Annotated in this window: 201 protein-coding genes, 20 tRNA genes and 10 pseudogenes (1 of these 231 cut by a window edge); 96 read left to right on the plus strand and 135 right to left on the minus strand. The window is 43.4% G+C overall.

Annotated features, from left to right (window positions below; all coding sequences use genetic code 11):
- Positions 1-258: 258 nt before the first annotated feature.
- Together P4S58_RS10090 and yejK are read right to left on the minus strand one after the other, a co-directional pair.
- Positions 259-1,515: an Hpt domain-containing protein gene (locus P4S58_RS10090; protein ID WP_337163870.1), complete on the minus strand. Its 1,257-nt coding sequence runs from the start codon at positions 1,513-1,515 to the stop codon at positions 259-261.
- Positions 1,516-1,666: 151 nt separating this feature from the next.
- Positions 1,667-2,668 carry a nucleoid-associated protein YejK gene (gene yejK, locus P4S58_RS10095; protein ID WP_042483643.1) on the minus strand — a complete coding sequence of 334 codons (1,002 nt, stop codon included), beginning with the start codon at positions 2,666-2,668 and terminating at the stop codon, positions 1,667-1,669.
- An 84-nt stretch (positions 2,669-2,752) separates the two neighbouring features.
- Here yejK and P4S58_RS10100 point away from each other — a divergent pair, with 84 nt between their 5' ends.
- From P4S58_RS10100 to P4S58_RS10115, 4 genes are all read left to right on the plus strand, one after another.
- Positions 2,753-2,968: a YejL family protein gene (locus P4S58_RS10100; protein ID WP_042483648.1), complete on the plus strand. Its 216-nt coding sequence runs from the start codon at positions 2,753-2,755 to the stop codon at positions 2,966-2,968.
- Between the two features lie 34 nt (positions 2,969-3,002).
- On the plus strand, positions 3,003-4,805 hold the full coding sequence (locus P4S58_RS10105) for a DUF3413 domain-containing protein (protein WP_337163872.1): 1,803 nt from the start codon (positions 3,003-3,005) through the stop codon (positions 4,803-4,805).
- Positions 4,806-4,867: 62 nt separating this feature from the next.
- Positions 4,868-4,944 (plus strand) — tRNA-Pro (locus P4S58_RS10110).
- Between the two features lie 260 nt (positions 4,945-5,204).
- A tRNA-Ser gene (locus tag P4S58_RS10115) sits at positions 5,205-5,295 on the plus strand.
- 175 nt (positions 5,296-5,470) lie between these two features.
- Here P4S58_RS10115 and P4S58_RS10120 read toward each other — a convergent pair.
- Complete coding sequence (locus tag P4S58_RS10120) at positions 5,471-7,111, minus strand: response regulator (RefSeq protein ID WP_102987456.1); 1,641 nt, start codon at positions 7,109-7,111, stop codon at positions 5,471-5,473.
- Positions 7,112-7,565: 454 nt separating this feature from the next.
- On the opposite strand from P4S58_RS10120, the gene P4S58_RS10125 reads away from it, so the two are divergent.
- On the plus strand, positions 7,566-8,759 hold the full coding sequence (locus P4S58_RS10125; RefSeq protein WP_337163873.1) for an amino acid aminotransferase: 1,194 nt from the start codon (positions 7,566-7,568) through the stop codon (positions 8,757-8,759).
- Positions 8,760-8,821: 62 nt separating this feature from the next.
- Here the strand turns inward: P4S58_RS10125 and P4S58_RS10130 are convergent, their stop codons facing one another.
- The 3 genes from P4S58_RS10130 to P4S58_RS10140 form a co-directional block, all read right to left on the minus strand.
- Complete coding sequence (locus tag P4S58_RS10130) at positions 8,822-9,742, minus strand: histone deacetylase family protein (protein WP_337163874.1); 921 nt, start codon at positions 9,740-9,742, stop codon at positions 8,822-8,824.
- Positions 9,743-9,812: 70 nt separating this feature from the next.
- Positions 9,813-11,762, minus strand: a complete 1,950-nt coding sequence (locus tag P4S58_RS10135) for a DNA topoisomerase III (protein WP_337163875.1) — start codon at positions 11,760-11,762, stop codon at positions 9,813-9,815.
- 88 nt (positions 11,763-11,850) lie between these two features.
- A complete protein-coding gene (locus P4S58_RS10140) occupies positions 11,851-12,186 on the minus strand; it encodes a Grx4 family monothiol glutaredoxin (RefSeq protein WP_042483781.1) in 336 nt (111 codons plus the stop codon).
- A gap of 624 nt (positions 12,187-12,810) precedes the next feature.
- Here P4S58_RS10140 and sodB point away from each other — a divergent pair.
- From sodB to P4S58_RS10155, 3 genes are all read left to right on the plus strand, one after another.
- Positions 12,811-13,395: a superoxide dismutase [Fe] gene (sodB, locus tag P4S58_RS10145; RefSeq protein WP_042483784.1), complete on the plus strand. Its 585-nt coding sequence runs from the start codon at positions 12,811-12,813 to the stop codon at positions 13,393-13,395.
- A 140-nt stretch (positions 13,396-13,535) separates the two neighbouring features.
- Positions 13,536-14,039, plus strand: coding sequence for a VC2046/SO_2500 family protein (locus tag P4S58_RS10150; protein WP_042483787.1), 504 nt, complete (start codon positions 13,536-13,538; stop codon positions 14,037-14,039).
- Positions 14,040-14,238: 199 nt separating this feature from the next.
- Positions 14,239-14,907 (plus strand): SDR family oxidoreductase, encoded by a 669-nt coding sequence (locus P4S58_RS10155; protein WP_337163876.1) that lies wholly within the window; start codon positions 14,239-14,241, stop codon positions 14,905-14,907.
- Positions 14,908-14,928: 21 nt separating this feature from the next.
- On the opposite strand, the gene P4S58_RS10160 is transcribed toward P4S58_RS10155, so the two are convergent.
- The 23 genes and pseudogenes from P4S58_RS10160 to sixA all read right to left on the minus strand — a co-directional run bounded on the left by P4S58_RS10160 (position 14,929) and on the right by sixA (position 36,422).
- On the minus strand, positions 14,929-15,687 hold the full coding sequence (locus P4S58_RS10160) for an MlaA family lipoprotein (protein ID WP_042483795.1): 759 nt from the start codon (positions 15,685-15,687) through the stop codon (positions 14,929-14,931).
- Between the two features lie 76 nt (positions 15,688-15,763).
- Complete coding sequence (gene ccmI, locus P4S58_RS10165) at positions 15,764-16,981, minus strand: c-type cytochrome biogenesis protein CcmI (RefSeq protein WP_337163877.1); 1,218 nt, start codon at positions 16,979-16,981, stop codon at positions 15,764-15,766.
- Entirely contained in the window at positions 16,981-17,457 is a 477-nt protein-coding gene (locus P4S58_RS10170) for a cytochrome c-type biogenesis protein (RefSeq protein ID WP_042483802.1), read from the minus strand. The genes ccmI and P4S58_RS10170 overlap by 1 nt, the downstream gene beginning before the upstream one ends.
- Positions 17,454-18,008: a DsbE family thiol:disulfide interchange protein gene (locus P4S58_RS10175; protein WP_042483806.1), complete on the minus strand. Its 555-nt coding sequence runs from the start codon at positions 18,006-18,008 to the stop codon at positions 17,454-17,456. The genes P4S58_RS10170 and P4S58_RS10175 overlap by 4 nt, the downstream gene beginning before the upstream one ends.
- Entirely contained in the window at positions 18,009-19,964 is a 1,956-nt protein-coding gene (locus tag P4S58_RS10180) for a heme lyase CcmF/NrfE family subunit (protein WP_337163878.1), read from the minus strand.
- Positions 19,961-20,443: a cytochrome c maturation protein CcmE gene (gene ccmE, locus P4S58_RS10185; RefSeq protein ID WP_042483810.1), complete on the minus strand. Its 483-nt coding sequence runs from the start codon at positions 20,441-20,443 to the stop codon at positions 19,961-19,963. The genes P4S58_RS10180 and ccmE overlap by 4 nt, the downstream gene beginning before the upstream one ends.
- Positions 20,440-20,646, minus strand: coding sequence for a heme exporter protein CcmD (gene ccmD, locus P4S58_RS10190; protein ID WP_042483811.1), 207 nt, complete (start codon positions 20,644-20,646; stop codon positions 20,440-20,442). The genes ccmE and ccmD overlap by 4 nt, the downstream gene beginning before the upstream one ends.
- Positions 20,647-20,648: 2 nt before the next feature.
- Complete coding sequence (locus P4S58_RS10195; protein WP_102963125.1) at positions 20,649-21,395, minus strand: heme ABC transporter permease; 747 nt, start codon at positions 21,393-21,395, stop codon at positions 20,649-20,651.
- 89 nt (positions 21,396-21,484) lie between these two features.
- Positions 21,485-22,153, minus strand: coding sequence for a heme exporter protein CcmB (ccmB, locus tag P4S58_RS10200; protein WP_042483816.1), 669 nt, complete (start codon positions 22,151-22,153; stop codon positions 21,485-21,487).
- On the minus strand, positions 22,153-22,773 hold the full coding sequence (gene ccmA, locus P4S58_RS10205; RefSeq protein ID WP_102952746.1) for a cytochrome c biogenesis heme-transporting ATPase CcmA: 621 nt from the start codon (positions 22,771-22,773) through the stop codon (positions 22,153-22,155). Before ccmA ends, ccmB begins: the two co-directional genes overlap by 1 nt.
- A 210-nt stretch (positions 22,774-22,983) precedes the next feature.
- A complete protein-coding gene (locus tag P4S58_RS10210; protein WP_102952745.1) occupies positions 22,984-23,490 on the minus strand; it encodes a DUF2802 domain-containing protein in 507 nt (168 codons plus the stop codon).
- Positions 23,490-23,984 carry a chemotaxis protein CheW gene (locus tag P4S58_RS10215; protein WP_042483825.1) on the minus strand — a complete coding sequence of 165 codons (495 nt, stop codon included), beginning with the start codon at positions 23,982-23,984 and terminating at the stop codon, positions 23,490-23,492. The genes P4S58_RS10210 and P4S58_RS10215 overlap by 1 nt, the downstream gene beginning before the upstream one ends.
- 50 nt (positions 23,985-24,034) lie before the next feature.
- Positions 24,035-25,030, minus strand: coding sequence for a chemotaxis protein CheW (locus P4S58_RS10220; protein ID WP_042483829.1), 996 nt, complete (start codon positions 25,028-25,030; stop codon positions 24,035-24,037).
- Positions 25,020-25,799: a ParA family protein gene (locus P4S58_RS10225; protein ID WP_042483832.1), complete on the minus strand. Its 780-nt coding sequence runs from the start codon at positions 25,797-25,799 to the stop codon at positions 25,020-25,022. Before P4S58_RS10225 ends, P4S58_RS10220 begins: the two co-directional genes overlap by 11 nt.
- 9 nt (positions 25,800-25,808) lie before the next feature.
- Positions 25,809-26,945 (minus strand): protein-glutamate methylesterase/protein-glutamine glutaminase, encoded by a 1,137-nt coding sequence (locus tag P4S58_RS10230; protein WP_042483834.1) that lies wholly within the window; start codon positions 26,943-26,945, stop codon positions 25,809-25,811.
- 26 nt (positions 26,946-26,971) lie between these two features.
- Positions 26,972-29,209 carry a chemotaxis protein CheA gene (locus P4S58_RS10235; RefSeq protein ID WP_337163883.1) on the minus strand — a complete coding sequence of 746 codons (2,238 nt, stop codon included), beginning with the start codon at positions 29,207-29,209 and terminating at the stop codon, positions 26,972-26,974.
- A gap of 9 nt (positions 29,210-29,218) precedes the next feature.
- A complete protein-coding gene (locus P4S58_RS10240; RefSeq protein WP_042483840.1) occupies positions 29,219-29,944 on the minus strand; it encodes a protein phosphatase CheZ in 726 nt (241 codons plus the stop codon).
- Between the two features lie 56 nt (positions 29,945-30,000).
- Positions 30,001-30,369 carry a chemotaxis response regulator CheY gene (gene cheY, locus P4S58_RS10245; RefSeq protein WP_042483844.1) on the minus strand — a complete coding sequence of 123 codons (369 nt, stop codon included), beginning with the start codon at positions 30,367-30,369 and terminating at the stop codon, positions 30,001-30,003.
- Between the two features lie 45 nt (positions 30,370-30,414).
- Entirely contained in the window at positions 30,415-31,149 is a 735-nt protein-coding gene (locus P4S58_RS10250) for an RNA polymerase sigma factor FliA (RefSeq protein WP_042483847.1), read from the minus strand.
- Positions 31,142-32,029: a MinD/ParA family protein gene (locus P4S58_RS10255; protein WP_042483851.1), complete on the minus strand. Its 888-nt coding sequence runs from the start codon at positions 32,027-32,029 to the stop codon at positions 31,142-31,144. The genes P4S58_RS10250 and P4S58_RS10255 overlap by 8 nt, the downstream gene beginning before the upstream one ends.
- Positions 32,030-32,042: 13 nt before the next feature.
- Positions 32,043-33,314: pseudogene (gene flhF / locus P4S58_RS10260) on the minus strand (flagellar biosynthesis protein FlhF); the annotation flags it as partial.
- 270 nt (positions 33,315-33,584) lie between these two features.
- Positions 33,585-35,681: a flagellar biosynthesis protein FlhA gene (flhA, locus tag P4S58_RS10265; RefSeq protein ID WP_337163886.1), complete on the minus strand. Its 2,097-nt coding sequence runs from the start codon at positions 35,679-35,681 to the stop codon at positions 33,585-33,587.
- Between the two features lie 273 nt (positions 35,682-35,954).
- The gene (gene sixA, locus P4S58_RS10270; RefSeq protein ID WP_337163888.1) at positions 35,955-36,422 is read right to left on the minus strand and encodes a phosphohistidine phosphatase SixA; all 468 of its coding nucleotides are present in this window, start codon (positions 36,420-36,422) and stop codon (positions 35,955-35,957) included.
- A 376-nt stretch (positions 36,423-36,798) separates the two neighbouring features.
- On the opposite strand from sixA, the gene P4S58_RS10275 reads away from it, so the two are divergent.
- Positions 36,799-39,576, plus strand: a complete 2,778-nt coding sequence (locus P4S58_RS10275; protein WP_337163890.1) for an insulinase family protein — start codon at positions 36,799-36,801, stop codon at positions 39,574-39,576.
- A gap of 66 nt (positions 39,577-39,642) precedes the next feature.
- On the opposite strand, the gene P4S58_RS10280 is transcribed toward P4S58_RS10275, so the two are convergent.
- Positions 39,643-40,236, minus strand: a complete 594-nt coding sequence (locus P4S58_RS10280; protein WP_337163891.1) for a VOC family protein — start codon at positions 40,234-40,236, stop codon at positions 39,643-39,645.
- A gap of 224 nt (positions 40,237-40,460) precedes the next feature.
- On the opposite strand from P4S58_RS10280, the gene argS reads away from it, so the two are divergent.
- A complete protein-coding gene (gene argS / locus P4S58_RS10285) occupies positions 40,461-42,194 on the plus strand; it encodes an arginine--tRNA ligase (protein ID WP_337163893.1) in 1,734 nt (577 codons plus the stop codon).
- A 202-nt stretch (positions 42,195-42,396) separates the two neighbouring features.
- The gene (locus P4S58_RS10290) at positions 42,397-42,825 is read left to right on the plus strand and encodes an HIT domain-containing protein (RefSeq protein WP_102966677.1); all 429 of its coding nucleotides are present in this window, start codon (positions 42,397-42,399) and stop codon (positions 42,823-42,825) included.
- A 100-nt stretch (positions 42,826-42,925) separates the two neighbouring features.
- Here the strand turns inward: P4S58_RS10290 and P4S58_RS10295 are convergent, their stop codons facing one another.
- The 5 genes from P4S58_RS10295 to znuA all read right to left on the minus strand — a co-directional run bounded on the left by P4S58_RS10295 (position 42,926) and on the right by znuA (position 50,820).
- Positions 42,926-43,156 carry a FeoC-like transcriptional regulator gene (locus P4S58_RS10295; protein ID WP_102952739.1) on the minus strand — a complete coding sequence of 77 codons (231 nt, stop codon included), beginning with the start codon at positions 43,154-43,156 and terminating at the stop codon, positions 42,926-42,928.
- Positions 43,153-45,426 (minus strand): Fe(2+) transporter permease subunit FeoB, encoded by a 2,274-nt coding sequence (feoB, locus tag P4S58_RS10300; protein ID WP_337163896.1) that lies wholly within the window; start codon positions 45,424-45,426, stop codon positions 43,153-43,155. The genes P4S58_RS10295 and feoB overlap by 4 nt, the downstream gene beginning before the upstream one ends.
- Positions 45,426-45,653: a FeoA family protein gene (locus P4S58_RS10305; protein WP_042483883.1), complete on the minus strand. Its 228-nt coding sequence runs from the start codon at positions 45,651-45,653 to the stop codon at positions 45,426-45,428. The genes feoB and P4S58_RS10305 overlap by 1 nt, the downstream gene beginning before the upstream one ends.
- Positions 45,654-46,373: 720 nt before the next feature.
- Entirely contained in the window at positions 46,374-49,724 is a 3,351-nt protein-coding gene (locus P4S58_RS10310) for a helix-turn-helix domain-containing protein (protein WP_337163898.1), read from the minus strand.
- A gap of 211 nt (positions 49,725-49,935) precedes the next feature.
- The gene (gene znuA, locus P4S58_RS10315) at positions 49,936-50,820 is read right to left on the minus strand and encodes a zinc ABC transporter substrate-binding protein ZnuA (protein WP_102963115.1); all 885 of its coding nucleotides are present in this window, start codon (positions 50,818-50,820) and stop codon (positions 49,936-49,938) included.
- 79 nt (positions 50,821-50,899) lie between these two features.
- Between znuA and znuC the strand changes: the two genes are divergently transcribed.
- Together znuC and znuB are read left to right on the plus strand one after the other, a co-directional pair.
- Positions 50,900-51,688, plus strand: coding sequence for a zinc ABC transporter ATP-binding protein ZnuC (gene znuC / locus P4S58_RS10320; RefSeq protein WP_042483893.1), 789 nt, complete (start codon positions 50,900-50,902; stop codon positions 51,686-51,688).
- Positions 51,681-52,463, plus strand: a complete 783-nt coding sequence (gene znuB / locus P4S58_RS10325) for a zinc ABC transporter permease subunit ZnuB (protein WP_042484160.1) — start codon at positions 51,681-51,683, stop codon at positions 52,461-52,463. Before znuC ends, znuB begins: the two co-directional genes overlap by 8 nt.
- Before the next feature lie 76 nt (positions 52,464-52,539).
- On the opposite strand, the gene sucD is transcribed toward znuB, so the two are convergent.
- The 8 genes and pseudogenes from sucD to sdhC form a co-directional block, all read right to left on the minus strand.
- The gene (sucD, locus tag P4S58_RS10330) at positions 52,540-53,412 is read right to left on the minus strand and encodes a succinate--CoA ligase subunit alpha (protein WP_102952736.1); all 873 of its coding nucleotides are present in this window, start codon (positions 53,410-53,412) and stop codon (positions 52,540-52,542) included.
- On the minus strand, positions 53,412-54,578 hold the full coding sequence (sucC, locus tag P4S58_RS10335) for an ADP-forming succinate--CoA ligase subunit beta (protein ID WP_042483897.1): 1,167 nt from the start codon (positions 54,576-54,578) through the stop codon (positions 53,412-53,414). Before sucC ends, sucD begins: the two co-directional genes overlap by 1 nt.
- A gap of 191 nt (positions 54,579-54,769) precedes the next feature.
- On the minus strand, positions 54,770-55,978 hold the full coding sequence (odhB, locus tag P4S58_RS10340; protein ID WP_337163902.1) for a 2-oxoglutarate dehydrogenase complex dihydrolipoyllysine-residue succinyltransferase: 1,209 nt from the start codon (positions 55,976-55,978) through the stop codon (positions 54,770-54,772).
- Positions 55,979-56,006: 28 nt separating this feature from the next.
- Positions 56,007-58,816, minus strand: a pseudogene (gene sucA / locus P4S58_RS10345) (2-oxoglutarate dehydrogenase E1 component).
- An 89-nt stretch (positions 58,817-58,905) separates the two neighbouring features.
- Positions 58,906-59,616 (minus strand): succinate dehydrogenase iron-sulfur subunit, encoded by a 711-nt coding sequence (locus tag P4S58_RS10350; protein WP_042483907.1) that lies wholly within the window; start codon positions 59,614-59,616, stop codon positions 58,906-58,908.
- 14 nt (positions 59,617-59,630) lie between these two features.
- Positions 59,631-61,397 carry a succinate dehydrogenase flavoprotein subunit gene (gene sdhA, locus P4S58_RS10355; protein ID WP_042483910.1) on the minus strand — a complete coding sequence of 589 codons (1,767 nt, stop codon included), beginning with the start codon at positions 61,395-61,397 and terminating at the stop codon, positions 59,631-59,633.
- Positions 61,398-61,742 (minus strand): succinate dehydrogenase, hydrophobic membrane anchor protein, encoded by a 345-nt coding sequence (sdhD, locus tag P4S58_RS10360; RefSeq protein WP_042483912.1) that lies wholly within the window; start codon positions 61,740-61,742, stop codon positions 61,398-61,400.
- Entirely contained in the window at positions 61,736-62,128 is a 393-nt protein-coding gene (sdhC, locus tag P4S58_RS10365) for a succinate dehydrogenase cytochrome b556 subunit (RefSeq protein WP_042483914.1), read from the minus strand. Before sdhC ends, sdhD begins: the two co-directional genes overlap by 7 nt.
- Before the next feature lie 394 nt (positions 62,129-62,522).
- Here sdhC and P4S58_RS10370 point away from each other — a divergent pair, with 394 nt between their 5' ends.
- The gene (locus P4S58_RS10370) at positions 62,523-63,812 is read left to right on the plus strand and encodes a citrate synthase (RefSeq protein WP_042483918.1); all 1,290 of its coding nucleotides are present in this window, start codon (positions 62,523-62,525) and stop codon (positions 63,810-63,812) included.
- A gap of 67 nt (positions 63,813-63,879) precedes the next feature.
- Here P4S58_RS10370 and P4S58_RS10375 read toward each other — a convergent pair whose 3' ends face one another.
- Complete coding sequence (locus P4S58_RS10375; RefSeq protein WP_180980137.1) at positions 63,880-64,638, minus strand: Nif3-like dinuclear metal center hexameric protein; 759 nt, start codon at positions 64,636-64,638, stop codon at positions 63,880-63,882.
- A gap of 80 nt (positions 64,639-64,718) precedes the next feature.
- On the opposite strand from P4S58_RS10375, the gene P4S58_RS10380 reads away from it, so the two are divergent.
- Positions 64,719-65,480, plus strand: a complete 762-nt coding sequence (locus P4S58_RS10380; RefSeq protein ID WP_337163903.1) for a DUF1853 family protein — start codon at positions 64,719-64,721, stop codon at positions 65,478-65,480.
- Between the two features lie 77 nt (positions 65,481-65,557).
- Here P4S58_RS10380 and pgm read toward each other — a convergent pair whose 3' ends face one another.
- Together pgm and seqA are read right to left on the minus strand one after the other, a co-directional pair.
- A complete protein-coding gene (gene pgm / locus P4S58_RS10385; protein ID WP_337163904.1) occupies positions 65,558-67,204 on the minus strand; it encodes a phosphoglucomutase (alpha-D-glucose-1,6-bisphosphate-dependent) in 1,647 nt (548 codons plus the stop codon).
- Positions 67,205-67,362: 158 nt separating this feature from the next.
- Complete coding sequence (seqA, locus tag P4S58_RS10390; RefSeq protein WP_042483927.1) at positions 67,363-67,923, minus strand: replication initiation negative regulator SeqA; 561 nt, start codon at positions 67,921-67,923, stop codon at positions 67,363-67,365.
- 92 nt (positions 67,924-68,015) lie between these two features.
- On the opposite strand from seqA, the gene P4S58_RS10395 reads away from it, so the two are divergent.
- From P4S58_RS10395 to fldA, 3 genes are all read left to right on the plus strand, one after another.
- Positions 68,016-68,780: an alpha/beta fold hydrolase gene (locus P4S58_RS10395; RefSeq protein WP_337163906.1), complete on the plus strand. Its 765-nt coding sequence runs from the start codon at positions 68,016-68,018 to the stop codon at positions 68,778-68,780.
- Between the two features lie 116 nt (positions 68,781-68,896).
- Positions 68,897-69,118, plus strand: coding sequence for a DUF2788 domain-containing protein (locus P4S58_RS10400; protein WP_337163907.1), 222 nt, complete (start codon positions 68,897-68,899; stop codon positions 69,116-69,118).
- A 56-nt stretch (positions 69,119-69,174) separates the two neighbouring features.
- Positions 69,175-69,702 (plus strand): flavodoxin FldA, encoded by a 528-nt coding sequence (gene fldA / locus P4S58_RS10405; protein ID WP_042483937.1) that lies wholly within the window; start codon positions 69,175-69,177, stop codon positions 69,700-69,702.
- A 104-nt stretch (positions 69,703-69,806) separates the two neighbouring features.
- Here fldA and P4S58_RS10410 read toward each other — a convergent pair.
- A pseudogene (locus P4S58_RS10410) lies at positions 69,807-70,318 on the minus strand (DUF4442 domain-containing protein).
- Between the two features lie 257 nt (positions 70,319-70,575).
- Between P4S58_RS10410 and fcrX the strand changes: the two are divergent.
- The 7 genes from fcrX (at position 70,576) to P4S58_RS10445 (ending at position 77,827) form a co-directional block, all read left to right on the plus strand.
- Positions 70,576-71,025, plus strand: a complete 450-nt coding sequence (gene fcrX, locus P4S58_RS10415) for a ferric iron uptake transcriptional regulator FcrX (protein ID WP_042483943.1) — start codon at positions 70,576-70,578, stop codon at positions 71,023-71,025.
- Between the two features lie 339 nt (positions 71,026-71,364).
- Complete coding sequence (locus P4S58_RS10420; protein WP_337163909.1) at positions 71,365-72,465, plus strand: ABC transporter ATP-binding protein; 1,101 nt, start codon at positions 71,365-71,367, stop codon at positions 72,463-72,465.
- Positions 72,462-73,337 carry a carbohydrate ABC transporter permease gene (locus P4S58_RS10425; protein ID WP_219725480.1) on the plus strand — a complete coding sequence of 292 codons (876 nt, stop codon included), beginning with the start codon at positions 72,462-72,464 and terminating at the stop codon, positions 73,335-73,337. Before P4S58_RS10420 ends, P4S58_RS10425 begins: the two co-directional genes overlap by 4 nt.
- A gap of 5 nt (positions 73,338-73,342) precedes the next feature.
- A complete protein-coding gene (locus P4S58_RS10430) occupies positions 73,343-74,245 on the plus strand; it encodes a carbohydrate ABC transporter permease (protein ID WP_337163912.1) in 903 nt (300 codons plus the stop codon).
- Between the two features lie 138 nt (positions 74,246-74,383).
- Positions 74,384-75,697, plus strand: a complete 1,314-nt coding sequence (locus tag P4S58_RS10435; RefSeq protein ID WP_337163914.1) for an ABC transporter substrate-binding protein — start codon at positions 74,384-74,386, stop codon at positions 75,695-75,697.
- Positions 75,698-75,823: 126 nt separating this feature from the next.
- Positions 75,824-76,798: a LacI family DNA-binding transcriptional regulator gene (locus tag P4S58_RS10440; RefSeq protein WP_337163916.1), complete on the plus strand. Its 975-nt coding sequence runs from the start codon at positions 75,824-75,826 to the stop codon at positions 76,796-76,798.
- 66 nt (positions 76,799-76,864) lie between these two features.
- Positions 76,865-77,827: a glycoside hydrolase family 43 protein gene (locus P4S58_RS10445; RefSeq protein WP_337163917.1), complete on the plus strand. Its 963-nt coding sequence runs from the start codon at positions 76,865-76,867 to the stop codon at positions 77,825-77,827.
- Between the two features lie 174 nt (positions 77,828-78,001).
- Here P4S58_RS10445 and P4S58_RS10450 read toward each other — a convergent pair whose 3' ends face one another.
- From P4S58_RS10450 to fabB, 3 genes are all read right to left on the minus strand, one after another.
- Positions 78,002-79,015, minus strand: a complete 1,014-nt coding sequence (locus P4S58_RS10450; RefSeq protein WP_102963109.1) for an aspartate-semialdehyde dehydrogenase — start codon at positions 79,013-79,015, stop codon at positions 78,002-78,004.
- Positions 78,999-80,144: a 4-phosphoerythronate dehydrogenase gene (locus P4S58_RS10455; RefSeq protein WP_337163918.1), complete on the minus strand. Its 1,146-nt coding sequence runs from the start codon at positions 80,142-80,144 to the stop codon at positions 78,999-79,001. The genes P4S58_RS10450 and P4S58_RS10455 overlap by 17 nt, the downstream gene beginning before the upstream one ends.
- 296 nt (positions 80,145-80,440) lie before the next feature.
- The gene (gene fabB, locus P4S58_RS10460; RefSeq protein WP_042483964.1) at positions 80,441-81,652 is read right to left on the minus strand and encodes a beta-ketoacyl-ACP synthase I; all 1,212 of its coding nucleotides are present in this window, start codon (positions 81,650-81,652) and stop codon (positions 80,441-80,443) included.
- A 126-nt stretch (positions 81,653-81,778) separates the two neighbouring features.
- On the opposite strand from fabB, the gene mnmC reads away from it, so the two are divergent.
- Entirely contained in the window at positions 81,779-83,797 is a 2,019-nt protein-coding gene (mnmC, locus tag P4S58_RS10465) for a bifunctional tRNA (5-methylaminomethyl-2-thiouridine)(34)-methyltransferase MnmD/FAD-dependent 5-carboxymethylaminomethyl-2-thiouridine(34) oxidoreductase MnmC (RefSeq protein ID WP_337163919.1), read from the plus strand.
- Positions 83,798-83,862: 65 nt separating this feature from the next.
- Here the strand turns inward: mnmC and P4S58_RS10470 are convergent, their stop codons facing one another.
- From P4S58_RS10470 to P4S58_RS10480, 3 genes are all read right to left on the minus strand, one after another.
- Entirely contained in the window at positions 83,863-84,390 is a 528-nt protein-coding gene (locus P4S58_RS10470; protein ID WP_102963106.1) for an NADPH-dependent FMN reductase, read from the minus strand.
- A gap of 210 nt (positions 84,391-84,600) precedes the next feature.
- On the minus strand, positions 84,601-84,864 hold the full coding sequence (locus P4S58_RS10475) for a YfcL family protein (protein ID WP_042483970.1): 264 nt from the start codon (positions 84,862-84,864) through the stop codon (positions 84,601-84,603).
- 47 nt (positions 84,865-84,911) lie between these two features.
- On the minus strand, positions 84,912-85,442 hold the full coding sequence (locus P4S58_RS10480; protein ID WP_337163920.1) for an elongation factor P hydroxylase: 531 nt from the start codon (positions 85,440-85,442) through the stop codon (positions 84,912-84,914).
- A 236-nt stretch (positions 85,443-85,678) separates the two neighbouring features.
- Between P4S58_RS10480 and P4S58_RS10485 the strand changes: the two genes are divergently transcribed.
- Positions 85,679-86,302: a trimeric intracellular cation channel family protein gene (locus P4S58_RS10485; protein ID WP_102940840.1), complete on the plus strand. Its 624-nt coding sequence runs from the start codon at positions 85,679-85,681 to the stop codon at positions 86,300-86,302.
- Positions 86,303-86,396: 94 nt separating this feature from the next.
- On the opposite strand, the gene aroC is transcribed toward P4S58_RS10485, so the two are convergent.
- Positions 86,397-87,482 (minus strand): chorismate synthase, encoded by a 1,086-nt coding sequence (gene aroC, locus P4S58_RS10490; protein WP_102952720.1) that lies wholly within the window; start codon positions 87,480-87,482, stop codon positions 86,397-86,399.
- A gap of 192 nt (positions 87,483-87,674) precedes the next feature.
- Complete coding sequence (gene prmB, locus P4S58_RS10495) at positions 87,675-88,607, minus strand: 50S ribosomal protein L3 N(5)-glutamine methyltransferase (protein WP_042483980.1); 933 nt, start codon at positions 88,605-88,607, stop codon at positions 87,675-87,677.
- Positions 88,608-88,670: 63 nt separating this feature from the next.
- On the opposite strand from prmB, the gene smrB reads away from it, so the two are divergent.
- Positions 88,671-89,225, plus strand: coding sequence for an endonuclease SmrB (gene smrB / locus P4S58_RS10500; protein WP_042483983.1), 555 nt, complete (start codon positions 88,671-88,673; stop codon positions 89,223-89,225).
- A gap of 120 nt (positions 89,226-89,345) precedes the next feature.
- On the opposite strand, the gene flhB is transcribed toward smrB, so the two are convergent.
- The 27 genes and pseudogenes from flhB to P4S58_RS10635 all read right to left on the minus strand — a co-directional run bounded on the left by flhB (position 89,346) and on the right by P4S58_RS10635 (position 115,850).
- Positions 89,346-90,476, minus strand: coding sequence for a flagellar biosynthesis protein FlhB (gene flhB / locus P4S58_RS10505; RefSeq protein WP_102952719.1), 1,131 nt, complete (start codon positions 90,474-90,476; stop codon positions 89,346-89,348).
- Between the two features lie 15 nt (positions 90,477-90,491).
- A complete protein-coding gene (fliR, locus tag P4S58_RS10510; protein WP_042483988.1) occupies positions 90,492-91,274 on the minus strand; it encodes a flagellar biosynthetic protein FliR in 783 nt (260 codons plus the stop codon).
- A gap of 8 nt (positions 91,275-91,282) precedes the next feature.
- Positions 91,283-91,552: a flagellar biosynthesis protein FliQ gene (gene fliQ, locus P4S58_RS10515; RefSeq protein WP_042483989.1), complete on the minus strand. Its 270-nt coding sequence runs from the start codon at positions 91,550-91,552 to the stop codon at positions 91,283-91,285.
- A gap of 12 nt (positions 91,553-91,564) precedes the next feature.
- Positions 91,565-92,464 carry a flagellar type III secretion system pore protein FliP gene (gene fliP / locus P4S58_RS10520; RefSeq protein WP_042483992.1) on the minus strand — a complete coding sequence of 300 codons (900 nt, stop codon included), beginning with the start codon at positions 92,462-92,464 and terminating at the stop codon, positions 91,565-91,567.
- Positions 92,442-92,831, minus strand: coding sequence for a flagellar biosynthetic protein FliO (gene fliO, locus P4S58_RS10525; protein ID WP_102952718.1), 390 nt, complete (start codon positions 92,829-92,831; stop codon positions 92,442-92,444). The genes fliP and fliO overlap by 23 nt, the downstream gene beginning before the upstream one ends.
- Positions 92,832-92,835: 4 nt before the next feature.
- Positions 92,836-93,246 (minus strand): flagellar motor switch protein FliN, encoded by a 411-nt coding sequence (gene fliN, locus P4S58_RS10530; RefSeq protein WP_042483998.1) that lies wholly within the window; start codon positions 93,244-93,246, stop codon positions 92,836-92,838.
- Between the two features lie 17 nt (positions 93,247-93,263).
- Positions 93,264-94,325, minus strand: a complete 1,062-nt coding sequence (gene fliM / locus P4S58_RS10535) for a flagellar motor switch protein FliM (RefSeq protein WP_042484000.1) — start codon at positions 94,323-94,325, stop codon at positions 93,264-93,266.
- Positions 94,326-94,332: 7 nt separating this feature from the next.
- Positions 94,333-94,827 carry a flagellar basal body-associated protein FliL gene (fliL, locus tag P4S58_RS10540; protein ID WP_102967648.1) on the minus strand — a complete coding sequence of 165 codons (495 nt, stop codon included), beginning with the start codon at positions 94,825-94,827 and terminating at the stop codon, positions 94,333-94,335.
- Positions 94,828-94,870: 43 nt separating this feature from the next.
- A complete protein-coding gene (locus P4S58_RS10545; RefSeq protein ID WP_337163927.1) occupies positions 94,871-96,697 on the minus strand; it encodes a flagellar hook-length control protein FliK in 1,827 nt (608 codons plus the stop codon).
- Between the two features lie 156 nt (positions 96,698-96,853).
- The gene (gene fliJ, locus P4S58_RS10550) at positions 96,854-97,300 is read right to left on the minus strand and encodes a flagellar export protein FliJ (RefSeq protein ID WP_102963100.1); all 447 of its coding nucleotides are present in this window, start codon (positions 97,298-97,300) and stop codon (positions 96,854-96,856) included.
- A 7-nt stretch (positions 97,301-97,307) separates the two neighbouring features.
- On the minus strand, positions 97,308-98,630 hold the full coding sequence (gene fliI, locus P4S58_RS10555; RefSeq protein ID WP_042484008.1) for a flagellar protein export ATPase FliI: 1,323 nt from the start codon (positions 98,628-98,630) through the stop codon (positions 97,308-97,310).
- Entirely contained in the window at positions 98,630-99,433 is an 804-nt protein-coding gene (gene fliH / locus P4S58_RS10560; RefSeq protein ID WP_042484010.1) for a flagellar assembly protein FliH, read from the minus strand. The genes fliI and fliH overlap by 1 nt, the downstream gene beginning before the upstream one ends.
- Before the next feature lie 147 nt (positions 99,434-99,580).
- Positions 99,581-100,633 (minus strand): flagellar motor switch protein FliG, encoded by a 1,053-nt coding sequence (gene fliG, locus P4S58_RS10565; protein WP_042484012.1) that lies wholly within the window; start codon positions 100,631-100,633, stop codon positions 99,581-99,583.
- Positions 100,626-102,373: pseudogene (gene fliF / locus P4S58_RS10570) on the minus strand (flagellar basal-body MS-ring/collar protein FliF). The gene fliG and the pseudogene fliF overlap by 8 nt, the downstream one beginning before the upstream one ends.
- A 14-nt stretch (positions 102,374-102,387) precedes the next feature.
- Entirely contained in the window at positions 102,388-102,699 is a 312-nt protein-coding gene (gene fliE, locus P4S58_RS10575) for a flagellar hook-basal body complex protein FliE (protein ID WP_042484016.1), read from the minus strand.
- An 87-nt stretch (positions 102,700-102,786) separates the two neighbouring features.
- The gene (locus tag P4S58_RS10580; protein ID WP_042484018.1) at positions 102,787-104,196 is read right to left on the minus strand and encodes a sigma-54-dependent transcriptional regulator; all 1,410 of its coding nucleotides are present in this window, start codon (positions 104,194-104,196) and stop codon (positions 102,787-102,789) included.
- Between the two features lie 2 nt (positions 104,197-104,198).
- The gene (locus tag P4S58_RS10585) at positions 104,199-105,251 is read right to left on the minus strand and encodes a sensor histidine kinase (protein WP_042484020.1); all 1,053 of its coding nucleotides are present in this window, start codon (positions 105,249-105,251) and stop codon (positions 104,199-104,201) included.
- 124 nt (positions 105,252-105,375) lie between these two features.
- Positions 105,376-106,839 carry a sigma-54 dependent transcriptional regulator gene (locus P4S58_RS10590; protein ID WP_042484023.1) on the minus strand — a complete coding sequence of 488 codons (1,464 nt, stop codon included), beginning with the start codon at positions 106,837-106,839 and terminating at the stop codon, positions 105,376-105,378.
- 231 nt (positions 106,840-107,070) lie between these two features.
- Positions 107,071-107,481, minus strand: a complete 411-nt coding sequence (fliS, locus tag P4S58_RS10595) for a flagellar export chaperone FliS (RefSeq protein WP_042484026.1) — start codon at positions 107,479-107,481, stop codon at positions 107,071-107,073.
- Positions 107,482-107,492: 11 nt separating this feature from the next.
- Positions 107,493-107,798, minus strand: coding sequence for a flagellar protein FliT (locus tag P4S58_RS10600; RefSeq protein ID WP_042484029.1), 306 nt, complete (start codon positions 107,796-107,798; stop codon positions 107,493-107,495).
- Positions 107,799-107,802: 4 nt separating this feature from the next.
- Entirely contained in the window at positions 107,803-109,791 is a 1,989-nt protein-coding gene (gene fliD / locus P4S58_RS10605; RefSeq protein ID WP_337163937.1) for a flagellar filament capping protein FliD, read from the minus strand.
- A gap of 21 nt (positions 109,792-109,812) precedes the next feature.
- On the minus strand, positions 109,813-110,274 hold the full coding sequence (gene flaG, locus P4S58_RS10610; protein WP_042484034.1) for a flagellar protein FlaG: 462 nt from the start codon (positions 110,272-110,274) through the stop codon (positions 109,813-109,815).
- A 73-nt stretch (positions 110,275-110,347) separates the two neighbouring features.
- Positions 110,348-111,478, minus strand: coding sequence for a flagellin (locus tag P4S58_RS10615; RefSeq protein ID WP_042484037.1), 1,131 nt, complete (start codon positions 111,476-111,478; stop codon positions 110,348-110,350).
- A 225-nt stretch (positions 111,479-111,703) separates the two neighbouring features.
- Positions 111,704-112,843, minus strand: a complete 1,140-nt coding sequence (locus P4S58_RS10620) for a flagellin (RefSeq protein ID WP_042484040.1) — start codon at positions 112,841-112,843, stop codon at positions 111,704-111,706.
- A gap of 262 nt (positions 112,844-113,105) precedes the next feature.
- Positions 113,106-114,239: a flagellin gene (locus P4S58_RS10625; RefSeq protein ID WP_337163938.1), complete on the minus strand. Its 1,134-nt coding sequence runs from the start codon at positions 114,237-114,239 to the stop codon at positions 113,106-113,108.
- Positions 114,240-114,382: 143 nt separating this feature from the next.
- A complete protein-coding gene (locus P4S58_RS10630; RefSeq protein ID WP_337163939.1) occupies positions 114,383-115,288 on the minus strand; it encodes a Dyp-type peroxidase in 906 nt (301 codons plus the stop codon).
- A 97-nt stretch (positions 115,289-115,385) separates the two neighbouring features.
- Positions 115,386-115,850 (minus strand): DUF2919 domain-containing protein, encoded by a 465-nt coding sequence (locus tag P4S58_RS10635; protein WP_102952707.1) that lies wholly within the window; start codon positions 115,848-115,850, stop codon positions 115,386-115,388.
- A gap of 289 nt (positions 115,851-116,139) precedes the next feature.
- Between P4S58_RS10635 and P4S58_RS10640 the strand changes: the two genes are divergently transcribed.
- Positions 116,140-116,487 (plus strand): DUF2956 domain-containing protein, encoded by a 348-nt coding sequence (locus tag P4S58_RS10640; protein ID WP_337163940.1) that lies wholly within the window; start codon positions 116,140-116,142, stop codon positions 116,485-116,487.
- A gap of 24 nt (positions 116,488-116,511) precedes the next feature.
- On the opposite strand, the gene P4S58_RS10645 is transcribed toward P4S58_RS10640, so the two are convergent.
- On the minus strand, positions 116,512-116,793 hold the full coding sequence (locus P4S58_RS10645) for a winged helix-turn-helix domain-containing protein (protein ID WP_042484051.1): 282 nt from the start codon (positions 116,791-116,793) through the stop codon (positions 116,512-116,514).
- A gap of 247 nt (positions 116,794-117,040) precedes the next feature.
- On the opposite strand from P4S58_RS10645, the gene P4S58_RS10650 reads away from it, so the two are divergent.
- Genes P4S58_RS10650 through P4S58_RS10665 form a run of 4 tightly spaced genes read left to right on the plus strand, consistent with a single transcriptional unit; the run spans position 117,041 to position 119,463 of the window.
- Positions 117,041-117,388, plus strand: coding sequence for an ArsC family reductase (locus P4S58_RS10650; RefSeq protein ID WP_102952706.1), 348 nt, complete (start codon positions 117,041-117,043; stop codon positions 117,386-117,388).
- Positions 117,389-117,432: 44 nt separating this feature from the next.
- On the plus strand, positions 117,433-118,566 hold the full coding sequence (gene dapE / locus P4S58_RS10655; RefSeq protein WP_102952705.1) for a succinyl-diaminopimelate desuccinylase: 1,134 nt from the start codon (positions 117,433-117,435) through the stop codon (positions 118,564-118,566).
- A gap of 22 nt (positions 118,567-118,588) precedes the next feature.
- Entirely contained in the window at positions 118,589-119,266 is a 678-nt protein-coding gene (locus P4S58_RS10660) for a M15 family metallopeptidase (RefSeq protein WP_102966649.1), read from the plus strand.
- A gap of 11 nt (positions 119,267-119,277) precedes the next feature.
- Positions 119,278-119,463, plus strand: coding sequence for a DUF2897 family protein (locus P4S58_RS10665; RefSeq protein ID WP_337163943.1), 186 nt, complete (start codon positions 119,278-119,280; stop codon positions 119,461-119,463).
- Positions 119,464-119,507: 44 nt separating this feature from the next.
- On the opposite strand, the gene bamC is transcribed toward P4S58_RS10665, so the two are convergent.
- Together bamC and dapA are read right to left on the minus strand one after the other, a co-directional pair.
- Positions 119,508-120,524, minus strand: a complete 1,017-nt coding sequence (bamC, locus tag P4S58_RS10670) for an outer membrane protein assembly factor BamC (RefSeq protein WP_042484067.1) — start codon at positions 120,522-120,524, stop codon at positions 119,508-119,510.
- Positions 120,525-120,582: 58 nt separating this feature from the next.
- A complete protein-coding gene (gene dapA / locus P4S58_RS10675; protein ID WP_042484069.1) occupies positions 120,583-121,461 on the minus strand; it encodes a 4-hydroxy-tetrahydrodipicolinate synthase in 879 nt (292 codons plus the stop codon).
- A 439-nt stretch (positions 121,462-121,900) separates the two neighbouring features.
- Here dapA and P4S58_RS10680 point away from each other — a divergent pair, with 439 nt between their 5' ends.
- From P4S58_RS10680 to P4S58_RS10720, 9 genes and pseudogenes are all read left to right on the plus strand, one after another.
- The gene (locus P4S58_RS10680; protein ID WP_042484072.1) at positions 121,901-122,443 is read left to right on the plus strand and encodes a glycine cleavage system protein R; all 543 of its coding nucleotides are present in this window, start codon (positions 121,901-121,903) and stop codon (positions 122,441-122,443) included.
- A gap of 9 nt (positions 122,444-122,452) precedes the next feature.
- Positions 122,453-122,785 (plus strand): annotated as a pseudogene (gene bcp, locus P4S58_RS10685) (thioredoxin-dependent thiol peroxidase); the annotation flags it as partial.
- 91 nt (positions 122,786-122,876) lie between these two features.
- Positions 122,877-124,280, plus strand: a complete 1,404-nt coding sequence (locus P4S58_RS10690) for a tyrosine-type recombinase/integrase (protein ID WP_337163945.1) — start codon at positions 122,877-122,879, stop codon at positions 124,278-124,280.
- Positions 124,280-126,625, plus strand: coding sequence for a hypothetical protein (locus tag P4S58_RS10695; protein ID WP_337163946.1), 2,346 nt, complete (start codon positions 124,280-124,282; stop codon positions 126,623-126,625). Before P4S58_RS10690 ends, P4S58_RS10695 begins: the two co-directional genes overlap by 1 nt.
- A gap of 14 nt (positions 126,626-126,639) precedes the next feature.
- Complete coding sequence (locus P4S58_RS10700; RefSeq protein ID WP_337163947.1) at positions 126,640-128,835, plus strand: tyrosine-type recombinase/integrase; 2,196 nt, start codon at positions 126,640-126,642, stop codon at positions 128,833-128,835.
- The gene (locus tag P4S58_RS10705; protein WP_337163949.1) at positions 128,835-129,338 is read left to right on the plus strand and encodes a bacterioferritin comigratory protein; all 504 of its coding nucleotides are present in this window, start codon (positions 128,835-128,837) and stop codon (positions 129,336-129,338) included. The genes P4S58_RS10700 and P4S58_RS10705 overlap by 1 nt, the downstream gene beginning before the upstream one ends.
- A 167-nt stretch (positions 129,339-129,505) precedes the next feature.
- The gene (bcp, locus tag P4S58_RS10710; RefSeq protein ID WP_337163950.1) at positions 129,506-129,970 is read left to right on the plus strand and encodes a thioredoxin-dependent thiol peroxidase; all 465 of its coding nucleotides are present in this window, start codon (positions 129,506-129,508) and stop codon (positions 129,968-129,970) included.
- Positions 129,971-130,009: 39 nt separating this feature from the next.
- Complete coding sequence (locus P4S58_RS10715; protein ID WP_337163951.1) at positions 130,010-130,663, plus strand: recombinase family protein; 654 nt, start codon at positions 130,010-130,012, stop codon at positions 130,661-130,663.
- Positions 130,664-130,796: 133 nt separating this feature from the next.
- Positions 130,797-131,048, plus strand: a complete 252-nt coding sequence (locus P4S58_RS10720) for a hypothetical protein (protein ID WP_337163953.1) — start codon at positions 130,797-130,799, stop codon at positions 131,046-131,048.
- A gap of 129 nt (positions 131,049-131,177) precedes the next feature.
- Here P4S58_RS10720 and ltrA read toward each other — a convergent pair whose 3' ends face one another.
- The 5 genes from ltrA to avs1a form a co-directional block, all read right to left on the minus strand.
- The gene (gene ltrA, locus P4S58_RS10725; RefSeq protein WP_337163954.1) at positions 131,178-132,650 is read right to left on the minus strand and encodes a group II intron reverse transcriptase/maturase; all 1,473 of its coding nucleotides are present in this window, start codon (positions 132,648-132,650) and stop codon (positions 131,178-131,180) included.
- Positions 132,651-133,426: 776 nt separating this feature from the next.
- A complete protein-coding gene (avs1c, locus tag P4S58_RS10730) occupies positions 133,427-133,684 on the minus strand; it encodes an AVAST type 1 anti-phage system protein Avs1c (protein ID WP_337163956.1) in 258 nt (85 codons plus the stop codon).
- 10 nt (positions 133,685-133,694) lie between these two features.
- Complete coding sequence (locus tag P4S58_RS10735) at positions 133,695-137,780, minus strand: hypothetical protein (protein ID WP_337163957.1); 4,086 nt, start codon at positions 137,778-137,780, stop codon at positions 133,695-133,697.
- Positions 137,768-139,444 carry a S1 family peptidase gene (locus P4S58_RS10740; protein ID WP_337163959.1) on the minus strand — a complete coding sequence of 559 codons (1,677 nt, stop codon included), beginning with the start codon at positions 139,442-139,444 and terminating at the stop codon, positions 137,768-137,770. The genes P4S58_RS10735 and P4S58_RS10740 overlap by 13 nt, the downstream gene beginning before the upstream one ends.
- The gene (gene avs1a / locus P4S58_RS10745; protein WP_337163960.1) at positions 139,438-140,628 is read right to left on the minus strand and encodes an AVAST type 1 anti-phage system MBL fold metallo-hydrolase Avs1a; all 1,191 of its coding nucleotides are present in this window, start codon (positions 140,626-140,628) and stop codon (positions 139,438-139,440) included. Before avs1a ends, P4S58_RS10740 begins: the two co-directional genes overlap by 7 nt.
- Positions 140,629-141,025: 397 nt before the next feature.
- Between avs1a and P4S58_RS10750 the strand changes: the two genes are divergently transcribed.
- The 5 genes from P4S58_RS10750 to P4S58_RS10770 all read left to right on the plus strand — a co-directional run bounded on the left by P4S58_RS10750 (position 141,026) and on the right by P4S58_RS10770 (position 150,158).
- Entirely contained in the window at positions 141,026-141,193 is a 168-nt protein-coding gene (locus tag P4S58_RS10750) for a hypothetical protein (protein WP_337163961.1), read from the plus strand.
- Between the two features lie 1,141 nt (positions 141,194-142,334).
- Positions 142,335-143,321, plus strand: a complete 987-nt coding sequence (locus P4S58_RS10755) for a DUF4917 family protein (protein WP_337163962.1) — start codon at positions 142,335-142,337, stop codon at positions 143,319-143,321.
- Positions 143,322-143,643: 322 nt separating this feature from the next.
- Positions 143,644-147,909 carry a hypothetical protein gene (locus tag P4S58_RS10760; RefSeq protein WP_337163963.1) on the plus strand — a complete coding sequence of 1,422 codons (4,266 nt, stop codon included), beginning with the start codon at positions 143,644-143,646 and terminating at the stop codon, positions 147,907-147,909.
- A 298-nt stretch (positions 147,910-148,207) separates the two neighbouring features.
- Positions 148,208-148,876: a hypothetical protein gene (locus tag P4S58_RS10765; protein WP_112404500.1), complete on the plus strand. Its 669-nt coding sequence runs from the start codon at positions 148,208-148,210 to the stop codon at positions 148,874-148,876.
- 361 nt (positions 148,877-149,237) lie between these two features.
- Positions 149,238-150,158, plus strand: a complete 921-nt coding sequence (locus P4S58_RS10770; RefSeq protein ID WP_337163964.1) for a bacteriophage abortive infection AbiH family protein — start codon at positions 149,238-149,240, stop codon at positions 150,156-150,158.
- A 175-nt stretch (positions 150,159-150,333) separates the two neighbouring features.
- Here P4S58_RS10770 and P4S58_RS10775 read toward each other — a convergent pair whose 3' ends face one another.
- From P4S58_RS10775 to P4S58_RS10785, 3 genes are all read right to left on the minus strand, one after another.
- Positions 150,334-150,729 (minus strand): hypothetical protein, encoded by a 396-nt coding sequence (locus tag P4S58_RS10775; RefSeq protein WP_337163965.1) that lies wholly within the window; start codon positions 150,727-150,729, stop codon positions 150,334-150,336.
- Positions 150,726-151,070 (minus strand): hypothetical protein, encoded by a 345-nt coding sequence (locus P4S58_RS10780; protein ID WP_337163966.1) that lies wholly within the window; start codon positions 151,068-151,070, stop codon positions 150,726-150,728. The genes P4S58_RS10775 and P4S58_RS10780 overlap by 4 nt, the downstream gene beginning before the upstream one ends.
- A gap of 1,509 nt (positions 151,071-152,579) precedes the next feature.
- Positions 152,580-152,783 carry a hypothetical protein gene (locus tag P4S58_RS10785; protein ID WP_337163967.1) on the minus strand — a complete coding sequence of 68 codons (204 nt, stop codon included), beginning with the start codon at positions 152,781-152,783 and terminating at the stop codon, positions 152,580-152,582.
- 204 nt (positions 152,784-152,987) lie between these two features.
- Here P4S58_RS10785 and P4S58_RS10790 point away from each other — a divergent pair, with 204 nt between their 5' ends.
- Complete coding sequence (locus P4S58_RS10790; protein ID WP_337163968.1) at positions 152,988-153,236, plus strand: hypothetical protein; 249 nt, start codon at positions 152,988-152,990, stop codon at positions 153,234-153,236.
- A gap of 167 nt (positions 153,237-153,403) precedes the next feature.
- On the opposite strand, the gene P4S58_RS10795 is transcribed toward P4S58_RS10790, so the two are convergent.
- The gene (locus tag P4S58_RS10795) at positions 153,404-154,336 is read right to left on the minus strand and encodes a hypothetical protein (protein WP_337163969.1); all 933 of its coding nucleotides are present in this window, start codon (positions 154,334-154,336) and stop codon (positions 153,404-153,406) included.
- A 56-nt stretch (positions 154,337-154,392) separates the two neighbouring features.
- Positions 154,393-154,898: pseudogene (locus tag P4S58_RS10800) on the minus strand (Fe3+-citrate ABC transporter substrate-binding protein).
- A gap of 613 nt (positions 154,899-155,511) precedes the next feature.
- On the opposite strand from P4S58_RS10800, the gene istA reads away from it, so the two are divergent.
- The 5 genes from istA (at position 155,512) to P4S58_RS10825 (ending at position 160,421) form a co-directional block, all read left to right on the plus strand.
- Positions 155,512-157,044: an IS21 family transposase gene (gene istA / locus P4S58_RS10805; RefSeq protein ID WP_337162938.1), complete on the plus strand. Its 1,533-nt coding sequence runs from the start codon at positions 155,512-155,514 to the stop codon at positions 157,042-157,044.
- Between the two features lie 10 nt (positions 157,045-157,054).
- Positions 157,055-157,795, plus strand: a complete 741-nt coding sequence (gene istB, locus P4S58_RS10810; RefSeq protein WP_337162940.1) for an IS21-like element ISVch3 family helper ATPase IstB — start codon at positions 157,055-157,057, stop codon at positions 157,793-157,795.
- Between the two features lie 667 nt (positions 157,796-158,462).
- Positions 158,463-159,269 carry a ParA family protein gene (locus P4S58_RS10815; protein WP_337163970.1) on the plus strand — a complete coding sequence of 269 codons (807 nt, stop codon included), beginning with the start codon at positions 158,463-158,465 and terminating at the stop codon, positions 159,267-159,269.
- A 1-nt stretch (position 159,270) separates the two neighbouring features.
- Positions 159,271-159,663: a hypothetical protein gene (locus tag P4S58_RS10820; protein WP_337163971.1), complete on the plus strand. Its 393-nt coding sequence runs from the start codon at positions 159,271-159,273 to the stop codon at positions 159,661-159,663.
- A 2-nt stretch (positions 159,664-159,665) separates the two neighbouring features.
- Positions 159,666-160,421: a hypothetical protein gene (locus P4S58_RS10825; protein ID WP_337163972.1), complete on the plus strand. Its 756-nt coding sequence runs from the start codon at positions 159,666-159,668 to the stop codon at positions 160,419-160,421.
- Positions 160,422-160,596: 175 nt separating this feature from the next.
- Here P4S58_RS10825 and P4S58_RS10830 read toward each other — a convergent pair.
- Positions 160,597-160,904: pseudogene (locus tag P4S58_RS10830) on the minus strand (regulator).
- Between the two features lie 510 nt (positions 160,905-161,414).
- On the opposite strand from P4S58_RS10830, the pseudogene P4S58_RS10835 reads away from it, so the two are divergent.
- Positions 161,415-161,564 (plus strand): annotated as a pseudogene (locus P4S58_RS10835) (thioredoxin-dependent thiol peroxidase); the annotation flags it as partial.
- 79 nt (positions 161,565-161,643) lie between these two features.
- On the opposite strand, the gene P4S58_RS10840 reads toward P4S58_RS10835, so the two are convergent.
- From P4S58_RS10840 to P4S58_RS10850, 3 genes are all read right to left on the minus strand, one after another.
- The gene (locus P4S58_RS10840; RefSeq protein ID WP_337163973.1) at positions 161,644-163,515 is read right to left on the minus strand and encodes a methyl-accepting chemotaxis protein; all 1,872 of its coding nucleotides are present in this window, start codon (positions 163,513-163,515) and stop codon (positions 161,644-161,646) included.
- A gap of 192 nt (positions 163,516-163,707) precedes the next feature.
- Positions 163,708-164,781, minus strand: a complete 1,074-nt coding sequence (locus tag P4S58_RS10845) for an AI-2E family transporter (RefSeq protein WP_102952699.1) — start codon at positions 164,779-164,781, stop codon at positions 163,708-163,710.
- On the minus strand, positions 164,765-165,010 hold the full coding sequence (locus P4S58_RS10850; RefSeq protein WP_042484082.1) for a sulfurtransferase TusA family protein: 246 nt from the start codon (positions 165,008-165,010) through the stop codon (positions 164,765-164,767). Before P4S58_RS10850 ends, P4S58_RS10845 begins: the two co-directional genes overlap by 17 nt.
- A 236-nt stretch (positions 165,011-165,246) precedes the next feature.
- On the opposite strand from P4S58_RS10850, the gene P4S58_RS10855 reads away from it, so the two are divergent.
- Genes P4S58_RS10855 through P4S58_RS10870 form a run of 4 tightly spaced genes read left to right on the plus strand, consistent with a single transcriptional unit; the run spans position 165,247 to position 168,128 of the window.
- Complete coding sequence (locus P4S58_RS10855; RefSeq protein ID WP_102987491.1) at positions 165,247-166,704, plus strand: beta-barrel assembly-enhancing protease; 1,458 nt, start codon at positions 165,247-165,249, stop codon at positions 166,702-166,704.
- Positions 166,705-166,729: 25 nt separating this feature from the next.
- Entirely contained in the window at positions 166,730-167,080 is a 351-nt protein-coding gene (gene arsC, locus P4S58_RS10860; protein WP_102987470.1) for an arsenate reductase (glutaredoxin), read from the plus strand.
- A complete protein-coding gene (gene wrbA / locus P4S58_RS10865) occupies positions 167,080-167,655 on the plus strand; it encodes an NAD(P)H:quinone oxidoreductase (RefSeq protein WP_337164554.1) in 576 nt (191 codons plus the stop codon). Before arsC ends, wrbA begins: the two co-directional genes overlap by 1 nt.
- Before the next feature lie 44 nt (positions 167,656-167,699).
- Positions 167,700-168,128: a DUF2069 domain-containing protein gene (locus tag P4S58_RS10870; RefSeq protein WP_042484092.1), complete on the plus strand. Its 429-nt coding sequence runs from the start codon at positions 167,700-167,702 to the stop codon at positions 168,126-168,128.
- A 104-nt stretch (positions 168,129-168,232) separates the two neighbouring features.
- On the opposite strand, the gene P4S58_RS10875 is transcribed toward P4S58_RS10870, so the two are convergent.
- On the minus strand, positions 168,233-169,426 hold the full coding sequence (locus P4S58_RS10875; protein WP_052404585.1) for a DUF2066 domain-containing protein: 1,194 nt from the start codon (positions 169,424-169,426) through the stop codon (positions 168,233-168,235).
- 219 nt (positions 169,427-169,645) lie between these two features.
- Between P4S58_RS10875 and P4S58_RS10880 the strand changes: the two genes are divergently transcribed.
- Positions 169,646-170,902 (plus strand): uracil-xanthine permease family protein, encoded by a 1,257-nt coding sequence (locus tag P4S58_RS10880; protein ID WP_042484095.1) that lies wholly within the window; start codon positions 169,646-169,648, stop codon positions 170,900-170,902.
- A 64-nt stretch (positions 170,903-170,966) separates the two neighbouring features.
- Here P4S58_RS10880 and ybaK read toward each other — a convergent pair.
- The 8 genes and pseudogenes from ybaK to hemA form a co-directional block, all read right to left on the minus strand.
- Positions 170,967-171,444: pseudogene (gene ybaK, locus P4S58_RS10885) on the minus strand (Cys-tRNA(Pro) deacylase).
- 133 nt (positions 171,445-171,577) lie between these two features.
- On the minus strand, positions 171,578-173,239 hold the full coding sequence (gene ushA / locus P4S58_RS10890; protein WP_042484102.1) for a bifunctional UDP-sugar hydrolase/5'-nucleotidase UshA: 1,662 nt from the start codon (positions 173,237-173,239) through the stop codon (positions 171,578-171,580).
- Between the two features lie 362 nt (positions 173,240-173,601).
- Positions 173,602-174,453, minus strand: a complete 852-nt coding sequence (gene kdsA / locus P4S58_RS10895) for a 3-deoxy-8-phosphooctulonate synthase (protein ID WP_042484105.1) — start codon at positions 174,451-174,453, stop codon at positions 173,602-173,604.
- A gap of 18 nt (positions 174,454-174,471) precedes the next feature.
- The gene (locus P4S58_RS10900; protein ID WP_102966643.1) at positions 174,472-175,281 is read right to left on the minus strand and encodes a SirB1 family protein; all 810 of its coding nucleotides are present in this window, start codon (positions 175,279-175,281) and stop codon (positions 174,472-174,474) included.
- 49 nt (positions 175,282-175,330) lie between these two features.
- Positions 175,331-175,714, minus strand: a complete 384-nt coding sequence (locus P4S58_RS10905; protein ID WP_102952692.1) for a SirB2 family protein — start codon at positions 175,712-175,714, stop codon at positions 175,331-175,333.
- A gap of 46 nt (positions 175,715-175,760) precedes the next feature.
- Complete coding sequence (gene prmC / locus P4S58_RS10910) at positions 175,761-176,624, minus strand: peptide chain release factor N(5)-glutamine methyltransferase (protein ID WP_269349214.1); 864 nt, start codon at positions 176,622-176,624, stop codon at positions 175,761-175,763.
- A 3-nt stretch (positions 176,625-176,627) separates the two neighbouring features.
- Positions 176,628-177,716, minus strand: coding sequence for a peptide chain release factor 1 (prfA, locus tag P4S58_RS10915; protein WP_102952690.1), 1,089 nt, complete (start codon positions 177,714-177,716; stop codon positions 176,628-176,630).
- Positions 177,717-177,745: 29 nt separating this feature from the next.
- The gene (gene hemA / locus P4S58_RS10920; RefSeq protein ID WP_042484118.1) at positions 177,746-179,005 is read right to left on the minus strand and encodes a glutamyl-tRNA reductase; all 1,260 of its coding nucleotides are present in this window, start codon (positions 179,003-179,005) and stop codon (positions 177,746-177,748) included.
- Between the two features lie 160 nt (positions 179,006-179,165).
- Between hemA and lolB the strand changes: the two genes are divergently transcribed.
- The 21 genes from lolB to P4S58_RS11025 all read left to right on the plus strand — a co-directional run bounded on the left by lolB (position 179,166) and on the right by P4S58_RS11025 (position 186,205).
- Positions 179,166-179,780, plus strand: coding sequence for a lipoprotein insertase outer membrane protein LolB (lolB, locus tag P4S58_RS10925; RefSeq protein WP_337163975.1), 615 nt, complete (start codon positions 179,166-179,168; stop codon positions 179,778-179,780).
- A complete protein-coding gene (ispE, locus tag P4S58_RS10930; RefSeq protein ID WP_337163976.1) occupies positions 179,777-180,685 on the plus strand; it encodes a 4-(cytidine 5'-diphospho)-2-C-methyl-D-erythritol kinase in 909 nt (302 codons plus the stop codon). Before lolB ends, ispE begins: the two co-directional genes overlap by 4 nt.
- Entirely contained in the window at positions 180,678-181,622 is a 945-nt protein-coding gene (locus P4S58_RS10935; RefSeq protein WP_042484128.1) for a ribose-phosphate pyrophosphokinase, read from the plus strand. Before ispE ends, P4S58_RS10935 begins: the two co-directional genes overlap by 8 nt.
- Before the next feature lie 321 nt (positions 181,623-181,943).
- Positions 181,944-182,534, plus strand: a complete 591-nt coding sequence (pth, locus tag P4S58_RS10940; protein ID WP_042484131.1) for an aminoacyl-tRNA hydrolase — start codon at positions 181,944-181,946, stop codon at positions 182,532-182,534.
- A gap of 10 nt (positions 182,535-182,544) precedes the next feature.
- On the plus strand, positions 182,545-183,636 hold the full coding sequence (gene ychF, locus P4S58_RS10945) for a redox-regulated ATPase YchF (protein ID WP_042484134.1): 1,092 nt from the start codon (positions 182,545-182,547) through the stop codon (positions 183,634-183,636).
- A gap of 289 nt (positions 183,637-183,925) precedes the next feature.
- Positions 183,926-184,002 (plus strand) — tRNA-Met (locus tag P4S58_RS10950).
- Between the two features lie 51 nt (positions 184,003-184,053).
- A tRNA-Leu gene (locus tag P4S58_RS10955) sits at positions 184,054-184,138 on the plus strand.
- A gap of 27 nt (positions 184,139-184,165) precedes the next feature.
- A tRNA-Gln gene (locus P4S58_RS10960) sits at positions 184,166-184,240 on the plus strand.
- Positions 184,241-184,421: 181 nt separating this feature from the next.
- Positions 184,422-184,498: transfer RNA gene (locus tag P4S58_RS10965), tRNA-Met, on the plus strand.
- Between the two features lie 61 nt (positions 184,499-184,559).
- Positions 184,560-184,644 (plus strand) — tRNA-Leu (locus P4S58_RS10970).
- A 26-nt stretch (positions 184,645-184,670) separates the two neighbouring features.
- Positions 184,671-184,755, plus strand: a tRNA-Leu gene (locus P4S58_RS10975).
- Between the two features lie 26 nt (positions 184,756-184,781).
- A tRNA-Gln gene (locus P4S58_RS10980) sits at positions 184,782-184,856 on the plus strand.
- Between the two features lie 161 nt (positions 184,857-185,017).
- Positions 185,018-185,102 (plus strand) — tRNA-Leu (locus P4S58_RS10985).
- Positions 185,103-185,114: 12 nt separating this feature from the next.
- Positions 185,115-185,191, plus strand: a tRNA-Met gene (locus tag P4S58_RS10990).
- Between the two features lie 50 nt (positions 185,192-185,241).
- Positions 185,242-185,326: transfer RNA gene (locus P4S58_RS10995), tRNA-Leu, on the plus strand.
- A 27-nt stretch (positions 185,327-185,353) separates the two neighbouring features.
- Positions 185,354-185,428 (plus strand) — tRNA-Gln (locus P4S58_RS11000).
- A gap of 84 nt (positions 185,429-185,512) precedes the next feature.
- Positions 185,513-185,597, plus strand: a tRNA-Leu gene (locus P4S58_RS11005).
- Between the two features lie 26 nt (positions 185,598-185,623).
- Positions 185,624-185,698, plus strand: a tRNA-Gln gene (locus P4S58_RS11010).
- Positions 185,699-185,881: 183 nt separating this feature from the next.
- Positions 185,882-185,966: transfer RNA gene (locus tag P4S58_RS11015), tRNA-Leu, on the plus strand.
- Between the two features lie 26 nt (positions 185,967-185,992).
- A tRNA-Gln gene (locus P4S58_RS11020) sits at positions 185,993-186,067 on the plus strand.
- A 53-nt stretch (positions 186,068-186,120) separates the two neighbouring features.
- Positions 186,121-186,205, plus strand: a tRNA-Leu gene (locus tag P4S58_RS11025).
- Between the two features lie 264 nt (positions 186,206-186,469).
- On the opposite strand, the gene P4S58_RS11030 is transcribed toward P4S58_RS11025, so the two are convergent.
- The 15 genes from P4S58_RS11030 to P4S58_RS11100 all read right to left on the minus strand — a co-directional run bounded on the left by P4S58_RS11030 (position 186,470) and on the right by P4S58_RS11100 (position 202,553).
- On the minus strand, positions 186,470-187,603 hold the full coding sequence (locus tag P4S58_RS11030) for a flagellin (RefSeq protein WP_102954305.1): 1,134 nt from the start codon (positions 187,601-187,603) through the stop codon (positions 186,470-186,472).
- 485 nt (positions 187,604-188,088) lie between these two features.
- The gene (locus P4S58_RS11035) at positions 188,089-189,228 is read right to left on the minus strand and encodes a flagellin (protein ID WP_042479976.1); all 1,140 of its coding nucleotides are present in this window, start codon (positions 189,226-189,228) and stop codon (positions 188,089-188,091) included.
- 391 nt (positions 189,229-189,619) lie between these two features.
- Complete coding sequence (flgL, locus tag P4S58_RS11040; protein WP_042479977.1) at positions 189,620-190,813, minus strand: flagellar hook-associated protein FlgL; 1,194 nt, start codon at positions 190,811-190,813, stop codon at positions 189,620-189,622.
- A 12-nt stretch (positions 190,814-190,825) separates the two neighbouring features.
- Positions 190,826-192,700: a flagellar hook-associated protein FlgK gene (flgK, locus tag P4S58_RS11045; RefSeq protein ID WP_042479980.1), complete on the minus strand. Its 1,875-nt coding sequence runs from the start codon at positions 192,698-192,700 to the stop codon at positions 190,826-190,828.
- Between the two features lie 177 nt (positions 192,701-192,877).
- Positions 192,878-193,828, minus strand: a complete 951-nt coding sequence (gene flgJ / locus P4S58_RS11050) for a flagellar assembly peptidoglycan hydrolase FlgJ (RefSeq protein WP_337163980.1) — start codon at positions 193,826-193,828, stop codon at positions 192,878-192,880.
- Between the two features lie 10 nt (positions 193,829-193,838).
- Complete coding sequence (locus tag P4S58_RS11055; protein ID WP_102954309.1) at positions 193,839-194,924, minus strand: flagellar basal body P-ring protein FlgI; 1,086 nt, start codon at positions 194,922-194,924, stop codon at positions 193,839-193,841.
- 116 nt (positions 194,925-195,040) lie between these two features.
- Positions 195,041-195,820 (minus strand): flagellar basal body L-ring protein FlgH, encoded by a 780-nt coding sequence (flgH, locus tag P4S58_RS11060; protein ID WP_102954377.1) that lies wholly within the window; start codon positions 195,818-195,820, stop codon positions 195,041-195,043.
- 50 nt (positions 195,821-195,870) lie between these two features.
- Entirely contained in the window at positions 195,871-196,659 is a 789-nt protein-coding gene (gene flgG, locus P4S58_RS11065) for a flagellar basal-body rod protein FlgG (protein WP_042479988.1), read from the minus strand.
- Positions 196,660-196,679: 20 nt separating this feature from the next.
- Complete coding sequence (gene flgF, locus P4S58_RS11070) at positions 196,680-197,429, minus strand: flagellar basal-body rod protein FlgF (RefSeq protein ID WP_042479991.1); 750 nt, start codon at positions 197,427-197,429, stop codon at positions 196,680-196,682.
- 203 nt (positions 197,430-197,632) lie between these two features.
- A complete protein-coding gene (flgE, locus tag P4S58_RS11075) occupies positions 197,633-198,937 on the minus strand; it encodes a flagellar hook protein FlgE (RefSeq protein WP_042479994.1) in 1,305 nt (434 codons plus the stop codon).
- Positions 198,938-198,964: 27 nt separating this feature from the next.
- Positions 198,965-199,672, minus strand: coding sequence for a flagellar hook assembly protein FlgD (gene flgD / locus P4S58_RS11080; protein WP_042479997.1), 708 nt, complete (start codon positions 199,670-199,672; stop codon positions 198,965-198,967).
- A gap of 17 nt (positions 199,673-199,689) precedes the next feature.
- Positions 199,690-200,106, minus strand: coding sequence for a flagellar basal body rod protein FlgC (gene flgC, locus P4S58_RS11085; protein ID WP_042479998.1), 417 nt, complete (start codon positions 200,104-200,106; stop codon positions 199,690-199,692).
- A gap of 5 nt (positions 200,107-200,111) precedes the next feature.
- Complete coding sequence (gene flgB / locus P4S58_RS11090; RefSeq protein ID WP_042480001.1) at positions 200,112-200,507, minus strand: flagellar basal body rod protein FlgB; 396 nt, start codon at positions 200,505-200,507, stop codon at positions 200,112-200,114.
- Between the two features lie 281 nt (positions 200,508-200,788).
- On the minus strand, positions 200,789-201,616 hold the full coding sequence (locus P4S58_RS11095; protein WP_337163982.1) for a protein-glutamate O-methyltransferase: 828 nt from the start codon (positions 201,614-201,616) through the stop codon (positions 200,789-200,791).
- A 10-nt stretch (positions 201,617-201,626) separates the two neighbouring features.
- A complete protein-coding gene (locus P4S58_RS11100) occupies positions 201,627-202,553 on the minus strand; it encodes a chemotaxis protein CheV (protein ID WP_102954310.1) in 927 nt (308 codons plus the stop codon).
- A 57-nt stretch (positions 202,554-202,610) separates the two neighbouring features.
- Here P4S58_RS11100 and flgA point away from each other — a divergent pair, with 57 nt between their 5' ends.
- The 3 genes from flgA to P4S58_RS11115 all read left to right on the plus strand — a co-directional run bounded on the left by flgA (position 202,611) and on the right by P4S58_RS11115 (position 204,266).
- Positions 202,611-203,378, plus strand: coding sequence for a flagellar basal body P-ring formation chaperone FlgA (gene flgA / locus P4S58_RS11105; protein WP_269348586.1), 768 nt, complete (start codon positions 202,611-202,613; stop codon positions 203,376-203,378).
- 112 nt (positions 203,379-203,490) lie between these two features.
- Positions 203,491-203,811, plus strand: coding sequence for a flagellar biosynthesis anti-sigma factor FlgM (flgM, locus tag P4S58_RS11110; RefSeq protein WP_042480007.1), 321 nt, complete (start codon positions 203,491-203,493; stop codon positions 203,809-203,811).
- A gap of 29 nt (positions 203,812-203,840) precedes the next feature.
- Positions 203,841-204,266 (plus strand): flagella synthesis protein FlgN, encoded by a 426-nt coding sequence (locus P4S58_RS11115; RefSeq protein WP_042480009.1) that lies wholly within the window; start codon positions 203,841-203,843, stop codon positions 204,264-204,266.
- A 158-nt stretch (positions 204,267-204,424) separates the two neighbouring features.
- On the opposite strand, the gene flgP is transcribed toward P4S58_RS11115, so the two are convergent.
- Both flgP and P4S58_RS11125 read right to left on the minus strand, forming a co-directional pair.
- On the minus strand, positions 204,425-204,859 hold the full coding sequence (gene flgP, locus P4S58_RS11120) for a flagellar assembly lipoprotein FlgP (protein WP_042480011.1): 435 nt from the start codon (positions 204,857-204,859) through the stop codon (positions 204,425-204,427).
- A gap of 9 nt (positions 204,860-204,868) precedes the next feature.
- Positions 204,869-205,504 (minus strand): FlgO family outer membrane protein, encoded by a 636-nt coding sequence (locus tag P4S58_RS11125; RefSeq protein WP_042480013.1) that lies wholly within the window; start codon positions 205,502-205,504, stop codon positions 204,869-204,871.
- 162 nt (positions 205,505-205,666) lie between these two features.
- On the opposite strand from P4S58_RS11125, the gene P4S58_RS11130 reads away from it, so the two are divergent.
- Both P4S58_RS11130 and P4S58_RS11135 read left to right on the plus strand, forming a co-directional pair.
- Positions 205,667-206,800 (plus strand): flagellar assembly protein FlgT, encoded by a 1,134-nt coding sequence (locus P4S58_RS11130; protein WP_337163986.1) that lies wholly within the window; start codon positions 205,667-205,669, stop codon positions 206,798-206,800.
- Positions 206,801-206,853: 53 nt separating this feature from the next.
- Positions 206,854-206,930 (plus strand) — tRNA-Arg (locus P4S58_RS11135).
- A gap of 251 nt (positions 206,931-207,181) precedes the next feature.
- On the opposite strand, the gene P4S58_RS11140 is transcribed toward P4S58_RS11135, so the two are convergent.
- Positions 207,182-208,660: an EAL domain-containing protein gene (locus P4S58_RS11140; protein ID WP_337163988.1), complete on the minus strand. Its 1,479-nt coding sequence runs from the start codon at positions 208,658-208,660 to the stop codon at positions 207,182-207,184.
- Between the two features lie 420 nt (positions 208,661-209,080).
- Between P4S58_RS11140 and P4S58_RS11145 the strand changes: the two genes are divergently transcribed.
- Positions 209,081-209,611, plus strand: coding sequence for a GNAT family N-acetyltransferase (locus tag P4S58_RS11145; RefSeq protein WP_337163990.1), 531 nt, complete (start codon positions 209,081-209,083; stop codon positions 209,609-209,611).
- A gap of 88 nt (positions 209,612-209,699) precedes the next feature.
- On the opposite strand, the gene P4S58_RS11150 is transcribed toward P4S58_RS11145, so the two are convergent.
- On the minus strand, positions 209,700-211,235 hold the full coding sequence (locus P4S58_RS11150; protein WP_337163991.1) for a methyl-accepting chemotaxis protein: 1,536 nt from the start codon (positions 211,233-211,235) through the stop codon (positions 209,700-209,702).
- 524 nt (positions 211,236-211,759) lie between these two features.
- On the opposite strand from P4S58_RS11150, the gene P4S58_RS11155 reads away from it, so the two are divergent.
- A complete protein-coding gene (locus P4S58_RS11155) occupies positions 211,760-212,266 on the plus strand; it encodes a Fe3+-citrate ABC transporter substrate-binding protein (protein WP_337163992.1) in 507 nt (168 codons plus the stop codon).
- A 110-nt stretch (positions 212,267-212,376) separates the two neighbouring features.
- Here the strand turns inward: P4S58_RS11155 and gltX are convergent, their stop codons facing one another.
- A complete protein-coding gene (gene gltX / locus P4S58_RS11160; protein WP_237291907.1) occupies positions 212,377-213,804 on the minus strand; it encodes a glutamate--tRNA ligase in 1,428 nt (475 codons plus the stop codon).
- 235 nt (positions 213,805-214,039) lie between these two features.
- On the opposite strand from gltX, the gene P4S58_RS11165 reads away from it, so the two are divergent.
- Complete coding sequence (locus P4S58_RS11165; RefSeq protein WP_337163993.1) at positions 214,040-216,808, plus strand: heavy metal translocating P-type ATPase; 2,769 nt, start codon at positions 214,040-214,042, stop codon at positions 216,806-216,808.
- 136 nt (positions 216,809-216,944) lie between these two features.
- On the plus strand, positions 216,945-217,817 hold the full coding sequence (locus P4S58_RS11170) for a TraB/GumN family protein (RefSeq protein ID WP_102954321.1): 873 nt from the start codon (positions 216,945-216,947) through the stop codon (positions 217,815-217,817).
- A 301-nt stretch (positions 217,818-218,118) separates the two neighbouring features.
- On the opposite strand, the gene P4S58_RS11175 is transcribed toward P4S58_RS11170, so the two are convergent.
- Positions 218,119-218,195, minus strand: a tRNA-Pro gene (locus tag P4S58_RS11175).
- Positions 218,196-218,428: 233 nt separating this feature from the next.
- On the opposite strand from P4S58_RS11175, the gene P4S58_RS11180 reads away from it, so the two are divergent.
- The 3 genes from P4S58_RS11180 (at position 218,429) to rluF (ending at position 220,613) form a co-directional block, all read left to right on the plus strand.
- The gene (locus P4S58_RS11180) at positions 218,429-218,569 is read left to right on the plus strand and encodes a DUF3149 domain-containing protein (RefSeq protein ID WP_042480052.1); all 141 of its coding nucleotides are present in this window, start codon (positions 218,429-218,431) and stop codon (positions 218,567-218,569) included.
- Between the two features lie 280 nt (positions 218,570-218,849).
- Complete coding sequence (gene smrA, locus P4S58_RS11185; RefSeq protein ID WP_337163994.1) at positions 218,850-219,446, plus strand: DNA endonuclease SmrA; 597 nt, start codon at positions 218,850-218,852, stop codon at positions 219,444-219,446.
- 117 nt (positions 219,447-219,563) lie between these two features.
- Positions 219,564-220,613 carry a 23S rRNA pseudouridine(2604) synthase RluF gene (rluF, locus tag P4S58_RS11190; RefSeq protein WP_337163995.1) on the plus strand — a complete coding sequence of 350 codons (1,050 nt, stop codon included), beginning with the start codon at positions 219,564-219,566 and terminating at the stop codon, positions 220,611-220,613.
- A 74-nt stretch (positions 220,614-220,687) separates the two neighbouring features.
- On the opposite strand, the gene upp is transcribed toward rluF, so the two are convergent.
- Positions 220,688-221,314 (minus strand): uracil phosphoribosyltransferase, encoded by a 627-nt coding sequence (gene upp / locus P4S58_RS11195; RefSeq protein WP_042480745.1) that lies wholly within the window; start codon positions 221,312-221,314, stop codon positions 220,688-220,690.
- A gap of 166 nt (positions 221,315-221,480) precedes the next feature.
- Here upp and purM point away from each other — a divergent pair, with 166 nt between their 5' ends.
- Together purM and purN are read left to right on the plus strand one after the other, a co-directional pair.
- Positions 221,481-222,521: a phosphoribosylformylglycinamidine cyclo-ligase gene (gene purM, locus P4S58_RS11200; protein ID WP_042480059.1), complete on the plus strand. Its 1,041-nt coding sequence runs from the start codon at positions 221,481-221,483 to the stop codon at positions 222,519-222,521.
- 3 nt (positions 222,522-222,524) lie between these two features.
- Entirely contained in the window at positions 222,525-223,163 is a 639-nt protein-coding gene (purN, locus tag P4S58_RS11205) for a phosphoribosylglycinamide formyltransferase (protein ID WP_102940339.1), read from the plus strand.
- Between the two features lie 89 nt (positions 223,164-223,252).
- Here the strand turns inward: purN and P4S58_RS11210 are convergent, their stop codons facing one another.
- Together P4S58_RS11210 and lpcA are read right to left on the minus strand one after the other, a co-directional pair.
- Entirely contained in the window at positions 223,253-224,098 is an 846-nt protein-coding gene (locus tag P4S58_RS11210) for a class II glutamine amidotransferase (protein WP_171137375.1), read from the minus strand.
- 103 nt (positions 224,099-224,201) lie between these two features.
- The gene (gene lpcA, locus P4S58_RS11215; RefSeq protein ID WP_042480066.1) at positions 224,202-224,777 is read right to left on the minus strand and encodes a D-sedoheptulose 7-phosphate isomerase; all 576 of its coding nucleotides are present in this window, start codon (positions 224,775-224,777) and stop codon (positions 224,202-224,204) included.
- 334 nt (positions 224,778-225,111) lie between these two features.
- Between lpcA and fadE the strand changes: the two genes are divergently transcribed.
- The gene (fadE, locus tag P4S58_RS11220; protein ID WP_337163999.1) at positions 225,112-227,556 is read left to right on the plus strand and encodes an acyl-CoA dehydrogenase FadE; all 2,445 of its coding nucleotides are present in this window, start codon (positions 225,112-225,114) and stop codon (positions 227,554-227,556) included.
- A gap of 81 nt (positions 227,557-227,637) precedes the next feature.
- On the opposite strand, the gene P4S58_RS11225 is transcribed toward fadE, so the two are convergent.
- Positions 227,638-228,888, minus strand: coding sequence for a TIGR03503 family protein (locus P4S58_RS11225; protein WP_337164000.1), 1,251 nt, complete (start codon positions 228,886-228,888; stop codon positions 227,638-227,640).
- Between the two features lie 40 nt (positions 228,889-228,928).
- On the minus strand, positions 228,929-229,672 hold the full coding sequence (dnaQ, locus tag P4S58_RS11230; protein ID WP_337164001.1) for a DNA polymerase III subunit epsilon: 744 nt from the start codon (positions 229,670-229,672) through the stop codon (positions 228,929-228,931).
- Positions 229,673-229,728: 56 nt separating this feature from the next.
- On the opposite strand from dnaQ, the gene rnhA reads away from it, so the two are divergent.
- Positions 229,729-230,193 carry a ribonuclease HI gene (gene rnhA / locus P4S58_RS11235; protein WP_042480075.1) on the plus strand — a complete coding sequence of 155 codons (465 nt, stop codon included), beginning with the start codon at positions 229,729-229,731 and terminating at the stop codon, positions 230,191-230,193.
- 3 nt (positions 230,194-230,196) lie between these two features.
- On the opposite strand, the pseudogene P4S58_RS11240 reads toward rnhA, so the two are convergent.
- Positions 230,197-230,686 (minus strand): annotated as a pseudogene (locus P4S58_RS11240) (class I SAM-dependent methyltransferase) (it continues 243 nt past the right edge of the window).

Genomic DNA, 230,686 nt, shown 5'->3' on the forward strand with positions numbered 1-230,686 from the left:
TTCAGAAAAAGAAAAAAATAAAAATAACATTTAAAAACAAAGTATTAAGAATGAAGATAAATCATTACCTCAAACAACACTGTTCATATTGGAATAGCATTCTACAAAATAATCAGGAATTAACTAAAGTTGAGTTAAATATTTCATCTAAAAACAGAAATCTCTAACACTACTCGACAAAAAAAACACAAAAATGACTCACAACAAGTCAACTCGAACGTTGCCAACCAAAAAACAGCATTTAATAAGAATTAACAGCTAAAAAGATGCTTGCTCCAACCAAAACTGAGCACTTTTAACCGTTTCATCTAAAGATTTTGTCAAATTCTGAATTTCTTCATCCGTAGGAATTTCTTCTCGTTTCAATTTTGCTTCAATATCTATTGCTATAATTCTTAACTCATTCGCTCCAATAGTGCCCGCGACGCCTTTTAGACTGTGTGCTGTTCTCATTGCTGCGCCTAAATCAGACGAGATTTGCATCTGGAGTTTTTCACAATCTTCATAATGATCTTCAATAAATACACGCAGCAGCATTTTCACAGATTCTTTATCATCATTAAGCGAACTTAACATTTGAGGAATATCTATCTTGGACTCAACAGATGTACCAGCTACAGGCAAATGCTGAACATCGGTCAAAACCTCTTTTTTTCCTTTATTCTGATCTGTACTTTGTTCATTAGCTGACGAAGCCTCGCCATTGCAGAGCGACTCAACCGCGTGTTTGCATCGCCTTTGGGAAAAAATCACAACAATAAGCAGGCTGGCAATGAGTAAACCACTTAGAACCAACAACAAAACATTAATAAAGCCGAATAACTTAAAATATTCATTTTCAAGGGTGTGTAACTCTTGATAGATCTCGTGTTGTAGTAGCCTATTCACTAGGTTTCCGCTTTCCGCATACTGACTTAATAGTTTGGAAACCTTTGCTAGAGTCAGTTGCAAATGCTGTCGGTCATCTGGCGACATCGCTTGTGACGCAACCATGATTTGATCTAAAGATCGATAAATTTCAGGACTTTGCTCACCTTCGGTAAATAACGCTTCAAAAAGATAAGCACCTAACTCTACGTAATAGCGCCTGATATCGGGTTGATTCTCATATTCTGAGCGCAACAATTTAAGCTGCTCAACCATATCGAGCACATCCAAGTCCGAACTTAAGAACATCTGGCTTTTTTCAATAAACTTATCAATAACATAAACTAAGTGCGTCACATCAGGCTGAAATACGGAGTCTTCATAATCCGCTTCTAACTGCACTCGTAAGGAATAGATTAACTGGACATTGAGAGACATGTCATTGGTGTGAATAACACGATAGGGAGATCTAAAATGCAGAGAGTTGTGAAATGACATGATGTGATTGCCTAATTCGACAACATCGTCGCTCATTTTGGCCGTTTGCCTGTATTGGACAAATATGACCGACACACAGAGCAGCCAAATAACGCCAATGATAGCTATCGCTTTATAGACAAATTTGCCTTGATGATGCTCTAAAACCATTCCTTGTCCCAGCATTCAATATTGATTAAATACAATAATATACCTTCCGCATTCAACTTGCGTAGGTTGGTTCTCAAAACTCGAGTCTTAATGTGAATAAAAAAAGAGAGCTCATATGGCTCTCTTTCAAAATGACACTGATTGAAAATAACTAACTTTTACGCGTTAGCTGATCTCGCAGATTTGGTGGAGTACCCTTGATTGTAAGAGTATCGGTTTCCGGATCGTAGAAAACGCGCTCACCCATCAATAAACTGTCAAAACTAATGTTCAAGCCGCCACCAGCACCGACATACTTGGTCAGTTTTCTCATCGTAGAACGATCGCCAGGGAAGCTTTCTTCTAGTTCGTAACCATGCTCGCGTGTAAAGTCCATAAAACTCGTGCCATCCTGAGCTGGAGGTAATTCACCAGACAACTCTTTCACCTGAACTTCTTCACCCGCTTTTATTTGATCATTGCAGTAATCGTAAACTTGTTTCTTATAGTTAATCGCTTCGTCTTTTTCTAGCTTTGAATCGCTACAAAAATCTTCAACTGCTTGCATCAGAACTTTGTTTTGTACTTTCGCATCGAGGCCAACTTCCGCTTGAAGGAAATCTAAAAAGAAATCTGAAACTTTACGTCCAACACGACCTTTAATGTAAGTAAGGTAGCGATTCGATTCTTTGTCCGTTTCAAAACTCGACAAATCCACACGGGCAACAATATCCATTTTATTGATATCAAGATAATCAGTTGCACTTATGTCTAACCCTTCTGTCACCTTCAAACTTTGATTCAAAGGGAGAATACCAATCAAAAGATAATCGGTAGCTAATGACTGATATTCAGCCATCACCAAAATACCCTCATCGGCAAATGGATATTTCGACAGTTCGTCTTTGAGACGTTGCGCACTGATTTGAGAAAAATCGTAAAACGAACGCTGACTTTGACGCATTTCTTGCAACCAGCTTTGAAAATCACTGTCAGACTTGAAAGAACCAAAACCTTTACCCGCTTTCGCATTAAAAACGCGATGCAACTCGGATACTAGGTTTTCTGTTGATGTATCATTATCAAGAGATTGAGCACGGAAGTTAACCGTAAGCTCGTCGTTATTATTTTTGCTTAGTTGATGCAAAATGACATTGGAAAGGTGCAGACTCATAGTGAAATAATCATCGTTCTGGTTTCAGTTGTAAGGCATAGTAGGTTATCATAAGCCGTTTTTACTATCATCATTAGAGTGTTTATGCCTATTACATCGAAATACAGCGACGAAAAAGTTGAAACTATCCTGACCGAAATCGCTGCCGTTCTTGATAAACATAATGCGTCTCCTGAACTTTCCCTGATGATTGCGGGAAATGTCGCGACCAACGTTTTGAATCAAAATGTTGCTGCATCGCAACGTAAAGCTATCGCGGAAAAGTTTTCTCAAGCATTGATGTCTTCGTTAGCAGACTGAATTTAAATATAAAAACGGATAAATAGAAAAGTACATGGTAGATAGCGGAAACACATACGGCGAACGCGTATCACGTCTAGTAGGTTGGGGGCACTGGTTTGCCTTCTTTAATATCATTGCAGCAATGCTGATTGGTACCAGATACATCGCACAATCGCCGTGGCCGGAAACTTTCTTAGGACAGCTCTATCTTGCGCTTTCTTGGGTGGGTCACTTTGGCTTCCTAGTATTTGCTATCTATCTGTTGACGCTTTTCCCGTTAACGTTTTTGATCCCTTCTAGGTCACTGTTCCGTTTTGTATCCGTCTGTTTCGCAACATTCGGGCTCACTGTACTACTGATTGATACTCAGGCTTACCAAACCATCAACTTGCACTTAACGCCCGTTGTTTGGGAATTGTTATTCAGTGATGAGAGCAGCTCTGTAAGAACAGACCTTCAGCATTTATTCGTTGTGCTTCCGCTTGTTTTCCTACTGCAACTTGGTTTATCAGAGTGGGTATGGCGTAAACAGCGTAAACTCAGCCACAAACGTGTTGGCCGCCCTCTTGCAGCGGTATTCTTCGTCAGCTTTATCGCAAGCCATCTGATTTATGTATGGTCTGACGCTTATTTCTACAGCCCTGTTACTAGCCAAAAATCGAATTTCCCACTGTCATACCCAATGACGGCGAAATCGTTTATGGAGAAACATGGTTTATTGGATCGAGATGAATATCTCAAGCGACTGGAAGAAACTCAAAATACCGTTGATTTGGTTAACTACCCGATTGAAGAAATCAAATTTGGTCGCCGAACCAACAACCTAAATATTCTGTTGGTCAGCGTAAATAACCTGCGCGCTGACGTATTAACACCAGAGCTGATGCCTAATACCTATCAGTTTGCTTCTGAAAATCTCAACTTCACCAATCATTACAGTTCAAGTAACGATACGTTTGGTTTATTTGGTCTTTTCTACGGTTTGCCTAGCAGCTATGCAAGCAGCATTGAAGCTCAAGGTACTGCGCCAATCATGCTGGATGTTCTTGAATCGCAAAAATATCAGTTTGGTCTCTTTAGCGGCGATAACTTTGAAGATCCGCTCTATCAAGAAACGATTTTCCGTAACTTGCCAATGTCTAAAGCGCCGTTTGATCCAGAAACAAGCAACGATGAACAAACTATTGCTCGCTGGTCTACTTGGGTTGAACAGAAGAAACAGCCTTGGTTTAGCTACTTAGAACTTTCTACCGTTGATAACTTCGACCAATACGACAGCGCGGCATCAAACGGTTCAACCAGTGACAGATTACGTGCAGGCTACAACCATTCCGTCACTTTAGCGGATAACGAACTTCATTTACTCTTCACTAAACTCACCGAGCTGGAGCTGTTAGACAACACGGTTGTGGTTATTACCTCTAACCATGGCGCGGAGTTTAATGAAACGAAAACAAACAGCTGGGGCTCTAATAGCAACTACAGCCGTTTCCAACTTCAAGTACCTATGATTGTCCATTGGCCGGGAAGAGTTGCTGGTGTTTATAACCACCGCTCAAGCCACTTAGATTTTTCTGTCACAATCATGCAGGATCTATTGGGAGTTTCTTCCAACCCAAGTGATTTCAGCAGCGGTCGAAACATGTTTAACGAAGCGAAGAGAAAGTGGATTCTTGCTGGTGATTCACGTGAACTCGCCCTTATTACTGATGAACAAACAACAGTGATAGATAAATTTGGCAACTTCAAACTTTACGATGATAACTATCAACGCTTAAAAGAAGAGAACCCGACTCTACCTGTATTAATGCAGGGGTTCACCGAACTGCAACGTTTTTACGCGAAAGATAATTAAATCAGTTGGTTAAAATACTTTCGTATTGACGACCAGAAAAAAACTGATTAGATTACGCGAATCGGACTGTAGCGCAGCTTGGTAGCGCACCGTCATGGGGTGTCGGGGGTCGGAGGTTCAAATCCTCTCAGTCCGACCATACACCTAAAGCCCGTAGCTGAATAAGCTACGGGCTTTTTCGTTGACGCTAATAAACTTTATCGCGTAAAAGTTAAAGCCAACTCCCTCTTGATGATTTCCTCTTCATTTTCCCAATAAATGTTCTACTTATTCATAACATTCAATCTGTTAAAAATGCCGAGAATAAAAAAATATCGCTAAAACGTTCATTATTAGAGCAAACAGTTAATTAAGGGCTTTACAAGATTCCAAGAGGTCGTTAATATGCGCTTCAACAACGGAGAGATGGCTGAGTGGTTGAAAGCACCGGTCTTGAAAACCGGCGTACGTTAATAGCGTACCTAGGGTTCAAATCCCTATCTCTCCGCCACATTCTAGAAAAAAGCCTCTGATTTCAGAGGCTTTTTTCTTTTCTAATCAATTAAATTCTTCTTTTGCCTGAGTCTCTCAACTTCACGACTTAATAGAATGTATCGTTGCCTTCCAAAAAAATGACCGTCATAGAGAGCTTCTTGGCTCAAAAAAAGAAGAGCCAACATGTGGCTCTAATTAGTGAGAACTAAAGAGATATTTTTCTTGGCGGCTTCGTATTGAATTAGATAATTCGCTTCAACTAGCTCTTCTTCAGTAGACAATTTAACGATAACTTCATGACACTCTTTTATCTTGTCAAAAATCTTATAGTTGCCGTCATACTCGAAAGGACATTGCGCGATGAACTTAACGATAGCCATACATAGCTTTCTAGAGTTAGGTGACAGTTCGTGCAAACGGAAATAAAGGTCAATATACTGCGTCATTGCCTCTGAATTCCCTGGCGAGATCACCGCATCAGAAACTTGCTTACGTAGCACTTCTATCTCTTCAATCACTCCCTGCAATCTCGATTCAAAGCTTAACAGCATATGTGTTTGGCTTCGTAAAATACTTGGATGCTGGTTTTCATCCATCGCAATGCGGCACTGAGGCAATATCTGCTTAACCTCATTAAAGTACGAACACTGCTCGAGCAAATACCCAAGATGGTAAATGTCGTAGAAATGCATACTTTTGATGTGTTGGATTACGGGCTTAAGTTCACTGATCGCTAATTTTAGATCCCCTCGGATCAACGCTATGTGTGAAATAATCAAACGATGAACATGTTCAAGACTAGGCCGTTTTCTCACTTCATCAATCAATGGATTAAGTGAGTGTAACTGGCGTTCAAAAAGACTCTGATTCTTTATGCCTTTCGCTTTATACAAATAGCTACGCACTAAGTTGAGCTGGGTAAAAACACTACCTCTGAAGGTATTTTTATTCTTCTCGTAGTAACGCGTCATGTAAGTCACCGCATCACCATAGTTCTCGTTAGCCAATGATAGGTTTGCGATCACTAACTCACGCTCAGCGCCAGAATCTAACAACATAGCAGACTGTTTAAGGTGCACGATGGCCTGCGGAAGATCGTTGTTCAGCACGGCAATACTCGACATTTCATCGTGGTAATAAGGATTTTCATCCTTACTTTTCACCGTTTCTAGAATCTCTTTCGCTCGGTTTACATCGTCCGTTTCAATGAAAGTATTGGCCAATGCCGTCTTGATCCAGTCGAAGTTGTCTTCGTTGAGCATTTGTTCATATTCGGTTCGTGCACTGTGATACTCCTTACAACGAACCAAAGCATTAGCCTTGAATTTTCGGATTAATTTGGTGTACTCAGGACGAGTTTCCAAGCATTCTTTGCAAGCTTCGATTACACCGTAGTAATCATGCTTAATCAGTTGCTCATAAATAGGCAGCAATGCCAATTTGCGTTTAATCGAATTGGTTAAACGGTCTATAAAGAACTGATTTTTGAACGGCTTTAATAAATAGTCATCCGGCTCAGCATCAATAATTGAACGCACAACACGTAAGTCATTCTCTCCGGTAAGGAACATGAATGCCGTATGGGAAGGAAGTAGTTTTAAGTGATTAAGCTCTTCTAACAGCTGGAATCCATTAATAAAACTCTGAAAATTGTAATCACAGATAATCAGATCAAATTGGTTCTGCCTGCACTTCGCGATCACATCCAACGGTTTATAGGCACAGTGAATCTGCTCGCAACCAAACTTTTTGAGTAACGATGTAATAGTGCTTGTCACCAATCTTGAATCATCAGCAACCAATATGGTGTAATTTTTGAAGCTTAAAGACATTTGAACCCCTCCGACGCTTCATAGTATCAGACGGAGTCTATGCGTAAGATAAGGTCTTGCAAAACAGGAAAATACCTACAACCATAGAATTATTTCCTCTTTCATAACTTCCCAAAGACTGACTAAAAAACAGCCAGTCCATTTCTAAAGCGTATCTCATCGCCACAAAGTGCAGAAATTCGATATTTTTTGGTCGATAGGTGGAAACAAACACTACTTCCAATTAACACGCCGAACTACCTGCATGCGTTGATCATATTTTCCCTATATTTCACCTGTTTCGCGTCGGTTTTTATTGGCTGTCAATGTAACAATTATGTTAGTGTCGCTATCCGTATTCCGACACTTAAGCCCTCTCTATCCATTGAATATGGATTGGTGCTTAAGTCGAAAAATTGGTTTCAACCATCGCTCAGATCGTTATCAAGTAACAAATATATTAAGGAGAATTTCTGTGCTTAACCATGTAACCGCTTATGCTGGAGATCCTATTCTGTCCCTTATGGAACAGTTTATGGCTGATGACAGATCTGAAAAAGTGAACCTAAGTATTGGTCTTTACTATGATGAAAACGGCAAAATCCCGACACTAGATTCTGTCGCTCAATCTCAAGCTCAGCTAGCTCAAGCTGAAAACCAACCTTGTATTTACCTTCCAATGGATGGCCTAGTGCAATACCGTTCAGTGGTACAACAATTAGTGTTTGGTGAAGACCACCCTGCCCTTGAAGCTAATCGTATTGCGACAATTCAATCTTTAGGCGGCTCAGGGGCATTAATGATTGGGGCTGATTTCCTACATCATTATTTCCCACACTCAAAAGTTTGGGTTAGCAATCCAACTTGGGAAAACCACCACGCAATTTTTGCTGGTGCTGGCTTCGAAGTGAATACTTACCCTTACTTCAACCCTGAGACCAAAATGCTTGATTTCGATGGCATGCTTTCTACTATCGACTCTCTGCCGGAACAAAGCATTGTCCTGCTACACCCTTGTTGCCATAACCCAACAGGTGTGGATTTAACAAATACGCAGTGGGACCAAGTGATTGAGGTTGTTAAGAAAAACAAACTGATTCCTTTCTTCGATATGGCTTATCAAGGCTACGGCGAAGGTATCGGTGAAGATGCTTACGTTATCCGTAAAATTGCATTGGAAACAGACGTCGTCAGTTTTGTCAGTAACTCCTTCTCTAAAACCTTCTCACTCTACGGTGAGCGTGTAGGTGGTCTATCGGTCGTTTGTGCTAATGAAGAAGAGGCGTCTCGTGTTCTGGGGCAGTTAAAAGCCACTGTACGTCGCAACTACTCAAGCCCTGCAAAACATGGGGCGGTAGTGGTATCGAATGTATTGAATACCGAAGCACTTAAAAACATGTGGTTTGGTGAAGTGGAAGGTATGCGCACTCGTATTGAGACCATGCGTAAAACGCTACACGACCAACTAGCAGTGTTACGTCCAGAAACAGACTTCAGCTTCCTGATTAAACAGAAAGGCATGTTCAGCTACACTGGTTTTAGCCAACATCAGGTAGAAACACTACGCAACGAACACGCGATATATCTAATCAACAGCGGTCGTATGTGTCTTGCTGGACTGAACGAGCATAACGTTGAACGAGTTGCTAAGGCGTTTGCTGCTTTATAAAAGCTGAGTGTTAATGATATTGGAAAGCCACTGTCATGCAGTGGCTTTTTTCTTGCTGGAAGCTATCGAGCGATTGTCAATGCAGCTTCAAACAACTGCATATGAATCGGCACTAAGGTTTGATGATCATTTCGGTAGCCACCACCAACCACGCAGGCTATCGGTATCTGTTTGTTTTGAGTCAGTTGCATCATAAAGCAGTCTCGATGGTAAATGGCTTGGGTTGATATGTTGAAATAGCCAAGTTCGTCATCACGATGAATATCAACTCCTGCATCATAGATAATCAGATCAGGCTGATAGAGGTTCACCGCCATTTCGACCACCGACTTAAAATGACTGAGAAATTCTTCATCCTCAGTTTCTCTGGGAAGTGCGACATCTAAGTTCGATTCAGGCTTACGAGCAGGAAAATTTTTATCGCAATGGAATGAGAGCGTAATGATGTCATCCCGTTCTGCACAGAGAGTTGCGGTTCCGTCACCATGATGCACATCGCTATCGACGATCAGCACTTTATCAACATCGAAGTGGTCAATTGCGTGCTGAGCCGCCAGTACCAAATCATTAAACAGACAGAAACCACTGCCAAAGTCTTTGTGTGCATGGTGATAACCGCCGCTTAAGTGCAAAGCTCGGCCGCATTTCAAAGCCAGTTCAGCCGTCAAACAGGTTCCACCTGCAGAGGTCAATGTCCTTTCAATAAGCGCTTCGCTCCATGGAAATCCAATACGGCGCATTTTGGCGGCTGGAAGAGAACCAGAACAAAGATCGTCAACATACTGCGCATCATGGATCTGCTTTACTTCGCTTAACGTAAGAGGTTTCGGTTCCATGAACTGAAATTTTGTTTGCCACTCTTGATTGTGACGTTGCTTCTCAACAACGGCGTCATATAACAAGCGGTATTTATTGATGGGATAACGATGCCCTTCAGGTAAAGGTAGTTGAGAATAAATAGAGTGATAAACCAGTGGGATCATGTCTGCTACTTGATTACTCCAGATACGCGCATGTTAACAAGCCAGTTTTAAGAATGAAATGAGGCACGCACTAGGATGCAGTATTCGGTTTTGTTCTGCCTTTCGCGTAACTACGCTTTTTACGCTTAAAGGCAGGTCGTTCTACTGCCGGCAGCGACCTTAATGATTCGGGTACAGGCCCAGTTTTTACTTGTGCCATCAGCTGATCAATCCGTTGTTGCAGTGCCTGCATAAACGGTTGATAGGCTTGTCCTCGTTCAGCCATCGCTTGTAGTTGGTGCTCCCAGTGAGCTGTCATATCAGGATAAGTAGACTCACTAGGCAATGCATGAATTAAGCCCCTTCCTGCGAGTGTACTACGAATGATTTTGCCATCTCGTTTTAATAACTGACGCTTAAAAAGCGTATCTAATATCCCAGCCCGTGTAGCTTCCGTCCCTAAACCATCGGTTTCTCGCAGTATCTTTTTCAGTTCTTTATCTTCAACAAAGCGGGCAATGCCTGTCATTGCTTGTAACAAGGTGGCTTCAGTAAAGTATTTTGGTGGCTCTGTTTTTCTATCCTTAATTTCACCTTCTCTGCAAATCAGTTCAGTACCGACGGTCAACGGTGGCACGGTATCAACTCCATCGTCTTGTTCTTCTGACTTACCCGTTAGTGCTTTCCAACCGGCAGACACCAGCTGACGACCAGACGCAATGAAAGTGCCACCTGCGATATCAAACACCAATTTTGCCTCAGCATAGACCGCATGTGGATAGAACTGCATCAGATACTGACGAGCAATCAGTTGGTACACTTTCATTTCATAGCTGGAAAGCGCATTAACTGAGGCTTGCTTGGGTGTCGGGATGATTGCATGGTGTGCATCCACCTTGGCGTCATTCCACGCTTTGGATTTTAGAGATAAATTTGCGCCAGATACTGCCGAAACCAGCTCCTTGGCATTGTTGGCGATAGCATCGACCACAGAAGAAGCCTGAAGCAAATGCTCTTTTGGCAGATAGCGACAATCTGAACGCGGGTAAGTAATCAGCTTATGTTTCTCATACAAACTCTGACAGGTATCAAGAACCTGCTGCGCGCTCATGTTATAGCGTTTGGCAGCATCAATCTGTAAAGCAGAGAGCGAGTAAGGTAATGGTGCAGACTGCTTAGTTTGATTCTGCTCAGACTCCACCACTTTGGCAGGCTGACCGGCGATACGCTGAGCAACATTTTCCACCAACTTACGATTAAGCACTCTGCCCTCTTCATCTTGCCAAGGCTTACACGCTTCACTCGGCTTCCAGCGAGCTCGGATATCAAATGCTCCGTTACCGTCTTGATAGGGAATTAAGGCATGTAGGGTAAAATAATCGCGTGGAATGAAGTTCTCTATCTCTTCGTCGCGGCGAACGACCAGCCCCAAAATCGGTGTTTGCACACGCCCAACCGACAACACACCCTGATAGCCAGCTTTTTGTCCTAACAAGGTGTAGGCGCGTGACATGTTCATGCCATAAAGCCAATCAGCGCGCGAACGCGCTAATGCAGAAACAGACAGCGGAATAAAATCGCGATTACTACGCATATTGGAAAGAGCGCGTTTTACCGCTGGCAAGTTAAGGTCACTGATTAGAAGGCGCTGAATTGACGCTTTTTTATTACTCGCAACTTTGCAGTAATCAATGACTTCATCCACCAGCAATTGCCCTTCTCTATCCGGGTCTCCCGCGTGAATGATTTGATTGTGTTCTTTAATCAGTTTACGTACGACTGTCAGTTGCTTGCTGGCGGTTTTTCTCGGCCTTAATTGCCACTGATCAGGTACAATCGGCAGGTCAGCCAGGTTCCATTTCTTATAACGTTCGTCATAAGCATCTGGCTCTACTTGCTCAAGCAAGTGCCCGATACACCATGTCACAACATCACCATTTGCACATCGAATAAAACCCTGATCTTTTTTATGAGGCTTAGGCAATGCATCTGCAATTGCTCGACCTAGACTTGGTTTCTCTGCGATGAATAATCGGCTCATGGTTTCGTTATAGGTAGCGGAAAAAATTAAGGCCACATTATCGAATGTGGCCTTAATAAATCAAGAAAAACTGTAAATTTAAACAGTATTACTCTTCGTTGCTTGCAGAACGAGCTGCTGCTTCTTTAATTAGAGATTGAAGCTCACCTTTTTGGAACATTTCCAAAATGATGTCACAACCGCCGATCAATTCACCTTCAATCCAAAGTTGTGGGAATGTTGGCCATTGAGCATAAACAGGTAGTTCAGCACGAATGTCTGGGTTTTGTAGGATATCTACATACGCAAATTTTTCACCACAAGCCATTAGTGCTTGTGCAGCTTGAGAAGAGAAACCACAGCTTGGCAGCTTAGGTGAACCTTTCATGTAAAGAAGGATCGCGTTTTCTTCAATTTGCTGTTTGATCTTGTCGATGGTTTCCATTGCTTCCTCTTAATGGGGTCGTCTTTGATGTCCCACATTCTAAATCATTAAATGAGAATAAAAAGCACATTATCAGTATGGACTTTAAACTTCATCCTCTCCATATCATTCGAAATTATTAAAAGCTTAGCCTACTATTTTGGTGGACTAAGCTTAACCAACTCTCACGGATACCCATTTGCGTTTAAAACGCCTTAGTACTTGTTGTTCTGATATAAAACACTTTTATTATGAATTGGGGTTTTAATAAAGTAAAAAGTTGCTAAAATACATATACCCAAGTAACCTCAAGATGCTTGTTCAGCGAGAATTTATTCGCTTTTAAACAAGGCACTGATTTGAAAACATAGTCATTCTACGTTGAAAATCAGTAACGTAGGATAAAAGCGAATAAAACTCGCCCTTTGGGAGCTCATCAACGAGCCCATATCGGCGGCAAATAACTTTGAAAGGGGATGACCATTTCTACAGTTATTTTTCTTGATCTGAACTCGTTGATGAAGCTCTGAGTCCAGTATCTTGAGATTACTTGGGTATACAGTCAGTCGTACCGACGAAAACAAAAAACGAAATTGGAAGCAATCGAGAGAGTTCTCTCTCTTCACCTATATGGAGAATCGAGCAATGGCATTTGAACTACCAGCTCTTCCTTACGCAAAAGACGCACTAGAACCACATATCTCTGCAGAAACTCTTGAGTACCACTACGGTAAGCACCACAACACTTACGTTGTTAAGCTTAACGGCCTAGTACCAGGAACTGAATTCGAAGGCAAAACTCTAGAAGAGATCATCAAAACTTCTACTGGCGGTGTTTTCAACAACGCAGCACAAGTTTGGAACCACACTTTCTACTGGCACTGTCTAGCGCCAAACGCAGGTGGCGAACCAACAGGTGCAGTTGCTGAAGCAATCAATGCAGCATTCGGTTCTTTCGAAGAATTCAAAGCAAAATTCACTGATTCAGCAATCAACAACTTCGGTTCTTCTTGGACTTGGTTAGTGAAAAAAGCTGACGGTTCTCTAGCTATCGTTAACACTTCTAACGCTGCTACTCCAATCACAGAAGAAGGTGTAACTCCACTTCTAACTGTTGACCTATGGGAACACGCGTACTACATCGATTACCGTAACCTACGTCCAGACTACATGAACGGTTTCTGGGCTCTAGTTAACTGGGAATTCGTAGCTGCTAACCTAGCTAAATAATTTCTAGTCGCTGCTCAAGCGATTAAAAAACAAACGATGCTAAGCCTGCAGATTTGCAGGCTTTTTTTATTTTTTAGTGAAGTTAATATCTAAAGATTTTGCGTCCGTTGCCGTTATAAGTGCATCAAGCGGAGAGCAAAATGCAAGTACATACTTTAGATAAAGCGGGAATCATCAATGAACTGAACATAGGTTCAGGGATTTGTCACGCCGTCCATCAAGGACGACGAGCCGACTTTTCTTTACTTGTTGCTCTGTTTTCCAATGATGTTCGTGACAACACACCTGTTGAGCATATAGAACAACCTCAGACGACTGACGAGCTCTTGCGCGAACGTTTCGAGCTGGCTACACCGCAACCGCTAAGGAACGATCAAAGCTCCTATGCAATATCCGCGAAGCAAGCAGAACACTTCCATCATGGAGGGCTCGCGAGTGCCAAACTCTGTCATTACCTCACCCCTGAAGTACTGACTTATCTGCCTGAGGATACGCAAGATCTGCCGGAAGATGTTTATCTCAATCTTTCCGGACATGAAAGGCGTCATCTAGCAGTAAAATCACCGCCAAAGACATTGCCATTTGATTTGTACAATAAGCTGACAACCGCTTATCGCCATGATCAGCTGAGAGCACAGACCTAGATCGCTGTATGCGCTGATTTAGTGCGAACATTCTCAGCTCATTGCTTTAGAGTGTGAAACAGTGCTCAAAATGATCACTGATAATAGAAACTAAACCTTTTCTTTGAGTTCATTCACACAAAGTGTCACATCCTTCACCCATTCTTACTGTTCAAAAGTTAATCGAAATAATTAAAAAACCAAACAGAAGGTGCGTACTATGGAAATTAAAAGCGCCATTGTTTTAATAACTTCAGCAAGCTCACAGCTAGGTAGTACCCTCGCAACGCATTTCACTTGTTTAGGTGCGACCGTGATTTTATGTGATACCGATAAACAAGGGTTATATGAAACCTTTGGTCGCTGTAAAGAACTCTCTAGTCACGTTGATTGCTATCACCTTAGAGATTATTCGCAAGAGAGTCTCAATAGAATGCTCGACAGTATTGAATCAAGTTATCACACTGTACCCGATGTACTGATCAACAACTGGCCTTCATCACCTATGCCTTCTTTAGTCGATGAAAAACCGACAGAACTCTTTATTCAAAGACTGGCGTTAATGGCTTCCTCACTTTTCTCATTTGGTCAGGCTTGCACTGAACGAATGCGCCAACATCACATCAAAGGAGTTATTGTGAATGTCATTTCATTGAATGACAGTCGCGACTTTTCCGGCATAGAGAATGCGAGTTGTATGGTGTCAGGATTTACACAAAGCTGGGCGAAAGAACTCGTTCCTTTCAATATTCGAGTGGGCGGTGTTGTGCCCATGCCTTCAGCCAGTAAACATAAAAGTCATTGGGCAGAAATTCAGGATGAGCTCATTCGCAACACAGAATACATTGTCGCGAATGAGTATTTCAGCGGACGAGTAATGTCAGCTTAACTAGCAGGGATATACAGACGGTTAAAAACCTTCTTCCATATAGGAATCAAGGTAATCTTCTTCACTGTTATCGACTTCCGTTGATGTTTCCACTTCGGCAGTGAAATCTCTGCGTTGTAGATAGGCAGCTCGAGTGAAAGAGTAAGAATCAGGAGAATCCTCTAATAGTGCTTCCTGGTTTACTAAAGCAGCGCGGGTTTCCATACCTTCTAGAGCCCATTTACCTACCGATGCCCAGATATTTAAGTAGGAAAGTGGTGCATAGAAGCTATCAACGACATCGCCAGCTTCGCGAACCACAACAGGCCCGTAGCCCGGAACCATAACATAAGGCCCTTTACCCACACCATGATGACCAATCGCATCACTAAAGGCCTTTTCACCATGCTTTGTAATACCGGCTTCAGAAGCAATATCAATCAAACCAAGCAGGCCAAAAGTTGAGTTAATCCAGAAGCGGTTGAAATGATCGATCGCTTTCTTACCATTTCCCATCAATAAGTTATTGATCATGCTCGACGGTTCATCGAGATTGGAAAGAAAGTTAGCGATACCGTGACGAACTGGGTCTGGCGTGTATTCCACATAAGTAAGAGAAATGGGACGCACGAAATAAGGGTCTAGGTAATCATAGTTAAATGCCCACATTGAGCGGTTGAATCCTTCAAAAGGATCATTAACTTGCGGATCTGACGCGCTTTGCTCTTCAGGAACAGAACTACACCCGGTGATGACAACCATCAAGCTCAGTAAGACAATCCTTGTTAATCGGCTGATCATTATTATTATTTCCTTAACCAATCGACAGAAGGCCAATGAAAACATTGGCCTTTGGCTTTTTTATAAAGGTACAGTATTAAAACTGCTTATTGATTTCAACCTTTACCTCGCTTCCCAGCTCAACGACTTGGCTTTCGCCAAACCAATCTCCGTCTCGCGTAGCAACATTACCGTCAGAATCGATTCGAACGCGAACGATTAGTTGCTGTAAATCAGACAACTTACGCCCCTGCATCATGCTGTTCGAGTCGTCCATTATAACCGTGAATGGGAAGTTACCGAGCGGATATCTCGCTGCGGCAATCGGCATTGGCGCACCATCTGCTGAATGCACAGAGACAATCACAACACCTTGATTCGGAAGTACGACTTCACTGCCTAATGAAATTGAAACTGACACCGCATGCTCATCCAGCACCGCAGGTTCCATTTTAGCTTTCGCACTGGCGATGCTGCGAGACAACATCTCGTAGCGACCGTCATTCGGACCAATCATTTGTTGCATAGACTGCCAGTGTTCAATCGCAGTTGGATAATCCTGGCGCTCAAACGCATCAAATGCCAGCAACGAATAGACACGTAAATCGACGTAGTCAGCTTTCAACATTTTATTCAGCAGTGTGCGGGCACTTTGCTGATCAACCTGATCATTCGAGAGCATCAAAGCTTGCGCATAACCTAACTTAATATCGCCATCTTGTGGTTCGATTGCATAGGCTTTTTTCATCGCACCAATCGCGGTTTCCATATCACGATTCGCCAATCCGATGCGCCCCAGCAGTAACCAACCTGTCGAATCTTGCGGTTCGTAATGAAGTCGAGTTCTTAAAGCTAAGGTTAAGTCTTCCATCTCTTTATCGGTCAGCTCAACCCCTTGAGGGTTCATTAGCTTTTTCGATAGCTCTGGAAGGCTCTGGCTAATATCTTGCCAATGCTGCACTTTCTGGTAATTACCAAAAACGGCGTACAAACCGTAGCTCAACGCCACCACAAGAATAAGCGAAGGAACAAGTACCATAGACGTTGATAGCGACCGTTCTTCGGTCTTGTTCTGGTCATTTGGAATATCGTCCAACAGCGATTGTTTAAGATCCGCTACCAGCTCTTGTTGGTCTTCAACTAAGCCTTCATCCGTTTCAACAGCTAATTCGGCAAGTCGATCCTTATAGAAAGCTTTGTTGAGATCGTCACGCAATGCAGCATCGTTATTTGCTTTTGGTTTAAGCATTGGAATAGCGACAAAGACACACGCAATCGCGACAAGAATTAGCGTTAACACCCAAAATAAAGTCATTACTGCTTATCTCCGTCTTTATCTTCTTCCAATAAGGCTTTTAAACGTTGCTCTTTGTTTTCGTCCCACTCTCCGGCTTCAGCACTGGCTTTGCGGCGCTTGGTACGCAAAACGATAACAACAAAACCAACCACTAATACAGACAGCGGAGCCACCCACAAAATAGCGGTTGATAGCGTTAACGGTGGATTGTAAGTCACGAAGTTGCCATAACGGGCAATCATGTAATCGACGATCTCACTTCTGGATTTACCCTGCTTGGTCATCTCATAGACTTTTTGACGCAAGTCCTGAGCTAACGCAGCGTTAGAATCAGCAATAGAGTTGTTCTGGCACTTAGGGCACCGCAGAGTGTTACTCAATTCATGAAACTGTGCTTCCTGCTCTGGTGTATCGAAATCGTAAACATCAATCGCAGCAATGACCGAAAAAGACAACAGAGCTGCAGCGATTAAAGCGAATAACTTAACTCTCATTTCTTCGCCTCCAGCAGCAGTTGTTCATAAATCGGAGCCAGTGTTTGTTTCCAGTTAGTCGGATTGACATCACCAACATGGCGATAACGGATAACACCATTAGCATCAATCAGAAACGTCTCTGGTGCACCGTAAACACCAAGGTCCAACCCCAGCATACCGTTTCCATCGAAAAGGCTGATAAGGTATGGGTTACCTAATTCATTCAACCATTGAACGGCTTTATCACGTTGGTCTTTGTAGTTCAAACCAATGATTTTCACATCTTGCTTTGAAAGCTCATTTAAGTACTGATGCTCGGCATAACAAGTTGGGCACCAAGTCGCCCAGACGTTGAGCAACAGTGGCTCGCCACGAAATATCGCCTGATCATAAAGCTTGCCGGGTTCCGCTAAGTCTTCTAAGCGAAATTCAGGTACTTCTTTACCCACAAGAACCGATTCCAACTTGGTTGGGTCGTCACCACCAGCATTTCTGACCAGCTGCGTGGTAAAAACCGCGACTAAGCCAAGAAAAACAACCAGAGGGATAAATAATATCTTCTTGTTCATTTAAGCCTCCTTCACTGCTGTTTTTCTGAAACGGTAACGTTTATCACTGATTGCGAGAATGCCGCCGATAGCCATCAATAAACCGCCAGCCCAAATCCAACGTACAAACGGCTTGTAATACAGGCGTACTGCCCATGCATCGCTGTTATCAAGACGCTCGCCCATTGCGATATAAAGGTCGCGAGTGATTCCACGGTCAATCGCAGCTTCAGTCATCATAGACTTAGCCGTATTGTAGAAACGTTTTTCAGCATTCAATGTATTAACGTACTGACCATTCTTTGTGACTTCAAACTGAGCGACGTAGCCATCATAGTTCGGGCCATCGCGGTCTAGTAAGCCTTTGAAATAGAAATCGTATTCGTTCAGTTGGAAGTGCTCACCCGGTGCCAAACGCACATCACGCTCGATGCTGTAATTTTGCACCATAGCAATACCAATAATCGAAATTGCTAAACCAATGTGACCAAGTACCATTGACCAATGGCTACGATGTACCTGTTTCACACCAACCATAAAGCTATGACGGTGAGTGGCTCGTTGGTGAATCTCATAGCCATGCAATAATATAATCCACCACGCCATTACCCAGCCCATGAAAGCCAAACCTGTAAATGACTCTGCCGTTGCGAGTACACAAACAGCCGCCAGAGCCAAAGACCCAACAGCGGAAATAGCCATAGGTTTAGCTAAAACAGAGAGGTTATCTCGCTTCCAGCGAACCAGTGGACCAATACCAAGTAATAAAGCGAATGGCACCATCAACCAGCTAAACAAACTGTTAAAGAATGGCGCACCAATCGAAACAGAGCCAAGACCTAACTGCTTGTGAACCAGTGGTAACAGCGTACCAATCAAAACCACAACCAAAGCGGTAATCAGTAGTACGTTATTTGCTAAAAGCGCGTTTTCACGCGATACCAACTCATAATTTCCTCGCGCTCTTACCGATGCACCTTTTACTGCGAACAGCAGTAAAGATCCGCCGATAACAAATACTAGGAAAGCTAATATGAACATACCGCGAGCAGGATCAGAGGCGAATGCATGCACAGAAACCAGAATGCCCGAACGCACTAGGAATGTACCCAGTAGGCTTAGTGAGAATGCAGAAATCGCCAGCAGAACCGTCCAAGCCTTAAACGTGCCACGTTTTTCCGTAACAGCAAGCGAGTGAATTAATGCGGTACCCGCCAGCCAAGGCATAAATGACGCGTTTTCTACTGGATCCCAGAACCACCAGCCGCCCCAACCAAGTTCGTAATATGCCCACCATGAGCCAAGAACGATACCTAGCGTCAAAAATAACCACGCCGCTGTTGTCCAAGGTCGAGACCAACGAGCCCAAGCGGTATCTAGGCGTCCTGTCATCAGTGATGCAATCGCAAAAGAGAAGGCAACAGAAAAACCCACATACCCCATGTATAACATCGGTGGGTGAATGATTAGACCCGGGTCTTGCAGCAATGGGTTCAAATCGCGACCGTCGATAGGAAAATAAGGCAATGTGCGTAAGAACGGGTTAGAGGTAACAATGATAAACAGTAGGAAACCTACGGAGATCATCCCCATAACAGCAAGTACGCGCGCCACAGATTCTTGCGGCATACCACGACTAAAACTTGCAACCGCAACAGTCCAAGCAGCTTGAATTAACACCCATAACAGAAGCGAACCTTCGTGCGCTCCCCAAACCGCCGTTAAACGGTAATACCATGGGAGCAAGCTATTCGAGTTACTTGCTACGTATTTAACCGTGAAATCATTGGTATAGAATGCCCAAAGCAAAATGCCGAATGACAACAGCAAAAATGAGAACATCCCCCATGCCAGAGGACGGGCTGAGTTCATTAATAATGCGTTATTTCTTGAAGCACCAACCAAAGGCAATAGGCTTAGCAAGACGGCTAAGCCCAACGAAATAATCAGGGCAAAGTGACCTATTTCTGCAATCATTGATCACTTCCTTGTTTTTGTTCCGGTGTGTAAGTCAGCGGAGCATGGTTCTTTTCCATCGCTTCTGCAATTTCAGGAGGCATGTATTCTTCATCATGCTTTGCCAGTACTTCAAAGGCTTCAACTGTGGTCGCATCCACTAATACACCTTGAGCAACAATGCCCTGCCCTTCACGGAAGAGATCGGGAAGAATGCCTTCGTAAACCACAGTGACCGATGGGCCAACATCATGTAATAAAAAGCTGACTTTGAGAGAGTTAGGATCGCGTTTCACCGACCCCACAGTGACCATACCGCCAATACGTAAGCGCTGACCAACCTCTGGCTTTTTGCCATCTTTACCGTTAACTAATTCTGTCGGCGTATAGAACAGGTCCATATTTTGGCTTAATGCATAGAGAATCAAACCTGTTGTTGTGCCTAAACCAATGAGAATAGCGAGGACAATACCGAGCCTCTTTTTACGTCTTGGGTTCACAGTGTGTTCTCCATATGTTTAGCCGCTTCGATACGCTCTTGACGCTTAATTTTATTTCTGACTTCTTTCATGAGCGCTTTACTACGATTAATACTCAAAAACCATAAAACGGCCATCGATAAATAGGTAATGCCGAAGCCACCCCAAACGTAGCTGGCGTAGCCGCCCATCGCGAAAAAATCTGACCAAGTTTCAAAATGCATGGTTACTCTCCTTTCTCTGCTTGAGCTAGCTGGATAACCCAGGGGCGGTGACTCTCTTTACTGATAATTTCGTTTTTTAATCGTGCAACTGTCAACGCAGCAAAGAAAAAAGCAAAGCCAAAAATATTCAGTAACAACGGCCACAACATATTGGCAGAGATAGAAGGCTTCTCAAACTTAGTGATCGTTGCACCTTGATGTAACGTGTTCCACCATTCCACAGAGAAGTGAATGATTGGCAGGTTAATCACACCCACAATTGCCAAAATACCTGCCGCTTTCGCAGCGGTTTTTTGATCATCAAATGCGTGGTACAGAGCAATAACGCCAAGATAAAGGAAAAGCAGAATTAATTCTGAAGTTAGGCGAGCATCCCAAACCCACCAAGCTCCCCACATGGGTTTTCCCCAAACAGCACCAGTGATAAGTGCGATAAAAGTGTAAACCGCACCGATAGGAGCCATGGCTAATGCGGCCATATTGGATAATCTTACCTGCCAGACGATGCCGATAAACGCAGCAATTGCCATAGACATGTAAGCACCCATAGACCAAATGGCTGAAGGCACATGAATATAGATAAGCCTGAAACTATCACCTTGCTGGTAGTCCGACGGAGCAAATGCAAGCCCCCAAACCGTACCAACCGTCAAACAGCCAAAAGCTAAAACAGTGAACCACGGGAAAAACTTCCCGCATAACTGGTACGCAGATTCTGGCTTAGCGTAGGGATGGAGCCATTTCCACATTGTTTGTCCTCACTTTGCTTCTAATACTTAACTTATTCATGTTAAGTTTTTTGTGTAAATTTGGGCTAAATAAAAAAGTCGTTCTTAAGTTAGTTAACGCTTACTCGTAACGCAGCACTAATCGCAAACGGTGTTAACGTCATCGCTCCAACCAGCATTGCCGCTAAGATTGCCAACTGACCGTTGTAGGCCATTCCCAAAGAAGCAGCATCTATCGCTGATGTGGCGAAAATTAAAATTGGTATATACAAAGGCAAGACTACAAGGCTGAGCAGCACGCCGCCTTTTTGCAGGCCAACCGTTAATGCTACGCCGATGGCGCCAATAAAACTGAGTGTTGGTGTACCAAGCAACAGGGTCGCGACCACACCAAGCCAAGTGTCAAAATTCAGCGACAACAGAATAGCTAATAATGGGCTTATTAATATCAGAGGCACGCCAGTAAGTAACCAATGAGCGATCACTTTTGACAAAGCAACCACAGAAAGAGGTACTGGCATAATCATCATCTGCTCAAGGGCCCCGTCTTGAAAATCATCACGGAACAAACGCTCTAAAGAGAGCAAAGCAGACAGGAGTGCGGCAACCCAAACAATGCCCGGAGCAATCCGAGAAAGCAGCCCCGGCTCTGGACCAATGCTGAGCGGGAACAATGTAATAACGATGATAAAAAACCACAGAGGGTTAAAAATATCGGCTTGGCGTCGAAATGCGATTAGGAGTTCACGCTGAATGATCATCGCCATAGTTGAAAACATTAGGCGTCTCCTAGTTTGATTTTGCGTAACTTGTCATGGTCAGCAAACATATCTTGGTGTGTGGTTAAAATAACAATGCCACCATTTTCCGCATGTTTTAAAAACAGAGCTTCCAATACTTTCACACCTTGTTTGTCGATAGCGGTCAAGGGTTCATCCAGAATCCACAGCTTCTGTTCGCTCAGCCACAATCTTGCTAAAGCTACGCGTCGCTGTTGTCCAGCGGACAACTTAGCCACTGGTACGTCTTCACGCCCTACAAGTCCAACCTGCACTAACGCTTGATAGATATCTTCTTTGCTATTTTTTGCTGAGTGAACAGATTGGTAAAAATGCAAATTCTCATAAGCGGTTAACTCACGCTTAATACCGGTTTGATGTCCCAAAAACAGTAAATCCGTATGATAGCTGTCTCTGTCTTCTTCGATATTAACTTTGTTCCAGTAAATCTCACCTTCGTCGCGGTCAGCAAGGCCTGTGATAATACGCAACAAAGTCGTTTTACCTGTGCCATTTCGGCCTTCAATCTGGACGAGTTCGCCCGCGTCGATATTGAATGATAAATGCTCGAATAGCACCTTTTCATCGCGAATTGCAGTGAGATTGTTAACGTCCAGCATGAGCTTCTATATAACAAATTAGGGGCTGCTATATTAACACACCACCGTTTAGACAAAATAGAAGAAGGGTATTACGAATCACGAAACTAAGTAAGAATCTGTTAATTTTTAGCGATTTGTTTTTTCTTTTACCACTTTATAGTTACAAATGAAGATCTCGAAAAACAAAAAAGGAAGCGATTGGCTTCCTTTTAGGCTTAATGGATGTTTCTAACGAGATTGTTTTCGTACAGGTGGTCTACTCTGCACCGCACGAGCTTTACCTTCGGGATGACTCGCTAATGGCGGAATCGCCTCTTTACCTTGCAGCTTTTTCTGCAAAGACATCATCAGCTCAGCTTCAGCTTTCGGCAATTCGCACTCTTCGATCAGTTCGTCGAGATCTGCGCCGAGTTTGACCATTTTGCTCGCCCGACTGTACAGACGTGCGTCTGTATCAGCGTTTTCCAGCTCTTTCAATCTATCGTTTAGGTGCTTGATAATGTCTTGCTGATCGTTGACTGTTTTTCCAAGGCCAACAACAACTGAGCGAACTTCTAGCAATTGTTTGCTTACTTTCTGCTGTTCTTTATCAGCATTTCGAAGTTGCTGCCTGAAATAATCCCCCTGACGAATCAAGGCTCGGCGTAGGCTAACCCACACCAAACCAATCAGTATGATTATCAGTACAGCACCACCCGCTAAAAACGGAGATGCATAAGACATCAACTCATTCATTATAGATGAGCCATTTCATCCCATTCTTCGTCTGAAAGCAGTTTATTTAGGTCAACCAAGATCAGAAGTTTACCGTCACGGTTGCTTACGCCTTGGATGAACTTAGAGCTTTCATCTGTACCAACACTTGGAGTGGTATCAATTTCAGAAGAACGTAGGTACACAACCTCAGCAACGCTATCCACTAGGATACCAATTACTTGACGCTCAGATTCGATCACTATGATACGAGTATTATCACTGGTTTCACCAGGCATCAAACCAAAGCGAGAACGAGTGTCGATAACCGTTACTACGTTACCACGTAAGTTTATGATACCTAGAACATAGTCCGGCGCACCCGGTACAGGGGCGATTTCAGTGTAACGAAGTACCTCACGCACTTGCATTACGTTGATACCATAGGTTTCTTCTTCTAGTTGGAACGTCACCCACTGAAGTACTTCATCCTTCGAGTGTTCTTTTCTAACTTCGACTTCGTTAGCTTGAGACATACCTTTTCCTCTCTAAGTCGTTACCGACAAAAATATTATTTTATCCAGAGCTATTTATCTAATGCTTTTACATCAAGCCCTGCATTAAGCATAGCTATCAATGCTTCAACATGGATCAAAGCACACATTTTTTCTTTAACCATACCAGCAAGCCACGGACGTTTACCGACCTGCTCTCGCCAGCGAATTTTTTCACTGCTTAGCGTTTCTGTCCCCAACAGTTGAGAACACGCCAGACCCCACATGCTCTCACCCAACATAACGATATATTGGTACGCTTCTTTGTAGCTGTCATCACGTAGCTTTTCCGCCATGACCCACTTTGCCGTATCAACAACATCAAGTTGAGAATCGCGGTTGGTTTGTAAACCTAAGTACCAAGCGGGGCGACCGATCAGATGATTAAGCTCAGCCTTACGATGGATACCACCCAGTTCATCTAACGGAACCGCAAATGTCACACCATTTACATCAAAGTATAGAACCTGAAAGTTCTGCTCACGGATTGGAGTTTCCCAATGGCCGATATCCGCAGAACCTGATTGAGTTTGTAGTTCAACAGCGACCTGCTCTTCAACCACAATTTCAGGTTCAATGTCTGCAATTTCGCTTTCTGTTACTTCGACCTCAGGTGTTTCAACTTTAGCTTCAAGTTCAACTTCTGTGATGTCGGTTGCTACATCCCACTCTTGAATCTCTTCAACAATAGGTTCTTGAATATCCGGCTCTTGTACAACAGGCTGTGTCGCAACCTGAATATCGAGCGTGTTCTGCTCCATCACCTGTTCAAGTTCGAGTTCAGCCACTGGATTACTTGCTTCCATCTGGCTTAACAGACGCTGGACATCTTCCAGATTCGGCATCTCTAGTTCTTGTAAACCATCCAGAGAATCATCCAAATAACTTTTTTCTGGGACAGATTGAACCATAGGAGCCAGTTCGGGCTCCTTTTCAACAGGCTGCTCTTCTATCAACTCTTCTTCTAGAAGAGCCGTAAAATAATCATCTAATGCTTGTTCACTTGATAGTGAATGGCTACTGCTCATTAATAGCAAGCCTCTCCAAATACAATAGCAACTGTTTATAAGCAAATACGCCGCGACTACCGTCGGCGAAATGGGATGCAGGTAAGCGCTTCAAACTCGCATCTCTAAATTTTGTATCAATAGGTACTGCTGAAGACCACACCTGATCTGGGTAGTCTTTCTTAAGCTGGGTCAAGGTTTGCAAAGAAGCACGAGTGCGCTTGTCGTACATGGTTGGTACGATCGTCACTTTGAACTCGCGGCTACGTGACTTCTGCATAATTGCCAGAGTACGAACCATGCGCTCTAGCCCTTTCATTGCCAAAAATTCAGTTTGTACTGGAATAAGAATTCGATCACTTGCTGCCAATGCATTGACCATCATCACGCCCAAAATTGGCGGACAGTCAATCAGCACATAATCGTAACGTTGACGCAAAGCCATTAAGGCGCGCTTAAGGATTAACCCCATTCCGCTGCGGTTACCCATTACACGGTCTAAAGTCGCCAGAGACATATGTGCAGGAATAAGGTCGATACCTTCAACGTCTGTTTTCAATATCAGAGGTTTAACGCTTTGTTCGTTATACTCTTTTAATTGAAACAGATCGAACAAGCTGGTTGGAACGCTATCTGAATCGTAACCCAGATAAGTCGTTAACGATGCGTGTGGGTCAGTATCCACCAGCAAGACGCGTTTTCCTTGTTTACTTAACAAACCGGCTAACGTAATCGTTGTTGTGGTTTTACCTACGCCACCTTTTTGGTTTGCAACGCTCCAAACAATCATTAAATATCCTTATGCAAGACCTACTTCAACCAGCATTCTTTCAGCAATGCGGTCTAGTGGCAGATCTTCAGATGAAATACCTGATTTCGCGACAGCTTGTGGCATACCATACACCACGCAACTTGCTTCATCTTGAGCCCAAATGGTTGAACCCGCAGATTTCAGCATTCGAGAACCTTCGCGTCCGTCAGCACCCATACCAGTCAGAATCATCGACAACACTTTGTCGTTGTAAACTTTTGCTGCTGAACCAAAAGTGACATCCACGCAAGGCTTATAGTTCATGCGTTCACCACCATCCAGTATACGGATTTTTGCAGCGCCCGGACGGCCTTCCAGCATCATTTGCTTACCACCAGGAGCCAGATACGCAACACCCGGACGTAATGGATCACCATCTTCAGCTTCCTTCACTTCAATTTTGCAAAGTGAATTCAAACGGCTAGCAAATGCTGCGGTAAACGTAGCAGGCATATGCTGAATCAGAACAATAGGATGAGGATAATTGGCTGGCAGTTTAGTCAGAATTTTTTGCAACGCAACGGGGCCGCCAGTAGAGGTTCCAATAGCGGTTAACTGATAGTTTTTACCAGAAGCTTTGAAACGAGCCATCGGAGACGAAGGTCTTGCCGCAGGAGCAGCCGACGCTGTCGTGTTCGCTTGTGCTCGCCCAAATGGGCTGGTTGTTGATGACGCTGAAGATGTTGCAGAGCGCGTTGTACCACCAATTGGTCGGCGCATGAAGCTCTTTTTGGCTGCAATTTGAATCACGCGCTGTTGTAGCAAACTTACCGCTTCATCACGATTTCGCGCAATATCTTCAAACTTCTTTGGTAAGAAATCTAAAGCACCTGCATCTAACGCATCTAATGTTGCTTTAGCGCCTTCTTGTGTTAACGAAGAAAACATCAAAATCGGTGTCGGATTTGATGCCATGATTTGACGGACGGCAGTAATACCGTCCATCACTGGCATCTCAATATCCATGGTAATCACATCTGGCTTTAGACGTTCGGCTTTTTCAACCGCTTCTTTACCGTTAGTTGCGACATCGATGACTTCAAGGCGTGGTTCAGCGTTTATGATCTCGCTTACTCTGCGTCGGAAAAAACTTGAGTCATCTACAACTAATACTTTAATCGCCATAGTTTTCCTTAAATTTATACTCTTACTTAAACTCGAGAAGCAGCTGCATAACGTTTAAGCAGATCTGGAACATCAAGAATCAAAGCAATGTGCCCGTCACTGGTAATTGTCGCGCCAGCCATACCCGGAGTACCTTGCAGTAGTTTATCCAGTGGTTTGATAACCACTTCTTCTTGACCAATTAAAGTATCAACAACGAAACCAACACGTTGACTACCTAGCTGAACAATAACCACGTGTCCATGACCCTGACGGGCTTGTACTTTACCCGCCTGAGGAGCTAACCAGTTTTGAAGGTAGAAAAGTGGAATAGACTTATCACGTACAATGATAGTTAACTGTCCATCAACAACGTTGGTTCTACCTAAATCTAAGTGGAAGATTTCGTTCACGCTTGCCAATGGCAATGCAAATGGATGGCCAGCAACACCAACCATAAGAGTTGGTAGGATTGCGAGTGTAAGCGGTACTTTAATCGTGATCTTAGTGCCTTTACCCAGTTCCGAATCGATATCGATTGAACCGTTTAGGGTATTAATAGCCGTTTTTACAACGTCCATCCCTACACCACGACCTGAAATATCAGAGATCTTTTCTTTACTAGAGAAGCCCGGCATGAAGATAAGGTTAAAACACTCTTTATCAGTCAGGCGAGAGGCTGCATCTTCATCCATCATTCCACGCTTAACCGCAATAGAACGTAGTTTATGAGGGTCCATACCGGCACCATCATCAACGATAGCCAATTCAATATGGTCGCCTTCTTGTGAAGCTGAAAGAATCACTTTACCCGTACGAGATTTACCAGTCTTCGCACGCTCATCCGGCATTTCAATACCGTGGTCAACCGAGTTACGAACCAAGTGAATCAATGGATCCGCTAGCGCTTCAACCAAGTTTTTGTCGAGGTCGGTCTCTTCACCACGCATTTCAAGCACAATGTCTTTATTTAAGCTACGCGCCAAATCTCGAACCACTCGAGGGAAACGGCCAAAAACTTTCTTGATCGGCTGCATGCGCGTTTTCATCACTGCGCCTTGCAAGTCAGCAGTAACAACATCAAGGTTTGCAACCGCTTTAGACATCTCTTCGTCGTTGCTATTTAAGCCAAGGCTTAATAGACGGTTACGTACCAACACTAACTCACCAACCATGTTCATAATGACATCTAGAGTTGAAGTATCTACACGTACCGTCGCTTCCGCTTGGTTCTGTGTTTTCTTAGCTGTGGCAACTTCTCGTTTTTCTTCAGGCTGTTTCACCGCAGGTACTGCTGGTTTTTCTGCCGCTGCCACTTTAGGCGCTACCGCTTTTGGAGCTGGAGCAGCAGCTTTTGCCGCTGCCGGTTGAGTATTCGCTGCGGCTGGGCGCGTTGCCATATCCAACTCTTCAATTGAAGGGCCCTTACCTGAACCGTGTAGTTCATCGAGAAGTTTTTCGAACTCCTCATCGGTCATTAAGTCGCCGTCAGCGCCTGTTGCGCTTGAAGCAGCTGATTGCGCGGGCTTACTTGGAGCAACAGGTTCAGCAGGCTTTTGTGGCACGCCGCTGGCAGTTGGACTCTTACCCTTGCCATGAAGTTCATCAAGTAACTTTTCGAACTCATCATCGGTGATATCACCGCTTAAGTCCGAGTTAGTCGCCGCGCTTGGCTGCACTGGGGCTGCTTCAGATTTAGCCGCAACGCCCGGGCTCTTGCCCTTGCCATGCAACTCATCCAATAGTTTTTCAAATTCGTCTTGAGTAATTTCGTCGATAGAATCAGCCGACAATTTGCTTTCTTCTGGCTGACTTTGAACCGGAGCTTCGATCACTGGTTCTTCAACAACAACGTCTTCAACAACAGGTTCTTCTGCTGCAGGAGCATCTTCAGATTCAGGCTTGCACAAGTTATGCAGCTCATCAAGAAGTGCGGGATCTGCAGGTGTCAACGGTTCACCATCCTGAACCGCACGGAACTGTTCATTCACTGTATCGAGTGAACGAAGCATTGTATCCATAAGGCTTGGGGTAACACTGCGTTGGCCATTACGTAAAATGTCGAACACGTTTTCCGCGCCGTGGCAGGTTTCAACCAGCTCTGTTAGAGACAAAAAGCCTGCACCACCTTTTACTGTGTGGAAGCCGCGGAAGATTGCGTTTAACAAATCTTTGTTCTCAGGGTCATTTTCTAACTCGACTAATTGCTCAGAAAGCAATTCGAGGATTTCACCTGCTTCAACCAAAAAGTCTTGAAGAATGTCTTCGTCTAAATCGTAGCTCATACGTTACCCCTAAAAACCAAGACTCGACAATAAATCGTCTACTTCGTCTTGAGATGCGACTGCATCTTCTCTCTCATGAGGATTTAAAATTGGTCCTTCAGCTTGAGTAGATGCTTTTTTCTCGCTAACTATTTGTTTCTGTTGTTCTGATTGTTCTTTACCAAACGCCGTCAAAATATCGACCAAACGTTGTTCTACTTCGTTAACCAAAGTAATCACACGGCGGATGATTTGACCGGTCAAATCTTGGAAGTCTTGCGCCATCAGTATTTCAGTAAGCTGACCACGCAACTCACTGCTGTCACCTTCAACTTGCGATAATAGGTCATCAACACGATGACATAATGCTTTGAATTCACTGAGTTCTATCTGACCACGCATAAGTTCGTTCCACTGAGGACGAACGAGCAGTAATGTTTCATGTAAACTGTCAGCAATAGGCATACAACGATCAACAGCATCCATGGTCTTGTTTGCCGCGACTTCCGTTTTTTCTATTACGTAAGTTAACCGAGTCCGTGCATCAGGAATTTCATCCTTAGCAATTTCTGTAATTCGATCATCAATTTGAAACTGCTTAAGTGAATCATGCAGATCTCGGGTCAGTTCCCCGATCTCTTTAAACATCGGGTTACGTTCAGATTCAAAGACTCGCTTTAGAAATAGATTCGCTTCGTCTTGCAATCCATTCTCTAGCAATTCAACGAGTTCTCTGGCTTGTTCTAATGAAATCATTCTGATATAGCCTTACACGCGTAATGAATAGAGCACCTTCGTCCTAGCAAAAGTGTTTATAGACGTTCGAATATTTTTTCTAATTTTTCTTTAAGGGTAGCGGCTGTAAACGGCTTCACAATATAACCATTAACGCCAGCTTGAGCGGCTTCGATAATCTGCTCACGTTTAGCTTCCGCTGTAATCATCAAAACAGGAAGATGCTTCAGTTGATCGTCTGAACGAATATGCTTCAACAGATCGATACCTTGCATACCAGGCATATTCCAGTCTGTGACTACAAAGTCAAACTCACCCTTCTTGAGCATTGGCAATGCCGTCAAACCATCGTCTGCTTCTTGTGTGTTATTGAAGCCCAAATCACGAAGTAGATTCTTTACAATACGGCGCATTGTTGAAAAGTCATCAACAATAAGGATCTTCATGTTTTTATTCAAAATTGCCTCCACTGAGTTCGAAATCAGTGATATTTAGTCATTTTGTGTCCAAGAACTTAACTTTGTTCTTAGACGTTGCATAGATTGGCTTAGTATTTGGCTTACACGGGACTCACTCACACCAATGACTTCACCAATTTCTTTCAAGTTTAACTCTTCATCATAATAGAGCGAAAGTACTAAGGCTTCACGCTCCGGAAGTGATTTTATTGACTCAACCAATGCTTTACGGAACGATTCATCAGCAACACCTTGGAATGGCGAGTTGTCCTCATCATCATCCAGTGGGGAAATAGCATCGTCCGAAACACCCAAGTCTTCAATACCGACAATTCGCGAGCAATTAATATCGCTTAATACCGTATGATACTGGTCAAGCGGCATATTTAAGTGCTTTGCGACTTCGGCATCGCTGGGATCTCGATTTAGTATTCCTTCTAATTCAGAGATCGCCTGGCTAATTTCTCGGTTATGTCTGTGAACCGAGCGCGGTACCCAGTCACCGCGTCGAATATCATCGAGCATAGCTCCACGAATTCGAATTCCTGCGTAGGTTTCAAAGCTAGCGCCTTTACTCCCGTCGTAATTCTTTTGAGCTTCAAGCAGACCAATCATCCCGGCTTGGATTAAGTCGTCAATCAAAACGTTGGGCGGTAGGCGTCCAATCAAGTGATGTGCAATACGCTTAACCAATACAGAATATTGCTCGATAAACAGCTGCTGGCTGTTCAAAGCTCCATATTGATTGTAGGTAAGCGCTTTATTCACCAAATGGTTCCTCTACTGTTTCTGATCGATTAAGTAGCCGCTCAACAAAAAATTCTAAATGACCACTTGGTGTTTTCGGTATTGGCCACGTGGTTGCTTTATTCGCCAATGAGCTAATCGCTAAAGATGCGGGTGAACGCGGAAAAGCATCAACCACGTTGCGCTGTCTTTTCACTGCCTGACGAACATTATCGTCCAGAGGAATACATGCTACGAGTTCAAGGCTGACATTCAAGAAGCGTTCTGTGACTAATGTCAATTTAGCAAATAATTCCCGACCTTCACGATAACTTCTCACCATGTTTGCAACAATCTTAAATCGTCGAACTTGATGTTCTCTGCTTAAAAGTTTGATCAACGCATATGCATCTGTGATTGAAGTCGGCTCATCACACACAACAACCACAACATCTTGTGCTGCACGAGCAAAGCTGACAACCATATCAGAAATACCGGCTGCTGTATCGACTAAAAGCACGTCCATCTCATCTTCCAGCGTACCAAACGCTCGAATTAAGCCTACATGTTGTGCATGTGACAGTTCTGTCATGGACTGCGTACCAGAAGTCGCCGGTATGATCTGAATTCCGTGCGGTCCTTCAGTTATAGCATCTTTTAGCTCACACTCGCCAGCTAGCACGTGTCCTAGGTTACGCTTTGGACGAATACCGAGCATAACATCGATATTGGCTAGGCCGAGGTCTGCATCCAGAACCATGACTTTTTTACCTTCGCGGGCCATACAAATAGCCATGCCTAAGGTTACGTTTGATTTGCCCACACCACCTTTACCACCTGTCACTGTAATGACTTTGGTTAGCGATGGCTGAGATAAGCGACGTAAGCCGCTTGCTTGGTCATATATCATTTTATTCGTCATATCTGTACGCCGCCTAGAATCTCTCTGAATCACTATTCCAATAGTGAGGTTCATTTTCTGTCGACTTCTCTAGTAATTCGTTTGCCTTTGCCACCATGTATTTAGGCTGAGCAAGCACAATGTCTTCAGGTACACGTTGTCCATTCGCGATGTAAGCGACAGGTAGTGAGTTTTGAACTACCACACTGACAAACTCACCTAAGCTCAAACATTCATCGAGCTTAGTCATGATGCAACCTGAAAGAGGAATTCTTCTAAAGTGTTCGATGGTTTCCTGCAGTACCTTTCTCTGCGCTGTTGCAGGCAGAACAAGGTAGCTGTGAATCACTTCCCCACTCTCTTGCATCAAGGTATCTAGCTGTTCGGATAAGCGAACATCACGTTGTCCCATACCAGCGGTATCGACCAAAACGAGTCGGCGATTTCTCAACTGATATATTACTTCGGCTAACTCTTTGGAATCTTTAGCGACTCTTACAGGACAACCCATAATTCTTCCGTAAATCGACAGCTGTTCATGTGCGCCGATTCGGTAGGTATCTGTCGTTACCAGTGCAACATTATCGGAGCCAAACTCCATTGCTGCACGAGCTGCAAGCTTAGCCACAGTGGTCGTTTTACCCACCCCGGTCGGACCTAAAAGCGCGACGACACCGCCACGTTTTAAGATGTCTTGCTTCACTACGGGTATTTGGTCTGACACTAAGCCCAACAAGGCTTTCCAAGCTTTTGGTGGAGGAGTATCTTCCGGAATATAGCAAGCTAATTGGTCAGCTAAATCAAGTGATACACCCATACGTTCAAGGCGTTTAATCAGCATTGCTCGAAGTGGTTCACGACGTTCAACTTCTTGCCACATTAGGCCGGATACTTGATGTTCTAAAAGACGACGGATTGAAGTCATCTCTTCACGCATATTTTCTAAATCTTGTGCAGAAACTTTTGCTTCTTCAGGATGATTGCGCTCAAAGCGAGATGGATCTAAACGCAGTTTACGCTGCTCGCGATTCGTCTCTTCGTCCTCAGCCCAACGACTTACTTTAGATTGCGGTGCACTTGATTGAGTTGGATGGCTGTTTTCTCTTTGACGCTGTAGTAAAGCAGAAAGAGAATCTTCATTCTCTGCACGGCGAGCGTCTTGTTCGGGCATCGCGCCATTACTGTACTGCTTGAGCATATTAGCGAAGCGTTGCGTCATTGAGCGACCTTCGGCTGCGCTCGCCTGTAAGCTGACGCGATCTTCTTCCAGCTCACGTCGAGCAGGCTGTCTGGTCAAAGATTGAGAAACCTGACTGTTGCTGAATCTTGGTTGGGAGCTGTAAGGTTGTTGAGTTCTCGGCTGTGATACAGCTGGAGACGCAGACGGCTCACCATCCACGGCCGCCACGATTTCGACACCACCAGCGACTTTTTTATTCGACATGATCACCGCGTCCACACCCAACTCTTCTTTGACTTGGAGTAGCGCAGTTTTCATATCTTTGGCAAAAAATCGTTTTATTTTCAAAGCTGATATCCGTCTTTAACGTGAGGCGAACTAATTATCTAACAACAGTTAATTACCTACCGCCTGCACAATTCGAATTTGTTTCTCATCAGGTATCTCTTGGTACGAAAGGACACGTAAGTTAGGAATAGTATTTTTCACAAACTTAGCCAGTGTCGAACGGAGAACACCTGAAGTGAGCAATACCGCTGGCTCACCTTTCAATTCTTGTTCTTGTGTTGCTTGGCTTAATGCCATTTGCAACCTTTCAGCAAGTCCAGGCTCAATACCCGCAGACTCACCACCTGAAGCTTGCATTGTTTGATGCAATATTTGTTCCAATTCAGGTATCAATGTAATTACAGGTAGTTCAGGCTCTATTCCATTGATTTCCTGAACGATTAGGCGTTTCAATGATATACGCACAGCCGCTGTGAGGATGTCAGGTTCTTGACTCTTGCTGGCATATTCTGAAAGTGTCTGAACTATCGTTCGAATGTCTCGAATAGGGATAGCTTCATTCAACAAGTTCTGTAGAACTTTCACCACCACACCCAAAGATAGCTGATCAGGCACAAATCCTTCCACCAGCTTCGGTGTCGAACGTCCAAGCATTTCCAGTAAGTTCTGAACTTCTTCGTGACCAAGTAGCTGGGAAGCGTTGTTAGTTAGCAATTGGCTTAAATGTGTCGCGAGCACGGTCGAGGAGTCTACAACGGTATATCCCAAAGCCTGAGCATGTTCACGTTGGTCTTCACGAATCCAAACAGCTTCAAGGCCGAACGCAGGGTCAAAGGTGCGTTCACCTTCAATCATTCCGTAGACTTGTCCCGGGTTGATAGCGAGTTCTTGATCGGGGCGAATTTCCGCTTCACCAGCAGCAACGCCCATTAAGGTAATACGGTAGCTGTTTGGTGTGAGCTCTAAGTTGTCACGGATATGTACGGCAGGAATAAGGAAACCAAAGTCTTGCGATAGCTTCTTACGTACTCCTTTCACACGTTCAAGCAGTTCTCCGCCTTGATCTCTGTCGACCAAAGGAATTAAACGGTAACCCACTTCTAAACCAATGATATCCACGGGTTGTACGTCGTCCCAAGAGAGTTCTTTCTGTGAAGGCGCATCACCATCCAATGTGGCAGGAAGCTTAGTTGTTTCTTCTTTTGCTGCTTTCTGTTTGCGTTGAATCCAATACGCACAACCACCCGCGATCGATGCAAGCAGTAGAAAAGCGAAATGCGGCATTCCCGGTACGATACCCATAACACCCAGTATCGCCGCGGTGATCATCAATGCTTTAGGGTTATCAAACAGCTGGAAGATTACCTGCTCACCCATATCTTCATCGGTATTTTGACGCGTTACCATGATCGCAGCGCCAATCGACAGTAATAGTGATGGGATCTGAGCCACCAAGCCATCACCGATGGTTAGCAGGGTATAGATCTCAATCGCTTCGCCAAAGCCCAAACCATATTGAGCCATACCGATAGATAAACCACCGATAATGTTAATAAACAGGATTAGAATACCAGCGATGGCATCCCCTTTTACGAACTTAGAAGCACCGTCCATCGAACCATAGAAGTCGGCTTCTTTGGTCACTTCAAAACGTCGAGTTCTTGCTTGTTCTTGGTCGATTAGACCCGCATTGAGGTCAGCATCGATCGCCATTTGCTTACCGGGTAAAGCATCCAAGGTAAAGCGAGCACTAACTTCAGAAATACGACCCGCACCTTTGGTGACAACCATAAAGTTGATGATCATCAGGATAAGGAACACCACTAGACCGACAGCATAGTTACCACCGATAACCACGCTACCAAAAGCTTCGATAACGTTACCTGCGGCGTTGCCTCCTTCATGACCTTTAAGCAAAACCACACGGGTTGAAGCAACGTTCAAGGCTAAGCGAAGCAAAGTTGCAATAAGTAGAACTGTCGGGAATGCAGCGAAATCCAGAGGTCTACGGGTATAAACCGTCACCAATAATACGACCATCGCCAGCGCTATATTGAAGGTAAAGAACAAGTCCAACAAAAAGGCTGGGATCGGTAAAACAACCATGCCAAGAGTCGCAAGCACCATAATAGGCGCGCCAATCGCTGGCATGCTGCGCTGTGGAATGGAAGGTAACTTATCCGCAAATGGCAGAGTAAACTTCATAGGCCTATAAACTATTCGTTAATACTAAAATTGAAGAATTCGGTTTGGAGTATTTAGTGTGCTGATTTCACAAAGCCAAGCTCGTAAAAAGCCTCTAAATGACAACATTTTAGCCGGAGGATGCAATTTTCAGTCCATGCTAATGCGCCAAATTAATGGCTGCTTGCTATTCATAGCTCATAGCGGTTTACTAAGAGAGAGCGATTGCAGATGACCAAAAACGTTTAGAGATAAAAAAGGCCGCCTTACGGCAGCCTCTTCATACTTGTTCGATTAGGGGTGGATATTCCACACCAACTCACCTTTGCGGGCGGCGACATCATATTCTATGCAAACCAGTCCAGACGTCGGGAACATAGGTGCAACCATCCCCGGAACAAACTCAGAAACCAGATACCCCACTAATGGCAAGTGTGACACCAGTAACACAGATTCCAGATGCTCTACTTCAATACAAGCAGCAACGAACTCAAATACATCTTCTGACTGACCATATGGCGTGATCTCTTCACACACTTCAACCATATCTGCCGAAAAGTGTTGCGATATCTCTTGCCAAGTTTGTTGAGCGCGCAAGTAAGGACTCACAAAAACTTTGTCTATATGGGTAATGTTCTTCTGAATCACGCCGGCTCTGGCTACAGCGACAGACTCATTCCGACCTCTATCCGTCAAGGCTCGCTCTGCATCACTGGCAGCATAATGCTGGGCTTCTCCGTGACGCATAATAAAAATTTTCATCTTTTTTACCTTAGGTTTAATGCAGTCTGTTGCTGCTTGGCGGCGATTATAATCGCCTTTCACCCTATTTCGCGACCACTTTTGCCGCAATTTGTGAGTCCTTTATATTACGCAACTCTCATGCCATCTATATCCGTTGAGTCTAGGCTCACTCACCGTATTTATCTCTTAATGAACCCAAATTAAGGTTAATTTCAAAACTATCAGTCTGTTAAAAACTCAGTGAAAAGACTAAAATGACAATGTGTTAATAAAAGTTCCAAGTTTATAAGCGCTCTCGTTTATAAATATCCAGCTCATAAAAACCCGATCTCGTATTTGCGGTAAGTAGTATCAGCGCCATACTTAAGATCCCGTGCTACTCCGGAGATTCTCTGTGCACATAAGTCCTAATGATTCAAACCGCTATCGACACTTCACTCTGCCAAACGCGCTGAGGGTGCTGTTGATCCAAGATGAAAGTGCGCAAAAATCTGCTGCTGCACTTGCGGTCAACGTAGGACATTTTGATGACCCTGTTGATCGCCAAGGTATGGCTCACTATCTAGAGCACATGTTGTTTTTGGGAACAAAGGCGTACCCGAAAGTTGGCGATTTTCAAAGTTTTATCAGCCAACACGGTGGCAGTAATAACGCTTGGACAGGAACAGAGCACACCTGTTATTTCTTCGACGTAACAACCAGCGCATTCGAAAAAGCGCTTGACCGATTTAGTCAATTTTTTGCCGCTCCTTTATTCAATGAAGAAGCGCTAGACAAAGAGCGCCACGCTGTCGATTCAGAGTACAAGTTAAAGCTCAATGACGACTCTCGCCGCTTATATCAGGTACAAAAAGAGACGGTTAACCCACTCCATCCGTTTGCAAAATTCTCCGTCGGCAATATCGAGACATTAGGTGACAGAGAAGGAAAATCCATCCGCGAAGAAATTATTGCGTTTCATGCCGAGCAGTATTCGTCTGACATCATGACGCTGACGCTTATGGGGCCACAAACTCTCGATGAGATGGAGCAATGGGTCAAAGAGAAATTTTCAACCATTGAAAACAAACACCGTCGCGGAAAATCAATCAGTGAACCGTTTGTCACACCAGAACAAACGGGCATTACTATTCGCGTTGAGCCGTTAAAAGAAATTCGTAAGTTGGTAATGAACTTCCCCATGCCTAACGTGGATGCTCATTATCCTTACAAACCTTTGTCCTACTTTGCACACTTAATCGGCTATGAAGGCGAAGGCAGCTTACTGTTAGCATTGAAAGACAAAGGCTGGATTACGTCACTTTCAGCGGGTGGCGGTGCCAGTGGCAGCAATTATCGCGAATTCTCTATCAGTTGCACTCTGACAGCAAAAGGCTTGAAAAATACAGACGAAATCATTCAGGCACTGTTTCAATATATCCGGATGATTGAAGAACAAGGCTTGGAGGAGTGGCGTTACCTTGAGAAACGCGCGGTATTGGAATCGGCTTTCCGCTTCCAAGAAACAAATCGTCCTATGGATATTGTCAGCCACTTAGTCGTCAATATGCAGCATTACGCCGCTGAAGATACCATTTATGGCGACTACCTGATGAGAGGTTACGATGAGGCGCTACTAAGAAGTTTTCTGCCTTATTTGTCGCCAGAAAACCTTCGAGTAACTGTCATTGCACAGGGGCAGCATTACGATAAAGAAGCCAACTGGTACTTTACGCCCTACTCTGTCGAGCCTTTTAGCGAGGAACAACAGAACATCTACCGTACGAATGACAAGACGTGGCCGTTGACTTTGCCGCCTCAAAACCCGTTTATCTGTTACGACCTTGACCCTAAGCCAGTTGTCGATGCACAGCCACAACCACAGATATTGCAAGACTTACCTGGCTTCCGTTTATGGCACATGCAAGATGCGGAATTTCGCGTACCAAAAGGCGTGATTTACATCGCCATCGACAGTCCGCACTCCGTCGCGAATGTGCAAAACATAGTGAAAACACGTCTTTGTGTTGAAATGTTTTTAGATTCTTTGGCGAAAGAGACCTACCAAGCAGAAATTGCCGGTATGGGTTACAACATGTATGCCCATCAAGGTGGTGTAACGCTATCCATCTCTGGTTTCAGTCAGAAGCAACCTCAGTTGATGGAAATGATTTTATCTAAATTCGCCGAGCGTAGTTTCAGCCCTAAACGCTTCGACACCATCAAACAACAAATGCTACGCAACTGGCGTAATGCGGCTCACGACAAACCCATTTCTCAGTTGTTTAGTAATATGACGGGGCTATTGCAGCCCAACAATCCGCCGTATCCAGCTTTGCTTGAAGCGCTAGAAACAATAGAGGTTGACGACCTTGCTGAGTTCGTCGATTTGATTCTTGCCAACTTGCATGTAGAGATGTTTGTTTATGGTGACTGGCAAACACAAGACGCGCACGATATGGCAGAAGTGCTCAAAGATGCATTAAGAGTACAAAACCAAACTTACGAAGAGTCTCTCCGCCCCCTTGTTATGTTGGGTAACAGCGGAACTTTCCAGCGTGAACTGAACTGTAACCAAGATGATTCAGCGGTTGTGGTTTACTATCAGTGTGAAGATACAGAACCACGCAGCATCGCGCTCTATTCGCTGGCGAATCACTTGATGTCAGCCACCTTCTTTCATGAAATTCGTACCAAACAGCAGTTGGGATACATGGTTGGGACGGGCAACATGCCAATGAACCGTCATCCGGGTCTGGTACTTTATGTTCAGTCACCGAATGCAGCGCCAAGCGATCTCATTTTTTCAATTGATGAGTTTCTGAATGCTTTTTATCTGGTTCTGCTTGAACTGAATGACTACGAATGGCATAGCAGTAAACGCGGCTTGTGGAATCAAATTGCTACGCCAGATCCAACACTCAGAACACGCGCACAACGCTTATGGGTCGCGATCGGCAATAAAGATTGGGACTTCAATCAACGGGATATCGTACTTGAAGAGCTCAAACACCTGAGCAAATCCGATATGATTCGTTTCGTGGTTAATACACTTAAACCAAGAACGGCCAACCGACTCATTATGCATACGCTTGGCAATGCTCATCAGGACTGTGAACCGCTTCATTTAGGACTGGAAATTGGATCAACGGAAGAATTCCAGCTCAGACCAAAAGCGTACGATATCGGCTAGATTCCAATGAAATAAGGAGTTGTGTAATACAACTCCTTACTTTGACTTAGTGTGATTTAGGGGCAGTTACTGTTCTGATTCAACAATATTTTTTAGCGAATGAGGGTGTAACTTAATACACACGCCCTGCCACTTGAAGGCCACTGTCGGATTATTCAATCGCTCACCTTCACCCTTGGGACTGGATAGCTTCACTTTGACACCTTTGTCTGCAAGTTTGCCCCAGTTCAACGCAAGATCAGGAAATACCTGTTTCAAATGCGCCAGATAGTCATCGGCTGTTTGCGCTTCTGATGGCACGACAAATTCCACATGTTCCCAACTTTGATCAGGGTAAATCTTACCTTCTGCGGGATAAGGCAGCTCTAAACACTCAATATGCCAACTTTTAATCACCAAAGGTTGGTTAAATGCGATAACAATAATTGGACGACCATTGATTTGGGTTTGAGAAATCACTTCCCCTTCTTGAGCCCAAGCTTGGTGCGCCAACTTTGCCAATTCCAACTCATTGATCCGCATAGCAATATGATCAAGTTGATAGGCAGATAAATCTATCTGCAATACAGTCGTTAGTTGCTGAATTTTTTCGATAAAATTTTCTAAGTTTTGTTTCATCTGATTAGGATGAATACCTGCATCTAGCAATGGCTGAAGCATTTTGCGCGTCCAAAATAATGATTTTTCACCGATACTATCAAAAGCACGCGGAAAAGTAGTAAATTTCGCAGTTTCTTCCCTATAAGCGCGCCAATAAAATTGTTATTATGTGCGCCAATTTATGAACTAGATCAAGATATGCATTCACTATTGTCTGGTGATTTACAACCGTGTAGTGATTTTTATGCATACGCAACCAATTCCCAGAATTGAAGGACACCCAAGTGAATATTCAAGCACTGATTAATGACAAAGTATCTCAGGCTCTTGAAGCCGCTGGCGCACCAGCAGGAAGCCCTGCTGCTGTTCGCCAATCTGCAAAAGCACAGTTTGGCGATTACCAAGCCAACGGCGTGATGGGCGTTGCTAAACAGTTAGGTACAAATCCGCGAGAATTCGCACAAAAAGTCTTGGATGTTCTCGATCTCGACGGTATCGCAAGCAAAACTGAAATTGCTGGACCGGGCTTTATCAATATCTTCCTAAGCGAAGAGTTCCTTGCTGCTCAAGCTGAAGCTTCGCTGGCTGACGAACGTCTAGGTGTGGCAGTTGAAGCACAGCAAACTATCGTTGCTGACTACTCAGCACCTAACGTTGCAAAAGAGATGCACGTAGGTCACCTACGTTCTACCATCATCGGCGATGCGGTTGTTCGTACACTTGAATTCTTGGGTCACAAAGTCATTCGCGCTAACCACATTGGTGACTGGGGTACTCAGTTCGGTATGCTAATCGCAAACCTTGAGCGTATCCAACAAGAGTCTGGTGAAGTATCTATGGAGCTTTCTGACCTAGAAGGCTTCTACCGTGAATCGAAAAAGCTATACGATGAAGATGAAGAGTTCGCAGCAAAAGCACGTGGCTACGTTGTAAAACTGCAAGGTGGCGACCAGTTCTGTCTAGACATGTGGAAGAAACTGGTTGACGTGACTATGGTTCAAAACCAGCGTAACTACGATCGCCTAAACGTATCACTTACTCGTGACGATGTGATGGGAGAAAGCATGTACAACGACATGCTTCCAGCTATCGTTGCAGATCTTAAAGAAAAAGGCTTGGCACAAGAAGATGACGGCGCACAAGTTGTATTCCTAGATGAATACAAAAACAAAGATGGTGAACCAATGGGCGTTATCATCCAAAAACGCGACGGTGGTTTCCTTTACACCACGACCGATATCGCGTGTGCGAAATACCGCTACGAAACACTAGGTGCTGACCGTGTGTTGTACTTCATCGACTCGCGTCAACATCAACATCTGATGCAAGCTTGGACAATTGTTCGCAAAGCCGGTTACATCCCTGACGAAGTGTCTTTAGAACACCACGCTTTCGGCATGATGCTGGGTAAAGATGGTCGCCCATTCAAGACTCGCGCAGGCGGTACTGTTCGTCTTGCTGATCTTCTAGATGAAGCAGAAGAGCGTGCAGCGGCTCTGATCGAATCTAAGAACCCTGAGCTATCAAGCGAAGAGAAAGCTGATATTGCAACTACTGTAGCAATGGCGGCCGTTAAGTATGCAGACCTGTCTAAACACCGTACAACTGACTATGTGTTTGACTGGGACAACATGCTAGCGTTTGAAGGTAATACTGCACCGTACATGCAATACGCATACACTCGCGTTGCTTCTATCTTTGCTAAAGCCGGTTTGTCGATGGATGAACTGAGCGGTGACATCAAAGTTACTGAAGAGAAAGAAAAAGCATTGATTGCGAAACTGCTTCAATTTGAAGAAGCAGTACAAGCAGTCGCTCGCGAAGGTCAACCACACATCATGTGTAGCTACCTGTTCGAACTTGCTGGTCAATTCTCTAGCTTCTACGAGGCATGCCCAATCCTAGTTGCTGAAGATGAGCAAGTAAAACAAAGCCGCTTGAAACTGGCTGCGTTAACTGCGAAGACCATCAAACAAGGTTTGTCATTGCTTGGTATTAATACGCTAGAACGCATGTAATACCACAGATAAATACAAGTAAACTGGAAAAAGGTTGGCGACATGCCAACCTTTTTTGTTTGCGTTCCCCTGAGTGCACTGGCGACTAATGCACCAAGACCGTTAAAATCTATTTGTTGCTGCTGATTCTCTGCGCAATCTTCTGTTCTTCTCATTGCTGGCATTGGTATAATCGAGGCAGTTTTTATCATGGATGTCCTATATGAGTTTTCATCTTCACCCACAACTTGCTAAAGATACCGATGTGATTGGCCATTTCCCGCTCTGTGTTGCTCTACTCCATAAAGACGACGCTGTGCCATGGGTTATCTTGGTACCTAAGAAAGCGAATTTAAAAGAGCTGCACCATTTACCAATGAACGAGCAGCAACAATTTCTCGTCGAATCTCAAGCGGTCAACCAAGCTTTGGAAGCGTTATTCCAACCAGCAAAGCTTAACCTTGGCGCTTTAGGTAACATGGTTCCTCAACTGCATATCCACCATATTGCGCGCTTCGAAGACGATATCGCTTGGCCTGGGCCAATCTGGGGAAATACCAAAGGTACGGTTCGTAGTGAGGAACTGCAGGAAGAAATGTTGGTGAAGCTACGCAGCTTGCTGTCGATGAGCAAAATTTTTGTCACTGCTTAAGATCGCTTTTGCCGACTAATTTGGATACTCAAAAAGAAAGCCGCTTAATGCGGCTTTTTCTTTATTTCAATGACATCTTATTTCAATGACATCATTTTCACTACATAGTGACCGTGACTGACAGGCTATCTTGCTTGTTGATGATATAACGTACTCGCGTTACATACTGAGCGGCGTTGGTATCAATCAGGCGAGAAATAACACCTTTCTTAATCCAAATGGCGAGCATGGCATCAACACCGTCTTCACTGACTGAAAATCGTTTCGCCAGTTCTTTACGTGTGATACTTCCCTGCTCTTCAATAGCTTGTTTCAGTTCGGTCAGAATCATGCTACTTGAACCTCAAGAACATGCTGTTTGCGCCCTACTTTCTTAAGCATTTGGAACACGGTGTAGTAGACAGCCACAATAGCCACTATCCAACTGGTACTTGAGAACGGATGATTCGTGAAGTTTACCGCTTGATAGAATATCGCCGAACAACCATACGCTAACCCCATTGTCCATGCGGCAATAAAGTAAGAATACTTTTTACCAAATTCACGAACGTATGCGCCCATAGCGGCAACACAAGGTGTGTAGAGCAAAATCATGATCAGGTAAGCAAACGCTGCACTGCCACTTTCGAAATGTGAGTTTAAGTTACCGAAAATTGAAGAATCCACTTCTTGCTCTTGTGCAACCGCTTCATTATCAGAAAGGTCACCGATCTCAATACCCAGTGGGTCAGAGAAACTCAATCCCATTAAGTTTTCAGGAATAGACATCACCGCTTCTTCTAAACTCGCCAATAAATCGAATTCGGTACCTTCTTCATCACTAACGGTGGTGTAAAGGTTATTCAACGTACCAACAACCGCTTCTTTGGCGAATATACCCGTAATGATACCAACAGTTGCTGGCCAGTTATCTTTGTTCACACCGATAGGTGCGAAAACCGGAGTCACAACCTGTGCAGCTTTGGATAACACTGAGGCTTCGCTGTCTTGGTTACCGAATGAACCATCGGTACCTACAGAGTTCAAAAAGCTTAAAATCGCCACCACCAGAACAATGGTCTTACCCGCACCCAGTACAAAACGGTTTAGTTTTTGCCACGTTTTAATCAATACATTTTGCAGTGTTGGAAGCTCATAATCTGGCATTTCCATCAATAAGCTATCACTTGAACCTGGATACAATGTTTTCTTGAGTACCCATCCAGTAAACACAGCTGCAACTATACCGAGTAGATAAAGCGAAAATACAATGTTTTGACCACTTTGTGGGAAGAATGCTGCAGCAAACAAAGCATATACAGGTAAGCGTGCCCCACATGACATAAACGGAGCCATCGAAGCCGCTAACTTACGTTCACGTTCTTGATCTAAAGTACGGGTTGCCATGATAGAAGGCACGTTACAACCGAAACCAAGCACCAAAGGAACGAATGCTTTGCCCGGAAGACCGATTTTTTGCATCACTTTATCTAGAACAAATGCTGCTCGTGACATATAGCCTGAGCTTTCCAGCACAGCTAAGAACAGATACAAACAGGCGATAACTGGAATAAAGGTCGCTACAGTTTGGATACCGCCTCCAATACCATCCACCAGCACAGTAACCAGCCAAACAGGCAGATGATCATCAAGCAGATAGTGGCCACCATCAACCAGTAATGCGCCAACACCAATATCAAAGAAGTCGATAAACGCACTACCAATGTTGATGGAGAACATAAACATCAGATACATCACGACGAAGAAGAAAGGTACACCAACCCATTTGTTTAAAATGATCTTATCGGCTTTCTCAGTAAAACTGTGGCTCAGCTTACCTTCGCTACAACGAATTTGTTTACACTGTTCATGAAGGAAAGTGTATTTGGTATCTGCCACATGTAAGTCGATATCCAGTCTGCATTCTTGCTGCTGTTTATAGACTTCTGCGCGGTCAACTTCAGGCAAGCCATTAATGACCATTAAATCATTCTCAAGAGCGCGAATGGCAAGAGCACGAGCTGACACATCTTGTTCTTTGAACAATGGTATTAAGTGCTGAATTGACGCTTCAAAGTTTTCGCCATAGTTCAGTTCAATATCTTTAAGAGCGATACCTTGGATAAGCTGCTTATGGAGTTTCTCTTTGAAACGACGAACTTGCTCTCTGTTGTTGGCTGAAAGGGTAAAGACAGGGCAACCCAACATTTGGGCAAGCAATTTGGTATCAATGCGTTGACGCTCACGCTTGAGTACATCCATCTTATTGAGGACAACAACCATCGGCCTACCAAGTTCACGCAACTGCAATGTCATATATAGACTGCGTTCTAAACTCGTCACATCCACAACGTTAATAATAAGATCCGCCGGATGAGTTAATACCGCTCTTGAAGCAATCGACTCGTCAATACTGTTGCTATCGTTACCACTGTCTAAAGCATAGATTCCCGGTAAGTCCGTCAGTCTGAACTCATCACTGGAATGGGAGTAACGACCCGTTTTTTTCTCAACGGTAACACCTGCCCAGTTCCCCACCTGCTGTTTTGCTCCGGTCAGGCCGTTAAACAATGTTGTTTTGCCGCTGTTCGGGTTACCAACTGTAAGCACTTGATATTGCATTATGCTTTCTCCACTTCAATAGACGACGCAATACTCTCTCGCATTGCCAACGATATGCCTCTTACTTCAACCTGTAGCGGATCACCCATAGGTGCTCTACGAATCAGCGTTACTTCAGTGTTTGGTAATAACCCCATCACCATAAGCTTTTTCCTAACCTCATTAGACAAACCGTTCATTGCTAGAACAGTGCCTCGGTCGCCATCATTTAAGTCAGATAGTTTCATAATGCATTTCGCCAATCGTAGTGTTAATGAGAAACATTTTTATTTGATATGTGGATAATACGCCCCTATAACCCAACAAATATTGCGTGAAATCAAACATTGCTAAAATGGCAACTCATGCTTAATGACTTCTTCATCTCGTCAAAAACGTTAATTTCAAAAGCTACTTTTAAATATTAAAACGTGCTGATTTTTCTTCCTTCTCAATGAAAAACAAAATAAACCAATTAATAACAATAACTTAAAATCAATAAATTTTGTTGTCGTTTTTCTTATAGAAAATTGTCGTTAATTTTATAAGGGTATAAGTACGGTTTGATTATAGTCACTCCCGTCTTCACACATTCTCGAAGACATTTATTCCAGAAGTGATGCTATGTCACTCCGGCAGCAAGCGAAGGTGTCTTTGGCACCCGTGGTATAGTCCCCCGGCTATACCACGGTTTTTTTTATCTGCAGATCCTCAATCCAGTCCCAACACGTCTTTTTGTCCAAAACCACTTATAAGCAAAACAAATACCCCCAGATCAAATCTACTTCGACTGGAAATAGCGTTGATTGCAAATACGGCTCTCAGCTTTATTGTCTCAAGTTCGGTTCAATTCTCTTGGATCTCTTTTGAGAAGCTTATCTTGGACGCAAAAAGTTACGTCCAAGATAATCCTTAAACTTGGGTTAGAAAATGAAGGTATTACAAAGGAAGAAGAAAGATGAACACCTTTAATCTTGGTGTTCATCAATAAACTGAGTTGGTGACAAACCGAAATGATGTTTAAAACGCTGACTGAAATAAGAGGGGTCATTGAAGCCACACTCATACGCTGCCTGAGATACCTTCTCTCCACTTAGCAAGCGTTGACAAGCTTTCTCCAATCGCACTTCGTTGAGATATTCTTTAAATGTTTTACCCGTAGCTGTTTTAAATCGTCTTTGGAAACTTCGTTCAGACATAAATAATACTTTCACTACATTAGCAGTGCTAAATTCCGCATCAGAAAAATTATCGACAACAAGCTGTTCAACCTTACTAAGCCATAAACACTCAGTATCATCTAGGATATTGTCACCTGAACACTTTGAGTATGAATCCAAGTCTGTTTCCAGTTGTTCAATATCTGCCGCTGGCCAAGATAGCTGCACAACGTTCTGTTCTTTAGACACATAGACATTCATTTCACCGCCCGATTGTTCAACAAGATCGCTTAACTGATTGAGAGCAAAACCCGACGTGGTTGTCATGGTCTGTTCGACATTTTTAGCGCTTCCACCTTGGTCACTCATGGTTACCAAAACATGCCCATTCACTTCATAGCAGCGAACAACGAGCGATTGATTCTTGAATAAACGTTTCATTGCCTCTGCAAATAAAGCATTAAAAATCACATCCAGATTGAACTGCTGTAATTTTACGTAACTTCTTCTACTTTGAATTTCCGTGTCCAGAATCATTCCAGCAATAGAAAATTCATCACTCCAGCTGCTCACTACCGATTCCAGAACCAGAGAGAGGTTATGCGTTAATGTCGTCGACTCATTATCGGAACGCACGTTTTTAACCTGTTCCAACTCGATTCTGGCTTCTTCCACCAGAGTTTCTAGTTCTTCCTGATTCGCTTCACGAGCTCCGAGTTTTAGCTTTTCTAATCTTGGCTCTATAGCCAATAAAATGTTTTCCAACAGTGCGTGGCGAACCTGAATCTGCTTGCGAAGTTGCAAGTTATTGCTGAGTACGATTTTACTTTGGTGCCTAAGCTGACTGGTTTTCAAATCCACTTGCTCTTTGAGCAATCGGTTTGCTTTCATCATCATGCGTGAGCGCCACCAAACAACGAATATCAACAAAGAAATGAGGCTCAGTACATAAACGATGAAAGCCGTCATAGAGAGATACCATGGCTCTATAACGTGAAACGATAAATAGCTTTCTAATTTGTTACGTTGCTCTGTTGTAGAGCTTCGTAAATGGAGTTGATAATGGCCCGGCCGTAAATAATCAAGAGTGAGTTGGGACCCATCAATAGGTAACCACGGACTGCTTTCCGTTAACTTATACTCAAGACTCAAGTTCACTGTTTGGGGTAAAGCGCCAAAAGTGAGGCTTAATGATCGGCCATAATCCACACTAATCTCCGAGGGACTTCCTACCGACAACAGCTTATCGTCAACCTTGATTTGACTAATAATGACCGGAGAATGAGGCAGACTTGAGACGGACAATTCTTCAGCCGAAACTTTCACCATACCTAGTGCAGACCCAATAACTAACTGTGGGTAAACCGAACTATTGCTCGAAGTACAAACACTAGGAAGAAACTCATTGTTGATTAACCCGTAAGGTTCTCCAAAATGTTTTTTTACTGCGCCTTGATGGCTATAAAGGGTTAACCCTCTAGAAGAGGATAGCCATATTCCTTGGGACGTTTCCATCAAACATTTAGGGCTAATGCTGTCTTCAGCCAAAATAATAGAGAACAATTTACCATTATCACTTTGCTGTTTGTACACGCCATAATCACTCGCATACCAGACATTTCCGTCTCGATCTTCAATCACTGAATGGTTTTGACCATACTCGCTGCTCGCACTATCGAAAGTGATTCTCTGATCTCTGATGGAATAGGTGCCGTGCTCAGTACCAATAAGGATGCCATTGTGCCGTGTCGCTTTTAACTGCGTGATAGTGGCAGGAAGATAAGCATCCACTAACCAATCGTCGCCATATTCCACGAACACTTTGGTGACTGTGTTGTAAGACCACAGTTTATTACCAGACACACCCCATAATTCTTCATGGCTATCCACTTCAATTCGATCCACTTTGGAATGGGTTAGCAAAAGTGGAAGCGAGGTTTTCACTACTTTTGAATGCACGACATCGAATTTGACTAAACCATCATCGGTGGCTAGCCATAGAACGTTCCCCATTAAGACAGAATCATTGACTTGCCCTTCATAAAGCAGCTCTCGTCGTGGTGATTGATTAAAATTAATGCGAGCTACACCCGTTGACATCGAGAGCAAAAACTCGTCGCTGCCTTGCAGATAAGCGATGTTTTTAATATCGGCGTTCAAGCCGCTTTTCGTCAGTTTCTTGGACAAAACACGATTAAATTTCTGACCAAACATTGAGTAGTAAAACACACCTTTCTCAGAGGCAATCCATATCCCCCCTTGTGCGTCGTTCACTAGAGAAAAAATTTTATGCCCTTTAAGCGAGTAAGCACTGTGTACGTTACTCTTTAGCTTTGTCGTACTCTGATTCAACAATGAGTGGACGAACAAACCGTTCTCTGTGCCAATCCAATATTCATTTTCTGTTTCAGCAATAGAGAGTACGTGCGATTTAGCTATTTTTTGAGGATCTTTAGATTTGTTTTTCAAATCAACCAGCAGTACACCATCCAATGTTCCAACAAGCATCTCTCTGCGCTTTTCGGAGAAGAATAAAGTTTCAACGTAGTCATCGCCCGAACGAGGTACATGAATAAAACTGTGATTTTCTGATAGGAAAACACCGGAGTTTGTTGCTAGCACCCACTTTGAAATGCCGAATGTCGCATCATTAACCACAACCCTTTTTGACTTATCAAAGTGAGTCAGTGTTTTTAGAGTGTAAGACTCGAGTAAAAGCGATTGCGTATTGTAAGTGTAGAAATAGTCTTTGCTTACCATCCAAATAGACTTTCCAGAGACACCTATCTTATCAATGACCGTTCCTGCAGGAAGGTCAACGACACGGGTTCGTACATCATTGGTCGATATTTTGTTCAGACTGCCATCTATCACAGTCCAGAAAGCATTGTTCAAGTAAACAAGTTGCTGGTAATCATTGGACAGAATGGAACCTTGCCTCGGCAAAATAGCTTGCCCGTCAAAAAAACGTATTTTGCCATGGACATCGTGCAGCCAAATACCCCCCGCATCACCAACGAATAAGCTTTTGGCCGCGTAGACTTTGCCCTGTGTTTGAGTTGGCAGAGGATAAAACACAGAGGGAGACTTTTCGATGGCGTTTGCTGAAAACACACCAAAGTAAAAGACAGCAAAGACAAGACACAGGATGCGATACAAAATAAGCCCTTTCTACGACCAAGAGGTTTGCGAATGTTAATTCGCGACAAAAAAGAACTCGCATTGTATAGAAAAACAGCGATAGTTGAAGGGGGAAATGAGATAAAATTTGCTTTCTCAGCGTGTATCACAAATGAAAGACGATAAAAAATCGCCTTTCATAGTGTGAATATCTGTAAATATCACTAAGTAATAAATGAATTACCCAAAGTTATTTCGCGAGACAGTCGTAATAACTGTCGCTCATAGAATGGAGAAACTCGAAGTAACTGCCTTTAGCTACAGGGATATCGACACCTAAAGGATCGAGAACTCCCGTTTGAGCATCACTGCCTCTCACCACACTTTCAATTACTGCAGGTTGAAACTGAGGCTCAGAGAAAACACATTTAGCTTCATTAGCAGCCAGTGCTTTACGTATGTTAATCAGAGTTTTAGCACCCGGCTTTCTGTCTGGACTGACGGTAAAATGGCCAATATTGTTCAAACCATAATGCTGCTCAAAGTAATCATAAGCATCGTGGAAAACGTAATACGGCTTATGCTTTACTTGGTCTAGCTTCGCGGCAATTTCTTTATCTGTTTGATGTAACGAATTAATAAAGTCGCTCAAATTTTTGTTGTATATGTCTTTATGCGCTACATCTGAAGCAACAAGAGCTTGTGTAATCGCCTTTGCCACCTGTTCTACCTGTTCTACGCCCAACCAAAAGTGCGGGTCATGAGTTCCATGGTTATGACCATCATGTTCATGATCATGCCCCACTTCACCATAAGAACGTAGCTTCAAATCAGGTATTTCACTTAGCGTTAAGACGTTGTCTTGCTGACTGAGAACTTTCTCCAAAAAAGGTTCCAGATCTTTACCGAACCAAATAACCAAAGAACTGTGGCGAATGGTTTTGACATCCGAAGGGCGAAGGGCGTAATCGTGTGGTGACGCATTGGCTGAGAGCAAAACTTCTGGCTCGGTCACTCCTAGTGTCAACTCATGCGTAATCATCTGAATAGGTTTAATACTTGTCAGAATGGTATTTGCCCAACTAGAAAACGGTAAGACAATTAGACTCAATAAAAGAGTGATTCTAGAAAACATGGATGTCGTATATCCTGTGGCGTTAATATTGGATAAATGTTACATTATAACATCAGTCAATTGCAAATGAGTTCCATTAATGTCAGCGCTTATTGAGTTGCAAGATATCTGCGTAGATTTCAACCAACTCCGAGTATTAGATCGCGTCAACCTTGCTCTTTCAAAAGGAAAGATAACAACCCTTATTGGACCAAATGGAGCAGGAAAATCGACTTTAGTTAGAGTACTGCTCGGTCTTCACACACCGACTTCAGGTAATGTCGTCAAAGCTAAAAATGTAAAGATTGGCTACGTTCCTCAGAAGCTAAAGCTTAACGATACGTTACCACTCACCGTAGAGCGTTTTCTTAAACTCGCTGGTAAGTATAGTCGTCAGGAACTCACCGAAGCGATGCGATTGGTTGGTGCTGAACATTTGGCAAAAAATGACATGCACAAACTCTCGGGTGGCGAAAACCAACGAGTACTGCTTGCACGTGCTTTGCTACAAAGACCTGACATCCTTGTATTGGATGAGCCTGCTCAAGGTGTGGATGTGCAAGGCCAAATTGACTTATACGATTTAATCAATACCATTCGTCAGCGTTTCGGCTGTGGTGTATTTATGGTTTCCCATGATCTTCATCTGGTAATGGCAAAAACCGATGAGGTGATTTGTTTGCATCACCATGTGTGTTGTTCCGGTACACCGGAGCACATCACCAAACACCCAAGTTATATTGCTTTATTCGGTGACCGTAGCCGAGAAACATTGGCGTTTTATCATCATAACCATGAGCACCATCATCATGATCTTTCTGGTCAGCCAGTAAAAGGCGATGCTGGTACATGTTCTCATCACTCCCATGGTCATCATCAACATGATTGAATTTCTACTTCCATCGATTCTTGCTGGTATTGGTATTGCAATTATTGCAGGACCATTAGGCTCTTTTGTCGTTTGGCGCAAAATGGCCTACTTTGGCGACACGTTAGCTCACGCCTCTCTTATGGGGCTTGCGTTGGGCTTTCTTTTGGACATCAACCTTTATTTTGCACTGCTTATTTGTTGTTTAGGATTGGCCTTCATTTTAGTAACTCTGCAAAAGCAGCAGTTGGTTGCTACCGATACATTACTTGGCATACTGGCTCACAGCTCTCTATCGCTCGGTTTGATTGCTGTTAGTTTTCTGGACAATGTTCGTATTGATTTGATGAGTTATCTGTTCGGTGATCTGCTTGCAGTAAACCCTTCTGACCTAATCTTTATCTGGAGCGGTGTGATCATTGTAGGCGCGATTCTTTATCTGTTTTGGCGTCCATTGCTTTCAAGCAGTGTGAATGAGGAACTTGCTTCGGTAGAAGGCATCAACATTGACCTGATGCGTTTGGTACTCATGCTATTAGTAGGTTTAGTTATCGCTGTGGGCATGAAGTTTGTGGGTGCTCTGATCATGACTTCACTACTTATTATTCCTGCAGCAACCGCAAGACGACTGGCTCAAACACCAGAGCAGATGGCACTGTTTGCCTCTCTAATCGGCATCATCAGTGTTCTGTGCGGACTAACTTTATCTTGGCACTTTGACACACCAGCGGGGCCTTCTGTCGTTATCAGCGCAAGCACATTGTTTATGCTTAGCCATATCGTAAAAAGAAGTTAATTATTTCTTTAATACCCGTAGAGCTTCCAATAAAAAACCCAAGCCTGAGCTTGGGTTTTCTTTATCTTGAATGAGATTACCAACCGGTAACTTCACGCAGAGCTTTACCGATGTCCGCTAGGCTCTTCACCGTTTTCACGCCAGCAGATTCAAGTGCAGCAAATTTCTCTTCCGCTGTACCTTTACCACCAGAAATGATTGCGCCCGCGTGGCCCATACGTTTACCCGGAGGAGCAGTTACACCCGCGATGTAAGAAACAACAGGCTTAGTTACGTTTTCTTTGATGAACGCTGCTGCGTCTTCTTCCGCTGTACCACCGATTTCACCAATCATTACGATTGCTTCAGTCTCTGGATCTTCTTGGAACAGTTTTAGAATATCGATAAAGTTTGAACCCGGAATTGGGTCACCACCGATACCAACACACGTAGACTGACCGAAACCTTCGTCAGTAGTCTGTTTAACCGCTTCATAAGTCAGAGTACCAGAACGAGATACGATACCTACTTTACCTTTCTTATGAATATGACCAGGCATGATACCGATCTTACATTCGTCTGGAGTAATAACACCCGGACAGTTAGGACCGATCATACGTACGCCAGTTTCTTCCAGCTTCACTTTCACATCGATCATATCGATAGTTGGGATGCCTTCCGTGATTGTTACAATTAGCTTAATACCAGCATCAATAGCTTCTAGAATTGCATCTTTACAGAATGCTGCTGGTACGTAGATAACCGTCGCTGTAGCGCCTGTTGCTTCTACTGCTTCACGTACAGTGTTGAACACAGGTAGACCTAGGTGAGTTTGACCACCTTTACCCGGAGAAACACCACCAACCATTTGCGTGCCGTAAGCGATCGCTTGCTCAGAGTGGAAAGTACCTTGGCCGCCAGTAAAACCTTGGCAGATCACTTTAGTATCTTTGTTAATAAGTACAGACATTATTTGCCCTCCGCAGCAGCAACAACTTTTTGAGCTGCGTCAGTTAGAGACTCAGCTGCAATGATATCAAGACCAGAACTTGCAAGAACTTCACGACCAAGCTCCGCGTTCGTACCTTCTAGACGAACAACAACTGGAACGCTTACGCCAACTTCTTTCACTGCTCCGATAATACCTTCTGCGATCATGTCACAGCGTACGATACCACCAAAGATGTTTACTAGAACGGCTTTTACATTGTCATCAGATAGGATGATCTTGAATGCTTCAGCTACACGCTCTTTCGTTGCACCACCACCTACATCTAGGAAGTTTGCAGGTTTGCCACCGTGTAGGTTAACAATGTCCATTGTACCCATTGCCAGACCAGCACCGTTAACCATACAGCCAACGTTACCGTCTAGAGCTACGTAGTTCAGTTCCCACTGAGCTGCATGTGCTTCACGCTCGTCTTCTTGTGAAGGATCGTGCATTTCACGCAGTTTAGGCTGACGGTACATAGCGTTTGAGTCGATGTTGATTTTACCGTCTAGGCACAATAGGTTGCCTTCGCCAGTAATCACAAGCGGGTTGATCTCTAGTAGAGCGAGGTCGTACTGAGAGAACATTTGGCCAAGACCCATAAAGATCTTAACGAATTGTTTAATTTGGTCACCAGCAAGGCCTAGTTTGAACGCAAGTTCACGACCTTGGTAAGCTTGTGGGCCTACGAGTGGATCAATCGCTGCTTTGTGAATTAACTCTGGAGTCTCTTCAGCAACTTTTTCAATTTCTACACCACCTTCTGTTGACGCCATGAACACAATTTTACGTGTAGCACGGTCAACAACTGCACCTAGGTACAATTCATTTGCGATGTTTGACGCTTCTTCAACCAGAATCTTAGCAACAGGCTGACCGTTTGCGTCTGTTTGGTAAGTTACTAGGTTTTTACCTAGCCACTTTTGAGCAAACTCTTTAACGCCTTCTTTAGTGTCGTGAAGTTCTACACCACCCGCTTTACCGCGGCCACCTGCGTGAACCTGACACTTAACGACTTTTTTCGCTGTACTGATACGGCCAGCAGCTTCGAAAGCTTCTTGTGGCGTATCACATGCATAACCTTCGGGTACAGGCAATCCAAATTCTGCAAACAGCTGTTTGGCTTGGTATTCATGCAAATTCATTTTGATATTCCGTTTGTTCTTCCTTTGAAGGAATTATTATTTCCATAACGCTACAGTCTTGGCTGCGTTTGCGTTCGTAGGGCTTTACAAATAAGTTGTTGAAACTTAGATGAAGGCCAGATGTTGGGCAGTCTAGCCTTGGGCGCTATGGGCGTCTAGTCACCCTAGGGTAACTAGACGTTTTAGCGATATTAAATGTCTAATAGCAGACGTGCAGGGTCTTCTAGTAGTTCCTTAACGGTTACTAGGAAGCCTACTGACTCACGGCCATCGATTAAACGGTGGTCGTAAGATAGAGCTAGGTACATCATAGGTAAGATTTCAATCTTACCGTCCACTACCATCGCGCGGTCTTGAATCTTATGCATACCCAAGATTGCCGCTTGTGGTGGGTTGATGATTGGCGTAGACATTAGCGAGCCAAATACACCACCGTTAGTGATAGTGAAGTTACCACCCACTAATTCATCTACCGTCAACTTACCGTCACGACCTTTAAGTGCGAGTTCTTTGATGCCTTTTTCCACTTGAGCAAAACCAAGGGTATCCGCATCTTTAAGCACTGGCGTCACCAAACCACGAGGTGTTGATACCGCAATACTGATATCAAAGAAGTTGTGGTAAACGACATCGTCGCCATCCAATGAAGCATTCACTTCTGGGTAACGTTTTAGAGCTTCTGTTACGGCTTTCACGTAGAAAGACATAAAACCAAGACGAATACCGTGGCGCTTCTCAAACTGGTCTTGATACTGCGCACGAAGATCCATAATAGGCTTCATGTTCACTTCGTTGAACGTCGTCAACATTGCAGTGCTGTTCTTCGCTTCAAGCAGACGCTCTGCAATACGCTTACGAAGGCGAGTCATCGGCACGCGTTTTTCGCTACGAGCTGCAACAGGTGCTGGCGCTGCTGCTTCAGCAACAGGAGTAGGTGCTGCTTTGTTCGATGCTAGGTGTGCTTCGATGTCTTCACGAGTAATACGACCGCCTACACCAGAACCTTTCACGTCACTCGCTTCTAGGTTGTGTTCTGCAAGCAGACGACGAACTGCTGGGCTTAGCGCATCGTTCGTTTCTTCAGTCAACGTCGCTTTGTGACGTTTGTCTGGAGAAGCTTCGCTTGAATCCGCAGAGTCTTTAGTTGGCTCGCCTGCAACAACTCCAGGAGTTAGGCGTGCAAGTAGTTGTTTAGAAAGAACGGTTGCACCTTCTTCTTCAAGAATCGCTTCTAGTACACCTTCTTCCGGAGCTGGTACTTCTAAAACAACTTTATCAGTTTCGATTTCAACAATGACTTCGTCACGAGCAACCATGTCGCCCGGTTTCTTGTGCCAAGTCGCGACAGTTGCGTCCGCTACTGATTCAGGTAAGTCTGGAACCAGAATTTCAATTGTCATATCTGTGTCTTCCTTTTACTTCTAGTTCTTAAGCTATGTTCAGAGCGTCATCAACTAACGCTTTCTGCTGCTTCAAGTGTACCGACATATAGCCTACTGCTGGTGATGCAGAAGCAGGACGGCCTGCATATTTCAAATCGGCGCCTGCTGGGATCGCCGCACGGAAATTGTGTTGACTACAGTACCAAGCGCCTTGGTTTTGAGGCTCTTCCTGACACCATACATAATCAACAGCGTTAGTGTATTGTTCGATAGCCGCTTGTACTTCTTCCATCGGGAATGGGTAAAGCTGTTCAATACGAACGATAGCAACATCATCTTGTTCATTGCTACGACGTTGCTCTAACAAGTCGTAGTAAACTTTACCTGAACAGAATACAACGCGTTTAACGTTAGCAGGGTTCAAATCGTCAATTTCACCGATAGCTGGCAAGAATGTACCTTGCGCTAGCTCTTCCATGCTTGACACACATAGAGGATGACGAAGCAGAGATTTTGGTGACATAACAATGAGCGGACGACGCATCTTACGTACAACCTGACGACGCAGCATGTGGTAAACCTGTGCTGGTGTAGAAGGTACGATAACTTGCATGTTTTGCTCTGCACATAGCTGCAGGTAACGTTCTAGACGTGCAGACGAGTGCTCTGGTCCTTGACCTTCGTAGCCGTGAGGCAGCAGCATAGTCAAACCACATAGACGAGCCCACTTCTGTTCGCCAGAAGAGATGAATTGGTCGATAACAACCTGCGCACCGTTGGCAAAGTCACCAAACTGAGCTTCCCAAATGGTTAAACCACTAGGTTCAGCTGTCGCATAACCATATTCAAATGCCAATACCGCTTCTTCAGATAACACCGAGTCCAAAACTTCAAATGGACCTTGGTTGTCATGAATATTCGCTAAAGGAATGTACGTGCTCGCGTCTGTTTGGTTGTGTAGAACCGAATGACGGTGGAAGAACGTGCCACGTCCAGAGTCCTGACCAGAGATACGAATTCGCTTACCATTATCAACCAAAGTTGCGTAAGCTAAAGTTTCCGCCATACCCCAATCAAGTTTTTTCTCACCAGTAATCATAGCCTTACGGTCGTTGTAGATTTTTTCTACACGACTTTGAAGCTTATGACTCTCTGGATGCGAACAAGTGCGTGTTGCAAGCTCTTTCAGGCGATCAAGATCAATTTGGCTATCCCAATCAATATTCCAATCGTGACCTAAGTACGGAGACCAGTCTACAGAGTGCATTGCCATTGGGCGCCATTCTTTAACGACGACTTCACCACGATCCAATGCATCACGATATTCATTCACCAATTGAGTGGCTGTCTCAATATCGCATTCTTTACGATCGATCAGCACATCAGCGTATAGCTTACGTGGTGTTGGGTGTTTTTTGATTTTCTGGTACATCAGAGGCTGAGTTGCATTTGGCTCATCAGCTTCGTTGTGTCCATGACGACGATAACAAACAAGGTCAATCACGACGTCACGTTTGAACTCATTACGGTAATCCAGTGCAATGCGTGTTACGAACGCAACCGCTTCTGGATCGTCTGAGTTAACGTGGAAGATTGGCGCCTGAACCATTTTCGCGATGTCAGTACAGTACATGGTTGAACGAGTGTCGCGAGGGTTTGAAGTCGTGAAACCAACTTGGTTGTTAACCACGATACGAACCGTACCACCAACACAGTAACCGCGAGCCAATGACATGTTAAATGTTTCAGCTACAACACCTTGCCCCGCAACAGCTGAGTCACCGTGGATAGTAATAGGAAGTACTTTGCTACCATCTTCATCGCCTAGACGATCTTGACGTGCGCGCACAGAGCCCATAACTACTGGGTTTACAATCTCAAGGTGAGAAGGGTTAAACGCCAGTGCTAAGTGAACATCGCCACCTGGAGTTGCGAAATCCGCTGAGAAACCTTGGTGATATTTAACGTCACCTGTACCCCATGTTTCGTCGTGCTTGCCAGCAAACTCATCAAACAAGTCTTGAGGTTTTTTACCCAAAACGTTAACAAGCATATTCAAGCGACCACGGTGCGCCATACCAACAACAACTTCACGCATACCGTTTTTACCGGCATGACGGATCAGCTCTTTAGTCATTGGGATTAATGCATCGCCACCTTCCAGTGAGAATCGTTTCGCGCCTGGGAATTTTGCGCCTAAATAGCGCTCAAGGCCTTCCGCTGCAGTTAATTCATCAAGGAAAGTGTTTTTCTCTTCGAGAGTGAAAGATGGCTGACCTACTACTGATTCTAAACGTTGTTGGATCCAACGCTTTTGCTCAGTGTCTGTCATGTGCATGTATTCAGCACCGATAGAACCACAATAAGTCTGTTCTAGAGATTTGTAGATGTCCTTTAACTTCATGGTTTCTGTGCCAACGGCAAAAGAACCAACGTTAAAGGTTTCTTCCATATCATCTTCGGTAAGATTGTGGAAAGCAGGATCCAATTCCGCCACTGGTGGGCGTTTCCACAAATTTAGGGGTCAAGTTTAGCAGCTTCATGTCCGCGGAAGCGGTAAGCATTGATAAGCTGTAATACTTTTACTTGTTTTGCATCGACTTCGGGGTCACTAACTTGGACATTGTAATGCTTTGTCTCTTGAGCGAGTCGTCGGAAGTAATCACGGACACGTGAATGCGGCTGTTCAACCACATTTTCAGGCTGCGTAGGCAAACCATCAAAAACACGTTTCCACTCCTCACTTACCAGATCGGGATCACTTAGATACAGTTCGTAGATATCTTCTACATAAGTTGCATTGGCGCCAGCCAAGTGTGAAGACTCGAGCCATGCCTTCATCACGCCGTTGTGCATTATTTTCCCTTAACTAGTAGGTTTCACGTTTGCTTCGGTCTATGCCGAGCTACAAAGGCAGGCCCTAGAGCCTGCAATCTTGTGACTATTTAAACAGAACGATTAATCAGCATTGATTTAATATGGCCGATTGCTTTCGTCGGATTTAACCCTTTAGGACAGACACTTACACAATTCATGATGCCATGGCAACGAAAAACGCTAAATGCATCATCAAGATTAGATAAGCGTTCATCTGTCGCAGTGTCACGACTATCAATTAACCATCGATAAGCAGCTAAAAGACCTGCAGGACCAATAAACTTATCAGGATTCCACCAGAACGAAGGACATGAAGTTGTACAACATGCACACATGATACATTCGTACAGACCATCTAAATGCGCGCGCTCTTCAGGAGACTGTAAGTTTTCACGTGAAGGAGGTAAATCACCTTCAGAGATCAGGAACGGTTTCACTTTTGCGTAGTTGTCATAGAACTGGGTCATATCAACGATCAAGTCACGAACAACTGGCAAACCAGGTAGTGGACGAATCACAATTTTACTGCCTTTAAGTGCAGATAAAGGCGTGATACATGCCAGACCGTTTTTACCATTCATGTTTAAACCATCGGAACCACAAACACCTTCACGACATGAACGACGGAATGCGATTGTAGGATCTTGTTCTTTCAGCAAAATCAGTGCATCAAGAACCATCATATCCGAGCCTTCTTCAACCTCAAGCACATACTCTTTCATATACGGCTTGTTGTCTACATCCGGGTTGTAACGATACAAAGAGAAGTTCAATTTCATTGGTTAATCCTCCCTTAGTATGTACGGATTTTTGGAGGGAACGCTTCACGATGTACAGGCGTCATGTTTACATCACGCTTGCTCATCTGTTCCGTCTCAGGGTTGTAGATAGAGTGACATAGCCAGTTAGCATCATCACGGTCTGGGAAATCGAAGCGAGCATGTGCGCCACGGCTTTCTGTACGGTAGTTCGCCGCAACAGCCGTTGAGAATGCAGTTTCCATCAAGTTATCCAGCTCTAGACACTCAATACGCTGAGTGTTGAACTCAGAAGACTTATCTGAAAGATGAGCTTCTTGCAGACGCTCACGAATCACTTTCAGCTCTTCTAAACCTTGTGCCATTGCATCACCTTCACGGAATACCGAGAAGCTGTTTTGCATACAACGTTGTAGGTCTTTACGGATTTGGAATGGGTCTTCGCCGCCTTTGCTGTTTTCCCAACGCATGGTACGCGCTAGAGAGGCTTCGATATCCGATTCAGTTGCAGGACGTGCTTCTGCTTGCGCAGCAAGAGTTTCACCTAGGTGAAGACCGGTTGCGCGACCGAATACCACTAGGTCAAGCAGTGAGTTACCACCTAGACGGTTTGCACCGTGAACAGATACAGATGCAATCTCACCACAAGCAAACAAGCCTTGAACTTCCATATCTTTACCAGAAGCATCTTGCTTAATCGCTTGACCAGAAACTTGAGTTGGTACACCACCCATCATGTAGTGACAGGTTGGAATAACTGGAATTGGTTCTTTTACTGGGTCAACGTGAGCAAAGGTACGAGAAAGTTCACAGATACCAGGTAGACGAGACTCAAGAACGTCTCTACCTAAGTGATCCAGTTTCAGCTTGATGTGTGGACCCCAAGGACCATCACAACCACGACCTTCACGAATTTCAATCATCATTGAACGAGCAACAACGTCACGACCAGCAAGGTCTTTTGCGTTTGGAGCATAACGTTCCATGAAACGTTCGCCGTCTTTATTTAGAAGGTAACCACCTTCACCACGACAACCTTCAGTTACCAATACACCCGCACCCGCAATACCTGTTGGGTGGAATTGCCACATTTCCATGTCTTGCATTGGTACACCAGCACGCAGTGCCATACCGACACCGTCACCTGTGTTGATATGAGCATTAGTCGTAGAAGCGTAGATACGACCCGCACCACCTGTTGCCAGAATCGTTGCTTTAGATTTGAAGTAACAAATCTCACCAGTTTCCATACATAGAGCAGTACAACCTAAGATGGCACCATCTTGGTTCTTCACTAAATCCAGTGCGTACCACTCAGAGAAAATGGTTGTCTTATGTTTGATGTTTTGTTGATAAAGAGTGTGCAGTAGCGCGTGACCAGTACGGTCAGCCGCAGCCGCAGTACGAGCAGCCTGCTCGCCACCAAACTCTTTAGATTGACCACCAAACGGACGTTGATAGATTGAACCATCTTCAAAACGAGAGAATGGAAGACCCATACGCTCAAGTTCGATAACAGATTCAGGACCGTTCTTACACATATATTCGATAGCATTTTGGTCACCGATGTAATCAGAACCTTTTACCGTATCGTACATGTGCCACTGCCAGTTATCTTTGTGAGAGTTACCAAGAGCAACGGTAATACCACCTTGAGCAGATACTGTGTGTGAACGAGTTGGGAATACTTTAGATAGCAAAGCACAAGATAAGCCTTGCTCAGAAATTTGCAGTGCAGCACGCATGCCAGCACCACCAGCGCCGATTACTACGGCATCAAACTCACGAACAGGAATAGTCACTTACGCACCCCACAAAACAAACAGGCCAGAGAAGAAGTACCCAAACAGAATTGCAATGACGACTAATTGAAGACCGCCACGAAGTTTAGAACACTTTACGTAGTCAGTTAGTACTTGCCATAAGCCAATCCAGCCGTGGATAAGTACTGAAACTAACGCCAACATTGTGAAGACTTTAGTAAACGTTCCTCCGAAGAAGGACGTCCATGAGGCATATGAGATATCTGTGAAAGCGCAGAAACTCACGAGATAGATCGTATAAAGAGTCATGATGATCGCGGTAGAGCGAATTAGTAAGAAATCATGAACTCCATTGCGACCGAATGAAGAAACGTTTTTTACCATACCAAGATCCCCGCCAATACAGATAGAACGGCTGTTGCACCGAAAGCAACTTTCGCACTCATTGCTCCAGATTCAAGCTCCTCGAAATGACCAAGATCCATCAATAAATGACGAATACCACCAGCAATGTGGTAGGCCAAAGCGGTTAAAATTCCCCAAAGAATAAACTTGGCGAAAAAACCACCTACAAGATGACTCGCGTCCATGAAGCCTTGTGGCGAAGATAATGATAAGGATAGTAACCAAAGTAGTATGCCGACTGCGACAAACGTAATAACCCCTGACACACGGTGAAGGATTGATGCGATTGCGCTAATCGGAAAGCTAATGGTCTGTAAATCTAAATTAACAGGTCTTGACTTTCTTTCTTTCACGGGCTTGCTCACTCAGCTCCATTGAGCATTTATAGTTATGAATGTTTTTTGGTGGCAAAGCCATAAAACTTAACATTTACTTAACAAATAATCGCTATATCTAGCACTTAAATTGTAAATAAATTGTTAACAACCAGAATAAAAACCTCTCATTCTAATTGTTTCTAGCCTTGAATTTATAAGGTTTCCACCAAAATTAACTGCGCCAATATACGGCTGGCAACATTCTAATACAATTGATGTAACAATTTTTGCTACATAGAACAGATTTTTAACTTTATATGTATAAAAAATCAAAGAAAGTGCACACATCAGATGAAGAAAATTGACTTTGATGTGGATCAGACGTAAAAAAAGGCACACAAAACATCCTGGACGGATTAAATAATAAACAAAGGAGATTGTTATGGCAGATAAGAAAGCGACCCTTCATATTGAAGGTAAAGCGCCAATTGAACTGCCGATTATGGACGGGAGTATCGGCCCACAAGTAATCGATGTTCGCAAACTTGGAGCGAATGGCTACTTCACATTTGACCCGGGTTTTCTTGCCACTGCATCCTGTGAATCTCAAATCACTTACATCGACGGCGACAAAGGTGTTCTGCTACACCGCGGTTACCCTATCGATCAGTTAGCCAATAATGCCGACTATTTAGAAGTGTGTTACATCCTTCTTTACGGTGAAGCCCCTACTCGTGAAAAATACGAAGAGTTCAAGAAAATTGTAACTCGCCACACTATGGTGCATGAGCAAATCGCAAGCTTCTTCCACGGCTTCCGTCGTGATGCTCACCCAATGGCTGTTATGTGTGGTGTAGTTGGTGCACTTGCAGCCTTCTACCATGACTCTTTAGACATCAATAATGACCAACACCGCGAAATCGCGGCATACCGTCTACTGTCTAAAATGCCAACATTGGCAGCGATGTGTTACAAGTACTCTGTAGGTCAACCATTCATTTACCCACGTAATGATCTTGGCTATGCAGAAAACTTCCTACACATGATGTTCGCAACACCATGTGAAGAGTATGACGTTAACCCAGTGGTTGCTCGCGCGATGGATAAAATCTTTACCCTTCACGCAGACCATGAACAAAACGCATCAACTTCAACAGTGCGTCTAGCTGGTTCTTCTGGTGCTAACCCGTTTGCATGTATTGCTGCAGGTATCGCATCTCTTTGGGGACCTGCTCACGGCGGTGCTAACGAAGCATGTCTACGTATGCTCGAAGAGATCGGTTCTGTAGATAAGATTCCTGAATACGTTGAGCGTGCTAAGGATAAAGATGACCCGTTCCGCTTAATGGGCTTCGGTCACCGTGTTTACAAAAACTACGACCCTCGCGCTACGGTTATGCGTGAAGCATGTCACGACGTGCTTAAAGAGCTTAACATTAAAGATCCACTATTGGATGTAGCGATGGAGCTTGAGCGTATTGCCCTATCAGATGAATACTTCATCGAGAAGAAACTTTACCCGAACGTAGATTTCTACTCAGGTATCATTCTGAAAGCGATTGGTATTCCAGTATCAATGTTCACAGTAATCTTTGCGATGTCTCGTACTATCGGTTGGATTGCACACTGGAACGAAATGCACAGCGACCCTCAAAATCGTATCGGTCGTCCGCGTCAGCTTTATACTGGTCTTACAATGCGTGACTTCGAGCCTCTACACGAGCGCGAATAACTCCGTATTAATACGTACTAATAAAAAGAGCGAGATAATATCTCGCTCTTTTTATTTCTGTTATCAACTAAACTGGATTATCAATATCAATAAAAGTCACATCAAATCCATGTTGTTCAGCTAACCATTCACCTAACGCTTTGATGCCGTATCGCTCAGTTGCATGATGACCTGCGGCAAAGTAGTGAATGTTGAGTTCTCTCGCCGAATAAGTGGTACGTTCTGAAATCTCGCCAGATATGAAAGCATCCATCCCTTGTGAAGCCGCTAACTCAATAAAATCCTGACCACCACCAGTACACCAACCCACTTGCAGTATTTTCTTATCTGCCAATTCAGGTTCGATATGTAATGGCTCGCGATTTAACACAGTAGCTATACGTTGCGCTAATTCTGCTCCCGTCATTTCTTTCTGAAGCCGACCAAACATCGCCACAGATTGTGGATGGCCTTCCAGTCCACCTTCAACTTCAATCTCTAATAGCTGAGCAAGCTGAGCGTTGTTGCCCAGTTCAGGGTGAATATCTAAGGGTAAATGATAAGCGAATAAGTTGATGTCGTTCTTTATCAATTGGCGTATGCGTTCGCCTTTCATACCACGAATCGCCTCGTTTTCACCTTTCCAAAAATAGCCATGGTGAACCAAAATCGCATCCGCATTCATCTTTATTGCCTCTTCAATGAGAGCTTTGGATGCCGTCACACCTGTGACAATTTTTTTGATTTCTTTTCGACCTTCAACTTGAAGACCATTGGGGCAATAATCTTTAATTAATTGCGGAGAGAGAGTCGCGTTCAATAACGCTTCAAACTGTAAATTATTCATCTCAAATTCCATTGCTTAATGGGTATGACGAGGTTATAACAATTTCAGAATAAATTGTCGAAATATGCTCGGGTAACTATATGGACTTAAAACCGTTAATTGATTGGGTAACAACCACCCCGTCGATATTTAAAGCTTCACCACCTATTGCAAGCAAGGCACCGTTTTCCAAGCCTGTACAAAGAAAATGGACAGCATATCAAGGCAACCAGCGACTTGGATTTTTATATCAACACCTGTGCTCTGAGCTTTTCAAATCTACCTCAACTTACAGCGCCATTGCTGAAGAAATTCAGCTTGTTCATGAAGGGAAAACATTAGGTTCTGTTGATTTCATTCTAAAAAACCGCAAAACCGAACAATTTGAGCACTGGGAAGTCGCAGTAAAATTCTATTTGCTTCATCAAGGTCTTTGGTATGGCCCGAATGCCGAAGACAGACTAGACCTTAAACTGTCTCATATGCTCAACCATCAGTTACCCCTTTCCAGCAGCGAACAGTTTTCGTTGAAACATCCTTTATGGTCGAACGCTTCACAGCACCTTCTTATGCAAGGCAGATTGTATATCAACCCATTTACTCCTGAACCAGTACCCAATGAATGCTTAGGCTTCTCTATCAACGTCGATCAAATACAAGGCCGTTGGTGTTATCAATCACAAGCTCATTTAATTAAAGAACCACTCTATCTGTTGGATAAAGCTCAGTGGCTAACAGGAAGAAATGAAGCCTCTCAACGCTACTCAGATCCACAGGAAGGATTTGTTCACTGCCAATCTGAATCGGACGTATTCTGGTTTATATTGCCAGAAACGTGGCCAGTGCAAGAACAAGCCATCTAATTATTAGTATCTCAAATGTAAAAAGAGAGGCGACCTAGTCGCCTCTCTTCATTTAAAATTCACGTAACAAACAAAAACTATAAACCAGCGGCTTTAAACACCTGATTTACGATTTCTTGAGCTTCTTTCTCGATCTGAGCTAAGTGCTCAGCGCCTTTGAAACTTTCACAGTAAATTTTATAGATATCTTCAGTACCAGAAGGACGAGCAGCGAACCAACCGAAATCAGTCGTCACTTTCAAGCCACCAATCGCAGCACCATTACCCGGCGCATGAGTAAGACGAGCCGTAATTGGGTCACCAGCCAATGTTTGAGCAGCAACCATTTCAGCTGAAAGTTTACTTAACACGTCTTTCTGTGGACCATTAGCTACCGCTTGAATACGGTTGTAGCGAGATTCACCGTGCTTAGCTGCTAATTCATCATAATATTGCTGAGGATTTTTACCCGTCACGGCGGTAATTTCAGCCGCTAATAAGCATAAGATGATGCCGTCTTTATCCGTTGACCAAGGCGTGCCATCTTTACGTAGGAAAGAAGCACCTGCGCTCTCTTCTCCACCAAAGCCAAATTTACCGCTGTATAAGCCATCAACAAACCATTTGAAGCCAACTGGCACTTCGCACAGTTCACGACCAAGATCCGCAACAACCTTATCGATAATCGCGCTGGATACCAGTGTTTTACCTACAGCAACCTCTTTGCCCCAACCGTCACGATGGCGGTATAGGTAATCGATACATACTGCTAAGAAATGGTTTGGATTCATTAAACCTTTTGGTGTAACGATACCGTGGCGGTCGTAATCTGGGTCATTACCAAATGCCAGATCATACTCATCTTTAAGCGCAAGCAGACCTGCCATTGCATAAGGTGATGAACAGTCCATACGAACCACACCGTCTTTATCTAAAGACATAAACTGGAACGTTGGGTCAATTGCTTCGCTCACCAGCGTTAAATCTAGGTTGTATGCTTTACCAATTTGGCGCCAGTAATCAATACCGCTTCCGCCTAATGGATCAACACCAATTTTCAGGTTCGCTTTTTGAATCGCGTCCATATCGATAACGTTAACCACGTCATCAATATAAGGCTTCACCAAATCCACTTGTTTGAACAGTGGAGATTGTTTTGCTTCGCTAATCGCAACACGTTTTACGTCTTGCATATTGTTAGCGATGATCTCGTTAGCACGATCTTCAATCGCTTTGGTTAACTGACCTTCCGCAGGACCACCGTGAGTCGGGTTATATTTGATACCGCCATCCTGAGGTGGGTTGTGAGACGGTGTGATCACAATACCGTCTGCTTTCGCGTCATGCTTTAAGTTGTAAGTCAGGATCGCATGAGAAATACCCGGTGTTGGTGTGTAGCCGTTGTTCTCTTGCACAATCACTTCGACACCATTTGCAATCAGCACTTCAACGACAGAGCTGAATGCAGGTTCAGAAAGAGCATGGGTATCTTTACCAACAAATAGAGGACCTTTTGTACCTTGTGCTGCACGCACTTCAACCACAGCCTGAGCAATCGCCAAAATATGATTTTCGTTGAAGGTTGATTTATCCGCTGTGCCGCGGTGACCTGAAGTACCGAATTCTACTTTATGTGCAGAGTTACTTGGATCAGGTTGGAGTAGGAAGTAGTTTGCGACTAACGCAGGAATGTTATGTAAATCTTCTTGTTGCGCTTTCTGCCCAGCACGCGGGTGCATAGCCATAATGACATCCTTTCTAAAATTCAGACAAAATAAAACCTCATAATACGAACTTTGTATTGTGCATTATGAGGTTTGAATCAGACTTTTTTGTTTTTCAGTTCGAGATTTAGATCGCGCTTTCTCTTTAGTGAACGTTCTCTTTGTAGTTAACGTTCGTATTAGATAGCGTTGGTTACTTTCTCGATAATGTCCGCAGGGAAATTCATCAGCGTCATCACTTGCTCAACCATCTGCTGTTTGCGGCTGGTGTTGTTGTTAGTGATAACCCAGAATGGCGTATTAGGAATCGCTTTTGGCTTTGTTGTTTGACCATTAGCCAATAAGGTCTGTTCGTTATCAGCAAAATACACACGTTTACGGCCTTTAACTGACATAGCGTCAGAGAAACTTGCCGAATCAATACGGTAAAGTGTCGACAGCACCAACATAAAACGGTCGACAGCTTTCTTTAATCCCGCAAACTCATCAGAAATCAGTAAAGTGCGCATTTCTTTTACGCTATCCACTTTCGTTTCTTGAGCAGCATCTTTACTCACAACGATACCTTTCGGTTCAGCAGCTATAGCAGACACAGCAGGAGCTTCTGGCTTAGCAGAAGATGTGTTCTTGTTATCTACATCCAACAGACGGCGCAAAATATCAGACGCGCTCTCACCGATATGAAGGGTTTGACCCGCGATGTAGCGGTATAGATCCTCATCAACCTCTATTGTTTTCATTCGCTTTTCACAATCTCAATGTTTAAACTCTGAGGGATTATAGCGAGATCTTTGCCGAGACTCTACGTTAAAGCAATCACTAATAAGATAAAATGTCAGCACTTCTAAATTATAAACTCGAAGGTGAGGGTCACACCGTTGTTTTGATCCACGGCTTATTTGGCAACTTAGACAATTTAGGTTTACTCGCCCGTGATTTAAAAACCGATCACCAAGTACTGAGTATTGACCTGCGCAACCATGGTCAATCCTTTCATAGTGACGAACATGACTATGCGGTGATGGCTAATGATGTAAAGCAGCTTCTTGAGTCACTTAACATTGAAAAAGCGATTGTGATTGGTCACTCGATGGGTGGCAAAGTTGCGATGAAGCTGGCTGATATTGATGCTTCGAGACTAGAGAAACTCGTGGTACTTGATATGTCTCCGGTCAAATACACCAAGCGTAAACATGATGCAGTCATCGCAGGGTTAGATTCCGTACTAGAAAACAAACCCTCTTCACGCGGTGAAGTCATGGAGCTATTAGCCCAGCACATCGAAGAAGACGGAGTTCGCCAGTTCTTGGGCAAATCGCTTACCAAGCAAGATGACCATATGACTTGGCGTTTCAATGTACCAAGCATCAAACAGAACTACTGGAATATCATCGGCTGGGAACCCATTGCCCCTTGTGATGTCCCAACACTGTTTATTAAAGGTGGTAACTCAGACTATCTAACCGCTGAGCATCAACCTCAAATACAAGCGCAGTTTAAGCAGGCAAAAGCACACGTCATCGCTAATACAGGCCACTGGTTACATGCAGAAAAGCCAGCAGAAGTATTACGCGCCATTCGCAAGTTTATTGACTAAAGAGCAATTTATAGCCAATAAGCCAACTAAGTGTGAATTCGGTAATGTTGCATCCATTAACTTTGCTTAATAACAGTGGTATAGTGCGCGCAAGCAAATTGGCATAAAGGATACCCATGCTGTACGACTACATGAATATGCTCGAATCTATCGGGCTAGACTTGCTTTTTGCATCTATCTTTTTCTTAATCGGTATGGCGATTAAAGATGTATTGAAACAAGGTAATGTGCCAATTTTTGGCCGTCGTATTGTTTGGTTAGTTCTATTTTTAGGTTGTGCAGGCTTTATCGCAAAAGGTCTTATCCAACTCAGTTGGGAAGGCACAGGTTTGGGTTAATTCCCCCAACTCGTCGATTTCCCCGCAACCCATAACAATTTAAAGGTAAAGGCTCTATGGCAAGTGTAGGTATCTTCTTTGGTAGCGATACAGGTAACACCGAAGCGATTGCAAAGATGATTCAAAAACAACTCGGTAAAAATCTGGTTCATGTTCAAGATATTGCGAAAAGCAGCAAAGAGGACATCGATAACTTCGATCTTTTACTTCTAGGTATTCCTACTTGGTATTACGGTGAAGCTCAATGTGACTGGGATGACTTTTTCCCAGAACTAGAAGCCATTGACTTCTCTACTAAGCTGGTTGCAATTTTCGGCTGTGGTGACCAAGAAGATTACGCAGAATACTTCTGTGATGCGATGGGTACAGTACGTGACATCGTTGAAGCAAAAGGTGCAACTATCGTAGGTAACTGGTCAACAGAAGGCTACGAGTTTGAAGCGTCTAAAGCACTTGTTGATGAAAACCACTTTGTAGGTTTATGTATCGATGAAGACCGCCAACCTGAATTGACAGAAGAGCGTGTCACTAAGTGGGTACAACAAGTTTATGAAGAAATGTGTCTTGCTGAACTAGAAGACTGATCGTTTCTCTTGAAAATAAGCCCTTGCATTGCAGGGGGCTTATTTTTATCCATCAAAAACGACAAGTACGCGAATCAACTTGTCCCAAGTTGATACTCTCAGAGTTAATTCACCGACTCGGTACACGCTTCATCATCGCCTTCGCGATATTTAGGTTTCTTCCGTACGTACAATTTACGGTGCACTTCAGAGACGACTTCACCACGTGCATTCTTGACGTGAATAATGAATTCAGGAAAACACTTATCCCCTGTCGCAGTCATATTTAAAATCGAATTTAATTGCTCATCAGTAATCCTGAACTCAGCAAACAGATCTGAATGTCCGGGCTTTATGAAGTTGATACTCGCCTCTTTATCCCAAACGTAATACTGCTCTCCGAGAATGCCCATTAACATCAGAGAATAAACGGGATCGGTTAAAGAAAAAATGCTGCCCCCATATTGGCTTCGATTGGCATTTTTGTTCCACCAGCGTAATTTCAAACGCATTTTTGCTTCGCGAAAATCCGTACTAATAGACTCAATTTTTATGCCCGCCCCCAGAACGGAGGCCAACTATTCAATGCATACTTCACAATATTAGGTTTATATAGCTTCGAGAGTATTTTATTCATGCTATCCGTGCCTTAGACTCTAGATTGCTTTGCGCCTGCACCCGCAAATGGACTCGCATATGGCGCCAATAAAAAGCAGAATTAATGTTAAATAATTGTAACTGGTCTAATCACTTTTATCAGTGACATAGCACGACTTTAAGAGAAAACACTAGTAACCCTCTGAACTTCGTGGTTTATTGTTCAGTGCGAGTAACCTATAATGTTGAGCAACATTGAATTCTGTTATTTACTGCAGATCATCAACGGGAAGATATATGTCAGACAATAACCAAGCGCTAAAAGATGCTGGTCTTAAAGTAACCCTACCAAGGCTAAAGATTTTAGAAGTTTTACAACAGCCTGAGTGCCAACATATTAGTGCTGAAGAGCTCTACAAAAAGCTAATTGATCTTGGCGAAGAGATCGGTCTTGCTACGGTTTACCGAGTTCTAAACCAATTTGATGATGCAGGTATCGTTACTCGCCATCATTTTGAAGGCGGCAAGTCAGTATTTGAATTATCAACTCAACACCATCACGACCATCTTGTATGTCTAGATTGTGGTGAAGTAATTGAATTTTCTGATGAAGTGATTGAGCAGCGTCAAAGAGAGATTGCACAGCAATACAATGTTCAATTGACCAACCACAGCTTATACTTGTACGGAAAGTGTGGTGACGGTACTTGTAAAGAAAACCCAGACGCACACAAACTGAAAAAATAATTACGTTTGTCTGTATCTCTAATTTAAGAAGCCGAGTGATTATTGCACTCGGCTTTTTTATTCCCTTTCAGGCAACAACTTGATCCAGATTTAGAGCACCAATCATCTAACTCAACATTTCTTTAACTTTGATCCAACTCACACGTCTAAATAACAAGCACTTTCATATCATCCACATTAAGTGTGATCCAACAATTATTTCCCACATCCATGACTGGTCATTTTGTGATCTCTTATTGCTTTTATAATACTCACCGCCATTAACTAATAATATTAGCTATATTATTAACTCAAACAAAAAAACAACACCCTACAAGTATAAATTCAAAGGACGAACCAATGGCAGCATCGATTGAGATTAAAAATCTAACCAAAGCATATAATGGTTCAATGGTTTTAAATGACATCAGTTTCCATATAAAAGAACGGGAATTTATTGTCTTTCTTGGTCCATCCGGCTGTGGTAAATCGACCCTTTTAAGAATGATTGCGGGACTAGAAAACCTTAGTGACGGCGAAATTTGGATGGACGGAAAACGTCTGGATACGTTGGCTCCAGGTCATCGTAACATTTCAATGGTTTTCCAAAACTATGCTCTCTATCCACACATGAGTGTGGAAGAAAACATGACTTTCGGTCTCAAAAACATCGGTACTGAAAAGTCTGTTATTGAGCAACGCTTATCTGAAGCTGCGCGCATTTTGGAAATTGAACATCTGCTAAATCGCAAACCTGCGGAGCTTTCTGGTGGTCAGCGTCAACGTGTTGCCATCGGCCGTGCTATCGTTCGTGAACCAAGTGCATTCTTGTTTGATGAGCCGCTATCTAACCTTGACGCTGCGCTTCGTAGTCGTACCCGCATCGAACTGGCTCAACTTCATCAACGCGTAAACACCACTATGATTTACGTGACTCACGACCAAGTGGAAGCGATGACCCTCGCTGATCGTATCGTCATTCTTAATAACAAAGGTATTGAACAGATCGGTACTCCAATCGAAATCTACCAGCGTCCGGCAAGCAAATTTGTCGCTGGCTTTGTAGGTTCTCCAGCAATGAATTTCTTTGATGTCGATAAAGTAGAAGAGGTAAATGGAAAAGCCGTTATCCATATTGATCAGTTCGCTGCTATTCACTCAACCATCAATACTCACCACTTACCTTTAGCTCAGCGATTTGAAATGGGCATTCGCGCCGAAGATATCGTCATTACTGAAAAAGACGAGCCAGCACATGCGACAGGCAAGATAACGTTCATAGAGCGATTAGGCGACCGCACTCTGGTTTACGTTTCATTAGAAAGTGGAAAAATGCTGATTGCAGAAGCAAGCAGTAAGCGTCATCTCCAAACAAATCAGCATGTTGGCTTAAACATCGATTTCGATTCCGTTCATCTGTTTGATGAAAGTGAAAAGGCCTACCACGGAGGTGAGCTATGAGCGTAATGCAATCTTCCACCAAGGAGCGTTGGGGTAACTTCCTCTTTATCACGCCTTATTTGCTCGTGTTCATTTTTATGATTGCACTACCGCTTTTTTGGGGAATTTACCTAAGTTTTCAGAAAGTTGACCTGTTTGGTCCGGGGAAATTTGTCGGTTGGAGCAATTATGTCCGCCTATTTGACAACAAGATATTCATCCAGACCATCTGGAACACTTGTTACTTTGTTTTACTTACCGTACCAGCCCTCGTTGTCCTTGGCTTAGGTTTGGCGATGGCGCTGAACCAGCAAACCAGAACCGCGAATATTCTGCGTGGGGTATTTTTTGCGTCGACTATTCTATCCGTAACAGTGGTAACACTGATTTGGCGCATCATTTTCATTCCGAATGACGGCTTTATGTCGATGGTATTCAATTGGCTCAATTTGGAAGCTATCCCATTCTTATCGAGCCCAGACTGGGCATTGAAATCTATCGCTATCGCGACAATCTGGTGGTGTTTGGGCTTGCCAATGATTCTGTTTACCGCCGCACTTCAGCAAATACCTAAAGACTTGTATGAGGCAGCGCAACTGGATAACGCCAGCAAGTGGACCACTTTCCGAAAAATCACTCTGCCATCGATTACCCGCACCATTATCTTGGTAACGATTATCGAAATCGTCATGCAGTTCCAGTTATTTGGTCAAGCGTTACTTATGACTAACGGCGGACCAAACAACACATCACGATCCATCGTTATGTTCATTTACGATGCAGGTTTCCGTCGCTGGGATATTGGTATGGCTGCTGCGGCTTCGCAAGTCCTATTCCTGATCATCCTCGTGGCTGCAATCGCTCAATTTATGATTAGCCGTAAAAAAGGATAACTTTGATGAGTGCAACAAAAATGAATTTATCTTCAGATATTGCCGACTCATATGCGGCAAAAAAACAAATAACCTATCAACCAAACTCTCAAAAAACCAACCGTGCCATTCTAGTGCTCACACTCGTATTGTCACTGATTATGGTCGCGCCGTTTCTTTGGATGCTTGGTCTGAGTTTGAAAGACAACCAAGAGTTGATGTTAGGCACGGATGCGGTTTTCCATTTCCCATACACATTACAAAACTACCTAGACATATTCCGCAGCTCGTCAGTGTTTCACTGGCTAATGAACAGCTTGATTGTATCCGGCTGCATGACACTGGGTGTGCTGACGCTGTCTTCTTTAGCCGGTTATGCTTTCGCTCGACTCGAATTCCCTATGAAGAAAACACTGTTTGTGATTGTGCTTATGGGCATAGCAGTGCCTGAGCAAGCGGTTATTATCGCTCGTCATCAGTTGTTTAGTGAATTCCAGCTTCACAACACCTATTTAGGCTTAATTTTGCCCGGCTTATCTGCGCCTTTTGGGGTGTTCTTGATGACGCAATTTTTCAAAGCGATACCAAAAGAAATCGATGAAGCTGCAATCATGGATAACGCCTCAAAGTTTAAGATTTTCTGGAAGGTTCTACTGCCACTGACTATTCCAGCGCAAGCAACATTAGCGATTCTGACATTCTTAACCTCATGGAACGATTACTTCTGGCCGTTGATCTCTGCGACAGACAAATCGATGTACACCATCACGATAGGTATTGCATCGTCGCAAACCAACTTCGCACAAACGGAAGGTTTAGGCTTCTTAAGTTCGCAAGCGATCTTCTCGGCGATACCCATCATCCTTGTTTACATTTTTTTCCAAAAACACATCGTGACTGCCGTAGCTGGCGGCGCAGTGAAACAATAGAACTTTCCTGAACAAATAAAACCATCAACATCAGGAAATGAAAGATTTGAATAAGCTTTACCGTTACATAAACCGCCTACTCAAGTAAGCCGTATGACTAGGTAAACATTAAACAATAAAATAATAAGGCTTTTAGATATGAAACCCTACATCTCTACATTGTCACTAGCCATTGGCTGTATGCTGTCTGCCGGCAATGCTATCGCAAAAACAGAATTAAACATTCAACGTGTTTTTGGTGCCTGCGAAGCAGAATACGCAAAATCAGTGGATGTCAGTGCGGCAAATGGCGAATGTGGAATCATGACCACTTTGCTTAACAAGTTCGATGCTGAAAACCCAGATATCGACGTACGAGTCACAACTGTTGAATGGCCGGGATATGATCAGCTAACCGCGCAAATGGCTTCTCGTACTCCGCCTGATGTCGTGACTATGCATAACTCTGTAATTTCTGACTATCAGTCGCGTAACTTAATTGTGCCTATTGACGACTTCTTGAAAATGGAGAATGTCGATAAATCAATATTTACGCCAACAGCAACGGATGGCGTAACCCGTGAAGGCCAGTTTTATGGTCTACCAATCGACACATGGACCATGCTGTACCACGTAAACATGAAGCTGATGAAACAAGCCAATCTGGTTGATAGTGAAGGAAAACCCATTATTCCTAACTCTCCTGAAGAGCTATTAGCTCAAGCAAGACAGTTTAAACAAGCAACAGGTAAACCTTATTTCATTCAGATCCTTTCGAATGAAACGGCTTCTTATACGCGTCTTCTATACACTTACCTGTTCCAGCAAAGCAGTGATTTCTTTGCTAACCCAGAAAAAATATCGCTGCAAACACCTGAAGCAAAAAACATCGTAAATCTATTTAAAACGATCTATGAAGAAGACTTAACAACCAAAAACATGGACTACCCTGCAACCGTTTCTGCATTTAGTAATGGTCAAGGCGGTATATTGTTAAATGGTAACTGGTTGTTAAGTGCTTACGACGAACAAGCCGCGCAGGCCGACAGTCCTTTTTACAACGCTTATGAAGCCGTGCCTTACCCATTTTTATACAAAGGAGCAAAAGCTCACTACGTAGATGGACATTCATGGGTTGTACCAAGCAAACGTCGCGATGACGAAAAAGACGCTGCGATAGCCAAACTGTTTAAATTCTTCGCTGAAAATGACGGTCAGTGGGCACGAACAGGACATCTACCAAGCGTATCGAGTGTGCTAAAAGATGAGAAATTCTTGTCACTCCCTCACCGCTCAAACATTCTGTCCGTCACGCAGACAGGTCGTGGACTCCCAGCCGGCGTGCAACGTCAATGGGCGCTGCAAGACATTATTGGTGAAGAGTTAGCGGCAGCAATTATGGGTTCAAAAGACGTGGATGAAGCACTTGCAGATGCCGAAAGTCGCATCAATGACGTTTTAAGTAATTTGTAATTGCCAACGTCATAACCATGCATCTTTGAAGTTGAGGGACTTTTTCATCAATGGAAATACCTCAACTCCAAAGAACACAAGTATTACTAGAAGAAGTAGAGCTATGCGAAAGAAAAAAAGGTCACCATGTTAGATATCGCCACCGCAGTGGGCGTATCACAACCCACGGTTTCCGTTATTTTGAACGGTTCAGACAACGTAAAAGTCTCTGAAGAAACCCGAGAAAAAGTGCTCAGTAAAGCAAGAGAGCTGAACTATAAGTTCAAATCCAATGTATTGCACACTCAATCTCACCGTCGCATAGCGCTACTAATCAATAGCATGAACATGCACGATCCGTTTATTAACGCGATCACTGCCGCTAAGGTTCGCGCTTGGGAACTGGATACCATTCTTACGGTGTTCGACTATGAAGACAATGATGAGCTCAAAAACAGCATGTTATCCTTAATCAACAATAGCGGTTATGACGCTTTGATTGTTGCTTCAAACACACCGGCTCAAATTGAATCGACCATCAATACTCAGTTACCAATGCTGTTTCTAAACTGCACGAATCCCCTTTATGTTCAAGACGTTCCGAGTGTTTTGACTTCGGATTTCCTGGGTGGCTATCGCGCTGCCGAGTACCTCGTCAACAAAGGATACAAAGATATCGCCATGATTACGGGTGAAAGCTGGTCAGATTCCTCTATCCAACGTTTGCGAGGTTTCCGTCAAGCGCTGACCAACGTTGATATTTTGGTAAATGACAACTGGGTAAAAGCGGGTAACTGGTCAGTTAAACAAAGTTACCTAGAAACGGAAAACTTACTTTCACAAGCTAACCGACCTCGAGCCATATTTTGTGCCAGTGATTTAATGGCGATTGGTGTGTATCAGGCACTTGCACATCACAACCTTCGCATTCCTGAGGATGTCGCGGTTATTGGATACGATAACCAGCTCTTGGCGAGTGAACTCACCCCTTCTCTCACCTCTGTTGATTTGCCTTATGACGAAATGGGACGAGTTGCGGTAGAGACACTGCTTTCATCAACACCACCAGAAGTCATGATGATGAAAATTGAGGGCGATTTAATTCCCCGAGAGTCGGCATAAGCATTAATAAGATTACAGGGGCTGCCCCCACGTTGTATTGCCATGATTTCATGGCTAGGAGCCATAATGATTATTAAAAACCCACTGGTTGAGCAAAGAGCCGACCCGTTCGTCTATCTGCACAGCGACGCTTATTACTACTTCACTGCTTCGGTGCCAGAATATAACCGGCTGGAGCTTCGTCGAGCTGAACACATTCATCAATTGGCTACAACGACGGAAATCGTTGATGTGTGGCATAAACCAGATACTGGCGCTTACTCTGATCTGATATGGGCACCTGAAATCCACTACATTGACGGTACATGGGTCATTTACTTTGCTGCCGCACCCAATCGTGAAATCGTCAACAATGCGTTTCAGCATCGTATGTATGCCATCACCACACAAAGTGACAACCCTTTAACAGGTGAATGGAGCGAACCAATCCAGGTAGATAGCGGTCTTTCAACTTTCTGTCTGGATGCAACTTGCTACAAACACAATGGCCAGTGGTACTACATATGGGCTCAAAAAGACGCAGTGATTCCGGGCAACTCTTGTCTGTATATCGCGACGATGGATTCACCGACTACCCTTTCGAGCAAGCCAGTTCTTCTGACTAAACCTGAGTTTGATTGGGAAGTGCGAGGTTTCTTAGTTAACGAAGGACCCGCTATTTTACATCGCCATGGCAAAATCCATCTGACTTATTCCGCCAGTGCAACCGATGAACGTTACTGCATGGGTGTGCTTTCGATTGATGAAAATGCGGATTTGATGAACGCCTCAAACTGGACGAAATCTCCAAACCCAATATTTGAAACGGCAGAGGAAAAAAACATCTTTGGACCGGGTCATAACAGTTTCACCACCAGTAAAGACGGCAGCAAAGATTACATGATTTACCATGCTCGTAATTACAAAGGTATTGAAGGTGATCCGCTGTGGGATCCAAACCGCCACGCATGCGTGCAGCCAATTGAGTGGTCTGAAGATGGTTTGCCTATTTGGGGCACACCGCTGAAAGAAATGGAATGGGTTGAATAACCCTACTAACCAATAAATAAAAGGGAGTCGTTGTAAAACGACTCCCTTTTTACATTCCTTATCTGATAAGTCTGTGTTGATAAACAAACTCTATTTGCCATGGATGGCAAATAGAAGCCCCAAGGAGGGGTTTATGCGTGTTTGTGTTCAATACAGACTTGTCAAAAAGCCAATTTAGAAGTAATCGCGAACCAATACTTCTGCAATTTGCACTGCGTTGGTTGCTGCGCCTTTACGTACGTTATCAGCAACAACCCATAGGTTGATACCACTGTGGTGACTGATGTCGTTACGGATACGACCAACCAATACGTCATCAATACCACCAGCGTCACGAACTTGAGTCGGGAAATCATTCCCTTCAAATACACGAACACCTTCAGTTTGTTTCAAAAGCTCAATCACTTGGCTTGCATCAATCGGTGAACTGGTTTCAATGTGAACCGCTTCTGCATGGCCGTAAAACACAGGCACACGAACACAAGTCGGGTTAACCATAATTGAAGGATCGTTGAAGATTTTTTGGGTTTCCCACACCATCTTCATCTCTTCTTTGGTGTAACCGTTATCCATAAACATATCGATTTGCGGAATACAGTTAAACGCGATTTGTTGGCTGAATGCATTGCTATCAGCAGGTACACCATTCAGCAGTTTTGCCGTTTGACCTGCAAGCTCATCAATACCCGCTTTACCTGCGCCCGAAACCGACTGATAGGTAGAAACGTTGATACGCTCTATACCTACAGCATCATAAATCGGTTTTAATGCCACCAGCATCTGAATGGTTGAACAATTCGGGTTGGCAATGATATTGCGGTTACGGAACTCTGCAATCGCTTCAGGGTTAACCTCAGGCACAACCAGCGGCACATCGTAGTCGTAACGGAATTGTGAGGTATTATCGATAACCACCACACCCGCTTCAGCAGCAATTGGTGCCCATTTTGCAGATAGGTCACCACCTGCCGAGAACAGCGCAATATGTGCTTGGGACCAATCGAAGTTTTCTACGTTCTGAACCTCAATCGTTTTACCGTTAAAACGGTAAGTTTTGCCTTCGCTACGCTCGCTCGCCAACAAGAACAGTTCACCAACTGGAAACTTACGCTCCTTGAGAACTTCTAACATTGTTTCACCGACTGCGCCTGTTGCGCCGAAGATTGCTACATTAAATTGCTGGCTCATTGGTTACCTCAATTCTAAAACCTAATTTCTCTAGCGGTGCTAAGTTGGACAGCTCATCACCAACAAGCGTGATCGCGCTGTATTCGCGTCTGTCCCAATAATTCTTACGCATCAAGTCAAACGCACCCGGTTGACCGATTTCACGACGGAACTGCGCATCGTCTTTTCTTACATCGTAGACGAGTTGAATCAAATTAAATAATGTTGCTTCATCCCAAGCGCGCTCCAGTATGACTTTAGGAATCGGTGCGATTGGCAATAAAGTTGAAGGGTTAGCAAAAGCGCTTGATTCAATGAACTCACAATAACTATTAAAAATCATTGTTGTTCCACGCGCTTTACCTTCTAAGCCATAGCCCGCTACGTGTGGCGTAGCAAACGCTAGCAGTGGCAACAGATCCATATCCACTTGTGGTTCAAACTCAAACACGTCTAGAGCTGCAATAAAACCGTCTTGCTTTTGCAAACGAGCTTTCAGCGCTGCGTTATCGACGATTGGACCACGAGCAGCGTTAATCAGAATTTGATCGCATCTCAGGCTCTCAAGTACTTGTTCGTTAATCAGATGATGGGTCGGCCATTCACCGTCAGTGGTGATTGGTGTATGCAGCGTGATGACATCTGCTTTACTTAATAACTCATCAAGCGGCGTAAACTCGCGAGAGTCTCCTTCTGCCTGCTTCGGTGGATCGTTCAGCAGAACGTTAATACCCATCCCAGTTAAACATTCAGAGAGGTAAGTACCCACTTGCCCTGCACCAATAATACCAACTGTCTTTTCAAATATTGAAAAGCCATGTTGCTGCGACAAGACCATCAAGACACTCACTACGTATTCAGCAACGCCAACCTTGTTACAACCCGGCGCAGCGGTAAAGAAAATACCACGTTGCTCAAGTAACGCTTGATCGACATGGTCCATACCAGCTGTTGCCGTACCGACAAATCGTAGTTTATTAGCTTTACTCAATAACGCTTCATCAACTTTAGTTACTGAGCGAATCATCAGCGCATCTACATCGACTAAATCGTCGGCAGTTAGAGTACGACCGGGTTTAAGAATCACTTCGCCCAATTGGCTGAATAGCTCTTCAGCGTAAGGCATATTTTCATCGATTAAGATTTTCATTGCAGAATTTAACCCTGATTTTAACCATAGGGGGCCTGTTTCCCTTCTATAGCAGGCATTGTGCAAAAAAGAGCGGAAGGTGTCGAGGATAATAGGCTTAAGCCCCAAAAATAAAAATACCCAGTGGCAATGATAGCCACTGGGCAATATCCAGAACAAAAGGATCTCGTCCCGCTCTCCATGGGACAAAGTCAGCGTCTGTTTGATCAGTCAAACTGATCGGTTCTGGAAACCAAAATACCAATCTAAGTAAGTTGTTACTCCAATTGGTATTACCTTACGGTATCCTTGGTCTCTTAAGCTTCGTACTTCTTGATTACTAGAGTGGCGTTAGTGCCACCGAATCCAAAGCTGTTTGACATAACTGTTGTCAGCTCTTGCTCACGCATTTCACTTACGATATCCAGACCAGCAGCTGCTTCGTCTAAGTTATCGATGTTAATGCTTGGAGCGATGAAGCCGTGATGTAGCATTAGAGTTGAGTAAATCGCTTCGTGTACACCCGCTGCACCTAGAGCATGACCTGTCATTGCTTTCGTTGCAGAAATTGCTGGGCTGTTGCCGCCGAACACTTCTTGGATAGCACCAAGTTCTTTCACGTCACCAACAGGTGTTGATGTACCGTGAGTGTTCACGTAATCCACTTTGTCGATACCTTGCATTGCCATCTTCATACAACGCACAGCACCTTCGCCTGATGGCGCAACCATGTCATAGCCGTCAGAAGTCGCACCGTAACCTACGATCTCGCCATAGATTTTCGCGCCACGAGCAAGTGCATGCTCAAGTTCTTCGATAACAACCATACCGCCGCCACCAGAGATAACGAAACCGTCGCGGTCTGCGTCATAAGTACGAGACGCTTTGTCTGGTGAATCATTGTATTTAGTAGATAGTGCGCCCATTGCATCGAACATCATAGTCAATGACCAATCTAGCTCTTCACCACCACCTGCAAATACGATGTCTTGTTTACCCAGTTGGATAAGTTCCATTGCGTGACCAATACAGTGTGCCGAAGTTGCACATGCAGAACTGATTGAGTAGTTCACACCACGGATTTTGAATGGCGTTGCCAAACATGCAGAAACCGTTGAAGACATTGTGCGCGGTACCATGTATGGACCAATACGCTTCACGCCTTTCTCACGTAGAGTATCAACCGCGATCACTTGGTTCAGTGATGAAGCACCACCAGAACCTGCAACGATACCTGTACGATCATTAGAAACTTGTTCAGGAGCAAGACCCGCATCAGCGATTGCTTGTTCCATTGATAGGTAAGCAAATGCCGCCGCATCACCCATAAAGCGCATCTGTTTGCGATCGATATGGTCAGCAGGGTTCATCTTCAAGTTACCCCAAACTTGTGAGCGAAGACCTTGCTCTTTAAATTGCTCAGAGCCTGTGATGCCTGATTTGCCAGCTTTAAGAGACGATAAAACTTCTTCGACGTTGTTACCGATACTTGAAACAATACCCATACCGGTGATTACGACTCGTTTCATGTGACATTCCTATTATTCAATAATTCGTTAAATGATAACGAAGATGGACTTCAAAAGTGGTCAGCTTTCCCATTAATCCGTACAATCTCGACAATATTTCGCCGAATTTGAAAGAATTTTCCTACTATGACATCCATTACTAACGCACAGCTTGGCTGGAATGATGCCGGAACGCCGGTTTCAGACCAGTTCGATGATGTTTATTTTTCAAACGTCAATGGACTGGAAGAAACTCGCTATGTGTTTCTAACACAAAATAATCTTCCTCAAAGATGGCAAGATTATGACCAAAAGCGTTTTGTCATTGCCGAAACTGGATTCGGTACTGGATTAAACTTCCTCGCAGTTTGGCATTGGTTTGAGAAGTTTAGACAGCAAAACCCCGAAGCGATACTACAATCGTTACATTTCATCAGTTTTGAGAAGTTCCCGCTAAGTAAGGCTGACTTAATTAAAGCGCATGAATCTTGGCCTGAACTGGCTGATTACGCTCAACAACTCCAAGAATTCTATCCGATTGCTGTTCCTGAATGTCACCGCATCGTCTTAGCCGATGGTGCAATTACTCTCGATTTGTGGTTTGGTGACATTAAAGACTGTATGCCAAAAGTGCCAACTCTCAAGCAAGGCATTGTTGATGCTTGGTTTTTAGACGGCTTCGCACCAAGCAAAAACCCTGAAATGTGGAACCAAAATCTGTTCGATGGTATGGCAAAACTGGCTAAGCAAGACTGTACCTGCGCAACGTTCACGGCGGCAGGTTTCGTGCGTAGAGGTTTAATCGAAGCTGGCTTTGATATGAAGAAAGTCAAAGGCTTCGGTACAAAACGAGAAATGATTGCTGGTAAGCTCAAAGAGAAAACCGCGTACAGCAACATTAAACCTTGGTTCCATGTTGAAGCGACTGACAATCTGCATGACGTTGCGATTATTGGTGGTGGTATTGCAAGTGCTGCTCTTGCAAAAACACTCACAGCAAGAGGTATATCGGTCTCTATGTATTGCAAAGATGAAGCCCCTGCGGAAGGCGCGTCGGGCAATCGTCAGGGTGCAGTATATCCTCTGCTTAATAGCGAACACTCTGGCGTATCACGTGTGTTTGCTCCAGCCTTTTTATTTGCTCGACAATTTATCGACCAAGCGGCAAAGACCGTTTCGTTTGACCATGACTGGTGTGGCGTGACTCAGCTAATGTGGGATGACAAATCGACCAAGAAACTGGACACCATGTTGAAAGCGGATTTCTCGCCGGAATTGGTATCCAAACATAATGTTGATCAGACCAACCAAATGGTGGGATTGCCGGTAGATGTGGAAAGTCTCTCCTACCCTATGGGCGGCTGGCTGTCTCCTGCTCAGTTAACTCAAGGCTTAATTGCTGAGCTAGAGCAACAAGGTAAGCTAAAGGTTTACTACCAGCACCATGTTGATTCGCTCGACTGGCAAGAGGAAGAAAAACAGTGGCAACTGACCTGTGGAGAGAAAAAGCTCCACCATCAAGCGGTTGTTATTGCCACTGGGCATCTGTTTGATAGCCTGACGCAAACACAATTTGTCCCTCTCGGTAAAGTAAAAGGGCAAGTGAGTCATATCCCAACCAACCACGAATTGCAGCAATTAAACACTGTGCTCTGCTATGACGGTTATATGACGCCTTGTAACCCGAACAATCAACATCACTGTATCGGTGCCAGCTACGACCGTTCACACTTAGATCAAGAGTTTGATCCACAGGCTCAAGTTGAAAACGCTCAGCGCCTCAAAAACTGCTTACCTCAGCAAGCATGGCCAAACAGTGTCGATGTGAGCGAGAACCAATCTCGCCAAGGCATTCGCTGCGTGAGTCGCGATCACCTTCCGTTTGTGGGTAACGTTGGGAACTTTGAAGCAATTACAGAACAATACTCCGAACTAAACGGGATGAGCGAGAGCGACGCTTCTGATATTGCCCAATATCCTCAGTTGTATTCATTACTTGGGTTGGGCTCGCGCGGTTTGAGTTCCGCGCCACTCATGGCTGAACTGCTCGCCTCACAAATGAGTGGTGACCCGTTGCCTCTGCCTAACGATGTGCTTGAAACCCTTCATCCAAGCAGAATGTGGGTAAGAAAGCTGCGCAAAGGGAAAGCGTTAACAGAGAAGTAAATCGGTTCTGCAAACACGAAAAAGCCTCGCAATAGCGAGGCTTCTTTATCAATGCGATTTAAAGATTAAGCAGCCAGTTTTGCTACCGCTTCTTTTAGTTGAGCCGCGATGCTTTCATCAGTCACGACACCGCTTTCCATATCGAAATTGTCGTAGAAGTTTGGTACTGAAACTGTTGCTTTTACGTTGCCACCGAAGTAGCTAGCAGAGCCAGAAGCAGCAGCTAATACTGATGATGCGCCGCCAGGACCAGGTGATGTTGCTAAGTATACCGCTGGTTTATTTTTAAATACTTCACGGTCGATACGAGTCGCCCAGTCAAACAGGTTTTTGTACGCTGCAGGGTAGTGACCGTTGTGCTCAGCAAAAGAGATAACAAATGCATCTGCCTGTGCTAAATCACGTAGGAAACCTAACGCGCCTTCAGCCTGACCAATCTCTTTTTCAAGATCTTCGCTGAACATAGGTACGTTGTAGTTGTTGATGTCCAGCACTTGAACTTCAGCACCATCAATCAAATTTGCTGTATAAGTTGCCAATGCTTTGTTAATAGAGGTTGAACTGGTGCTTGCACCGAATGCGATAACTTTCATGACGATAATCCTGTGTGCTGTTTTGATGTGATTAGATTAATCTTTGAACACCTTGCCCACAAGCCGAATTATTGTATGAGGTCATTCAAAAATTTTGAATGATGCGTTATTCGCGCCTCACCTATCGATGTTTCTCAATGAACAATCAACGCATAAAAAAATAGCAGCGTAATTGCTGCCATCTTTTGTATTTTGTTCTTCGCAATGTGACTAAGCTTGGTTCGATAACTCGTTCCACAAGTCAGACACAATAATACGGTCTGCTGGCGTCAACTCAGAGCGAGCCTCTTCCAAACTTTTTTCAATACGTACTTTTAGCTCAGCGATGTCTTCAATGCCTTCTTCTTCACACGATGCTGCGGATAGTGAAATGTGCCCACGTAAATAACCACCAGCAAACAGTTCATCATCCGATGCAGTGGCAATACGTGTATCAATCAGCTCTAAAAGTTTTTCTTCAAATTCAATAATCATGTTCTATGAATACCTAGTTTTATCAAGACTGTGCAGTTGCGTATGGGTTACTTAATCACAAACTGCTCAGCCGTTAGTTCTGGTGTCTGATAAAACGACTGCAATGCCTGAGAAAGCATTTTCACTCGTTCAGGTAATCCATGTTGCAAAATACTCAAGACTTCTTGATGGACTTTCGCCATGAATGCCAGACGGTCTGGTTCAAAATCGCCGCTAAGGTTGTCACAACTTACCGTAAAAGGAAACCCTGCACTGAGCGACAATATCCACTCATAAGCTTGGGGACGAATTTCGACTTTCTCGAACTCTGCCTGCACTTGCTCAGAACGACCATCGGGATGATACCAGTAACCAAAATCTTCCAATAAACGACGCTCAGGGCCAGCCACACACCAGTGCGCAATTTCATGCAAAGCAGAGGCATAGAAACCGCGAGCAAAAATAATCCGGTGATAATCCACCTTATCATCAGCAGGTAAGTAGACAGGCTCGTCACCGCCTAACTCCAGCTTAGTGTTAAACGAACTGAAGAAGGTTTGGTTAAAGATGTCGATCAAATCAGTGTATTGGTGAGACATAACAGCAAGTTCTTGGGTATGCGACGTATGAAGTTAACAACGAGCTGCATTTTCGCGGCTTTTTGCTCTGAGGTAAAGTGCAGGAATGAATGTATTAGTTTTATTTATCTGTAAAACTGATGTCAAAACGCCAAAAAGCGGTCGTATTCCGTTTCATCTGATACTACACTGCGCACCTTTCTCAGCCCCTGATTCATCACGACTCTCAACAAACAATCATTTATAGGTGTAATACTATGCTGCTCAGCGTTTTGTACATTATCGGGATTACAGCGGAAGCCATGACTGGTGCCCTCAGCGCTGGTCGCAAAAAGATGGATTGGTTTGGTGTCATGTTAGTCGCCAGCGCTACAGCTATTGGTGGCGGAACCGTACGTGATATTTTGCTGGGTCATTACCCTCTAGGCTGGGTAGAGAATCCAGAATTTCTTGTGATTACCTGCGTTGCGGGTGTTGTGACAACCGGTATTTACAAATGGGTGATCAAGCTGAAAGGTCTGTTTATTCGCTTAGATGCTCTGGGTTTAATTGTATTCAGTATTATCGGCACCAAAGTGGCAATGGGCATGGGGCTGCATGAAGTAATCTGTGTGGTGTCCGCGCTGGTAACTGGTGTATTTGGCGGTTTGCTGCGTGATCTGATTTGTCGCCAACAACCTTTGGTATTGCATGACGAACTGTATGCTTCCGTGGCACTTGTCGCCTCAGTGCTCTATTTAGCATTATTAAAATTTGGGGTGAATGATGTGACCAGCACCATCATTACTTTAGTGGTCGGTTACCTGCTACGCATGGCTGCGGTGCGTTTTAAATGGCGTTTACCGTCTTTTCACCTTGAAGCTGAAAACTCGATTCACTGAACTGGAATAAGCAAACCAAACCAGTTTAGTTTTTACTCGTAATGCAAAACAAAACGCCCTCAAGTGAGGGCGTTTTTCATTCATAAATACAAGATTAGATGTGTGGTGTCTCTGTTGTTACACCGTGGTTCTGACCACGATGACGTAACAGATGATCCATCAACACAATCGCCAGCATAGCTTCAGCGATTGGCACCGCGCGAATACCAACACATGGGTCATGACGACCTTTCGTAATCAGTTGCGTTGGCTCACCAGCGCGAGTGATTGTGTCACCCGGAACCGTAATGCTCGATGTTGGTTTAAGTGCAATGTTCGCGACAATGTCTTGTCCCGTAGAAATGCCACCTAAGATACCGCCAGCGTGGTTGCTCTTAAAACCTTCCGGAGAAAGTGGGTCACGGTGCTCACTGCCACGTTGATTGACCACATCAAAACCATCACCGATTTCGACACCTTTCACCGCGTTAATGCTCATCAAAGCATGTGCGATGTCTGCATCTAAGCGATCAAATACCGGCTCACCTAAACCGACAGGCAGATTGGTTGCAACCACCTGTATTTTGGCACCGATAGAATCACCTTCTTTTTTCAGGTCACGAATCAGTTGGTCGAATGCTTCCACTTTATCGACATCTGGACAGAAGAAAGCGTTGTTTTCGATTTCATTCCAATCCACTTTATCAATCGAGATATCACCCATTTGTGATAAGTAAGCACGGATCTCAACACCAAATTCTTGCTTCAGATATTTCTTCGCAATACCACCAGCAGCAACGCGCATTGCCGTTTCACGAGCAGACGAACGGCCACCACCACGGTAATCACGAATGCCGTACTTTTGATGGTAGGTGTAGTCAGCGTGCCCTGGGCGGAATTTATCTTTGATTTCTGAATAATCTTTTGAACGCTGATCGGTATTTTCAATCAGTAATCCAATCGACGTTCCTGTGGTTTTTCCTTCAAAAACCCCAGAAAGAATTTTCACTTCATCCGGTTCACGGCGCTGAGTGGTATAACGAGATGTGCCCGGGCGGCGACGGTCTAGGTCGAGTTGTAAATCCGCCTCGCTAATCTCAAGTCCCGGAGGGCATCCGTCTACGATACATCCAAGTGCGATACCGTGACTTTCTCCGAACGTGGTTACTCGGAAATGTTGTCCGATACTGTTTCCTGCCATTACTTCCTCAAATTAGTGCGTTGAAAGTAGGAACGAACCACTTCCAACATACTGATAGCTATTCTTCGTGGATTCATAGTGGCTTTATTACGTTTTGATGTAAAGCCCTTAACCGCATCAAATTGGACAAAAATAGCCAGCCCAAAAATGAAAACGCCGACACTAAGGTCGGCGCTTTGCGAGAGTTCGAAATTAATCGATATAAAGTGCGAAATCTGAGGCACATTCGAGCAGTTGCTGACGTGTGAGCATAAACACGCCGTGACCGCCATTTTCAAACTCTAACCAAGTGAATGGAATGTGTGGGTACTGATCCATCATATGAATCATCGAGTTGCCCACTTCACAAATCAAGATACCGTTTTCTGATAGGTAACGTGGTGCATTCGCAAGAATACGACGAACCAGTTTCAAGCCATCGGTACCTGCAGCAAGGCCTAGAGCAGGTTCATGTTTGAACTCCGCTGGCAAGCTATCCATATCTTCCTGATCTACATACGGTGGGTTAGAAACGATAATGTCGTATTGTGATTCTGGTAAATCACGGAACAGATCCGAACGAATCGGGAACACTTGCTGTTCAAGACCATGATCTTGAATGTTTTGCTCTGCAACCGCTAAGGCGTCTGTCGAAATATCAATCGCGTCCACTTCCGCTTCAGGGAATGCATACGCACAGGCAATCGCAATACAACCACTACCGGTACACAGATCCATAATGCGAGTTGGCTCTTCAACAAGCCAAGGTGAGAATTGCGCTTGAATCAGTTCACCAATTGGCGAACGAGGTACAAGTACACGTTCATCGACGAAGAACTCTAACCCACAGAACCACGCTTTATTGGTTAAATAAGCGGTTGGAGTGCGGTCTTTAATACGTGTGATAACACGTTCAACAATACGTAAACGCTCGCTAGATGTTAAGCGAGAGTTCAAAGCATGAGGAGGCACGTCGATCGGCAGATATAGGGTTGGCAGCACAAGTTGCACCGCTTCATCCCACGCATTATCCGTTCCATGACCATAAAATAAATTGGCTGCATTAAAACGGCTAACCGTCCAACGAATCATATCCTGAAGGGTGTGAAGTTCCGAAACGGCTTCTTCTACAAAAATCTTATCCAAAATTGCCTCCGAAAAGCGCTACAATACTGCGAATATTGATTAGTAACTGATTAACCAATTCTAATGAGCAAAAAAGACACCGATTACAACGACAATGATTATTTAGACGCTGACGATGATTTTGCAATGTTTCGCGATGCAGTAAAGGGCGTAAAAAAGTTAACGCAGGATACCATAGTCCAACAGCCAAACAGAAATGCTAAACAAAAAGAAATCATCAAAGGTTCACGTGAAGCAAGCGACAGTAATTTTTACTTCTCTGACGAGTTTGTACCTCTACTCAGCGAAGAAGGTCCAACTCGCTACGCTCGCGATGACGTTTCTAAATATGAAGTGAAAAAACTGCGTCGTGGTGTCTACGTACCGGATGTGTTCTTAGATATGCACGGCATGACTCAACAAGAAGCCAAACGTGAACTTGGGGCTATGATCGCTTACTGCGTAAAAGAGAGTGTACATACTGCTTGTGTACAGCACGGTATCGGTAAACATATCCTGAAGCAAAAAGTGCCGTTGTGGTTGGCACAGCACCCTGACGTAATGGCATTCCATCAAGCGCCACTAGAGTTTGGCGGCGCTGGTGCACTGCTGGTATTGATTTCTATCCCAGAAAAGTAATCACATTGAGTCTCAATGGATAAAGTGCAACAAAGATACTAAGGCATAAATGCCCTAGTTTAAGCTCATTCGATATGTTGAGTGCTTTGTGTTGCTTTACCCATTGAGGTTTCCATCCCGCTAATAACGCATATCCGGCGGAATTGGCATCTTCTCTTCTTGCAGTATCGGACGCTGACCGCCTCTACGGCGATATTGTTTAAGCTGGAAAATGTAAGCCAGAACCTGAGCCACCGCCACGAACAAACCGTCTGGAATTTCCTGTTCTAATTCAGTGGTATGGTATAAGGCACGCGCCAATGGCGGAGCAGGAACAATCATTATGCTATGCTCTCGCGCCACTTCACGAATTTTCAGAGCCATATGATCAACACCTTTAGCGACCACCACCGGTGCCCTATCAGTATTTTGCTTATATCGCAATGCAACAGAGAAGTGATCCGGGTTGGTAATGATAACGTCGGCTTGTGGTACTTCTGCCATCATACGGCGCTGAGCAGCTTCACGTTGCAACATTCGGATACGGCCCTTAACTTCCGGTTTACCTTCCGTATCTTTGTACTCATCTTTCACTTCTTGTTTGGTCATTTTCAACTGGTTAGCGTGTTGCCAAATCTGGAAAGGAATATCAATCGCGACAACCACCAGCAATGAGCAGCTAATCAGCAGGACGAAGTTAAGCAAGATATCCAACGCATGAAAAATATTCTGCGGGAACACATCTAGGCTTAGCTGAAACAGATCGTGCTTAGAGCGGTCAATTAAGGTAAACGCCACTCCGGCGACTAAAGAAACCTTTAATATCGACTTGATCAGCTCAACCCAGCTTTGCAAACCAAACATTCGCTTGAAGCCACTGAGTGGATTCAGTTTCGAAAATTTTGGCATTGCCGCTTCCACAGAGAAATTCACACCGCCTACGCCAGCAGCGCCAATAAAAGCAGCAATAAACAGTGTAATAAGCACCAGCAAAAGCGGGAGAAGAAGATTAACGAGAGCCGATGACGCGATATCAAACAGTTTGCCGAGATCGAAAATCTCCTCTCGGCTCAAACTAAACAAACGTCGCATTGAGGCAAAAAGTCCGCCTGCTAACGCATCTCCGAACCACATCAGAGACACTGCGCCAACCACTAATACCGATACAGAAGCCAGCTCCTTCGAACGCGCAACCTGACCTTTTTCTTTGGCCTGTTGCAGCCTTCTGGGCGTGGCGTCTTCGGTCCTTTCTTGACCGTCTGATTCTGCCAACTCAGCCTCCTAAAGCTAACAATCTAATCGGATAAGGCTGCAAACCTGTTGCTCGCCTTGCAACCAATAGAGTTCGTAATGAGTATAAAGACCACTGATGATAAACCAACAAAGCAGTAAGCCGACCATCAAGGCAAACGCAAAACCCAAAGAGAAAATGTTCAACTGCGGTGCAGCACGGGTCATAACACCAAATGACAAGTTCACCGTCAACAACGCGATGATGCCGGACAGCGACATACTTAACGCAACTTTAAATATAGTCCCGAACCAGAGTGCCATCTGCTGGAAATCTAAATTGTTTAGCCCCGGCTCTCCAATGGGTAAGCTTTTAAAGCTAAACGCCAGCAATTGAATCATCTTTAAATGCCCATCACTGGCAAGAAAGAACATAGTGGCTAAGAACATGAACAACTGACCAAGCAACGGCGTATTCTGACCGTTGGCAGGGTCCACCATGGATGCGAAACCTAAGCTCGATTGCATACCAAGAATCTGGCCGAGCATAACGAAAGTTTGAATAATAAACTGCGTTACCATCCCCATGGAGACACCAATGACCAACTGCTCCAAAGTAATCATAAACCCTTGAAGAGAAAGCAGTTGAATGTTGTCCGGTACCGCTGGAATAGCGGGCATAAGCGCTAAGGTTAAGGCTAAGCCGAAATAGAGACGGATTCGTGCAGAAACAAATCGAGCACCCGTTACCGTCATTACCATCAGCATCGCGGAGATGCGCGTATATGGCCAAAAATAATTGGCGATAAAATCAAGGACGACGGTGGCTGGATACTCCATGTTTGCTCCTAGTAGAGAACCTGAGGCAAACGCTCAATCATGGAATAAAAGAAATCCATCTGCATTTGCACCATCCAGTGAGCAAATGCCATCAAAGCCAGCAGTGTGACGATCAAACGCGGCAAAAAGCTCAGCGTCTGTTCGTTGATTGACGTAGCAGCCTGAAAAATTGCGACAACCAGACCCACCAGCAGACTCGGAATGATGATGGCACACACCATAATGAGTACCATCCATAACGCGTCACGAAAGAGTTCAACAAATATTTCAGGTGTCATGCTTTTCTCCCGCTACAACGCAAAACTGCCGGCGAGTGTGGAGAGAATCAAGTTCCATCCATCAACCAACACAAACAACATCAATTTAAATGGCAGCGATACGATCATCGGTGACAACATCATCATACCCATTGCCATCAGTACCGATGCCACAACAAGGTCGATAATCAGAAATGGCAAAAACAGCATAAAGCCAATCTGGAAAGCGGTTTTCAGCTCAGAAGTAATAAACGCTGGAATCAATACCGCCATAGAGACATCTTCTGGGTTTTGCGCATCAGAGCCCGATATGTTGACGAAGGTTTCCAAATCTTTCACACGTGTCTGTTTGAGCATGAAATCCTTCATCGGTATTTGAGCGGTATCAAACGCCTCTCTTGCGGTCATCTGTTCATTCAAATAAGGCTGAACCGCCTCTTCGTTAATCTTATTAATTACCGGAGACATGATGAAGAAGGTCAAAAAGATTGCGATACCAATGATGACTTGGTTTGATGGCGTTTGCTGCAAACCCATCGCCTGACGAAGAATCGACATCACCACCACAATTCGGGTAAAGGAAGTCATCAAAATGACCATGGCAGGCAAAAAGCCCAGCATGGTCATTAAGGCTAAAATTTGTAAGTTTATCGAGTAATCTTCGCTGCCATCCGGATTGGTGGTCATGGTAAAAGCGGGAATTCCCGCACCGCCACTGCTGCTACCCATAGCGATAGTACGCGAAGCACCTTGGTCTTTTTGCATCGCAGTCACAGTAACATTCTGTGCACCCGCAGCCGTTGAAGGGATAGGTGTTTCCAGCTCTTGTTGCGCATAAGCTAACGGCGTAAATACCAAAGCGCTCACCCAGACAATAAGCGCTAAGCGAGCCCATAGATTGCGCAACACATCAAACAGGTGTGTTTTTATCATTCTTTTTTAGTAGCTGAGTCAAAGTGTTAGAAAATGGTACCGACTCTAGCTCCTCCTGAGTCAATGGAGTTTCCAATTTAGAGATCAACTGAACTGACTGAGATGTAACGCCAATCAGAAATTGCTCCTCTCCCGCTTGTACTATCATCAAACGCTCTTTGGTGCCAATCGGTAACTGGCGAACGACGCTCAAGCCCTTTTGCTGACCAAATGCAGGAACTCGCATCCGTTTAAGTAACCAAGCCATACCAATGATGATGGCTATAACGAACAATAGCGACCCTAATGTAGTCGCTATATCGAACTGGTCGCTTTGGGCTGCCAGCGCAGGGCTAGCAACCAAAGATAACACTATGAATTTGCGCATAATGTTATCTCAATTTCTTAATACGTTCTGTTTGACTAATAACGTCAGTTAAACGAATACCGAACTTATCGTTGACCACAACCACTTCGCCGTGAGCAATCAGGGTGCCATTAACCATCACATCTAATGACTCACCAGCAATGCGGTCAAGCTCCACAACAGAACCTTGGTTGAGTTGCAGTAAGTTACGGATACTGATTTTAGAGCGGCCGACTTCCATTGAGATGGTCACGGGAATATCCATGATGGTATCAAGCTTACGACGCTCATCATCCGTGATTGGTGATGTGGTGTCTTTTAACTCATCCAAAGGTGCCGCTAAAATTTCATCAACATCTATATCTGGCGCGTTTGGATCTTCGCCAAGGGCTGCTGCCCACTCATCTGCAAGCTTTTGATCATCTGACTTTGACATCTAGGCTACCTATTTCCTTAATCAATCAACTCTTCGTCGTCTTCATCTTCCTCGTCATCTAACTCGGCAATAATGTCTTTGCCAAGAAATGCGAGGTCAGTTTTGACAACATCAGGACGTCTAATTTTTTCTGAAATCTGAACTGCCATTTTTTCACCCGAGCGTCCCATTTTGACGCGGTAGGTTGGCAATTCCTCAACAAACATTACGGCGTGTTCAGGCATCTTAATTGGGATGATATCCCCTGCCTGAAGCTCCATAAGATCACGTAACGCAATATCTTGTTCTAATAAATTCACTCGGAAGTTAACAGGCACATCCATGATCTCTTCGCGAAGCGCCGAGCTCCAACGAACGTCGGTTTCCATCTTGTCTGACTGAACACCCGCATCGAGAAGTTCTCGGATAGGTTCAACCATCGAATAAGGCATAACAACGTGGAAATCACCGCCGCCACCATCCACTTCAATATGGAATGAACTGACGACAATCACTTCTGTCGGGCTGACAATGTTCGCCATACTTGGGTTTACTTCAGAATCCAAGTATTCAAATTCAACCCCCATCACCGGAGACCAAGCTTCTTTGTAATCGCCAAATACGATTTTAAGCAGTAGCTGAGTAACACGACGCTCAGTCGGCGTGAACTCACGCCCTTCGATACGCGCATGATAGCGTCCATCACCACCAAAGAAGTTTTCTACTAAGATGAAAACAAGACGAGCTTCCATGGTCACAAGCGCCGTACCTTTAAGCGGACGGAAACGAACCATGTTCAAACTGGTAGGAACGTAAAGGGTGTTTTGATATTCGCCGAACTTCATCATTTGCACGCCGTTGATCGAAACTTCGGCGGTTTTTCGCAACATGTTGAATAAACTGATCCGCATATGACGGGCAAAACGCTCGTTGATAAGTTCGAGCGTTGGCATTCGACCACGAACAATACGATCTTGTGACGAGAAGTCGAACGAGATGGCACTTTCGTCCGCAGTGTCGAGATTTTCTTCTACTTCGTCAACGCTATCTACCCCGTGGAGTAGCGCATCAATTTCGTCTTGGCTTAATAGATCGGTCACACTTCACCTACTGCATTACAAAATCAGTAAACAACACACGTTCAATGACTGGTTTACCAACCACTTTCGTCATTACGGCTTTAATGTCGTCGGTCGCTTTATCACGTAACTCAATACGGCCTGTTACTTCTCGCAATTGCTCAACCGTTGCAGAGGCAAATGTTGCAAGCAATGTACTTTCAATCAGAGGTGAGTGATAACGAGCAAGATTGTCGTTTTCGCTGCCTCTAACCATGAGCTGTACTTTAATCTGTACCACGCGATTACGGGTATCACTGGTTACGTTAAACACAAACGGCTGAGCAATGTTTACATAAGATACCGGTTCAACCTGAGCGGAAGTTTGGCTAGCGCTCATATCGCTATCTGGGCTTGAATCGTCAGAGCCCATAAGGAAAAAGGCTGCGACACCGCCGATTAACAACACAACGACAGCAATAATGATGATCAGTAGTTTCTTTTTACCTTTCGGAGCTTCTGCTGGGAGTTCTTCAACAGCCATAACGTTCTCTATGTTGTTATTTTTTAATTAAGATTTACTTAGTTTAAGCGTAATAACTGATTCCATCACGCTTTGCAGCCACATTCAAATCAAGTTTGACGTTTGTATCAAGGTTTTCTTCACTTTGTCGGTTATCACCGCTCGCAGATTGACCACCCGAACCATCGCCACTTGCCGCATAGCGCTGCTGCTGACCCGAACTTTGTTGCTGAACAGAAGTATCGCCCAACTGAACACCTTGGTTATTCAGCATTTCACGCAATCTTGGCATAGATTGCTCAAGAGCATCACGAGCTTGTTGGTTAGCCACGGTAAAATGCACTGTGGCGCCATCGCCATTCATGTTCATACGAATATGCATACGGCCCAGCTCTGGCGGATCAAGGCGGATATCGATATTCTTCAAGTTCTTAGACAGCATCACTTGTACACGTTCAGCCATCTGCTCTGCCGCCATATCACCTCTAGACAACTGCAAAGGTACGTTTTGTTGGGCTGCTTGTAGAGGCTCACTGCGTAAACTTTGAGGGCTATTTAATCCCTGCTGACCCGCCACCGCAGAAAGTTGCTGTGCCAAATGTGAATCGGCACCATCGCTGTGTTTATTTCCTTCCATCAAGGCATTTAACGCTTTGGCACCTAAGCCAGCTTTAAGAGCAGCTTGATTAACCGTCGGGTCAATTTGATTTGCCATCGCGCCAGCCAACATTGGATTAGCCTGTGCGTTAGCTTGCGGTAACTGTACTTGAGCTTCAGCATGGATAGGCACCTGAGATTGCGCCATCATTGCTTTATCAGCTTGGCTTAACATGGCTTGCGGATTCTGTGCGCCTTGAGACAAAGCTTGTGATACTGCTGCATGCGCTACGGATTTCGCCGCAACCTTACCTTCAGCGAGATTGTTTATCTCCGCCGCTACACTTGCAGCTTCAGTATTATTGTTCCCCCAAGGAATCGCCGCAGGTGCGACCGATGCTACCGCTTCTTTTGAAACCAAAGTATCTTGCGACGCTGAAGGATCCTGAGCGTCTACAACTGGTTGTGAAACATTAGCGTTTTGTGAAACGTTAGAGCCTTGAGCGACCATAATATCTTGATTTGCAACATTTGCCCCAGTGAGCTTAGATTGTTTAGCCAAGATAGCGGCTTGTTCACTGTCACTGAGTGCTTTGATCTCTTTTGCGTTTGTTTCTGGCGCGATCAGCACTTCGCCCTCACTGTCAGCATGCTTCAGCGACGGCTCTTGTTGTAACTGCTTCGCTTGAGGGTGAGTCGAATTCAACTGAGCGACCAGCTCTGGATCGAGTTCTGAATCAGCACCACTTTGCATTTTTTCAGATTGTACAGATTTCTCAGAAAGCTCGGCTTCTTTTTCATGTGGCAAAGCCTTGCCATCATTTTTTACCAGCGTCTGATTTGCCTCTTGCAAGCGGCCTAGTATCTTGTCGCCTTCATCCATCGCTTTCGCTGTTTTTGCTTTTAACTCTGCTTGTTCAGGCTCTTCAGAAGCAATGAAACGCTTGAGGTTTTCAGAAACCTCCACGCTCTCATCCGCGACCAACTTTGGCTCAACGGAAACCTCAGAACCGTTTTCAGCTTTAACCGCAACGTCATCATCACCTTGGCTTAAAAGCTCATCAGTGCTGGTTGCTTTCACTTCAGCGCCCTCTACGGATTTCACTTCTTTTGCCTCTGAAGCGCTATCACTGGAAGCGGGTGCATCACTTTTACCAAGCAGCAGTGAAGCCAGTCTTTCCAAAAAGCCTTTTGATTCTCCGCTGTCACCGCTGACTAAATCCTGCGCAGGGGCAGACTTAGTCACATTGGTAACTTTAGAAGTCTCTACTGAAGGAGTTAAATTGACATTCATACACAGCTCACTCGCATTAATCACTGCAAACCTTTGCCGCTCTAGACGGGAATAGCCCGCTGGCAAAGGGTTGCTAATCTGTTCGCGTTAAAATTGTATTAATAATTGCAAAAAACGAGCCAACCGTCAGATATTCTCTACGATTAAAAATGAGCTCTACAGAGTGTTGGTACGGCGACGATTGAAGTTGATAGTCGAAAACTCATCCATCATTTTCTGATCTCGTTTCTCTTGCAAGCGCTGATGTTCAGTCTGCTTTTTCTCAATCAGCCATTCGTAAGAACGGCGTTGCTTACGGACATCCAACCAATAAGACTCACAGCTCTCTACTTGCGTTTTGAAGTGCTGCTCAGCTTGACGCTGCTTTGATAAGGTTTCATCTAACTGAGTTAAGAAACGATTCAAGTGTCCATACTGACTGGCGGTTAATCCTGCTTGACCGCGAGAGACAAGCTGCTGACAGTAATCCAAGCGATATTGCTCAATCTGTTTAAGCTGTTGATAATAGTCTTCAAGTTCACGACGAGCTTTGCCCAACGCCATCACCGCTTTATCTTCTTTACTTTTCGCCTGTTCAAGCAGGAATTCCAGAGCATTATCCATTCAACTGTTATCCCACACTGAGCACATTTTTAAGCATGCTGATACACATATCGTAAGGCACTGACTCTTTCATGGTTTGCTGTAAGAAACCATCCAGTTTTGGTTTCAGAGTGAAGGCGCTATCTATCGCCGTGTCTGTACCCGGCTTATAGGCTCCAATCGAAACAAGATCTTGGTTTTTACGACAAGTAGACAATATCTGACGTACCGCTTTCGACATCAATATATGCTCATCAGTGGTGATTTGCGGCATAACACGACTGACCGATTTCTCCACATCAATTGCCGGATAATGACCAGCATCAGCCATTTCACGAGACAGAACGATGTGACCATCGAGAATAGCGCGAGAAGCGTCGGCAATAGGATCTTGCAAATCATCCCCTTCGGTTAAAACCGTAAAGAATGCAGTGATAGAACCCTGATGAGGACCGCCGTTACCCGCTCGTTCAACCAATGCAGGCAACTTAGCAAACACGGAAGGCGGATAGCCTTTGGTTGCCGGTGGTTCACCCACTGACAAGGCTATTTCACGTTGAGCTTGAGCAAAACGGGTTAACGAATCCATTAGCAACAATACGTCCAGACCTTGGTCACGAAAGTATTCCGCTATAGTCAGCGCAGTTTGACACCCTTTTAAGCGCATCAACGGTGATGAATCCGCGGGTGCTGCGACAACTACCGAACGTTGTCTGCCATCAACACCTAAAATTTCTTCGATAAATTCTTTAACCTCTCGGCCACGTTCACCGATGAGCCCAACCACCACAACTTGCGCGGTTGTGCCTCGGGTCATCATGCCCAAAGTCACCGATTTACCAACACCAGAACCTGCAAATAGGCCGATACGCTGGCCTTTTCCGACCGTCAAAAGACCATTAATCGCTTTGATGCCGACATCCAGTGGTTCACTGATAGGTTTACGTGCTAAAGGGTTGATTGGGTCGGCATTAAATGAAGCTTTTTGGTCGGTGTAGATCGGGCCGAGCCCATCGAGAGGATTTCCCACACCGTCAATGACGCGACCAAGCAATTCCATTCCAACGGGTAAACCCGCTTCTACCGTCAGAGGGGTAACTTTCGCCCCCGGCAGGACACCGGTAATTTGTTCGCTCGGCATTAAAAACAGTCGGTCGCCAGAAAAACCCACAACCTCTGCTTCCATAGAGCCTGACATAGTTTCAACGCTGCACAGACTGCCAATAGGCGCACGGCATCCCGTGGCTTCTAGAGTTAAACCAACCACTCTCACCAACTTACCAGAGGCAATCGGGCGACTTGTAAGTCCTTGGACTTTGTATTGTGAGAGTCTATCAGCCAGTTGAAGCATTATTCGTTGCCCTGTTGATGTCGGTTCGTGCCACAGAAGCTCTGCAATACACTGCGAACTCTGTCTTCCATTCGGTAATTAACACTTGATTCGCCCGCTTCAATTTGAACATCGCCACGACTTAAAGCCGGTTCGCTAACGAGCGTCCAGTTACGGGTATCCAATTCATTTTCGCCATAAGCCTGCTTGATGATTTCGCAGTCTTCAGGATGTAATTTCAGCGTGATGGCATGGCCGGCAATCGGCAGCGCTTCAACAGACGCTTTCACAGTGTCGAGAATGATTTGCGAATTGGTCTGCACTTCTACGTGCACCACTTCTTTCACCAGTGACAGCACCATGTCGACCAGTTGTTTCTCAACCTGTGCATTCATCAGTTCAAGGGGTTGTGCAAACTGGTTCGCAAGACTCATAAAGATTTGAACATGCTCTTGAACAATTTGTTGCCCGGCTTCCAATCCTTCCGCGCTGCCCGCTTGAAAGCCCTCTTCCTGCCCCACTTTATGGCCAGCTTCTTGGCCCAGTTGGAAACCTTCCTGATAACCTTCCGCCTTCCCTTGCTCAATACCTTCCTGATAGGCGGCTTGTTTAATTAATTCAATTTCTTCTTCAGTAAGAATTGCAGGCTCTTCTGCTTCAGGTTCATCGAAACTCGGAATCCAGCTCGGATCATAATTAAGCGCCGTTTCCTTTGCTTTCTTGTGAGCCTCAGACGTGTAGTCCGGCAGACCCCACTTTTTCGCCTGTTCAACAGTTTCATCAGAATCGAGACGGATAAAACCGCGCTTTCTTTCACCTGACATCATATTTCCTATCTAAAGATAAAAAAGGCCGGCTGATTAAGCTGGCCTTATGGGCTGTTATCTTGTCTGAACAACAGTCCTAAATTAAGAAGACCTGTTTTTACAAAACCGATATTTTCGTCAATGGTATTTCAGCGACCATTCGTTTTATAAGAACTCGTCTGCACCACCACCCAGTATCAGCTCACCGTTGTCAGCCATACGTCGGGCAATAGCAAGAATCTCTTTCTGCGCTGTTTCCACATCGGAAACTTTGATTGGTGGCATTGCCTCCAAGTCATCTTTCATCAGTTCAGCAGCACGTTTAGACATGTTCTTGAAGATCTTATCTCGTAACGTGTCATCTGCACCTTTAAGTGCTTTCTGCAGAACATCTTGAGGAACGTCACGCAGCAATTTCTGAATACCTTGGTCGTCGACTTCGACCAAGTTCTCGAACACAAACATAAGGTCTTGAATTTGGGTAGCCAAATCTTCGTCTTGGTCGCGCATCTGATCCATAAGCGCTCCCTCGATATTGTTGTCGAGGTAGTTCATGATATCTGCCGCAGCTTTCAAGCCACCTATCTTCGCTGCTTGTGCACCAGCCTGACCTGCGAACTGTTTCTCCATGATTTCATTCAACTCAGCCAGTGCTGAAGGTTGGACTTCTTCAAGGTTAGCAATACGCATCATTAAGTCTAGACGGTCACGCTCAGCAAACTGCGCCAGAATTTCTGCAGACTGATCTGGGTCTAGGTAAGACAATACGATAGTCTGAATTTGTGGGTGCTCGTTGACGATGATGCTCGCCACCTGACGAGGATCCATCCATTTCAATGAGTCCAGACCTTTCGAGCCAGTGCCCAGTAGAATTTGGTCAACCAAGTTGTTCGCTTTATCTTCACCCAGTGCAGCAACCAGCGCTTTGCGCATAAAGTCTTCGCTGCCCATACCGATATTGGTGTATTTCTGAATATCTTCCAAAAACGCGCGGTGTACGGCAGTGACTTTACCTTGGCTCAGGTCTTTTGCCCTTGCCATTGCACTACCTACACGCTGAACCTGTTTCGGTTCAAGGTGACGGATGATTGCCGCTGCGTCTGCCTCATTGAGGCTCAGCAGCAAAATTGCTGCACGCTCTTCACCTGGAATATCAGCAATTTCTTTTTCTAATTCAGTCAACTCGCGGTTGTCTTGCTTTACTATTTCATTAGGCATCGTTAGCCACCCAGTTCTTAACTACTTGAGCTGCAAGCTCAGGTTCGTTGGCGACCAGAGCACGTACTGCTTTAAGTACATCCTCATCTTTATGTAAATTCGGTAAGTCTATGCCAGAGCCAAACTCAAACAATTCACCACCTTCAATATCACTGCCAATCAAGCTGGTTTCACCATCAATACCGATAGGTAGACCATCTGGGCCGTATAGTTGATCATCGTCATCCGCAGATGGATTGAGGAGTTTCTTCATCGCAGGACGAACAAGTACCAACACGATAACCATAATCACTGCCGCACTTGCCAACCAACGGATCCAGTCGTTGAAGTTCGGATGTTCCCAGATTGGTACATCAGCAATCGATTCAACTTCAGGTTCGGCAAAGTTCATACTTAATACATTCAGCAAATCACCGCGATTTTCACTGAAACCGACCGCGCCAACCAATACCTGACGAATGGCTTGTAGTTCGCTATCACTGACTGGGGTATAAGTGACTTCACCCGTTTCAGAATTGACGCTGCTTCGGTTTTTAACCGCAACAGCCACGGTCTGGCGATTAACTACACCAGTTTGACGACGCTCATGGCTGATTGTCGTATCCAGCTCAAAGTTACGGGTCGCTTCTTTATGAACAGAACCCTGCCCCATAAGCGAACCATCTTTCATCTGTGCCACATCTTGTGGAATGGATGCATCAGCAGGTGGCTGGTTACTTAATGCGCCCGGTACACCGGCAATCACATTACCGTTGTTGTAATCTTCTAAGGTGTATTCACTACGTGTCGCAGGTGTATTTGGATCAAAACGCTTGCGAGTCTGCTCTACCGCGCTGAAATCCAGTTCAACGTCTACCTGAGCGGTATAGTTACCCAAACCTAAAATCGGGATTAACACTGAATCAATTTTTTCACGTAAGTCTTGCTCTTTCTTACGCTCTGCTTCCTGCTCTTTACGACGAGCAGCCGTTACCGGATCCTGTGAACCAGAGCTAAGTAGGCGACCATGTTGATCGGTTACGGTGACACGTGTCGGTTTCATTCCCGGAACAGCGCTCGCGACCATATCAACAATAGAATCAACTTCGCCTTGTTTAAGGTCGGTACCCGTACGCAGTGTCAAAAACACCGACGCAGACGCTTCTTGGTTTTGACGAACGAAGACACTCTGTTTTGGCAAGGCAAGAAGCACGCGCGCTTTGTTCACTTGGCGCATCTCTTCAATGCCTTTGGCAAGCTGACGCTCACGGCTGAGTTTCAAGCGCTCTTGTTCTAAGCGTTGTGAAACACCGAAGCCCATGTCTTGCAGCAGAATTTCATCACCTTCGTGGCGTTCCTGATTCATACCAGCACGAACCATATTTAATTTCAGACTGTTGTAGTCAGAAGTAGGAACCAGAATGGTGTTTCCGTCTAACTTATAGTCTTGTTTTTGCTGGTCGAGGTAATCAAGAACGGGAATCAGTTCTTGTGTGTCATAAGCACCTAAAGGACGCATCTCTGGCTCTTTAACCCAGAAGAACAGCATCACAATTAAGGCCACACAGATAGAGATAGAGAGAACTAGGACAACTTGGCGTAGTAAGTCCAAGTCACCCATAGAGAAGTCCATTTTTGAGGAGCTTTTTCTTCAGCGTCAACGTTTTGCGTACCCATGTCCATGTCGGAGCTCGACATCAATGCATGGTCACCGCCGCTATCGCTTAAAGTAAGATCGGTTGTTTGCTTATTCTCGGCCACAATTCACACCTTTATTAAACTGGCATGTTCATCAGTTCTTTGTACGCTTCAACAAGCTTGTTGCGTACCTGAATAGTGGCTTCAAATGCCACGCTCGATTTGTTGCGGGCGATCATAACATCAGATAGAGAGACACCTTCATCGCCACGATCAAAGCGCATTTGAAGGTCGCTTGAGGTTTTCTGTAAACCATTTACGTTATTGATAGCGTTTGAAAGCATATCACCAAAATCAGCGCCAATTTTTTGTCCTGTTGGAGCTGGGCGTGAATTGGTAGCTTCTACCATCATCGCCTGCATTTCGCTTTGTAAACCGTTTATATTCATTACTACCTCAAAAGCCAGAACTTTGACTAAACTTCATCTCTGTTCAGTAATGCAGCAATTTATGTGCCACTCTGAAATGCGGCGAATTTAGCCCGGAATGTCCATACCTGCATCACGCATTTTTGCTAGCTTGTAGCGTAATGTGCGCGGACTAATACCAAGTTTTTCCGCCATCTCTTTACGACGACCATTGCATTCAATCAAGGTCTCCATAATGATCGCGAATTCTTGATCACGTAGCTCACCGCCTAAGCCTGCACTGCTGTTCGAAATCTTAGCGACGTCCACCTGAGCAACAGGTTTGATGTCTGGTGTTGCCACCGTTTCGCCACCTTCAACTAACTTCTGAAGGCTCGAAGCATCCTGCCAATCTAAGCCTTCAAGTAAGATATGTTCTTGATCAATGTGTCCATTTTCACTCAGGATCAGAGCACGCTGTACCACGTTATCTAACTCTCGCACGTTACCCGGCCAAGAATAGGCATGTAGCTTAGTCACTGCGGAAGTCGAAAGATTCGGTACAGGCATCCCCAACTTCTTACAGTTACGCTCCACTAAGTGGTTCGCCAGCGGTTCAATATCCGCTTTACGATCTTTCAGAGCTGGCCAAGAGATTGGGAAAACGTTCAAACGGTAATACAAGTCTTCACGGAAGTTACCTTCTTGCACATACTGTTTCAAATCACGGTTACTTGTGGCAAGCACACGAACGTCGAGTTTGATGCTCTTACGGCTACCTAAGCGTTCCACTTCACGCTCTTGAAGAACACGCAATAACTTGGCCTGAAGGTTTAAATCCATCTCACTGATTTCATCCAGCAAGATAGTACCACCCTGAGCTTGTTCAAATTTACCCGGACACGCTTGTACTGCACCGGTAAACGCACCTTTTTCGTAACCGAATAAGGTTGCTTCTAACATATTGTCTGGAATCGCTGCACAGTTGATGGCGATAAAAGGACCATCTTTGCGTAATGAAGCGTTGTGAATGTAACGAGACATCACTTCTTTACCAGAACCGCTAGGGCCTAAAATCATCACGTTAGCGTCGGTTTTCGCCACTTTGTCAGCCAGAGCCAACAGTTTTAAACTTTTCTCATCAGCGACAACCGCATCACCATTATCGTCTGATTTTACAGGCGCATATCGGCTTACCATGTTCAACAATACTTCTGGCGCAAATGGCTTAGCCATGTAGTCGATAGCACCATCTTTCATTGCCGAAACCGCATCTTCAATGTTGGCATAAGCCGTCATCAGCAATACTGGCAAATTAGGCCAGTGCTGTTTGATGTTGCGTAGCAGAGCAAGACCACCCATACCGCCCATTTGTACGTCCGAAACCACAATATCCACAGAATTGTTTTTGAGTTTCACCAAAGCGTCTTCAGCACTGTCAGCTTCCAGCCATTCATAACCGGCCAGTGCTAAGGTGTCTACCAAGGCTTCGCGTAGGCCTTCATCATCTTCAACGATTAAGACTTTGCTTTGTGCCATCATCATTCTCCAGTTTCTGTGTGTGTGGAATCAGTGTGATTCTGCAAGGGAATACAAACGGTAAAACAGGCCCCGTCTCCCTCTTCAGAAATCAGTTCTAATCGTCCGTCGTGTGCACGACAAACCATCTGTACAACCGCAAGGCCTAAACCCGTTCCCTGCGAGCGAGTGGTAAAGAAAGGTTCCATAATCTTACTTTGCAACTCAGGTGGTACGCCGGGGCCGTTGTCTTGAACGGATATTTTTAGCTCTCCATTCACTGGTCGGAAGAACACATCTATTTGTGCTTCTTTCCCAGCGATCTGAATCGCATTCATCACTAAATTACTCAATGCCGAAGCAATAGCATTCGCATTGCCCAGCAACATTGTCTCTTGCTCTTCCACTTCGAGACAAAAATCAATTTGGTTGTTTTTCAAAGCCGTCTCGACCATTGGAGAAAATTCCCCAACCAGATCAGCAATTGAAAATGGTTTTACTACTTTATTGTCGCCGCCTTTAGCAAACAGCAACATATCATTGACTTGCTTTTCCAAATCATACAAACGATCCATCAATTTACTTTGAAAGCGCTCACGGGTTGTCGTAGGTAAATTGGGTGCGCCCAGATTAGAAGCATAGAGCATGGCACTCGATAGCGGCGTTCTCACCTGATGAGCCAGTGAAGCGACCATTCGCCCTAAAGATGATAATCGTTGTAAATCACTGACCCGAGCCTGCAATAAGCGGGTTTCTGTCAAATCAGTGATCAAAATGAGCTGGCCTGTATTGGAAGCTGAAATTGCCAAGCGCACTTTACGGCCATTGCGCAGTGAGATTTCGTGACCGTCATCTTCGCGAGGAGCAAACGCAATCTGAATAATCGCGTACCAGCGCTCACCCAAAAGAGGAACGTCCAGAATTCGCTGCGCTTCAGGGTTAGCCTCTCGCACAACCCCTTGAGTATCCAACAAAATCACGCCTGCTGGCATAACATCAAGAACCTGCTTATAGCGTTCTACTTGGTCTTCTAAAGAATCTAAATGTGAATGCTGCTCTTGCACTTGGTCTACCATCGTCGAGAATCTGCCTTCCAATACAACAATAGCCTGTCACGCAAAATGCATGCCAGGCTATTGTATTTATATTTCAATAACTTATCTTAATGACAATAAATTGACTCGCTCGAAATATGGCTTTTTAGCGCTGCATATTGTACTTACGCATCTTCTCAACCAAGGTAGTTCGACGCATTCCAAGCATATCTGCAGCACGAGCAACAACACCGCCTTGAGCTTCTAAAGCTTGGTTGATCAGGCTCACTTCTAAATCAGCCAGAAGTTCCTTCAGGTTTACACCTTCTGGTGGTAGTGCTTGTGGCACATCAACATCATTGAAATTGTCAGAGGCATCTAAGCTGAAGTTTTCTGAGAAAATGCTGTCCAGAGCATCACGCTCTTGCTCTTCTACTGAGCTGAATCGGCTAGGCTCAGGTTGAAACTCAGGGATATCACTGTAACGATACTTAGTAGGTAGATGGTTAACATCGACCAGACTGTTTGGATACAGGATAACCATACGCTCAACTAGGTTTGCAAGCTCACGAACATTACCCGGCCAATCATGCTCCATCAGAGAGTTAATCGCTCTTGGTGTGTAACAGATAGGCTGAGCACCTTCTGCTTCCATACGTGTCATCAGTTCACGCAGTAGTAGAGGAATATCTTCTTTACGCTCTTTTAGCGAAGGCATTTCGATTGGGAAGACATTGAGGCGATAGTACAGATCTTCACGGAAGCGCTGGTCTTCTATCATGCTATCTAAATTACGGTGTGTTGCAGCGATAATTCGCACATTGGCTTTAATCGTGGTGTTGCCGCCAACCCTTTCAAAGCAACGCTCCTGCAATACACGCAGCAATTTTACCTGCATGGTCATCGGCATATCGCCGATTTCGTCTAAGAATAGTGTGCCGCCTTCAGCCAGTTCAAAACGCCCTTTCCGAGCGGTAATTGCTCCAGTAAATGCGCCCTTTTCATGGCCAAACAGTTCACTCTCCAATAAATCCGCAGGAATTGCACCACAGTTAATTGGCACAAACGGACCGCCACGACGCGGTGAGTGGTAGTGAATATTTCTTGCGACAACCTCTTTACCTGTACCAGATTCACCTAAAATCAATACGTTAGCTTCTGTTCCAGAAACTTGTTCAATCAAATGGCGAACCTCTTGGATACCGTTGCTCTGGCCGACCAAACTGCGAAATAGGGTGTTCTTGCGGTCAGACGCGACAACGTTAATGCCCTGACGACCTAAAAATGCTTTGCAGTGGCGAAGTGCTTCGCTCAGTTGCTGATAGTTAAGAGGAAACTCCAACTCACCAACAAATTGAGGAAACTCTTCCAAAGAGTACGGCTGCTTATCAGCCATTAAAAGAGGTATGTGATTTGCACTTGCAAGTGATGAGGCTAATGATTCTGATAGTTTATGATCTTTCAACGATCCAAGAATGCACCCTGTCCACGTTGCCGACCAATTGACTTGATCAGCCAGCGAAGACTCAACTACCTCACACTGCTCTCCTACAAATTCTAATATGATACTGAGATTAAGACGAATAGACGGATCGTCTTCAATCACAAGCAATTTTGCTAAACCTTGCATAGGTGAGAATATTTGCCTTCAATCTGGAAAGTTGGATGTATTTACACAATAAGAATCGTATTCGGCTGAATTAGTCTTTTAAGTAGTGCTAAATATACGATAGTCAATCTGTGAAAATCAGCAACAAAAAAAGCCATTAGGCTATCTAATGGCTTCTATTCTATGTGATAAAAAAATAAGGCAACCAAGCAATTAGCAGGTGTGAGCTCTGTTAAAACTTTCAGAGATAACTTACAAACCTACTTCATTTGAAGTCAGATTGTGGTATTCAGCAGGAATTTGATCCCATGCTGATTTAATTTCACGAATAATATCGATCACATCATCTACTATCTGCGGATCGTTCTGATGGTTAGCCGCTGCAATTTGCGTGATCATAAATTCGTATAGCTGATCTAGGTTTTGTGCGATTTCACCGCCATCATCCATAGATAAACAGCTACGTAAGCTGATTATGATGTCCAAAGCTTTACCAAAGCGCTCGCCTTTAACTGGGATGTTGCCCTGTAGCATTGCTGCCTTGCCTTGGATCAAACGTTCAATCGCGCCAGCCATTAACATCTGTACAATCTTATGCGGTGAGGCCGCACTTAGCTGGCTATCCACTGATACTTTTTTGTACGCCTGCAAAGAACCACGCATAGTCTTCCTCTTTATAAAAACTTTTTGTATTGCTGAACCGATTTATTACCGTGACGGAATTTTTGTAAATCTTTACCGATTAACAGAGTTTTTGACTGCATCAGTTCAACAAGTAGTTGTGTATCTCGAACAGCATCTCGCCAACATTGGGATTTGCCTAGCGCCGGATTTTCTGACACTTCAGTCAGTAATCCCTGCAATAACTGTTCCCTTATATCGACAAGTTGAATAATTTCTTCAACATTTATATCGTCATGAGCCAATAAATCTTTAATTTGATTATCGACATCACCCAACTCTTTCAGCTGTTCATCCATCATATTAGCCTAGCGCGTTCATCATACCGGCTAACTGAGACTGCATTTTGCCAGTGGCATCCTGCATGGCCGAGAATTTGTCGAAAGTCCGTTTTTCCAAGCTATCCATTCTACGGTCAAGCGCAGCCTGATCGTCATTTAAACGGTAATTACGCTCTGTGAGTGTCTTTTCACGATTGCGAATAACGCCTGTCACACCGGTCATACCTTGAATGGCATCTTCGACTTTTTTTGCAAAGCCCTGATTCCCGCCAAAAAAGTCGCCCAGCTTGGTGAAATTGTTATTTAATTGACGATCGAGCATATCATAGTTGATCTCCATCGTCCCTTGACGCGTAGTCGTGATACCAAATTCAGTTAAGCTTTGTAGCGTCTCAGGTGCTTGTTCAATTTTACTAGAGAAAATCGATTTTAGACGGGAATCGGCACTGCGAACCACACTATCACCAGCTAGAGGTCCAGCTTGCCCTGTACGGGGATCGACACCTGAAAGCTCTTTTGTTACCTGATAGAACTGGTTATAAGCATTCACAAACTGCTCTATGTCTTGGCGTACGCTATTACGATCGTATTCAATATCGATTTCAGTGGGCTGTTGATTTCGGTCTGTTTTGCCTTTTAGAGTTAAATCCACACCTTCAATTGCGTTTTCAATCACGTTATTTTTACTAGAAAGCTTGGCAACACCATCCAGTACGACCAAAGAATCTTGCGCGGATTGTACTTCCGTCATACCGGTATAGGCATCAAAAGAAGCTTGTGCCGCTTTAAGTTGCTCGTTGACCGACTCAACTTTTTCAAGCAATTCACGCTCTTCTGGAGTCAGTTTTGCACGCGCCATCGCTTTGGCTTCATCGGGAGAGATATTGCCATTTTGTACAGCGGCACGGATATCCGCTTTCTCTTGCGCTAATTGGCGTTCAAGTTTTTCCTGCGCTTCTTTTGGCGTAACGTAAGAATCCACCAAGGTTCCTGAAGCGGTATTTGTCCAACCCGGAACGTCTTTTGATTTGTCTATCGCTTTATCATCAAGCTCTGGTTCTGGCTCATAATAAGAATCCAGCAAAGTACCCGATGCAGTTTCTGTCCAACCAGGAATGCGTTCTTCTGGTTTTAGGTACTTGTTGACATCAGCCCCGACTTTGGCGGCTGCTTTAACGGCTGAATCAGACAGTTCGGCGCTATCGCTATCAACACCGTTGCTATCTTTGGCCACTTTCTGAACTTGAGCGGCAACCGATTCATCAATTTCTCTGGCGGCATTTCCGATTTTTTCTGCCACTTTAGCGGCAATCTTTTGCTGCTCTGGTGTCAAAGGGGCAATCAGTTGCTGCGCTGAAGCACGCGCTTTTTCAAGATCTTTAACGCGGTCTTCTAATGTTTTGTATTCAAGAGACTTAAGAGGATCACCCTCTTGTGCTTGTGCCGAGATAGTCACTCGGTTTTCTTCACCGGAAATATTCGAGGCGACGATTAAACGAGGTCCGTCAACGTCATTGATCACCGAAGCTCGTACACCAGGGTTACTCTTTTCACCATTGATGCTACGAACAATATCGATAAGTTTAGATTGGGGTTCTACTTCTATATTGAAGCTTTTCTTGCCAAGTGAAATTTGCAGCTTACCCGGACCAAACTTTGCGTCTTGAGGAAGTACATCAGACGCAATTTTATGGCTCTGAGCAAGCTGCAACACATCTACTGAGTATTTACCAGCGATGGCATCAGTGGTTGCTGTCGCGACGACGGAGTTATCATCAGAAGTGTCCACAGAACGAACTGCGAACGCCTTTTCCTGACGAAAATTCGCCATCAGATTTTTCATCGTATCCAGCGACTCTCTGAGCCGGCCATAGGCACTAATACTGGTATCAATACCAACGCGCTCATTGTCAATTCGTTGCTGTTTGGGAACACGCTCCGAATTAACAATTTTGCTGACCATTGAATTTATATCAAAGCCAGTGTTCATCCCCATTGGGCCTAAACTCATTCAACCACCTCAAAAATATATTTACACCTTAGCCGACAATAAGCCCGATTTATGGTCCTGTTGTCGGGAAAGACGTCGTAATACTTCAAGCATTTCTTCTTCAGGAATTTGGCGGATAATGTCACCCGTTGAGGCTTCATATACCGTTACTACGTCCCGACCGGATTCCTCATCAATTCTGAAAGATAACCCTTTGTTGATAGATTTAACGAAATCGCTAACTTGTTCTACCATTCTAGCTCGTCGTTCTTCATTCAGCTTCTCTCGTTCACGAGAACGTTCAATTGCTGCGTCGACCGACTCTTGCTTAGTCTTCTCCAGTTGTTGTGAGATGTGCTCATAAATCTTATTTGAGCGCTCTACCGGTCGTTCCTCCCTTTTCGCAGTAGAAATGTTACTTACGTTTTCATTTTCTGAAGCAAATTTGATGCCACTTTGTGAGCCGAAAGGCTGGACGTTCGATGTGTGTAATGGTACTTCCATAACAATCTCCCTTCCACCTTAGAGGTAACTTTCTCCAACTGTGCTACCTATAAAGCTCAGTTAGCTTTATCAGTTAACCCAATAAGCTAAGAGCCGCAGATGGTGACTGCTTCGCTTGAGCCAACACAGACGTACTCGCTTGTTGCAGAATTTGCGACTTCGTCATTGCAGTGGTTTCGCGAGCGTAATCCGTATCTTTAATACGGCTACGAGATGCATTCACGTTCTCATTGATGTTCTCTAGGTTGCTGATTGCATGACCAAAACGGTTTTGGAATGCACCTAGTGAAGCACGTTGGCTATCTACAGCTTTAAGAGCACCGTCGATCACCGCAATCGCTTCTTGAGAACCACCCACTGTTGATACGTCAATATCTTTTACAGTCAGATCTTCACCTTGGCCAAAGCCAATTTCAGCACCAAGATCACCACCGATAGTGACATCACCTTGCACTTTTTGAGTTGCGGCGAAAAGTTGTAACTTACCGCCTTCGCCAACTGACGCTTTAATGTCGTCGTTTTGGCCGTTGATGTAAGTAGCAACTTCTTCTAAGTCATCACCTGCTTTTGCAGAAATAGTGACTTCACGAGCTTCACCCTGTTTGTCGGTGTAGTTCAGTGTTAGATCTTTCGCTTCGCCTACTTTCCAATCCGATCCTTTACCTTCTTGGGCACGGTAAGCTTTACCACCCATATCAGTCGTATCCGAGCGCATGTTGCTCATAGATAAAGCGACCGCTTCACCTGAGTCAGCACCGATTTGGAAAGATTTGCTGCCGAAAGAACCATTCAGTAGTTTGTTACCACCAAACGATGTGGTTTCCGCAATACGGTTCAATTCGTCATTAAGTGCAGACACTTCTTCTTGAATCGCTAAACGCTCAGAACGTGAGTTCGAACCGTTAGAAGATTGCAATGAAAGGTCACGCATACGTTGAAGGATGTTGGTAGTTTCATTCATTGCACCTTCAGCTGTTTGTGCAATAGAGATACCATCGTTCGCATTTCTTACCGCCATGTCTAAGCCACGGCTTTGAGAAGTTAAACGGTTTGAAATTTGTAGACCTGCTGCATCATCTTTCGCGCTGTTGATTCGGTAACCCGAAGACAAACGCTCCATAGATTTTTGCGTGCCGTCCGCTGCATTGTTCAAATACCGCTGAGCAGTCATCCCCGCGACATTCGTGTTCACACTTATTGCCATATTGATCTCCTTAGGCAGATTGTTGACGTGCCTTCGAGTCTCTCACCTCTCTCCGGCACACCTCATTTCTCTCGTATTCTGTAACGGCGAAGAATTAACAACCTTTAGAGAAAAAATATTACTTTTTCGCAAAATAATTGAACATTTGGAGAATTAATAAGCAAATCAAGATATTAATCGCAAAAAAAATCCAGCCGAAGCTGGATTTTTTCATCTGGAAGCGGATTAACCTAGTAGGCTAAGCGCTGCGTTTGGAGCTTGTTTAGCTTGCGCCAACACTGTGCTTGATGCTTGAGAAAGAATTTGCGACTTAGTTAGTGCAGTTGTTTCTTTCGCGAAGTCAGTGTCTTTGATACGGCTCTTAGAAGCATTCACGTTTTCGTTAATGTTGTCTAAGTTACTGATTGCATGGTTGAAACGGTTTTGGAAAGCACCCAGTTCTGCACGGTGGCTATCTACAAATTTCAACGCTGAGTCGATGATAGCAACAGATTCTTGAGCGCCGCCTACTGATGTTACGTCAATAGAGTTCACAGTTACCGCTTTACCTTCAGCAGAACCTAAACCTAGTTCACCAGCAAGAGAACCACCAAATGCTACTTCGCCGTCTAGTTTGTCAGTACCTGCGAATACTTGTAGCTTGCCATCTTCGCTTACAGACGCTTTAACTGTGTCTGTTTGACCGTTGATGTAAGTTGCTAGCTCTTCGATGTCATCACCAGTTTTTGCTGAGATGCTGATAGTTTGCTCTTGACCAGCTTTGTCAGTGAAAGACATGGTTAGGTCGTTTGCACCTGATTGCACGCCCCAGTTTTTATCTTTACTTTCAGTTGCTTGGTAGCTAATACCACCCATCTTAGAGTTGTCGCTACGCATGTTGTTTAGGCTTAACATTACTGCTTCACCTGAGTCAGCACCAATTTGGAATGACTTAGTTGAGAATGTGCCGTTTAGTAGCTTGTTACCACCGAAAGAAGTGGTTTCTGCAATACGGTTTAGTTCGTCGTTAAGTGCAGATACTTCTTCTTGAAGTGCTACGCGCTCAGACTTAGAGTTTGAACCGTTAGTAGATTGTAGTGACAAGTCACGCATACGTTGCAGAATGTTAGTCGTTTCATTCATCGCACCTTCAGCAGTTTGAGCGATAGAGATACCATCGTTCGCGTTACGTACTGCTACGTCTAAGCCACGGCTTTGAACGTTCAAACGGTTAGAGATTTGAAGACCAGCTGCATCATCTTTTGCGCTGTTGATTTTTGAACCAGACGATAGACGCTCCATAGACGTTTGTTGTGCGCTAGTTGCGCCGTTTAGGTAACGTTGAGCTGTCATTGCTGATACGTTTGTATTTACATTCACTGCCATGGTGATTTCTCCAATTGATTTTCCGGTAGTTCAGGTTTCCGACGTCTCGGAAAACCAAGTAGTTCTCTCAAAGTTACTTTCTATAACGGCTCCTGTTCGGGAACCTTTAGAAAATTTTTTCGATTTTTTAAAAAAACTTCGTTTGGCGTATTAAACGTGACGAAAGCATTAAAAGTTTTAAAAAGTCGATTTTTTTATTAAAGGTTTACAACGCAGCGTCGATAAACCTTGATTTTCTTTTTACCAAGCGCGTTTTTCTTTTTTAACCAAGTAAAGATAAAGCCATGTTTGGCTGTTTCTTAGCTTGAGCCAAAATCGAGGTACTCACTTGTTGAAGAATTTGCTGCTTAATCATTTGCGTCGTTTCTTTCGCATAGTCAGCGTCTTTAATACGACTATTAGAAGCAGCTAGGTTTTCGTGCACGTTATCCAGATTGTTGATCGCGTGCGAAAAACGGTTTTGTAAAGCACCTAACTCAGCTCGATGACTGTCTACATATTGCAGCGCAGTATCTAACACCGACACAGCACGTTGAGCACCACCAGCAGAACGGATATCCAGGTCGTTCACAGACTCATAGCCTTTGAGATCCATTTGAAGCTCTTCGGCTAAGCTGCCACTAAATGATAAAGTTCCGGAAGTCTCTTTACCCGCCATAAAGATCTGTAGTTGACCATCTTCATTGACGGATGCTGATAGTTCATCCGTTTGCCCGTTTATGTAAGTAGCCAGCTCTTCTACATCATCACCTTCTTTAGCGTGAATATTGATTGAAGACTCTTTACCACTCGCATCCACATACTGAATCATCAGCTGGTTACTGCCTTTTGATACCTGCCATTGTTCATCTAGCGAGCGACGACCGACATAGCTGAATCCACCCATATCGATACTGTCTGAACGCATGTTCTTCAGTGACAGCTGAACCGCCTCTCCAGAGCTTGCGCCTATTTGGAAAGAAGATTGTCCAAAAGTGCCATTGAGCAATTTTTGCCCACCAAAAGAGGTAGTTTCAGCGATTCGGTTCAATTCATCATTCAAAGCCGCCATTTCTTCCTGCAAAGCAATTCTTTCTGCTTTGCTGTTGGAACCATTAGCTGACTGAAGTGATAAATCTCGCATGCGTTGCAGCAAGTTGGTACTTTCCTGCATCGCCCCTTCCGCAGTTTGCATGATAGACACACCGTCATTGGCATTACGCACAGCGACATCTAGTCCGCGCATCTGAGTTTCTAAGCGATTCGATATTTGCAGACCTGCCGCATCATCTTTAGCACTGTTAATCTTCTTACCTGAAGACAAACGTTCTAAAGATTGATTAAGCATTTCTGTAGCTGAGTTCAAATGGCGTTGAGCCACAAGAGCAGAGACATTTGTGTTTACCGTTATCGCCATACAGACGCAATCACCTACTTCTGGTTAATTCTGTTAGCTATATCGGTGGCGTGCAGATTTTCTTTAGTAAGAGTTTTATTTAAAACGAAAAGCCGGACATTTAGCCCGGCTTTCATCTATGTGATTATTCTCTGTTTATCGAGCTATGCCTTTACAGCAAGGCTCGCTAGCATCTCTTGAGAAGGCGCGAAGAAGTAAGCGCCAGTTACAGCGTGAGTAAAGCGAAGTAGTTGGTCTGTTTTACCATCTGTCAAACCATACATACTTTCTAACATCACTTTCATGTTATGCAGTGTATAGCAGTAAGAGATAAACAGCAGGCCATGTTCACCACTTGCGGTACCATACGGTAAGCTGTGACGAACTATCTTCAAACCTTTACCTTCTTCTTTAATATCAACACGACCTACGTGTGAAGCGGCTGGAACGTCATCTAGCTCGATGGAATCTGGCTTAGTACGGCCGACTACTTTTTCTTGAGCAGAGATGTTTAAACGGTTCCAAGCAGGAAGATCATGCACAAAGCGTTGTAGCAATACGTAGCTACCACCCGCAAACTCACCATCCTGAATCAGTGCAACCTCTTGACGTTTCCCATCTTTAGGGTTTTCGGTTCCATCGATGAATCCAGTCATATCACGAGCATCTAGGTAGCGGAAACCGTAAGTCTCATCCACGACGGTCACATCTTCAGCCGTTTCGGCTAAGAATGTACGTAAAACGTAAAATAGCAAATCGTGACGAGTTGAATGGCAGTGAATCAGTACATCAACATCTGTACTAGGTGCTACAACATTACCTTCACCCAGCGGTTGAAAATCGATCAGCTCTTCAGGCATCGCCACATCAAGCTTTTGCCAAAAAGCTCTAGTAAAAGAAACGGATACCGATAAAGCCGCCCCCGGTTGATTCGCATTAATATCCGCAATATGTGCTGGCAACGCTTGAAGCTGCTGTAAAACATGAGCGTGGTTTTGACGAATTTTCAAAAGGCTATAGAGTGCAAATGGACCTGCTTCAGGCAGAATTGCAGTCTGTGACATTGACATAAAAAATCCTCACTATTCATTTATGCTCATTGGCTATGGACTGAGTGTAATTAAAAACTATTTCTTTATGTTGACCGTGATCATGAGTTCACAACGATCATGTGCGATACAAAACAGGGACTTGAAAGCAATCTCTGACACTACGACTGTTATAAACATACAGAGCAAACCACAATAAAAGCAACATACTCAAGGCAGATATCCAGCTAAAAGAGCCGTTCTGAAGATAAACGTGGTATCCGGTTTGAACGAATTGTGCCAGTGTCGTTAACAACGTCACCTCTCTGCCCCATTTAGCGGATAATATCGCCCAGCGCCTGTCAGGATGCCTTAACCCGACCAACCACATCATAGTAATACTCGGTACGCCCATCGCTAAACCCAAATACAACATTGAGTGATCAGGATAAATCAAACCTAGAATTTTCGGCCCACTGTCGCGACTGGCTCCAGCCATCACAAATACAATCCAAGCTTTCGACAAGAAAAACCAGCCTAGCCATAACCATTTAGGAGCCTTAAGAAAGCCGTTAGCATCGTATTGTTCTATTGAATAACGCACAGTGTTCCATCTGAATTTACTACTTTTGTTACACAACCACTTTAACCGAATGGTTTCAAATAGCTATACGTAATCTCTGATTGAAGCGGTAGATACGAGATTCAGAATGTAAGAAAAAGGCTCATGTATCTTTCTAGCCAATTATCAAAGACGTCATAGTGACAGGTAAACAGAACACCATGACAGATAGAGAAATTAAACGGCAGAGTTGATCTAGAGCCCTTCATCAAATATGTCAGTTCGTGATAGGGTTTAGCCCTATTCACTACCAAGACTAAATTCTGCATTTATGAACAAGAAGATCGTTCCTTCGGAACAAACTCAGCAAGAGGCATTGGCGGTCGCTAGAGCAATTCAAAAACCGGGACAAACAAAAGAACAGACCAAATTAATTGCTCAGGGAATAGAGAAAGGCATAGCTCTGTACAAAAAACAGCAAAAAGAGAAAAACCGCCAAGCAGATAGAGCACGTAAGAAAGCGTTAAAAACAAAGCAAACCAGTGCAGAAACTCAAGAAAGCGAAGAGTTTAATGAATTCGACGCAACGACAAGCACATCAAGCTTTTTACCTTGGATTTTACTGGGCTTAAGCTGGGCAGGCTTTATTGCGCATTGGTTTGTACAAAACCAACAATAAGGAAAAAAGCCAGCAAAGCTGGCTTTAAAATCCTAAGCTCGCCGCAATGTCATTTTTGCGGTCAAAAACCCATTGGCTATCAAATGGTCCCCAGTCTGATAATTGGTAGTAACCATCGTTATGACGTCTACCATCCTGAACAAACATGAGTTCTATACCAATTCCCGGAAGCGCTTTAATCACGTCCTGAATAGTACGACGTGGCCATCCCGTTTTCTCAATAAGTTTAGGCACATTTGGCCGCTCAAGGCTTTCCACTAACAAGGCTAAATACAGACGCCTAGCAAAAACAGGACTCAATTCCATTGATACCTCCTAATCAATACAGGACTCATTATTTCTTTTTTGCCTCGAAACGTGTTGCGTTTGATCAATAACTTTTCAATACCATGCAAATCAGAGCGTATTTTCTTGTCACGAACCCTTTTGTCACGAGGCTGGCTTCCTGTTAGGATTTGGCAAACAACGATAATTCAGCCTATATACACAAGCTTGGCTTTGTAACCCTCGCGGTTGCAGGTTCAGTGAGTGGGGAGATAAAGGAAAAGTACTAATGACTATTATGTATGGCATCCCAAACTGCGACACAATCAAAAAAGCGCGTAAGTGGCTTGAAGCAGAAGGTGTCGAATACCAGTTTCATGATTATAAAAAACAAGGGATCGACGCTGAACTCGTGAAAGAGTTTTGCCTATCGCTTGGTTGGGAAAATGTGTTAAATAAACGCGGCACAACCTATCGTCAACTTAGCCAAGAGCAGAAAGACACGTTGAATGAAACCAACGCTATCGCTTTGTTGATTGAGCAGCCTTCAATGATTAAGCGTCCGATTGTTCGCCATAATGACAAACTAGAACTCGGCTTCAGCACTGCGAACTATGCGGCTCTTTTTAGTCAATAATTTTACTTAATAAACCGTTTCTTTTTTTAACAAGGATTTCAAGGATGACAGATAGCCCTGTTTTGGCTCTCGCAAAAGATTTAATCAGCCGCCAATCGGTAACCCCAATCGACGCAGGTTGCCAAGATTTAATGATTCAACGCTTAAAAGCGCTCGGTTTTGAAATCGAATCTATGGTGTTTGAAGATACAACCAACTTCTGGGCTCGCAAAGGCACTGAAGCACCGCTATTTACCTTCGCAGGTCATACTGACGTAGTTCCAGCCGGTAAGCTGGAGCAATGGCATACTCCACCGTTTGAACCAACCATTATCGATGATCATCTGCATGGGCGTGGCGCTGCAGATATGAAAGGTTCACTGGCTTGTATGATTGTTGCTGTAGAACGCTTTCTTGCTGAAAACCCGAACCACAAAGGTTCAATCGGATTTCTAATTACTTCTGACGAAGAAGGCCCGTTCATCAATGGTACAACCCGTGTTGTTGATACCTTAATGGAACGTAACGAAATGATTGATATGTGTATTGTTGGCGAACCTTCAAGCACATTAAAAGTGGGTGATGTTGTTAAAAATGGCCGTCGTGGATCGATTACTGGTGACATCACCATTAAAGGCACACAAGGTCATGTGGCCTACCCGCACCTAGCAAATAACCCCGTACATCAGTCTCTTCCGGCGCTGGCTGAACTGGCGACCATGAAATGGGATGATGGCAACGAATACTTCCCGCCTACCAGCTTCCAAATTCCAAACGTGCATGCTGGGACTGGTGCATCGAATGTCATTCCGGGTGAGTTCAATGTTCAATTCAACCTGCGTTTCAGTACCGAGTTAACTGCTGACGAGATTAAACGTCGCGTTCATTCAACTTTGGATGCTCACGGTTTGGATTATGACCTTCACTGGACACTGAATGGCCTGCCATTCTTAACAGATACAGGTGAACTGCTTGATGCTGTGGTTAAAGCTGTGAAAGAAGTGAATCATCAAGAACCACAGCTACTTACAACGGGTGGCACATCTGATGGTCGTTTCATTGCTCAAATGGGTGCACAAGTAGTGGAACTGGGGCCTGTGAATGCCACCATCCACAAAGTAAACGAATGCGTCAGCATCCATGATCTTGAGCTGTTGACCGATATGTACCAAAAAACGCTGGAAAATCTTTTAGCGTGATGGAGAGCCTATTCGCGTGATAATGACCGCTGAGCAATTAACAGGTAAAACTGAATCCCATTTAACGGAAGTGCTGGTTGGACAGAAGTATTTTCTCGTCCATCCTGCTGTTAAAGATGATTTGCTGTCACTCAAAGAGGCAGCAGATAAAGAAGGTTTTAACTTCAATATTGCCAGCGGCTTTCGTTCCTTTGAACGCCAACTGGCGATCTGGAATCGAAAAATGTCAGGTGAAGCAGAGCTCCTTGATGAGAACAGCCAAATCATCGAGTCGCAAAATCTGAGTGATGAGCAAAAAATCGCAGCGATTTTGCGTTGGTCTGCGCTACCGGGTGCAAGTCGTCATCATTGGGGAACCGATTTTGATGTCTTTGACAGAAATACCATCCCAAGCGAATGCGGTTTGAAACTGGAGCCCTGGGAATATTTACAAGACCACCAGCACCCTTTCTACCTTTGGTTACAAGCGCATTTAGCTGACTTTGGATTTTTCTTCCCTTATCAGGAAAATGGCTCTGGTGTCGCTTTTGAACCATGGCACATCAGCCACAAAAAAACAGCTCAGGCTTGTTTGCAACAACTCACTTTAGATCAATTGTCTACGCAACTGGATTCTGCGCCCATTTTAGGTAAAGAGTGCGTGCGCCAAGGGCTTGCAAAGATCTACAATCAATACATCACTAACATCAGCACTCGCTAACGGCAATCAGCATGATAGAGTTTCTTTTTAACCCGTGGGTCATCTCAATCGTCATCGTCAGTGTGGTGATCGGTAATATTGCTGCATTGAAATACACAGCGAATATGAAATACGGTCAGCAGAAGAAAAGCGATTTAGATAAACTCAATGAGCTTGATAAGCAACAACACCAAGACGACAACCAGCACAAAAAATAAAGGACGCAAAAGCGTCCTTTATTTTATCTAACGAGTACTCAGCGTTATTTCTTATCAATTACCGCTGCGAGTACTGGAACCATATCTTTCAACAAGGCTTCTTCAACAGGTTTACCTGATGAATCGGTCACGTTAATCGAAGTACGGTTACCCAAATCACCAAACAGAAAGGTGTAAGTTCCCGGTTTTAGCGCTGTAGGTTTGACGCCAATCTCTTGCCAGAACTCATCATCCGGTAACGCATATTTCGCTTTTACAGTACCTTGAGACTGACTACGTTCTTCAATCGTAAAGCCCATATGAGGCAGAATGTTTGGTAAACGAGGCCAAAGCACGTCATAAGAAGAACGAGCAATAATCACAGGTAGACCACTACGGTCTGCGCCCATTGAAATTGGAATCTGTTTGACTAGCTCTTGTGCTTTTCTCGCTGCTTCTTCACGAGCGTCAAGATCATAACGAGTCGTCACTAAATTCGTCATCAAAGCGTTGTAACGCTCTTTATTGGTTGTTGAAACTGGCATCTGCTTGCCATCTTCACGCCAATCAATCAGCGATACTTTAAAGCCGTAGCGATTATTATCTTCGACACGAGTCACTTCGTAACGAGCGCCTAACTCGACGTCTTCATCTTCTGCGACCCAAGAAACCCAATCTGTTTCAATTCTGTCATTGGTTTGAGAGAGGATATTGATTTTGCGCTCAGCGATCACTTTTAAGACCGTATCCCAAACTTTATCCACTTCATCCTTACGAACCATCCACAGTGAAACTTCACCTTTTTGGCGTTCTGCACGAGCACCTGGGATCAGTTCCAGAACTTGTTGTGGCGGACGAATATCAACGGTTTGGCCTACACCGCCATGATAGTTCCCCTGCGGGATATCAAAATTTGGGTAAAACTCTGGAGTCGCTCCCTCTGGTAGCTGCCACTCGCTGAAGCTTTTCGTCTCTAGGTAGGTAAAATCATCTTTGGCTTGGCGGCGATGTGTCGAATTTGAACAAGCACTTAAAACCAAAACAGCTAGTGAACTTATAACTAGCTGACGCGTAAACTTCATTGAAACTCCTAAAATGCACCGAGGTGTAAAAACACCTCGGCATTGTATGGAAAGCGCCTTAAAAAATACAGGCTTCAGTCATTGCTTGGGCAACAACTGGTTGAGCTTGTTCAGAAAGAGGTGTTAAAGGTAGACGTAGATCACCAAAAGAAATCAAACCCAGTTTGTGAGCAGCCCATTTAACGGGAATCGGGCTTGATTCGACAAATAGATTTTTATGCAAAGGCATCAAGCGTTGGTTAATAGCTTCTGCTTCTTCAAACTTACCTTCCAACGCAAGGTGCGTCATGTTCGCCATATCTGCAGCGGCAATGTTGTTCGTTACCGAAATAACGCCTTTGCCACCCAGTTTAATAAACTCTAAACCTGTCGCATCATCACCGCTAAGCAGAATGAAATCATCCCCACAAAGCTCACGATGCAGTGCTACACGGCTTAGGTCACCTGTAGCATCTTTAATTGCAACAATGTTGTCTAACTTTGATAGTCGAGCCACTGTCTCAGGTTTCAAATCAACTGCCGTACGACCAGGTACGTTGTACAGAATAATTGGCACTTCTGTCTGTTCAGAAATGGCTTTGTAATGCTGGTACAAACCTTCTTGTGTTGGCTTGTTGTAGTATGGAGTCACACTCAGAACGCCAGCGATACCTGTATTGTTTAGTAGTCGACTGAAGGTAATGGATTCGTGAGTCGCATTTGCACCTGTACCCGCAATCACTGGAATACGGCCATTGGAATACTCAACGATCTTCTCTACAACTTTGACATGCTCTTCGATGGTCAGTGTGGATGATTCACCTGTCGTACCTACGGCAACGATAGCATCGGTACCAGCGTCAACATGGTAGTCAACAAGCTTCTTCAGACTTACAAAGTCGACTTCGCCATCTTGGGTAAAAGGTGTAATTAACGCTACGATACTTCCTGAAAACATGTCTATCTCCATAAATAAATGCTTTCTGCATGGTACTGCATGGGAGTTGAAAAACACAAGAGGCTAAGAATGCCTAAATGCTCCTTAAGAGTGAATATTTATCACATGTTGGAGCTTTCCCCCACCTAATCTCTTATCGACCATTGTATATAAGCAATCCTTCCACTTGTTAGAGGTCGGTCATATTTAAATAGCCGCTATCTTGAGAGCTTTTTTCTATACTTAATTTATGGAGTGGTTATCCCCAAAATGAGTCGGCAATTTTCACGCAAAGCTTGTGATTTAACCTGATAAGTATAGATAACGATGTAATCAAAACGCCTTAGTTGCAACAATAGTATTGTCACTTTAATTAACAAAGGAAAGTAACCACATCATTGGGGTTAATTAATGAAAAGTTGTGCTAACATGCCAGAAAATAACAAAGCGAAATATCAATATGACTCAACATCTTGTGATCACAGCAGTAGGAACGGATCGACCTGGTATTTGTAACCAAGTTGCGAAATTAGTTACGCAATCCGGCTGCAATATTGTCGATAGTCGAATTGCTTTATTTGGAAAAGAATTCACATTGATCATGCTGTTATCGGGGAATACCAACAGCATTACCCGAGTGGAGACAACACTGCCACTGCTCGGACAAGAACAAGATTTGATCACTATTATGAAGCGAACGTCACCGCATGATCACCAATCCAACGATTATATCGTTGAAGTCTATGTGGAATCTGATGACCGCCTTGGTTTAACCGAGCAGTTCACTCAATTCTTTGCTGACCGCAACATCGGTATGGCGTCACTAAGTGCACAAACCATCAGTAAAGATAAGCTGCAGCGTAACAAAGACCAATTCCATATCGCCATTACCGCTCACGTAGATTCGGAATATAACCTTATGCAGCTTCAAGAAGAATTTGAAGCGCTATGCACCGCTCTTGATGTACAAGGTTCGCTTAATTTTATAAAAAGCAGTCAATAAGGAAGAACAATGAACACTTTAAAAGCAGGCGCGCCAGCTCCGGCGTTTTCACTATTAGACCAAGATGGTAATCAAGTTACCCTATCTGACTTTGCTGGCAAAAAAATTCTGTTTTATTTTTACCCAAAAGCCATGACGCCAGGTTGTACCGTTCAGGCACAAGGCTTACGTGATGTGAATGCTGAGCTTGAATCCATGAATGTGGTAGTACTAGGCGTGAGTATCGACCCTGTCGCTCGCCTTGGTAAATTTATCGCCCGCGACAACCTTAACTTCACATTATTGTCAGATGAAGATCATCAGGTTGCCGAACAGTTCGGCGTTTGGGGGACCAAGAAATTTACCCTTACAAATTTTTTATGACAAAAAACCTTGATATTTTTTTATGACAAATCTATCTTTGATATGTGGGTAACATATCGAGGATTGTTCTGTGATAGAAACGCATGAAGAAAAATGTTCCGATGTTTATGATGACTACCGACTGCTTTCCGTCGAGGTCGATACATTAGCAAAGCTAAGAATTTCTGCGAATATCAATACTGAATCTGGAGAGGTGACGCACTCTCCCTACCTTTCCCCTTCCAATCTGGAATCACGCCTAAAGAAAACCGATATCATCATTGCCCCTGACGGGACTATTGTTTACCCACAATCCCTATACCTAGTGTCTAAATTACGTGGTGAAGATGCTGTCAAAGACACCGGCTCAATTGCAAAAGGCTTGCTAGCATTTACTCGTTATTTAGATTCCACTCATTACTCTCAAGTTGATGAAGAAGGTAAAGAAATACCACCTGAATATCTAACTTATAAAACCCTATCGAAGTATGAAGAAGAAGGTGTACCTTGGCGATTTGCTACGTTCCTACTTGAGAACTGCAATAACATTGAAGGTGCTCATGGCGATGAAGCTTTTAGTTTATCTACAGCTAGAAGTTATATGAGTGCCGTGATTGGATTCTATAAGTGGATGCAAAAGTACGGCTACATTAAAAATGACGATCAGAATATTGTTACCCACTACACAACTGGAACAATGCATCAAGAGTTAAACCAGCACGATATGTTAGCTCACACAAAACCAGGCTCTAACCGTTCTTATGAAACATCCAATATAATGAAGAGGTTTCCTAAAAAAGAAAACACTCCCGCCCATAAAAAGCTCAAGCCCATGCACCCAGAGCACAAGGCTTTATTTAATGAACATGTAACTTCACTGCCAAAGGCGACAGAATTAATCTTTCGGCTATGTGTCGAGGCAGGGCTAAGAATTGATGAAGCCATTCACTTCCCCGCTCACGACATAGGAAAGGCTGACTACAGTGATTTAGATGTAGTGCCAATCAAAATTACTCGCACAAAATTCAGTAAGGAACGTACCGTAGAAATTCCCATTGAGCTGTACGAAGAGCTAGAGATATATAAAGAAAGTCACGCACGACTAAAAAACCTAAACAAACGCAATGAGCTTGTTCAGGCTGGTGAGATTTTAGATGCCGTAGATTACCTATTTATTTCAAATAAAGGGACTCCATACTCAGGCAACACTTTGGAAACGCACTTTTCAAACCTTCGAAAACAGATACGCGAAGTGGACTCATCTTGGTATTACCGTATTCATGATTTACGTTCCACCTTTGCAACTCATTGGCTTTGGCTCGAATCGAAAAGTCGTGCCGTTGACTACGACTTCCTAATGGATGAATTGGCTACACTAATGGGGCACGAAAGCACGTCAACCACTGAAAAATACATTAAATTCATGAATAAATTGGACGACCAAATCAAAATGGCTAAAGCGAAAAACCGCAAGATAAACGGAGGTTGGTCGTAATGGCGAAAAGTAAAATCGCAAGACAGTCCGAAGCCATTAAGCATGTGCGCAACACTCAAAATGTCATTCCTTTGAATCTGACGATCCCTTATAAAGATTCGAAATTAACTAAACCAAAGCAGTTCGATGTTTCTCATTTATTGCACTTAGGGTGTAACAAAGAAAATGAAAAAGTAGACAGCCGAACCGTATTTATCAGGCGCTTTTGCGAGAAAGCCAACCAATATGTCAGTAATGGTAACTCAGCAAGGACCATCGAAGGCAACTGTGCAAATTTAAGTGCCTATCTTGCTTTTTGTGATGCGGTAAATGTTGACCCATTTACGGAAAGTGGGTACTTAAAGTATGCAGGCAACGATGGCGAGTTAAGACATCGTATCAAGATGTATCGTCCTTCAAAACGCCTTTGGGAGTACACTCATGGTGATGAGTTAGGCATTAAAGAATCGGCGGTTTCAACAATGCTTTCAACTCTGCGTAATGCGCTCGATTGGTGTGGCGTGCCCGCTTCCTCTTGGGCTGTACTTCATAGGGGATTTACAGGAGAAAAAACGCCATATAAGGGGTACTCAGATGAGGAAGAAAAGCTTCTTGTGACACGGTTAGAGGCGTTATTCTTCACTCTTGCGCCACAGCTTATTGCTGCCAAAGAAAACAATATACCCTTACCAGAAACTCTTCCTCTTATTCTTGCCCTTGCTGAACATGAGGAAGTGATTCAAATCCCGACATCATTGGACTCGAGAAGGGGCGGAGTAAGTAAAGGTGGCACAAGCGTTAATGTTGGCGCAGCCTTTAATCTCACAATGGGCGCTGCCTACCATCTGTTGTGCTTTTTCACTTCACTCAATGACAGCAACATTCGAGATATTGCCCACCCAATTAAGGTTCATACAGAAGAAAGAGATAAGAGCCTACAAGTGGTAAAAGTCTCAAGCCATAAGCCTAGAGCGAACAAAACAGTCGATGCTCTATTGGTGGGTGAGCAATTTGACGTTGATAAGCGTGATGGGGTGAAGTTTATTAAGTTACTAGAGCGACTGTCCAAACTGTACGGCAACAGTGAAGATGGCTCTGTATTAATTTTTGCCCTCAATAATCACGCTGAGGTGAGTGATACCTTTCGTTTGAATGAGCTAAATAAACAACTGGTTAACCAACTACACCTGTTATCTCCGCATCGGGCTGGCAACCTGCCTTGGTTTAAGGCGCTGTTTTACGCCTACCGAAACCAACAAACCATCACGTTAAAGAAAGTCATTAATCACCTAGGTCGCACTGTTGTTCATAAAGAACTAAAGGCAATAAGGAGAATCAAAGCAGTGCAAGGGGCGACCAATAGCGCCTACTGTATTTTATCTTGCTACACCGACTTACCGCTTAAAGGGATTTTACTTCCGCTCACATACTCCGAAAAAGACAGCAATGGCAATGTTACCGTTTCTTTTAACTATAGAAATGGCATAGGTGGTTTCTTTAAAATACCAGCCTCTGATTTAGCTTTAATCAAAGATATTGAGCAATATGCTAATGATAACGCAGACAAGCAGCCAAAGAAATATGAACGTCTACTTTTAACGAGAAGTAGCCACTACGTTCCTAAAGATTGGGAAGGCATCAGCCCTATTTCAGCAACGTTAATGACTACTTGGTCTGTTGAACCAAATCATTATTACATATCTCTTCAATCGAGTCGCTGGCGAGAAATGACCAGCAACCAAGCCTATGCCGAAGGTGGTATTCAAGGTGCTCAAAGCTTACTCCAAAACGCGAAGGAAACGTTAGACAGAAGCTATCTGAACGGGCTTTCATCACTGAATAAGGTCATCATCTCTCAGAGTGTAGAGGTCATAGAAAACCTCGATGATGATACGAGCTTAGAGCAAGCAAAAGACATTGTAGCGAAAAGGCGTGGTATTCCGATGTTGTCACACGATGAGGGGAAGAAAAAGCGCGAAGAAGGCAATATTAAAACTAACCCCAACGGGCTAACTTGTAATGGGCAGCAAGTCATTAGTGATGGTAAGAACACGCAACGTGAAACGAACTATGCGCTAGGCATCAACTTACCTTGTGCCGAATTTGATATGTGTCACAAGTGCCAATCGGCCAAAGCGGTAGATGACGTTGAGGCTATTTATAAGCTCATGTCATACATCGATGTTCTTAAGGAAATCCTTGATATGTACCCTGATTCGAAAGGGGATATTCATGAAAAAATTGAACAGTATGAGTATACGCTAGATGGGGCGAGTGATGATGTATTCGATGAGGCTATGAAGCGGTTTAATACCCAAGGTCGTCACCCAAGAGTTTCCATCGACCACGCGCTTTTATCCCTATAGTTACGGAGGCTCACATGATAAAACTCACTGACCTAGAACATCAAAACAAGCTTCTTAAAGCACAAGAACATGTTGGCGCTCATACAAATTACCTAATGGATGTATTAAAGCCAGCTATTGAGCGTGGCGATTGGGATGAACTCGAAAGCCTTGATATAGGCTTTATTGTTACGGGTGAATCATTAGGCAAAATTGGCGATGATGACGCTTGGAGAAAGCTACAGCCTTATTTTGAGCTAAAAGCAAAGCGAATCATTACCATAGATTTTACGCTCGATGGTAAAGTCATTGAGCGCAACCTAAAAAATCAGCTTAAAACCCTCTTACTTAAAATGATGTGGCTATCACCTCATAACCATTCGTTTAAAACTCTTTGGTATGCATTAAATGACCTAAAAAAAGTCATCACCCCACTGTTAAATGAAGGGTTTAATTCGCTGTCTGCTTTGGACTTTGACCGACTCGAAACGTGGGCTCTAACCGGCTTTACCGATATCGATTTTGAAAGAGAGGCGATTTACAACGGGTTAAATCGCCTATACAAAGAAGCGAGAGGCTTACCGTTTGAAGTTAACTTAACCAAAAAGCTTAACGCCTCTGATTTTGGTTTAGTAATTAAAGAAGCGCAGCAGAATACCGTCATCCCTCAAAGGCTCTACTATCTGGGTCTTCAAAAGTCAGAAACCCTTATCAATGAAGCTTATACCCTTCGTGATGAGCTAGAGCAACTGGCAGAATACATCGCCACCTACTTTAATAAGGCGTATGAAGGATATGCGAAGTATCTGGTCAGTAATGAAGCCCGATTCAAAAACGGTAACATTCAATGGTATTTAGTGAAGAATCATAAAGAAAGCAAAAAGCGCACCCTTGCTTTTCAAGACGCCTTTGCCGCCCTTCATTCTCCAAATGAAAAAGAGACACTTGCTCTCATACGCCTTCATAAACCAGGAATAAAGACCGACTACATTGATAAGTTCCACACCGAACGTAAGCTAACGATTGGACAGTGGACAATCACCAATCTAATAGAGGCTCAATCGCTTTTTAAAACGCTCAATGGTGGCTGCCTATGGGGATTAATGGCTCGAACAGGAATGAGAGCCGATGAAATGTATGGCCTAAACACTGCTCAGGGCTGCACAACTGAAACAATAGACCGCCAGAAGATACACGTTATCCACGCCAACTTATCCAAGACAGCCAAAGGCTCTCAATCAAAACAAGATGAGTTTGTCACAACCGAAATCGGCATGAAAGCCTATGAAGTCCTTCAAGCACTGCATACACCACTCAGAAAGCGACATCCTAGCTCACAATCGTTTTTCCATAAAACAAAAGAGGATTTAAGTGAAATAACCAAAGACCAACTAAGTAAACACTCTCGAGCTTGGTTTGAAGGTGCGATGGGCGAAGAGCTTGCGCTGACCAATGAAGACATTATTGACCTAAAAACCTCGGACCCCAACTTATCGTTTGAAGTAGGTAACGATTATGCATTTACAGGACATCAACTTCGCCGCTCATTTGCTTACTACCTGATTGGATACGAGCTTTGCAGTTTTCCGCAACTCAAACAGCAGTTTAGTCATGTCTCTATGGCAATGACGCGGCACTACGCTAAAAACGCCAGTAAATTCCAAAAAATCCGACAAAAGAAAAAGACGCTAGCACACGAAATTGATGAGGAAAGAATCGACCAGAAAGCCCGCATCTACTTGAATATCTATCAGAAACTGGCAAACAAGGAGCGAGTTGCCGGAGGAAAAGGCAAAGAGTTTGCTAAGAACATGATGAAAACAAACCGAAATTTATTCAAGGATAAAGTAGATAACGAGATGTTATCTCTGAACTATTGGAAAAAGCAAATTCGAACTCAAAACCGACACATTCATGCGGTTGCGCCAGGGATATACTGTACTTCGACCACCTGCGGTTTAAGAACGCTCGTTAACCTAATGGAATGTGTAGACTGTAAGAATGATTACATCGTGGATGCCGTATTTGCTGAAGCAAAGCGTAAAGAAGCCGAAATTCACATGCTTTATGATATTGAAAACAACGAACTCACTCCTCAAACCGCCTCTGAATCTTACATAAAAGTTCAAGCTGCTGAACGCATTATGGGTGATTTAGGTATCGACTTTGAGCCTGTCATTTTCCCTGATGAAGTTAAGAACTTACTTATCCCATACGGAGTGATTTCATAATGTCACAGATAACCAAAAATAAGCTAATCAAAGCATTGGAAAGGCTACTGGATGGTGATGTAGCGAAGTTGACATCGAGAGAGCTGCGCAATAAAGCGCGAAAGGGCAAGCTCAAAATCAACAATAGCAATGTTGAAAAAGAAGCGGGCCTTTCCGCTGGCGCACTCAGAAGGCATAACGACGTTGTTTTAATGATAAAAAATAAATCATTAGAAGTACAAGTTGCTCAGGATGAAACCGCTGACTCCCCTATTGAAGTGCTTCAAAAAGAAATAAAGGCACTCAAAGGAGAAAGAGCACAGGCAAATAAGAAGAAAAAAGAGTATTACGACGAAGCTCAAAGCCATAAAGATGCGTTAGCTGTTCAAGCAGCCACTCATATTAAGGTCGTTCAAGCACTAATGGAGATGTTACATGAAAGTCAGCGAGAAAAAGCGATGGATAAAATCGTATCGTCTCGTTTAGACAATGTTATTGCACCCCAATTTAGAAAACCAAAGTAGCGTTTAGCGCTGCAACTAAAAAAACGTCCTGTTTAGTGTAATCACTAGACAGGACACTAAATTAACGATAAAAACGTACACTCTAACGTAATAAAAATGCACTAAAAAGGACGTAGCAAATAACGCTACGCCACATACTATTAATTGAGAAAGTAAGGACAAAACCAATGGCAATCGAAGCTGGACAAACCGCACCAGATTTTACCCTAAATGACCAAGACAATAACCCAGTGACGCTATCTGAGTTTCAGGGAAAAAAGGTACTGCTCTATTTCTACCCACGCGCTTCAACACCCGGCTGCACAGTTCAGGCTAAAGGGTTACGAGATACTAAAGCTGAGTTAGATGCCCACAATGTAGTTGTTCTTGGTATCAGCCCAGACACACCGCAAAAATTAACTAACTTTATCAACAAGCAAGAGCTTAACTTCACTTTGCTAGCCGATGAAGACCACACAGTTTGTGAAAAGTACAATGTTTGGCAACTCAAGAAATTTATGGGCCGCGAAAATATGGGCGTTGTAAGAACAAGCTTCCTGATTGATGAGTCTGGCAAACTTGAGCATGTGTTCAACAAGTTTAAGACCAAAGATCACCATGAAGTTGTATTGGACTACCTAAACAACAATTAACCGTCCAAGAACAATTAACTCTTCAACTTGGGGGCAGGCATGATTGGCTACATTCGAGTATCAGATTCACAAAGAGCCGATGGCGAATCACAAAGAGAAGCGATCAAAGCGTACGCTGCTAAACGTGGCATACAAATAACGGATTGGATAGAAGAGCACGTGTCTGCCACCAAGACAGAGTTAAGTGAGCGGAAGTTATTTTCTCTCATCACCTCTCAACAAAGTATCATTGTATCGGATATCACTCGGTTGGGTCGCCATAAAGTTATGGAGCTAGTAGGTGCCATTGGTCAAATAGCCTCATATGGTGAACTACATTTAGCATACAACGATACCATCATAAGCTCAGAGAACGTTGATAATGCTGAAATCATTTTTACAGTTATTGGGCAGTCTTTTGCCAGTGCTGTAGAAGCCCAGAAGCGCTCTGAGCGAGCTAAAGCTGGTCACGCTAAACGTAAAGCCAAAGGGCTATTATCTGGCCGTCAGAGGGGGCAGAAGGTGAAATCAAGGCTTGATGAGCATACAGCGTTTATATTGAATCTTCTCGACACCAAGACCACCAAAGCTGAAATTCTTAGGCAACTGAACGAACGTGGTGTATCGATTTCTCGAAGTCGGTTCTACTCTTGGTTGGAAGCCCGTGGGCTTCATAGCAAAAAAGCTGAATTTCAGGTGGGCATGTTCTCATAGCAAGCCTAGTTTGCCTGACGTCCCTCACTTTTCGCTAACTCGTTTTGGCCCCTTTCCTTGTTTCAGGGCTAATTTCTAACTACTCACTATGCTATAAATTATCTAATGCCATTTTTGAATCGAGAAGTAAGTTATGAGTAAAAAACGGTTGTCAGAAAAAGAACTGGTTGAGGGAATAACACCCTATACTGCACATGTTGATGAGCTGGCAACGGTAACATTGGATGAGATGGGTCTTGAACTCTCAGAAGGTGACTACAAAGCCGCTTTGAAGAGAATAGAATTTCTGTTTGATGCAGCCGAACCAGGAACTCCCGAAGGTGACGAACTCGAAAGGTTAGCTGCATTGGTTGAGGAATATGAGGAAAAACACTTCCCCATTTAACAACAGCAACGCACTTTTGTCGAGTAGACGACACCTGTTACCAAGTGTCGTCCCTCTAAGAACCCAGCGTGCAACTTTCACCGCACTAGGCTCAAGCCTTCACGAAGGCACCGATTGGCACCCAGCAACTTACAAAGCAGCGAGAGCAGGCTCATACCAAGAGTTACGGCATTGCCTCTTTGACTTTCTCTTTGCCAAGTATTCTTGGTATTGAGGGTCAAAAGGCGTTGCGGCACTCCTAATTTTTACATGTCTCTCTATTGGCACCTTGGCGATTTGAAACAGATTGAACTGACAATCCATATTCATGAGCTTCTGCCAACCGTGAAATTGCCATTGACCTTGACGGTTGATGAAGTATTTAAGGGCGATCCAAGTTCTAGACTTAGTCGGATGACGCCTTTTAGCCCAGTGCCATAACGCGTGAAATAGCTTGTGACCTACATATCCGAATATCTGTTTAGCAACACAGTGTCGATAGTAATTCGACCAGCCCCTGAGTTTCGGATTTATCAACTTGATTAAATCGTTAACGGGGATGGTTGCGTGCTTTTTGATTAGTTCACGCAAGTTACTCAAGAGCATCAGAGTGTTGGATTTGCTCGGTTTAATGAGCAGTTTTCCTTTGAACTTCCTATGATTGAAACCTAGGAAGTCAAAACCACGGCTGATGTGGGTAATGTGCGTTTTCTCTTCGGAGAGTGTTAAGCCTCTTTCCGCTAAGAACTCAGCAATCAACGGTTTGATATCGTTCTCCAGCACCTCCTTTGAAGCACAGGTGACGACGAAATCATCGGCGTATCCAATAAAGTTGGCTCTCACCCCCTTTTTGAGGGCGGTAGATTTTATGCGTTGTTCCAGACCAGCAAGAGTCATCAACATCAGAGTTGGAGATATAATTCCGCCCTGCGGTGTGCCCTCGACGGTATGGTAGAACAATCCTTTATCTATATAGCCAGATTTCAGCCATTGTCCCAGCATCCGTTTGTCTGCTGGTATGTTTTCGATTAGCCATTGATGTCCAATTTTATCGAAACAGGCTTTAATATCTCCCTCGAGTATCCATTGCGCGGATTTCTTTTGACTTAAACAGATGAAACACTGTTGAATCGCATCAGCAGTGCTTCGATTAGGTCGGAAGCCATAGCTATTGGGATCGGCAACGGTCTCCGATATTGGCTCTAGTGCAAGAAGATGAAGCGCTTGCTGCGCTCTGTCTATCATACAGGGGATACCAAGTGGTCTGAGCTTGCCGTTTTTCTTGGGGATGTAGATACGCTTGAGCGGTTTGGCTTGATAAGCTTTTCTGCTCAATTGATTGACAGCTTTCATGCGGCGCGTATCTGTATTCCAGATAACGCCGTCAATTCCTGGCGTTTTACTGCCTTTGTTTTGTGATACCCGCTTAACAGCAAGAAGCTTTGCTGAACGCGAGTGAGTCAGTATCCATTGCAATGCTTTAGCTTTGCCTTGTTTACCTTCTCGTGTTGCCTTTGCAATACGCATCTGAAGCTTTAATACATGGGATTCTACGACTTTCCAATTTATGGATTGCCATTGAGCACTGTCAGGAGATGCACTAATCTCTTTTGAAATCATCATTTGCTTATCTCCTTGAATAAAGTTCTTCAAATTCTCTTGCAACGGAAGACCAGTCGGAAGTCAGCTCACTTTCGTGATCAGATAGGAATCTGTATCTGCATCGTTACAATGCAGCTTTCGCTTTTTCCAACATCCTCTACCTGCATCACTATCGGCCACAGAGGCTTTCCCAAAGGGAGCGATACAGGCTTACCGTGTTCCGTATGTCGCGCAATGTCAGGGTAGATGCCTGCTATGGAGCGGAGAGCTTAACGATCACGAAAGAGCATGGGGCAATCTCTTTCCAACTCTCGCGCCTTTTGGCTACAGCGTGTTAACCACTTCCGCTGCTTGCAAGGATAACGCCCCTTACGCAGATTCACATATGTTCATCATACTGACTACCTAGCACTCACCCGATTCGTGGTTATCAGGAGAGCCGTCCCCTCACGGTTTCGACCCCGAACGGGATCACCCCATTCTTCGTTACATTGTCAGAGCCGCTACTTTATTCAGGCTCCTAGGTTCATCTGGTGATACAGATGGTTCACTCGTTAAGCGGTGAACAGCGCTTCATACGACTTCACGTCGCACGCCCCTTTACTGCTTAGAGTAAGTACTCATGCATTTACAATTCATGATCGCTTATCCTACCACAAGTTATCCGAACTCTGCACAACATCTAGAAATTATATTTCATTGGTCAGCTTTATGATCTTTCGGTACGAGTAACCATTATGTAGTAGTCAGTTATACCTGACCACTACAGTTTACTAATGGTATTCAGCGCTAACCTATTATTCATCAAGATCAATATTGTCGGGTAGCTTGAAATTACGCATGTGATACATATTGTTTGCGTGAAGGCGAGCTTGCTCATTAACACTTAAGAAGTCTATCCGTCCGTTTGGAAGCTTTCTTACTTTAAGTAACCCATCCATAGAGATATTTGCATTTACGTGAAACTTCCCTTGTTTAATCATGTTCTGCAGATAGTGAAATCGTAGTTCAAACTCCGACCTAGTATCTGGTGTCTCCATTGGCTCAAATTTCATATATCCTCCATTATCGCCCTAATGAAATTAATCCAACAGGTTCTAAATCTAACTCAAATACCCAAGTCAAAGTGAACCCATATGGCAACCTGAGAGCATTTGAGTTAATAGACAAGAAGCATCCTTCATGGGCTGGAGCTCCTTCATATTTCTCTTTTACTCGTCCTGACTTCCACCAACCTCGGATAATATCTGAGTTACTTATTCCGGTTAATCTCATAAAGTGAGTGGTTGGTATAGCTGGTGTAAAACTACCAAAGTAAGCAGGTAAAGCTTCAACATTAACACAGGTATCAATCAGGCTAGTGCTGTCTGGTGAAGGCTTATTTGTTGATAAGAAGCGCCCAGAAGGAAGAGGAAGGTTTTCTGGGCTATCTGTTATGTATGCCGTCAGTCGAACTAGTCTCAGTTCATCTTCGAACCAAACTCTTTCACAATAGTCTAAATAAATACTATCTCCATGCACCGGTTTTAGTTTCTGAGAGTTAATCCAATTTTTAGCGTGCGACTCGAAATTTGTGATTCTCAGATTTTCTATGCGAGTTGGATTGTACTTTCGGAATATAGCTTCAATATGTTTAGATACTGATTCATCTGCAACATTCTGTAATGCGACTTGAAGTGCGTAACAAACCTTATCAGACCAGCGATTTGGTTGCTTTGCATTTCCATAATGACCTTCTGCCAATAGCTGTTCTAACTCTAAGCTATCTTCGATTGATAATGGAGAGCATACTTCTTGCAATATTGACTCTGCCTTATTCACTACACTAGTTTTTGTTAAGCCCAGTTTCTCTAATTTAGTCCATTGGGCTTGATTACTTTCAGCCCATGTAGGCAATCTGGCATTATCCTCTGCGCTTATATCATTTACGCTATTGAATCGAGCCGTCAATACATCCAAAGCATCTTCAGCAGATTCCGAGCCTTTCACAGCAGCTTGCCTAGCAAGTTGCACCAAAGCTGAATATCTACCGACATGCATGCAGTTATGTTTTATGAATTTAAAATCAATTGCTTGAGCTAAAGCTTCCCAAGCATTCTGGGTTGTAGATGTTTTTTCAAGGACACCACAAATTAAGTCTGGGTGAACCCCACTATCCATCGAAAAAGCTCTCGTTCCAAAAAGCTGAACGAAATCTGGGTAGCTTCTTGATAGCCACATTAGCATTTCTGATGCTTTTTCTCGCCTTAGCCAGGTTGGATGCTCGATAGCATGAAGAATAAGCTTAGTCAGGCAATAAGATAAATCACCCTCATTATCTAGAAGCGTATAACTATCTATTTCTTCTAAACTCCCGACCATCAAGCTAGTGTGTTCATTTGCTAGCTTTAAGAGTTGAACTTGCTCTTCATATGGGCACTGAATAGCTAACCATGTTATTAAACTTTCTGCGATTCGCCAGATCTCAGTGTAACGTTTATCTACAATTAAAGGTGAAAGCAGCTTAACTAAATCAGAAACAGAGCTGTCAGTTTGTAAAAGTAGTGACTTTCCTTGCTCAACAACCGACGAAGAGCCAAACCATAAAGACCATCCACCATCTTGAATAGCATTCATTGCTGAGATTACTTCTTTTTTAGCTTCTGAGTAATTTCTGCGGCGCAAGTATCTGGATGCATTAGACAAGGCTACATTGGCCTCTTCAATCGAACAGTTAGAACCAAAAGTTCCTGGTAAAGGAATCGTGTCTACTTCTTTTGTTTCAGCTTCCCGACTTTCTGATTTTGAATCTTTATGTAATGGAGAGTCAGATGAATCTACATCTGGTTGAATGGTGTAATCTGGGAATCTTATTGCAAATGTTTCTATGAGATGTTCATCTAAGTAGGATGTTACTGATGCTACAAACTCTGAACGGTCTTTTAAGTTATTAAATTCAGACTCACATATAATCTCTATCCGATCAAGAGCCAGATCCAGAGAAGTTCTATCGTTTGCTATTTTGTCAATTAGTAGGCTATACGCTCGTGTGAAGCGGTCTATATGGCGAGAGTCACCAAACTGGAAACACTCCAATAGAGCCCAACAGAGCTGCCAATCAGCCTGCGGAATAAGAGGGGTAATAAGAGATAGAATCGAATCTTGCTCATCCAAAGCAGTTCCAGGGAAACGAGTACCTTTTAAAGCTGAAACGCGATCTATATCTCCTCGAGTCACATCTTGATACATCTGCTCAAGGGTACCGTAGGTTTGGCGGATAAAGTAATTTACAGCACTACTAAAGGCTCCTCTTTGGCACAAAGCTCCGATGAAATCTCGCTTAGCATAACGAACAAAACGTTGGAAAGTCATTTCTCCACCCGCAGCATCTAATAGTCCTGCTATTTGGTTAAGAACTTCTGATTCAACGGTGGATGCTTTGTTAATAGACTCCAGCACAGTAATGCTTAAGCCAAGCTGATCTTCCTTGTACCAACTCGGCCCCATTGAGAATGATAAAACTAGCTGATAAGTTTTCTGAGCTTCATCCGAGGCATCTAATCTGGCATAAAGTGGAACTAAACCCAACAACTCTGGCACAAGCTCATATCTATTTTCAAGGTTTGAACTAACATAGTTTTTCCAACGTTGCAGCAATAGAAATGCTTGATCTTCCACCTCTACGTCTATTGACTGACCAACAACAATTGTTAGAACTTGCTTAAGAATGCGTCTAAAACCTTCTGAGTAGAGGCCACATTGTGAGTTAAATTGCTCATCGATAAAACTTAGTAAGTCACAAATTTTATGAGGGTATAACTCAGCGGTTAAGTTTGTAATTGATTGATATAAATGGGGAACAATACTCTCTGGCAAACCATAGGCATCTTCCCATTGGACACGTTGTACTAGGCTGAATCTTAAGTGGTTTAAAACATCTTGCGATAGGATCTTCCATACAATATCTAACCCTATTGTGTCCTCATTTTCTTTGAACCGCCTTGCGGCACCATCACACCAAGCTATGGTTCTACATATTGATTCGATTCCATTTAACCATGTACTTGCAGATAAAGTGACTAGGGTTGGATAGGTAAAGTCAGGATCAACAAACGCTTTAAACCTCCATGCAGCTATACCGTTTTCAAGTTCTAATAAATCAATAGAAACATTGTCCTCAGCAATAAACGAGATAGGTAAAGGTGCTTCACTAGGATCTTCTCCTAATGCCAGTACAATATTTCTAGGCGCACCTAGAGATATATAGCAATCGATCATACTCGGGTGTATGCTCGTTTCCTCTTCCCAAGCTTCTGAAATCAAGGTCTCAATATCGGAAAAGACTTGACCGATTAAGGCACTATCATGAATTACATCGTATCTCTTACATAGTGCTTGATAAAGTGGGACTATAAATACGATTGGTTCTGCTAGTTCACTTAAAGGGCCAGAGTAAAACTCTCGAAGTTGAGAAATAGACATATATCTACTGATCAAGCACATTGATGCGGCTTGGAAGTAAGCAGTCATTTGGGAGCGAAGATGCTTGCTTGCTTTTTTATCGACTGCAGTCTTATCGATCACTTTCATCCAATAATATTGGAAGTTAGCAAGTGTTTTTTGAGCTCTAACATCACCAGCCAGAAGTTTTAAAAGATATTGTTGCGTTTGAAGGTCATAAAAATCTAGGAATTCGCTATAAGAAAGTCCATTTTTGCTAGACACCTGTTCAAGGGCTTCTGTTAAGTATCTTTCCACAACGTTCAACAACTCTAGAGCGTCCATATGACTGCCAGCGTCAATGAGCTCCAATGCAACGACTAGAGCTTCATCTAGTGGTATAATTAGCTGCCCATATCGAGTTACGTGCTGTAGAACTTCCTGCTTTTTCCCAATAGAGATCAAAGCATTCGCTGTTAAATCAGCAGATTGAGCAAATAGTGTGTTGTACCGGAATTGAATTCTTTGGCAAAGTAGAAGGATTCGAACTGTTTCAACTAAACTACCTAGCTCAGTTGCTACTTTTAAAACACCTTTAAGATCTTCTAGGAGAGTATCGGGCTCAACCCCTTGATAAACGCAATTGTCAACCCAACCTTGAGTACACAAAGCTACCACGCGTGCTTTGTCTGACTCTTCTGCTTTGAGTCCATGGTAGATTAAGTTGAGCAAGCAGTACTTTTTTTGACTTGTTTTTCACAGTAGTCAGCTAGTCGTGATTGAACGTCACGTTCCCGTAATGCTGTCTTCTCAAGTAAAAACTCAGAAAAAGAAGAGTGATAAATTTTCGTTTCATTCGGATCTAATAGTAAGTGCTGTATTCTTCCAAGAGTGCCAACCAATATGCTCTGTTCATTTGGGGTCAAAATGTTAGTGAACTGGTCGATGGGAATCCCCCAACGTAAACGAGCAGCTATTGCTAGTAAATTTACAGCATCATTATCTTCCTTAAGTTTCAGCCACAGCAAGTCATAGTATTTTCGAATACTTCCATCAATTAACGGTAAATCTTTTAGTTCATCATTGCTCGTACCTGAGTTTACGAGGTCGATTAAATAGCGAAGGTATAATGGGTGGCCCTGGGCTCGTTCGCAGATCAAGTTTACAGTTTTTGAATTAGCATACCCCACGGTAAGAGCACTGTAGCAAAACTCTTTAACAGTACTGTCTATAAGAGAGGGCATAGAAATACATGCTTCACCTGCAAGCCTGTTACCTAGTCGAGTTGCAAATTGCTCATAGCTAGGTGCAGAGAGAACAATCACAAACCCTGTAGGCAACACCATAGGTAATAGCCCCATGAACTTGTTAAGAGTTTCTGCGTCTTGACGCTCTACTTCATCCAGACCATCAACGAACAATATCCCTTTTACGTTTCTTGAGGAGTAAGCTTCACTGAGTTTTTTAAAGAGTTGCTCTGTCTTAGCTATTAACTCTGGATAATCACAAGTTTCTTCGCGTCCAGGTGTACCACTAATGAACATTGAAACTTGCATGTTTAACCAGTTGAAAAACTCTTGTGGTTGAGCTAATTGGGTCGCGTTTTTGGAGCTTTTGGGAGGAGTAAAGCTATATGTACCAAAGTGTTCTAAAGAAGAGTTTGTCGGGATGTATGTTTCACAAAATGTTGACTTACCTATGCCATGGGCTCCATTGATAAAGAGGTAGCTGTTGTCTTGAGCCAAAGCAAGTTTATCAAATTGTTCATTAAATGACTTTCTAGAGGCCAATTCTTGATGCTTAAAACCGTCGTCATTAGATTCGACACTGATTCCACAGCTGCCCAAAAAGTTGCGCAAACTAGATATAGAAACAACACCAATGGTTTTTTCAACTGAAACCCTAATAACACCGACACAAGCCCCATTACTGACAACAGCAGCTCCAGAAAGTCCTTGATAGTCATTTAAAGACAATGGTTCATCTATACTGATCTCTATATCAGAGCCTAATTTAGGGGTTTTGAACGTTTGGTTAATGATTCCTTCCAAACGGTGGCCCATAGTCAGTTTACTTACAGGCCACCCATAAGAATAGAAGCGACTCCCCTCTATAGGTAATAAACTACTGAGGTTTATCGGGGATATATTACTTTCAGCTTCCAATTCCAATACAGCTATGTCTAAGTTTGTGTCATGAGCACGAATACTAGCTTTCAATACAGAAGGGGTAGAGTCTGGGTTAAAAATAACACTGATGTCTGCATCATTATCTAGTGCGTCGCTCACACAGTGGCCAGCAGTTAATACGAAGTTTGATGTGATTAGTGCCCCACTACCTGACTCATTACCGCATTCAATTTTACAAGTAGCCACTTTCATTTCTGTATCTAGCATGAATATTCCTTGGTAATCGTTATCCAGTCAGTAGCATTTTCTTCTACAACAAAAGTAGCTCCTGTAGCTGTTTGGAATTCTTTAATCTCTCTGGATTCTTTAGTTGAGTAGTTAAAATATAGAGTTCGTGTAAAACTTGCCTGCCTATCAACTATCGCGCGAAGAAGCTCAATATCAGGATGGTTGTGTTTGCTGCCGTCTGAGGAAATGAAGTATCTTGGAGCATCCACAACGCTAAGCAATTCCGGGCTAGTGTTGTAGTTACTACCATGATGAGATATTTTGATTGCATCAAACATCATGGATTCCCCTAGATCTTCCATCTTACGAAGTTCTCTTAAAATATCCTCTGCAAATGCATCTGCAAGCATTAGCAATCGAATACCATTTAGTTCGATAATAGTTGCAATAGAACTTCCATTTGCGGTTGAGTTATCTGGTTTGTATACGTCTGCAAGGCTTTTTGTACGTCCTGCAGAGATAAGCTGCTTTTTGGTTGTTTGACTGTCAGTTTTATGCTCAAAGCTGAGTTCAAAAGCATCGTCGATGGCTTGACTTGAGCCTATAGAGCCAATAAGACCAAGACGCCTTAAATCTCGCTTCCATAACTTAACTAGGTTCTCTAGTCGCTCTCTCGAGGGTGCCAACACCTTTACGAAACCATCTCTGAATCGCTTCTCTCGTACAGAATCAGTACATATGCTCTGAGTTCCATCACTTTCGTTCCAAACGTACTCCCCATCATTAAGCAAAGCTGCTACTGTTGAGCCCTGCCGAGCGCTGATTTCGTTAAAGCCTGATGTTGGATTAAGCTCTTTGGGGTGGCCTCGCTTGTTAATTGCATCAATCACTTCAAGGTCTTGATGTGATAGCCCTACCTCTTTTTTTACAGAGGTCAGACTACGAAGGCTGTTGTGCCAAAAATCTTTGATAGAAATTATATTATTTGATCTTGAATCACCGTTTAATGCCAGAAAGCGAATTACTCCACCAATGTGATCAGCGTCAATATGAGTTACGATAGCTAAATCTAAACATGCTTCTCTAGTTGCGAGTTCTTCAAGATCTTTTTGTATGTATGTATTAAAAGTTCTGGCATATCCACCATCTATAAGGATGTTAGTTTTGTCGGTACTTAGCAGAAAAGCATCGCCATTTTGAGCAGGGTACATTTTGATTCGCACGTTACATCCTTAGTGCTGTAGTTGTGTATAAAAGTCTAACAAGTAGCTAGGCAAATAGTTTCTATAGTGTTCATTTTACGTAACTTACGGTTTTTCTTCTAACTATTTGTAAGGGCAATAAAAAGCTTAATGATTTGCAGTGAATTTAGTTGGAGTGTAGTGGATGAGTAATTTTGGACACCTGATTAGAGGTTTGCTATACCTCAAGTAATCCGTTAAATACTAATTTAGCAATATATAGCCCAACGCTGAGCTAGCAACTGTGGCTAGCTCGGTTCTGCCCCAAACCTTTCTAGTTACATATTCTTTTCAACTGTTGGTAAACTGGTTTTGCTATACTAAAATTTACTTGGGAGCAAATATAACTGATAGTCATAACATCTAAAGGGGGATTATTTTGACTCTAGATAAAAGCAGAAGAGATAGCGAAGATATAGATGTTGAAGGTGCTATCAAACGTATGCGAGCTCATTCAAGAAATACCAGATCATCATTTGGTAAACATCTTAAAGTTAAAGCGCCCAAGTCTGCATATGGACGCTTTGCTGGGCCAACAAAAACATAAAAGGGGTATTTTTAACCATGTAATCTGTTTAGTCGCCCGTAACTTCGTATTCACTAGCGTTTTATTGGCTCAATGTCGCAGTTTAGCTTCACATCAATATATTTAAGCAAAACAGAGAGCATTTCTTAGACAAAATATCTATTAGGCTTGTTAAATCAAATTCTTATACTTCTTTTCTCGAATGATGTCCCATCTGCATAGACCTAATCCATTTGATCCGACATTACCCCACATTGATATATGGGCATGTTGTTTCCTTACTTTAAAATAGAATTTTATATGATCCGACATTAGATAACATTGATGTGATAGATTCCATAGCTGCAATTATTGATAATAAAGTCATAAATTTCATAGTGTTAAACAATTTGCAAATGTAGAAAGTCTCTTATCCCAGAGTACGTCATTGCGAATGACTATTTATGATCTACTCAAAACTAAAATTCAAATTGGTATTAGTGCCTGGTTCATAACTAGCCGAATCATGTATTACAAATCGATGACTAAATTTATTTCTTTGATTTTAAAGAAAAAATAAGTTGACAGCACCCTGTCTTTGTATAACTACTATCATTGTAATCCGTGTCATTTTAAAAAAACTTAGGATCAATAGCATTGGATTAAGATTAATAATCGATGAGCAGATAATTAAAACATAGATTCAGTCTTCAGCACTAGGGTATGGCTTATATCTATATCTGTTAGAGGCTATAAGCACTTCTGACAACATTATTCAATCGACCCCGACCCCATTGAGCCTAGCGAATAAGAGGCTTATTTCTATCCATCTACATGTTTGCTTCAGACTAGCATGTAATGCCCCAAAGCGTCTTTCACTGTTATTACGTTGCTTGCGAAACGCATTTTGTGAAACGTAAGTTGCGTAATAAACTCAAAACTGCCCCATTGTTGGTTAGTGTAAAAAATCATACATATCCTATTAACACGTACTTGCCCTACAAAAAGTTATCTGAATTACACACACCTACATCAACTGTTAGATGAGTCGTTGTAGCTTAGTTAGTGCTTAACACTGTCAGAGAGCGTTACAGATCGTTTTTGTCTTTTGTGTGATTGAGTTGTGTAGACCGGATTGTTTTAACAGAATAGAGTTGCATAAAACACACAAAGAGATACATCAGTGCCACTACAAACTTTTCAAGACACACTAGAACAGCTAGAAGCAGGGGAACAGCCATCAATACTACTCGCGAATGGTTTTTCTAGGGCATGGAACAACAGAACCTTTAACTATGAAAACTTGTTCGATGAAGCCAACTTTAGAGATAGCGACCGTGAGCTGAGAGAAGTGTTTGACCGTTTCGATACTTTTGATTTTGAAAAAGTGATGCATGCGCTGCAATCAGCAGAGCAAGTCTGTGAAACTTATGGTGTAAACAGGGGCATCATCGAACAGATTCAAGATGACCAAGAACAGTTAAAAGACTCGCTAATAGAGGTGATAGCTAATACTCACCCTCATCGACCTGGCTTGGTTACTGATGATAGATTCACCTCAACGAGAAGATTTCTTACCTGCTTTTCTAATATTTTCTCTCTCAATTACGACCTGCTTTTGTATTGGGCTGTAAATAAGTGGAATTTACCTCCATTTAGACCAGACCGATGGTGTGGTATGAAAGATGGTTTTAATGGAAATGAATGGCAACAGCGCACTCAAAACTTACACTTTCTGCATGGTGGCCTCCATTTATACAATAATGACCATGGTATTTATAAACGAGTCTACGACCAAGAGGATTGGGATGCGATCGTTGATCAAGTAAGACGATGGCTAGATGCAGGCGAATTTCCCCTGTTTGTATCTGAGCCCACTTATCAAAAGAAGCTCGAGAAAATTAAACATAACCCATATCTAAATGCTTGCTATCAAGCGTTAGGTGACCTCCGAGGTACACTCTACATTCATGGTCATTCAATAGCAGAGAATGACCGCCATATATTCGACCAGATTAATCGAAGCAGAGTGAACAAGGTTTTCATCAGTATCTTTGGTGATGAAAATCAAGAATGGAACCGAGAGGCAATGGCGAATGCAAATAGATTTCTTGTCCGTGGTATAGACATAGAATTCTATGATGCAGCAACAGCACCTATTTGGCAGTAGTAAATAAACTAGTGCCTATGAACTGGGTTGGTTTGGACTCAGGCTTTCAGTTCCCAAATTTTTATACAATCAGATCGTACAGGTAGGTCTATCTCGCTTATGCCCCATTGTGAGTTACGGTGTCTGTTTTACAGCATGAGTAATTCTAATCTTAAAATGTGAATGCAGTTTATTTTCAACCATGTCGAATAATCAGGTCTTCTGGTATTGTGGTTCCTTTGATTGTTAATCATTTTTTGAGCTGAGAATGGCTGTTTACGGGTTGTTTTTATACGAAAATGTCCATCCCCCTCTGTAAATAATCACTTTGATAGGAACACATATGGAAAAGCACATTCCATTAAACAGGCAGTTTTCACCGGTTCCCCAAACTCAAGAAGATGCGGAAAAAGACGAAATTTCTTTTAGTTGGGGGTATGGTAAACCTAATACATGGGATGATTTAGACTGTGAGTTTCGTTGTGTTATTTTAGCTGAGGCAGGAGCAGGAAAGACTGAGGAGTTTCGACAACGTGCAAGGATACTTCAGGCCCAAGAGAAACCAGCCTTTTTCATTCGTATCGAAGACATAGATAGAGATTTTTATGAAGCTTTCGAAGTTGGTGAGGAAAGCCAATTTGAGTTATGGCTGAATTCTACCAATGAGGCATGGTTCTTCTTAGACTCCGTCGATGAAGCAAGGCTCGCAAGCCCGAGAGCCTTCGAAAAAGCTATTCGTCAATTTGCGAAAGGTATAAAGAAAGGTGCGCACAGAGCGCATATATATATTTCTAGTCGTCCTTATAGCTGGCGACCTAAAGAAGATCGAAGGCTACTGGATGAGTGGCTCTTTCTTCCATCTTCATCGGAAGTAGATAAAGTCGACGAAAATGAGGCAGTCAAAACGCAGAGTTCACTCAAAGTTTATACTCTGCGTCACTTGGATAAAGAGAGAATTCGTCGCTTTTGTGTAACTCGCTCAGCAAAAGATATTGACCGTTTAATCGATGAAATTGCGCGAACCAACCTTTGGAGTCTAGCGGAACGGCCATTTGATCTTGACGGTATTCTAGCAAAGTGGACAGAGGGAAGTGAATTAGGTGGTCGCCTAGATCTTCTTCGCTATAACATCATTAAACGGCTTAGTGATGAGCATAACGTTGATCGTGCCCAGCTTCAGCCTATTAATGCAGAGAAGTTAAGAGAAGGAGCACAACGATTGGCTGCGGCCGTTGTACTTACTGGCCAAGCTGGCATCAATGTTCCCGATTCAGCACCTGTCAAACCAGGTATCAATGCAGAAACCGTCCTTTTCGATTGGGATCCAAGTGAAGTCAGTGCGTTGCTGGAACGTGGAATCTTTAATGACGTTATATACGGAGCTGTACGCTTTAGACACAGAGATGTGCGCGAACTACTTGCGGCTGAGTGGTTTGATAGGCTATTGAAGCTCGGTAATAGTCGCTATTCAATCGAAACTTTGTTTTTCCGCGAGCAGTACGGTGAGAAAATTATTACTCCGCTGCTACGTCCGATTTTGCCATGGCTTATTTTGTTTGATTCGGAAATTAGACTCAAAGCACTAAATATTAACCCCGATATTGCCGTTGAGGGTGGCGACCCATCAAAATTACCACTTCATGAAAGAGCGAATATTCTAGCAGATATTGTCCAGCGAATTTCTTCGAATAAAGATGGCCACTCAGCTCGAGACAATAGTGCTATTGCTAGGATTGCTAACACTGACCTTTCTGAAAATACACTACAGCTTATTGAAAGATACGGCGATAACGACGATGTAATCTTCTTCCTTGGCAGGTTGGTATGGCAAGGTGAAATGTCTTCCTGTGTTTCCTCTTTGGTTCACATTGCAGAAAATAGTTCGCGAGATATCTACGCAAGAATTGCTTCAACACGTGCAGTGATGACTTGTGGTTCATTCGAGCAAAAACAAAATCTATGGCTAAAACTAAATGAAAATGATGCTCAGATTCCAAGAGAATTGCTTTTAGAGTTGGTAGAGGAAGCTGACACCAACAGTCATAGTATTGAGCAGTTGCTAATATCGCTGGGTAAATTACCGTCTTATGAACGGTTTAAAAACAGTGCTCTGCGTGGTGCGCTTCACTCTTTTGTAGAGCAAATGTGCCTAGAATCGATCCCTAAACTAGTTGAGGGCTTAGACTCTTATCTAGAAAGACGGCCATTTGTTGAACGCAGGGAATGCCACGTTTCAGAAGAGTATGCATGGTTGCTAGATATCGCTATGCATGCGATAGAAAGATTGATTAAAGCACGCCACAATGCAGCTCTCGGGAATATATCTCAATCTATTTTGTTGAAAGTTCCAGCTCTACGTTTTTGGCGAGGGGATGATTGCACGGAGCATAAGGACGAATTGAAGACGCTTGTGCCTAGTTGGCCCGAGCTTAATGATTCGCTCTATTGGAACAGTATCCAACATGCTCGAAATATTGAGATTTCAAATTCAGACAAAAAGGTAACGGATGATTGGGCTGTTTCATGGCTTGGTCATTTTTGGCATTTTGATACAGCTAGTCTCCCAAGACTTCTCAATTACATGCACACCTGTTCTTTGGAAGATGATAGGCTGGTTGCGCTCAGTACCGCCTTTCGAGTCTACTTGCAAACTGACAGATCAGAAAGCATTCTCGCTATATTAAGAGTTGCTGTGGCTGATGAACATGTTTTACGAGAGTGTTTGAACACATTGCTCAAACCGCCTGTATCAAAAGAGATGCAAAGATTTGAAGAAAAAGAAGCCGAGCGTCAGCGTAAACTTACTGAGAAAAAAGAGCAAGAAAAGCTAGAGAGAGAAAAATGGATAGCAGAATTACGAGCAAACCCAGAAAGAATTTATAATTCTCCGAACCTTGAGCCAGGTGAATATTCTTGGGATCACTACTGGCTAATGGAGGAGCTACAAGATCTTAGCGAGGGAACTGGCCGTTGGGGTTACACTGGTTGGCAGGCATTGATACCTGAATTTGGTGAGGCTGTTGCTCAGGGGTATCGTAAAGCTGCTATCAAACATTGGTCGCAATACAAACCACCACTGCGTTCAGAGGGGGGCGAAGTAAACAATACACCATACTCTCTTATTTTTGCGATGGCTGGATTGGAGATTGATGCCGCTGAATCTGTTCATTTCCCCATGAATCTAAGCGAAGAAAACGTTCGACATGCATTACGCTATATTTTTTGGGAACTTAACGGTTTTCCCACATGGTTCGAACTGATGCATAAAGCCTTTCCACCATTGGTTGAAGAAGTGGTTATTAAAGAGTTGGTTTGGGAGCTCGAAAAGACAGAATCGACTAGGGTATTACATAATTTAACATATCATGCACCTTGGCTACACCCCTATATAGCTTCTGTTATTCTCAACTGGATTGACATTAACCCTGGTCACCGTAGTTCTATCAGAGAGTACTGTCTGAAAATTTTAGTCAATGGAGAGATAGAACCTGAGAAACTGTCAGCTCTGGCTATCAAGCAACTTTCTAATACGAGCAATCCAGATGACATATCTTGGTGGTATGCACTCCGTGTAGATTGTTACCCAGAGAAAGGCATCTTAGAAGTTGAACAATGGTTATCAGAACTAGATGACTATACAGCAAAGCGTGCAGCGCAGATTTTTATCACAGCATTGATGGGGGAGCGACGTTCGCGTTATAGAAACCCCAATATTGGTTGTTTCCGTACAGCAGAACATTTGAAATCACTTTATTCCCTGATGCATAACTACATTAAAGTGGAAGATGACATCGACCGAACGAGTGGGAAAGTGTTCTCTCCAGAGCTACGGGATGATGCACAAGATGCACGTGATAGACTGTTTAACCTTCTATCAGAAATACCAGGTAAAGAAAGTTATACAGCAATCAAGCAGCTAATCCATGATCACCCTAATCCAGATTATCGCCCTTGGATGGCAAAGCAAGCGTATAAGCATGCTGAAAAAGACGGTGATCTCGAACCTTGGTCTGAGCAGCAAGTAAGAGAGTTCGCCAAGTCGCAAAGTATTGATCCGACAACGCATCGTCAGCTTTTTGATTTGGCTGTCCATCGGCTGCATGAGTTGAAGAACTGGTTAGAGCGAGGTAATGATAGTCCTTGGCTTACTTGGCAGCGTGCAGAGGGGGAAACAGAGATGCGAACGTTAATCGCAGGTTGGTTAAGACAGCGTTGTGACAACAAGTATACAATCGCAGAAGAGCCTGAACTTGCAAATGGCCAACGTATGGATATCTGGCTTCACAATACCAATGTCCACTCACCTGTACCTATCGAATTGAAACTACTAGATAAAAAGTGGAGCGGTTCCGATCTTTGTGAGCGACTACGCAATCAGTTGGCGGGAGATTACCTTCGAGAAGAAAGTGCCGGATGTGGCGTTTTTCTACTGGCCTCACAGAACGTGACCAAAAAATGGTTGATTAATGGGAGTCGAGTCGGATTGGATGAACTCTCTGCTGCACTTAAATGTTACTGGTTGGAGATTTCACATGAATATTCAGGCGTAGATGCAATCGATGTGATAGTAATCGATTTGGCGAAGAGGGAACTGTTCTCTGATAAATAGACGAAATCACTTTCGCTCAAGCAAATTATAGTTACTTTTCTTTATGCAAATCGACAGAGTTGGAGCTAAAACTCCAACTCACTTCTGTCCAGAGGTGTGCTAAAGCTAATCGTGGCAAACACACCTTTGCCCCAAACCTTTCTAGCCCCCGAATCAGGACACATTTCTTTTGTCATAAATTGGCCTATTTTTGGTAATGTTAAAAGTGGCTACGATACTGGTGGCTATTCAGATTGATGTTTGGAGTGAGATTGTTTAATTTATGCCTTTGAAAATTCAGGTATAAAGGACTTTTTCTGTGAAAAAAATAGTTGGCTCAGTAATTTTGGCTTCTACACTTCTAAGTGGCTGTGCAGTTCAAACCTCGTATCCAGTTACTTATCATCAAGAAGACTTTCCCGTTGAACAAAGTAAAAACCTAGCAACAGTAGGTATTACGAAGTGGCAAGATAATAGAAATATTGCATCTATTAAAGATAATTACTCCGAAACAGCCGTCATGCGGATGGGGCCCGCAACAGTAGGTATTACGGATGACGATAAAGAATTTGTGCGTGTTGCAGATTATGTGCGTAAAAATTTCATAGAAGAGCTTAGATCTCTAGGTGTGAATACAAAAAGTATCGATTTAATTCCTAAGAGTGACGATCATGAGCTACTTACTAATTTAGCTAAAAACAATGATGTATCTTACCTAATATCAGGCCAATTGCTTAATTTTGATGTTAATTGCCATGGTGCATGGACTTTGGAATGTTCGAGAAATGTATCTTTTTCTATGTCAATGATCGATTCATTGGGCGATGAATTAATCACTCGGGAAATATATAGTGCTGCATTTTCTAATAATGAAGGGATGGGTGTCATGCATTCGACCCTATTAGATCAACTGACGAATCAAGTTTTGAGAGAAGCCTTAGAAAAAGCAGTGAGAAAGACGATTAAAGAATTAAATTCAGCAATCTAGCATTTAAGAGTAATTCCCAACGCTTGGCATTTTTCATTCCATCGTTGGGTTTTGTGCCTTCGGTGGTATGGTTATGTTTCGTGATAGCGTTGCCCACACCTTAATTTGGCTTTAAGCCATAGAAAATTTAATCTGAAACTGTCGAATTGGAGTTAATACTTTAACTCGGAAATGTCCATCTTCGAGTCAGCTTGATCTGAGCTGACTCATTTGTGCCCCATTTCAAGTTAGCGCGTATTCCACGATTATCTCTAATATCAGAACATTGACCAAATCTTCGTAATGCGACAAAGTAACTTACGATCTACTTTCTAACCAATTAATAACTTCCTTAGACTCTACACGACAGGATAGTACTAGCGTGAATAAGCTCTATATCATTGGCAATGGATTTGATTTGCACCATGGCTTGCCGACATCATTAACAGGCTTCCGAGACTATTCCAAACATAGTGAATTCCACCGATTATATGAAAATGGTGTTTTTATGATGTCCGCTAACCAGACATTAGATGAGCACTGGCAACAGTTAGAGACAAATCTTGCCAATTTTGATGTCGATGCACTCATTGAATATGCTAGTCAATATTATGATGATGACCCTCATGAAAATCAGTTTATCTATGAAGTCGAAAATGCTATTGGCGCGCTTACAGTGGGGCTTAAAAAGGACTTAAACAACTATTTGTCATTGGCTGAGAGTAGTGCAGTTGAGGACGACAAAGTATTGCCAATCGATACTAGTGCTCGCTTTCTATGTTTCAACTATACGAACACCCTTGAGCGGATTTATAACATATCTTCAGATCGTATCTGTTACATTCATGGCAAACTAAATAGCACTGACGTCCCAATTGTTGTTGGCCATGGTATGGAGGCTTCAGAATATAAAGCTCCGCCCTCAATTGACATATCAACTCTCTCAGAAGAAGAGATTGAGGCCTTTTCTGATTCTTACTCACCTGATTATGAACACGCAGTTAGTGAGGCTCATGGATACTTTAAAAAAAATCACAAGGACACTGCTGCTTGTATCCAAGCATCTAGCATTTTCCTACAGTCTTTAGTAGATATTGAGAGAGTGGTAATCCTGGGTCATTCTATAGCAGAAATCGATAAACCTTACTTTGACTATGTAAACAAAATAGTTGGGCCGAACTGTGAATGGTGGGCGTCTTACTATCCAAGTTCCGAAGAAGAAGAAATACGTAGTCGACTTGAGGAGATTGTTGATGACGAAAACAGGATGAAATTGATAGAGATGTCCCTGTTGACTAAATAATTTGAAGCTATCAATTTTTCTCAAACTATTTAACGTGACGGATATGCCCCGTTGTGTGTTCGCCGTTATATAGCTATTGAAAGCAAGGGTAAAAATAAGAATGAATTATACTCATACACTAATAAACAAGGCCACTTGAAAAGTAGCCTTGAGGTATTAATGTAAGCGCCTTCTTTTATGGAATCATACTAAGTAGTAAATGCACGTAGCCAACAAGTACAGCGATAGGTTTCAACACAAAACAGAACATAGTCGGCCAGTTAAACCAGAAAGGGGCTTCAAAGTCCTCAGCTTCAATTTTCTCTGCATCACCACAGAACTGTTGTTTTAATTTGTGCTGTTTATACGCATCATAGCTAGCCCACATCACAGCTCCCAGACTGTATTGCATTAAATCCATAAACAATGCAAAACCAAAACACCATAAAGCAAAATAGTTCAGTGCATCAGCAGCATTTTTGCTAGCTAGTATCCAAACAACAGCAATACCAGCTAGCGCGTAATTTCTTGCATTGGTGCTGGTAAGTTTGCTGTATTCTTGAGATTCATTCCTAACAAAGTCTAGATTCATATAAGTTTACCTAATTTCTCTTTTGGCCCACCGCTTCGGGTACCTTTCTTGTAAACTATTGAACCGTTGACTATGTCTTCTATGGTGATATGACCTATCAGACGCTTGCTTGATACACCTCTAAACCTTTTTCGTTTTAAGCCAAGTGTCTTGGATACCTCTACAGTGATTGTTCTGCAAGAGTCAACACCAGTTACAAGAACGATTGGGTGCCCTCGATTAACACCAACCGCTTTGACGCATATTACTTCATCAAAACCGAACTTTCGTTGGAGCTTAACTCTTTCTTTAGCCACATCATCACTAATGACGATTGCTGGTTTATAAGTATTTTTTTTCAAAACATGCCTATACGTTATAAATCTAATTTCACATACGTTAATACTAAATCTCTATCATAACGAATCAAGGAACTTAATCACATTTGATTGCTTTTTTAAAAATAACAGACTGAATAAAATGGTTATTTTTGTATGACCTTTAAGGCATATGGTAGCTGAATAGACTGTGCAGCGGTGAGCGAGCATAACGAAGCAGGTTGGGACGAACTGGTTTTGCTATACTAAAATTTACTTGGGAGCAAATATAACTGATAGTCATAACATCTAAAGGGGGATTATTTTGACTCTAGATAAAAACAGAAGAGATAGCGAAGATATAGATGTTGAAGGTGCTATCAAACGTATGCGAGCTCATTCAAGAAATACCAGATCATCATTTGGTAAACATCTTAAAGTTAAAGCGCCCAAGTCTGCATATGGACGCTGTGCTGGGCCAACAAAAACATAAAAGGGGTATTTTTAACCATGTAATCTGTTTAGTCGCCCGTAACTTCGTATTCACTAACGTTTTACTGGCTCAATGTCGCAGTTTAGCTTCACATAATATATTTAAGCAAAACAGAGAGCACTTCTTAGACAAAATATCTATTAGGCTTGTTAAATCAAATTCTTATACTTCTTTTCTCGAATGATGTCCCATCTGCATAAACCTAATCCATTTGATCCTACATTACCCCACATTGATATATGGGCATGTTGTTTCCTTACTTTAAAATAGAATTTTATATGATCCGACATTAGATAACATTGATGTGATAGATTCCACAGCTGCCATTATTGATAATAAAATCATAAATTTCATAGTGTTAAACAATTTGCAAATATAGAAAGTCTCTTATCCCAGAGTACGTCATTGCGAATGACTATTTATGATCTACTCAAAACTAAAATTCAAATTGGTATTAGTGCCTGGTTCATAACTAGCCGAATCATATATTACAAATCGATGACTGAATTTAATTCTTTGATTTTAAAGAAAAAATTGACAGTACCCTGTCTTTGTATAACTACTATCATTGTAATCCGTGTCATTTTAAAAAAACTTAGGATCAATAGTATTGGATTTAGATTAATAATCGATGAGCAGATAATTAAAACATAGATTCAGTCTTCAGCACTATGGTATGGCTTATATCTATATCTGTTAGAGGCTATAAGCACTTCTGACAACATTATTCAATCGACCCCTACCCCATTGAGCCTCGCGAATACGAGGCTTATTTCTATCCATCTACATGTTTGCTTCAGATTAGCATGTAATGCCCCAAAGCGTCTTTCACTGTTATTACGTTGCTTGCGAAACGCATTTTGTGAAACGTAAGTTGCGTAATAAACTCAAAACAGCCCCATTCCGTTTTATCGAAGATTGTCGTCTCAGGTGCGCTAAGACAGAAATGCCTTAGATTGTCTAATCTAGCAGTATCTACAAGTCGTGGGCCGTACGATACATTTAGACTAATTAATTTAGAAACGTTTCATTTAGAAGTCCTTTCACGTTCGTAGCAAAAATCAATTTAAAGCCCTTGGGATAGGTTTCAGTGTTTTGCCTAACTCATCCAAACCACGAATTATTTCTTCATGTCTTCTGGTGGACTCAAATGCTTCTACTTTCTGTCTAAGCTTTGAGTTCTCACTTTCTAAGCGTTGATTTAGTCTCTTCACCCCATTTAAGAATTCAAAATCTCCGGCTTTTGCCAACAATAATGAAGCCATTCCCAACTCTGCGTCTCTATTCGATTTGAAATACCAATCGCTTTTCTGTTGGATCGTGGTCCGTGGGTAAATTTAACGCAGCTAATCGTAGGATTTTTGCTTTAGTAGGCTCTAAAGATTTAAAGCCTTGAAAATCATAAAACTACCCCGCATGTATGCTTTAACACTGCAAATTCCTGCTAGTGTTTTTAAGTAAGGGACAACATGGCCAAGCAACATTTTTTATGTACCTACTCTGTAAAGACTAGAGAACAAGATACGCCAGCTGAGCAAAAACAAGCGGAAGCAAATGCCGATAAGGTTAGGCATGACATTAGAAATTACTATGGGTGGAGCACTATCAGCGACATAGAAACCACAATAACTGGAATTCTCGAAATAACCGGCAATACTCCTAAAGAAAAAGAGAGAAAGCTGAAGAGATCATTCGAACCAAAATGCGCGAAATTGTAGACCAACATGAAGCTTATCGTGATTTAGATGTTCACTGTGCATTCATCGTTGATGGGCTGGGAGAAACAATATCCTTCTCATTTTAATCGAAGAATGGAATAGAAAGCCTTGAATGGGGCTTTCTTATTTTCAAACTATCAGCTTTAGTATTCATATTCTGATTGTTGTCAGAGATAGTATAACCACTTTGCGAAGCGTCTTTTTAACGTAGGTTTTAGACCAAAATTCCCATAATTAGCTTCCTTAAGGAAACCGTGACGCAATGATAAAGGCGTATACCTTTCAACTATCGCGCGCGCCCCTGTTTCATCAAGCTTAGTATCGCGTTTAAAGTTACGTTCCATTATCTCTATGCTCTCCAATGGGATAGTAACTAATCCGTTGCAAGCCCGGTTAACGACTACCCATTCATTACTTTCAACTATATTATTTTGGTGAGGGCTATCAATAAGAGCTGAGCAATAAAAGACGTCTCTGGCATCTACATCCAGTGAAAGCACAATGTCAGATAAATAGCGGTATTCTCCATCTGAATTAGTGAACGAATTGAGCGTATCCATTTCTATTTGAACTTCAGCCAAACCAAGAAACTTAGCCGCTTCAATATAACGAAAAAGTGTATCTTGATATCTATGGTCCCAATCATTATTCTCGGACTCAATTGAAATATTTCTAACGAGTCTAACCTTATTTAACCCCTGTTCCCTAAGCTTGAGTTGTGTATGTTCATACAACGCTTCACACTCTCTGAGTATGTCTGCTATTTGTTCGTTGGACAGTAATTGGAGTGCCTTTACAAGTGGCCTAGTATTATCCAAACCGTAAAAAATACTCTTATTTACGACTCTATCTGTACAAAATGGTAGGCGTTCAATATTAAAAAGCTTTTGAGCAAAATAACTTAAAATAACGTAACCGCAATCTTTGCTGGCGTTGAAACCTCTTACATGAAATAGATTGCCTTCTTTAGATTCATAATCAAACCCATTTTCATCCAGCCAAAAACTACCAACTATTCCTATCATAGAGGCGAGAAGAGGGTTGTTGATTGTGAAGGCTTCTTCCTTATACCGCCAAATATCATGTTGCCTTGTCAGCATAGCACTCTTTAATCCCCCTAATAAATCCTGATCTATTTTCGACTAATCTTGTAACATTAATCAAACCTAAGCGTGTTTACTCGACCCATAAAAATTGAAATTTCTATGTAGTCCTTGTAAGCAGCAAGCAAAGCTCGTTTCGTTCTGTTGTAAGCTGCGAGTTTACCGTGTTTGTTGATGGAACATACAACGCTCTTGTATGTTGTGTTACCTTTATTGTCGTATTCTCTCCAAGCTGCAAGGTAGCAACTATCTACATTGCCAGGATCGCTGACTGTTGGCCTTGGCTTATTTATGATTTTCGGCTCGAGCGAATGAGGTAAGCGAGTGAATATCTCAGGCTCATGCAAGATGCGCTTCCAGTGCTTACCCCACAATTGTGAACCCAGCTCATTTCTAAGCTTGATAGCCTTTTTCAACCCTTTTTTTCGCCCACTTTTAGAAATCCAACGCTACGATGCAATACTTGGTCGTCGGGTGTATGAATGTGTACTTTGAATACAGTGGGACCACGACTTATGAATCGATGACCCGTATTTGTTTTTAAGTTGCTTTTACTCATGTTTCGTTTAATCACCAAGCGATATATCAATTGTTCAAAATTCAAACACAGAGGTTTTATGGTGGAATTGTACAGGCGAACCTTGTAAGTCAATACCGTCGGTAATTTTTCAGAGAATTTTTAGAAGCCACGCATTCACAACGAACCTGAAAGTTGTACTTGTAGTTTACCCATGCAATTCAATGTTCAGGCTTAGAACTTGTGAACGAAGTTGTCGTTACTTGGCTCAGTATTAATTATGATTTTTCAGGCGGCGTACTTTGAACTACTTTCTCCATTTCAAGTTATCATGCGTAAACTACTAAATATTACTATGGCGTTCATACCGTATTGCTGAATACAGATTGGCTTCGATGGTGCTTATGGCATCGAACTATTATTAGTGCATATTTCGGAGCATTCCGATCAGTCATTTCGGGGTTATCCGATCACCCATTTCGGTTTAAACCGATCACTGATTCCGCGATTATCCGACCACTTTTAGCCTAACTCCGAAATCGGTGATCGGAATAGCGAAAACTGCGTTCGGAATGCCCGAATCCCTTCCTTTTTCTCTTTTAAATCAATAGCTCGCTATCCTTTACTTCTTAAATTAGAAGGTAAGGAAGTGACCATGGCCAAAAAGAGAACTCCAATGAACAAAATCAAAGAGGTATTACGCCTAAAGTACGACTGCGGTCTCTCAAATCGCGATATTGCTTCGTGCCTGAAACTCGGCCCATCCACCATATCGGAACTCCTTACTCGCTTTAAACAAAGCCAACTTGGCTGGCCTCTACTCGAAAGTTGCAGCGACACAGAACTCACTCAAGCACTGTATCACGGTAAGAAAGCCAGTCGGGATAAAGTCATGCCAGACTTCACTCTATACGCTGTCGAACTTAGACGTAAAGGCATGACGAAGATGCTGCTCTGGCAGGAATATCATGAGCAATATCAAGAACAAGCTTACGCTTACACTCAGTTTTGCGAACACTTCACTCGTTGGTTCAAAACCCAAAAGCGCAGCATGCGCCAACTTCATGTGGCAGGTGATAAGCTATTTATCGACTACTGTGGGCCTCGGCTTCAGGTGGTCAACCCTGACACAGGAGAAGTGCGCGAAGCGGAAGTGTTCGTGGCGACTTTAGGTGCATCGAATTACACCTACGTTGAAGCCTTCCCTAGTCAAGGGAAGTCCTACTGGCTAGAGGCGCATGCTAATGCCTTCGAGCACTTTGGTGGTGTACCACAACTCTTGGTCCCCGATAATCTACGTAGCGCAGTTACCAAAGCTAACCGTTATGAGCCAAGGCTTAACGACAGCTATCAAAAGCTGGCGAATCACTATCAAACCGCAGTGATGCCAGCTCGCCCTTACAAACCGAAAGATAAAGCCAAGGCAGAGAATGCCGTGCTCCTCGTCGAGCGCTGGATCATGATGCGGCTGAGGCACCAAACCTTCTATACCTTCAAAGAACTGAACCTCGCCATCCGCGAGCTTATGAATGACTTAAACGACCGTGAGATGAAACAGTATGGCGCGAGTCGTAAAGCTCTGTTCGACAAACTCGATAAGCCTGCATTAAAGCCATTACCTAAGCAGCGTTACCTATATACCGAAACTAAACGAGCCAAAGTTGGCCCTGACTATCACATCGAATATCGTCGTCATTACTACTCGGTTCCTCATCAACTTGTTGGTCATCATGTCGAACTAGAAGCCTCTAATCGTCTGGTGCAGATCTACCATCAAGGTAACTTGGTCTCCCAGCACCCACGTAGCCAAAGAGAGCGCGGAAACAGCACCCAACCAGAGCACATGCCAAGCAACCATCAACATCAGAAGTGGTCGCCTGGACGCTTACTCAACTGGGGAGCCAATATCGGCCCAGCCACACGAGAAGTCGTCAATAAGATGCTGAACTCAAAACCTCATCCAGAGCAGGCATATCGTGCTTGTCTGGGACTACTCAGTCTAAGCAAATCCTATGGCGGGTCGCGCTTAGAGCAAGCCTGTAAAGACGCACTGATGCTGACAAAACCCAACTACACCTTCATCAACAATTTACTCAAGAACAATCGTGAAGGGCAACTGAGTAAAGATAAAGCGAGTACGCCGAACCTTGTTCACAGCAATGTTCGTGGCCCGAACTGTTATCACTAGGAGAAAGGATATGAACGCACTGAATGACCAACTTAAAACCCTTCGCTTGAGCCATGCGGCGAAAGCGTTAGAGCAGCAACAAGAACAACTGACCACTTACGCAGAGTTGAACTTCGAGGAACGGTTAAGCCTACTTCTGGAAAGCGAGATCTTGAATCGCAATCAGACCAAAATCCAACGCTTAAAACGACAAGCGAAGTTGAGAGTGGATGCTCAACCGAGCCAACTCATCTACAAGGAGGGGCGAAACCTCAATCGCAAACAGATGAGCGAACTTCTGACGGGTAGTTATCTGCACAAACACCAGAACATCTTGGTCACAGGCCCAACGGGCGCAGGCAAAACGTATCTTGGCTGCGCACTGGCCACCAGTGCCTGCGACCAACAACAAACGGTTAGGTACTATCGATTAACTCGCTTGCTTGATGACCTGACCGCAGGACGTTTAGATGGTAGCTATCAAAAGCAACTTCAATCGTTGGCTAAGAAAGTCTTACTGATCCTCGACGACTGGGGGATGGAAAAACTGACTCAAGAGCATGCGGGTCACTTATTAGAAGTGCTTGAAGATCGCTATCAAAACAGCAGTACAATCGTCATCAGTCAGTTACCAGTAAAGGAGTGGTACAACATGATCGGCAACGCCACCGTCGCGGACGCGCTAATGGATCGGCTGGTACACAATAGTCATCGAATAGAACTGGGAGGTGAGTCAATGAGAAAACTGGCACAATCCGATCACTTAGAGTAAAAATAAGAAGAGAGAAAAACGGCAGGATCAAGTGTTCGGAATAAACCGAAACGAGCGATCGCAATCACCGAAATACGCAATTAGTAAACAATTCAACACTTGTTTAGCGCGGTATTATCAAATCCAAAGTCCTAATAATCGTTCATTGTGGATAGAGAATAGGAGCTGTAATAGTAATTGTCCTTGGCTGCTGAGTGCTGGACGTGAAAGGACAGCTGTTGGGACAGGTTTGCGAATAGGTATACACAACACTGGAAACATCATTGGTTATAAGTTTCCGAGAATACCTATCAACCAGGAAGATAAAGAAGTGCAGCGGTCGATAAGGGCTAAGCATTACGAGTTCTATGACTTCGTAAAAGTATTCCCAGCAGTACTTTGTACTACTTATCCAATGAAGACCTTTTACTCATTCACATCCTGTTCATGGGCCTTTTCCCCTATTAAAAGTTATCTATTCATCTAATGGTGTCCGTTGTGAATCCCCGTGTATCACGGGGGTAAACTCGACTAACTATCAACACCTGATGTAATTTTAACTCTGGTAACAATGCCTTTGATCATAATTTAATGCTTACGATTTAACTATGTTTTATATGAGAAGTTAAAGTCATGATAAACTAACCTACAAAAAATCAGTTGGTTAATATTATAAAGGGGAGCTTATATGACAAAGGTTGTATCGTGTATCAATCTAAAAGGTGGTGTAGGCAAAACAGCCTTAGCTGTAAATTTTTCCGCCTATTGCGGTATTCAAGGTAAAAAAACCTTACTAGTTGATTTAGATCCTCAAACCAATGCTACGTTTTCTACGATTGGTGTTAAGAAGTGGAATGATGAAGTTAAAGTCCAGGGCACCGTTGCTGATTTGCTAGGAGCTAAAAGGCACACTAGCGCTCAAGGCCAAAGTAAAACCGCGGAACAAGTGATAGTAAAGAACGTCTTCAATAATGTAGATTTAATACCTTCTCACATAGACCTTTTTACGGTAGATTTAGACCTAGCTTCTGCACGCTTTCGTGAAACGAAATTGAAAAACGCGTTAAAAGACGTACTTGAAAACTATGACATTGTGATCTGTGACTGTCCTCCTAACCTTACAATTCCTACTCAAAATGCACTAGCATTCAGTACTCACTATGTTGTTCCTGTGACATTAGACTTTCTGTCTGCTATTGGTGTTAGTCTATTAGTTAAACGTGTTGAAGAGTTTGGCGAAGATCTCGACCATAGTTTAAAGCAAGCAGGCGTTGTTATTTCACGAGTTGGTCGTCCCGCTACACATAGAGAAGAAACAGATGCTACTTTGAGAGCTCAATTTGGAGACGCAATTCTCGATAATGTAATAAAAGAAAGAACATCTGTTAGTATGGCAGCACAATCTAATAAGCCGATTTTCTCATTAAATGATAGTGCGGCAAAAGAAGAGTTTTTAGCTGTGTGTGAAGAACTCCTAGAACGCATAGAAGGTTAGTATGAAGAGTCACGATTTTGCAAAACAATTAACACTTATGGCTAAGGTCCTTAAGAACGGACCAAATGTAGAACTAGACCAATTAGACATAAACAATTTCGGGAGCGTATCTCATATTGAGCCGAAAGTTGAGCAGAATGATATTCCTCGCGCTTTAAGCATGCTCGTTGGATTGAATAATGTACAGAAATCTCAGTGGCTAGCCTTAATCGAGGAATATAATATTCCTTTAGAGATTCGCCCTCGTGATGCAACCAGAGATATTATTGGGAAACTATTAAACTACCTTTCCAAGAATAAAGAGGCTCGCGAACAATTATCTGGGAAGAAAACTAAAAAAGTATCGAATTCTTCTTCAGAGCTAGCTGATGCTCTTAGCATATTGTTGACTTAGATATGGACTCATTTATCAAAGAGGTTGATGTTAACTTCGAAGTTTTTTTCAATGAAGTTCAAGTTAATATCGACAATGTTATTCAAAATAATAATTCGGATAAAGAGCAATTTAAGCTAAGTTATCGACGTTTGGTTTCCTATCAAGCTTGGATGAGCGAGATTTTGGAAAAAGTAACTTGTGATGAATCACTGTCATTTTTCATTGAAGCCCAAAATGACGCGCTAATGTCTCATTCTCTAGCGAGACAAGGTTCTTGGCGAGTTGCCTTGATGTCTCTTCGAAGCTGTATAGAGAATACCGTCTTTGGACTTTATTACATTCAGCACCCAGTTGAATTAGAGTTGTGGACAGAAGGGAAGCACAAGTTAGGTTTCACTGAGACGGTAAACTACTTGTTAAAACACCCAAAGTTTAACTCTACGAATTCGACTATCAATGGTATTGAAACACTAAAAGCTGAATACGCGACTTTATCAAAAGCAGTGCATGGTTCTTCAAAGCTATTCAGAATGACTAAAACAGGTCAGATTGAGGGCCTTAATGTTGCTTCTCCGAGTGACTTTGGTAGTTGGAGGACGCGCGAAATATCAGTACTTAACTCCTTAAATCTAATATTGCTTTGTTTTTTTCAAGATGAGTTAGTCGGTGCTGCCAATAGCAATTTACGCAAAGCAATTAGTGTAGCAATTAATCAGAGCAAGTTTCCTTTAATAAAGAGTGAGCTTAAGATTAACCTGATTAAACCCACACCTTAAGCTACCTGAGACATATACACCTTATAAGAAAGCCGAACCCACTCGCAATGGATCCGGCTTATACTCCTTGATATGCTAAAGGAGGACCGACTAACTAGATTAAGGTTCACGTTTGCAGTCAAAGTAACTCTATCAATAAAGAGCTGTTTCGTATTGATTAGCTTACGTCTATTTTTCATAGCTTGTACAAAACCAGACTTTTGTAATACTTCTTCTGGATATTGGCTATCGCCCTAGTGAGCCCCAACAAATGTGTTGATGTTTGATTTTCAATTCTGACTGAATCCCTAAAAGCGCTATTCCTTCTAATATTTGTTGTAGCCTATCGGCAGCTCCATACTGTCATATAACATTTTGAACTGTTCCCAATCATCATTTACGCTGAGTTCCCGACCTTTTCCATACGCATAAGCCTTTTACACTCAGGTGGTATCGGTTTTCCTTCACCCCAACCTGTGACGTTCTCACAGTTTTAAAACACAGTTCAGCAACCTATTCCTTCATCATCTGGCACTCTAACTCTCGAAAAATACAATTCTTACTCATTTCGCGGTTATTCAATGATAAACCTCTAAATACAAGAGGTGCACTGAGTTAAGGAGATATGCACCATCAAACATAACCAGACAAAGTGCGCACTGTACGAAAGCATACTAATTGGCAAATTTGCCTTATAAAAAGTTATTCATTAATCGTCAATATTAGAATTCTTGAAACACATTTTTGTCCAAAAATTAGTTACAGGCTCAGAATCATTGTGTGTGATCACCAAGCGATTCTGTTGCAATGACTATCAACTTCACCTTATAGCAACGCCTTAGTTTTTATGACAAGTTTACGCTTGGAAACGCGTCAAAATCAGCCCGATTTACAAAAAATTATGACAGATGCTATAATTGAGGTTCAAAAAGAAAAATTACTAACCTAACCAACTGTTAAAGATATAGTTTGTCAATAATCGTCAAAAAATTTGTCCCATAAAATTTCCAAGGGTGGGGCTTTATGGGCAAAGTTTATGATGGCTTGCACCGCATAAGTTTCCTGATTGACGAAAACGGTATCATTGAACACGTCTTTGACAAGTTCAAAACCAAAGATCACCACGAAGTCGTACTGAACTATCTAAAAGAAAAACAGGCTTAACTCGCACTGTTTAGAAAACACATGATGATAAAAGAAAGGCCAGCAATGCTGGCCTTTTTGTTAAACATATCAAGATAGGTTAGACGATAAACTTACCAAGAATCGCATCTTGCTCACGCACGTTTTCTGTTTGAACTTGCATTGCGATATTGGCTTCTTCAGCCGACTCAGACACCTGTGTCGACAAGTCTTTAATCTTCACTGTGTTGTTATTGATTTCTTCAGCCACTAAGCTCTGTTCTTCTGCTGCTGAAGCGATTTGCATGTTCATGTCGCTGATATGTTGAATTGCGCCATGAATTTTCTGCAATGCAGCATCCGCTAACTGAGCTTTGCTCACCGCTTCCTCTGCCGTTGCTTTACTTTCATGCATAGCAACAGATACTGAATTCGCGCCAGCTTGAAGCTGTTCAATCATACTACGAATTTCAGTGGTCGATTGTTGTGTACGTTGCGCCAGCGTTCGAACCTCATCCGCTACCACAGCAAAGCCTCGACCAGAGTCCCCCGCACGAGCGGCTTCTATCGCAGCGTTCAGTGCAAGCAAGTTAGTTTGGTCAGCAATGTCGTTGATAACTTTAAGAATCGTTTCAATGTTCGCCGTTGCAGATTCGAGACCTTGAACTTCCTCTACCGCCTGCTCAATTCGGGCTGAAAGCATATCAATCGATGAGGTCGTGTCACCCACCACTTTCGAACCTTCTTGAGTAGCATCATCCGCATCTTTTGCCGCTGAAGCCGCACCTTGAGCATTATTGGCTACTTCCATTGCGGTGGCTGCCATTTCATTCATGGCCGTCGCTAACTGCTCAAGCTCATGAAGCTGAGAACGCATAGCTTCAGAAGAAGAGTGTACGCTGCCCATGGTCTGTTCAGCACCACGCTTAATCTCTTCACCAATCGCTTTAGATTGCTTGATTTGGTTTTGCAGTGTTTCCGTGAACGTATTGAAGTCCATCGCCAACTCTGCAAATTCTTTATCTGTATCAGTGCTTAAACGCTTGGTTAAATCCCCCTGACCAGAAGCCACGTCTTTAATCGCATTATTAAGCGTGTTAAGAGGACGCATCAAGAATTTAATCAGAACGGACAAAATAACGATACTTAGAACCACACCGATAATAGTGTAGATAATCGCGCTATTTCTTAGGTTGTCGACAGTCGCGAAGGCTTTTTCATTGTCTATCAGTGCACCGACAAACCAGTTTTGACTCGGCAAATAGGTCAAACTAAGAAGAAAGCTTTTCCCCTCTATATCGATATTTTGAGAACCTTCTTTGATATCAATTTTAGGTAAATAGGTGGAAATATTTTGACCGTTATTTTCAACATTTGGGTGAGCGACGGTCATACCATCGGAAGTAATAATGAACAGCTTACCAGCGTCAAATAAGTTGATTTTATTAACCATTTCAGCAAGCCCGTTTAGCTTCAGGTCATAGAACATGGCGCCAGTGAACTTACCTTGGTTGTAAACCGGTGTTGCAATAGAAATGATCATTTGCTTTGTAGAAACATCTACATAAGGCTGAGTAACGGTTAACTTACCATCTCGTTTGGCATCGACATACCAAGGGCGTTTACGCGGGTCATAACTGCTATCTGGTTCCCAACCGTCGTCGTTTTCAACGACTTTACCGTCAATGTCGTAACCAAGACCAACGGCAAGAAAACTACTCTTGAGCTTTTTGGTTTCCAGCACATTTTTCACATAATCACGATTTTCGGGATCTAACTGAAGAATATCTGTGGTTGATTGAGCAAGAGATTTCTTACTCTCCATTTCCGAAGTTACTGTATCGGCAACTCCTTCGGCCATTCCTTTAATGCTACCACCAATTAAATTCGATACTTCCTTTCGAACAGTGCTTACCTGCTGAATAGATAGCAAAGATGCTGTTACCAGCAACAATACCGATGATGCGGCCACAATCTTTTGACTAAATCTCATACGTCCCTCATTGCACACTTGTGGTTATGTTATGTTCATCACTTTATCGACAAAAAAAATGAGAACTTAAGCAATTTCTTTATTAGTTATATGTATTGCAACTGACGCATGTTTAATACTAATCTCAAATAGTAAAAAAGCCCAAAAATATTCAACTTTTGGGCTTAATAAAATCTCAGGGTAACAATTTAGTTATTCAGCTTTGGCTGGAGGCTGTTCTTCGCTGCTAGGAAGCGCATTCCACACCGCTTTTACCAATGTCGCCAGCGGTATTGCAAAAAAGACGCCCCAGAATCCCCACAAACCACCAAACACCAGAACCGATACTATGATGGCGACAGGATGTAGATTTACCGCTTCCGAAAACAAAACCGGTACTAACACGTTACCATCAAGAGCTTGAATGATGGCGTAAGCAATAAGCAGGTAATAAAACTGCGAAGTCAATTCCCACTGGAACAAACCCACAATCGCAATTGGCACCGTCACTGCCGCAGCACCTATGTATGGAATCAATACAGAGAAACCAACAGCCACAGAAAGCAACACGGAGTAACGCAGATCTAAAATAGCGAAGGTTACGTAACTCACCGTACCTACGATAATGATTTCCAGCACCTTACCACGAATATAGTTTGAAATTTGTTGGTTCATTTCTACCCAAACTTTATTCGCTAGATTACGATTACGCGGCATTATGCCACTCGCCAATTTGAGCATTTCTCGCTTATCTTTAAGCAGAAAAAACACCAACAGCGGCACTAGAATCAGGTAAACGCCTAAAGTGGCAAGACTGACTAAAGACGCCAGAGAACCTTTCACCAAAGATTCCCCCATACCAATCGCTTTGTCCTTGGCGTTATTTATAATTGATTCAACAATTTGTAAATTAGCCAGCTCAGGATAACGTTCAGGCAGTGTCGCTATCAACTTTTGCACACCATTATACATTTTCGGTATATCAGCGACTAAGTTCGCAACCTGATCCCAGATAGTAGGAACCAAGCCAAACAAGGCCAAAAACATCACACCAACGAAAAGCAAAATGACGAGAATGACCGCTAAGGTACGCGGCACTTTCCAACGGCAAAGTTGAGCAACTGGCCATTCAAGCAAATAAGCTAAAACAATAGCAACCAGTAATGGCGCTATCAGATGTCCGAAAAAGTAGATGGTGATGAAACCGAAGAAAAGAATCGCAACCAGACTTACGGCGTGCGGGTCAGAGAAACGCCGTTGATACCAACGACTAACCATTTCGAACATGTAACGATGTCTCCTTTACAACTGTGAGTGAGTTATATCCATCACATTTAACGCTTTGGCAAAGATAATCCTGCTTAAGCAGATAGCTTTCTATATCTTTGAATGAGCTCGAATCACTAATGAGGATGGTTACCGAATCACCAGCGTCAAGCTGGGCAGTGTGACGTTTAGCAAGTAATAATGCCATGGGACATCGCTGTTGACGTAAATCGAGAATATTCGGTTCCATTCTTCGGCTCAATCCTTAATATATGACAGACATTGTATCGGCTTTTCCACTATGCGCCACTCTTAATATCCTAAGTTGTAGAGTCACAAAGTATTGGTTATTTATCTCTCGGATTCACGCATAATACGTTGCAGTTAACGGTACAGTCATAGCAACTTAAGACTGAACGGTGGAAACCATTTCAAGCGGACAATGTCCTAATGGAAAATGATATTGGAGTATCAACAAAGAACATGATGTTAAAACGTACTCGTTCATTCGTTTGCCTATGTATATCAACGGCGTTATGTGCGCCTTCGCTTTCTTACGCTAACACTATAGAGCTTCCTGACATTGGTACCGTAGCGGGTTCCACTCTGACCATAGACCAAGAGCTGATCTATGGTGATGCCTATATGCGTATGCTGAGAAGCAGCAAGCCTATCGTTAATGACCCTGTGATTAACGAATACATTGACACACTTGGTCACAAATTAGTTGCGAACGCGGACGACGTAAAAACACCGTTTACCTTCTTTATGATCCGAGATCGTAATATCAACGCATTCGCCTTTTTCGGCGGTTACGTCGCGCTTCATTCTGGCTTATTTCTTCATGCTCAGTCAGAAAGTGAGCTGGCTTCCGTTATTGCTCACGAAATTGCACATGTAACCCAGCGTCACCTTGCTCGCAGCATGGAAGACCAAGCGCGTCGCACTCCAGCAACAATGGCTGCATTAGCTGGCTCATTGCTACTTGCTATTGCCGCGCCGGAAGCCGGTATTGCGGCCATTACCGCCACCACCGCGGGCAACATGCAGAGCCAAATTAACTACACACGAAGCAACGAAAAAGAAGCGGACCGTTTTGGTATCTCTACCTTAGCGAAAGCTGGCTTTGATGTAAGAGCAATGCCACGTTTCTTCGGTCGTTTAGCGGATGAGTATCGCTACGCGAGCACGCCGCCGCCGATGCTCTTAACTCACCCGTTACCGGAAGATCGTATTACAGACAGCCGAGAGCGCGCTCAAAGTTTTCCAACCGTTAATCTAAAGCCTGACCTCGATTATCATTTGACCCGTGCCCGTATTGTGGCCCGCTATGCAGGCATTGATGGTGAAGCCGCTTTAGATTGGTTTAATAGAACGCAAAAGAAAACCACCGTACCCGCTCTTGATGCTTCTTTTGAGTACGGCAAAGCCTTGGTGTATCTCGATACAAAGCAGCACGACAAAGCCGAAGCGATTCTCAGCAAGCTGTTAAAAGCAGATGCTAACAATCGTTTCTATCTCGATGCAATGACCGACCTTTACATCGCAACCGACCGTCTTAATGACGCACAGAATTTGTTAGAAACCGCGTTAAAACAAACACCAAATAATGCTGTCTTGATGGTGAACTACGCTAACGTGTTACTGAAACAGCAGAAATTTAGCGAATCGATTCGCGTGCTGCAGCGTTATACCCACGATAATCCAAACGATACCAACGGTTGGCATTTACTATCAGAAGCCAACAGTCGCAATGGAAATCAAGCGGAAGATTTGGCCGCTCAAGCCGAAGTCCTAGCGTTACGAGCCAACTGGAACAAAGCCATTCAGCTATATACACAAGCCAGCCAACTCGCCAAGCTAGGCAGTTTAGAACAAGCGCGATATGACGCTCGTATTGATCAGCTAATGATACAAAGAGAACGATTCTTATCGCTTCAATAATAAAAAGAGAAAGTAAGGAAAAACTATGTCTGTCGTGATTTATCACAACCCGAAATGCTCAAAAAGTCGTGAAACACTGGCTTTGTTGGAACAAAACAGTGTTCAGCCAGAAGTCGTCAAGTACCTTGAAGCACCACTCAGTATTGAACTTTTGAAAACACTTTACGCCCAGTTAGGCGTGGCCTCTGTGCGTGACATGATGCGTACCAAAGAAGATGTCTACAAAGAACTTTCTCTAGGTGATACAAGTGTTTCTGACGACCAACTGTTCGCTGCTATGGTGGAAAATCCGAAGCTGATTGAACGTCCAATCGTCGTTGCGAATGGTAAGGCTCGCTTAGGCCGTCCACCAGAACAGGTTCTAGAAATCTTATGATGACCAATGTGGTTGTACTCTATTACAGCCGACACGGTAGTACTCAGTCATTGGCAAGGCAGATCGCTAGGGGTATTAACAGTATCCCGGATTGTGAAGCGATTCTGAGAACAGTTCCGGAGATCAACAGCAATGAAACCAATGCTGAAGATCCGTATATCACGTTAGATGAGCTGAAGAACTGCGACGGTTTGGCTTTGGGTAGCCCTGCATGGTTTGGCAACATGGCCGCACCTTTGAAACACTTTTGGGACCAAACCACACCTTTGTGGCTAAACGGCGATTTGATAGATAAACCTGCTTGTGTGTTTACCTCATCATCCACCTTACATGGCGGTCAAGAGAGTACACAACAAACCATGATGTTACCTCTACTTCATCATGGCATGGTTATTATGGGCATCCCCTACTCTGAGCCGAAATTGCATACTTCCGTATCAGGTGGCACCCCCTACGGTGCTAGCCACGTATCGCAATTGAACAGCAAACTCTCTGAAGATGAAAGCGAACTTGCACGTCAACTCGGAAAACGTCTTGCTAAGCTAGCGCGACAACTAAAAGATGCATCGAACTAAAGACCGTCTCTGTTCAACAGACGAGTCTCATTAAAGGAACGACCATGAGTGTTGAAATGACCTCAAAAACCAAACAGTTTCGCTGGTTAGCACTGACAAGTAACCTCGCTTTGATTGTTTGGATAGCTTTATGGCAACTGGATTTATCACCACACCCACACCTTAATCCATTGGCGTTAACGGTAGCGTGGCTGATTCCACTGCTGTTGCCTCTACCAGGTATCTTAGCGGGTAAACCTTATACCCACGCTTGGGCCAACTTTATTCTGATGCTGTATTTCTTACATGCTTTCACCATTTTGTATGTCGACGATGGCGAACGCTGGCTGGCAGCTGTCGAACTGTTCCTCACTTTCTCAGCATTTATGGGCAACGTTTTGTACGCAAGACATCGTGGTAAAGAGTTAGGGCTGAAATTGACCAAACTTTCTGTCGTTGAAAAACAAGAGAAACAACGATTCGACCAAGAGTAGCAAAGACTTTAAAGAGCAAAAAGAAAGCCCCTGTTGTGATGAGCAACAGGGGCTTCTTATATTTATTTGCGTCTATCTTGCCTTTCGATACTTAATCGGACAGATTAATCTAACCAAGTAAAACGCAAAGTTTTCTCCATTGAAACAGGCTCTGTCACAACCGACATATCACCTTGTTGAGTAGGCTCGCTGCTATCAACAGGGTTCACAACCGCAGGCTCAGTCGTATCAATAGCTTGGTCTTGTGGCTCTTGAACTGAGTTTGCTTGTTCAACTGACGGTTCCACAGGTAAAGGTTGCGGAACTTCTAGCTCTGGAGCCTTTTGAACTTGGGCAATACGCAGTACTTCTTGCTCGAAATCCTCTTCAGTCGCCAGCAAGTGAACATTGAACACCACTTCTTGACCTTGGATTTTAAGAATATCGAGTGAAGCCACTGAGCTTAACGCTTTTAAGCGTTTTTCTAATGAGAAAAAGTCTTCAGCATTTTTAATTGAATCAAATGATGCTAATACGGTTTGTGAAGACTCAGAACCAATCAGTACGGAGTTTTTCTTTGCGTAGTAGTCACTAATTTGATCAATCATCTCTGCCGCTGCGGCACTGCCAGATGCTCTTCCTGTCATTGGCGCTTTCTGTGACTGAAGCATGTTGTAAGCATTTTGGTCATACAGTGTCCAACGCAAATCGTTGCCTTGCGCTTTAACTACTAATACTGCATCTGTTGGGTAACGATCACTTGCTAGGCTGATAGGTTTAATGAAACCACCCCACAGATCAGAAATTTCTAACCCTGTAATGTCATCAAAATCACCAACCGGGACAGTAATAGGCAACCCTCTCGCCAAGGATTCCTCTTTCAACTGTTTTAGAATCTTAGAGTCAGAATGTTCCCAACTGATCACACGTTCGTATGGGGTCTCTTCCACCAGCCAAACGAGAAGGTTAGCGCGATTTTCAGGCCAGAATGGCAACTGAGCTTGAGTAATCAGAGAACGAATTTGCGGCGCGCTGAACTGCATGGTTATCGTAGAGACATCGTTTGTCTGACCATAACTAAACTGGTTTAGATATTGGTTATATTTACTTAACGCCTTTTGAACTACTTCATTGTTTACGGCATCTTTATCGCCCGTGGCGCGAACAATAACGTTTTGCATACCCAGCGATCGAGCTTTGGCATCTGCACCTTCTTGTGTCTGATCAATAACGACTTCTGTTTTGTACAGATTAACCGTGGTGAGTGCAGAAGCTGGGAGAGACGTTAATCCCATCAGCAAAAAAGCTAAATAGCGCATATTGTTCCTACGTTCTAAGTTTCTGAAAGTTGATGATAAGCAACTATCGTTTATGGGGCAAGGTGAGTGCTCGCCACTGGTAATAAAAGTTTCCAAACTTTTACTTTGGCTCGCCGAATGTAAATGACAAAAGTAACAAAAATTGATCTAGTTTAAATGGCAAACGTTTGCAAAAGTGATAGAATCCCGCGAATTTTGTTTAGCTACAGGGAAAATACCATGAAAAATGCCATTTTGGGCACTCAGATGCTGTTTGTTGCATTTGGGGCGTTAGTGCTGGTTCCGCTGCTGACGGGACTCGATCCTAACGTTGCTTTATTCGGTGCTGGTGCCGGCACATTACTCTTCCAAATTATTACCCGTCGTTCTGTTCCTATCTTCCTCGCTTCTTCTTTTGCCTTTATTGCTCCTATCATGTTTGGTGTTCAAACATGGGGTATTCCTGCAACTATGGGTGGCTTAGTCGCAGCAGGTGCTGTTTACATTATTCTTGGCAGCTTCATTAAACTTCGCGGTGTAGAGTTCATCCACAAAATTCTGCCACCTGTAGTAGTTGGCCCAGTAATTATGGTTATCGGTCTTGGTCTAGCCCCAGCAGCGGTAAACATGGCACTAGGTAAGAGTGGTGATGGTGCATTCCAACTGGTTGACGGTGATGCTTCTCTTTGGATTTCTTGTGTATCTCTACTTGTTACTATTGTCGCTAGTGTATTTGCTAAAGGTTACTTTAAGTTAATCCCAATCGTGTGCGGCATTATTGCGGGTTACTCTCTGTCTCTATTCTTTGGCGTTGTAGACTTCACTCCTGTTCGTGAAGCAGCTTGGTTCGCAATGCCTAATTTCACTTTCCCAGAGTTCAACATTAACGCCATTCTATTCATGATCCCTGTTGCGATTGCTCCTGCGGTAGAGCACGTGGGTGACATGCTGGCAATTTCGAACGTAACGGGCAAAGACTATATTAAGAAGCCGGGACTACACCGCACTATCGCAGGTGACGGAGCGGCAACAATGCTTGCAGCATTCCTAGGTGCTCCACCAAACACAACTTACTCTGAAGTTACTGGCGCAGTAATGCTGACTAAAGCATTCAACCCAGTGATCATGACTTGGGCAGCAGTAACGGCGATCGTACTTGCTCTTGTCGGTAAACTCGGCGCTCTACTACAAACTATCCCTGTACCTGTAATGGGCGGCATCATGATTCTTCTGTTCGGTTCTATTGCGACAGTAGGTCTAAACACGCTGATCAAAAACCACGTTGACCTGCACAAATCACGTAACCTAGTGATTGTGGCAGTAACACTGGTATTTGGTATTGGCGGTATGGCTTTCGGCGTGGGTGATTTCAGCCTACAAGGTGTAAGCTTATGCGGTATCGTTGCTATCCTACTAAACCTTCTTCTACCAAGAGATTTGGGCGAAAACCACGTTGTGGATAACGCTCAGATGGAAGAAAAAACACAAAATTCTTAATAGGGACGTTACTATCTCTATGAAAATGGCCTCTTGATGAGGCCATTTTATTGATTAATACAGTTCAAGCTTCAAGACATAAGTCTACAAACTGCGCCCGCGTTAATGTCGCTAAATCTTGTGGCGCTAGCTCAATCTCCAATCCTCTCTTCCCTGCACTCACGCACATGCTTGCCAGCTCAGTGGCACTGTGATGAATGAAAGTCGGTAGCGCTTTCTTTTGTCCTAAAGGACTGATTCCGCCAACCACATATCCGGTTGTCTTCTGCGCGATGTCTGGGTTAGCCATATCGGCTTTTTTGGCTTTTGCTGCTTTAGCTGCCAATTTGAGATTCAGTTTCTGGTCTACGGGAATAATTGCCACAGCGAGGTTTCTCTCTTCACCATTGAGGCAAAAAAGTAACGTTTTGAACACGGTTTTCGGATCTTGACCTAACGCTTCTGCCGCTTCTAAACCATAGCTGGCATTGTTAGGATCGTGTTCATATTGATGAATGGTGTGAGGGACTTTTTTTCTTCGCTAACTGAATCGCTGGGGTCATTCTATTTCCTTACCACAATCTAACCTTTATTCCTCAGGCGGTTAGCTTATCTCTTCTCGCATCAATTTACATTAATAAAAAAAAGCGGTGTTTTCACACCGCTTATTCAATTGCGTATCAAACAACTCATTGATTACTTGTAAACAATCTCACCTGACGGAGCATATTTGTTTACGTCAATCGGGCTGTTCGCTTCTAGGTAGTCTTTAAGAACTTCCGCATCCACGAAACCAGTGTTTACGAAACCTTTACGGTCTGTAATCTTAGGATAGCCGTCACCACCAGCCGCGTTGAAGCTTGGTACAGTGAAGCGGTAGGTATCGTCTAGGCGAAGCTGTTTGCCACCGATAAACACGTTTGATACTTGACCATCTTGCACTTGCATTGAGATACCAGCGAATTGCGCATAAGCACCAGAATCGACAGGCTTAGTCGCAACTACATTTAGGTAATCAAGCACTTCCTGACCACTCATATCGACGTAAGTAAGGATGTTGGCGAAAGGTTGAACTTTCAGTACATCTTTGTACGTGATATCGCCTGCCGCGATAGAGTCGCGAACACCGCCAGAGTTCATAACAGAGAAATCCGCTTTCGCACGTTGCATATGCGCTGTAGCAATCAAGCGGCCTAGGTTAGTTTGTTGGAAACGAACCACGTTACGGTCACCTTCCAACTTACCATTAGACTCAGCAACTTTTGCACCTAACTGAGCTTGGCCTTTCTCTTGATAAGGACGTAAGAACTCCAGCATTTCTTTGTTTTCTGCAATTTCAGTCGTTGCGATGACACGTTGGCTTTCACCGTTAACTTTCACTTTCTTCTTCAGGTTTACTGGAATCAAATCATAGCTAACCATGTTCAGTTCACCGTTACGGAATTCGTAATCAGCGCGACCAACGTATTTACCCCATTCAAATGCTTGAACGATGTAAGTGCCGTTTTGCATGTCTGGTTTACACTCATCACCCGGAGCGAAGTTTTTGTTCACTACATTCGGGCCTTCCATACACACAGGCTCTTGAGAGTGACCACCAACGATCATATCCAAGTCACCTTCATTCAGGTAGCGAGCCAGTGCAACGTCACCCGGTGCATTAATACCGTACTCACCGTTTTGGTAGTGGCCCATATGAGTCACTGCGATGATCAGATCTGGATGCTCAGTCTTTTTCAGCTCAGCAATCACTTTCTTCGCTTCTTCTTTAGGGTCACGGAAATCAATACCACCGATGTACTCTGGGTTACCGATCTTCGCTGTATCTTCCGTTGTTAAACCGATAACAGCGATCTTGATACCTTGCTTATCAAACATTTGGTAAGGCTGGAACAAACGCTTGCCAGTAGACTTGTCGTAAATGTTTGCAGAAAGCATTGGGAAATCCGCCCACTCACGCTGCTTGAACAGCACTTCTAGTGGGTTATCAAACTCGTGGTTACCTAATGCCATGGCATCATAACCAATCTTGGTCATCCCTTTGAAATCAGGCTCAGCGTCTTGCAGGTCTGACTCAGGAACACCTGTGTTGATGTCACCACCTGAAAGTAGCAACAGGCTGCCGCCTTCTGCTTCAACTTGAGCGCGAATATCGTCGATCAAAGTCTTACGAGCGGCCATGCCGTACTCGCCGTATTTGTTCTGCCAGAAACGACCGTGATGGTCATTGGTGTGAAGCACTGTCAGTTTGTACGTTTTATCTGCTTCCCACTCGTGAGCAGGTTGAGTCGCACAGCCTGCCAATGACGCTAAAATAGCGGTACTTAAAACCGTTTTAAGAATAAAGCCTTGTTTCATTGTCATACCTTTGAGCTGATGAATTCCACTACTAATAATTTTTAAGCCTAGATCAATCTGTTTTCTGTTGAGTTCACTTGCGATTGACCTTTAAAAATAGATCTAACCTTAAAATAACCTCGTACAAGTGACAGAGTTATTTCATATTTATGTCTAATAGATCACAACAGAAACGTCAAAAAATTTAGTCACTTAATTGGCTAAATAGTAAAACTAGTTGATTGAAGCCGTTTTTTTTACTTTTTCTTAATTTAGTAAGATGAATTTGTGAATGAAATCGTTTGCTCAACGATTTAGTCACTGTCTGGCAGGCATAAAAAAGCCACCCGAAGGTGGCTTTTTTTACACGAAAATTCATTCAATTAGCGAATGTCGATGTGCTGAAAACTTTTCACTAAATCGTCCAGAGCTTTCATCTGTGCTAAGAACGGCTCAAGCTTATCAAGTGGCAATGCTGAAGGACCATCACAGCGTGCTTTTTCTGGATTTGGATGTGCTTCAATAAACAGACCAGCAATACCTGTTGCTAAGCCCGCTTTGGCTAGCTCAACAGTTTGCTCACGACGACCGCCAGAAGCTGCGCCAGATGGATCACGCATTTGTAGCGAGTGAGTCACGTCGAAGATAATTGGGCTGCCGTTTGACACTTTTTTCATCACGCCGAAGCCAAGCATATCAACCACTAGGTTGTCGTAACCATGGCAAGAGCCACGCTCACATAGAATAATTTTCTCGTTGCCACACTCAGCGAATTTCTCAACGATGTTACCCACTTGACCCGGGCTCATAAATTGAGGTTTCTTCACGTTGATTACTGCACCTGTTTTTGCCATTGCTTCAACAAGGTCAGTTTGACGAGCTAGGAAAGCTGGAAGCTGAATAACATCAACCACGTCAGCAACAGGCTGAGCTTGTGCTTCTGTGTGTACGTCAGTGATAATTTTCACACCAAAAGTATCTTTCAGTTCTTGGAAAATTTTCATGCCTTCTTCAAGACCAGGGCCACGGTAAGAATGTACTGAGCTGCGGTTTGCTTTATCAAACGAAGCCTTAAATACATATGGGATACCTAGCTTGTCTGTCACTTTTACGTAGTGCTCACAGATTTGCATAGCCATATCGCGAGATTCCAGCACATTCATGCCTGCAAACAAGGTGAACGGTTTGTCGTTTGCGACAGGGATATCGCCAACGTGAACGATTTTTTGTTCCATGTTTTGTCTCTTCATTGATTAATGCAAGGTCACAGTACTATGACTGAGTGCATGCATTTGAGTTTTTAATAATTCTGCTGCTGGATCATCAGGGCAATTATCAATAAAAAACTGATAATCAGACATTGCCACCTGATGACAATCTAATTGCTGATAAATATAGCCTCTATCACGGATTTCGTATGGGTCATCCGGAACAAAAGTTAGGGCTAAATCGGTACATCTCAATGCAAGAGTGTATCTCTCTTCACGCAATAAGGCACTTTTTAGCAAGGCAAGCCAGCGGCCAATGATCGTCGGATGATCGGTTACTTTGAGGTCCTCTGCTTTCAATTTAGCGAGTGGGCCTTTCATACCAATCAACCACGCTTGCAACGTATGGTTTGATACGTACTCACCCGTAAATGGGTTCAAGTAACGATTCGTTTCGTCTGGCCAATTCACCTGCAATAAAAATTGCGTCGGAAAAGTGATGCCTTGCATCGGAAAACCAAGCTTACGGCCGAAGTACAGAAGCAACGCGCCTAAGCTCACGGGTACGCCTTTGCGTCTCTCTAATACTTTGTCAATAAAAGCATTGTCAGAGTCATAATACGCTTCACGATCGCCGATGAATCCCCACTCTTTGTAAAATAAGTGCAAGAATGCATCGAAACGTTCTTTCTGTTCCGCTTTACCCGCTAATCTGGCTTCAGCTTCGTTTAGTAGACGGCTTAACTCTTGCTCAGCCCATTCTACTTGAGTTTCTGGATCAATGGCTTTATTGAGGATTAATGCTCCCTCAACCAGCTCCATCTCATCAAAATCTTCATCAAATAAGTCAAGCATTTAACTACTCTTTGTTCGCTAACTGGGATTATTCTGACTAGGTTGATAATTAGCCGAAAAATACTGGCACTTTAGTTACTGCAACTTTACCTGCCATGCCTAACCAACCTAATGCACCGAAAAATGCAAAGGTACGCAGTAAGTTATTACGCGCCAATTTAAGGGTGAAGAAACCTAGGGCGATATAAGCGAGAACACAGGTCAGTTTTTCGGTCATCCAAGGTGCCGCTTCAGTAAATGGGAAGAAACCAGTAATAAAGATTAAACCGACACCAGATAACAATAAGAAGGTATCAACAACGTGTGGTGTGATTTTCAGAAATTTATTCTGCAGATGCTTTGAGTTCATCATCAGTAATACATAGCGAACGGACAACAACAGTGCACTGATGGCAATCGTCAGCATATGGAAATGTTTTAAACCTTCGTACATCTTTATCCTCTCTGCGCCTAATATGACTTTTTATTCGATATCGTTTTTATTTGATTTTGGCTTCTATATGATATTGACCTAAGGTAACACGATCATTACCGGCATAATCCTTTTGTGTTTCAACATTGCTATAGCCGAAACCTTGCAAAATCTCTCTTACTGCCGCGCCTTGGTCGTAACCATGTTCAAATAGCAACCAACCTTCATTTAACAGATAATCACGAGCATTCTCGCTGATGGTTTTTATATCAGCTAACCCGTTGTCTTGAGCGACCAATGCACTTTTCGGTTCAAAACGCACATCGCCAAGCGTTAAATGAGGATCGTTTTCTTCAATATATGGCGGGTTTGAAACCACTAAAGCAAACTTTGTACCCGATGGTACAGGAGTAAACCAGCTTCCGTTCCAAAACGACGCATTTGCAATGCCTAAACGTTCGGCATTGTCGCTTGCTAGCTGCCAAGCTTCTTCACGTAAATCAATGCCAAACACTTTGCGCAGAGGCAGTTCGGAAGCCAGAGCCAAAGCAATTGCGCCTGTTCCCGTTCCTAAATCTAAGATATCACCATCGATAAGCTGAGCTTTATCTAACGCCAGTTCCACCAGCCTTTCGGTATCGGGTCTTGGAATCAAAGTCGAAGGCGACACTTTAAGTGGCAATGACCAAAACTCGCGTTCACCAATGATATAGGCAACTGGCTCACCCGCTTTTCTGCGTTCAATCAGAGCGTCAAATTGGTTCTGCTGCTGGATGTCGAGAGATTTATCTGGCCATGTAAGAAGGTAGGAACGTGGCTTGTCTAATACATGACAAAGTAGCACGTTAGCGTCGAGAGACGGCGAATCACTGCCGCTCTCGATCAATTGCTCTGCTGCCGCTTTTAATGCGGCCTCAATGGTTAGCAACATTGATTAGTTTTGCTCTGAAAGTGCAGCTAACTGATCCGCTTGATGCTCTTGTAGTACTGGGTCGATCAGCGCTTGTAGATCGCCTTCCATCACTTCACTTAAACGGTAAACCGTTAAGTTAATACGGTGATCAGATACGCGGCCTTGTGGGTAGTTGTAAGTACGGATACGGTCACTACGGTCACCAGAACCTAACAGGTTACGACGTGTATCTGACACTTCAGCCGCACGCTTAGCAAGTTCAGCCTGAGCAATACGAGCGGCAAGTACCGCCATCGCTTTTGCTTTGTTCTTATGCTGTGAACGCTCGTCCTGACACTCGACTACGGTACCGGTTGGTAAGTGAGTAATACGGATTGCTGAATCCGTGGTGTTAACGTGCTGACCACCCGCGCCCGATGAACGGAATGTATCGATTTTCAGATCGCTGGCTTTAATTTCCGGAATTTCTGCTTCTGGTACTTCAGCCATTACCGCTACCGTACATGCAGAAGTATGAACACGACCTTGTGATTCCGTTGCTGGAACACGTTGTACACGGTGACCGCCTGATTCAAACTTCAGTACGCCGTATGCGCCATCGCCGTTCACTTTCGCAATCATCTCTTTATAACCGCCGTGTTCTGCTTCGTTTGAAGACATCACTTCAATGCGCCAGCCTCTTTTCTCTGCATAACGGCTGTACATACGGAACAAGTCACCAGCGAAGATACCCGCTTCATCACCACCTGCACCTGCACGAATTTCTAGGAAGCAGTTACGGTCATCGTTTGGATCTTTAGGCAACAGAAGGATTTGCAGCTCGTCAGTAAGACGTTCGATTGCCGCTTTTGCTTCTTTCATCTCTTCTTGAGCCATTTCACGCATTTCAGCGTCATCTTCTTTGGTCATCTCTTCCGCTGCAGCCAAGTCTTCTTGAGCCTGCTGGTAAGCTTGGAAACACTTAGTGATCTCTTCAAGCTGAGAGTACTCTTTTGAAAGAGCACGGAATTTATCTTGATCACCAATAACTGTTGGGTCACCCAGCAGGTGTTGAACCTCTTCATAACGTTCAACAAGAGATTCAAGCTTCACTAAAATCGACGAGTTCATAATTTCTTCTTTAAATTCAGAGTTACAGATTACTGTGAGTCTTCAAGACCCAAGCTTTGTCTGATAATGGCAAGTTTTGCCGGTTCTCCTAACTCCGCAGCGCTTTGCATCGCTCGGGTAGGGTTATGAATAAGTTTGTTGGTGAGCTTGTTGCTCAGCTCCACCAAAAGTTTTTCTGGGTCTCCGCCCGCAGCTAAAGCCTGTAAGCTTTTTGACAACAATTCTTCACGGATATCATTGGCTGCTTTACGGTAGTCACGAATACTGTCTACCGCTTGCAGTGAGCGCATCCAGCTCATGAAAGCGGCGCTTTCTTCACTGACAATTGCTTCCGCCTCAATCGCTTCTACTTTGCGCTGCTCAATATTGCTATCCACGATAGATTGCAAATCATCCACCGAATACAGATAGGCATCATTAAGATCACCCACTTGCGATTCGATATCCCGTGGCACGGCAATATCCACAAACAGCATAGGCTGATGGCGGCGTTTTTTCAGTGCGCTTTCTACCATGCCCTTGCCTATTATAGGTAAAGGACTGGCTGTTGAACTGATAACGATATCGGCAAAATGCAGGTGATCCGGTATTTCGTTCAATGCAATCACGTCTGCATTAAATTCTTCCGCCAAACTCATTGCACGTTCGCGGGTTCGGTTTGCCACAATAATACGTTTGCAGTTGTGGCTTGCCAGATGTTTTGCTACCAGTTCAATGGTTTCCCCTGCGCCAACAAGCAGTACAGTGGCATCCGCCAAAGATTCGAAAATGTGTTTTGCCAGAGTACAAGCGGCGTAAGCCACCGACACAGCGCTGCCACCAATTTCAGTTTCAGTACGAACACGTTTAGCGACAGAGAATGCTTTCTGGAACCATTTATCGAGCGATGAATCAACGGCGTTGTTTTTACGAGAGTCCGCGTACGCTTGTTTCACCTGTCCAAGAATCTGCGGTTCACCCAATACCAGTGAATCCAAACCGCAAGAGACTCGCATTAGATGTCGAATCGCCGCTTGGTCTTCATGAACATAGAGGCTGGGTTTCAAATCTTCAGGGCTGACGTTGTGAAACTGGGTCAACCATTCGATAAGTTTGTTCTTACTTGATGATTTAACATCACAATAAATTTCAGTACGGTTACACGTCGAAAGAATGACACTTCCGTTCACGTGTGAGTCAGCAGACAACTGGCCAAGCGCCTCAGACAATTTATCTGGGCCGAAAGCCACTTTTTCTCGTAACTCAACCGAAGCCGTATTGTGATTGATACCAATAGCAAGCAAGGACATCTATCGAGGATTCTCTGGTAAGAAATGAATTAGGGGCAGAATTTTACTTTATGCCCCTTGTGATTGAAAGAGCAACGAGGATTTGTTTTCCCGACTTCGTGATATCAATGATATAGTAGCGCCAGTTTCACTCACTTTGCCGGACAAATAACGAGCAATTATGATGATTAAACCGCGTATTCTCCTCTCCTTGAGCTTTTTGCTGATTCTGTTTGGCTGTAGTTCAACACCAGAACCTATCGTTGATGTAGAGTGGCAAGCCCACCAACAAAAACTGCAACAGATTCAAACATATCAAGTTATCGGCAAGATTGGCTATATCTCACCAGAGCAGCGTGAAACCTTAAATTTTCAATGGCAAAAGTCATCTAATAAGAGTCAACTTCGCCTGACCAATTTTCTTGGTCAAACTGTACTAAGCCTTTCTATGGATGCCAAAGGTGCCATCGTAGAAACCTATGATGACCAAAAATTCAATGCCGCCAATGGCCAAATATTAATTTACCAACTCACCGGACTGGATATCCCTATCGACGATCTTCAGGGCTGGGTTCTGGGGCTACCAACAAAAGCCGATCATTTTAAGCTTAATGAAAGCAATACATTAGCTTCTCTGGACAAAGCTTCAGGTCGACAAAACTGGCATGTCGATTACACTCGATATAAAGAATTCAATTGGCAAAATGGCATTATTCCTTTGCCCGATAGAATGCAGCTAACTCAGCAACATACGTCTATAAAACTTGTTATCTCTAAATGGATACTTAACCCATGATTTTTGGCAAAACGGTTTGGCCATCTCCTGCAAAGTTAAATCTATTTCTCTACATCACTGGACGTCGTGATAACGGCTATCACGAGTTACAAACTCTGTTTCAGTTTCTCAATTATGGTGATGACATCAGTATCACCGCTAATGAAAGCGGTAAGATCACCCTCACTCCAGAACTGGAAGGCGTCAAAACTGAAGACAACCTGATTTGGAAAGCGGCAACTGCATTACAACAGAAAACGGGTTGCAATTTGGGTGCGGATATTGAGTTAAACAAGATCCTACCAATGGGCGGAGGTATCGGTGGTGGATCTTCAAATGCCGCGACCGTGTTAGTCGCCTTAAATTTTCTTTGGCAAACCAACCTCAATGATGACGAGCTCGCAGAGATAGGTTTAGCTTTGGGCGCCGATGTGCCCGTATTTATCCGTGGTTTTGCCGCTTTTGCAGAAGGTGTAGGCGAAGAGCTGACGCCTGTTGAAGCACAAGAAAAATGGTATTTAGTGGTTCGACCGAATGTCAGCATCGCAACTAAAGATATTTTTTGTCACCCAGACTTGACCAGAAATACGCCAAAACGAGAGCTGTTCACGCTTCTTGACACTCAATACGAAAACGATTGCGAAAAAATTGTCCGAATGCTGTATCCAGAGGTTGATAAGCAACTTTCTTGGCTGCTACAATACGCGCCGTCAAGATTGACCGGTACAGGATCGTGCGTTTTTGCTGAATTTTCAAACGAAAACGATGCAAAAAATGTTCTGTCCGAACTCCCTGACACCGTCTCAGCGTTTATCGCCCAAGGGCGAAATGTTTCTCCGCTTAAAGAGACACTGGCTAGATACCAAATAGCCAACCCCAATCTATTTAAAAACTGGACGCAACCCCGAGGTTTCCACCGTGCCTGATATGAAGCTATTTGCTGGTAATGCCACACCCGAACTAGCACAACGTATTGCTGATCGTCTATACATTTCTCTTGGAGATGCTACTGTTTCACGTTTCTCTGATGGAGAAGTTGCAGTACAAATCAATGAAAATGTTCGTGGTAGCGACGTATTTATCATCCAATCTACTTGTAAGCCAACCAACGACAACCTTATGGAACTCGTTGTAATGATTGATGCTATGCGTCGTGCTTCAGCAGGCCGTATTACTGCTGTTATTCCTTATTTTGGTTATGCTCGTCAAGATCGCCGTGTGCGTTCTGCTCGTGTGCCAATCACTGCAAAAGTTGTTGCAGACTTCCTTTCTAACGTTGGTGTTGACCGTGTTCTTACTATCGACCTGCACGCAGAACAAATTCAAGGTTTCTTCGATGTACCAGTAGACAACATCTTCGGTACTCCAGTACTTCTTGAAGATATGAAAGCTCGTGGTTTAGAAGATCCAGTAGTTGTATCTCCTGACCTAGGCGGCGTTGTTCGTGCACGTGCAACGGCTAAAGCTCTGGGTGATATCGATATCGCAATCGTCGACAAACGTCGTCCACGCGCTAACGTTTCTGAAGTAATGAACCTAATTGGTGATGTTGAAGGTCGTGACTGTGTGATCGTAGACGATATGATCGATACAGGTGGCACACTATGTAAAGCAGCAGAAGCTCTGAAGAACCGTGGTGCTAAGCGTGTATTCGCTTACGCAACTCACGCAGTATTCTCTGGTAACGCAGCGAAAAACATTAAGAACTCTGTTCTTGACCAAGTTATCATTACTGACTCAATTACTTTGTCTAAAGAAATGGCAGCAACAGGTAAAGTGACTCAGTTGACTCTGTCTACCATGCTAGCAGAAGCGATTCGTCGTATTAGCAACGAAGAATCTATCTCAGCAATGTTCAACTAAGCGTTGAAATTGACTGTTAAAAAAGCGCCTTCTAAACAAGGCGCTTTTTTTATTCCTCTCTCGCGGCGATAAGCCAATCTCACTCCCCTAGCAACGCCTTTACCAGCTATGAGTTAAAAGCTATTCACTTGCCGTACTTCAAACAGAAACTGCAACTTAACGTTGTCAGAATGCGCTAACTAAATAGTCAACAGGAGCGAAAGAGACAACTTATTCATCCTCTCAAAAACGCTTAAAGAACCGAATCCCTTTGAGCCTCGCGCCAAAGGGAATTTTTGTGCTATCATACCGCGCTTTTTCGTTTCCTAAGGGATCCTAGCTTTGAGTCAACCTATTAAATTACTTGTCGGTCTGGCGAATCCTGGCCCGGAATATTCTAGAACTCGACACAATGCCGGTGCATGGGTCGTAGAAGAACTGGCTCGTATTCACAATATTACGTTGAAAAATGAGCCGAAATACTTCGGTCTGACTGGCCGTATTGTGGTCAATGGCGAAGATTTACGTTTGCTGATCCCAACCACTTTTATGAATTTATCCGGTAAAGCCGTTGCAGCTCTTGCAAAGTTCTACCAAATTCAACCTGAAGAGATCATGGTGGCACACGATGAACTTGATCTCCCTCCGGGTGTTGCTAAGTTCAAAAAAGGCGGTGGCCATGGTGGTCACAATGGCTTAAAAGACACCATCAGCAAACTGGGCAACAACAAAGAATTTTACCGTCTGCGGATTGGCATTGGTCATCCGGGACATAAAGATAAAGTCGCAGGCTATGTGTTAGGCAAAGCCCCTGCTAAAGAGCAGGAGCAATTAGATGCAACCGTCGATGAATCGGTTCGTTGCCTCGATATCTTGTTAAAAGATGGTCTAACGAAAGCGCAAAATCGCTTACACACGTTCAAAGCTGAATAAGGTTACAGACATGGGTTTTAAATGTGGCATTGTTGGTCTACCAAACGTTGGTAAATCAACACTTTTCAATGCTCTTACAAAAGCAGGTATCGAAGCGGCTAACTTCCCGTTTTGTACCATCGAACCAAACACTGGTGTTGTACCGGTTCCAGATCTTCGTCTAGATGCACTAGCGAAAATCGTAAATCCTGAGCGTATTCTTCCAACAACAATGGAATTTGTGGATATCGCAGGTCTGGTTGCGGGTGCTTCTCGTGGTGAAGGTCTAGGTAACAAGTTCCTAGCTAACATCCGTGAAACTGATGCGATCGGTCACGTTGTTCGTTGTTTCGAGAACGAAAACATCGTACACGTTGCAGGCAAAGTTTCGCCGATTGAAGACATCGAAGTGATCAACTTAGAGTTGGCAATGGCTGACCTTGATTCTTGTGAACGTGCTATTCAACGTAACGCGAAGAAAGCAAAAGGCGGCGACAAAGACGCTAAGTTAGAACTAGTAGCACTTGAAAAATTACTGCCTGTTTTAACTGAAGGTGGCTCAGCTCGTACAGTTGACTTAACTAAAGAAGAACTGGCTGCAATTGGCTACCTAAACTTCTTAACCTTAAAGCCAACCATGTATATTGCTAACGTTGCAGAAGATGGTTTTGAAGATAACCCGTACTTGGATCTCGTACGTGAATTTGCAGCAAAAGAGAATAACGTTGTTGTTCCTGTATGTGCCGCTATTGAATCAGAGCTTTCTGAATTAGAAGATGACGAACGCGAAGAGTTCCTAGCAGACATGGGGATCGAAGAACCAGGTCTAAACCGTGTGATTCGTGCGGGTTACGAACTACTAGAACTGCACACTTACTTCACTGCAGGTGTTAAAGAAGTTCGCGCTTGGACGATTCCAATTGGTGCAACAGCTCCGAAAGCAGCTGGCAAAATTCACACTGACTTTGAAAAAGGTTTCATTCGCGCTGAAGTTGTCGGTTATGACGATTTTATCCAATTTAACGGTGAAAGCGGTGCGAAAGAAGCAGGTAAATGGCGACTAGAAGGCAAAGATTACATCGTTAAAGATGGCGATGTTGTTCACTTCCGTTTCAACGTTTAATCTGCATCAGACAGAATCGAATAAAAGCCAACCGCTCGGTTGGCTTTTTTGTTTTTCTCGACATTTTCAAATAAAAAACATGAATTTTTGCCGCTATGCAAAAGTAATAAATCTGTTGTTTTGTTAGCACTTTTTGATCACAAACACGCCTCTTTGTTTAAAAAAAGTCGAACGATGCGTTTCAGGCGATTTATTCAAAAAAACTGTTGACGCTCAGAAAGCAGATCCGCATAATGCGCACCGTTCTCAGCAATAAGGCAACTTAGTTCTGAGAGTAAAAAATAGTAATGGCTACGTAGCTCAGCTGGTTAGAGCACATCACTCATAATGATGGGGTCACAGGTTCGAATCCCGTCGTAGCCACCATTTCCTAAGTACTTTTTGAAACAGCAATGTTGAAAGTCTTTAGGAAATAATGCGGAAATGGCGAAATTGGTAGACGCACCAGATTTAGGTTCTGGCGCCGCAAGGTGTGAGAGTTCAAGTCTCTCTTTCCGCACCATTATTTAAGATGAGCAATCATCTCTGCAGGTCTATCGCCAAGCGGTAAGGCAGCGGCTTTTGATGCCGCCATTCCCTGGTTCGAATCCAGGTAGACCTGCCACTATTTAAAAGATAAATGGTTAGCAAGGCATTTGATGCCACTGTCTATTCCCCTGCTTCGGCTCTAGGTAGACCTACCATTTATTATTAATAACTACTCAGTTATTAATTGAGTTTCAGTATTTGAAAATTTATTGGAACTCGTAGCGAGTTTGTATTATATTGTCTCGCTCAAAAATGATGGCTACGTAGCTCAGCTGGTTAGAGCACATCACTCATAATGATGGGGTCACAGGTTCGAATCCCGTCGTAGCCACCACTTATTCTAAGTTGTTTGCTTATCTCTTAGTTAGATTGCAAATGACTTTAGATACCGAGATGCGGAAGTGGCGAAATTGGTAGACGCACCAGATTTAGGTTCTGGCGCCGCAAGGTGTGAGAGTTCAAGTCTCTCCTTCCGCACCATATTATCTCGATATCTTAAAAGTTTTGCGGAAATGGCGAAATTGGTAGACGCACCAGATTTAGGTTCTGGCGCCGCAAGGTGTGAGAGTTCAAGTCTCTCTTTCCGCACCATTATTTAGATGAGCAATCATCTCTGCAGGTCTATCGCCAAGCGGTAAGGCAGCGGCTTTTGATGCCGCCATTCCCTGGTTCGAATCCAGGTAGACCTGCCATTACAATTAAGATAGTGGTTAGTAAGGCTTTGATGCCCCGTCTATTCTCCCTGTTTCGACTTCGAGGTAGACCGGCCATTATTTAAAGTGTTTTGTTTAAATAACAGATCACAACAACGATTAATTGAAGACCAATATTCAGTTAATCTACAGATTAAGTTGCGGAAGTGGCGAAATTGGTAGACGCACCAGATTTAGGTTCTGGCGCCGCAAGGTGTGAGAGTTCAAGTCTCTCCTTCCGCACCATTATTTATTGTTGGCTACGTAGCTCAGCTGGTTAGAGCACATCACTCATAATGATGGGGTCACAGGTTCGAATCCCGTCGTAGCCACCATTTCCTAAGTACTTTTGAAACAGCAATGTTGAAAGTCTTTAGGAAATAATGCGGAAATGGCGAAATTGGTAGACGCACCAGATTTAGGTTCTGGCGCCGCAAGGTGTGAGAGTTCAAGTCTCTCTTTCCGCACCATTATTTAAGATGAGCAATCATCTCTGCAGGTCTATCGCCAAGCGGTAAGGCAGCGGCTTTTGATGCCGCCATTCCCTGGTTCGAATCCAGGTAGACCTGCCATTATTTAAAGTGCTTTGTTTTAAATGACAGATCACTACAACGATTAATTGAAGACCAATATTCAGTTAATCTACAGATTAAGTTGCGGAAGTGGCGAAATTGGTAGACGCACCAGATTTAGGTTCTGGCGCCGCAAGGTGTGAGAGTTCAAGTCTCTCCTTCCGCACCATTATTCAGATGAGCAATCATCTCTGCAGGTCTATCGCCAAGCGGTAAGGCAGCGGCTTTTGATGCCGCCATCCCCTGGTTCGAATCCAGGTAGACCTGCCACTACAATTAAGATAGTGGTTAGAAAGCATTTTTGATGCCCCGTCTATTCTCCCTGATTCGGGTTCAAGGTAGACCTGCCATTATTTAAGATAGTGATTAGTCACTATTTGGAATAGCTGGTTTTAGACGAGTTATTACAACAATTAGTTGAACGCCTAATTCAATTAATTTACAGATTAAGATGCGGAAATGGCGAAATTGGTAGACGCACCAGATTTAGGTTCTGGCGCCGCAAGGTGTGAGAGTTCAAGTCTCTCTTTCCGCACCATTATTTAGATGAGCAATCATCTCTGTAGGTCTATCGCCAAGCGGTAAGGCAGCGGCTTTTGATGCCGCCATTCCCTGGTTCGAATCCAGGTAGACCTGCCATTATTACAACGATTAATTGAAGACCAATATTCAGTTAATCTACAGATTAAGTTGCGGAAGTGGCGAAATTGGTAGACGCACCAGATTTAGGTTCTGGCGCCGCAAGGTGTGAGAGTTCAAGTCTCTCCTTCCGCACCATCATAATAGAACCCAGCTTAGGCTGGGTTTTGTTTTATCTGTCATCTGTGTAACAACATCTCTCTGCTTATCTCTTCATTTCAAATCACCACGCCTTTAGAAAAGCTTGAATCAATTACCTTGAAGACGGTTGATCTTCCTTTAGATCTTCTTATCTCTGCGAATATTCCTTCATGAAGGCGGTGACTGTAATAATGAAGCTTTGCTAGGTATAAAAAAATCCAGCCGAAGCTGGATTCTTTATTAACACTAATGTACTCGAAATTAGCCAAGTAGAGCTAAAGCAGAGTTTGGTGCTTGTTTTGCCTGTGCCAATACCGTGCTTGAAGCTTGAGAAAGTATTTGCGACTTAGTTAATGACGTTGTTTCTTTCGCAAAGTCAGTGTCTTTGATTCGGCTCTTAGAAGCATTCACGTTTTCGTTAATGTTTTCCAAATTACTGATTGCATGGTTAAAGCGATTCTGGAATGCACCCAACTCAGCTCGATGGCTATCAACAAACTTCAGTGCCGCATCAACAATTGCTACTGATTGCTGAGCACCACCAACGCTTGTCACATCGATATCTTTAACAGTGACGTCTTTACCTTCAGCAAAGCCCAATTCACCAGCAAGGCTGCCACCAAACGTCGCTTGGCCTTCTACTTTGTCTGCCGCGGTAAACAGCTGTAGTTTACCGTCTTCATCGACAGAAGCTTTCACCATGTCTGTTTGACCATTAATGTAAGTGGCTAACTCTTCAATATCATCGCCTGTTTTGGCATTGATAGAGATGGTTTTCTCACCTTCATATTTGTCATTAAGAGTAATCGTCAGATCATTGCTTCCAGACTTAACAGCCCAGTCTTTACCTTGACCATTTTCTGCTTTGTAGCTAACGCCACCCATTTTCTGGTTGTCACTGCGCATATTGTTCAGTGAAAGCATCACTGCTTCACCGCTATCTGCGCCAATCTGGAATGACTTAGTATCAAAGGTACCATTGAGGAGCTTACCACCGGCAAATGATGTGGTTTCCGCGATACGGTTAAGTTCATCATTCATTGACGAAATTTCTTCCTGAATCGCTACACGCTCAGACTTAGAGTTCGAGCCGTTCGCTGCTTGCAATGATAAATCACGAACACGTTGTAGAATGTTCGTTGTTTCATTCATCGCACCTTCAGCCGTTTGAGCAATAGAAATACCATCGTTCGCATTACGCACAGCAACATCAAAGCCTCGGCTTTGCACATTCAGACGGTTTGAGATCTGTAGACCTGCTGCGTCATCTTTTGCACTGTTGATCTTTGAACCTGATGACAAACGTTCCATAGACGTTTGCTGAGCAGATGTCGCACTGTTCAAATATCGCTGTGCTGTCATTGCTGACACATTAGTATTTACGTTCACTGACATAGTTGTCTCTCCTAGATTTTTCTGCGAAGCGGAACTTCGAATGCGGCTTCCGACGTCTCGAAAACCAAAATGTTCTCTCAAAGTTATCTCTGTTAGCGGCCTACAAGAGAATACCTTTAGAAAAATTAAGGATTTACCGGAAATATGCGACACAAACAGCAAAGAACTGCCAACTCTGTAGGATGCAGACTAGATAAACGTAAGGGTTAACTTAAAAAGATCGGATATGGGGGAAAGGAAAATGACAAATTACAGGCAAAAGAAAAGCCCCTTTTCCTTTGAGAGAACTGGGGCTGTTTGTGGTAGCCAAGCCATGTGGAGATCAAGAGAAATGAACACATTTAGGCATACCGGGGCGTATGAATATTATCCGGTGGCAGACAGGGTGTAGATTGAGAGAGCCTGCCACTTTCTAATAAACATACTTTGCCAAAGGGTCTTCAATACATGTCTACGTCTAGACTTATTAATGAAGAGTCCTAAAACTACTGCAATAGTGTAATTGCAGAGTTTGGCAACTGTTTCGCTTGAGCGAGAATTGAGGTACCCGCTTGTTGCAGAATTTGAGATTTAGTAAGTTGCGTTGTTTCCTTCGCAAAATCTGTATCTTTGATGCGGCTCTTAGACGCTTCAACGTTTTCTTGGATGTTTGCCAAGTTACTAATACTGTGGCTTAAACGGTTTTGTTTCGCACCCAAGTCAGCACGTTGTGAATCAACGTATTTCAAAGCCGCATCGATAATACCAACAGCGTTTTGAGAACCGCCTACTGTTGTTACATCAATATCTTGCACCGTTGTGTATCTGCCACTTTCAGTGCTCAAACCAAGTTCACCAGCCAGACTACCGCCAATGTTGAAGTCCTGTGCCATATCCGGTTCAGCAATGAAAATTTGTAGCTTGCCATCTTCGTCTACTGACGCTTTGAACACGTCTGTTTGACCATTAATGTATGTTGCAAGCTCTTCGATATCGTCACCGACTTTAGCTTGAACGCTTACCGTCTTCGGCTCACCATCTTTACCAGTAAACTCGAAAGTCAGTTCATTTGCGTTGACAGGTACGCCCCAGTCTTTTGTTTTGCCCTGCTCTGAAACGTACGCCATACCACCCATACGAGGTTCATCAGCACGGATACTGGTTAGGCCCATGATGATTGCTTCACCAGAGCTAGAACCGATCTGGAATGATGCTTCACCAAATGAACCGTTAAGCAGTTTACGTCCACCGAATGATGTGGTTTCTGCGATACGGTTTAATTCGTCTTGCAGCGCTGACACCTCTTCGTTAAGCGCTGTACGCTCAGATAAAGAGTTGGTACCGTTTGCTGATTGCAAAGATAGGTCACGCATACGTTGTAGGATGCTGGTTGACTCATTCATTGCACCTTCTGCAGTCTGTGCAATCGAAATACCATCGTTGGCATTGCGCATTGCTACATCTAGACCACGAGACTGAGCAGTCAAACGGTTAGAAATTTGTAGGCCCGCTGCATCGTCTTTCGCACTGTTGATGCGGTTACCAGACGACAAGCGCTCCATAGATGTGTTTAGCTCACCAGTCGCTTTGTTTAGATAACGCTGCGCAGTCATTGCCGACACGTTGGTATTTACATTAATGGTCATAGTTTGCTCTCCTATCGAGTCCGCAAGTATTTTGCGAAGCGGTCAGCTTTACTCTTTGGAAGCACTGACCGTAAATAACTTGCTAAATCTGCAACATGTGCCGATTTAAAAAATTGTTTAATTAACACTAGTATTGATAATTCAATATGTGTGCCAACTTTAAAATTCAGTGAGATTATTTTTAAAGACACTAAATTTCAATAAGTTACTGACATCATCTATCCAATATCATTGGAAAACCTAGAGAGTCATAGCCAGCGGCAATAATTAATTGCCGCATACTTGCCGCTTTACTATTGATTAACTCGTAATCAATAAACGAAGTGGCAATCGTTCCTTTATTAATCACATTTCACTTTGCTCATATGGCATTGCACATATGGCATTCAAGTTAGATGTAATTAAATAGGGTTAAATCTTTGGTTTTGCCGAACGCTTGCTGAGAAGCTTGCAGTGCTCGGGAATTTTCGTTGAATTCAATCACGGCTTCTGCGTAGTCCAAGTCTTCAAACTGACTTTTTGACTTCGCTAAGCTGATTTTGAAATCTTCGTGTTGCTCTTCTTGAATATCTAAAGTGCTCAAACTGGCACCGATATTTGTGTGCGATTTATTCAAGTGAATAAAGGCTTTATGTAGTTCCTCTGTCACTTGATGTAACTTCGCAGTCGAAGAAGCATCCGCGACTGAGCGGGATGAATACTCAATCGCATCTTTAAAACTGTCGAAAATACTGAAGGTTTTACGCGGCTCGATGGTGATAGAGTCACCTTTGGTGATCTGCCCTTTAATCGCGATCGTTAACCCTTCAAACTGGATACCCGTTTTGCCGTCAAATTCGTCGGCCTGCACAATGCTGCCGTTACGTTCAAGTTGATAACCAAACTTGCCGTTATCCATATCAACGAATGTCACCGTGTAGTTCGAGTTATCATCAACATTGCTGTTGGTTGCACGCTCAAGCAATAACTCAGAACCTTCTTGCAAAGCGTAATTCGGTTCGTAATCACCAAACGGGTTCTCAATCTCCATAAAGATTTTGCTACCCGGAGTGTTAAACGGAATTTCCAAGCTATTAGAAATCTTCATTTTTCGCTGATAGTCATCACCGGAATAAGTGACGTTACCAGCGTTGTCGCGGAAGAAAGGCTGATTCTTTGGTTTGGTACCGGCAAAAATATAGTTGCCCATCTCATCCTGAACATTCGCAAGGTTAATGAAGTTATTGGAAATCTCTTGGATCTGACGAGCTATAGCGCCGCGGTCTTCAGGTGAAAGAGAACCGTTGATCATTTCCATGACATTCCGCTTGGCTTTATCAGCAAACTCTTCCGCATTACTAACAATAACTTCCTGATGCTCAAGACGGTTTCGAACCAAAGTAATGGCATCCAAATATTGACGTAACTGCTCTTCTTGCTGAGTCACGTTCTGAATGTAATGTGTCGCGAGCGGGTTATCCGCAGCCGACAATAGCTTCTTACCAGACGCTAGCTGCGCTTGGTTATGGTGAACTTTCGATTCCTGACGACGCATGTCGTTTTGCACAGATTGATAGTTATGGAAGCTAGAAATTCGAGTTAACATTTAATCTCCCTCCTATCTCAACTGCAGAATAGTGTTAAACGTATCGTTAGACGCTTGGATGATACGAGACGAAGCCATATAGGCTTGTTGAAACTTCATCATGTTTGCCGCTTCTTCATCCAGGTTTACCCCAGATACAGAAGCAATACGTTCTTGTGCTGACTGCTTTTCTAAACGAGAAACGTCCGTAAGACGTGAAGCAGTCGACAGCTTCAAACCAAAATCTGTATTGAGGTTGTGGTACAGATCGATGATGGTCGAGTTGTTATCGTTCATCTCTTTATTGGTTTGAACATTGATCATTTTACGTAAGTTACCGTTGTCACCTTCTGAAGCGACAAGGTTTGCCGTAAATTTGTCATCCGGCAATGCACCGCCGGAGAGTTCGAAAATAGTTCCCTGAACTTCAACAGGACCTGAAGGCGGATACTCTTGCGGTTCCAAAAGGATGTTGCCTTTTGTATCGGTAACGGCAAACTGATCACCCAAAGGAGAGATCACCACTTCAAACTCACGAACAGCACCTGCTTCAAGAATTTTGAATTTCGCTTTACCTTGGGCAAGCGTGGTCGATGCTTCATAACTTTGAGCGGCAATTTTTGCCGGATCGTTGGTGATAAGCTTAATCTCTTTGGCACCATTACGAGTTGGGCGCAATATTACGCGCTCGCCCGTTTGTGGGTCATTGTTGATTTGAATTCGCATGCCATCGATAAAAATATTGCCGCGAGATTCCTCTGCAATCACCTGTTCACCGCTAGGACGCGTGATCACATAGTCACTGCCATTATAAGAGAGCGAGTACTCTCCACCAGTGAGCTGGCTGATATCATCAATGTAAACGGCGACGTCTGCTTTCGAATCGGCGGGGGTAACAACACGCTCACGTGCGGCAACATCTGAGTTCACATCAGTAAAAATGTTATGGCCAACATCGCCACGCAGATCCAAACCTTGCCATTGCAACTTATTCACTTCATAAGAGAAGGATGTCGCTAAGCGGCCGATTTCATCCATAACGTAAGGGATGTGATCGTCACGCATATCCATCAACGCGCCAATTTTGCCGCCGATGTCTTTTGCCGTAATCGGTTTAATCCCATTACCTTCAACCATTGCAAGACGACGTTGTTTAACATCTGGATAGCCGTCCATCATTTTCAATTGGCTTGCTTCAGTGCCTGAAACCAAGGTATGACCATTGCCGATATGGATGTTAAATCCTTCCGCATTTTTACGAGGCGTAACGGTAACGTTGGTGTACTCAGAAAGCTCAGCCACCAGCTTTTCATGCTGATCCATTAAATCATTGTGAGGACCTGGCACCTTCATCATCAAACGCTGTAAATCACGGATTTCAACTGCGATCTGGTTAATACGTTCGACACCAACATCAAGACCTTTGTTGGTCACATCGTACTGTCGGCGCACTGTTTCATGGAAATCGTTAAGGTTTTGAGAAATCAAATTAGCTTTCTCAAGTACCACTTTACGAGCACCCACGTCATTCGGTGAATCCGCGAGTGATTTCACCGCATCAAACCACTCGTTAAGATTCTCAGGAATTTTTTTAGACGCAACGGAAGAGAGCAATTTGGATAACATATCGAGGTTCTGCTCAGTATCGCTCTTAAATGCGTATTCAGAAGTGGCAATGTTCAGCTCTTTAACGGCAAACTGATCCCATGAGCGGCGAACATTGTCCACATGTACGCCCATACCATAGGTTTGTCCGCCGTATTGGCGAGGCATGTTGGTCCCTTGGATCACAGACTGACGGCTGTAACCCTCTGTATTAACATTAGAAATGTTATGACCTGTTGTATTGAGTTGTCTCTGAGCGGTTAATACGCTTTGCGTACCCACATTCAGAAGATCAGACGCCATACTGCCCCCAAAAACTATAAAAACATCAGTGTTCACTGACTATCTACAGGGTATAAAGCAACATGTATGCCACTTTTATTTATTGGAGATAAGCCGAGGAAATATAAAGAAGAAATAGGAAATGAGGTAAAGAAGAAAGACAAAAAAAGCCGGAGTCATTTCTCCGGCCTTCACAATTTAAAGTTCGCCCATCTGGTCGATTTGAGATTTCACTCGTAGCACTTTGTCTGCGTATTCTGGGTCAGTTGCGTATCCCGCTTTATGAATACCTCGAATGAACTCTTCGTTGCTACCTTGATGATTCAGTGCCGTAGTGTAACGAGGGTTCTTTTCTAAGAAACGAACATAATCGTTAAAGCTGTCTTGGAAAGAGCTATACGAACGGAATGCCGCTTTTTCCATAACAGGCGTATTGTGGTGATACTCCAAGGTTTGAGTTGCCACTTTATTTCCTTGCCAACTGCGATCCGCTTTAATGTTGAATAAATTGTTGCTGCTGCCACGGGCATTTTTAACCACTTTCTGCCCCCAACCTGTTTCTAATGCAGCTTGGGCAATCAGTAGAGAGGCGTCAATGCCCAACGCTTTTGCCGCTTTATCAGCATAAGGCTTAAGCGATGAAACAAACGAACGTGGTGATTCAAAGTTTGCCGCCTGTTGAGCCGCAGCCGTGCTAGCAGCGGTGCTATTAACCATCGATAGCTCACTGTCATCACTCATTTCAGCTCGATTTGCCGCTGCTTCACGAGAGCGTTCAACACGGCGCATCGCTTCTTGGAAGCCATCTTCACCGCCTGCTTGCGGTTTTTCTGCCGCAGAAAGCTGAGCAACAATCATATCCGCCAACCCAAGAGAACCTGATGAGCTCAGTTCACTGGTCATCTGCTCATCGAGCATCTGGCGATAGAAATCTTCATTTTGGCTGTTAAACAGTTCCGATTTGAAGCCAGAGTTGGCATCACGCATCGACTTCAGCATCATGTTGGTAAAGATCGATTCAAACTGACGAGCTGCCGCAGTTAACGCTTCTTTTTCTGAGTTTTCATCACCACCCACAGCCTGCTTACGCAGTTTATCTAGGCTGGCAATATCGTGAATAAAACCAATATCGTTAGAGTTATTAATCATCTTAATCTCCTTAGATAATGATCAACTGGCCTTCAATAGCACCTGCTTGCTTAAGAGCTTGCAGGATTGCCATTAAGTCTGAAGGCGCTGCGCCGACTTCGTTTACTGCACGAACCAGTTCATCTAAAGTCACACCCGGCTCAAGTTTAAACATCTTGCCCTGCTTCTCTTCTACTTCGATAGTCGAATTAGGAACAACCACAGTTTGACCACCAGAGAAAGCATTCGGCTGGCTAACATTGAGGTTCTCTTTAATTGCCACTGTCATACCACCATGAGTCACTGCCGCAGGTTTTAGGCGAACGTGCTGACCGACAACGATAGTGCCTGTACGGGAGTTAACAATGATTTTTGCCGAACCGTCTGCTGGGTTAAATTCTAAGTTCTCAATCGCGGAAAGAAATGCCACTCGCTGGCTTACATCACGAGGCGCACGAACGCGTACAGATGCAGCGTCAATTGCAGATGCCATTTGTGGACCAAGGAAGTTGTTCACTGCATCAGCCATGCGCTGAGCGGTAGTAAAATCCGACTCCAGCAAGTTGAAGGTAATAAAGTCGCCGCGTCCAAATGGTGTTGGAACTTCACGCTCGACAATCGCACCACCAGAAATCATACCCACCGCTGGGTTATTACCCACTACTTTTGAACCGTCTGCGCCAGAGGCGCTAAAACCACTAACGACTAAGTTACCTTGCGCCACAGCATAGACCTGACCGTCCAAACCTTTTAAGAAAGTTTGCATCAATGTACCGCCACGCAGGCTTTTCGCTGAGCCGATTGAAGAAACAGTAATATCGACCGTTTGACCTTGCTTAGAGAATGCTGGCAAATCAGCCGTCACAATTACAGCGGCAACGTTTTTGGTTTTTGGCTTAGTGCCAGGTGGCAATTGAATGCCGAAGCTTTGCAGCATGGCGTTGAAGCTTTGATCTGTGAAAGGCGTTGATTCACCCGTACCCGGCAAACCAGTAACCAAACCGTAGCCCACCAATTGGTTACTACGCACACCTGCTACTTGAGCAACATCTTTGATGCGAGCAGCGTTGGCGCTTGCTGTCACTAGCATCATCAATAACAAAGTGAGTTTTTTCATTGTGGGTTACCGTTAACGTTAGGTCTGCCGACCTGAGTTCAAAAAAACAAATGAGGCCAATTAGGCCTCATCGATATCAACTTAATTCTGTCAATTCTTCGACTGTAGAGCTTAATCTACAGAGACACATTAAAAAATCGTGCCAAGAATCCAGGTTCTTGCATATCTTGGTTCGTTCCGGTACCAGAATATTGAATTCGAGCATTAGAAATACGAGTTGAAGCAATGGTGTTATCAAAATCAATATCGTCTGGACGAATAGTGCCGCTTAAACGAATGTACTCATCACCAGTATTAAAGGTTAGCCATTTTTCACCACGAATCACGAGGTTACCGTTCGCCAGTACTTCAATAACTTCGACCGTAATCGAACCCGAAAGACTATTGCTCTGGTTAGCTTCTGCACTTCCGCTGAATTTATTGTCATTCTTTAACGCATAAGAGAAGTTGTAATCACCCACGGTTAAGTTTTGTCCACCGACGGCAAGAGGATCCATCGATGCATCATTCGATTTTGACAAATCAGCATCAGCACTTTTTGCCGCTTTGGTTTTTTCATCCAAGGTCACTGTAATGATGTCACCAATAATGCGAGGTTTTGAATCATCATAAAGGCTACTTGAGTTAGCTAAGTTAAATAGTGAACCCGTCTCTGCCGCGTAATGTTCCGGCTTAGCTTTCGGGTGAATCGGTGCCCATGCAGGATCGCCAGCAACAGGATCATTACGTTTACGTAGTGTATCAACCAGCCCTGAATCACTTTCAGCAGACTTGTCACCTTCAACTGCATCTACGACCGTAGTTCCAGCAGTCACATCCGAAGTTTCGATCTCTTCTGGCAGTAATCCGCAACCAGAAACCGTCAAAACAAAAATTAGGCTAAGTAAACGTTTCATCATCACTATCTCTCAATCACTCTATATAAACCAAAGTCACTGCTATTGGGTTATAGCTGCTGGTTCGCATAGCTCATCATCTTGTCTACTGCCGAGATAACTTTCGAGTTCATCTCATAGACACGTTGAGCTTCAATCATATTCACCAGCTCTTCAGTTACGTTAACGTTTGAGCTTTCCAGTGTTGACTGACGAATGCTGCCTAGGCCATCTAGACCCGGCACACCTTCTTGTGGGTCACCACTTGCCCCTGTCGGCAAGTAAAGGTTCTGACCAATCGGCTCTAAACCACCTGGGTTAATGAAATCTACCGTGGTGATCTGCCCTAAAACTTGGTTGTCTTGCTGACCACGAATTCGAGCCGACACTTCACCGTCATTACCGATAGTGATTGATATAGCATCTTCAGGAACCACAATTTCAGGGTCCAAAGCGTAGCCCGCACCTGACGTCACAATCACACCTTCATCGTTGAGAGTGAACTGACCATTTCGTGAATAACCGATATTGCCATCCGGCATCAGGATTTGGAAAAAACCATCCCCTTCGATCATCATATCGAGGCTGTTGGTTGTCGTTTGTGCGTTACCGTTAGTGTGTACTTTTTGAGTAGCCACCACTTTAGAACCCGCACCTAACATCAAACCACTTGGCAATTCAGTATTCTGAGATGACTGACCACCAGGCTGGTTAATATTTTGATAGAACAAATCTTCAAAGACCGCACGACTCTTCTTGTAACCAATGGTTGATGCGTTCGCTAAGTTGTTCGAGATCGTCGCAATATTGGTTTGCTGCGCGTCGAGGCCTGTTTTACTTACCCATAATGCCGGCTGCATACTAATTTCCTTTCAATTGGTTAGCTCATACGAAGCAGAGAATCGGACGATTTGTCCATGTCTTCTGCCGTGCTCATCATTTTGACTTGCATTTCAAACTGACGCTGTAACTCGATTAGGCTGGTCATTTCACCCACCGCATTGACGTTACTGCCTTCTAGGGCTCTGGTCAGAATTTTTACATTGGCATCTGCATCGTATGCCGTGTTTGGATCTTTCGCGCGGAAAAGACCATTAACATCTTTATATAAATCTTGGTTGTTTGGACGAACAAGCTTAATACGGTCGACGATTTCCATTGCATCTGCTGGAGCGCCTTGCGGGCGAACAGAAATAGTACCGTCGTTACCAATTTCAACTTTTGCCACTGGTACCGGTAAAGTAATTGGCGCGCCAGTTTCACCAAGCACCAAGTGACCATTGCCGTTAAGCAAAAGACCGGTTTGGTCGATCTGCAAATTACCGTTACGGGTTAAACCTTCAGCACCCGTTTTGTCTTGAACAGCAATCCAGCCATCGCCTTGAATGGTGACATCCAAATCACGTCCCGTTGTGATAACACTGCCTTGCTGGAAATTGTTTCCTGGACGTTCAGTCATACTGAACACTCGGCTAGGCAGACCATCACCATATGCTTGCATTGAACGAGCTTGTGCTAAGTCAGCACGAAAACCAGTTGTGCTTACGTTGGCCAAGTTATTCGCTCTTAGCTGCATAGCTTGCATATTTTGCTTTGCGCCACTCATGGCGAGAAACAATGCACGGTCCATAATTTGCTCCAAAATTCATCTGTTACGACTCATAAAGCAATAGGTGTGCCAAGTTTTATTTTTAATATAAAACAGAAAGTTATAGTACGTAGAAGGGGTGTTACGGGGAGGTTTGCCGCGGCAATGTGGCAAGCTGGCAATCCTATCAAGCCAGCGTTGCCGCTGGCTTGATAGACCAGATGACCATATATACGAAGATCGTATTATCGAATCTGCAGGATGTTTTGTTGTAGCTGGTTGTGAACTTCAAGCGCACGTGAGTTAGCTTGGAAATTACGTTGAGCAGAGATCAAATCCACTAACTCTTGGGTCATATCAATGTTGGATTGCTCTAAAGTACCGTTGTTGATGGAACCGAAAGAGCCTTTGTTTGATTCGCCCCAGATCTTGTCACCAGAGAACTGAGTTGAATCCCATTGAGTACCACCTTTTTTATCCAGACCTTGTTCGTTAGATACACGTACTAACGCAACTCGTCCTAGGGTGATGTTTTCACCGTTTGAGTAAGTGCCTAACACACTACCGTTTTCGTCAAAGTCGATCTTAGTTAAGAAACCCGTTGTTGCGCCATCTTCATCGAACTTAGTCAATTCAAACGGTGCAGCAAACTGAGTTGCTGAATCTAGACCAAAGGAGAGTGTCTGGTTAACATCTGCGCCATTTAGGTTAATAGGATTTGCACCTGCGCCTAGAGGATCAGAAACAATTGGCTGCCCGTTGTTCAAACTTGCTAACGTACCGTCATTGTTAAACTTCATGGAGTGACCAACATGACCAGTCGGTGTAGTCGCATCACCACCAGTGATGTTCAATGGCTTCTCACCGTCTTTGTCTGTCACTGTGTAATAAGTTTGCCACGTATTTGGCTGAGTTTGGTCTTTCAGATAATACGTAGTTAGCTTATACGACTGCCCCATTGAGTCATAAATTGTCGATGACGTTGAGCGGTTATAAGTTTCAGGATCATTGTAGTCAAACAACGCTGGATCTTTCAGATCACCGTTTGCTGGAAGGTTTACACCTACTTCAATGTTTGCCGTTTGTTTAGGCTTACCAAACTCTGCTGGAATGTTCAGTGGCTGTGGTTCATAAGAAAGCACATCACCAGTATCAGGGTTTACCTGATAGCCCAGTAGGAACTCATCATTCGACGTCACCATGAAATTGTCTTTGTTCAGGTGGAAAGCACCGTTACGAGTCAATTCATTTTGCTGTGGAATAAGGCGATCTTTAGATACCGCGAAAAAGCCAGTGCCCGAGATACGCAAGTCCATTGGGTTGTTAGTATAAATACTTGAACCTTCGTGGAATTGCTGGGCAACTTTATTCACTTGTACACCACCACCCGGAGTGGTTTTAGCGTTGGTAAATAAAGAGCTTGAGTAAACATCACCGAACTCCGCACGTGACTCTTTAAAGCCGAATGTGTTTGCGTTCGCAATGTTGTTACTGGTTGTGTTCAGGTCTAACTGAGCTGCGGATAAACCGCTAAGAGATACATATGACATTCCAAATTCTCCTATCTAGCTAGCATTCTATGCTTTGCCAACTTCAAGTACTTCAGCAAGTTTCACTGGTGATGTGAAACCAGCTAGATTGAGTAGTACGTTACCATCACCCTTACCAAGCAGAACACTATTGACGTTAGCGTAAGTAGATACGCCAAATTCAGTACTTGTTCCATCTAGTAGACCAGCGGCTTTCACTTTGTATTTGCCGGCCGGCAATGGATTACCGTTTTGATCTTTTCCATCCCATTCGACACGGTTGTCACCGGCCGGTTTAGCTCCTACATCCATAGTACGAACTAGCTGTCCCATTTCGTCTTCGATACGAACAAATAAATTCTCTACCGAACTTGGAAGCTTAACCATTGCCGCCATGCCTGCATCATCTTTCTTAACGCCTGCAGCACCAGGTACCAATACATCACGACCTACCAGTGATGATGCTTGCAAGGCTTGGTTAGATGTCATTGCCGAGTTCAAACTCTCAAATTGAGTGTTCATCTTGCCAATACCATCAACCGTCGCAAATGATGCCATTTGCGCAATCATCTGGTCATTGCTAACCGGCTTAAAAGGATCTTGCTGAGAAAGTTGCTTCGTGAGCAGGGAAAGAAAATCTTCTTGTTTAAGATCTTGTTTACCTGTGCTCTCAGTCGGCTTCTTCTGTTCTTGAAGAGCTTTCAGCTGGTCAACATAGGACAAGCCGCTTTGACCAACGTTATCTATTCCGGCCATACGCTAACTCCTTATCCTTATTGACCCATCTGCAGCGTACGCAGCAGCATTTGTTTACTTGCATCTGCAACCTGTACGTTCGTTTGGTATGAACGTGATGCAGAAATCATATTAGCCATTTCTTCCATTACGTTAACGTTAGGCTTATAGATATAGCCTTCGTCATTCGCAAGTGGGTGGTCAGGGTTAAACTCCGCTGATAGCGGTTTATCACTTTCCACAATACCTAACACTTTCACAGGCACGTTTGGGTCGCGGTTAAAACGTGCTTTACTCAACTCGGCACCGAACACTGCGTGACGCGCTTTATAAGTATCTTCAGCAGAGCTGCTGATACTGTCCGCGTTAGCAAGGTTACTTGAGGTTGTATTTAGACGAACAGACTCTGCGCTCATCGCGGAACCTGTCACATTGAACACATTAAATAAGCTCATCTAAATTACTCCCCTTTAATTGCTTTCGTTAAGTTCTTGAATTTACTTCCTAAGAAGTCGAGTGATGCTTGGTGGCGAATCTGGTTTTGCATAAACAAGTTACGCTCTAAATCCACATCCACCGTGTTGCCATCACCAGTGTCAGGTTGAGTTGGAACGCGGTAAAGCATTTCCCCTGTCACAGTCGTAGAGGCAGGAATGTGCCGACCGTCCGTACGGCTAAGACCAATGCTTGCCCCCGAACTTGCCGCCTGCAAAGCCTTATTGAAGTCCATTCCTTTCGCCTTAAACCCAGGTGTATTCGCTTGAGCAATGTTAGTAGAGATAACCTCTGCATTGCGTTCACGAACACCCACCGTATGCTGGTGTATACCGAGTGCGTTGTTGAAAGAAATAGCCATACTTTGCCTCTTTAATAAGAACTGACCGTTAGTCATAGATTAAAAGCAATTAGCGTACCAACTTTTAAATTTACCAATTCACAATTAATCTTTTCTCGTGTTGCAACCTTTTAGCTTGCAAAAAACAGTTTGCAAAAAGCACGCCGTCTTTGGCAGTAGCAAACCTATAAATTTAGAGATTTGGAATGTCTCTCTTTAGGTATAGAACAGAGAACCAGAAAGGAAAGAAAAAGCCCAGCACGTTGCTGGGCTTTAGAAAGGGATTGATTTGAGTTTATGACTTATTTGAGCTTATAGATGATGCCGGGATTACAACGCACCATTTCAAACTTGTCCGTCAGCCCAGTTAAAGACTCAGATGCACCAAGCAGCAGGTAACCACCGGGATTTAGGTTGTTTGCCATCTGATTCAATACTTTTGCTTTCATATCTGGCGAGAAGTAAATCAATACATTTCGACAGAAAATGATGTCGAACTTACCGAGCAACGCATAGCTTTCCATTAAGTTTTGCGGGCGGAAGTTCACTAAACGTTTGAGGCTATCTTTTACCTTCATTCGTCCGTCCCCTGCATCTTCAAAGAATGCACGACGGCGCTCAGGAGACAAACCACGTCCCAAAGCGAGGTTGTCATAGACACCTGCACGACACATATCCAGCATGCTTGCTGAGATATCCGTTGCCGTGATCGCCACGCTTGGCAGTAAACCAGGACGACGCTGTTGAGTTTCAAGGATAGTCATTGCCATTGAATAAGGTTCTTGACCAGAAGAACTCGCCGCCGACCAGATTTTAATTGGGCGTTTTTTTGCCGCCATTTCTGGCAGTAAACGCTCAGCAAGCACAGTAAACGGATACGTATCACGAAACCACAAGGTTTCATTGGTTGTCATCGCATCAACTGCTGCCACACGCAAATCACGATTTCTCCCTGTTACGACATCTCGTAACAGGTCAGATAAACTAGCTAACTTATATTTAGTCACAAGTGGACTGAGACGACTTCTCACCAAGTACTGTTTGCTGTCTCCCAACACGATCCCGCATTGAGATTCCAGAAATCGGCAAAAGTCGCGATATTCTTGATCGCTTATAGTAATAGCAGTCATTAATTTCTCTTTATTTTACTAGCGCAGCCTTCACCGCATTACCAAGCTCATCAGGGTTAAACTTAGCGATAAATGCATTTGCACCTACTCGTTCAACCATAGCTTGGTTAAATACCCCACTCAGTGATGAGTGCAGTATAACGTAGAGATCTTTTAATTCATTATTCCGGCGTATTTCTGCCGTTAAGGTGTAGCCGTCCATCTCTGGCATTTCAATATCCGAAATCACCAAAGAGATTTGTTCGTAAATACTACCTTCTTTTGCCATTTCTAACAGCTTTTCGTATGCATCTTTACCGTCTTTGGTCAAAATACATTCAAAACCGATTGACTCTATCGCTCGTTGAACTTGCTTACGAGCTACTGTCGAGTCGTCTGCAATTAAAATACGACGAACAATCGCCTTTTCTTGTTCAGCTTCCGCAATATCATGACCGATACTAGCATCCATCTCTTCATTAACTGGTGCGATTTCTGCAAGGATCTTTTCTACATCGAGAATTTCAACCAATTCGTTATCAATATTGGTTACGGCTGTCAGATAGTTAGCTTTACCAGCACCTTCTGGCGGAGGCAGAATTGCTTCCCAGTGCATATTGATTATACGTTCAACCGAACTTACTAAAAAAGCTTGAGTTGTACGGTTAAATTCCGCAATGACAACAAAACTTTTTTGAACATCTTGAGTCGGACGACCACCGATGGCCAAGCTTAAGTCAATAACAGAAAGCGTTTGACCACGAATATGGGCAACACCTTTAACTAAGTGATGCAAGTTAGGCATAGCAGTCAATTTAGGACATTGTAGAACTTCTTTGACTTTAAAAACGTTAATGCCATAACGTTGGTGTCCGTTAAGACGGAAAGTCAGTAATTCTAGTCGGTTTTGGCCGACAAGTTGCGTACGCTGATTCACAGAATCAAGAATACCCGTCATAAGCACATCTCCATCTCAAACTTATGTTCATAAAAAAGTGGTAGTCTACTACACGCTATGAAGAAACGAGAGACACGAACAATGCATCCGAAGATCTGTTTACATCTACATTCCCTATCTAAGTGTAGAGCTTTCTATAATATTTTTTTTAACTCTATCGGTTTTTTGTTAGCTTTCTTTAGTCTTTCTTTGTTTGCTGCAACACCAGAGCAAGTAAAAATGATTCAAAATTCCGCTGAAAATCATGTTTTGAGCAGTGTTGAAGTCGCCGAAGGAGGCGAGCTCGTAGTGAATGCCGCAAACATAGATGACCGCATATTCGCCACCGATTGCCCAAACACTCTCACAACCTCTTCGTCATCCAGTAATGCGTCTGCCAGCAACATCACCGTGCTAGTTGAATGCGAAACAGATAACTGGAAAATCTATGTTCCCGTTCGCCTAACAATGCGAGTTCCTATGGTTACCGCTGCTAATCATATTAGCAGAGGACAAGTTTTAACAGACAACGATATAACTATCAGTATGGTAGATCTGCTGCGCTTTAGACGGCAAGGTTTTTCCTCGATAGAGAGAGTGGTCGGAGCAAAAACCAAGAAAAACGTGAAGTTAGGTGATGTTATCGAACAAAATGATATCTGTGTGGTATGCCGAAATGACAGTGTACTTATCCAAGCAAACGCCAGTGGTATGAATATTACTACTAAAGGAACAGCATTATCTGACGGAAGCTTCGGTGAACAGATAAAAGTGAAAAATGATAAATCTAACCGTATAATAGATGCGCAAGTCAGTGGTATTGGCGAAGTAACCGTTCAGTTTTAGTTACTTAGCAATAAAAGCGTTAAATTCGTCACGAAGCCATAAAATTGCTAAAGTTATTCTTCTACATGTCGATATTGACAGTACAGATTCATATTTTTAAAAAGGCTCATTTATGGCAGGCATTGATAACATACGCTCAGGGCATTCGTTAAACACGACGAATCGCGCCCCTGCTCGTTCTAATTCAGATGCATCTTCATCAACATCAAGTGCAACCAACCGTGGTGCTGTTAAGCAAGATTCTGTATCGCTTAGCCATCAGGGAAAGGCCATTGGTGAACTGCATAACGACATGACGACGACCCCTAGCTTCGACAGCGCTAAAGTTGCTGCTATTAAAGAGGCGATCGCAAACGGATCTTATGTTGTTGATTCAGAAAAACTGGCCGACAATATGATCAGATTTGAAAAAGAATTGGGTGGCTTTAACTAACCCGATTCGGTTTATAGGCAATTTAAGTTATGGCAGCACTAAAAGACTTGATCGAATTCCAACTTAAAAACGCACAAGAATTATCAGTGCTGTTGGAAAAAGAGAAAATCGCAATTACTTCGCGAATATCTGCGGATATAGAAGCGCTTGCCAAACAGAAAACCACTTTGGTTAACCAACTGCAAACGACAGATCAACGAATTGCTGCTCATCCTCATGTCTCGAGCCTGGCTGAGGATAGCTACCTCAATGAGTTAACCAATCAAATTCGTTCTGTTATTCACGATTGCCAGCAAGCCAACTTGATAAATGGCGAAGCCCTGAATCGCGCACAGCTTAGCTTTAATAAACTCAATAATATGATGCAGCAAAGCTTGGGCAAAGTTGGAATGACTTATAGCGCAACAGGCCGCACTCAATCCGTTTCGACTTTGGGTACCAATCTCAAAGCGTAATCGGCACGTCGCAGTATTAATGGTCACAGTATTGATGACAGGCGACGGCAATAAAACCAGAAAATAGAAAAGCGGCAATATTTGCCGCTTTTTTTGTATGCCGATTTTAAGTATCTGGAGAATGATAATTAAAACTACAAGAGATAGAACCGAGAGAGTTAGAACAGAGTTTGCTGACGTTTTTCAGGCACCTGCTGAACTTCGCCGTAATCTCGAAGCATGTTCATCTTATTAATGTCTAGACGTAATTCCGTTACATAGCTGTCGCCAACTTTATAGCTACGAACCACTTCTGCACCACGAATAACACCATCAACTTCACCGCTGGTACGTTCAGTACCAAGACGCTGATCGCTTAGCTCCGCTCGGCCGCTAACACGCATGCCATAAACTTGTTCAGCCAGCTCGCGGTAAGCATCAATTTTTGAAGCTCGCATCGCTCGAACTCGCTTCTCTTCAACATCACGCCCTTTCTGCTCACTGATACTCGCGTATCCCACCGCAGTTAACCAATCATCAGCTCTTGTTGTTTGAAGAGGCTGACACCCCATCATTACAAACGCTGTCACTAGGACCAATAACCATTGTTTCATCATAAACTCCTATGGGCGCAGAATGACAGTGTAAGGTTGCTTCATCGTTGGATCAGAACGAATGAGAACACCATCTTGAGTACGCATACTGTTCAAAGTATCTAAATCTCTACCGATGCGATCAGCAGGTAGGAAACCTTGCGCAGTCGCCACAACAATACGAGATTGCAAACCAACAACACGAGCATTAACAAGAACGCCACCATCTTGACGAAGCATAGTGCCCGTTAACACGTATTGGATTTCTTGCTCTTGAGCTAAGTCTTTCCAGTCGCGGCTAAACGCAAAATCGCCTTGCTGCGTTACTTGAATCGTACCTGTGGTTTTATAGTCAACAACCTTAAAACCACGGCGTTGGAACTGGTAAATAAACCCTTCGGATACCGAATTACCCAACCAGTTTGTTGTATCCATATTTTGCAGATCAACAAATGAGGTCACAGCAATAGCATTACGGGCTGTAATACTCGTGTTCGATATCATTAAATCTTCAGTCATACTCTCTACAAAGAAATCCAAAGTATGTCTTGGACTCTCCATCAACATAAATTGTGAACCAGAGTACGGCTCTTTTCCGTTATAAATCGGGGCATAGGCACATGCAGTCAAAAAAACTGCTGGCACTAAAGGAAGCCATTTTTTCATTCTCTTCATCTCCAGATATACTAAGGCATCGGTTCCATTTCACTCTCACTGATGAAACTGGAACACTCTTTGCTTTTCTAAATTCGTCTACTATTCAGAAACGCGATACCTACATCAGCTACGAATTAAGAAGCAAAATTTATACCTAACTGGTAATTCATAATGAAAAAAATTATTTATTGTTTAATTTCAATACTTTCAGCAACACTCAGCATACCCAGAGCTTATGCAGAATGGTATGAAGTGACAGGTACTGCCGCTGTTGTTTCGACAGAAAGTGCCGCCCGACTTCACGCATTAGAAAACGCCATTTATAAGGCGGTAAAATTTGCCGGGGCAGATATTGGCAGTATCAGCAACTTAATGCCGCTATTAGAATCAGAACGTACCGAATACCAGTTTTCAAACCATGAAGTGAGGTACATCCTGATTGAACAGACAACTTCTAGAAACGATGTGATGAGTGTTCGAGCTCGTATTGACATCTACCCATCGGCAGCAGGTTGCCAGCAGAACCAATATAAAAAGACCTTCTTAGTCGGCAATATTGATTTAGCATCACCTCAACAAGCGGTAATGGGGCAGATTTATAGTCTGGGAGATGATTTTGCCGAAGTAGTAAACCGCCAAATCGGTCAGGAGTCAGGAAGCTTCGTCTCCGTCGGTACCACCAACTATGATATCAATGCCCGTAATCCTGAACGAATCAAAATGATTGCTCAAGATACCGGCGCACAATACATCATTGGCGGTGTAATTACTGACCTTACGGCGACTATCGAGCAGAAATTACTACAAGATGATGTCATTAACCGTCAGTTCGCTTTAGAGATGAAAGTGTTCGATGGCAAAACTGGCAGTGAAGTCTTTAAACATAACTATCGTGAAGTCGCCCGTTGGCCTTTTGCGAAAACCAGCCAAATCGATACGCGAAGCGCACGCTTCTGGGCTTCTACTTATGGCGATATGTTACTTAGAGTAAGCCGAAATATTATGTTGGACTTAGAGTCTGAAATTTCGTGCAAGATTACGCTTCCTGAAATTGTTGCCAAATTTGGCAACACACTAACCATGGATTTAGGCAGAATTCACGGCGTTCAAGAAGGCGATAAACTGCAACTTTGGCACACAGGCGCATTCATTGATCAAAAAGGTTTGCCACGCAATAAAGTTACCCAAAGTGATATCACTTTAACGGTATCACGTGTTTATGAAAACGACGCTGAACTGATGATTGATCAGCCAGAACTACTATCGAGCGTGCAAATTGGCGACGTTATGCACAAACAGAATTAAAAGTGTTTATTGGTGGTTAACTTATTCAAATAATTGAGTAATATAAGAGCCCTGCTCCCGTGGCACAGCTGGATAGCGCGGCCCCCTCCTAAGGGGCAGGTCTCAGGTTCGAATCCTGTCGGGAGCGCCATATAAAACAACGCCTTAGCTAACATTCAAGCTAAGGCGTTTTTGTTTAATTCTACACATTGACCATAACTACAAGCTATCGAGCGTCGTATGATATTTTAAAATGAATGGTGGAAGCAGTCCTATAACGTATATAAATTATCAAGCCATTGAGCAATCAAATAATCAAATTATACACTTAGTATCTAATTGGTTTTAAACTTCCACTAAGTTAAAACTGTTTCTACTTGTCTACCAATCGTTTAAACATCTTTATGAAAGATATTTTCCAATAAACTCTTCAATTGGCATCGGCTCATCAAAATAGAAACCTTGATAGTGTGTTACATTGTTTGCATACAAATATTCAAATTGATCTTTATTCTCAACACCTTCTGCCAAAATCTCTGCATTTGTTGCGTTAGCTAAGCTAATGATGGCATCTAATACATGAGTATTTTTCCCCTCAGATATAGTGTTTACAAATGTACGATCAATTTTAATGATATCAATACTTGAATTAATTAAGTATTTCATTGAGCAATGACCAGTACCAAAATCATCAAGAGCAATTTTTATATTCTTATCTTTAAGCTTATTGATGTATGAGGTAAAAATTTTGCTTTCAAATTCTTGTCTTTCAGTTATTTCTAATACAATTAAAATAGGTTTTGATGACAATTCTTTCTGTAACAACATTATATCTTCATACAAAAGATTTGAATCAAACTGTATTGCACATACGTTAAACCCTAAATGGAACTCGCCCTTTCTTGTGAATTCCACATTACGTAAATGCGTCGAACACTTTTGCATTAAAATCTGGGTGATTTCTCTAATTTTTCCGTTTGCTTCTACTTCTTCAATAAAACTGGCAGGAGGGATAACACCTTTAGTTGGATGTACCCAACGAACGAGAACCTCAGCCCCTACCAAGGTGCCATTAACGTCAAACACAGGTTGCAAATATGGATGAAAGTGGCGGCGTTTTATGGCTTTACTTATATCCCAATAACTAATTGTAAACTTATCAAAAATTGGCGATTTAACACGAACTATCAATAAATAAAAAAGTGTCCAGAATATTATTACGAAACTGTGATTTATTATTAAATATTTAAAAAACAAATACGGACTAATATTATACTTAACTTCATAAAGTGATGTACCTTCCAAGGCGTTATTTTTGCTAACTATTTTATCTTTATATAAAACAACATTTTCGAAGTTTACATAAACATCATATTCGGAGTAATCATCGATGATTTCAGTTAATGATTCAGGATATAACCCTATGATAGTGCTGTAAGTAGGTGTATAAGATATCTTTACTAAGAAAGCCTCCATGTTTTTTTGATTTACACTGTCACTATAAGGAGTCTTAGATATATAAAAAAACCGTATTTTCCCAGTTTCTTCTTTGGTAAATTTTAATTCCATTCCGTTGAGTAAATTGATTGAAGAACAAATTACTTTTTTATTGTCGGTGATACTTATACTTCTTACATTTCGATTATTTAAAAGTAAAGTTGCATTTTCTTCTAAGAAGTTCCAACAATTTTTAACTGGTAAACTTCCACTTATCTCATCTTCGTAATACTTTATATTTTCAAAGATTATATTGTTTACTTCTGCTGAAACTTCTTCTACAACGTCAAGTGAATCATAGTTGTATTTGGCGAATAGTGTTAACAGAATTAATGACAAACCAAGAACGTAAATATGATGTTTTATTGTTTTTTCTGAGTTCATTTCAGCTCTCTGCTTTCCTCTATAGAGCAAGAATCATTCTGCAATCTGAGGCTAGTTTGCATCATTTTCATCTTAATTAGCTAACCCTAATTAACATTGTTAAATTGCCAGCGAAATAGTTGCTTGCATAATATGACAAATAGCGAACAGATCACATTAATGCAAGAAATAATTCTCATTTTTGATAAAACCATGACCTAAAGAAGATAATGCCCTCTCAATATTCAAGAAACAATTAGTTTATGGAAGTTCTTTTGACTGGTAGGGAAATGAGAAATGTCCAAATTCGGCACTAGAAGAGATTGAATTCTAGTACCCATTGAGGCGTTATCAGTAATGATTTGAACTAGGAAGTCATTGCTTAAAGTTTCTTTGTTTATATGATGATGGAATATCTGAAACATCAAAGGAATCATAACAATGAATAAGGAAGAGGCAGGACATCTTTGCGTTTCACTTCGAGATCTAGACATCACTATCAGACCTATTACGCCAGAAGACAATAGTGCGATTGCTGACGTCATTCGTAACAGCTTCATTGATAATAAAATTGACCATCTAGAAGGCGTAAGCCTACACGATCCAGCTTTAGCTAGCCTGAGTACCGCTTATACCTCTGACAAATCCGGTTACTGGGTAGCAACACTTAATGATCAAGTTGTTGGTGGCGTTGGCGTTGCACAGTTATTAGGGGCTAATGAAGAGTATGGCGAAATGCAAAAACTATACTTGGATAAATCCGTGCTAGGTATTGGTCTTGGAAGGTGTTTAATTGATTTATCGATAAAGAAAGCGAGAGAGTTTGGATACAAATACCTATATTTGGAAACACTGGAAGAACTGAACTCTGCTGTCTCTTTATACGAGCAGTTTGGTTTCGAACATATAGAGGGAAGTATCGGTAATACTGGGCACGGCAGTTGCGAAATTTGCATGCTAAAAACCCTTTAACGCTTTAGATATATTCGTTCAAGTAAACAAAAAGACTAACCATGATGAGTTAGTCTTTTTTGTTTTAGAGTGCTTAGTCGTCGGAAAACTAACGGAAGTTGCAACTTAACGCATTAATGTTATTTGCACTTATATGTGCTTCACATGCATTCTCGCTTGCCTGCCCAACTAAATCGACGTTTTGATTAGATACCGCTTGTACATGGTGAACGTTTTGGCTGATTTCAGCAGTAACCGCACTTTGCTCTTCCATGGCTGACGCAATCTGAATAGATTTGTCCTCAAGTAACGACATCATATCAATCACACTAGACATAATAGACTGGACACTTTGGGCCTCAGTATTACACCGTTGCGATTTATCTTGGTTGGTTATCATGGATTTTTGCCACGTTTGCATTGAGTTCTGAAGATTGGTTACTGAACTCTGAATATTCTGTGTGGCAAGTTGAGTTCTTCCGGCCAGGGTTCGCACTTCGTCAGCAACAACGGCAAAACCTCGACCTTGCTCTCCCGCCCTCGCCGCTTCTATTGCCGCATTCAATGCCAACAAGTTGGTTTGATCTGCAATCCCTTGAATTTCGGCCATAACACCAGAAATTTTATTGGTATCTTCTACCAATTGAAGCAAGCTCTGAGCTGCCGCGCCAATATCTTCCGACAACTCATTCAGGTTCTCACCGTTCCTTGTTAATGTATCTGCCGCATTGCCGCACTTGGCTTTGACTTCACGCACGTAATCACGAGTATCTAAAGTTGCGCTGTTTACTTCTTGTATTGATGCATTCATTTGCGTGGCCGCAGTAGATAGCTGCTCTAAAAGCTCACTTTCTGCTTTCAAACTTTGTAAGGATGATTCACTGGTTGATTTTAGCTGCTCAGAAATGTTCACTAATGCCTTACCAGAATCCAAACTTCTTCCCAAGATTGTCCTAATTTTGGCTAATTGAATATCCACATTGTAGGCAACCTTTCCGCTTAGCCCCGTTCCACAAAAAACCACACGTGAAGGGCTATTTACTATATCTGCTTGTTTATGAATCAAGGTTGGCAGTTTGATGATTTCATCAAAAAATAGACCGCTGAAAATGACTAACGCTGCCAAAACTAATGCAAACATTGTCATTCCGGCTATCCAATATGCACTGCCCAATAAAGCTATGGCGACTATCGCCGCGACGGCTCTCTGAAATAAAATGTGTTCAGTAACAGGGAATGGTTTCTTTCCATTATTAATTCTCTTATACAACCTCTCAGCAGAGGCTATATCTTTGCGCGACGGACAATGTCGAACAGACTGATAACCTATAATTTTATCTTTGTCGTAGATAGGAGTAACGAATGCGTCTACCCAATAGTAGTCTCCATTCTTACAGCGGTTTTTTACCATTCCTCGCCAACTGTTGCCTTTTTTTAGCTGCCCCCACATATCTGCGAAAGCCGCTTTAGGCATATCAGGGTGACGAACGATGTTATGAGGTTTGCCAATCAGTTCTTCAGCGGTAAAACCCGCCACACGGCAGAACTCATCGTTAGCATAAGTGATGATACTGTTTGTATCCGTTGTTGAGACCAAGAACTCCGATTGGGAGAAGGTCACTTCTTTTCCTTTATGAGTAGACATAGCCAATTGCGTCCTTACTTGCTCATTCTTATTATAAAAAACTGACAACTTCTTATTACTTGTATTCTTTCGAGCCTCCGATTGCTCACCCCTTAGTAATAAGTTACACAATAATTACACTATAGTTACGATAAGACGTTCGATGTGGTAAACGTTGGAAAATGTGACAAACATTAACCTTGCGTCATAGCTGTTACATAAGCGACATGTTGTTCATCAACTATAAACGTAGTAGATATTCTGAAAACCATTCAACGTTGTTGCAGATAAAAGACGAAAGTTTTATCTCGCAGAATCCTGACTCAATTTTGATATAAAAAATTAACATTCAACTAGACTCTTTATTCTCCTTATCCGGGATTTAATCTAAAATTACTATTAACAAAAATGTTGATAACCCAAGGCGCTTGCTGCTTTTGGGTGGTTGGTAAACTTTTCTAACACTCGGCACGTCTAAGTTCTGTTGTTGGGATAAGAAATCCACCACCTTGAACCCATCAAGTTGTAAGGGAAACCGCTAGCCTATGAAGAAAAGTAACCTAGAAACTAATACTGGCCACCGATTTATCTCTAAAGCTAAAACGGCTTATAAAATTCATATTCACACTCCCGATGACAGTGTTCTCCACAGATCGGTCGGTTACATACGTCTAGGAGAAGCCAAGGGGCTGAAAAAGGCGATTAAACTACGAAATGAATTAGGCAGAGAAATGTGGGGCAAGCATTGGCGACGTATATTGAAAGATCCTTATCTGATGACTCGTTTACCTCATAGTTTAGAGCCCAAAATCATCTATAAGCCACGTCCGACAAGCGATAACCCAGATAGCCGAGATGCTTGCTATATTGCCGCTTGGCGCGATTATGACAACAAAGGCAAATGTACCTTTAAGAGTGTGGTTTGCTCTATCAATAAACACGGCAAACTTGCTGCCTATACCAAAACGAAAAAAGCGCTTTTGGAAGCCCATAAAGACTGTTTGGATATTCTTATTTATATGGGACGTTTGAGCAGTATTGATTTGAAATAATCTCGTGTAAACCGAGTAACTCATTGCTGTCTCAACAAATTCCCGAACGCCAGAAATCAAAAAAGCTGAGGTTGTTACACCACAGCTTTTTTCATCACTCAATAATTAGCTTATTGTGCGTTAGCTTCACGCTCTTCGATAAATGCCAGCGCCATCTTGATACGTGCGATGACACGCTCTTGACCAATTAGCTGCATTACCGCATCTACAGAAGGTGATTGACCGCCGCCAGTGACTGCTACACGTAGAGGCATACCAATTTTGCCCATACCGATTTCAAGTTCTGCACATACTTGTTCAATCACTTGGTGCAGTGCTTCTGTTGTCCACTCTGTCAAAGCTTCCAGTTTACTTAGCGCAAGCGCTAGAGGCTCTTTTGCCACACCACGTAGGTGCTTCTTAGCAGCGCCTTCTTCAAACTCAGAGAAATCTTCATAGAAGTAGCGAGACTGCTGAGCAAGCTCAACAAGTGTATGGCAACGCTCACCAACAAGACTCACGATATCTGCTAATGCAGGACCGTTGTCTTTGTTGATACCTTGGTTGTCAAAGTGCCATTCTAGGTGCTTCGCCACATACTCAGGATCAGAAGATTTGATGTAGTGGTTGTTCAACCAAAGTAGTTTGTCAGTATTGAAAGCCGATGCTGATTTAGAAATCGCATTCAGACTAAACAAATTAATCATTTCTTCTTGAGTAAAGATCTCTTGGTCGCCATGACCCCAACCTAAACGAACTAGGTAGTTGATCAATGCTTCAGGCAAGTAGCCTTCGTCACGGTATTGCATTACAGATACCGCGCCATGACGTTTAGACAGCTTAGCGCCATCGTCGCCTAGGATCATTGCACAGTGAGCAAACGTTGGAACTTTCGCGCCAATCGCTTCGTAAATGTTAATTTGACGAGGCGTGTTGTTGATATGGTCTTCACCACGAATAACGTGAGTAATGCCCATATCAATATCGTCAACCACAACACAGAAGTTGTAAGTTGGAGAACCATCAGTACGGCGGATAATCAGATCATCAAGTTGGTCGTTACGAATTTCGATACGGCCACGGATCTGGTCATCAAATACTACGCTGCCTTCTTTCGGATTACGGAAACGAATAACGCAAGGATCACCCTCTTTCGCTGCTTCATTCACCGCTTTGATTTTAGGGTGGTTCGCATCGTAACGAGCCATCTCTTTGTTCGCTTCTTGCTCAGCACGGATCTCGTCGAGAAGCTCTTTAGACGCATAACATTTGTAAGCTTTATCTTGAGCTAGAAGTTGATCGACCACTTCGTTATAACGATCAAAACGTTTTGTTTGGTAGTAAGGACCTTCATCCCATTCCAAACCTAACCAACTCATACCTTCAAGAATCGCATCTACTGCTGCTTGAGTAGAACGTTCAAGGTCAGTGTCTTCAATACGTAGAACAAATTCACCACCTTGGCTTTTTGCGTATAACCAAGAGTAAAGTGCTGTACGTGCACCACCAACGTGAAGATAGCCCGTAGGACTTGGGGCAAAACGAGTTTTAACCGTCATTTGACTTCCTTAGATATAAAAACAACAGTGGCACATTAAGCCACTGCGACTGAAAGGATAAAATTTGGCGCCATTTTACCATTGATGACTAATTCCACAATGGAAGATTAATTCATATTCAACCTCGTTTGAGAAAGACGAGTAACAAACGACGTTTATTATTTCACCACACAGCTTGACCTTACCTTTAGGTCAAGGTTTATGCTTTTCTTACTGTCGATTGGAGGAAAAGAAAATGGGCCATTACGCATTACCTTTATCAGGCTTGAACTGCATGGGTTGCGCTCGAAAAGTTGAACGTCAACTCAACACTGATTTCACGGTTGAGATTCAAACCCTATCACCCACTTTTATCGAGTTGGATGTCAATTCTCCGCTCGAAAAGGTTATCGACAGTATCGAATCGCTGGGCTATCACGCAGGCAACACTCTGCAATTTAGTCTGCAAGGGTTAAACTGCGGCAATTGTGTAAATAAGCTCTCTAAGCATTTGCAGACCTTCGATGATATCGCTCGTCTGAATGTTTCTAAAGAGTCTTTATCACTGATTACTTCAAGCTCACACGAAGAAATCATTAACCGAGTGGCGGAAGTTGGTTACGAGGCAACTCTTATCAACACCCCTCAAGTTGAAGAAGAACAAATTGAAGTAACCGCAGATGAGCCTGCTCAGCAAGAAAAAATTGCTGAGCCCAAAGTCGCAACTGAAGAACCAACATCGGTTGAACCAGAACCTGCTGAGCTAACGCCAACCCAAGCTGATGATTTAGTAAATACTCACTTACTGATTAAAGGTATGACGTGTGCAAGCTGTGTTTCATCCGTCGAGAAATCCTTGCTTTCCGTTCCTGGAGTAGAAAAAGCGCAGGTCAATCTGGCTGAACAAAGTGCTTTAGTTATTTCAAATCAAGATGTCACATCGGCATTGGTGGCAGCGGTCAGCCAAGCAGGATATCAGGCTGAATGGGTCGATGACCCAGCCGAGCAACAAAAGAAACAACAACTCAATTTAGACAATATCCAGAAAGAACATAAACGTAATGCGTTTCTTGGTTTAGTCATGGGTGTGCCTTTAATGGCCTGGGGTGTATTCGGTGGCAACATGATGATCCAAACCACCAGCGACCAAATAGCTTGGGGTGTGGTGGGATTACTGTGTCTTGCACTTTTATCTACCGCAGGGAAAGGATTTTTCACCAGTGCATGGCAAGCATTAACTCACCGCCGTGCCACTATGGATACACTCGTTGCCTTGGGCACGGGTGCGGCTTGGTTCTATTCAACACTGGTCGTCATAGCCCCAAACTGGTTCCCAGATAATGCTCGTCACGTTTATTTTGAAGCGACAGCAATGATCATCGGTTTGATTTCTCTCGGTCATTACATCGAAGCAAAAGCCAAAGCCAAAACTACGCAATCACTGCAAGCTCTAATCAATTTGCAACCACAACAAGCCACTCTGGTTGTGACCAATAACGGTGAGACGACAGAGCAAACTATTGCTATCGCTGATATCAAACAAGGGATGACTTTGCGCGTAAAACCGGGTGAACAATCTCCGGTAGATGGTGTGGTATTAGAAGGCAGCTCGTATGTTGATGAATCCATGCTGACCGGAGAACCGATTCCTGTACATAAATCGGCTTCAAGTCATGTATCCGCAGGCACCATCAATCAGGATGGTAGCTTATTAATTGAAGCGACTGGCATTGGTTCGCAAACCATGCTCTCGCGCATTATCAAGATGGTTCGTCAGGCTCAAAGTAGTAAACCAGCCATCGCAAAAATGGCTGACCAAATTTCGGCGGTATTTGTTCCGACCGTGGTGTTAATTGCTATTTTTTCTGCGCTAATTTGGTACTGGTTTGGCCCTGAACCGAAAGTCAGCTACATGTTGGTTATTGCAACTACAGTACTGATTATTGCTTGTCCTTGTGCGCTTGGTTTGGCTACACCTTTGTCTGTAACGGTTGGCGTAGGTAAAGCGGCTGAAATGGGAATATTGATTCGAGATGCCAACGTTTTGCAATCTGCCAGCAAAATAAATACGGTTGTGTTTGATAAAACAGGCACTCTTACTCAAGGAAAACCGAGCGTTCAACAGCTTGTGGCTTTTAATTCAGACCAACAACAGGTGTTAAGTCTCGCTTATGCCTTGGAATTACAATCAGAACATCCTTTAGCTAAAGCGGTGTGTCTGTATGCCAAAGAAAATGAAATCACAGCAGCAACGATTAACAACTTCGTTAACTCTCGTGGTCAAGGCATTCAAGCAGATTATCAAGGCCAAACGGTACATATTGGTTCTGTCGGTTACTTCCAGTCTTTAGACATCGATCTAGCCGAAGCACAGCAAACGCTTGATGAATTCTCATCAAACGCTTGGACACCGGTTGCCATTGCTCTCGACAAACAACTGATTGGTCTGTTTGCGATAGCCGATCCTGTAAAAGAAAGTGCATCACAAGCAATTCAGGCGCTTAACGAGATGGGAATCCATACCGTGATGCTAACAGGTGATAACCAAAGCGTCGCGAATTCTATCGCCAGCAAACTGGGCATAAGCCAAGTCATTGCACAGGTGTTGCCAGACCAAAAAGCTCAGCATATTGAAGCGCTACAAAAACAAAACCGTATTGTTGCTATGGTAGGTGATGGCATTAATGACGCCCCTGCTCTTGCTCAAGCTAATATTGGTATCGCAATGGGCAGCGGCAGTGATGTAGCGATAGAAAGCGCGCAAATGACACTGTTAAACTCATCACCGTTATCAGTAGTCAGCGCCATCGAACTATCACAAGCCACCATTAAAAACATGAAGCAAAACTTGTTCGGTGCGTTTGTTTATAACACCTTTGGTATCCCTATTGCAGCGGGTGTGCTCTATCCAGCATTTGGATTTTTACTCAGCCCAGTAGTGGCCGGGGCGGCTATGGCACTGTCTTCCATAACCGTAGTGAGTAATGCTAACCGACTACGACTCGTCAAAACGCGCTTTCACTAGTCGATTAATATTAAACATAGTGAATCGCAATTGAAGGTAGTCATTAACGATTAAATGGAGCGTTCTGAGTATAACTAAGCTAATCTCTTCTAAAGTAAGGTTTTTATCCTAGTTTAGAATTGGAATAGGAAACAGCATGTTTGGCATTACTCAAACGCTCCGTTGGTTGCTACCTTTTGTTATCTTTTCTGCTCATGCAGAACCTTTGTACTGGAACGCAACAAACGGCAAAGTCAGCCTCACCATTATCGGCTCTGTGCATGTAGGGGAACCATCCATGTTCCCATTACCTGATGATATCTACCAAGCACTCAATAACAGTGACGGGTTGATTGTCGAATCGGACACAACCCAGCAACAGCAAATCGTCTATCCCCCAGCGTCCAAGCAAGCAGCGCAAGTTCTTTCTCAAGAGCAGTTATTCAATCTTGATCAAATCGCCTCTGAGTTTGGGCTGAATGTTGAGCAATTCCATACACTTCCGCCATGGAGTGCCGCTTTATCACTTCAGTTCTTACAATTGCAAAAACTCGGCTATGAAACAAAAGATGGTGTCGACCTTCATCTGATGCAGAAAGCGATAGAAACTAAGGTTCCATTGGTACCTTTAGAAACGATGCAATTTCAGATTAATCTGTTAACCCGTCAACCAGAAGACGGCAAAGAGTTGTTGGTCAGTATTATCGACGAGTGGGAAAGCAATGAAGTCATGACTCACTGCATGATAGAGAGCTGGAAAGCGGGCGATAGACTGAACCTTGAAAAGATGATGCATCTAACTGAGATGTCACCAGAAATGGAGCAAGTCTTTGTAATTGACCGCAACCAAGATTGGGCCAATAAAATAAGCTCAGGCAAGTTCTTACCTAATCCAAAAGGTCAATATGTCATGATTGTTGGCGCGCTTCACTTAATCGGTCAACAGAGTTTTATTGAACTACTGGAAAAGAAAGGTTTCAAAATCACACAGCGGAACCGAAGCCAAAAAGCAAACTGCGAGTTCTTTTAACGCAGTCCAGTTCTTAATGATTATTGGTATCTCAAAACGAAAAAAGCCCAGCATTTCTGCTGGGATTTCTAAATATGACCGGTGAAGAGCCGAATTCTGAACATCAGGCGAACCCCACTCTGTTCGAATCCTTAAAATTCTCTAAGACGAAAAAAGCCCAGCATTTCTGCTGAGCTTTCTAAATATGATCGGTGAAGAGCCGAGTTCTGAACATCAGGCGACCCCCACTCTAGTTCGAACCCTTAAAATTCTCTAAAACGAAAAAGGCTCCAGTCTTTCGACTAGAGCCTTCTTCTAAATATGGTCGGTGAAGAGGGATTCGAACCCCCGACCCTCTGGTCCCAAACCAGATGCGCTACCAAGCTGCGCTATTCACCGAGAACGGGGCGTATATTACGGATTCTGTTTGGTTACGCAAGTCATTTAATTAACTTTTTCTTAAATTCAGTTCGTTCGCTCAAAAACCACTCAACAAATCATAAAATGTGACCAAATACACAGCTAAAGAAACATTCACACAACCTATCAATCACAATTGATCCAGATCAGTGTCGGTTTTTTATCCAGATTTTAACTTATGCAGTGTCTCAAGCACTTCTGGAGGAAATACTATGGACTTATGGCTAGATCTCCTGTTTGGTAATGCAGTTGGGTTATCTTCAATGCTGGTTATATTCGGCGCTATAGGGCTGATGCTATTTTATGGCAGCTATTTCATCTACAAAGTGCTGAATGACAAATCTCCTCACTAGATCGCTTAGCATCTATTTTTAAATAGAATCACGCTTTGCACCGGAGTTGATCGCTTGTCTGCTCCGGTTTTTTATTGCCCACTGTTTGCTCCTAATCAACCTAGCTATTTTGTTCGCTAGACTCTTGATCGGCTATCCCTTGGCTAATTCAGTGACTTCCTTGCAAGCTTGTCCCAGCGATACATCGCAAGCGCGCTTTGACCAGACAAACAGAACTGGTTGCTTGAGCAGTCTTGATTGTTATACTTCCGAGATTCCATGATTAATTCGAGATAGCACTATGTCTAACGATGACTTCGAGTCTCAAGATGATTTCGAACTATTTCATCAAATGATGGGTGATGTAAAACCGATCAAGCAAGATACCGCTGAACTTAGTAAGTCTTATCAGGTTACAGAGGCGCAACTCGCTAAACGCGAAGCCGCCATTACCCATTCAGAAAATGACCCTGATTATCTTTCTATCGACCATGCTCCAATGCTAAAACCAGACGATCACGTCGAGTTTAAACGTGATGGCGTTCAGGACGGGGTCTACAAAAAAATGCGCTTGGGTAAGTACCCGATTCAGGCTCGCCTTGATTTGCACCGCAAGACACTCAAACAAGCTCGTGATGAAGTGGTAGCCTTCGTTAATCAATGCATGCGCATGGATATCAGAACCGTGATTATCGTTCATGGTAAAGGAGAGCGCTCTAATCCTCCTGCATTGATGAAAAGTTTTGTCGCGCACTGGTTAACTCAAATGAAAGAAGTGCAATGTATTCATAGCGCACAGCGCTTCCACGGCGGCACAGGTGCACTTTATGTCTTGTTTAAGAAAAGCGTTGAGAAGAAAAACGAAAACAGAGAGCGCCACCAGAAACGTCTTGGCTAAGCATAGATACCTGTTAGAATGCGCCCTCGCAAAATTTTGAACACATTATTTATTTTGAAAACATTGCTATCATCGTTTTCAAAACAAAAGCCGTTGTGAAACGTTACAGGAGACAACATGTCACAATCTGAAGGCAAACGCCTAAACAAATACATCAGCGAAACGGGTTACTGCTCTCGTCGCGAAGCCGATAAGCTCATTGACCAAGGTCGAGTGACCATCAATGGTAAGGTGCCTGAGATGGGAACCAAAGTCACCGATGATGATGAAGTGCTGATTGACGGTAAGTCACTTCGCAACAAAGAAAAGCCTATCTATATCGCGCTCAACAAACCTACTGGTATCACTTGTACTACTGAACGAGATGTTCCGGGGAATATTGTCGATTTTATCGGCCATAAGAACCGTATTTTCCCTATCGGCCGCTTAGATAAACCTTCAGATGGCTTGATTTTCCTGACTAACGATGGCGACATCGTTAACAAGATCCTGCGTGCTGGCAATAATCACGAAAAAGAGTACGTTGTTCGTGTCGATAAGCCAATTACACCTGATTTTATTAAACAGATGTCTTCTGGCGTCAGAATTCTCGATACGGTGACCTTGCCATGTAAAGTGGAAATGGAGACCAAGTTTTCATTTCGTATCGTTCTGACTCAAGGTCTCAACCGCCAAATTCGTCGTATGTGTGAAGCCTTAGGGTATGAAGTATTTAAACTGCGCCGTGTACGTATTATGAATATTTCTTTAGATGGCATTCCAAACGGAAAATGGCGCTATCTGACTGACGCTGAAGTAGCAGAGATTCTGGCGATGTGTGAGGATTCTACGGGTACTGAAGAAGCTTCAAAAGTTGACGCCAAAGGACACAATATCCGCAAAGCGACAGATGCGAAACTGTTCGATAGCCGAGAAGAAAACCGAGAATCAAAAGCTCGCAGAAACCAGAGATCGAGTTCTTCGAAAGACAAAACTTATCAAGGTCACAATGCTGATACCTTCCGCCATGCGCCAAACTCAAAAAAAGGCAAAGCAAGAAGTGACAGCCAAGGCAGAGCTCAACAAGGTAAACCTCAACATAGCAAACCAAATCAGCAAAGTGTGAGAGGCAATAATAAGCCGTCAAACACACCTAGAGTCGGTGGAACTTTAGGTTTGAAGAAGTAAGAAGTGCGGTAAAAACAGAAAAAACAAAAACAGAAAAGGGAGCCTAAGCTCCCTTTTCTGTTCAGTAACCTAAGTTACTTAGTACCAAAAATCTTATCGCCAGCGTCACCAAGACCCGGAACGATGTAACCTTTGTCATTCAGTTTTTCATCAATCGCCGCAGTGTAAAGCTCAACATCTGGGTGAGCTTTTTCTAGCGCTTCAATACCTTCTGGTGCAGCAACTAGAACCAATACCTTGATTTGGTTACAACCTTTCTCTTTTAACAGATCGATAGTTGCGATCATTGAACCGCCAGTAGCCAGCATTGGGTCAACAACTAGCGCAATACGCTCTTCAATGTTTGAAGCAAGTTTGTTGAAGTATGGTACTGGCTCTAGAGTTTCTTCATCACGGTAAATACCCACAACACTGATACGAGCGCTTGGGATATGCTCTAGAACGCCATCCATCATGCCTAAGCCAGCACGTAGGATTGGAACTACCGTCACTTTTTTACCTTTAATTTGGTCAACCGCTACAGGACCGTTCCAACCATTAATGGTCACTTTCTCAGTTTCAAAGTCTGCAGTTGCTTCGTAAGTTAATAGACTACCGACTTCCGTCGCTAACTCACGAAAACGCTTAGTGCTGATATCACCTTCTCTCATCAAGCCTAGTTTATGTTTAACAAGAGGGTGTTTAACTTCAACAACTTTCATTTCCATCTCCGGCACAATTTAAATAAACCTCGGGATTATACACCTATTTTTTCAACTTTACCGACCAAAAATCGCGATAAAAAACTGACGCAAACGTTTTCCTTTTTGTTTTAAGCCCTGTAGAATAGCGCCGTTTTCATATCCAATTAGACCGAGGAACTTCCCCGTGAGCGGTAACAAGACTTCACTTAGCTACAAAGATGCTGGCGTAGATATCGATGCAGGCAATGCACTTGTTGAACGAATTAAAGGTGCTGTAAAGCGTACTCGTCGCCCTGAGGTAATGGGTGGCATTGGTGGCTTTGGTGCATTGTGCGAGCTTCCAACCAAATACAAACAACCTGTACTTGTTTCTGGTACAGATGGTGTTGGTACCAAACTTCGTCTTGCTTTGGATATGAAAAAGCACGACACCATTGGTATCGACTTAGTGGCTATGTGTGTAAACGACCTGATTGTACAAGGTGCTGAACCACTGTTTTTCCTAGATTACTATGCAACAGGTAAGCTAGACGTAGACACAGCAGCGGACGTTGTTTCTGGCATTGCTGATGGCTGTGTTCAAGCTGGCTGTGCTCTAATCGGTGGTGAAACTGCTGAAATGCCAGGAATGTATGAAGGCGAAGATTACGACGTAGCGGGTTTCTGTGTCGGCGTAGTAGAAAAAGAAAACATCATCGACGGTACTAAAGTTGCTGCGGGTAATGCCCTGATTGCTGTGGGCTCTAGTGGTCCACACTCAAACGGTTACTCTCTAGTTCGTAAAATCCTAGAAGTTTCTGCTGCAGACAAAAATGAACTTCTTGAAGGTAAAACGATTGGTGAACACCTTCTTGAGCCTACTAAGATTTACATCAAGTCAGGTCTTAAACTGATTGCAGAACACGACATTCACGCTATTTCTCACATCACTGGCGGCGGCTTCTGGGAAAACATCCCTCGCGTACTTCCTGAAGGTACCAAAGCAGTTATTGATGGTAAGAGCTGGGAATGGCCTGCAATCTTCAAATGGCTACAAGAGAAAGGCAACGTAGATACTCACGAGATGTACCGTACATTTAACTGTGGTGTTGGTCTAATCATTGCCCTTCCACAAGATCAAGCTGAAGCCGCTGTTAACCTTCTAAAAGCTGAAGGCGAAAACGCATGGGTTATCGGTGAAATTGCAGCAGCTCAAGCTGGTGAAGAGCAAGTAGAGATCAATTAATCCATGAAGAGTATTGTTGTTTTAATTTCAGGAAATGGTACCAATTTACAAGCGATCATCGATGCTTGTGAGTCAAGCATTAGTGAAGGCAGAGTAACGGCTGTTTTTTCGAATAAAGCAACTGCTTATGGCTTAGAGCGAGCTAAAAAAGCAGGTGCAGCGGCAGTATTTGTCGATCCAAAAGAGTATGAGACTCGTGATGCTTACGACCATGCGCTGATGGAGCAAATTGATGAATATAAGCCTGACCTTATAATTTTAGCGGGCTATATGCGAATCCTAAGTAGTGAATTTGTACGTCACTACTTAGGTCGAATGATCAATATTCACCCTTCTCTATTACCTAAGTACCCAGGTCTGAATACTTACCAGCGTGCTATCCACGCAGGTGATGAAGAACATGGCACCAGTGTTCACTTTGTGACTGAACAACTCGATGGTGGTCCCGTGATTCTTCAGGCAAGAGTGCCTATTTTTGATGAAGATACTGTAGAGATACTGACAGAGCGCGTTCAAAATCAAGAATATCGTATCTATCCGTTAGTAACTCAGTGGTTCGTTGAAGGCAGACTTGAGATGATTGAAGGCAAAGCGTTCTTAGACGGCGAGCCTTTAGGAATGCACGGTTATGCTAGCGAATAGACGCTAGTTAAAGCTTAGATTTAAAGCTAGCAAAAAGGGTTGATACTGCATCAACCCTTTTTTCATGTTCGTTTTTTATGTTCAGCTATTCACTCAAGCGGCTCTGTAGGCGCTTGGTTTCCTGGCTTAGGCGCCGCAAATGCTACGTCGGTTAAATCAGCACTGTTACTTTCGAACAGTTCACCATAGTGAAAAATATTAAATTCACCCGGCTTCATTCTTTGCCACTGCTCGTTTCCGGTTAAAGGTTGAGTGGCAATCACTGAGACCACATCATTCGGCGTCGTTTCTTCCTGAAAGTTGATTTCAATATCTTCATCCAGCAAAGCTGCTCGGCCAAATGGCGCTCGACGAGTGATCCAGTAAAGATGATTAGTGCAGTATGTCATCAGGTATTCACCATCAGACAGCAACATATTGAACACACCTTTCTCTCGCAGTTCATCGCAGCGTAAAGAGATATAGCGGAATACCGCGTGCATATCTTTCGGTGGTTCAGGATAGCGATTCTCTAACTTATCGAGTAACCAGCAAAATGCGGCTTCACTGTCTGTTTCTCCGACAGGACGATGACGACCGGTTGGCAAATCTTCGTAATCAGTGAGTTGTCCATTGTGAGCAAAAGTCCAGTAGCGCCCCCACAACTCACGGGTAAATGGGTGTGTATTCTCCAAATTGACACCGCCTCGATTGGCTTGTCGAATATGGCTTATCACCGCGCAGCTTTTGATTGGGTATTCTTGGACTAACTGTGCAATCTTCGATTGGTAACTAGGATTAGGATCTTTAAATGTTCTAAAGCCTTTACCTTCATAAAACGTGATACCCCAACCATCTCGGTGTGGTCCGGTATTGCCGCCACGTTGAATCAAACCAGTAAAGCTAAAACAAATATCAGTCGGGACATTGGCGCTCATTCCGAGCAATTCACACATCTTAACTCTCTCTCCTACTACAACCCTAAAACTCCTGACTACCGATCATGTTTCGAGCTGGCCTTTATCATTTGTTATAAAAAACCAGCTCGATAAACATCACTTATTCCATTTCTTTTTCAATAAGCTGAATAATGATGTGGATAATTTTGATGTGTACTTCTTGGATACGATCAGCATAGCCAAAATGCGGTACGCGAACTTCAACATCCGCAATACCTGCCATTTTGCCGCCGTCTTTACCAGTAAGAGCGATAGTCTTCATGCCTTTCGCTTTTGCAGCTTCGATTGCTTTTAAAATGTTGCCAGAGTTACCAGAAGTCGATAAACCGAATAGCACATCACCCGCAGAGCCAACCGCTTCAACATAACGAGAGAAAACAAAATCATAACCAAAGTCGTTACTCACGCATGACAGATGACTTGGATCAGAAATAGCGATACCAGGGTAACCCGGGCGGTTTTCACGGTAACGACCTGTTAACTCTTCAGCAAAATGCATTGCGTCACAGTGTGAGCCACCATTACCACAAGACAACACTTTACCGCCTTGTTTGAATGAATCAGCAATAAGCTTAGCAGCAGCCTCAATTTGAGCGATGTTATGATCGTCACTCAAAAACTTGTTCAACACTTCAGCCGCTTCTGTTAGTTCACTTCTAATTAGATCCTGATACATAGTTATTCTCTTCTTAAATCTGCTTGCAGATGAACTCTCTTCTTTGAGAGCTAGGACACTATTGAGTTTACCCAAACCTGTGATTCTGTCGATAGATAAGCCTCAATAATTGCACTATGAGAACAATTTTCATCTCCCTGGAATCGAATCAGAGCGCACACTTTAGACTATTCACTCTACTTAGATCACTTTTTGAACATTTAATGGTTTTACATTTTATTAATAATTCATTTACACTTTACTGGTTAGACCACTTTTAACAACTTCAGAAAGCTCATAAAAATGAATGCTGAAAACTCGAAATAACAAACAGCATGACTATAAGGACATTAACATGGACATCTTGCTCTCAACATTAGGGTTCTTTGCAGTACTTGGCGCTTGCTTGTATCACAGAACTTCATTATTTGTATCACTCGCGGCACTCACCATCACTATGCTGATGCTCTCCCTATTCGGCCCTGTGGGCATTGTAGGCTGGAGCTTATACTTGGCCGCAATCGCGCTTTTTACTGTTCCTTCTATTCGCCAAGCTGCAATTAGCGCAAAGGCGTTAACCGTATTTAAAAAAGTACTTCCTGCTATGTCGCAAACAGAAAAAGAAGCGCTGGATGCAGGTACGGTATGGTGGGAAGCAGAGCTGTTCAAAGGCAAACCAAACTGGCAGCAATTGCACGACATTCCTGCGCCGCAGTTAAGTGAAGAAGAACGCGCTTTTCTTGAAGGTCCGGTGAATAAAGTCTGCGCCATGGTCAATGACTATCAAGTGACTCACGAACTGGCCGACCTTCCTCCAGAGGTTTGGCAGTACCTGAAAGACAACAAATTCTTCGCCATGATTATTAAGAAAAAATACGGTGGCTTAGAATTTTCGGCTTATGCGCAATCTTTAGTTCTTCAAAAGCTAACTGGGGTATCAGGTGTTCTTTCTTCAACCGTTGGCGTACCTAACTCATTAGGTCCAGGTGAACTGCTGCAACACTACGGTACTAAAGAACAGCAAGACTACTACCTACCTCGCCTTGCACAAGGTAAAGAGATCCCATGTTTCGCACTAACCAGCCCAGAAGCAGGTTCAGATGCTGGTTCAATTCCGGATTTCGGCGTTGTCTGCAAAGGCCAATGGGAAGGCAAAGAAGTTCTTGGTATGAGACTGACTTGGAACAAGCGTTACATTACCCTTGCGCCAGTCGCCACCGTTCTGGGATTAGCTTTCAAATTACAAGACCCAGAACACCTACTTGGTGAGAAAGAAAATATTGGTATCACTTGTGCTCTTATCCCAACCAATCTAAAAGGTGTGGAAATTGGTAACCGCCACTTCCCGCTTAACGTTCCATTCCAGAATGGTCCTACTCGCGGTAATGACATCTTTGTTCCGCTAGATTTCATTATCGGTGGCCCAGAGATGGCAGGCCAAGGATGGAGAATGTTGGTTGAGTGTCTCTCGGTTGGACGTGGTATCACTCTACCGTCAAACTCAACTGGCGGTACAAAAAGCGCGGCTTTGGCAACTGGTGCTTACGCGCGTATTCGTCGTCAGTTCAAACAACCTATCGGTCAAATGGAAGGTATTGAAGAGCCATTAGCACGCTTGGCAGGAAACGCGTATGTGATGGATGCGGCAAGTAATTTGACCGTTGCAGGTATTGACCTTGGTGAGAAGCCATCGGTAATTTCTGCAATTGTGAAATACCACTGCACTCATCGTGGTCAACGTTCAATTATTGATGCTATGGACATTGTCGGCGGTAAAGGTATCTGTTTAGGCCCTTCAAACTTCTTGGCGAGAGGTTATCAAGGTTCACCAATTGCAATTACTGTGGAAGGCGCAAACATTCTGACTCGTTCAATGATCATCTTTGGTCAGGGCGCGATTCGCTGCCATCCTTATGTATTGAAAGAGATGGAAGCCGCACACTCTGAAAATTCGAATGCTGTTGAGCAGTTTGACAGCGCGTTGGCAGGCCACGTTAGTTTTACCACCAGCAACTTAGTCCGCAGTATCTGGTTAGGTCTAACCGATGGTATCGGCTCTTACTCGCCAACCAAAGATGCGACACAACGCTACTACCAACAGCTAAACCGTTACAGTGCGAACTTAGCGCTTTTAGCTGACATATCTATGGCTGTTTTGGGCGGTTCTTTGAAACGCAAAGAGCGTTTATCTGCTCGTCTGGGTGATATTTTGAGTCAGCTATACATGAGCTCAGCAACCCTGAAACGTTTTGAGAACGATGACCGTCCGGTTGAAGATTTGCCATTGGTTCACTGGGGATTGCAAGACAGCTTAAAACAAACAGAAGTGGCGATAGATGAGTTTCTTGCTAACTTCCCGAACCCTGTGATCGGCAAAGTGTTACGTGTCTTAATTCTTCCTTTTGGTCGAGTTCGTAAAGGGCCAAACGACAAACTGGACAGCAAACTGGCGCAAATACTTCAAACACCAAGCGCAACACGTACACGCCTTGGCCGCAACCAGTATTTAGCACCTACAGCACATAACCCAGCAGGTCGCATTGAACTGGCACTAAGCGTTATCCTGCAAGCTGAACCTATTTTCGATAAAGTATGTAAAGCGCTTGATAAACGTTACCCATTCACTCAACTCGATAAGATTGCAGCAGAAGGGTTAGCTAACAAGATCATCAATGAACAAGAAGCAGAGCTTTTAATCGAGGCTGAAAGCCACCGCTTGTACACCATTAATGTTGATGACTTCGCACCGTCGGAGCTTGCGGCAAAAAAGACAAAAACCAAACTGGAACAAGTCGCTTAGATAAAAATTAAGCAACAAATTAAATCAGTTAAAACGTAAAAAAGGGAGGTTTAACCTCCCTTTCCTATTATCCGCTCTGTGTTATTTCTTTGGCATGTTGAGCTGCATTTCAGGAAGCATTTCCTTACGAGCTTTAAACTTACGCATAAAGAACCAACCTATCAGCGCCAGAATAATCACAATCACGTTACCGATGCCGATATAAATAATGTATTGAGTACGTCGTTCTTCACGAATCTTTTGTAGCATCTCTTCTTGAGCGATTTTACGGCGCTGCTCTGCTTCCTCCTCCTGCATCAAGCGAGCTTGTTCAAGATCGAGCTCTTGAACCACACTGTAAGTACTCTCTTTAATCGGAAAATAAAGCGGGCGCTTAGAAGCCAGATCGGTCGCATAAACACCACCTTCCCACGCGTAGTTACCTAAATCTCCATCATAGGGAACCGTAAGCGTCATCTTTAATGATTCAGGCTCGGCACCCCCTTCAACCAGAAACTCTTTATTATCGGGCGATTGATGGCGAATGTGCGCAGCAAGTGAGCCGGGCTCGATCATCCCCTGTTCACCACTGATCACAACCTGATGAGGTTCGTTCGCGACACGCGACTGAATAAAGCTCGAAGTAAGTGGCGATGGGTATACCAACACTTCCTGTTCAAGCGCTCGTAAAAACACACCATTACCAGAAGTAATTCGCACCCGATATTTGCCAGGTTCCGGCGTAATATTGAGCTTAACCGTAAACACGCCGTCACCGGGCTTTTCATCTAAATCTCGCCCATCATCAGCAAACTCACCAATCACTGTTGGTACAGGTCGCGCCTCTTTTACTAAGTTCTCTTCATCTTCAATATATTTACGAAAAGTGACTTTGAGATTCACTCTTTCAAGGAAGTCTTTGAGCAGTAAAGGTTTGCCATCTGAGGTTAAGCGAGCCGTGAACTTCATTTCCTCGCCTTGATAAATTCGGGTTGGAAAGGTATCTGAGGTCAGCTGTAGATGTGAAATCAGCTTTACGTTATTTTTAGGCGATACTTTACCTATTGCTTGCCAAGGCCCTGGCATTGGGTTGTCGATAGAAATAATGTCCATCGTCGGTTCTTGATACCAACGCACACTATCTGGATTTTTTGTCGCGTAATACTTTCTACCATCAGGGCGCACCAACACTACTGGCTGAGAACCTTGCTCACGGTAAATGACAAACGTTATTTGAGTAATAGTAGGATCAACACGAAATCGGTTATCTAACAAAGAAAGTGAGGATTCACGGCTAGCGAAAGTATTCAAACTCAAGAGGAGCCCCAAAAGAGCAATTCCAATCCTCAACATATCATCTCCTAAAATAGACCACTCTTATTGACGCCAAAGACTATTGACGCCAAAGGCAAGAACCACTCTTCGCGACTAAATCTAAACGTTCTTGATGCGCTTCTATTTCATCGGCGGTAGCCATCAATACCTTTAGCGCTTTTCGTCCACTTTCTACTCGCTTAATCAATCCAGCACCATTCTCGCCATCGGTTTGTGAGCCAGCGTTAAACTGAAGTGACGTTTGCCCACCAGTCATCAACAAATAAACGTCAGCAAGAATCTCAGCATCGAGCAAAGCGCCGTGAAGCGTTCGGTGCGAGTTATCTATGCCATAACGTTCACAGAGAATGTCCAAGTTGTTGCGCTTGCCGGGGAAGATTTTCTTCGCCATGGCAAGGGTATCGGTGATTTTGCAGATCTGTGTGGTTTTAAGTGAACAGCCAGCTAACTTAGAAAATTCATAGTCCATAAAACCGACGTCGAAGGGCGCGTTGTGTGCGACCAATTCAGCGTCTTTAATAAACTCTAGAAATTCTTCATGAACGTCACGATATTCTGGTTTATCAACCAAGAATTCATCGGTAATACCGTGAACTTCAACCGCTTCATCTTGAATAGGTCTATCCGGCTTGAGATAAACGTGAAAGTGGCGTCCGGTGAGTTTTCGATTGACGATCTCCACCGCACCGATTTCAATGATTCGGTGACCTTCGTAATGTGGACCGCCTTCTAGGTTCATACCCGTGGTTTCGGTATCGAGAACCACAATGCGGTCGTATTCAGAATTGCTGCTAGTATTCATAAGGATATATATGTCAGACTATGCCAAATGTGTGCGTAACCCAATAGTATCAAATCATGAAGAAACAGGTGGAAATTTTCACTGATGGATCGTGTTTAGGCAACCCAGGCCCTGGCGGTTATGGTGTTGTTCTTCGCTACAAAAACAACGAAAAAACCCTAGCAAAAGGCTATAAGCTCACCACGAACAACCGCATGGAAATGCTTGCAGCCGTTGTTGCGTTGCAAACGCTCAAAGAATCTTGCCATGTAATCCTCACCACGGACAGTCAGTACGTGCGCCAAGGTATCACTCAGTGGATCCACAACTGGAAAAAGCGCAATTGGAAAACCTCTGCCAATAAACCCGTCAAAAATGCGGATCTCTGGCAAGCGCTTGACCATGAAACGGCTCGTCACCAAGTTGACTGGCATTGGGTAAAAGGTCATGCAGGACACAGAGAAAACGAAATGTGTGACGAACTAGCACGAGCGGCAGCTGAAAACCCAACAGAAGAAGATGTAGGTTATCAGCCCGAATAACCGCTAATTTTCATCGTGTTTGATGCGGTAGTTTACTCCAACAGGAGAAAGCCGCCGTTTCAAGCGCCAGTGCGGCTTAATCGGTTTAAGTGGATAGGTACGCTTACGGGCAACAATAAAATACAAGCTACAAAACGTTGATCCAAAATCCCCTCTGCCATTTTCCAACCAAGTCCAGAATGTGCGGTACCTTTGCATCGGAAACAGTGCATATTGGTCACACTCAATCACCTGATAGTTCAGCAGCCCTAGCCAGTCCTTGACTCGATTTGGCGTGAACATTCGACCGCTCCAAGGCAAATTATTTTTGCGCCACGGCATTAAGCTCGCAAGACCCGTGAAACTGATCGGATTAAATCCCGTGATAATAATGTAGCCATCATCAATCAGTACTCTGTCCACTTCTCGCAACATACGGTGCGGGTCACTACTATAATCCAGTTGATGTGCAAGGATTGCTGTATCGATGCTTTTTTCGAAGAAGGGCAAATCG

Origin of the sequence: Vibrio sp. Hal054, from assembly GCF_037162405.1 — a bacterium.
GTDB lineage: Bacteria > Pseudomonadota > Gammaproteobacteria > Enterobacterales > Vibrionaceae > Vibrio > Vibrio diazotrophicus.

Bases quoted from the DNA above. Each gene is read 5' to 3' on its own strand.
- P4S58_RS10090 (WP_337163870.1), bottom strand. From the start codon at position 1,515: ATGGTTTTAGAGCATCATCAAGGCAAATTTGTCTATAAAGCGATAGCT.
- yejK (WP_042483643.1), bottom strand. From the start codon at position 2,668: ATGAGTCTGCACCTTTCCAATGTCATTTTGCATCAACTAAGCAAAAAT.
- P4S58_RS10100 (WP_042483648.1), top strand. From the start codon at position 2,753: ATGCCTATTACATCGAAATACAGCGACGAAAAAGTTGAAACTATCCTG.
- P4S58_RS10105 (WP_337163872.1), top strand. From the start codon at position 3,003: ATGGTAGATAGCGGAAACACATACGGCGAACGCGTATCACGTCTAGTA.
- P4S58_RS10120 (WP_102987456.1), bottom strand. From the start codon at position 7,111: ATGTCTTTAAGCTTCAAAAATTACACCATATTGGTTGCTGATGATTCA.
- P4S58_RS10130 (WP_337163874.1), bottom strand. From the start codon at position 9,742: ATGATCCCACTGGTTTATCACTCTATTTATTCTCAACTACCTTTACCT.
- P4S58_RS10135 (WP_337163875.1), bottom strand. From the start codon at position 11,762: ATGAGCCGATTATTCATCGCAGAGAAACCAAGTCTAGGTCGAGCAATT.
- P4S58_RS10140 (WP_042483781.1), bottom strand. From the start codon at position 12,186: ATGGAAACCATCGACAAGATCAAACAGCAAATTGAAGAAAACGCGATC.
- sodB (WP_042483784.1), top strand. From the start codon at position 12,811: ATGGCATTTGAACTACCAGCTCTTCCTTACGCAAAAGACGCACTAGAA.
- P4S58_RS10150 (WP_042483787.1), top strand. From the start codon at position 13,536: ATGCAAGTACATACTTTAGATAAAGCGGGAATCATCAATGAACTGAAC.
- P4S58_RS10155 (WP_337163876.1), top strand. From the start codon at position 14,239: ATGGAAATTAAAAGCGCCATTGTTTTAATAACTTCAGCAAGCTCACAG.
- P4S58_RS10160 (WP_042483795.1), bottom strand. From the start codon at position 15,687: ATGATCAGCCGATTAACAAGGATTGTCTTACTGAGCTTGATGGTTGTC.
- ccmI (WP_337163877.1), bottom strand. From the start codon at position 16,981: ATGACTTTATTTTGGGTGTTAACGCTAATTCTTGTCGCGATTGCGTGT.
- P4S58_RS10170 (WP_042483802.1), bottom strand. From the start codon at position 17,457: ATGAGAGTTAAGTTATTCGCTTTAATCGCTGCAGCTCTGTTGTCTTTT.
- P4S58_RS10175 (WP_042483806.1), bottom strand. From the start codon at position 18,008: ATGAACAAGAAGATATTATTTATCCCTCTGGTTGTTTTTCTTGGCTTA.
- P4S58_RS10180 (WP_337163878.1), bottom strand. From the start codon at position 19,964: ATGATTGCAGAAATAGGTCACTTTGCCCTGATTATTTCGTTGGGCTTA.
- ccmD (WP_042483811.1), bottom strand. From the start codon at position 20,646: ATGCATTTTGAAACTTGGTCAGATTTTTTCGCGATGGGCGGCTACGCC.
- P4S58_RS10195 (WP_102963125.1), bottom strand. From the start codon at position 21,395: ATGTGGAAATGGCTCCATCCCTACGCTAAGCCAGAATCTGCGTACCAG.
- ccmB (WP_042483816.1), bottom strand. From the start codon at position 22,153: ATGTTTTCAACTATGGCGATGATCATTCAGCGTGAACTCCTAATCGCA.
- ccmA (WP_102952746.1), bottom strand. From the start codon at position 22,773: ATGCTGGACGTTAACAATCTCACTGCAATTCGCGATGAAAAGGTGCTA.
- P4S58_RS10210 (WP_102952745.1), bottom strand. From the start codon at position 23,490: ATGAATGAGTTGATGTCTTATGCATCTCCGTTTTTAGCGGGTGGTGCT.
- P4S58_RS10215 (WP_042483825.1), bottom strand. From the start codon at position 23,984: ATGTCTCAAGCTAACGAAGTCGAAGTTAGAAAAGAACACTCGAAGGAT.
- P4S58_RS10220 (WP_042483829.1), bottom strand. From the start codon at position 25,030: ATGAGCAGTAGCCATTCACTATCAAGTGAACAAGCATTAGATGATTAT.
- P4S58_RS10225 (WP_042483832.1), bottom strand. From the start codon at position 25,799: ATGATTGTTTGGAGCGTTGCAAACCAAAAAGGTGGCGTAGGTAAAACC.
- P4S58_RS10230 (WP_042483834.1), bottom strand. From the start codon at position 26,945: ATGGCGATTAAAGTATTAGTTGTAGATGACTCAAGTTTTTTCCGACGC.
- P4S58_RS10235 (WP_337163883.1), bottom strand. From the start codon at position 29,209: ATGAGCTACGATTTAGACGAAGACATTCTTCAAGACTTTTTGGTTGAA.
- P4S58_RS10240 (WP_042483840.1), bottom strand. From the start codon at position 29,944: ATGATTTCATTAGAACAAGCCAGAGAACTCGTTGAATTGCTAGAGAAT.
- cheY (WP_042483844.1), bottom strand. From the start codon at position 30,369: ATGAAGATCCTTATTGTTGATGACTTTTCAACAATGCGCCGTATTGTA.
- P4S58_RS10255 (WP_042483851.1), bottom strand. From the start codon at position 32,029: ATGACGAATAAAATGATATATGACCAAGCAAGCGGCTTACGTCGCTTA.
- flhA (WP_337163886.1), bottom strand. From the start codon at position 35,681: ATGAAGTTTACTCTGCCATTTGCGGATAAGTTACCTTCCATTCCACAG.
- sixA (WP_337163888.1), bottom strand. From the start codon at position 36,422: ATGAAAATTTTTATTATGCGTCACGGAGAAGCCCAGCATTATGCTGCC.
- P4S58_RS10280 (WP_337163891.1), bottom strand. From the start codon at position 40,236: ATGCTTCAGCCATTGCTAGATGCAGGTATTCATCCTAATCAGATGAAA.
- P4S58_RS10290 (WP_102966677.1), top strand. From the start codon at position 42,397: ATGAGTTTTCATCTTCACCCACAACTTGCTAAAGATACCGATGTGATT.
- P4S58_RS10295 (WP_102952739.1), bottom strand. From the start codon at position 43,156: ATGATTCTGACCGAACTGAAACAAGCTATTGAAGAGCAGGGAAGTATC.
- feoB (WP_337163896.1), bottom strand. From the start codon at position 45,426: ATGCAATATCAAGTGCTTACAGTTGGTAACCCGAACAGCGGCAAAACA.
- P4S58_RS10305 (WP_042483883.1), bottom strand. From the start codon at position 45,653: ATGAAACTATCTGACTTAAATGATGGCGACCGAGGCACTGTTCTAGCA.
- znuA (WP_102963115.1), bottom strand. From the start codon at position 50,820: ATGTTTTCTAGAATCACTCTTTTATTGAGTCTAATTGTCTTACCGTTT.
- znuC (WP_042483893.1), top strand. From the start codon at position 50,900: ATGTCAGCGCTTATTGAGTTGCAAGATATCTGCGTAGATTTCAACCAA.
- znuB (WP_042484160.1), top strand. From the start codon at position 51,681: ATGATTGAATTTCTACTTCCATCGATTCTTGCTGGTATTGGTATTGCA.
- sucD (WP_102952736.1), bottom strand. From the start codon at position 53,412: ATGTCTGTACTTATTAACAAAGATACTAAAGTGATCTGCCAAGGTTTT.
- sucC (WP_042483897.1), bottom strand. From the start codon at position 54,578: ATGAATTTGCATGAATACCAAGCCAAACAGCTGTTTGCAGAATTTGGA.
- odhB (WP_337163902.1), bottom strand. From the start codon at position 55,978: ATGACAATTGAAATTCTGGTTCCAGACTTACCTGAATCAGTAGCGGAC.
- P4S58_RS10350 (WP_042483907.1), bottom strand. From the start codon at position 59,616: ATGAAATTGAACTTCTCTTTGTATCGTTACAACCCGGATGTAGACAAC.
- sdhD (WP_042483912.1), bottom strand. From the start codon at position 61,742: ATGGTAAAAAACGTTTCTTCATTCGGTCGCAATGGAGTTCATGATTTC.
- P4S58_RS10370 (WP_042483918.1), top strand. From the start codon at position 62,523: ATGGCAGATAAGAAAGCGACCCTTCATATTGAAGGTAAAGCGCCAATT.
- P4S58_RS10375 (WP_180980137.1), bottom strand. From the start codon at position 64,638: ATGAATAATTTACAGTTTGAAGCGTTATTGAACGCGACTCTCTCTCCG.
- P4S58_RS10380 (WP_337163903.1), top strand. From the start codon at position 64,719: ATGGACTTAAAACCGTTAATTGATTGGGTAACAACCACCCCGTCGATA.
- pgm (WP_337163904.1), bottom strand. From the start codon at position 67,204: ATGGCTATGCACCCGCGTGCTGGGCAGAAAGCGCAACAAGAAGATTTA.
- seqA (WP_042483927.1), bottom strand. From the start codon at position 67,923: ATGAAAACAATAGAGGTTGATGAGGATCTATACCGCTACATCGCGGGT.
- P4S58_RS10395 (WP_337163906.1), top strand. From the start codon at position 68,016: ATGTCAGCACTTCTAAATTATAAACTCGAAGGTGAGGGTCACACCGTT.
- P4S58_RS10400 (WP_337163907.1), top strand. From the start codon at position 68,897: ATGCTGTACGACTACATGAATATGCTCGAATCTATCGGGCTAGACTTG.
- fldA (WP_042483937.1), top strand. From the start codon at position 69,175: ATGGCAAGTGTAGGTATCTTCTTTGGTAGCGATACAGGTAACACCGAA.
- fcrX (WP_042483943.1), top strand. From the start codon at position 70,576: ATGTCAGACAATAACCAAGCGCTAAAAGATGCTGGTCTTAAAGTAACC.
- P4S58_RS10420 (WP_337163909.1), top strand. From the start codon at position 71,365: ATGGCAGCATCGATTGAGATTAAAAATCTAACCAAAGCATATAATGGT.
- P4S58_RS10425 (WP_219725480.1), top strand. From the start codon at position 72,462: ATGAGCGTAATGCAATCTTCCACCAAGGAGCGTTGGGGTAACTTCCTC.
- P4S58_RS10430 (WP_337163912.1), top strand. From the start codon at position 73,343: ATGAGTGCAACAAAAATGAATTTATCTTCAGATATTGCCGACTCATAT.
- P4S58_RS10435 (WP_337163914.1), top strand. From the start codon at position 74,384: ATGAAACCCTACATCTCTACATTGTCACTAGCCATTGGCTGTATGCTG.
- P4S58_RS10440 (WP_337163916.1), top strand. From the start codon at position 75,824: ATGTTAGATATCGCCACCGCAGTGGGCGTATCACAACCCACGGTTTCC.
- P4S58_RS10445 (WP_337163917.1), top strand. From the start codon at position 76,865: ATGATTATTAAAAACCCACTGGTTGAGCAAAGAGCCGACCCGTTCGTC.
- P4S58_RS10450 (WP_102963109.1), bottom strand. From the start codon at position 79,015: ATGAGCCAGCAATTTAATGTAGCAATCTTCGGCGCAACAGGCGCAGTC.
- P4S58_RS10455 (WP_337163918.1), bottom strand. From the start codon at position 80,144: ATGAAAATCTTAATCGATGAAAATATGCCTTACGCTGAAGAGCTATTC.
- fabB (WP_042483964.1), bottom strand. From the start codon at position 81,652: ATGAAACGAGTCGTAATCACCGGTATGGGTATTGTTTCAAGTATCGGT.
- mnmC (WP_337163919.1), top strand. From the start codon at position 81,779: ATGACATCCATTACTAACGCACAGCTTGGCTGGAATGATGCCGGAACG.
- P4S58_RS10470 (WP_102963106.1), bottom strand. From the start codon at position 84,390: ATGAAAGTTATCGCATTCGGTGCAAGCACCAGTTCAACCTCTATTAAC.
- P4S58_RS10475 (WP_042483970.1), bottom strand. From the start codon at position 84,864: ATGATTATTGAATTTGAAGAAAAACTTTTAGAGCTGATTGATACACGT.
- P4S58_RS10480 (WP_337163920.1), bottom strand. From the start codon at position 85,442: ATGTCTCACCAATACACTGATTTGATCGACATCTTTAACCAAACCTTC.
- P4S58_RS10485 (WP_102940840.1), top strand. From the start codon at position 85,679: ATGCTGCTCAGCGTTTTGTACATTATCGGGATTACAGCGGAAGCCATG.
- aroC (WP_102952720.1), bottom strand. From the start codon at position 87,482: ATGGCAGGAAACAGTATCGGACAACATTTCCGAGTAACCACGTTCGGA.
- smrB (WP_042483983.1), top strand. From the start codon at position 88,671: ATGAGCAAAAAAGACACCGATTACAACGACAATGATTATTTAGACGCT.
- fliR (WP_042483988.1), bottom strand. From the start codon at position 91,274: ATGGAGTATCCAGCCACCGTCGTCCTTGATTTTATCGCCAATTATTTT.
- fliQ (WP_042483989.1), bottom strand. From the start codon at position 91,552: ATGACACCTGAAATATTTGTTGAACTCTTTCGTGACGCGTTATGGATG.
- fliP (WP_042483992.1), bottom strand. From the start codon at position 92,464: ATGATAAAAACACACCTGTTTGATGTGTTGCGCAATCTATGGGCTCGC.
- fliO (WP_102952718.1), bottom strand. From the start codon at position 92,831: ATGCGCAAATTCATAGTGTTATCTTTGGTTGCTAGCCCTGCGCTGGCA.
- fliN (WP_042483998.1), bottom strand. From the start codon at position 93,246: ATGTCAAAGTCAGATGATCAAAAGCTTGCAGATGAGTGGGCAGCAGCC.
- fliL (WP_102967648.1), bottom strand. From the start codon at position 94,827: ATGGCTGTTGAAGAACTCCCAGCAGAAGCTCCGAAAGGTAAAAAGAAA.
- P4S58_RS10545 (WP_337163927.1), bottom strand. From the start codon at position 96,697: ATGAATGTCAATTTAACTCCTTCAGTAGAGACTTCTAAAGTTACCAAT.
- fliJ (WP_102963100.1), bottom strand. From the start codon at position 97,300: ATGGATAATGCTCTGGAATTCCTGCTTGAACAGGCGAAAAGTAAAGAA.
- fliI (WP_042484008.1), bottom strand. From the start codon at position 98,630: ATGCTTCAACTGGCTGATAGACTCTCACAATACAAAGTCCAAGGACTT.
- fliH (WP_042484010.1), bottom strand. From the start codon at position 99,433: ATGTCAGGTGAAAGAAAGCGCGGTTTTATCCGTCTCGATTCTGATGAA.
- fliG (WP_042484012.1), bottom strand. From the start codon at position 100,633: ATGCCTAATGAAATAGTAAAGCAAGACAACCGCGAGTTGACTGAATTA.
- fliE (WP_042484016.1), bottom strand. From the start codon at position 102,699: ATGAATATAAACGGTTTACAAAGCGAAATGCAGGCGATGATGGTAGAA.
- P4S58_RS10580 (WP_042484018.1), bottom strand. From the start codon at position 104,196: ATGGCACAAAGCAAAGTCTTAATCGTTGAAGATGATGAAGGCCTACGC.
- P4S58_RS10585 (WP_042484020.1), bottom strand. From the start codon at position 105,251: ATGGTAGACCAAGTGCAAGAGCAGCATTCACATTTAGATTCTTTAGAA.
- P4S58_RS10590 (WP_042484023.1), bottom strand. From the start codon at position 106,839: ATGCAAGGTTTAGCAAAATTGCTTGTGATTGAAGACGATCCGTCTATT.
- fliS (WP_042484026.1), bottom strand. From the start codon at position 107,481: ATGCGTGGTTCTTTGCAGGCGTACAAAAAAGTATCAGTGGATAGCCAG.
- P4S58_RS10600 (WP_042484029.1), bottom strand. From the start codon at position 107,798: ATGGATGAACAGCTGAAAGAGTTGGGTGATGTCGATAATCAAATTAAA.
- fliD (WP_337163937.1), bottom strand. From the start codon at position 109,791: ATGAGTTTAGGCCCAATGGGGATGAACACTGGCTTTGATATAAATTCA.
- flaG (WP_042484034.1), bottom strand. From the start codon at position 110,274: ATGGAAGTACCATTACACACATCGAACGTCCAGCCTTTCGGCTCACAA.
- P4S58_RS10615 (WP_042484037.1), bottom strand. From the start codon at position 111,478: ATGGCAATAAGTGTGAACACGAATGTCGCGGGGATGACTGCTCAGCGG.
- P4S58_RS10620 (WP_042484040.1), bottom strand. From the start codon at position 112,843: ATGGCAGTGAATGTAAATACAAACGTATCAGCAATGACAGCTCAACGT.
- P4S58_RS10625 (WP_337163938.1), bottom strand. From the start codon at position 114,239: ATGGCGATAACGGTAAACACAAATGTCTCTGCTCTTGTGGCTCAACGC.
- P4S58_RS10630 (WP_337163939.1), bottom strand. From the start codon at position 115,288: ATGTCAATGTCACAGACTGCAATTCTGCCTGAAGCAGGTCCATTTGCA.
- P4S58_RS10640 (WP_337163940.1), top strand. From the start codon at position 116,140: ATGAACAAGAAGATCGTTCCTTCGGAACAAACTCAGCAAGAGGCATTG.
- P4S58_RS10645 (WP_042484051.1), bottom strand. From the start codon at position 116,793: ATGGAATTGAGTCCTGTTTTTGCTAGGCGTCTGTATTTAGCCTTGTTA.
- P4S58_RS10650 (WP_102952706.1), top strand. From the start codon at position 117,041: ATGACTATTATGTATGGCATCCCAAACTGCGACACAATCAAAAAAGCG.
- dapE (WP_102952705.1), top strand. From the start codon at position 117,433: ATGACAGATAGCCCTGTTTTGGCTCTCGCAAAAGATTTAATCAGCCGC.
- P4S58_RS10660 (WP_102966649.1), top strand. From the start codon at position 118,589: ATGACCGCTGAGCAATTAACAGGTAAAACTGAATCCCATTTAACGGAA.
- P4S58_RS10665 (WP_337163943.1), top strand. From the start codon at position 119,278: ATGATAGAGTTTCTTTTTAACCCGTGGGTCATCTCAATCGTCATCGTC.
- bamC (WP_042484067.1), bottom strand. From the start codon at position 120,524: ATGAAGTTTACGCGTCAGCTAGTTATAAGTTCACTAGCTGTTTTGGTT.
- dapA (WP_042484069.1), bottom strand. From the start codon at position 121,461: ATGTTTTCAGGAAGTATCGTAGCGTTAATTACACCTTTTACCCAAGAT.
- P4S58_RS10680 (WP_042484072.1), top strand. From the start codon at position 121,901: ATGACTCAACATCTTGTGATCACAGCAGTAGGAACGGATCGACCTGGT.
- P4S58_RS10695 (WP_337163946.1), top strand. From the start codon at position 124,280: ATGGCGAAAAGTAAAATCGCAAGACAGTCCGAAGCCATTAAGCATGTG.
- P4S58_RS10700 (WP_337163947.1), top strand. From the start codon at position 126,640: ATGATAAAACTCACTGACCTAGAACATCAAAACAAGCTTCTTAAAGCA.
- P4S58_RS10705 (WP_337163949.1), top strand. From the start codon at position 128,835: ATGTCACAGATAACCAAAAATAAGCTAATCAAAGCATTGGAAAGGCTA.
- bcp (WP_337163950.1), top strand. From the start codon at position 129,506: ATGGCAATCGAAGCTGGACAAACCGCACCAGATTTTACCCTAAATGAC.
- P4S58_RS10715 (WP_337163951.1), top strand. From the start codon at position 130,010: ATGATTGGCTACATTCGAGTATCAGATTCACAAAGAGCCGATGGCGAA.
- P4S58_RS10720 (WP_337163953.1), top strand. From the start codon at position 130,797: ATGAGTAAAAAACGGTTGTCAGAAAAAGAACTGGTTGAGGGAATAACA.
- ltrA (WP_337163954.1), bottom strand. From the start codon at position 132,650: ATGATGATTTCAAAAGAGATTAGTGCATCTCCTGACAGTGCTCAATGG.
- avs1c (WP_337163956.1), bottom strand. From the start codon at position 133,684: ATGAAATTTGAGCCAATGGAGACACCAGATACTAGGTCGGAGTTTGAA.
- P4S58_RS10740 (WP_337163959.1), bottom strand. From the start codon at position 139,444: ATGCTAGATACAGAAATGAAAGTGGCTACTTGTAAAATTGAATGCGGT.
- P4S58_RS10760 (WP_337163963.1), top strand. From the start codon at position 143,644: ATGGAAAAGCACATTCCATTAAACAGGCAGTTTTCACCGGTTCCCCAA.
- P4S58_RS10775 (WP_337163965.1), bottom strand. From the start codon at position 150,729: ATGAATCTAGACTTTGTTAGGAATGAATCTCAAGAATACAGCAAACTT.
- P4S58_RS10785 (WP_337163967.1), bottom strand. From the start codon at position 152,783: ATGGCTTCATTATTGTTGGCAAAAGCCGGAGATTTTGAATTCTTAAAT.
- P4S58_RS10790 (WP_337163968.1), top strand. From the start codon at position 152,988: ATGGCCAAGCAACATTTTTTATGTACCTACTCTGTAAAGACTAGAGAA.
- P4S58_RS10795 (WP_337163969.1), bottom strand. From the start codon at position 154,336: ATGCTGACAAGGCAACATGATATTTGGCGGTATAAGGAAGAAGCCTTC.
- istA (WP_337162938.1), top strand. From the start codon at position 155,512: ATGGCCAAAAAGAGAACTCCAATGAACAAAATCAAAGAGGTATTACGC.
- istB (WP_337162940.1), top strand. From the start codon at position 157,055: ATGAACGCACTGAATGACCAACTTAAAACCCTTCGCTTGAGCCATGCG.
- P4S58_RS10815 (WP_337163970.1), top strand. From the start codon at position 158,463: ATGACAAAGGTTGTATCGTGTATCAATCTAAAAGGTGGTGTAGGCAAA.
- P4S58_RS10820 (WP_337163971.1), top strand. From the start codon at position 159,271: ATGAAGAGTCACGATTTTGCAAAACAATTAACACTTATGGCTAAGGTC.
- P4S58_RS10825 (WP_337163972.1), top strand. From the start codon at position 159,666: ATGGACTCATTTATCAAAGAGGTTGATGTTAACTTCGAAGTTTTTTTC.
- P4S58_RS10840 (WP_337163973.1), bottom strand. From the start codon at position 163,515: ATGAGATTTAGTCAAAAGATTGTGGCCGCATCATCGGTATTGTTGCTG.
- P4S58_RS10845 (WP_102952699.1), bottom strand. From the start codon at position 164,781: ATGTTCGAAATGGTTAGTCGTTGGTATCAACGGCGTTTCTCTGACCCG.
- P4S58_RS10850 (WP_042484082.1), bottom strand. From the start codon at position 165,010: ATGGAACCGAATATTCTCGATTTACGTCAACAGCGATGTCCCATGGCA.
- P4S58_RS10855 (WP_102987491.1), top strand. From the start codon at position 165,247: ATGTTAAAACGTACTCGTTCATTCGTTTGCCTATGTATATCAACGGCG.
- arsC (WP_102987470.1), top strand. From the start codon at position 166,730: ATGTCTGTCGTGATTTATCACAACCCGAAATGCTCAAAAAGTCGTGAA.
- wrbA (WP_337164554.1), top strand. From the start codon at position 167,080: ATGACCAATGTGGTTGTACTCTATTACAGCCGACACGGTAGTACTCAG.
- P4S58_RS10870 (WP_042484092.1), top strand. From the start codon at position 167,700: ATGAGTGTTGAAATGACCTCAAAAACCAAACAGTTTCGCTGGTTAGCA.
- P4S58_RS10875 (WP_052404585.1), bottom strand. From the start codon at position 169,426: ATGCGCTATTTAGCTTTTTTGCTGATGGGATTAACGTCTCTCCCAGCT.
- P4S58_RS10880 (WP_042484095.1), top strand. From the start codon at position 169,646: ATGAAAAATGCCATTTTGGGCACTCAGATGCTGTTTGTTGCATTTGGG.
- ushA (WP_042484102.1), bottom strand. From the start codon at position 173,239: ATGAAACAAGGCTTTATTCTTAAAACGGTTTTAAGTACCGCTATTTTA.
- kdsA (WP_042484105.1), bottom strand. From the start codon at position 174,453: ATGGAACAAAAAATCGTTCACGTTGGCGATATCCCTGTCGCAAACGAC.
- P4S58_RS10900 (WP_102966643.1), bottom strand. From the start codon at position 175,281: ATGCTTGACTTATTTGATGAAGATTTTGATGAGATGGAGCTGGTTGAG.
- P4S58_RS10905 (WP_102952692.1), bottom strand. From the start codon at position 175,714: ATGTACGAAGGTTTAAAACATTTCCATATGCTGACGATTGCCATCAGT.
- prmC (WP_269349214.1), bottom strand. From the start codon at position 176,624: ATGTTGCTAACCATTGAGGCCGCATTAAAAGCGGCAGCAGAGCAATTG.
- prfA (WP_102952690.1), bottom strand. From the start codon at position 177,716: ATGAACTCGTCGATTTTAGTGAAGCTTGAATCTCTTGTTGAACGTTAT.
- hemA (WP_042484118.1), bottom strand. From the start codon at position 179,005: ATGTCCTTGCTTGCTATTGGTATCAATCACAATACGGCTTCGGTTGAG.
- lolB (WP_337163975.1), top strand. From the start codon at position 179,166: ATGATGATTAAACCGCGTATTCTCCTCTCCTTGAGCTTTTTGCTGATT.
- ispE (WP_337163976.1), top strand. From the start codon at position 179,777: ATGATTTTTGGCAAAACGGTTTGGCCATCTCCTGCAAAGTTAAATCTA.
- ychF (WP_042484134.1), top strand. From the start codon at position 182,545: ATGGGTTTTAAATGTGGCATTGTTGGTCTACCAAACGTTGGTAAATCA.
- P4S58_RS11030 (WP_102954305.1), bottom strand. From the start codon at position 187,603: ATGTCAGTGAACGTAAATACTAATGTGTCAGCAATGACAGCACAGCGA.
- P4S58_RS11035 (WP_042479976.1), bottom strand. From the start codon at position 189,228: ATGACCATTAATGTAAATACCAACGTGTCGGCAATGACTGCGCAGCGT.
- flgL (WP_042479977.1), bottom strand. From the start codon at position 190,813: ATGTTAACTCGAATTTCTAGCTTCCATAACTATCAATCTGTGCAAAAC.
- flgK (WP_042479980.1), bottom strand. From the start codon at position 192,700: ATGGCGTCTGATCTTCTGAATGTGGGTACGCAAAGCGTATTAACCGCT.
- flgJ (WP_337163980.1), bottom strand. From the start codon at position 193,828: ATGATTAATAACTCTAACGATATTGGTTTTATTCACGATATTGCCAGC.
- P4S58_RS11055 (WP_102954309.1), bottom strand. From the start codon at position 194,924: ATGAAAAAACTCACTTTGTTATTGATGATGCTAGTGACAGCAAGCGCC.
- flgH (WP_102954377.1), bottom strand. From the start codon at position 195,820: ATGAAACGTTTACTTAGCCTAATTTTTGTTTTGACGGTTTCTGGTTGC.
- flgG (WP_042479988.1), bottom strand. From the start codon at position 196,659: ATGCAGCCGGCATTATGGGTAAGTAAAACAGGCCTCGACGCGCAGCAA.
- flgF (WP_042479991.1), bottom strand. From the start codon at position 197,429: ATGGACCGTGCATTGTTTCTCGCCATGAGTGGCGCAAAGCAAAATATG.
- flgE (WP_042479994.1), bottom strand. From the start codon at position 198,937: ATGTCATATGTATCTCTTAGCGGTTTATCCGCAGCTCAGTTAGACCTG.
- flgD (WP_042479997.1), bottom strand. From the start codon at position 199,672: ATGGCCGGAATAGATAACGTTGGTCAAAGCGGCTTGTCCTATGTTGAC.
- flgC (WP_042479998.1), bottom strand. From the start codon at position 200,106: ATGAGCTTATTTAATGTGTTCAATGTGACAGGTTCCGCGATGAGCGCA.
- flgB (WP_042480001.1), bottom strand. From the start codon at position 200,507: ATGGCTATTTCTTTCAACAACGCACTCGGTATACACCAGCATACGGTG.
- P4S58_RS11095 (WP_337163982.1), bottom strand. From the start codon at position 201,616: ATGACTGCTATTACTATAAGCGATCAAGAATATCGCGACTTTTGCCGA.
- P4S58_RS11100 (WP_102954310.1), bottom strand. From the start codon at position 202,553: ATGACGGGTATTCTTGATTCTGTGAATCAGCGTACGCAACTTGTCGGC.
- flgA (WP_269348586.1), top strand. From the start codon at position 202,611: ATGAAGAAACGAGAGACACGAACAATGCATCCGAAGATCTGTTTACAT.
- flgM (WP_042480007.1), top strand. From the start codon at position 203,491: ATGGCAGGCATTGATAACATACGCTCAGGGCATTCGTTAAACACGACG.
- P4S58_RS11115 (WP_042480009.1), top strand. From the start codon at position 203,841: ATGGCAGCACTAAAAGACTTGATCGAATTCCAACTTAAAAACGCACAA.
- flgP (WP_042480011.1), bottom strand. From the start codon at position 204,859: ATGAAACAATGGTTATTGGTCCTAGTGACAGCGTTTGTAATGATGGGG.
- P4S58_RS11125 (WP_042480013.1), bottom strand. From the start codon at position 205,504: ATGAAAAAATGGCTTCCTTTAGTGCCAGCAGTTTTTTTGACTGCATGT.
- P4S58_RS11130 (WP_337163986.1), top strand. From the start codon at position 205,667: ATGAAAAAAATTATTTATTGTTTAATTTCAATACTTTCAGCAACACTC.
- P4S58_RS11140 (WP_337163988.1), bottom strand. From the start codon at position 208,660: ATGAACTCAGAAAAAACAATAAAACATCATATTTACGTTCTTGGTTTG.
- P4S58_RS11145 (WP_337163990.1), top strand. From the start codon at position 209,081: ATGAATAAGGAAGAGGCAGGACATCTTTGCGTTTCACTTCGAGATCTA.
- P4S58_RS11150 (WP_337163991.1), bottom strand. From the start codon at position 211,235: ATGTCTACTCATAAAGGAAAAGAAGTGACCTTCTCCCAATCGGAGTTC.
- P4S58_RS11155 (WP_337163992.1), top strand. From the start codon at position 211,760: ATGAAGAAAAGTAACCTAGAAACTAATACTGGCCACCGATTTATCTCT.
- gltX (WP_237291907.1), bottom strand. From the start codon at position 213,804: ATGACGGTTAAAACTCGTTTTGCCCCAAGTCCTACGGGCTATCTTCAC.
- P4S58_RS11165 (WP_337163993.1), top strand. From the start codon at position 214,040: ATGGGCCATTACGCATTACCTTTATCAGGCTTGAACTGCATGGGTTGC.
- P4S58_RS11170 (WP_102954321.1), top strand. From the start codon at position 216,945: ATGTTTGGCATTACTCAAACGCTCCGTTGGTTGCTACCTTTTGTTATC.
- P4S58_RS11180 (WP_042480052.1), top strand. From the start codon at position 218,429: ATGGACTTATGGCTAGATCTCCTGTTTGGTAATGCAGTTGGGTTATCT.
- smrA (WP_337163994.1), top strand. From the start codon at position 218,850: ATGTCTAACGATGACTTCGAGTCTCAAGATGATTTCGAACTATTTCAT.
- rluF (WP_337163995.1), top strand. From the start codon at position 219,564: ATGTCACAATCTGAAGGCAAACGCCTAAACAAATACATCAGCGAAACG.
- upp (WP_042480745.1), bottom strand. From the start codon at position 221,314: ATGAAAGTTGTTGAAGTTAAACACCCTCTTGTTAAACATAAACTAGGC.
- purN (WP_102940339.1), top strand. From the start codon at position 222,525: ATGAAGAGTATTGTTGTTTTAATTTCAGGAAATGGTACCAATTTACAA.
- P4S58_RS11210 (WP_171137375.1), bottom strand. From the start codon at position 224,098: ATGTGTGAATTGCTCGGAATGAGCGCCAATGTCCCGACTGATATTTGT.
- lpcA (WP_042480066.1), bottom strand. From the start codon at position 224,777: ATGTATCAGGATCTAATTAGAAGTGAACTAACAGAAGCGGCTGAAGTG.
- fadE (WP_337163999.1), top strand. From the start codon at position 225,112: ATGGACATCTTGCTCTCAACATTAGGGTTCTTTGCAGTACTTGGCGCT.
- P4S58_RS11225 (WP_337164000.1), bottom strand. From the start codon at position 228,888: ATGTTGAGGATTGGAATTGCTCTTTTGGGGCTCCTCTTGAGTTTGAAT.
- dnaQ (WP_337164001.1), bottom strand. From the start codon at position 229,672: ATGAATACTAGCAGCAATTCTGAATACGACCGCATTGTGGTTCTCGAT.
- rnhA (WP_042480075.1), top strand. From the start codon at position 229,729: ATGAAGAAACAGGTGGAAATTTTCACTGATGGATCGTGTTTAGGCAAC.